The 230,686-nt window shown below is 56.5% G+C and carries 194 protein-coding genes, 1 tRNA gene, 1 pseudogene and 2 riboswitches (1 of these 198 cut by a window edge); of the genes and pseudogenes, 63 read left to right on the top strand and 133 right to left on the bottom strand.

Annotation, left to right across the window (positions count from 1 at the left end; genetic code table 11):
- The 28 genes from rfbG to N7V53_RS08715 all read right to left on the bottom strand — a co-directional run.
- A protein-coding gene (gene rfbG, locus N7V53_RS08850; protein WP_279793089.1) for a CDP-glucose 4,6-dehydratase crosses the window boundary here: on the bottom strand, positions 1-1,062 show its 5' portion. The gene continues 18 nt to the left of window position 1, outside the view; 1,062 of the gene's 1,080 nt are visible here — the first part of the coding sequence; its start codon is at positions 1,060-1,062; its stop codon lies beyond the left edge, outside the window.
- A 4-nt stretch (positions 1,063-1,066) separates the two neighbouring features.
- Positions 1,067-1,840 (bottom strand): glucose-1-phosphate cytidylyltransferase, encoded by a 774-nt coding sequence (gene rfbF, locus N7V53_RS08845; protein WP_279793088.1) that lies wholly within the window; start codon positions 1,838-1,840, stop codon positions 1,067-1,069.
- 16 nt (positions 1,841-1,856) lie between these two features.
- The gene (locus N7V53_RS08840; protein WP_279793087.1) at positions 1,857-2,831 is read right to left on the bottom strand and encodes a CDP-6-deoxy-delta-3,4-glucoseen reductase; all 975 of its coding nucleotides are present in this window, start codon (positions 2,829-2,831) and stop codon (positions 1,857-1,859) included.
- A gap of 6 nt (positions 2,832-2,837) precedes the next feature.
- On the bottom strand, positions 2,838-3,386 hold the full coding sequence (gene rfbC / locus N7V53_RS08835) for a dTDP-4-dehydrorhamnose 3,5-epimerase (protein ID WP_279793086.1): 549 nt from the start codon (positions 3,384-3,386) through the stop codon (positions 2,838-2,840).
- A gap of 2 nt (positions 3,387-3,388) precedes the next feature.
- Positions 3,389-4,267: a glucose-1-phosphate thymidylyltransferase RfbA gene (rfbA, locus tag N7V53_RS08830; RefSeq protein WP_279793085.1), complete on the bottom strand. Its 879-nt coding sequence runs from the start codon at positions 4,265-4,267 to the stop codon at positions 3,389-3,391.
- Between the two features lie 48 nt (positions 4,268-4,315).
- Positions 4,316-5,215, bottom strand: a complete 900-nt coding sequence (gene rfbD, locus N7V53_RS08825) for a dTDP-4-dehydrorhamnose reductase (protein ID WP_279793084.1) — start codon at positions 5,213-5,215, stop codon at positions 4,316-4,318.
- Complete coding sequence (rfbB, locus tag N7V53_RS08820) at positions 5,212-6,300, bottom strand: dTDP-glucose 4,6-dehydratase (RefSeq protein WP_279793083.1); 1,089 nt, start codon at positions 6,298-6,300, stop codon at positions 5,212-5,214. Before rfbB ends, rfbD begins: the two co-directional genes overlap by 4 nt.
- Positions 6,301-6,699: 399 nt before the next feature.
- Complete coding sequence (gene galF / locus N7V53_RS08815) at positions 6,700-7,593, bottom strand: GalU regulator GalF (RefSeq protein WP_023479160.1); 894 nt, start codon at positions 7,591-7,593, stop codon at positions 6,700-6,702.
- Between the two features lie 177 nt (positions 7,594-7,770).
- A complete protein-coding gene (gene wcaM / locus N7V53_RS08810) occupies positions 7,771-9,186 on the bottom strand; it encodes a colanic acid biosynthesis protein WcaM (protein ID WP_279793081.1) in 1,416 nt (471 codons plus the stop codon).
- A gap of 11 nt (positions 9,187-9,197) precedes the next feature.
- Positions 9,198-10,418 (bottom strand): colanic acid biosynthesis glycosyltransferase WcaL, encoded by a 1,221-nt coding sequence (gene wcaL / locus N7V53_RS08805; RefSeq protein ID WP_279793080.1) that lies wholly within the window; start codon positions 10,416-10,418, stop codon positions 9,198-9,200.
- Complete coding sequence (gene wcaK, locus N7V53_RS08800; protein WP_054803224.1) at positions 10,415-11,695, bottom strand: colanic acid biosynthesis pyruvyl transferase WcaK; 1,281 nt, start codon at positions 11,693-11,695, stop codon at positions 10,415-10,417. Before wcaK ends, wcaL begins: the two co-directional genes overlap by 4 nt.
- 32 nt (positions 11,696-11,727) lie before the next feature.
- Positions 11,728-13,206 (bottom strand): colanic acid undecaprenyl disphosphate flippase WzxC, encoded by a 1,479-nt coding sequence (wzxC, locus tag N7V53_RS08795; RefSeq protein ID WP_124967870.1) that lies wholly within the window; start codon positions 13,204-13,206, stop codon positions 11,728-11,730.
- A 9-nt stretch (positions 13,207-13,215) separates the two neighbouring features.
- Complete coding sequence (wcaJ, locus tag N7V53_RS08790; RefSeq protein WP_023479218.1) at positions 13,216-14,610, bottom strand: undecaprenyl-phosphate glucose phosphotransferase; 1,395 nt, start codon at positions 14,608-14,610, stop codon at positions 13,216-13,218.
- A 55-nt stretch (positions 14,611-14,665) separates the two neighbouring features.
- Positions 14,666-16,036 (bottom strand): colanic acid biosynthesis phosphomannomutase CpsG, encoded by a 1,371-nt coding sequence (gene cpsG, locus N7V53_RS08785; protein WP_023479224.1) that lies wholly within the window; start codon positions 16,034-16,036, stop codon positions 14,666-14,668.
- 107 nt (positions 16,037-16,143) lie between these two features.
- The gene (cpsB, locus tag N7V53_RS08780) at positions 16,144-17,580 is read right to left on the bottom strand and encodes a mannose-1-phosphate guanyltransferase (protein WP_023479222.1); all 1,437 of its coding nucleotides are present in this window, start codon (positions 17,578-17,580) and stop codon (positions 16,144-16,146) included.
- A complete protein-coding gene (gene wcaI / locus N7V53_RS08775) occupies positions 17,577-18,884 on the bottom strand; it encodes a colanic acid biosynthesis fucosyltransferase WcaI (protein ID WP_023479230.1) in 1,308 nt (435 codons plus the stop codon). The genes cpsB and wcaI overlap by 4 nt, the downstream gene beginning before the upstream one ends.
- Positions 18,881-19,354 (bottom strand): GDP-mannose mannosyl hydrolase, encoded by a 474-nt coding sequence (locus N7V53_RS08770; protein ID WP_023479130.1) that lies wholly within the window; start codon positions 19,352-19,354, stop codon positions 18,881-18,883. The genes wcaI and N7V53_RS08770 overlap by 4 nt, the downstream gene beginning before the upstream one ends.
- A gap of 2 nt (positions 19,355-19,356) precedes the next feature.
- Positions 19,357-20,322 carry a GDP-L-fucose synthase gene (locus N7V53_RS08765; protein WP_124967867.1) on the bottom strand — a complete coding sequence of 322 codons (966 nt, stop codon included), beginning with the start codon at positions 20,320-20,322 and terminating at the stop codon, positions 19,357-19,359.
- 2 nt (positions 20,323-20,324) lie between these two features.
- The gene (gene gmd, locus N7V53_RS08760; protein ID WP_023479093.1) at positions 20,325-21,446 is read right to left on the bottom strand and encodes a GDP-mannose 4,6-dehydratase; all 1,122 of its coding nucleotides are present in this window, start codon (positions 21,444-21,446) and stop codon (positions 20,325-20,327) included.
- A gap of 25 nt (positions 21,447-21,471) precedes the next feature.
- On the bottom strand, positions 21,472-22,026 hold the full coding sequence (gene wcaF, locus N7V53_RS08755; RefSeq protein ID WP_023479143.1) for a colanic acid biosynthesis acetyltransferase WcaF: 555 nt from the start codon (positions 22,024-22,026) through the stop codon (positions 21,472-21,474).
- A gap of 22 nt (positions 22,027-22,048) precedes the next feature.
- Entirely contained in the window at positions 22,049-22,795 is a 747-nt protein-coding gene (wcaE, locus tag N7V53_RS08750; protein ID WP_023479138.1) for a colanic acid biosynthesis glycosyltransferase WcaE, read from the bottom strand.
- Between the two features lie 13 nt (positions 22,796-22,808).
- Complete coding sequence (gene wcaD, locus N7V53_RS08745; RefSeq protein ID WP_076770131.1) at positions 22,809-24,029, bottom strand: colanic acid polymerase WcaD; 1,221 nt, start codon at positions 24,027-24,029, stop codon at positions 22,809-22,811.
- Positions 24,004-25,221 carry a colanic acid biosynthesis glycosyltransferase WcaC gene (wcaC, locus tag N7V53_RS08740; RefSeq protein WP_279793079.1) on the bottom strand — a complete coding sequence of 406 codons (1,218 nt, stop codon included), beginning with the start codon at positions 25,219-25,221 and terminating at the stop codon, positions 24,004-24,006. The genes wcaD and wcaC overlap by 26 nt, the downstream gene beginning before the upstream one ends.
- The gene (wcaB, locus tag N7V53_RS08735) at positions 25,218-25,709 is read right to left on the bottom strand and encodes a colanic acid biosynthesis acetyltransferase WcaB (RefSeq protein ID WP_023479173.1); all 492 of its coding nucleotides are present in this window, start codon (positions 25,707-25,709) and stop codon (positions 25,218-25,220) included. Before wcaB ends, wcaC begins: the two co-directional genes overlap by 4 nt.
- Positions 25,709-26,554: a colanic acid biosynthesis glycosyltransferase WcaA gene (wcaA, locus tag N7V53_RS08730; RefSeq protein WP_023479129.1), complete on the bottom strand. Its 846-nt coding sequence runs from the start codon at positions 26,552-26,554 to the stop codon at positions 25,709-25,711. Before wcaA ends, wcaB begins: the two co-directional genes overlap by 1 nt.
- Positions 26,555-26,660: 106 nt before the next feature.
- Positions 26,661-28,829 carry a tyrosine-protein kinase Wzc gene (gene wzc, locus N7V53_RS08725; RefSeq protein WP_279793078.1) on the bottom strand — a complete coding sequence of 723 codons (2,169 nt, stop codon included), beginning with the start codon at positions 28,827-28,829 and terminating at the stop codon, positions 26,661-26,663.
- Between the two features lie 2 nt (positions 28,830-28,831).
- Positions 28,832-29,275, bottom strand: coding sequence for a low molecular weight protein-tyrosine-phosphatase Wzb (gene wzb, locus N7V53_RS08720; RefSeq protein ID WP_279793077.1), 444 nt, complete (start codon positions 29,273-29,275; stop codon positions 28,832-28,834).
- A gap of 5 nt (positions 29,276-29,280) precedes the next feature.
- Positions 29,281-30,423, bottom strand: a complete 1,143-nt coding sequence (locus N7V53_RS08715; RefSeq protein ID WP_023479113.1) for a polysaccharide export protein — start codon at positions 30,421-30,423, stop codon at positions 29,281-29,283.
- Positions 30,424-31,107: 684 nt separating this feature from the next.
- Here N7V53_RS08715 and N7V53_RS08710 point away from each other — a divergent pair.
- Entirely contained in the window at positions 31,108-32,691 is a 1,584-nt protein-coding gene (locus N7V53_RS08710) for a TerC family protein (protein WP_200133831.1), read from the top strand.
- 153 nt (positions 32,692-32,844) lie between these two features.
- Positions 32,845-33,429, top strand: coding sequence for an NUDIX domain-containing protein (locus N7V53_RS08705; RefSeq protein ID WP_279793076.1), 585 nt, complete (start codon positions 32,845-32,847; stop codon positions 33,427-33,429).
- A gap of 282 nt (positions 33,430-33,711) precedes the next feature.
- Here the strand turns inward: N7V53_RS08705 and asmA are convergent, their stop codons facing one another.
- The 3 genes from asmA to udk form a co-directional block, all read right to left on the bottom strand.
- Entirely contained in the window at positions 33,712-35,562 is a 1,851-nt protein-coding gene (gene asmA, locus N7V53_RS08700) for an outer membrane assembly protein AsmA (protein WP_279793075.1), read from the bottom strand.
- A gap of 25 nt (positions 35,563-35,587) precedes the next feature.
- Positions 35,588-36,169, bottom strand: coding sequence for a dCTP deaminase (gene dcd / locus N7V53_RS08695; RefSeq protein ID WP_023479188.1), 582 nt, complete (start codon positions 36,167-36,169; stop codon positions 35,588-35,590).
- 85 nt (positions 36,170-36,254) lie between these two features.
- Positions 36,255-36,896, bottom strand: coding sequence for a uridine kinase (udk, locus tag N7V53_RS08690; RefSeq protein WP_023479149.1), 642 nt, complete (start codon positions 36,894-36,896; stop codon positions 36,255-36,257).
- Between the two features lie 353 nt (positions 36,897-37,249).
- On the opposite strand from udk, the gene N7V53_RS08685 reads away from it, so the two are divergent.
- Positions 37,250-40,579 carry a diguanylate cyclase gene (locus N7V53_RS08685; protein WP_279793074.1) on the top strand — a complete coding sequence of 1,110 codons (3,330 nt, stop codon included), beginning with the start codon at positions 37,250-37,252 and terminating at the stop codon, positions 40,577-40,579.
- A gap of 205 nt (positions 40,580-40,784) precedes the next feature.
- On the opposite strand, the gene alkA is transcribed toward N7V53_RS08685, so the two are convergent.
- Positions 40,785-41,630, bottom strand: a complete 846-nt coding sequence (gene alkA, locus N7V53_RS08680; protein ID WP_279793073.1) for a DNA-3-methyladenine glycosylase 2 — start codon at positions 41,628-41,630, stop codon at positions 40,785-40,787.
- Positions 41,631-41,763: 133 nt separating this feature from the next.
- On the opposite strand from alkA, the gene yegD reads away from it, so the two are divergent.
- The 10 genes from yegD to yegS all read left to right on the top strand — a co-directional run bounded on the left by yegD (position 41,764) and on the right by yegS (position 57,698).
- Positions 41,764-43,116: a molecular chaperone gene (gene yegD, locus N7V53_RS08675; protein ID WP_124967858.1), complete on the top strand. Its 1,353-nt coding sequence runs from the start codon at positions 41,764-41,766 to the stop codon at positions 43,114-43,116.
- A gap of 175 nt (positions 43,117-43,291) precedes the next feature.
- A complete protein-coding gene (locus N7V53_RS08670; RefSeq protein ID WP_279793072.1) occupies positions 43,292-44,515 on the top strand; it encodes an MdtA/MuxA family multidrug efflux RND transporter periplasmic adaptor subunit in 1,224 nt (407 codons plus the stop codon).
- Positions 44,515-47,637 (top strand): MdtB/MuxB family multidrug efflux RND transporter permease subunit, encoded by a 3,123-nt coding sequence (locus N7V53_RS08665; protein WP_279793071.1) that lies wholly within the window; start codon positions 44,515-44,517, stop codon positions 47,635-47,637. Before N7V53_RS08670 ends, N7V53_RS08665 begins: the two co-directional genes overlap by 1 nt.
- Complete coding sequence (mdtC, locus tag N7V53_RS08660; RefSeq protein WP_279793070.1) at positions 47,638-50,715, top strand: multidrug efflux RND transporter permease subunit MdtC; 3,078 nt, start codon at positions 47,638-47,640, stop codon at positions 50,713-50,715.
- On the top strand, positions 50,712-52,127 hold the full coding sequence (locus N7V53_RS08655) for an MFS transporter (protein ID WP_023479162.1): 1,416 nt from the start codon (positions 50,712-50,714) through the stop codon (positions 52,125-52,127). Before mdtC ends, N7V53_RS08655 begins: the two co-directional genes overlap by 4 nt.
- Positions 52,124-53,596, top strand: coding sequence for a two-component system sensor histidine kinase BaeS (gene baeS, locus N7V53_RS08650; protein ID WP_279793069.1), 1,473 nt, complete (start codon positions 52,124-52,126; stop codon positions 53,594-53,596). The genes N7V53_RS08655 and baeS overlap by 4 nt, the downstream gene beginning before the upstream one ends.
- Entirely contained in the window at positions 53,593-54,315 is a 723-nt protein-coding gene (baeR, locus tag N7V53_RS08645) for a two-component system response regulator BaeR (RefSeq protein ID WP_023479172.1), read from the top strand. Before baeS ends, baeR begins: the two co-directional genes overlap by 4 nt.
- Positions 54,316-54,334: 19 nt before the next feature.
- Complete coding sequence (locus tag N7V53_RS08640; RefSeq protein WP_279793068.1) at positions 54,335-55,066, top strand: tetratricopeptide repeat protein; 732 nt, start codon at positions 54,335-54,337, stop codon at positions 55,064-55,066.
- 117 nt (positions 55,067-55,183) lie between these two features.
- A complete protein-coding gene (gene yegQ / locus N7V53_RS08635) occupies positions 55,184-56,545 on the top strand; it encodes a tRNA 5-hydroxyuridine modification protein YegQ (RefSeq protein ID WP_279793067.1) in 1,362 nt (453 codons plus the stop codon).
- 250 nt (positions 56,546-56,795) lie between these two features.
- Entirely contained in the window at positions 56,796-57,698 is a 903-nt protein-coding gene (gene yegS / locus N7V53_RS08630) for a lipid kinase YegS (protein ID WP_279793066.1), read from the top strand.
- A gap of 561 nt (positions 57,699-58,259) precedes the next feature.
- Here yegS and N7V53_RS08625 read toward each other — a convergent pair.
- The 9 genes from N7V53_RS08625 to thiM all read right to left on the bottom strand — a co-directional run bounded on the left by N7V53_RS08625 (position 58,260) and on the right by thiM (position 67,711).
- Positions 58,260-59,033 (bottom strand): ABC transporter ATP-binding protein, encoded by a 774-nt coding sequence (locus N7V53_RS08625; RefSeq protein WP_042712809.1) that lies wholly within the window; start codon positions 59,031-59,033, stop codon positions 58,260-58,262.
- A 10-nt stretch (positions 59,034-59,043) separates the two neighbouring features.
- The gene (locus N7V53_RS08620; protein ID WP_023478564.1) at positions 59,044-59,907 is read right to left on the bottom strand and encodes an ABC transporter ATP-binding protein; all 864 of its coding nucleotides are present in this window, start codon (positions 59,905-59,907) and stop codon (positions 59,044-59,046) included.
- Positions 59,879-60,784, bottom strand: coding sequence for an ABC transporter permease (locus tag N7V53_RS08615; protein WP_279793065.1), 906 nt, complete (start codon positions 60,782-60,784; stop codon positions 59,879-59,881). The genes N7V53_RS08620 and N7V53_RS08615 overlap by 29 nt, the downstream gene beginning before the upstream one ends.
- Positions 60,781-61,818 (bottom strand): ABC transporter permease, encoded by a 1,038-nt coding sequence (locus N7V53_RS08610; protein ID WP_023478569.1) that lies wholly within the window; start codon positions 61,816-61,818, stop codon positions 60,781-60,783. The genes N7V53_RS08615 and N7V53_RS08610 overlap by 4 nt, the downstream gene beginning before the upstream one ends.
- Positions 61,815-63,443 carry an ABC transporter substrate-binding protein gene (locus N7V53_RS08605; protein WP_279793064.1) on the bottom strand — a complete coding sequence of 543 codons (1,629 nt, stop codon included), beginning with the start codon at positions 63,441-63,443 and terminating at the stop codon, positions 61,815-61,817. The genes N7V53_RS08610 and N7V53_RS08605 overlap by 4 nt, the downstream gene beginning before the upstream one ends.
- 98 nt (positions 63,444-63,541) lie before the next feature.
- A complete protein-coding gene (locus tag N7V53_RS08600) occupies positions 63,542-64,696 on the bottom strand; it encodes a mandelate racemase family protein (protein WP_279793063.1) in 1,155 nt (384 codons plus the stop codon).
- 227 nt (positions 64,697-64,923) lie between these two features.
- Positions 64,924-65,976: a class I fructose-bisphosphate aldolase gene (fbaB, locus tag N7V53_RS08595; protein WP_023478565.1), complete on the bottom strand. Its 1,053-nt coding sequence runs from the start codon at positions 65,974-65,976 to the stop codon at positions 64,924-64,926.
- 152 nt (positions 65,977-66,128) lie between these two features.
- A complete protein-coding gene (thiD, locus tag N7V53_RS08590; RefSeq protein ID WP_279793062.1) occupies positions 66,129-66,929 on the bottom strand; it encodes a bifunctional hydroxymethylpyrimidine kinase/phosphomethylpyrimidine kinase in 801 nt (266 codons plus the stop codon).
- Positions 66,929-67,711 (bottom strand): hydroxyethylthiazole kinase, encoded by a 783-nt coding sequence (thiM, locus tag N7V53_RS08585; protein WP_279793061.1) that lies wholly within the window; start codon positions 67,709-67,711, stop codon positions 66,929-66,931. Before thiM ends, thiD begins: the two co-directional genes overlap by 1 nt.
- A 35-nt stretch (positions 67,712-67,746) precedes the next feature.
- Positions 67,747-67,843: riboswitch (TPP riboswitch) on the bottom strand.
- Positions 67,844-68,207: 364 nt separating this feature from the next.
- Between thiM and N7V53_RS08580 the strand changes: the two genes are divergently transcribed.
- Positions 68,208-68,459, top strand: a complete 252-nt coding sequence (locus N7V53_RS08580) for a hypothetical protein (RefSeq protein WP_279793060.1) — start codon at positions 68,208-68,210, stop codon at positions 68,457-68,459.
- Positions 68,460-68,490: 31 nt separating this feature from the next.
- On the opposite strand, the gene N7V53_RS08575 is transcribed toward N7V53_RS08580, so the two are convergent.
- From N7V53_RS08575 to N7V53_RS08545, 7 genes and pseudogenes are all read right to left on the bottom strand, one after another.
- Positions 68,491-68,940 (bottom strand): hypothetical protein, encoded by a 450-nt coding sequence (locus N7V53_RS08575; RefSeq protein ID WP_279793059.1) that lies wholly within the window; start codon positions 68,938-68,940, stop codon positions 68,491-68,493.
- Between the two features lie 174 nt (positions 68,941-69,114).
- A pseudogene (locus N7V53_RS08570) lies at positions 69,115-70,262 on the bottom strand (IS3 family transposase).
- A gap of 280 nt (positions 70,263-70,542) precedes the next feature.
- Positions 70,543-71,358 (bottom strand): hypothetical protein, encoded by an 816-nt coding sequence (locus N7V53_RS08565; protein WP_279793058.1) that lies wholly within the window; start codon positions 71,356-71,358, stop codon positions 70,543-70,545.
- Between the two features lie 6 nt (positions 71,359-71,364).
- On the bottom strand, positions 71,365-72,081 hold the full coding sequence (locus N7V53_RS08560) for a hypothetical protein (RefSeq protein WP_279793057.1): 717 nt from the start codon (positions 72,079-72,081) through the stop codon (positions 71,365-71,367).
- Between the two features lie 83 nt (positions 72,082-72,164).
- Positions 72,165-73,463, bottom strand: a complete 1,299-nt coding sequence (locus tag N7V53_RS08555) for a tyrosine-type recombinase/integrase (protein WP_279793056.1) — start codon at positions 73,461-73,463, stop codon at positions 72,165-72,167.
- A gap of 67 nt (positions 73,464-73,530) precedes the next feature.
- Positions 73,531-73,625: riboswitch (TPP riboswitch) on the bottom strand.
- Between the two features lie 76 nt (positions 73,626-73,701).
- Positions 73,702-74,661, bottom strand: a complete 960-nt coding sequence (locus N7V53_RS08550) for an Rpn family recombination-promoting nuclease/putative transposase (RefSeq protein WP_279793055.1) — start codon at positions 74,659-74,661, stop codon at positions 73,702-73,704.
- Between the two features lie 103 nt (positions 74,662-74,764).
- Positions 74,765-75,838 (bottom strand): LacI family DNA-binding transcriptional regulator, encoded by a 1,074-nt coding sequence (locus tag N7V53_RS08545; protein WP_023478571.1) that lies wholly within the window; start codon positions 75,836-75,838, stop codon positions 74,765-74,767.
- Positions 75,839-76,106: 268 nt separating this feature from the next.
- Between N7V53_RS08545 and N7V53_RS08540 the strand changes: the two genes are divergently transcribed.
- The gene (locus N7V53_RS08540) at positions 76,107-77,372 is read left to right on the top strand and encodes a maltoporin (RefSeq protein WP_279793054.1); all 1,266 of its coding nucleotides are present in this window, start codon (positions 76,107-76,109) and stop codon (positions 77,370-77,372) included.
- Between the two features lie 137 nt (positions 77,373-77,509).
- Here the strand turns inward: N7V53_RS08540 and N7V53_RS08535 are convergent, their stop codons facing one another.
- From N7V53_RS08535 to N7V53_RS08510, 6 genes are all read right to left on the bottom strand, one after another.
- Positions 77,510-77,821, bottom strand: coding sequence for a glucose PTS transporter subunit EIIB (locus N7V53_RS08535; protein ID WP_279793053.1), 312 nt, complete (start codon positions 77,819-77,821; stop codon positions 77,510-77,512).
- Between the two features lie 65 nt (positions 77,822-77,886).
- Positions 77,887-79,944: a beta-galactosidase gene (locus N7V53_RS08530; protein WP_279793052.1), complete on the bottom strand. Its 2,058-nt coding sequence runs from the start codon at positions 79,942-79,944 to the stop codon at positions 77,887-77,889.
- A gap of 30 nt (positions 79,945-79,974) precedes the next feature.
- On the bottom strand, positions 79,975-81,162 hold the full coding sequence (locus N7V53_RS08525) for an arabinogalactan endo-beta-1,4-galactanase (protein WP_023478558.1): 1,188 nt from the start codon (positions 81,160-81,162) through the stop codon (positions 79,975-79,977).
- Between the two features lie 4 nt (positions 81,163-81,166).
- Entirely contained in the window at positions 81,167-82,018 is an 852-nt protein-coding gene (locus N7V53_RS08520) for a sugar ABC transporter permease (protein WP_279793051.1), read from the bottom strand.
- A gap of 9 nt (positions 82,019-82,027) precedes the next feature.
- Positions 82,028-83,335, bottom strand: coding sequence for a sugar ABC transporter permease (locus N7V53_RS08515; protein WP_279793050.1), 1,308 nt, complete (start codon positions 83,333-83,335; stop codon positions 82,028-82,030).
- A gap of 57 nt (positions 83,336-83,392) precedes the next feature.
- The gene (locus N7V53_RS08510; RefSeq protein ID WP_279793049.1) at positions 83,393-84,628 is read right to left on the bottom strand and encodes an extracellular solute-binding protein; all 1,236 of its coding nucleotides are present in this window, start codon (positions 84,626-84,628) and stop codon (positions 83,393-83,395) included.
- Positions 84,629-84,970: 342 nt separating this feature from the next.
- On the opposite strand from N7V53_RS08510, the gene ugpC reads away from it, so the two are divergent.
- The 4 genes from ugpC (at position 84,971) to N7V53_RS08490 (ending at position 88,216) form a co-directional block, all read left to right on the top strand.
- Entirely contained in the window at positions 84,971-86,083 is a 1,113-nt protein-coding gene (gene ugpC / locus N7V53_RS08505; protein ID WP_094421008.1) for a sn-glycerol-3-phosphate ABC transporter ATP-binding protein UgpC, read from the top strand.
- A gap of 149 nt (positions 86,084-86,232) precedes the next feature.
- The gene (locus N7V53_RS08500) at positions 86,233-87,246 is read left to right on the top strand and encodes a zinc-binding alcohol dehydrogenase family protein (RefSeq protein ID WP_279793048.1); all 1,014 of its coding nucleotides are present in this window, start codon (positions 86,233-86,235) and stop codon (positions 87,244-87,246) included.
- Between the two features lie 196 nt (positions 87,247-87,442).
- Positions 87,443-87,778, top strand: a complete 336-nt coding sequence (locus N7V53_RS08495) for an RcnB family protein (protein WP_270221686.1) — start codon at positions 87,443-87,445, stop codon at positions 87,776-87,778.
- 12 nt (positions 87,779-87,790) lie between these two features.
- Positions 87,791-88,216, top strand: coding sequence for a GNAT family N-acetyltransferase (locus tag N7V53_RS08490; protein WP_279793047.1), 426 nt, complete (start codon positions 87,791-87,793; stop codon positions 88,214-88,216).
- 816 nt (positions 88,217-89,032) lie between these two features.
- Here the strand turns inward: N7V53_RS08490 and apbC are convergent.
- Complete coding sequence (gene apbC / locus N7V53_RS08485) at positions 89,033-90,142, bottom strand: iron-sulfur cluster carrier protein ApbC (RefSeq protein ID WP_023479651.1); 1,110 nt, start codon at positions 90,140-90,142, stop codon at positions 89,033-89,035.
- A 165-nt stretch (positions 90,143-90,307) separates the two neighbouring features.
- On the opposite strand from apbC, the gene metG reads away from it, so the two are divergent.
- A complete protein-coding gene (metG, locus tag N7V53_RS08480) occupies positions 90,308-92,338 on the top strand; it encodes a methionine--tRNA ligase (protein ID WP_279793183.1) in 2,031 nt (676 codons plus the stop codon).
- Between the two features lie 90 nt (positions 92,339-92,428).
- On the top strand, positions 92,429-92,884 hold the full coding sequence (locus N7V53_RS08475) for a YehR family lipoprotein (protein WP_023479721.1): 456 nt from the start codon (positions 92,429-92,431) through the stop codon (positions 92,882-92,884).
- A gap of 93 nt (positions 92,885-92,977) precedes the next feature.
- Here the strand turns inward: N7V53_RS08475 and N7V53_RS08470 are convergent, their stop codons facing one another.
- Genes N7V53_RS08470 through N7V53_RS08460 form a run of 3 tightly spaced genes read right to left on the bottom strand, consistent with a single transcriptional unit; the run spans position 92,978 to position 95,902 of the window.
- On the bottom strand, positions 92,978-93,448 hold the full coding sequence (locus N7V53_RS08470; RefSeq protein WP_023479843.1) for a DUF1456 family protein: 471 nt from the start codon (positions 93,446-93,448) through the stop codon (positions 92,978-92,980).
- A gap of 52 nt (positions 93,449-93,500) precedes the next feature.
- On the bottom strand, positions 93,501-94,220 hold the full coding sequence (btsR, locus tag N7V53_RS08465) for a two-component system response regulator BtsR (protein WP_023479755.1): 720 nt from the start codon (positions 94,218-94,220) through the stop codon (positions 93,501-93,503).
- The gene (locus tag N7V53_RS08460; RefSeq protein WP_279793046.1) at positions 94,214-95,902 is read right to left on the bottom strand and encodes a sensor histidine kinase; all 1,689 of its coding nucleotides are present in this window, start codon (positions 95,900-95,902) and stop codon (positions 94,214-94,216) included. The genes btsR and N7V53_RS08460 overlap by 7 nt, the downstream gene beginning before the upstream one ends.
- Positions 95,903-96,121: 219 nt before the next feature.
- On the opposite strand from N7V53_RS08460, the gene N7V53_RS08455 reads away from it, so the two are divergent.
- Both N7V53_RS08455 and N7V53_RS08450 read left to right on the top strand, forming a co-directional pair.
- Entirely contained in the window at positions 96,122-96,856 is a 735-nt protein-coding gene (locus N7V53_RS08455) for a MerR family transcriptional regulator (RefSeq protein ID WP_279793044.1), read from the top strand.
- Between the two features lie 60 nt (positions 96,857-96,916).
- Entirely contained in the window at positions 96,917-97,030 is a 114-nt protein-coding gene (locus N7V53_RS08450) for a protein YohO (protein WP_023479821.1), read from the top strand.
- Here N7V53_RS08450 and N7V53_RS08445 read toward each other — a convergent pair.
- From N7V53_RS08445 to bglX, 5 genes are all read right to left on the bottom strand, one after another.
- Positions 97,005-97,742: an ABC transporter permease gene (locus tag N7V53_RS08445; protein WP_279793043.1), complete on the bottom strand. Its 738-nt coding sequence runs from the start codon at positions 97,740-97,742 to the stop codon at positions 97,005-97,007. The genes N7V53_RS08450 and N7V53_RS08445 overlap by 26 nt on opposite strands.
- A complete protein-coding gene (locus tag N7V53_RS08440; protein ID WP_279793042.1) occupies positions 97,726-98,673 on the bottom strand; it encodes an ABC transporter ATP-binding protein in 948 nt (315 codons plus the stop codon). The genes N7V53_RS08445 and N7V53_RS08440 overlap by 17 nt, the downstream gene beginning before the upstream one ends.
- Positions 98,666-99,820 carry an ABC transporter permease gene (locus tag N7V53_RS08435; RefSeq protein ID WP_279793041.1) on the bottom strand — a complete coding sequence of 385 codons (1,155 nt, stop codon included), beginning with the start codon at positions 99,818-99,820 and terminating at the stop codon, positions 98,666-98,668. The genes N7V53_RS08440 and N7V53_RS08435 overlap by 8 nt, the downstream gene beginning before the upstream one ends.
- Before the next feature lie 6 nt (positions 99,821-99,826).
- Complete coding sequence (locus N7V53_RS08430) at positions 99,827-100,744, bottom strand: ABC transporter substrate-binding protein (RefSeq protein WP_124967825.1); 918 nt, start codon at positions 100,742-100,744, stop codon at positions 99,827-99,829.
- A gap of 140 nt (positions 100,745-100,884) precedes the next feature.
- Positions 100,885-103,182 (bottom strand): beta-glucosidase BglX, encoded by a 2,298-nt coding sequence (gene bglX, locus N7V53_RS08425; RefSeq protein ID WP_279793040.1) that lies wholly within the window; start codon positions 103,180-103,182, stop codon positions 100,885-100,887.
- Between the two features lie 243 nt (positions 103,183-103,425).
- Here bglX and dld point away from each other — a divergent pair, with 243 nt between their 5' ends.
- Complete coding sequence (gene dld / locus N7V53_RS08420) at positions 103,426-105,162, top strand: D-lactate dehydrogenase (RefSeq protein WP_279793039.1); 1,737 nt, start codon at positions 103,426-103,428, stop codon at positions 105,160-105,162.
- 99 nt (positions 105,163-105,261) lie between these two features.
- Positions 105,262-105,816: a GNAT family N-acetyltransferase gene (locus N7V53_RS08415; protein WP_279793038.1), complete on the top strand. Its 555-nt coding sequence runs from the start codon at positions 105,262-105,264 to the stop codon at positions 105,814-105,816.
- On the opposite strand, the gene pbpG is transcribed toward N7V53_RS08415, so the two are convergent.
- Together pbpG and N7V53_RS08405 are read right to left on the bottom strand one after the other, a co-directional pair.
- Positions 105,817-106,767, bottom strand: coding sequence for a D-alanyl-D-alanine endopeptidase (pbpG, locus tag N7V53_RS08410; protein ID WP_279793037.1), 951 nt, complete (start codon positions 106,765-106,767; stop codon positions 105,817-105,819). It lies immediately after the preceding gene.
- A 172-nt stretch (positions 106,768-106,939) separates the two neighbouring features.
- Positions 106,940-107,527: a Yip1 family protein gene (locus N7V53_RS08405; RefSeq protein WP_023479716.1), complete on the bottom strand. Its 588-nt coding sequence runs from the start codon at positions 107,525-107,527 to the stop codon at positions 106,940-106,942.
- A 158-nt stretch (positions 107,528-107,685) separates the two neighbouring features.
- On the opposite strand from N7V53_RS08405, the gene N7V53_RS08400 reads away from it, so the two are divergent.
- Positions 107,686-108,270 (top strand): DedA family protein, encoded by a 585-nt coding sequence (locus N7V53_RS08400; protein ID WP_034813043.1) that lies wholly within the window; start codon positions 107,686-107,688, stop codon positions 108,268-108,270.
- On the opposite strand, the gene N7V53_RS08395 is transcribed toward N7V53_RS08400, so the two are convergent.
- Positions 108,267-109,040 (bottom strand): SDR family oxidoreductase, encoded by a 774-nt coding sequence (locus N7V53_RS08395; RefSeq protein WP_023479774.1) that lies wholly within the window; start codon positions 109,038-109,040, stop codon positions 108,267-108,269. The two genes, N7V53_RS08400 and N7V53_RS08395, sit on opposite strands and share 4 nt — an antisense overlap.
- 88 nt (positions 109,041-109,128) lie before the next feature.
- Between N7V53_RS08395 and yohP the strand changes: the two genes are divergently transcribed.
- Complete coding sequence (gene yohP, locus N7V53_RS08390; RefSeq protein WP_223284180.1) at positions 109,129-109,233, top strand: small membrane protein YohP; 105 nt, start codon at positions 109,129-109,131, stop codon at positions 109,231-109,233.
- Positions 109,234-109,582: 349 nt separating this feature from the next.
- On the opposite strand, the gene N7V53_RS08385 is transcribed toward yohP, so the two are convergent.
- Positions 109,583-110,491: an MBL fold metallo-hydrolase gene (locus N7V53_RS08385; RefSeq protein ID WP_279793182.1), complete on the bottom strand. Its 909-nt coding sequence runs from the start codon at positions 110,489-110,491 to the stop codon at positions 109,583-109,585.
- Between the two features lie 120 nt (positions 110,492-110,611).
- Between N7V53_RS08385 and N7V53_RS08380 the strand changes: the two genes are divergently transcribed.
- Positions 110,612-111,526 carry a LysR family transcriptional regulator gene (locus tag N7V53_RS08380; RefSeq protein WP_279793036.1) on the top strand — a complete coding sequence of 305 codons (915 nt, stop codon included), beginning with the start codon at positions 110,612-110,614 and terminating at the stop codon, positions 111,524-111,526.
- Positions 111,527-111,542: 16 nt separating this feature from the next.
- On the opposite strand, the gene ascB is transcribed toward N7V53_RS08380, so the two are convergent.
- The 6 genes from ascB to dusC form a co-directional block, all read right to left on the bottom strand.
- The gene (ascB, locus tag N7V53_RS08375; RefSeq protein ID WP_279793035.1) at positions 111,543-112,934 is read right to left on the bottom strand and encodes a 6-phospho-beta-glucosidase; all 1,392 of its coding nucleotides are present in this window, start codon (positions 112,932-112,934) and stop codon (positions 111,543-111,545) included.
- A gap of 15 nt (positions 112,935-112,949) precedes the next feature.
- Positions 112,950-114,809, bottom strand: coding sequence for a PTS beta-glucoside transporter subunit IIABC (bglF, locus tag N7V53_RS08370; protein WP_279793034.1), 1,860 nt, complete (start codon positions 114,807-114,809; stop codon positions 112,950-112,952).
- A gap of 117 nt (positions 114,810-114,926) precedes the next feature.
- Positions 114,927-115,760, bottom strand: a complete 834-nt coding sequence (gene bglG, locus N7V53_RS08365; RefSeq protein WP_023479686.1) for a transcriptional antiterminator BglG — start codon at positions 115,758-115,760, stop codon at positions 114,927-114,929.
- Between the two features lie 56 nt (positions 115,761-115,816).
- Entirely contained in the window at positions 115,817-116,689 is an 873-nt protein-coding gene (surE, locus tag N7V53_RS08360) for a 5'/3'-nucleotidase SurE (protein ID WP_279793033.1), read from the bottom strand.
- Between the two features lie 11 nt (positions 116,690-116,700).
- A complete protein-coding gene (locus tag N7V53_RS08355; protein WP_023479718.1) occupies positions 116,701-118,029 on the bottom strand; it encodes an OprD family outer membrane porin in 1,329 nt (442 codons plus the stop codon).
- Between the two features lie 327 nt (positions 118,030-118,356).
- Positions 118,357-119,295: a tRNA dihydrouridine(16) synthase DusC gene (gene dusC, locus N7V53_RS08350; RefSeq protein ID WP_034812978.1), complete on the bottom strand. Its 939-nt coding sequence runs from the start codon at positions 119,293-119,295 to the stop codon at positions 118,357-118,359.
- A gap of 231 nt (positions 119,296-119,526) precedes the next feature.
- On the opposite strand from dusC, the gene N7V53_RS08345 reads away from it, so the two are divergent.
- The 4 genes from N7V53_RS08345 to sanA all read left to right on the top strand — a co-directional run bounded on the left by N7V53_RS08345 (position 119,527) and on the right by sanA (position 122,465).
- Positions 119,527-119,925: a CidA/LrgA family protein gene (locus N7V53_RS08345; protein WP_023479889.1), complete on the top strand. Its 399-nt coding sequence runs from the start codon at positions 119,527-119,529 to the stop codon at positions 119,923-119,925.
- Positions 119,922-120,617 (top strand): CidB/LrgB family autolysis modulator, encoded by a 696-nt coding sequence (locus tag N7V53_RS08340; RefSeq protein ID WP_034812975.1) that lies wholly within the window; start codon positions 119,922-119,924, stop codon positions 120,615-120,617. Before N7V53_RS08345 ends, N7V53_RS08340 begins: the two co-directional genes overlap by 4 nt.
- Positions 120,618-120,746: 129 nt before the next feature.
- Positions 120,747-121,628, top strand: coding sequence for a cytidine deaminase (gene cdd / locus N7V53_RS08335; protein ID WP_279793032.1), 882 nt, complete (start codon positions 120,747-120,749; stop codon positions 121,626-121,628).
- A 123-nt stretch (positions 121,629-121,751) separates the two neighbouring features.
- Positions 121,752-122,465, top strand: a complete 714-nt coding sequence (sanA, locus tag N7V53_RS08330) for an outer membrane permeability protein SanA (RefSeq protein ID WP_023479806.1) — start codon at positions 121,752-121,754, stop codon at positions 122,463-122,465.
- 9 nt (positions 122,466-122,474) lie between these two features.
- On the opposite strand, the gene N7V53_RS08325 is transcribed toward sanA, so the two are convergent.
- The 9 genes from N7V53_RS08325 to N7V53_RS08285 all read right to left on the bottom strand — a co-directional run bounded on the left by N7V53_RS08325 (position 122,475) and on the right by N7V53_RS08285 (position 131,693).
- Entirely contained in the window at positions 122,475-122,900 is a 426-nt protein-coding gene (locus tag N7V53_RS08325; protein ID WP_279793031.1) for a hypothetical protein, read from the bottom strand.
- Between the two features lie 213 nt (positions 122,901-123,113).
- The gene (locus tag N7V53_RS08320) at positions 123,114-123,350 is read right to left on the bottom strand and encodes a bssS family protein (protein ID WP_023479777.1); all 237 of its coding nucleotides are present in this window, start codon (positions 123,348-123,350) and stop codon (positions 123,114-123,116) included.
- Positions 123,351-123,490: 140 nt separating this feature from the next.
- Complete coding sequence (gene mglC / locus N7V53_RS08315; RefSeq protein WP_023479719.1) at positions 123,491-124,501, bottom strand: galactose/methyl galactoside ABC transporter permease MglC; 1,011 nt, start codon at positions 124,499-124,501, stop codon at positions 123,491-123,493.
- A 15-nt stretch (positions 124,502-124,516) separates the two neighbouring features.
- Entirely contained in the window at positions 124,517-126,037 is a 1,521-nt protein-coding gene (mglA, locus tag N7V53_RS08310) for a galactose/methyl galactoside ABC transporter ATP-binding protein MglA (protein WP_042715899.1), read from the bottom strand.
- 84 nt (positions 126,038-126,121) lie between these two features.
- Positions 126,122-127,120 carry a galactose/glucose ABC transporter substrate-binding protein MglB gene (gene mglB, locus N7V53_RS08305; RefSeq protein ID WP_279793030.1) on the bottom strand — a complete coding sequence of 333 codons (999 nt, stop codon included), beginning with the start codon at positions 127,118-127,120 and terminating at the stop codon, positions 126,122-126,124.
- Between the two features lie 295 nt (positions 127,121-127,415).
- Positions 127,416-128,441 (bottom strand): HTH-type transcriptional regulator GalS, encoded by a 1,026-nt coding sequence (galS, locus tag N7V53_RS08300; protein WP_279793029.1) that lies wholly within the window; start codon positions 128,439-128,441, stop codon positions 127,416-127,418.
- A 155-nt stretch (positions 128,442-128,596) separates the two neighbouring features.
- A complete protein-coding gene (yeiB, locus tag N7V53_RS08295; RefSeq protein WP_279793028.1) occupies positions 128,597-129,757 on the bottom strand; it encodes a DUF418 domain-containing protein YeiB in 1,161 nt (386 codons plus the stop codon).
- A 16-nt stretch (positions 129,758-129,773) separates the two neighbouring features.
- On the bottom strand, positions 129,774-130,439 hold the full coding sequence (gene folE / locus N7V53_RS08290; RefSeq protein ID WP_279793027.1) for a GTP cyclohydrolase I FolE: 666 nt from the start codon (positions 130,437-130,439) through the stop codon (positions 129,774-129,776).
- A gap of 126 nt (positions 130,440-130,565) precedes the next feature.
- Positions 130,566-131,693 carry a YbfB/YjiJ family MFS transporter gene (locus N7V53_RS08285; RefSeq protein WP_279793026.1) on the bottom strand — a complete coding sequence of 376 codons (1,128 nt, stop codon included), beginning with the start codon at positions 131,691-131,693 and terminating at the stop codon, positions 130,566-130,568.
- A gap of 149 nt (positions 131,694-131,842) precedes the next feature.
- Between N7V53_RS08285 and fghA the strand changes: the two genes are divergently transcribed.
- Complete coding sequence (gene fghA / locus N7V53_RS08280; protein ID WP_200133319.1) at positions 131,843-132,679, top strand: S-formylglutathione hydrolase; 837 nt, start codon at positions 131,843-131,845, stop codon at positions 132,677-132,679.
- Positions 132,680-132,714: 35 nt separating this feature from the next.
- Here the strand turns inward: fghA and cirA are convergent, their stop codons facing one another.
- The 7 genes from cirA to yieE all read right to left on the bottom strand — a co-directional run bounded on the left by cirA (position 132,715) and on the right by yieE (position 140,445).
- A complete protein-coding gene (cirA, locus tag N7V53_RS08275; protein ID WP_279793025.1) occupies positions 132,715-134,697 on the bottom strand; it encodes a catecholate siderophore receptor CirA in 1,983 nt (660 codons plus the stop codon).
- A gap of 272 nt (positions 134,698-134,969) precedes the next feature.
- Positions 134,970-136,439: an amino acid permease gene (locus N7V53_RS08270; RefSeq protein WP_124967809.1), complete on the bottom strand. Its 1,470-nt coding sequence runs from the start codon at positions 136,437-136,439 to the stop codon at positions 134,970-134,972.
- 156 nt (positions 136,440-136,595) lie between these two features.
- Positions 136,596-137,333: an amino acid ABC transporter ATP-binding protein gene (locus N7V53_RS08265; protein ID WP_124967808.1), complete on the bottom strand. Its 738-nt coding sequence runs from the start codon at positions 137,331-137,333 to the stop codon at positions 136,596-136,598.
- On the bottom strand, positions 137,314-137,970 hold the full coding sequence (locus tag N7V53_RS08260; protein ID WP_023479714.1) for an amino acid ABC transporter permease: 657 nt from the start codon (positions 137,968-137,970) through the stop codon (positions 137,314-137,316). Before N7V53_RS08260 ends, N7V53_RS08265 begins: the two co-directional genes overlap by 20 nt.
- Positions 137,970-138,635, bottom strand: coding sequence for an amino acid ABC transporter permease (locus tag N7V53_RS08255; protein ID WP_124967807.1), 666 nt, complete (start codon positions 138,633-138,635; stop codon positions 137,970-137,972). The genes N7V53_RS08260 and N7V53_RS08255 overlap by 1 nt, the downstream gene beginning before the upstream one ends.
- Before the next feature lie 3 nt (positions 138,636-138,638).
- Positions 138,639-139,424: a transporter substrate-binding domain-containing protein gene (locus N7V53_RS08250; RefSeq protein ID WP_279793024.1), complete on the bottom strand. Its 786-nt coding sequence runs from the start codon at positions 139,422-139,424 to the stop codon at positions 138,639-138,641.
- A gap of 154 nt (positions 139,425-139,578) precedes the next feature.
- Positions 139,579-140,445: a DNA-binding transcriptional regulator YeiE gene (yieE, locus tag N7V53_RS08245; protein ID WP_042712342.1), complete on the bottom strand. Its 867-nt coding sequence runs from the start codon at positions 140,443-140,445 to the stop codon at positions 139,579-139,581.
- A gap of 102 nt (positions 140,446-140,547) precedes the next feature.
- Here yieE and N7V53_RS08240 point away from each other — a divergent pair, with 102 nt between their 5' ends.
- Positions 140,548-141,597 (top strand): YeiH family putative sulfate export transporter, encoded by a 1,050-nt coding sequence (locus N7V53_RS08240; protein ID WP_279793023.1) that lies wholly within the window; start codon positions 140,548-140,550, stop codon positions 141,595-141,597.
- Between the two features lie 72 nt (positions 141,598-141,669).
- Positions 141,670-142,530: a deoxyribonuclease IV gene (gene nfo, locus N7V53_RS08235; protein WP_242388031.1), complete on the top strand. Its 861-nt coding sequence runs from the start codon at positions 141,670-141,672 to the stop codon at positions 142,528-142,530.
- A gap of 344 nt (positions 142,531-142,874) precedes the next feature.
- On the opposite strand, the gene fruA is transcribed toward nfo, so the two are convergent.
- From fruA to N7V53_RS08215, 4 genes are all read right to left on the bottom strand, one after another.
- Positions 142,875-144,569: a PTS fructose transporter subunit IIBC gene (gene fruA, locus N7V53_RS08230; protein WP_279793022.1), complete on the bottom strand. Its 1,695-nt coding sequence runs from the start codon at positions 144,567-144,569 to the stop codon at positions 142,875-142,877.
- A 16-nt stretch (positions 144,570-144,585) separates the two neighbouring features.
- Entirely contained in the window at positions 144,586-145,524 is a 939-nt protein-coding gene (gene fruK / locus N7V53_RS08225; protein ID WP_023479738.1) for a 1-phosphofructokinase, read from the bottom strand.
- Positions 145,525-146,655, bottom strand: a complete 1,131-nt coding sequence (fruB, locus tag N7V53_RS08220) for a fused PTS fructose transporter subunit IIA/HPr protein (RefSeq protein ID WP_279793021.1) — start codon at positions 146,653-146,655, stop codon at positions 145,525-145,527. It lies immediately after the preceding gene.
- A gap of 259 nt (positions 146,656-146,914) precedes the next feature.
- A complete protein-coding gene (locus N7V53_RS08215; protein ID WP_279793179.1) occupies positions 146,915-147,169 on the bottom strand; it encodes a YkgJ family cysteine cluster protein in 255 nt (84 codons plus the stop codon).
- A gap of 167 nt (positions 147,170-147,336) precedes the next feature.
- Between N7V53_RS08215 and yeiP the strand changes: the two genes are divergently transcribed.
- Positions 147,337-147,909, top strand: a complete 573-nt coding sequence (yeiP, locus tag N7V53_RS08210; protein ID WP_023479652.1) for an elongation factor P-like protein YeiP — start codon at positions 147,337-147,339, stop codon at positions 147,907-147,909.
- Positions 147,910-147,977: 68 nt separating this feature from the next.
- Here yeiP and uxuA read toward each other — a convergent pair whose 3' ends face one another.
- Entirely contained in the window at positions 147,978-149,168 is a 1,191-nt protein-coding gene (uxuA, locus tag N7V53_RS08205; RefSeq protein WP_279793020.1) for a mannonate dehydratase, read from the bottom strand.
- A 204-nt stretch (positions 149,169-149,372) separates the two neighbouring features.
- Here uxuA and N7V53_RS08200 point away from each other — a divergent pair, with 204 nt between their 5' ends.
- The 9 genes from N7V53_RS08200 (at position 149,373) to yejF (ending at position 161,012) form a co-directional block, all read left to right on the top strand.
- A complete protein-coding gene (locus N7V53_RS08200; RefSeq protein ID WP_279793019.1) occupies positions 149,373-150,839 on the top strand; it encodes a fructuronate reductase in 1,467 nt (488 codons plus the stop codon).
- A 114-nt stretch (positions 150,840-150,953) separates the two neighbouring features.
- Positions 150,954-151,931, top strand: coding sequence for a GTP-binding protein (locus tag N7V53_RS08195; RefSeq protein ID WP_279793018.1), 978 nt, complete (start codon positions 150,954-150,956; stop codon positions 151,929-151,931).
- Positions 151,932-151,974: 43 nt separating this feature from the next.
- The gene (locus tag N7V53_RS08190; RefSeq protein WP_279793017.1) at positions 151,975-152,676 is read left to right on the top strand and encodes a phosphatase PAP2 family protein; all 702 of its coding nucleotides are present in this window, start codon (positions 151,975-151,977) and stop codon (positions 152,674-152,676) included.
- Between the two features lie 422 nt (positions 152,677-153,098).
- Complete coding sequence (gene mepS, locus N7V53_RS08185; protein WP_023479708.1) at positions 153,099-153,662, top strand: bifunctional murein DD-endopeptidase/murein LD-carboxypeptidase; 564 nt, start codon at positions 153,099-153,101, stop codon at positions 153,660-153,662.
- A gap of 167 nt (positions 153,663-153,829) precedes the next feature.
- Positions 153,830-155,386: a cyclic di-GMP phosphodiesterase gene (locus N7V53_RS08180; protein ID WP_279793016.1), complete on the top strand. Its 1,557-nt coding sequence runs from the start codon at positions 153,830-153,832 to the stop codon at positions 155,384-155,386.
- Positions 155,387-155,478: 92 nt separating this feature from the next.
- Positions 155,479-157,287 carry an extracellular solute-binding protein gene (locus N7V53_RS08175; RefSeq protein WP_279793015.1) on the top strand — a complete coding sequence of 603 codons (1,809 nt, stop codon included), beginning with the start codon at positions 155,479-155,481 and terminating at the stop codon, positions 157,285-157,287.
- A 9-nt stretch (positions 157,288-157,296) separates the two neighbouring features.
- The gene (gene yejB / locus N7V53_RS08170) at positions 157,297-158,397 is read left to right on the top strand and encodes a microcin C ABC transporter permease YejB (protein WP_279793014.1); all 1,101 of its coding nucleotides are present in this window, start codon (positions 157,297-157,299) and stop codon (positions 158,395-158,397) included.
- A complete protein-coding gene (locus N7V53_RS08165) occupies positions 158,397-159,422 on the top strand; it encodes a microcin C ABC transporter permease (RefSeq protein ID WP_270221714.1) in 1,026 nt (341 codons plus the stop codon). The genes yejB and N7V53_RS08165 overlap by 1 nt, the downstream gene beginning before the upstream one ends.
- Positions 159,423-161,012 carry a microcin C ABC transporter ATP-binding protein YejF gene (gene yejF, locus N7V53_RS08160; RefSeq protein ID WP_279793013.1) on the top strand — a complete coding sequence of 530 codons (1,590 nt, stop codon included), beginning with the start codon at positions 159,423-159,425 and terminating at the stop codon, positions 161,010-161,012.
- Between the two features lie 3 nt (positions 161,013-161,015).
- Here yejF and N7V53_RS08155 read toward each other — a convergent pair whose 3' ends face one another.
- The 3 genes from N7V53_RS08155 to rsuA form a co-directional block, all read right to left on the bottom strand.
- Positions 161,016-161,360 (bottom strand): YejG family protein, encoded by a 345-nt coding sequence (locus N7V53_RS08155; protein WP_023479706.1) that lies wholly within the window; start codon positions 161,358-161,360, stop codon positions 161,016-161,018.
- Positions 161,361-161,697: 337 nt separating this feature from the next.
- Positions 161,698-162,891: a Bcr/CflA family multidrug efflux MFS transporter gene (locus tag N7V53_RS08150; RefSeq protein WP_094421090.1), complete on the bottom strand. Its 1,194-nt coding sequence runs from the start codon at positions 162,889-162,891 to the stop codon at positions 161,698-161,700.
- 18 nt (positions 162,892-162,909) lie between these two features.
- Positions 162,910-163,617 carry a 16S rRNA pseudouridine(516) synthase RsuA gene (gene rsuA / locus N7V53_RS08145; protein ID WP_279793012.1) on the bottom strand — a complete coding sequence of 236 codons (708 nt, stop codon included), beginning with the start codon at positions 163,615-163,617 and terminating at the stop codon, positions 162,910-162,912.
- A gap of 147 nt (positions 163,618-163,764) precedes the next feature.
- Here rsuA and N7V53_RS08140 point away from each other — a divergent pair, with 147 nt between their 5' ends.
- Positions 163,765-165,525 (top strand): DEAD/DEAH box helicase, encoded by a 1,761-nt coding sequence (locus N7V53_RS08140; protein WP_023479747.1) that lies wholly within the window; start codon positions 163,765-163,767, stop codon positions 165,523-165,525.
- A 124-nt stretch (positions 165,526-165,649) separates the two neighbouring features.
- Positions 165,650-165,934 carry a 50S ribosomal protein L25 gene (gene rplY / locus N7V53_RS08135; RefSeq protein WP_279793011.1) on the top strand — a complete coding sequence of 95 codons (285 nt, stop codon included), beginning with the start codon at positions 165,650-165,652 and terminating at the stop codon, positions 165,932-165,934.
- 51 nt (positions 165,935-165,985) lie between these two features.
- Here rplY and yejK read toward each other — a convergent pair whose 3' ends face one another.
- A complete protein-coding gene (gene yejK / locus N7V53_RS08130) occupies positions 165,986-166,993 on the bottom strand; it encodes a nucleoid-associated protein YejK (protein ID WP_076770174.1) in 1,008 nt (335 codons plus the stop codon).
- A gap of 133 nt (positions 166,994-167,126) precedes the next feature.
- On the opposite strand from yejK, the gene N7V53_RS08125 reads away from it, so the two are divergent.
- The 4 genes from N7V53_RS08125 (at position 167,127) to N7V53_RS08110 (ending at position 170,123) form a co-directional block, all read left to right on the top strand.
- A complete protein-coding gene (locus N7V53_RS08125) occupies positions 167,127-167,354 on the top strand; it encodes a YejL family protein (protein ID WP_023479697.1) in 228 nt (75 codons plus the stop codon).
- An 18-nt stretch (positions 167,355-167,372) separates the two neighbouring features.
- Complete coding sequence (yejM, locus tag N7V53_RS08120) at positions 167,373-169,133, top strand: LPS biosynthesis-modulating metalloenzyme YejM (protein ID WP_279793010.1); 1,761 nt, start codon at positions 167,373-167,375, stop codon at positions 169,131-169,133.
- A gap of 76 nt (positions 169,134-169,209) precedes the next feature.
- Positions 169,210-169,286 (top strand) — tRNA-Pro (locus N7V53_RS08115).
- Between the two features lie 180 nt (positions 169,287-169,466).
- Positions 169,467-170,123, top strand: a complete 657-nt coding sequence (locus tag N7V53_RS08110; protein WP_094421191.1) for an epoxyqueuosine reductase QueH — start codon at positions 169,467-169,469, stop codon at positions 170,121-170,123.
- Positions 170,124-170,161: 38 nt separating this feature from the next.
- Here the strand turns inward: N7V53_RS08110 and mqo are convergent, their stop codons facing one another.
- A complete protein-coding gene (gene mqo / locus N7V53_RS08105; RefSeq protein ID WP_279793009.1) occupies positions 170,162-171,817 on the bottom strand; it encodes a malate dehydrogenase (quinone) in 1,656 nt (551 codons plus the stop codon).
- Positions 171,818-172,093: 276 nt separating this feature from the next.
- Between mqo and N7V53_RS08100 the strand changes: the two genes are divergently transcribed.
- Positions 172,094-173,329 (top strand): SulP family inorganic anion transporter, encoded by a 1,236-nt coding sequence (locus tag N7V53_RS08100; RefSeq protein ID WP_279793008.1) that lies wholly within the window; start codon positions 172,094-172,096, stop codon positions 173,327-173,329.
- On the opposite strand, the gene mgtE is transcribed toward N7V53_RS08100, so the two are convergent.
- The 6 genes from mgtE to N7V53_RS08070 all read right to left on the bottom strand — a co-directional run bounded on the left by mgtE (position 173,292) and on the right by N7V53_RS08070 (position 180,655).
- Positions 173,292-174,728, bottom strand: coding sequence for a magnesium transporter (gene mgtE / locus N7V53_RS08095; protein ID WP_094421197.1), 1,437 nt, complete (start codon positions 174,726-174,728; stop codon positions 173,292-173,294). The genes N7V53_RS08100 and mgtE overlap by 38 nt on opposite strands.
- Positions 174,729-174,869: 141 nt before the next feature.
- Positions 174,870-176,513, bottom strand: coding sequence for a multidrug ABC transporter permease/ATP-binding protein (locus tag N7V53_RS08090; RefSeq protein WP_279793007.1), 1,644 nt, complete (start codon positions 176,511-176,513; stop codon positions 174,870-174,872).
- 67 nt (positions 176,514-176,580) lie between these two features.
- Positions 176,581-177,237, bottom strand: a complete 657-nt coding sequence (alkB, locus tag N7V53_RS08085; protein WP_279793006.1) for a DNA oxidative demethylase AlkB — start codon at positions 177,235-177,237, stop codon at positions 176,581-176,583.
- Positions 177,237-178,298 carry a bifunctional DNA-binding transcriptional regulator/O6-methylguanine-DNA methyltransferase Ada gene (gene ada / locus N7V53_RS08080; RefSeq protein WP_279793005.1) on the bottom strand — a complete coding sequence of 354 codons (1,062 nt, stop codon included), beginning with the start codon at positions 178,296-178,298 and terminating at the stop codon, positions 177,237-177,239. The genes alkB and ada overlap by 1 nt, the downstream gene beginning before the upstream one ends.
- Before the next feature lie 72 nt (positions 178,299-178,370).
- Positions 178,371-179,408 (bottom strand): FAD:protein FMN transferase ApbE, encoded by a 1,038-nt coding sequence (gene apbE / locus N7V53_RS08075; RefSeq protein WP_279793004.1) that lies wholly within the window; start codon positions 179,406-179,408, stop codon positions 178,371-178,373.
- 107 nt (positions 179,409-179,515) lie between these two features.
- The gene (locus tag N7V53_RS08070) at positions 179,516-180,655 is read right to left on the bottom strand and encodes a porin OmpC (RefSeq protein WP_279793003.1); all 1,140 of its coding nucleotides are present in this window, start codon (positions 180,653-180,655) and stop codon (positions 179,516-179,518) included.
- An 838-nt stretch (positions 180,656-181,493) separates the two neighbouring features.
- On the opposite strand from N7V53_RS08070, the gene rcsD reads away from it, so the two are divergent.
- Both rcsD and rcsB read left to right on the top strand, forming a co-directional pair.
- Positions 181,494-184,160 carry a phosphotransferase RcsD gene (rcsD, locus tag N7V53_RS08065; RefSeq protein ID WP_279793002.1) on the top strand — a complete coding sequence of 889 codons (2,667 nt, stop codon included), beginning with the start codon at positions 181,494-181,496 and terminating at the stop codon, positions 184,158-184,160.
- 16 nt (positions 184,161-184,176) lie between these two features.
- Positions 184,177-184,827, top strand: a complete 651-nt coding sequence (gene rcsB, locus N7V53_RS08060; RefSeq protein ID WP_007371125.1) for a response regulator transcription factor RcsB — start codon at positions 184,177-184,179, stop codon at positions 184,825-184,827.
- Positions 184,828-184,870: 43 nt separating this feature from the next.
- Here rcsB and rcsC read toward each other — a convergent pair whose 3' ends face one another.
- Together rcsC and gyrA are read right to left on the bottom strand one after the other, a co-directional pair.
- On the bottom strand, positions 184,871-187,717 hold the full coding sequence (gene rcsC, locus N7V53_RS08055) for a two-component system sensor histidine kinase RcsC (protein WP_279793001.1): 2,847 nt from the start codon (positions 187,715-187,717) through the stop codon (positions 184,871-184,873).
- A 114-nt stretch (positions 187,718-187,831) separates the two neighbouring features.
- Entirely contained in the window at positions 187,832-190,471 is a 2,640-nt protein-coding gene (gyrA, locus tag N7V53_RS08050; RefSeq protein WP_124967779.1) for a DNA topoisomerase (ATP-hydrolyzing) subunit A, read from the bottom strand.
- A 158-nt stretch (positions 190,472-190,629) separates the two neighbouring features.
- On the opposite strand from gyrA, the gene ubiG reads away from it, so the two are divergent.
- From ubiG to yfaE, 4 genes are all read left to right on the top strand, one after another.
- The gene (gene ubiG / locus N7V53_RS08045) at positions 190,630-191,358 is read left to right on the top strand and encodes a bifunctional 2-polyprenyl-6-hydroxyphenol methylase/3-demethylubiquinol 3-O-methyltransferase UbiG (RefSeq protein WP_023479904.1); all 729 of its coding nucleotides are present in this window, start codon (positions 190,630-190,632) and stop codon (positions 191,356-191,358) included.
- Between the two features lie 343 nt (positions 191,359-191,701).
- Positions 191,702-193,987: a class 1a ribonucleoside-diphosphate reductase subunit alpha gene (gene nrdA / locus N7V53_RS08040; protein ID WP_023479851.1), complete on the top strand. Its 2,286-nt coding sequence runs from the start codon at positions 191,702-191,704 to the stop codon at positions 193,985-193,987.
- Positions 193,988-194,038: 51 nt separating this feature from the next.
- On the top strand, positions 194,039-195,169 hold the full coding sequence (gene nrdB / locus N7V53_RS08035; RefSeq protein WP_023479667.1) for a class Ia ribonucleoside-diphosphate reductase subunit beta: 1,131 nt from the start codon (positions 194,039-194,041) through the stop codon (positions 195,167-195,169).
- Positions 195,169-195,423 (top strand): class I ribonucleotide reductase maintenance protein YfaE, encoded by a 255-nt coding sequence (yfaE, locus tag N7V53_RS08030; protein ID WP_023479621.1) that lies wholly within the window; start codon positions 195,169-195,171, stop codon positions 195,421-195,423. Before nrdB ends, yfaE begins: the two co-directional genes overlap by 1 nt.
- A 130-nt stretch (positions 195,424-195,553) precedes the next feature.
- Here yfaE and glpQ read toward each other — a convergent pair whose 3' ends face one another.
- Both glpQ and glpT read right to left on the bottom strand, forming a co-directional pair.
- Positions 195,554-196,618, bottom strand: a complete 1,065-nt coding sequence (gene glpQ, locus N7V53_RS08025; RefSeq protein WP_279793000.1) for a glycerophosphodiester phosphodiesterase — start codon at positions 196,616-196,618, stop codon at positions 195,554-195,556.
- A gap of 11 nt (positions 196,619-196,629) precedes the next feature.
- Complete coding sequence (gene glpT / locus N7V53_RS08020; RefSeq protein ID WP_023479895.1) at positions 196,630-197,982, bottom strand: glycerol-3-phosphate transporter; 1,353 nt, start codon at positions 197,980-197,982, stop codon at positions 196,630-196,632.
- A gap of 277 nt (positions 197,983-198,259) precedes the next feature.
- On the opposite strand from glpT, the gene glpA reads away from it, so the two are divergent.
- The 3 genes from glpA to glpC are packed head-to-tail and all read left to right on the top strand — an operon-like array spanning position 198,260 to position 202,318.
- Complete coding sequence (glpA, locus tag N7V53_RS08015) at positions 198,260-199,882, top strand: anaerobic glycerol-3-phosphate dehydrogenase subunit A (protein ID WP_279792999.1); 1,623 nt, start codon at positions 198,260-198,262, stop codon at positions 199,880-199,882.
- Positions 199,872-201,128, top strand: a complete 1,257-nt coding sequence (glpB, locus tag N7V53_RS08010) for a glycerol-3-phosphate dehydrogenase subunit GlpB (protein ID WP_279793177.1) — start codon at positions 199,872-199,874, stop codon at positions 201,126-201,128. Before glpA ends, glpB begins: the two co-directional genes overlap by 11 nt.
- Positions 201,128-202,318, top strand: a complete 1,191-nt coding sequence (glpC, locus tag N7V53_RS08005) for an anaerobic glycerol-3-phosphate dehydrogenase subunit GlpC (RefSeq protein ID WP_279792998.1) — start codon at positions 201,128-201,130, stop codon at positions 202,316-202,318. The genes glpB and glpC overlap by 1 nt, the downstream gene beginning before the upstream one ends.
- 22 nt (positions 202,319-202,340) lie before the next feature.
- On the opposite strand, the gene N7V53_RS08000 is transcribed toward glpC, so the two are convergent.
- From N7V53_RS08000 to N7V53_RS07950, 11 genes are all read right to left on the bottom strand, one after another.
- A complete protein-coding gene (locus N7V53_RS08000; RefSeq protein WP_023479658.1) occupies positions 202,341-203,540 on the bottom strand; it encodes a nicotinamide mononucleotide deamidase-related protein YfaY in 1,200 nt (399 codons plus the stop codon).
- Between the two features lie 89 nt (positions 203,541-203,629).
- Positions 203,630-204,172 carry a YfaZ family outer membrane protein gene (locus N7V53_RS07995; protein WP_076770186.1) on the bottom strand — a complete coding sequence of 181 codons (543 nt, stop codon included), beginning with the start codon at positions 204,170-204,172 and terminating at the stop codon, positions 203,630-203,632.
- 144 nt (positions 204,173-204,316) lie between these two features.
- On the bottom strand, positions 204,317-204,469 hold the full coding sequence (locus N7V53_RS07990) for a hypothetical protein (protein ID WP_279792997.1): 153 nt from the start codon (positions 204,467-204,469) through the stop codon (positions 204,317-204,319).
- A 127-nt stretch (positions 204,470-204,596) separates the two neighbouring features.
- Positions 204,597-205,961, bottom strand: a complete 1,365-nt coding sequence (menE, locus tag N7V53_RS07985; RefSeq protein WP_279792996.1) for an o-succinylbenzoate--CoA ligase — start codon at positions 205,959-205,961, stop codon at positions 204,597-204,599.
- Complete coding sequence (gene menC / locus N7V53_RS07980) at positions 205,958-206,923, bottom strand: o-succinylbenzoate synthase (protein ID WP_279792995.1); 966 nt, start codon at positions 206,921-206,923, stop codon at positions 205,958-205,960. The genes menE and menC overlap by 4 nt, the downstream gene beginning before the upstream one ends.
- Positions 206,923-207,780, bottom strand: coding sequence for a 1,4-dihydroxy-2-naphthoyl-CoA synthase (menB, locus tag N7V53_RS07975; RefSeq protein WP_054803352.1), 858 nt, complete (start codon positions 207,778-207,780; stop codon positions 206,923-206,925). Before menB ends, menC begins: the two co-directional genes overlap by 1 nt.
- The gene (gene menH, locus N7V53_RS07970) at positions 207,777-208,553 is read right to left on the bottom strand and encodes a 2-succinyl-6-hydroxy-2,4-cyclohexadiene-1-carboxylate synthase (RefSeq protein ID WP_279792994.1); all 777 of its coding nucleotides are present in this window, start codon (positions 208,551-208,553) and stop codon (positions 207,777-207,779) included. The genes menB and menH overlap by 4 nt, the downstream gene beginning before the upstream one ends.
- Positions 208,550-210,220 (bottom strand): 2-succinyl-5-enolpyruvyl-6-hydroxy-3-cyclohexene-1-carboxylic-acid synthase, encoded by a 1,671-nt coding sequence (gene menD, locus N7V53_RS07965; protein ID WP_279792993.1) that lies wholly within the window; start codon positions 210,218-210,220, stop codon positions 208,550-208,552. The genes menH and menD overlap by 4 nt, the downstream gene beginning before the upstream one ends.
- Positions 210,221-210,291: 71 nt before the next feature.
- Positions 210,292-211,587 carry an isochorismate synthase MenF gene (gene menF, locus N7V53_RS07960; protein WP_279792992.1) on the bottom strand — a complete coding sequence of 432 codons (1,296 nt, stop codon included), beginning with the start codon at positions 211,585-211,587 and terminating at the stop codon, positions 210,292-210,294.
- A gap of 101 nt (positions 211,588-211,688) precedes the next feature.
- Positions 211,689-211,991, bottom strand: coding sequence for a stress response protein ElaB (elaB, locus tag N7V53_RS07955; RefSeq protein WP_023479917.1), 303 nt, complete (start codon positions 211,989-211,991; stop codon positions 211,689-211,691).
- 53 nt (positions 211,992-212,044) lie between these two features.
- Positions 212,045-212,506: a GNAT family N-acetyltransferase gene (locus N7V53_RS07950; RefSeq protein ID WP_279792991.1), complete on the bottom strand. Its 462-nt coding sequence runs from the start codon at positions 212,504-212,506 to the stop codon at positions 212,045-212,047.
- A gap of 62 nt (positions 212,507-212,568) precedes the next feature.
- Here N7V53_RS07950 and rbn point away from each other — a divergent pair, with 62 nt between their 5' ends.
- Positions 212,569-213,486 carry a ribonuclease BN gene (rbn, locus tag N7V53_RS07945; RefSeq protein WP_279792990.1) on the top strand — a complete coding sequence of 306 codons (918 nt, stop codon included), beginning with the start codon at positions 212,569-212,571 and terminating at the stop codon, positions 213,484-213,486.
- 78 nt (positions 213,487-213,564) lie between these two features.
- The gene (locus N7V53_RS07940; protein ID WP_023479862.1) at positions 213,565-214,590 is read left to right on the top strand and encodes a chemotaxis protein; all 1,026 of its coding nucleotides are present in this window, start codon (positions 213,565-213,567) and stop codon (positions 214,588-214,590) included.
- A 656-nt stretch (positions 214,591-215,246) separates the two neighbouring features.
- Here N7V53_RS07940 and nuoN read toward each other — a convergent pair.
- From nuoN to nuoA, 13 genes are all read right to left on the bottom strand, one after another.
- Positions 215,247-216,704, bottom strand: coding sequence for an NADH-quinone oxidoreductase subunit NuoN (gene nuoN, locus N7V53_RS07935; protein ID WP_023479817.1), 1,458 nt, complete (start codon positions 216,702-216,704; stop codon positions 215,247-215,249).
- A gap of 6 nt (positions 216,705-216,710) precedes the next feature.
- The gene (gene nuoM / locus N7V53_RS07930) at positions 216,711-218,237 is read right to left on the bottom strand and encodes an NADH-quinone oxidoreductase subunit M (RefSeq protein WP_270221741.1); all 1,527 of its coding nucleotides are present in this window, start codon (positions 218,235-218,237) and stop codon (positions 216,711-216,713) included.
- Between the two features lie 162 nt (positions 218,238-218,399).
- A complete protein-coding gene (gene nuoL, locus N7V53_RS07925; RefSeq protein ID WP_279792989.1) occupies positions 218,400-220,241 on the bottom strand; it encodes an NADH-quinone oxidoreductase subunit L in 1,842 nt (613 codons plus the stop codon).
- Positions 220,238-220,540, bottom strand: coding sequence for an NADH-quinone oxidoreductase subunit NuoK (nuoK, locus tag N7V53_RS07920; protein ID WP_023479838.1), 303 nt, complete (start codon positions 220,538-220,540; stop codon positions 220,238-220,240). Before nuoK ends, nuoL begins: the two co-directional genes overlap by 4 nt.
- Positions 220,537-221,091 carry an NADH-quinone oxidoreductase subunit J gene (gene nuoJ, locus N7V53_RS07915; RefSeq protein ID WP_279792988.1) on the bottom strand — a complete coding sequence of 185 codons (555 nt, stop codon included), beginning with the start codon at positions 221,089-221,091 and terminating at the stop codon, positions 220,537-220,539. The genes nuoK and nuoJ overlap by 4 nt, the downstream gene beginning before the upstream one ends.
- A gap of 11 nt (positions 221,092-221,102) precedes the next feature.
- Positions 221,103-221,645 (bottom strand): NADH-quinone oxidoreductase subunit NuoI, encoded by a 543-nt coding sequence (gene nuoI, locus N7V53_RS07910; protein WP_023479728.1) that lies wholly within the window; start codon positions 221,643-221,645, stop codon positions 221,103-221,105.
- 14 nt (positions 221,646-221,659) lie between these two features.
- Entirely contained in the window at positions 221,660-222,634 is a 975-nt protein-coding gene (gene nuoH / locus N7V53_RS07905; RefSeq protein WP_023479664.1) for an NADH-quinone oxidoreductase subunit NuoH, read from the bottom strand.
- The gene (gene nuoG / locus N7V53_RS07900) at positions 222,631-225,357 is read right to left on the bottom strand and encodes an NADH-quinone oxidoreductase subunit NuoG (RefSeq protein WP_279792987.1); all 2,727 of its coding nucleotides are present in this window, start codon (positions 225,355-225,357) and stop codon (positions 222,631-222,633) included. Before nuoG ends, nuoH begins: the two co-directional genes overlap by 4 nt.
- Before the next feature lie 89 nt (positions 225,358-225,446).
- Complete coding sequence (gene nuoF / locus N7V53_RS07895; protein WP_139567646.1) at positions 225,447-226,784, bottom strand: NADH-quinone oxidoreductase subunit NuoF; 1,338 nt, start codon at positions 226,782-226,784, stop codon at positions 225,447-225,449.
- Positions 226,784-227,284, bottom strand: a complete 501-nt coding sequence (nuoE, locus tag N7V53_RS07890) for an NADH-quinone oxidoreductase subunit NuoE (RefSeq protein ID WP_023479890.1) — start codon at positions 227,282-227,284, stop codon at positions 226,784-226,786. Before nuoE ends, nuoF begins: the two co-directional genes overlap by 1 nt.
- 2 nt (positions 227,285-227,286) lie before the next feature.
- The gene (gene nuoC, locus N7V53_RS07885) at positions 227,287-229,089 is read right to left on the bottom strand and encodes an NADH-quinone oxidoreductase subunit C/D (RefSeq protein WP_152526125.1); all 1,803 of its coding nucleotides are present in this window, start codon (positions 229,087-229,089) and stop codon (positions 227,287-227,289) included.
- Between the two features lie 90 nt (positions 229,090-229,179).
- On the bottom strand, positions 229,180-229,854 hold the full coding sequence (nuoB, locus tag N7V53_RS07880) for an NADH-quinone oxidoreductase subunit NuoB (protein WP_023479723.1): 675 nt from the start codon (positions 229,852-229,854) through the stop codon (positions 229,180-229,182).
- Between the two features lie 15 nt (positions 229,855-229,869).
- On the bottom strand, positions 229,870-230,313 hold the full coding sequence (gene nuoA / locus N7V53_RS07875; RefSeq protein ID WP_034812950.1) for an NADH-quinone oxidoreductase subunit NuoA: 444 nt from the start codon (positions 230,311-230,313) through the stop codon (positions 229,870-229,872).
- Between the last annotated feature and the right edge of the window lie 373 nt (positions 230,314-230,686).

Genomic DNA, 230,686 nt, shown 5'->3' with positions numbered 1-230,686 from the left:
CATATATTCGTTGATTTCACGTCGAGTGAGCACAAGCATATCTTCACCAGCGTTCCACGCTTTATGCCAACGCACAATGCGGCCCAACGTTTCAACTAAATCCCAGCGAGGTTGCCACTGAAGACGACTACGAGCCTTCGAGCAATCCAGTTTGAGGTAGTGTGCTTCATGGGGATGATCTTCGCCATCCAACTTCCATGCAGCATCGTCTCCCCAAATTTTTACCATCGTTTCGACGATAAATTGCACGGGCATCGCGTCATCCTCGCGCGGGCCAAAGTTCCAACCCTCTGCAAAAGCCGGCCCCTCGCTGTATAACCTCTGCGCGATGATGATATAACCGGACAGTGGCTCAAGCACATGTTGCCAAGGACGAATAGCATGTGGGTTGCGGATGATAACGGTTTGTTGATTTTCAAACGAGCGCAAAATATCGGGAATCAGGCGATCTTTTGCCCAATCCCCGCCGCCAATAACGTTACCGGCACGAACGGAGGCAAGTGCTACGCCATGTTTAGCGTAATCTTTCTCATTGAAGAAAGAGCTCCTGTATGAGGAAGCAACCAATTCCGCGCAGCCTTTGCTGTTGGAATATGGGTCGTAGCCCCCCATCGCCTCATTTTCACGATAGCCCCATACCCACTCGCGGTTTTCATAGCACTTATCGCTGGTGATATTAACAACAGCTTTAACCCCACCAACGCGTTTCACTGCTTCAAGTAGATGAACGGTGCCCATGACGTTCGTGGAATAAGTTTCGATTGGCTCGTCATAAGAAAGTCGCACAAGCGGTTGCGCAGCCATATGAAAAACGATTTCAGGCTTAAATTCGTTAATGGCGCTATAAAGTTTGTCGAAATCGCGGATATCACCGATGGTTGAGTCGATCACAGAGTCGACCGCAGCGCATTGATAAAGCGAAGGCTCGGTTGGCGGATTAAGAGAGAAGCCTTTTAGCACAGCTCCCATAGAATGCAGCCATAACGTTAGCCACGAACCTTTAAATCCAGTATGCCCCGTGATAAAGACACGTTTACCCTGCCAGAATGAAGCATCAATCATGCGGCTACTCCCATGTTTTCCATGGCGCAATGCCCTTTTCCCACAAGCCTTCAAGATGGATCTTATCGCGAAGAGTATCCATCGGCTGCCAGAAGCCTGCATGCTCAAACGCCATCAACTCACCTTGTTCAGCCAATTGCATAAGGGGCTCTTGTTCCCAGGTAGTGGCATCGTTATCAATAAGATCGATTACAGACGGATGAAGAACGAAGAAACCGCCATTGATCATCGCGCCATCACCTTTTGGCTTTTCTTTGAAAGAGCAAACCTGCCTGTTCTGGATATCAAGCGCACCGAAACGGCCCGGAGGGAAAGTCGCAGTCAAAGTCGCCTTCTTACCGTGCTTGCGGTGGAAGTCGATGGTTGCGCTAATATCAAGGTCGGAAACACCATCACCGTAAGTAAAAAGGAATGCCTCATCATCTTTAACATAATCTCGCACACGTTTAAGACGCCCACCAGTCATGGATGCATCGCCAGTGTCTACCAACGTGACATTCCACGGCTCTACTCGCTTCTGATGCACTTCCATGCGGTTTTCCGCCATATGGAATGTAACATCGGACATATGGAGGAAATAGTTTGCAAAATACTCTTTGATAACGTAGCCCTTATAACCACAGCAGATCACGAAATCGCGAACACCGTGAGCGGAGTACATTTTCATGATATGCCACAAAATTGGTTTACCACCAATTTCCACCATCGGCTTTGGCTTTAAGACTGTTTCTTCACTTAAGCGTGTACCTAAGCCACCAGCTAAAATCACGGCCTTCATTTCTTTTTCCTCTATTTTATTTTGATACGGTAAACGCGTCCGAATAAAAGTGTTTGTTTGATAATCCCCGCGCAGTGAGATCTCTTTTGCAAGCTTCAATCATTACAGGAGAGCCACAGGCATAAACGTCGAAATTTTCGAGGTTTTCAAAATCGCTGACTACAGCGTCATGAACAAACCCCTTACGCCCCTGCCAGCTATTGTCGTCACCGGAAACAACAGGGACAAATTCAATATTTGGATAGTGCACAGCCCACTCCTGAGGCAGCGACGAATAAAAGTGTTCGCTGAGTTGCATACCCCAGTAAATGAAAATTTTTCTCTCTGAGCCTTGCTTGAGTAATGACTCCACCATCGCTTTAACGGGGGCAAAGCCGGTACCGCCAGCGATGAAGATAACAGGACGATCGTTGCTACGTATGAAAAACGTACCGCACGGACCTTCGATACGCATCAGTGTATTCACGGCAATATCATTAAAGACAAGCTCGCTCATTTGGCCGTTGGGTACATGACGAATATGAAGCTCAATGCCTTCGTTCGCAGCAGCATTTGCAATGGAGTAACTGCGGGTTATGCCTTTATATTGCAGGTTTATATACTGTCCGGCTAAGTAGTTTATTTGCGCAGTCGGTGGGAAACGAAGAACAAGTTTCATCACATCAACCGACACTTTTTCCAGGCTTGCGACTTTGCAGGGTGTAATTTTTTTTATCTGGCCATCCAGCTCCGGATAGTAGGTCGCCTGAAGAGAGACGCTGCCGCAAGGAGTGCAGCGGCAGGTCAAAATTTTGCTTCCGGCTGTGAAAACTTTCTTACTGTCATCGATTACTTCGCCAGTAAGCAATTCAGCCTCGCAAACTCCGCAATCACCACTTTTGCAGCTATGCTCTAGGTGAATACCAGCGTCGAGTGCAGAATCAAGAAGAGTTTTATCCTCTTCCCCAGAAAAGGATAAATCAGCTGGGAAAATTTTAATTAAATGCGTCACAGGCTATTACTCAAATAAAGTCGCTAAAGTAAAAGAGGATGCCGCTGCATCTTTTGCGGACAAGTCCGGCACGCCACTAAGAGGCCAGTCAATATTTAGTTGGGCGTCGTTCCAGATAATGCTACTTTCTGCTTGCGGACAATAGTAATTTGTCGTTTTATAGACAAATTCTGCACTTTCGCTTAATACTAGAAACCCATGTGCGAAGCCCTCCGGGATCCACAGCTGCCTTTTATTTTCAGCAGAAAGATGAACGCCAACCCATTTTCCAAGTGTTGGAGAGCTCTTTCGCAAATCAACGGCCACATCAAATACCTCGCCCGCGATGACGCGAACTAGTTTCCCCTGCGCATGAGGGGCCATCTGATAATGTAAACCGCGCAATACTCCGTTCTTGGATTTTGAGTGGTTATCCTGAACAAACTCAACTTTGTGCCCTACAGCTTCTTCAAAAAGTCGCTGGCTAAAACTCTCATAGAAAAATCCGCGATCGTCGCCAAAAACTTTGGGCTCAAAAATGAGCACGCCGGGGAGCGCAGTTTCAACACTCTTCATTTTTAGTAACCTTTAATCATTCTTAAAAGGTATTGACCATACTCATTCTTTTTCAACGGCTCGGCGAGCTTCTCAATTTGCGCAGCATCGATGAAATGTTGACGATAGGCAATCTCTTCCGGACAGGAGACTTTCAACCCCTGACGCTGTTCAATCGTTTGAATGAAATTACTGGCCTCGATCAAGCTCTGATGCGTCCCGGTGTCAAGCCACGCATAACCACGCCCCATCATCGCAACCGATAAACGGCCCTGCTCCATATAGATTCGATTGATGTCCGTGATCTCAAGCTCGCCACGTGCGGATGGCTTGAGGCTTTTAGCCAAGGCAATTACATCGTTGTCGTAGAAATAAAGCCCCGTAACAGCATATTGACTTTTCGGTTGCAGCGGTTTTTCCTCAAGGCTGATAGCGCTACCTGCGGAATCGAACTCCACGACACCATAACGTTCAGGATCGGTGACATGGTAAGCAAATACCGTCGCGCCGTTTTCCTGCTTAACCGCTCTTTCCATCAGCTTAGGCAAATCGTGGCCATAGAAAATATTATCGCCAAGGATCAACGCACAATCGTCATCCCCGATAAACTCCTCTCCAATAATGAAGGCCTGCGCAAGTCCATCCGGGCTTGGCTGTACTTTATAGTGCAGATTAAGCCCCCACTGGCTGCCGTCACCAAGGAGTTGTTCAAAACGCGGCGTATCTTGCGGCGTACTGATGATCAAAATATCGCGAATACCTGCCAGCATCAGTGTCGATAACGGATAGTAGATCATCGGCTTATCGAATATAGGCAGCAACTGCTTACTCACGGCCATGGTTACCGGATAGAGACGCGTACCAGAGCCGCCAGCAAGGATTATTCCTTTACGTGTTTTCATTGCATTTTCTCACGCTAAAAACGCCTCCCCAGAGGCATTTCAAATTAGTTAAACCGGGCCCGCCGCAAACAACTCTGCCAGCATGCGTTTTACGCCTGTCTCCCAGTGTGGAAGCACCAATTCAAATTCACGGGTAAATTTTTCAGTGTTAAGTCGTGAATTATAAGGACGTTTTGCCGGAGTCGGATACGCTTCTGTCCCGATTGCATTTACATTTTTCACCGCAAGCGAAATGCCAGCAGCGCGCGCCTCGGCAAACACCAGTTGGGCAAACGCATGCCAGCTGGTCGTGCCGGAGGCAACAAGATGGTAGAGCCCAGCGACGTCTGGTTTAACCAACGCAGTACGAATTGCATGGGCCGTACAGTCTGCCAGCAGCTCTGCCCCGGTCGGCGCGCCAAACTGGTCGCCAATAATGGAGAGCGTTTCGCGCTCTTTCGCCAGTTTGAGCATCGTTTTGGCGAAGTTATTCCCCTTCGCAGCAAAGACCCAACTGGTACGGAAAATCAGATGCTTCGGGCAGTATTGCTGAACAGCTTTCTCACCAGCCAGCTTGGTTTCGCCATAGACATTGAGCGGCGAAGGCTCATCGGTTTCGCGCCACGGCGTTTCGCCGCTACCCGGAAAAACATAGTCTGTTGAATAATGTACCAGCCAGGCATCGATCGCAGCCGCTTCGCGCGCAATCGCTTCAACGCTGGTCGCATTCAGCAGCTCGGCAAAATCACGCTCCGATTCCGCTTTATCAACCGCAGTGTGCGCAGCTGCATTGACAATGACGTCGGGGCGAACGCGGCGAACCGTTTCTGCCACGCCTTCTGGGTTACTGAAATCGCCACAGTAGTCAGTGGAGTTGAAATCAACGGCAACAACACTCCCCAACGGCGCTAATGCGCGCTGAAGCTCCCAGCCAACTTGTCCGTTTTTGCCAAACAGCAGAATATTCATTGGCTGCGTTCCCCGTAGTTTTGATCGATCCAGGACTGATAGGCGCCGCTCTTGACGTTTTCAACCCACGCGGTATTGGCTAAATACCACTCAACCGTTTTGCGGATGCCGCTTTCAAAGGTTTCTTGCGGCTTCCAGCCGAGTTCGCGGCTGATTTTGTCTGCGTCAATCGCGTAGCGGCGATCGTGGCCCGGACGGTCAGTCACATAGGTAATCTGGTCGCGATAGGAGCTGGCTTTCGGCACGATTTCATCAAGCAGATCGCAGATGGTGTGTACCACATCGAGGTTCTGTTTTTCGTTATGGCCACCGATGTTGTAGGTTTCACCTGCCACGCCCTCGGTCACCACCGTATAGAGCGCACGGGCGTGATCCTCTACATAGAGCCAGTCACGGATCTGATCGCCTTTGCCATAGATCGGCAGCGGTTTACCCTCAAGCGCGTTGAGGATCACCAGCGGAATCAGTTTCTCAGGGAAGTGGAACGGACCGTAGTTGTTGGAACAGTTCGTCACCAGAGTGGGGAAGCCATAGGTTCTGCGCCATGCACGCACCAGATGGTCACTTGAGGCTTTGGAAGCAGAGTAAGGGCTGCTCGGCGCATAGGCGGTTGTTTCTCTGAAAAGCGGCAGCGCTTCGCCAGCGGCAACTTCATCCGGATGCGGCAGGTCGCCATACACTTCATCAGTAGAGATGTGATGGAAGCGAAAAGCAGCTTTGCGCGTCTCATCCAGTTGCGCCCAATATTGACGAGCGGCTTCAAGCAGGACGTAAGTCCCCATGATATTGGTTTCGATAAAGGCTGCCGGGCCGGTAATGGAACGGTCAACATGGCTCTCTGCCGCAAGATGCATCACCGCATCAGGCTGATGCTCAGCAAAGATACGCGCCATCGCCGCACCATCACAGATATCTGCATGCTCAAACGCATAACGCGCGCTCTTATCCACTTCTGCTAATGATTGCAGATTTCCGGCATAGGTTAATTTATCAACATTAACCACATGATCCTGAGTGTTATTAACAATATGACGCACAACTGCAGAGCCAATAAAGCCTGCACCACCGGTGACCAGTATTTTCACGAGAATTATCCGTACTTGCTTTGCAATGTTTAGAACGCGATCGGCGGGTAATGGAAGAAGCGTGAGCAAATAAAAGGCACGCTACCGCCCCAGGCTTTCAGCTACCCGAACGCTGTGTGGGACAGTCAACATTAATTATTGCCAGGGCCCTACACACGCGTCATTCCCGCTGCGCTGGGCACAAAATGCTAAGCGGCTATTCTCCGCTGAAACAGCCATAGAAACAAGGGAAAATCTATAGACTAAAAGCTTAAAAAATCCACATAACTACCTTTTTTAATTGTTTATTTTCAGATAAAAACAAAAAAGGCAGTAAGAATAACCTGAGAGTAAACTCTCTCAACGTTACCCTTTACTGCCCTGGCAATCAGGCGTAAAGCACCGGATTAATTTATTTGATTATTGTGCCAGCAACTTCTGAATGCTATCGCGGAATTTCTGACCTTCTTTCAGGTTACGCAGGCCATAGTTTACGAATGCTTTCATGTAGCCCATCTTCTTCCCGCAGTCGTAGCTGTCGCCAGTCATCAGCATGGCATCGACGGACTGTTTTTCCGCCAGACGCGCAATAGCATCAGTCAGCTGAATACGTCCCCAGGCACCCGGCTCGGTGTTTTCCAGCTCTGCCCAGATATCTGCAGAAAGAACATAGCGCCCTACCGCCATCAGATCGGAATCCAGCGTCTGCGGCTGATCCGGCTTCTCGATAAACTGCACGATGCGGCTCACTTTGCCTTCGCTGTCCAGCGGCTCTTTGGTCTGAATAACAGAGTACTCGGAGAGATCGCCCTTCATGCGTTTTGCCAGCACCTGGCTGCGGCCGGTTTCGCCAAAGCGTGCGACCATCGCGGCGAGGTTATAACGCAGCGGATCTGCAGTTGCCGTGTCCAGCACGATATCTGGCAGGACGACGATAAACGGATTGTCACCGACAATCGGGCGCGCGCAGAGAATGGAGTGGCCCAGGCCCAGCGGCTGCGCCTGACGCACGTTCATAATCGTTACGCCCGGCGGGCAGATGGACTGCACTTCCGCCAGCAGCTGGCGCTTAACACGCTGCTCAAGCAGGGCTTCAAGCTCATAGGAGGTGTCGAAGTGGTTTTCTACCGCGTTTTTTGACGAGTGAGTAACCAGAACAATCTCTTTGATCCCCGCCGCGACAATCTCGTCGACAATGTATTGAATCATCGGCTTGTCGACAATCGGCAGCATCTCTTTTGGAATCGCTTTTGTGGCGGGAAGCATATGCATCCCAAGTCCGGCTACCGGAATAACTGCCTTCAAATTAACCATTATTTCTTCCACCTATAATTTATTGATGAATTATAAACCCTTGACCTGTTTTCGCCAGTACGTTCATGGCAAACAGGTATGAAAATGGCGACGAGTGATGCTCCCTCATGACATCTGATGTAATCCTAACGCCCCGGTTTAATCTCCAGGATTCCTCGCAAAAGCCTCAAAAGAGGCTTATGACCGTTTAGCGGGTAAGCGGAAGTTTAAATTTTCGACATTTACGGTGTGCTGATCGACGCGATCGATGTCAACGGAGCTTTGACCGTTCTCATTCACTGCATGAATATTCGCCATCGACAGCAGCGTCTCATTTTTCGCCATAAAACGGCCGCGCACATCTTTGCGCAGATCGAAGTTGAGCTTCAGCGCCGGGCCTACCGACGCATCCTGCGTAATATGGATATTGCGCAGGAAGAGGTGCTGCGGCTTATTGTGCAGCTCAAGCGTGGCCTGCTGCATCTTGATGTTGGTGATAGCGACAAACGAGGTCGCGTTACCGGAGGAGACCTGGATACCACGCAGCTTATATTTACTGCTGCTGTTATCCTGCTGAATATCATTAAGTTTGAAATTCTGCGGAATGGATAAATAATCGCCTTTAATCACCCCGTAGCCAATCAGCATACCGGCACTATTTTCCATCGTGACATTATCGATAACGAAATTATCACAGCCATAAATAGCCACCGTGGCGTTATCAATCCCCGCTTTTTTACTGAAGTCCGGCGTAATGTTTTTCGCTTTGATATTACGAATAACAAAATGTTTACCGTTTTCCACATGCACCAGCTGGCGACAATTACTGCCGGTGATATTTGCCACGACAAAGTTTTTCACCGACTGATCTTCCGGGTAGTTATTGTCATAGGTGCTGCCCGCTAACCCGATGCCAATCCCCCAGTTAATTTTGCCGTTGGTGCAGTTGATATTGTCGATCACATGATCCGAGATAAGGATATTGCGATCGTTGATTGCCACGTTCCACTCAATGGCGTCGCCCTGCAGATCGCTAAAGCGGCTATGGGTAATGCGCGCGCCATCGAGCTGGTTATGGAAGCCCTGGCGTAAAATGCCGTAGTTAGCTTTGCTGATGTTGATGTTATCAATCACCAGATTGCGCATCACGCGCTTCTCTTTACCGCCGATGTAGATCTGCATTACCGGGCCATAACCGCTCATGCTGACACCTTTAATGGTGCAGTCTGAGCCGCGTACATCAAGCATCACGTTATAGAGGCTGCCGCCCTGCTCGCCGATTACGCGGCTGCCGTCCTGCAGCACAAGACGCCCGCGTCCGCTGCCTTTTAACGCCCCGCGCACCAGCAGCGTTTTACCGGCGGGAATGAAAATGCCGGTATTGATGTTTTCGCACACTAGCCCGGCGGGAACCTCCACCGTCTGCGCGTCGGCAAAGGCCTGATTGAGCGCAGCCGGCCAGTCATTGTGGTTGTAATCGCTTAGCTTTACCGTGTCGCTGCGTCCAAGGGCGCGCGCGGCAGGCATATGCAGCAGGGGAAGCGCCGCCAGCGCGGAGCTGGCGGTCAGGAAGGAGCGGCGCGTCAGCGCGGTTGAGCGTCGTTTCGCAGTCATAAAGCCTCTCATCAAAGCGTTTGCAGCAGACTGGCCAGTTGCTGGTTGATAATCGTTTGATTAAAGTCCGTTTCAACTTTCTCCCGGGCGCGGGTCACCACCGGCGTAAGCTCCTCGCTCGCCATCTGACCAAAGGAGGCCAGACGTTCAGCCAGCGCTTCGGCGTCGTTTTCCGGCACCAGCCAGCCGGATCGTCCGGCGTCGATCAGTTCAGGAATACCGCTGTGAACGGTCGAGACCACGGGGATGCCAACGGCCATCGCTTCCATCAGCGCGACCGGAATACCTTCCATATCGCCATCGGTGCCGGTAATGGAGGGGAGTAAAAAGACATCCGCTTCATCAAGCAGCGCTTTCACTTCGTGACTCGGCTTAAAGCCGGGCATCTCAATCACATCCTCAAGCTGGAACTGCTCGATCAGGGTGCGCAAACGGCGCTCCCAGGGGCCGATACCCAGAATGCGGTATTTGAACGCCACGCCGCGTGCTTTCAATAAGCGGCAGGCTTCAATGGCGACGTGCAGCCCCTTTTTCTCCGTCAAACGCGCGACAGAGATGATTTGCAGCGGACGGCCCGGTGGTTTCACTTCGCGCAGGCTGAAGCGCGTCATATCGACGCCCATGCGCGAGACGGCAATCTTATTCTGCGGGCAGCCCATGGTGAGCAGTCGCCCGGCCCACAGATCGCTTATCGGCAGCATCAGATCGCCACGCTGAAAGAGTTGCTGATACTCCGGGGTGTAGTGTGTAAGCACATCGCGGTGCGAGATATCGATTCCGTGGAAAACGGTGGCGATCTTGCCTTTCAGCACGCCAAGTTCGCGCAGTTTTGCCGCAGTGACGCCCGCCGGGCCAAAGTGGGCGATAAAGACATCGGCGGTAAAAGTTTGCGGCGCGAGGCCGCAAATCGCTGGCAGGATCAGGTTGCGTGCCTCATCACCGTAACGGGAGAGGTTGAGCGCTTTCCAGGTCGACGACTTAAACATGCCGCGGGCGATTGCCTGCCCGCGATAGCCCAGCTTCGCCAGTTTCCCTTCCGGCTCCGCCAGCAGCCAGTGCGTCTTCTCCGCCAGCTTATATTCAGTGTAAGCGGCGTGAGTATTGTTCATATCGCCCTTGTGCAGGGCGACAATCTCAACCTCAAATCCCATATTGATAAAGGCGACAATCTGGTTGAGGACAAACGTTTCGGACGAGAGAGGAAATTTCAGCAAAAAGAAGCCGACTTTCATTTCACCCCCTGCACGCGCTCGAGCACCGATTGCACCATCTTGATGCCCTGCTCGCGCTCGGCCGCCACCGCCGTTGCCAGCCGTGCGTTGATCGCCGGCAGCTGGCCCAGCGTATCTGCCGCCATTGACGCCAGCGAACCGTCGAGCAGATGGCGAATATCCACCGCCATCTCCGGCATGCCGAGCTGCTGCATGATCCCGGCTGACTTGTGTTCGTAGTTAATGGCAATCGCCGGCGTGCCGAAGTTCATGGAGATGATTGCCGAGTGCAGGCGCGTGCCGATGGTTAAATCGCATCCCGCAAGAATTTTGCCCATCTCCAGATCGTTCAGCTCATCCATCACCACGTGGTAGCGGGAAGGATCCTGAATATGCTGACGCAGGTTGAGCGCCACCATGCGGTCATCTTTGTTATAGCTGTCGATACCGGTGCAGGTAGAGAGCGCAATCACCTGATAACCCGCGTCAATCACGCGGTTGACGACATCAGCAAAGGCCTTTTCATACGCCTGCTGGGTGGTGCCCAGACGTTTATCAAACGGTGCCAGTTCACGCAGGGTAATGGCAACGGTCTTCTCTTTTGCCGCCAGGTCCAGCCAGTGCTGAACGGCATAGCTGGCGGTGAAATCCTCCTGATGGTGATCCACCAGCCAGGCGGTATCGACGCCCTGCTCCACTTTATCGGTGGTGATGCCGCTCTGCTTCATCAGATTGAGGCTGACATGCTCGCGCAGGATCAGCGCGTCACAATGGCCGAAGACGTAGTTCGCCAGCTTGTTGAAGTCCTCGTTCTGGAACGGCCCGACGCTGTGACCAATCATAAACAGCGGTTTTTTCGCCATAAAGGTGCAGAGCGCATGTTCAAACTGCGGCACACCGTAGAGATCGACAAAGAAGGAGCCGCCGACCTGGATAATCGCATCATAATCCGCCAGACGGCGCACAAAATCGGTAAACCCCTGAGCGATGGCGATATTGCGCAGCTTGCCGGTATCGGTCACGCGGGAGAGCAGCACCTGGTGCTGGTAGCGACGGCGCAGAACTTTCTTCACGCGCCCCATCAGGCCAGCGGCATTGTTGTGCGCTTTCATCTGGCTGTAGAGCGGGTCGCCCATCACCGGGCGATTGAGTAACCAGGAGGAGCTGACCGGATAGCGGCTCATCACATCCACTTCCGCCTCAGGATTCAGGCGGGCAATAGCGTCCAACAATCCACGTAAAATTGCGCTGTCACCACGGTTGCCGCATGTGTGATTGCCAAGGATCAATAATTTCATAACGACCTCATAAAGGGGTTCAATAAGGTTTCTTATCCTGCGCGAAGCAGTGTTTTCAATTTCTCGTTGCGGCAAAACTGACGCTTCATCTCCACCACCAGCGCGTTACGCGACAAAATCAGCATAATGGCGAAGGCGATGGCACCCGCAGCAACCTGAATCGCCAGCATGGCGGCAAGCGGCAGATGGCCGTTCAGCGCCAGGCCGAGGCCATAACTGACCACCAGCGTCGGCAGCGACAGGTAGAACGGCAGCCACAGGCTGAGGATGTACTGGCGGTAGCTCGAACCGAGCACCGGTTTGATCATCACGAAGTAGCTCAGAATGGTGTTGATAATCTGCACCAGCAGGAAGCCAAGCGTAACGCCCAGCGCACCGGCCATATGGCCGCCAATAATGATCGCCGGAATAAAGAGAAACGTTTTAAAGACGTTGAATTTAAAGCTGATATCGACACGTGCTTTCGCCATCAGCAGCGAACCGATCGGGTTACCGACCGCGCGCAGCAGGCCAACGATGCACAGCAGTTGCAGGATCGGAATGATGCTGTTCCACTTCTCGCCAAATACCAGCGGCACAAAGTTATTCGACACCACCATCAGCCCAAGCAGGATCGGGAAGTTGATGATCCCCACCACCGACAGCAGCTTGTAGAAGTTCAGGCGCAGCTTCTCGGTGTCATCCTGGATCTTGGCGAAGGCCGGGAAGAGCACGCGGGTAATGATCGGGTTCAGCTTCATCGGCGGCACTACCGCCACGTTGTAGGCGAGGTTGTAACCCCCGGCGACGCTCGCACCGAGGATACGCGCCAGCACCAGCGTGGAGAGGTTGGTGTTCACGTAGTTGATGATGCTGTCTGCGGTCAGCCATGCGCCAAAACGCAGGTTGGAGCTGACGGAGGCAAGTGAGAAGTGCAGACCGGGGCGGTAGATCTTGCGGCCAAAGTAGCCGAACAGCAGCGTACGCACGGCGCTGTTGACCAGATAACCGAGGATCGCAGTCATCGCCAGCGGCCAGAAGAAGGCGCTGATCACCGTAAAGCTGAAGCCCGCCATTACCGACAGGGTTTCAATCGCGCCAATCTTGTTGAACTCCAGCTCTTTTTGCATCAGCGCGCGGAACTGCTGCCCGTGCGGGATCACCACAAACGCCACCGACAGGGTTTTGATCAGCGGTGCCAGATCCGGGTTGTTCAGCACGTCAGCAATCATGTTGCTTAACGAGAAGACCGCGATGCAGACCACGATCCCCAGCCCGACGTTGAGCCAGTAAAGCGTGGTCAGCTCGAGGTGGCTGATCTCTTTGCGCTGAATAATCGAGTTGGCGATACCAAAATCCGACAACGTATCCGCCAGCGCGATAATCACCAGCGAGACGGTCAGCAGACCGAACTGGTGGTTATCGATAATGCGCGCCAGCACCGTCATCTGCACCAGCCCCAGACCGATAATGGTCAGAGTGGCCATGGCTGACCACTTTGCTCCGCTGATGGTTTTTTCTCTCAGGCTCATGACCTTTCCTTAATACGCCGCTTTGTTGACAAAGCCTTTAAAGATGGTCAGAAAAACGATCTTGATATCGAACCACAGGCTCCATTCGCGGATGTACTCCAGATCGAACTCAATGCGTTTTTCCATTTTTTCCAGCGTGTCGGTCTCGCCGCGCCAGCCGTTAATCTGCGCCCAGCCGGTAATGCCCGGTTTCACTTTGTGACGCAGCATGTAGCCCTCAATCAGCGCACGATACTGCTCGTTATGCGCCACGGCGTGAGGACGCGGGCCAACAATCGACATCCCGCCGGTGAGCACATTGATAAACTGCGGCAGCTCATCAAGGGAGGTGCGGCGCAGGAAGCTGCCCACTTTGGTGACGCGCGGATCGTTCTGCGTCGCCTGGGTCACCACTTTGTCGTTCTCCATCACCTTCATTGAGCGGAACTTCCACACTTTGATAGGCTTACCATCCATGCCGTAGCGCGTCTGGCGGAAAATGATTGGCCCTGGCGAACTCATCTTCACCGCCACGGAGATAGCCAGCAGCACCGGCGAAATCAGCAGCAGAATCAGCGACGAGAGCACAATATCTTCCAGGCGTTTCAGGATGCGGTTTACACCTGAGAGCGGCGTGTCATACAGCGGCACAATCGGAACGCCATTCACCTCTTCAATGCGTGAATGCAGAATGTTAAAGGTGAAGACATCCGGGATCAGGATCACCGAACAGGTGGTATCCGCGAGATCGCGCACCAGTTTTTTGATGCAAACAGCGTCATTCATCGACATTGCGATATAGACGTTATGGATCTTGCCGCTGCGGGCATCTTCAACCAGTTGCTCAAGGTTGCCCGCCCAGCCAGTATCAATGCCGCCCGGTTTCGGATCGTAATAGACCCCGACCACATCAAAGCCGAGCCACGGCTCATTGCGGAAACCGTCGAGCAGCGCCTGCCCCATCGGCATATCCCCCGCCACGGCAACGCGACGGGTGTTATACCCGAGATTACGCAGCCAGCCGGCACCGAAGCGGATCACCGCCCGGCTAAACATCAGGCCGAGGCTGGTTAACAGATACCAGGTGAAATAGAGCGAGAAGGTGTTATCAAAGTCTGTGTTGAACGACATCAAACCGGCGCTGAAGATGATACTCAGCGTCCAGTTCTGCAACAGCAGCGTCAGTTCGGTCATCATTCTGACGCCGCGCCAGGAGCGGTAAAAATCGGTCATGCCGCCGATCATCTGGAATACAACCAGCGTGGTCAGCGCCATCAGCAGATGCATGTAGAAAAATGGCAACGCATTGACTTTGCACACCAACCACAACCCAGCGAACATAATGGTGATGTCTGAGAATCGCTGCACGATAGAGATTAACGATGCATTCGTTTTGGCCCGGTCGCGCTTTTTTAGATTTGTCATCGTTGTACCTGCCTGTTTGCCCTCCTCCCCTCGTGGGGAGGAGAACGACTAAGAGTTACTGATTCAACAGCGCCAGAATTTCCTGCGTTCGCGCCTCCATCAACGCTACGTCGTGTCGGGATTCGACATTCAGACGCACCACCGGCTCGGTGTTGGAGGAGCGCAGGTTAAAGCGCCAGTCGGCAAAGGCGATGCTGATGCCGTCGGTGTAATCCACCTCCAGCGCGTCCGGCGCGTAGCGATCTTCAACGCGTTTGATGGCGCTAACCGGATCGGCCAGCTTGCTGTTGATCTCGCCGCTCGCCGGGAAGGCCACCATACGATCGCCCACCAGTTCGGCCAGCGTTTTACCTTTCAGACACAGCAATTCCGTGACCAGCAGCCATGGGATCATGCCGCTGTCGCAGTAGGCGAAATCGCGGAAGTAGTGGTGCGCGCTCATCTCACCGCCGTAAATGGCGTCCTCTTCGCGCATACGCTCTTTAATAAAAGCGTGGCCGGTTTTCGACATCACCGGCGTACCACCTGCGCGGCCTACTACATCAACGGTGTTCCAGGAGAGACGCGGATCGTGAATGATTTTCGCGCCCGGGTGTTTTTCGAGGAACGCTTCTGCCAGCAGGCCAACGATGTAGTAGCCCTCAATAAACTGGCCCTTGTCGTCGAACAGGAAGCAGCGGTCGAAGTCGCCGTCAAAGGCGATGCCCATATCCGCCTGATGCTCAATCACCGCGTTGCGGGTGTCGTCGCGGCACTCGGGCAGCAGCGGATTAGGAATACCGTGCGGGAAGGTGCCATCCGGCTCGTTGTGCACTTTGATAAAGCTCACCGGCACATTCAGCGCCTTGAAACGCGCTTCAATGGCGTCGATCACCGGGCCTGCGGCGCCGTTACCGGAGTTGATCACCAGTTTCAGCGGTTTGAGGTTAGCGGTGTTGATGTAGCCGAGCAGATGGTCGATGTAGTCATCGCGCAGGGAGATCTGCTTGTAGCTGCCGCGTTTTTCCGGGTTCACCGGCGGGAAGTCGTTGGCTTCCGCCAGACGCTGCACGTCACGCAGGCCGGTGTCGCCGCTGATTGGGCGCGCGCCTTTGCGCACCAGTTTCATGCCGTTGTAGTCCATCGGGTTGTGGCTGGCGGTCACTTCGATACCGCCGTCAACGCCGAGATGGAAGGTGGCGAAATAGATCTCTTCGGTACCGGACAAACCGATATCCAGCACATCAACACCAGCGTCCTGCAAGCCTTTGGCTAACGCCAGCTTCAGCGATTCGCTGGTCTGACGCACATCGCCGCCGAGCACAATGGTCTGCGGCTTCAGGTACTCCCCGTAGGCGCGGCCAATACGCCAGGCTATATCTTCATTCAGTTCTTCGCCCAGCTTTCCGCGAATATCGTAAGCTTTAAAACAGGTTAATTTTTCCATCATTACCTCTTCTTCAGGCAACAGTCAGCCTTGACCGCAACTGGCCACATAAATGTTATCAATAGTTGTTCTGGCCGAACCCGCGCGCGGCGGGCCGGCAATGGGCGTTAAATACGCCCGTAACGATCGGCGAAGCGCACAATGTCATCCTCTTCCAGGTACGAACCGGAGCGTACCTCAATCAGGTCGAGAGGGATCTTGCCCGGGTTTTCCAGGCAGTGGCGCGCACCGAGCGGAATGTAGATAGATTCGTTTTCGCCCAGCAGTTTGACTTCGTCATCGATGGTGACTTTCGCCGTACCGGCAACCACCACCCAGTGCTCGGCGCGGTGGTGGTGCATCTGTACCGACAGCCCCTCGCCCGGTTTCACGGTGATGCGTTTCACCTGGTAGCGATCGCCTGCGTCGATGGAGTCATATTTACCCCACGGGCGGTAAACTTCGCGGTGAATATGGTGCTCGTGACGCCCTTCGGCTTTGATCTTCTCGACCACTTTTTTCACGTCCTGCACCGCATTACGGTCGGCAATCAGCACCGCGTCTTTGGTCTGCACCACCACCAAATCTTTTACGCCAACGGTGGTCACGAGACCGGATTCGGCATAGACGTAGCTGTTTTCGGTTTTGTGGCTGATCACATCGCCGTGATGCACGTTGCCTTCCGGCGTGTGCTGGCTGATCTCCCACAGGGAGGACCAGGAGCCAACATCGCTCCAGCCTGCGTCCATCGGAACCACCACCGCATCGGCAGTGCGTTCCATCACCGCGTAGTCGATAGACTCTTCCGGGCAGGCGAGGAACGCCTCTTCATCGACGCGGATAAAGTCCATATCCGGGTCGGTGGCATCCATCGCCTTCTCACAGGCTTCGAGAATATCCGGACGATATTTTTGCAGCTCTTCCAGGTAGCGACCGGCGCTGAACAGGAACATGCCGCTGTTCCAGTAGTATTCGCCGCTGGCGACATACCCCTGCGCGGTTTCCAGGTTCGGTTTTTCAACAAACTGCGCCACTTCAAACGCCACAGCATCGACCTGGCCCGGGCTGACTTCACCGCGGCGGATGTAGCCGTAACCGGTTTCGGGCATATCCGGCACGATACCGAAAGTCACCAGTTTGCCCGCCTCGGCATACGGCATAGCATTACGTACTGAAGTACGGAACGCCTCTTCATCCTGAATAACGTGATCCGCTGCCAGCACCAGCATCAGCGGATCGCTATCCGGGTTGTGGCGTTTAACCGCCAGCGCCGCCAGCGCAATCGCCGGGGCGGTGTTGCGGCCTGCCGGTTCAAGAATGATGTTCTCCGTCAGCTTATTAAGCTGGCGCAGCTGTTCTGCGACGATAAAACGGTGCTGCTCGTTACAAATCACCACCGGGCTTTCGCACTCGACGCCGTTCAGGCGGCAGACGGTGGTCTGCAGCATGGTGAGATCGCCCTTCAGGCAGAGAAACTGTTTAGGGTAAAGCACGCGGGAAAGTGGCCACAGACGGCTGCCGGAGCCCCCGGCCATCACGACCGGATAGAGTTGCGTTTGACTCATGATTTATCCCCATTGCCGTCGAAATTGAGGCGCGCCTCATGCGCCGCGCCATCGTGGGCGGCTGCGGGCGTCGCGGATTTCTCCGGGCTGATATCTGCAATAAACTGGCTTAACACGTTCTCTTTTTCGAGCGTGCGTTCGGCATATTCACGTGCCACCGTGTTGTTTGTGGGCAGCGCTAACGCGCGTTCAATGCCCGAGGTCAGCGCATCGACCGATTCCGGTTCGACGCAGACCGCAATGCCAGGCTCATTCAGGCAGAGCTGGCCAAGTTCGGTACTCTCTTCGGCGGTGATCACCGCATTGCCACCCACCGCCAGAATGTTGGTCAGCTTGGAGGGCAATACCGCATCCGCCGCGCCGCGCTTCTGGATAACCAGGTGGCAATCGCCAAGCGTGAGCAGCGCCGGCAGCGCTTCATAAGGCTGCAACGGGAAGAATTTCACATTGTCGAGGCCGCGCTCGCTGACCATTTTCTCCAGCCGCGCTTTGCCTCCGCCCTGCCCGACGATGGCGAAGAGCCACGGATGGCCCTTCAGTCGCGCAGCGGCTTCAATCACATTTTCTAATCCCTGCTTCTCGCCGATGTTGCCGGAGTAAAGAATGATTTTTTTGTCATCCGGCAGACCGAGGTCGCGGCGTAACTGCGCAACGCTTGCCGCGTCGACATCACGAAAACGCGCCACTTCGGACCAGTTCGGGAAGAAGATAATCTTGTCGGCTGACACGCCCTTCTCACGCGCTTTGTTCATCATCGAGCGCGAGATGGTAGAGACGTTGTCAACGTTATGCAGATTGCTGCGTTCAAACGCGGCCGCCAGTTTTGCCACCAGGCCGCCTTTACCTTTGCCCGCCATACCTAACCCGAGCATGGCGTCCACTTCATAATCCTGAATGTGCAGCAGCGTGCGTGCGCCGCTCAGTTTTGCCAGCAGGCGCATGCCCGGCGTGCAAAACAGTGTCGGCACTACGCCGATGATGCGATCCGGCTTCCAGCTACGCTGGGCCATCAGCGGGAAAAAGCTGCTGACGGCAAAGCTGCCTAAGTGCAGCAGACGCTTGATGGTCGACGGCTGCTTCGGCACGTAGAGCGGGCAGCGCCACACCGTGGCGGCTCCCTGCTCTTTACGCCAGCGCCAGGCACTGTAAGGGTGCCCGACTTTCCACTCCGGGTAGTACGGCGGCGCAGTGATGACGCGAACGTCATGGCCCTGACGGGCCATCCACTCCACCATTTCGCCGGTGTACTTACCGATCCCGGTCAGTTCCGGCGAATAGTTGATGCCATAAACCAGGATTTTCATAAGCCCGGCACTCCCTGCGCGTCGAGGAAATAGGCGCGGCTGTTGTCATGCACCAGCGGGTCGGCAATCAACGCCTCCGGCGAAACCCAGCGATAGTCATCGTGCTGCTCCGTTGGCAGGGCGAGGGTCTCCTCGTCCACGCGCAGACGGAAGCCGAGCACGATGTAGTGGGTCGTAAAATCGGGGCCGGAGAAGTTATCGTCATAGAAGTGCTGCCAGACGCCGTAAAACTCACCTGCCGACATCGGCAGGCGCAGTCCCAGTTCCGCCTGAGTCAGCCGCTCGAAAGCGGCTGCCAGCGGCTCGTCCTTTTGCACGCGTCCGCCCGGCACGAACCAGTATCCCTGGGCCGGACGGTTAGTGCGTTTGCCGAGTAAAAACTCGCCGCGTGAATTCTCCACGATCAGATCGATGGAGATCAGCGGGGTGGAACGCACCACCGTGGCAAAATCTTCATGACTTAAAAACATGCTTACCCCCGGAACCGGTGCTGGTTTTCAAGGAACCACTGGTAGGTGCTTGCCAGCCCCGCTTCCAGTGAGATCTCGTGATACCAGCCCAGTTGATGCAGACGGGTCACATCCAGCAGTTTACGCGGCGTGCCGTCCGGCTTGGTGGCGTCAAACACCACGCGGCCTTTGTAGCCCACAACGTTTGCAACCGTCTGTGCCAGTTCGCGAATGGTGCAGTCAACGCCGGTACCGACGTTGATGTGCGACAGCATCGGCTCGGTATTCTCCTGCCACACTTCGCGCGCCAGCTCCTGCACATGAATGCTGGCTGCTGCCATATCATCCACATGGAGGAATTCACGCATCGGCGTGCCGCTGCCCCACACCACCACGTCTGCCGCATTCTCCTGGGTCGCTTCGTGGAAACGACGCAGCAGCGCAGGAATGACGTGCGAGTTGCTCGGGTGGAAGTTGTCGTGCGGACCATACAGGTTGGTCGGCATCACCGAGCGGTAATCGCGGTCATACTGGCGGTTGTACGATTCGCACAGTTTGATCCCGGCGATTTTGGCAATCGCGTACGGCTCGTTCGTTGGCTCCAGCGTCCCTTGCAGCAGCTCGCTTTCAGCAATCGGCTGCTTCGCCAGTTTCGGGTAGATGCAGGACGAACCGAGGAACAACAGCTTGTTCACGTCGTGCTTGTGCGCCGAGTGAATGATGTTGCTCTCAATCATCATATTTTCGTAGATGAAGTCCGCCGGGTAGGTATTGTTCGCCACAATACCGCCCACTTTCGCTGCTGCCAGGTAGACCTGGTCAATACGTTCGCTGGCGAAAAACGCGTCCACCGCCGCGGCATCTAACAGGTTCAGCTCTTCGCGCGAGCGCAGCACCAGTTCGATATCCGCACGCTGTTCGAGCTGCCGTACGATGGCTGACCCCACCATCCCGCGATGGCCAGCCACAAAAACACGTTGTTTGGTCATGCTCAGGACTCCAGCGCGATGGCAACCTCGTAACCGTGGGCCTTAAGCAGTGAGTGTTTTTTCGCTGCTTCCAGATCTTTTGCCACCATTTCAGAGACCATCTCCTGCAGGGTAGTTTCCGGTTTCCAGCCCAGTTTTTCGTGCGCTTTGGTCGGGTCGCCCAGCAGGGTTTCCACTTCAGCAGGACGGAAGTAGCGCGGGTCAACGGCAACAATCACATCACCCGGTTTCACGCCCGGCGCATCGTGGCCAGTCACGGAAACAACGATACCCTTCTCTTCTACGCCAGTGCCTTCGAAGCGCAGTTTGATACCGAGCTGAGCGGCAGCCATTTCTACGAACTGACGTACGGAGTACTGCACGCCGGTCGCGATAACGAAGTCTTCCGGCTGTTCCTGTTGCAGCATCATCCACTGCATTTTCACGTAGTCTTTGGCATGGCCCCAGTCACGCAGGGAGTCCATGTTGCCGAGGTAGAGGCAGGATTCCAGGCCCTGAGCGATGTTGGCGATCGCACGGGTAATTTTACGGGTCACGAAGGTTTCGCCACGACGCGGGGATTCGTGGTTGAACAGGATGCCGTTACAGGCGTACATGCCGTAGGATTCACGGTAGTTCACGGTGATCCAGTAAGCGTACAGTTTGGCAACGGCATACGGAGAGCGCGGGTAGAACGGCGTAGTCTCTTTCTGCGGGGTTTCCTGCACCAGGCCATACAGCTCAGAGGTGGATGCCTGATAGAAACGGGTTTTCTTCTCCAGACCCAGGAAGCGGATCGCTTCCAGCAGACGCAGCGTACCCATGGCGTCGACATCAGCGGTGTATTCCGGGGATTCGAAGGAGACCGCAACGTGGCTCATCGCACCCAGGTTGTACACTTCATCCGGCTGCACTTCCTGCAGGATACGGGTCAGGTTGGACGTATCGGTCAGATCGCCGTAGTGCAGGTGGAATTTCGGGTTGCTTGTGTGCGGATCCTGATAAATGTGATCAACACGCTCAGTATTGAAAGAGGAAGCGCGGCGTTTGATGCCGTGAACTTCGTAACCCTTTTCCAGAAGCAGTTCTGCCAGATAAGAGCCATCTTGCCCGGTAACGCCGGTGATGAGAGCGACTTTAGACATAATTTATTTTCCTCAATGTTCCCTGTTAGGGAGTTACCTTTTCAACGCGTTCGCGCGTTACCACTGCGGGATTGCCCCGACAAATTGCATTTGCCGGTAGCGATTTAAAAACACTGCTGCGCGCACCGACGACCGTGCCGTCGCCGATAGAAACGCCGGGAGCAACAAACACATCCGTCGCCAGCCAGCACTTCTCGCCAATCACGATGGGCGTCGCGTTAATATCGAAATGCGCGCTCATATAGTCGTGACTGCCGGTGCACAAATAACACTTCTGTGACACCACAGAATTTGCGCCGATGGTGATGTCGCCAAGCGTATATAACACCGCGTCATCCCCCACCCAGCTGTAATCACCCAGGGTTAATTTCCATGGGTAGGTAATTTTGACTGAAGGTCGAATCACTACGCCTTTACCTACCTTCGCGCCGAACAGGCGTAATAAGAAGGCGCGCCAGCGATAAAGCACCTGCGGAGACCAGGCAAATAATGTCGCCTGCACCGCCCACCACAGTTGAACCTTAATAGCGTTCCCGCCCCGAAAGCCTTTCGGCACGGAGAATCCTTTTAAATCTTGCATATTCTTTCCTTATGTCCGGGCGTTACGCTTTGTTATATAAAGCCTTTGCTTTACCCGTCGTCCGTAAACGCAACATATAGGATAATTCTGCCCAGAAGCCGGGAACGTGTAATATCATGCGCTGAACTTTACGGGCGTCTTGACATAATTCGAGGTTATTAGAAGTGGATACACCGCCCATCGAAAATTCAGATACCAGCCCTTTCAGACGCTTAAACGGAAAGCCCGCTTTAAACATTCTGGCCGCTAACGCGTAATCGGATGAGACTTTAAATTGCAGATCGTAGGGGTAAGTTTTTAACCCGTGCACCGGGAAAAAGATGGCCTGATGGCTGGCCGGCAGGCTGTGATAAATATACCAGCCGCTCTTTGCATTGCGGCGCAGCTTGCTGCCGTCGCCGAAATCAAGCAGCGCATCGCCGATATACATCGCGGTCTCTTTCGCTTCGCTTAACTGGCGAACAACATCGACGATCTCTTCATGGAAAATATCGCCAGAATTAAGAAATATCGCAAAACGTCCGGAGGCCATATCGATGCCTTTATTCATGGCATCGTAAATACCTTTATCGCGTTCGCTTATAAAACGTAAATTATATTGGCCGTTGAGGCTTTTCAGAAAATCCTCAGTGCCGTCCTGAGAACCGCCGTCAACCACAATCCACTCAAACTCGATATCTTGCGCTTTCGCCAGGTGAGCCAGCGACTGCCAGGTCTTCATCACACCTTCATAATTGCGAAACGCGACAGTAATAACACTTAGCAGCATGTGACCCACCTTCTCATGAACTGACAATATTCAACGCTTTACGAAGAATAAATGGACAAACAATTAAGAATGCATATTCCGGACTAAAAATTGACCCCGTAAAAAACAACGAGATCGGGGTAAACAAGAAAAGTTGAACGCGAAAATTCTGATTGTTGCCAAAAGCATTCATCGTCATTTTAGCGACTTTAAACATGTACCATCCGGTCAGTATTACCGCTAACCATGAAAAATAAATGATCAGCAGATACAACCCATTGTCTATTGTTTTCCCGACGTCTGCACCGTTAAAGATTCCGAATGATGCGACATATTCATAAAGTGAGCCGAATCTTACTACGCCATCAATATTGGTCAGCGAATATCCAACCATCACAAGCGGACCGATAATTCGGTAATAAGAGGAGGAGCCTTCCGTTCCCAAATCGCCAATACGCGTTGCAATATAAGGAAAAGCAAATACGAGGCCCACGACAAACACCGCAAGTGAAATAATTGCCAGCGGTAATTTCTTCTGAATCGCCTCTTTATTGAGATACTGGAACGCCCATTCCAGCAGGTAAAACATGATAAATGTCATTACCCCGGAGAACGATCCTGAGAGAACTATCCCTGCCAGAATCATAGCATCGGTCTTCGGCGTTTTGATACCAAACTGTTTGATGCTGAGCCAAATTGAGATTAACGCCAGAGCGAAGAATGCCGGTTCGAAATAGAGCGCCGTGGTTCGCTTACCGCCGAACTTGATAAAATTCAGCACGTAACTGTTGCTGTAAATAAGATATTTCGAAATTATTTCCATCAAACTACTGCCGCCAGTAAGAATGATCTGAGCCATCTCCATTGCGGCGAGCGTGACAATTAACGCCACCACCATATAGAAAAATCTCAAAATCTTTCGATAGTTATGCGGCGAGATCGTTTTGAAGCGAATACTCCATACCATGCCAATAATGATCACAATGTAAACAAACAGCATGGTCGACGTGACATATTTGCTGGCATCCAGTGACTTACCGAAAATAAAGTTGAAGAGCGTTAATCCTGCACCGAGCATCAGCGCTAACATCAACTTTTTCAGGTTGATGCGCTCAACGTAGAGCAGCAGCATCACCGGTAAAAAAGTCACAATCGTGATCGGGAAGCTCTCACCGAGCTGGAATAATTTCACGTTGACCAGCAGGTAGATCAACGGCAGCAGCAGATAGCTACAGACTCTGATAGAACGAGACATACTCCTCCAGCATCTGATGACCGCTATAGGCCTGGCGGCTGCGCGCGCGAAACGCGTCGAGGCTCTCGCCAAACACCGCCTGGGCGATTTCTGCTTTATGGCACTGCACCAGCGGCAGCACCTCCTCTTCACTGAAGGTCTTGCCGCCCGACTTTTGCAGCACTTCGCGCGCCGCATCGCTGTGGGTGGCGATCACTGGCACGCCAATAGAGAGCGCTTCGCAGAGGATCAGCGGGTAGTTATCGACGCGCGAACTAAAGACCAGCGCATCCATCTCATTGAGTTCGCTCATCAATTTACGCTTATCGGTGAGGAAACCGTGGTTAACCACCTGCGGCCCCTCAAACGGAGAGAATTTACCGAAAGTGTGCAGCTCGACGCGATCTTCAAGCGCCATAATGTCGCGCACCAGCTTTTGGTTGGTTTTACCGTCGTAGCGTAAATCGTGGGCGACGATAGCGATCTTCGGTTTCCCCTGCGTCACTTTGACCGGCGCGAGTTGGGCGAGGATCTCCTCTGTCGCCACATCAATGCCGTTGTTAATAATCTGGCAACGGCCTGCGCCATACAGACTGTTAAAGGCGTCAGCCACATGCTGGCTTGGAGAGATAAACTGGCAGCCCAGTGACAGCATGGTATTAAACAGCTGGCGCTTGCGGCCCACTAACTGATGCGCGCGATCGATTTTGACCGGCGGATAGTTACTCAGCGTCGGGCACTTCTGGCAGTTGGTTTTCCACCCTTCGCAACCGTCGGTGAATGCACAACGGCCGGTGACGCTCCAGTGGTCGTGCAGCGTCCAGACGAAGGTAACGTCCGGTTTGTGCGCTTTCACGCGCTGGCAGAACGCCACCAGATCCTCAAGGTTGAGCCAGTAGCTGTGCATCACATGAAAATGGAGCACCAGCGGCCCTTCGCTACGGGTAATGTTGCGATAAAGATTATTGAGATTGCCGAAAACATCGCGGTTAAAGAGGCGGAACAGCGCCAGGTTGGCAATCGAGGTCAGACGCGGCGTCTGTTTATAGACGTTCTGATAGTTGTCATGGCTGACGCTCTTTTTGCCGCCTTTACCGTAGCCATAAATAAAGCGCGACTGATAACCCTGCTGCAGTGCGCGCTGGTGGAGATCCAGCGCAACACCCGCAGCACCGCCCTCTGCGAGGCGTACGTTAAACTGCAAAATATTCATTTAATCACCTTCACGCGCGCTTTTTCACCCACCACCAGCGCGTTGTCCGGCACACTGTCGAGCACCACGCTGCCTGCGCCGATAGTGACATTGTTGCCAATGGTGATATCGCCAATCATCACCACATTCGCACCCAGCTCAACGCCGTTGCCGATGACCGGGCAGGCCAGGCTGTCGGCGCCGCGGTTGCCGATGGTCACACCATGGCGAATGGTAAAATCATCACCCGCTACGACATTTTTATTAATCACCACCGCATAACCGTGGTGAATGGTGAAACGCCGACCAATAGTTGCTGCCGCCTGGATCTCATAGCCAAACAGGCATTCGGTGATAAAGCGGTAGAGCAGAATGACCGGCGCGGCCCAGATATTGTTAATCACATGCTTTTTGCGCCACACCGAGCAGAAGTGCGCGATACGGTAGGCGGCAACCATGCAGCACGGGCGCAAATTCCAGTGGTTTGCGCGAAAATCTTCCAGTCGCATTATTTACCCCGCAGCCCATCAGCCAGACGTTTGCCGTTGCGCACGGAAAAGAGCGTCAACAGCGTGCGCCAGTTCATCCGCTTGTTGCGGATCTGGTAGAGGGTGAAGAGTTGATACTTCTTGCTGGCACGGTCGAACTTATCTTTGTGCTTGCGATAGAAGTGGAAGTAACCGGAGAACTTCTTCGGTGAAGAGGTGATCTGCATCTCGCCGTGGTTGATATGCAGGATCTGCGTCGCCTCTTCAATTTTGAACGGCTCGCCATACTCGGTCACCATGCGCAGGAAGATGTCGTAATCCTGGGCGGCTTTCAGTTGGGTATCAAACAGCGACTCTTTAAAACGCCACGCCCAGGTAAAGACCTGATTACCGACGATATTACGTTTGTAGAAGAGCTTGCGGGAGAACGGCGATTTCGGGTAGAGCGGAAGGCTCGCCGGCTGCGCGTAGACTTCGCCCTGGCAAACATAATCATTGGCGTAGAGAAACGCGCGGGTATTGAGCAGATGTTTGTGTGCGAGGAAGACCGATAAGCGATTTGGCGTCCACTCATCGTCATCATCGATGCCGGTAATGTATTGTCCGCGCGCCTGCAGAATGGCCTGGTTGCGCACAGCGCAGGCACCAGAGTTGAAGTCGTTGCGCGTATAGCTGACGCGCGGATCGTTCAGCTCGTCAACAAACTGCTGCAGTTGATCGAACGATGCGGAGCAGTCATCAACAATGATCATTTCCCAGTGCGGATAATCCTGGCGCAGCACCGATTTAATGGCGCGGATGGCCAGCTGCTGACGGTTCCAGGTAGGCATATAAATTGAAATTAATGGGTTTGCTGTTGTGCTCATGATGCGATCCCTAATGCGTTCCACATGCCGCTTTTTGCCCTCGCTTACGCCCTCCCCCCGTTAAGGGGAAGGGCGAAGCACGCTGAGGGTAGAGGTATAAGTCTTGTTATTTCGAGTCGGACTTGTATTCGTACTCGTAGTAGCCGTAATCCTGATAGCCGGTTGCGCGGCGGAAGATGGAGTTCAGGATGACGCCTTTCACCTGGATGCCGTTCTGCTCGAAGCGGCTCAGGCTGGTCTGGATCTCTTTCAGGGTGTTGACCGCGTAACGCGCCACCATCAGCGTGGTGCCCGCATGGCGACCTACTACGGCCGCATCGGTCACCGCGAGGATTGGCGGGGTATCGATCAGCACCAGGTCGTAGTTTTTGCTCGCCCACTCAACCAGCTGGGTAAAACGTTCGCTCATCAGCAGTTCAGAAGGGTTAGGCGGCACCTGACCGCGCGGAACCAGGTCGAAGTTGCTGATTGAAGTCGGCTTCGCGCAGCTCTCGATGGCGCCCTTCCCTGCCAGCACATCTGACAGACCGTTGATATTGTCGGTACCCAGCAGTTCGTGGGTGTAGCCTTTACGCATATCACAGTCGATCAGCAGCACGCGCTTGTTGGTCTGGCTGATCACCGCCGCGAGGTTGGCACAGACAAAGGTTTTACCGATGGAGGGGCTGACCCCGGTCATCATCAACACATTGTTGTTGGCCTGCATCATGGCGAAGTGGAGACTGGTGCGCAGGCTGCGAACCGCTTCAATCGCCAGGTCGGTCGGGTTACCCACTGCCAGCAACTGGCTCTGCTTGAAGCGGCGTGCGCCTTTGGCGACTTGCGCGTTGTCACGCTCCTTCTGCCACTCGGAGAGCGGGATGCTGGCATAGACGCTGATGCCATTCTCTTCCAGCACCTGCGGGCTTTCGATACCGCGGTTGAAGAGGGAACGCAGCAGCACGCCAACGACGGAGATAATCAGACCGAAAATAATGCTGCCGAGAATAATCAGCGCTTTTTTCGGCTTCAGCACGCCAGGCTGAGTGATCGCCGGGTCAACGATGCGCACATCGCCCACGGTGCTCGCCTGGGTGATACGCAGCTCCTGCTGTTTATTCAGCAGCTGCATATAGACCTGCTGACCAGATTCCACATCGCGGGTCAGGCGCACAATCTCCTGCTGGGTCTGCGGCATGGCCGTGATGCGTTTATTGAGCTTCGCCTTCTCATCTTCCAGCGCCTGGCGTTTCTCAAGCAGCGTACGGTACGCCGGGTGCGCTTTGGTGTAGAGCTTAGAGATCTCCGCTTCTTTGAAGGTCAGTTCGTTCAACTGCGCATCAATGTTGACCACCGAGTCGAGCACCGATTTGGCTTCGAGCGGCAGGTCGACGGAGTCTTTCGTCTGGCGATAGGCATTGAGCTTATCTTCCGCGACGTCGAGGTTATGACGCACTTCCGGCAGCTGCTTATCCAGGAAGATGAGGCTCTTTGCCGCTTCTTCCGATTTGCGCTCAATATTCTGCTCAAGGTAGTTGCGGGTGATGCTGTTGAGAATGGCACGGATCTGATCGCGATCTTCGCCGGTGTAGCTGAGGCTCAGCACGCCGGTGTCTTTACCGTTCTCCACAACCGTCAGGTTGTTTTGCAGATTGTTGATCATGCCAAGGGTCGAGAACTTGGTGACGGTAAACTCGCTGTCATTAGAGGCCTGAATCGCGCTCACCATCATGGTGACGCCCTCTTTGCTCAACGGTTTGCCCACTTCACCGCGCGCTTCAAACCCGCCGTCGCTGCTCAGCAAATAAGTTTTCGGGCTCAGCACTTTAAGGGTGAAGGTCTGATCCGCCCACCCTTTCGGCAGTTCGAATGAGGTGACCTTCACGGTCTCATTCTGCCGCCCCATCAGGCGATCCCAGCCGGCACCAAACAGCGGGAAGGTGTCCTTCACCACTGAAATATCAAGGTCAAGATCGTCAACGGTTTTACCCAGCACCAGGCGGGACTGGATCAGCTGGATTTCCGCTTCTGACGCCGGCGGTTTGTTACTCAGCGCGCTGTTAATATCCTGCACCAGCGAACTGCCGGTATTCTGCTCGATCTGCACCAGCGCATCGGCGCTGTAGATGGGTGTGGCGAACATGCAGTAAACGAGCGCGGCGAGGGCAAATAGCGCGGTAATGCCCAGCACCCACCAGCGAGCCTCAATGATTGTGCCGAGTAAACGGCCAATATCGATTTCGTCATTGCCCACTGCCGACGTAGCAGAATGCGAATGGTGTGTTTTCTCTGTCATTATTATCCCTGCTGAGCTTGCAATGCCTGCGCCCAAAGGCGGGCAGACTGGTCAAGTAAGGTGTAAACGGCTTCAAAAGCTTCGCGACTTTTGCGATACGGATCGGGGATCTCCCGTTCGTTATCCCAGTGGCCAAACAACATGACCTTTCCACGCATCTCGGGGGTAAGTTCGCACAAGCGGGAGATGTGTCGCTTCTCCATGACCAGAATCAGATCGAATTCACGACACAATTTCCCGGAGATCTGGCGTGCGACATGCCCATCCAGTGAGAGTTGATTATCTGCCGCCACGGCCGTGGCGCTGGCATCTGCGCTATGCCCGACCAGTGCGCCCAACCCGGCGGACTCAACCGTGAGCCCGGGGTGGTATTTTTTCAGGAGCCGTTCCGCTGTCGGGGAACGACAAATGTTCCCCACACAAACCACCAGAATTTTGTTGAACATGCCTGTTACCACGTATGAATATCTTTGGCCGTATCCGTCATGTAGCGAACGCCACTGATGGTTGGCAGCAACTGGTTGATAAGACGGTTCCAACGCGATACCGGTGCGGTGGTGACATAAACAACGTCGTAAGGCTGGAGGCGGAAGTTGGTGGCCATCACCAGCGACGTGGCATCCGACATATCAAGCTGGTAGATGTTGGCAATCTTGTTGCCGCGACCGCCCTCGCCGTTCTTGATCGGACGGATGACGAAGATACCGCTGGCGTTGGAGGAGGTCAGGTCGAGACCTTCTGCCTGGCCGAGCGCTTCGGTCAGCGTCATGCCGCTGAAGTCCATTTTGAGGGTGCTCTGTTTTTTCACTTCCCCCATCACGAACACTTTCAGATCGTCATTGCGCGGAACAAACAGAATGTCGCCAGGGTAGAGCAGGCGGTTCTGGCTGAGGTCGCCGTTTTGCATCAGCGCCTGCAGAGAGATGCGCTCCTCTTTGCCTTTGTGGGTCAGCACGACGTTGCGCCAGTCGGCAAGATCGGTCAGACCGCCCGCGGCGTTGATGGCGTCAAGCACGGTCAGCGGCACGTTGGTGATCGCCTGCTGGCCTGATTTATTAACCTGACCAGAGACATAGGCTTTTTGCGAGCGGAACGCGGCGATATTAACGTCCACCTGCGGGTCGGCAATATAGGTCGCTAAGCGGCTGGTAATATCACTACGTATTTCGGCCAGGGTTTTACCCACCACGCGGACTTTGCCGATATAGGGGTAGAACATGGTGCCATCCGGCTGCACCCAGTTACCGGTATCGCTGGAGCTGCGATACTGACCGGCAGGGGTGGTTAGTTCCGGGTGATCCCACACAGTGACGCTCAGGACGTCGCCTGGTCCGACGCGGTATTCATAAGAGGAGATCTCTTGATCCAGCGACATGTTCGGTTGAGCAACGTTTACGCGCGGGCGCAACTGCTCAATCAGACGCGGGGTCAAAGGATAAACGTTCACCATACTGTCTAAATCAAAGTCAGCATCCTGCTGTTTAATCACGTCCTTTCCCGATGTCGACATATTGCTACCCGGGAATACGGTGCAGCCACTCATTAAGCTTATGGACACCAATAATGGCATCAATTTCATTTTAGATTTCATCATTGATTAATTATCACTATGGCAGAGTAATTATCCTGTGCGATTTAAATAAGCGCTCAAGCAGTACACAGAATCAGAATGCAGTTAATTCACCAGGAATATAACTAGCATCAGTCCTAAAAAGCATTTATCCAACCCCATGACATTACAGAATAATCCGGCTGCAGTCATGCCAACAGGCATGCTACCGCCCCTGGCTTCCAGTTACCAATGCACTGATCATCGATATGTCGTTGATAGTCATCCTTTACATCCTCGTCAGGGCGCCAACTGCGGCGCGCTAAGTACGGCGGGTATCCTTTTCCGCATCGAATAACAACGCGGAAATTAACATCGCAGGTATATTTGAAAGATGCCGATGGAATTGTTGCAGCTAAGCCAAGGGCAGGCAAGGCGGCATCTCCTGACAGAAGCTTTTTTAAGAATAATATTAACGTCGGGTTTTCAGGTTTTTAGGAATTAACTTATATTGACAACTTAGGTATGCAGCCCGCCCCATACGATAGTTCCTAAATTCGCGCCTTAAACAGCAACAAATAAACATAATCACCGTGCGGGAATGTAATTAAATAACTCTTAAATATCTTATTAAATAAGATTAATCGCAGGCGGCATTGCATTCATGCGGAAAGTTACCCATGATCTCCTCATCACAACTCCCAACTTATATAAGGTTTTACGCTAACAATGGAGTGGATTGCTGATCCATCAATCTGGGCCGGGCTGATCACGCTGGTGGTCATTGAGTTAGTGCTCGGTATCGATAACCTGGTTTTTATCGCCATCCTGGCGGAAAAACTCCCCCCTGCAGAGCGCGACCGCGCCCGCGTGACGGGTTTAATCCTCGCTATGCTGATGCGCCTGGTGCTGCTGGCCTCCATTTCGTGGCTGGTGACGCTCACGCAACCGCTGTTCACTGTGCGCGGTTTAAGCTTTAGCGCCCGCGATCTCATCATGCTGTTCGGCGGCCTGTTCCTGCTGTTTAAAGCCACCGTAGAGCTGAACGAGCGGCTTGAAGGGAAAGACAGTGACAACCCCAGCCAGCGGCGCGGGGCAAAATTCTGGGCGGTGGTCGCGCAAATCGTGGTGCTCGATGCGGTCTTCTCTCTCGACTCGGTGATCACCGCCGTCGGCATGGTCGATCATCTTGCGGTGATGATGGCCGCGGTCATTATCGCCATCTCGCTGATGCTGCTGGCGAGCAAAGCCCTCACCCGCTTCGTCAATAATCATCCGACAATTGTCATCCTCTGCCTCAGCTTCCTGCTGATGATTGGCTTTAGCCTGGTGGCGGAAGGCTTTGGCTTCCATATTCCGAAAGGCTATCTCTATGCGGCAATTGGCTTCTCGGTGATGATCGAGTCCCTCAATCAGCTGGCCATCTTTAACCGCCGCCGTTTCCTGTTTGCCAACCACACGCTGCGCCAGCGCACCACCGAAGCGGTGATGCGTCTGCTCAGCGGGCGTAAAGAGGATGCCGAGCTGGATGCGCAAACCGCCTCGATGCTGCGCGACAGCGACGATGCGCAGATTTTCAATCCGCAGGAGCGGCGGATGATTGAGCGCGTGCTGAACCTCAATCAGCGCACGGTGAGCAGCATCATGACCTCGCGTCACGATATCGAACATATCGATCTCAACGCGCCGGAAGCAGAGGTGCGTGCCCTGCTGGATAAAAACCAGCATACGCGCATCGTGGTTACCGGCGGCGAGCAGGAGGAGTCGCTGCTCGGCGTAGTGCATATTCTCGATCTGTTGCAGCAGTCACTGCACGGCGAACCGCTGGATCTGCGCGTGCTGGTGCGCCAGCCGCTGGTCTTCCCTGAGGGGCTGCCGCTGTTGCAGGCGCTGGAGCAGTTCCGCAATGCCCGTACCCACTTCGCTTTTGTGGTCGATGAGTTCGGCTCGGTTGAAGGGGTGGTGACATTGAGTGATGTGATGGAGACCATCGCCGGCAACCTGCCCAACGAGGTGGAGGAGATTGACGCCCGCCATGATATCCAGAAAAACAGTGATGGCAGCTGGACCGCTAACGGCCATATGCCGCTGGAAGATCTGGTGCAGTATGTGCCGCTGCCGCTGGATGATAAACGCGATTACCACACCATCGCCGGGCTGTTAATGGAGCATTTGCAGCGTATTCCCGCCCCGGGAGAAGAGGTGACGATTGGCGATTTCCGCCTGAAAACCCTGGAGGTTGAGAGCCACCGGGTGCAGAAAGTGCAGCTTATCCCCATCGCAAGCGACGCTCCTTCCGACTACGAAGTGTAAAGCAGCCGGGGTTCGCCCCGGCTCACTCCCTTGCTTACTCCCTCGCATTAACAACAAGCGCCCCAGCCCTCGCTGGCGATGCGCTGCACGAAATTTCTTGTTTACGCACGAATTAGCGCGATATGATGCCTGAAACTGCACAGAGGAGCATTTATGCAAGCTGAACAGGCACAAGCACGCATTATCACGGCGATCCCGCTGTCGCGGGATTGGGGGAAGCTGACGAAATACACTTTCGATTTTCGCCGCCGCAACGGGGAGTGGCAGCGTCAGAGCCGGGAGGTGTATGACCGCGGCAACGGCGCAACGATCCTGTTATACAACCGCAGTAAACGCAGCGTGATCCTTACCCGGCAGTTTCGCTTACCGCTGTTTGTGAACGATCATGCAGGTTTTTTACTGGAAGCGGCCGCCGGGCTGCTGGATGAGCTGGACGCGGAGACGCGCATAAAGCAGGAAGCTGAAGAGGAGACCGGATACCGTCTTGAGCGGGTCGAAAAGGTATTCGAAGCCTGGATGAGCCCCGGCTCGGTCAGTGAGAAGCTGCACTTTTTTATCGCCGAATATGACGAGAGCCGCCGTACCGGCAACGGTGGTGGTCTGGTTGAGGAAGGAGAAGATATTGAAGTGGTGGAAATGACGTTTGCTGACGCGCTGGCCGCTATCCGCTGCGGAGAGATTGCCGATGGCAAAACCATTATGCTGCTCCAGCACCTGGCCTTAGAAGGCGTTCTTTAATAACTTCGTAACACCCGTAGGCCTGATAAGGCGCAACCGACATCAGGCATTTTGCCCTGCACCATCCCCGTAGGCCTGATAAGGCAACGCCGTCATCAGGCATTTTGCCCCGCACTATCGCCGTAGGCCTGATAAGGCGCAGCCGCCATCAGGCATTTCCCCCTGCACCATCGCCGTAGGCCTGATAAGGCGAAGCCGCCATCAGGCATTTCGCCCTGCACCATCGCCGTAGGCCTGATAAGGCAACGCCGCCATCAGGCATTTCGCCCAACGGCGGCATACTTACATCTTATCGAGCAGCTTCTTCACATCTTTGCTGCTCTGCTTATCCTTGTTGCGATCCGCCCAGTCGCTCAGGCGGCGTTTCGCCTCATCCTGCAGATGCTTACGCAACAGCTGATCAACCTGCAGGTTGTAGCTGAGCGCCTGCCACGGCCCATAAACACGCAGCGGGATCGGCGTCGTCTTCAGGAAGTCGATAAGCTCGCTCTCCCCTTGCCAGCCGCCCAGCACCTGAATATTGAAGCGGGTATCCGCCTGCTCTTTAACCAGATCCATTTTGCCTTCACCGGTCAGGGCAATAAGCGGCGAGCTGCCCTGCATATTACTCAGCGTCATCTGCCCCGCTTTCAGCGCCAGATCGCTGCTGAAGCTATCGAGCCGCGTTGCAGTATCATATTTTTCCTGCGTCTGCACATCGGTGCTGCGCGCCACCGCCTGCTGCACCAGCTGCTGGAAGTTGAGCCCTTCCATGCGGCTATTTTTCAGCTCAACATGCGCTTCGCCCTGCCACAAACGGCGGAAATCGTCGGCATCAATGCTCGGGCCGGAGAAATCACCCGCCATTGAGAGGCTACCGGTAAGCGCGATGGGATAATTAAAGGCTTTCAGAATGTCGCCAATCTCAACATTGTCGAGGCGCGGCTGGAACACCGCCCGCGAGGCATCGCGGCGCACATCCAACTGCCCCGGAAGAGAGATCTGCCCGGCGCCCATTTTGCCCTGCAAGGTCGGGATGACAAGCAGGCCTGCGTTGTTGTTGAACTGCCCGCTGACATCGGCAAACTGCATCCCGCGCCAGCGCACGGCTTTTGCGCTGATCCCCACCTGGGCGGTGAAATCACGCAGGCCATTGAAGTGCGGTACATCGGCACTGTTGGCGATCACCGGACGCGGCGGGCGGCTTTGCGCCTGGCCCTGCTGATCCGGTGCGCTGTTATCCGTTGCGTTATTTTGCGGTGGCAACAGGTTATCGAGATTGAGATTATCGAACTGCAAATCCAGCGTCCAGACCGGCAAAGTGCCAAAGGTGACGCTGCCGTGCCCGGTCAGAACGCTATCGTTGGCGCGCAGCTTCAGCTCGCTCAGCGCCAGGCGTTGCTGTTCGCCCTGCCACTGCGCCTGTAGCTCGCCTTCGCCCTCAATACCCTGCGACGGCACATCGCCGCCGCGCAGCTGCCACTTGACGCTATCCACTACCGCCGAAAGGTTATGTGGATAGTCGCGCGCGTCGAGCTTCGCGCGCAGCGCAAGGGTTAAATCACGTTGATTACGGTTGATGCGCCCGGAGAACTCCAGCGCCGCCTGGTGCTGCTCATCCTGCTCCATCTGCAGCCGGATATCGCGCACCGTCACCTGCTCATCGTTCTCATGCTGTAACACCAGCACGCTGTCCGCTACCTGCAGACTGCCGATATCCCAGGACCAGCCGCGATCCTCTTCCGCCTGCGGCAGCGTGTTTTCACGCGGTGCGACAGGTGCGTCTTTATCCACCGCGGCCTGGGTTTCAGGCGTCAGTTGGATCACCGCGCCTTTTAACATCACCTGCTTAACATGCAGCTGGTGGGAGAGCAGAGGTATGAGATTGACGTCGAGACGCATATTGTCCGCTTTAACCACCGGCGTCTGCGCGCCCGGCGCGGTTAAGGTCATGCGCCCTGAGAGAATGCTAAGCTGTGGCCAGACGTGCCAGCGCAGGGGGCCATCAAGCTGTAACTGATAGCCGCTACGCGCTTCAACCTGACGCACCATATAAGCACGGAAATCGTTGGGGTTGACCAGCAACACCAACGCTGACAGGCCGGCAATCAGCACGACCAACAGGATCATCAGCGTGGTTAACACTCTTCTCATGGCGTCCTCTGCAGAGATAACTTGCTCAGTCTTTATCGATACGGCTGGCAACCGCGCCCTGCTGATCGCGATACTTCGCATCTTCGCGGCGGTTGTAAGGGCGCTCGGCCGGGCCGGAGAGCGGCTCAAAGCTCAGCGCGCCGATCAGCATGCCGGGGCGCAGAGCCAGCGGCAGTTTGCCTGAATTATAGAACTCCAGCACGATGCAGCCAGACCAGCCGGGATCGATACGGTGCGCGGTGACGTGCACCATCAGCCCTAAGCGTGCCAGCGATGAGCGGCCATCGAGCCAGCCGACCAGATCCGCCGGCAGGGTAACGGACTCATAGGTCACTGCCAGCGCCAGCTCGCCCGGATGGAGGAAAAAGGCTTCGCCATCGGCGAGGACAATCTCATCACTCATCACCCGATCGAGGGCGGCGGTCACTTCCTGTTTCGGCCCGCTCAGATCGATAAATGCTGCGGTATGACCACTGAATGTGCGGAATTTGTTGCCCAGACGGACATCCACCGTCGCACCATTAATTCGTTCTACCGGCGGACGCGGGTTAATTGCGAGTCGGCCCTCATTCATCCAGGCTTCGATATCGCGGTCACAAAGACGCATGGCACATTCTCCTTTGGTGCGACACGCCCCTGAAAAAGCCTCAGGGGACGGGTAGTTAACACTGAGTTTGACAGCCTAACATGTATTATTCAAAAAATTGGCTGATTTTGGCTTTCAGAATGTCGATGGCGATACGGTTCTTTCCGCCGCGCGGCACGATGATGTCGGCATACTGTTTGGAAGGTTCGATAAATTGCAGGAACATCGGGCGCACGGTTTTCTGATACTGCGCCATGACCGAATCCATCGAGCGCCCGCGTTCATTCACGTCGCGTTTGATGCGGCGCATCAGGCAGATATCCAGCGGCGTATCGACAAAAATGGAGAAGTTCATCTCATCGCGCAGGCGAGAGTCGGTCAGCAGCAGGATCCCTTCCAGAATGATGACTTTTTTGGCTTCGATACGAATGGTCTCGGCGGTGCGGGTATGCTCAACATAGCTGTAGACCGGTAACTCAATGGATTCGCCGCGCTTAAGCGACTGAAGATGCTGGAATAACAGACTGTGATCCATCGCGCTCGGATGGTCATAGTTGGTTTTAACACGCTCTTCCATCGACAGATGGCTTTGATCTTTGTAGTAGCTGTCTTCGGGAATAACGCCAATGTGTTCATCACCCACCTGCTCGCGTAACTCGCGGTAAAGCGTACTGGCAATAAGACTTTTACCTGAAGCAGATGCGCCGGCGATGCCGATGATGACGCACTGATGTGACTGATCAGTCATAAATTTAGGGACCTGATTAACCTGGATGTAAAGGAAGGAAGACGCCTTGGCGTCAAACGCGGCAATTATAGGGATTTCACCGCCGCGATACCAGTCGAAAGCGCGGGTGAACGCGATAAGCAAAAATGGCGGCATTTTTCGCCAAACTGCGCGCTTTTTTTCTCAGCAAGGTGGGTAAAAATGACGCACCGGGCGCGTTTTATGCATTCACTAAGTAATTAATAACACTATGATGTCAATTTATGAGCGCGCGCCATAGGAATTGTAAATTGTTTGTACTAGCATAATCCGAAATTCTCATTTCATTCGTCGGCCGCCGTGTCGGACGGCACAGGGTTGCGGATAAAGCGGTAATGAAAAAACAATACCAACACGTTTTGGTTACCACACCACATCCCGTGCTGCGGCTAATAAGTCTTGGACTGCTCTCCTTTATCTTCACGCTCTTCTCCCTTGAGCTGATTCGATTTGGCACCATTATTGCGCCGCTCTGGTTCCCCACCGCGATCATGACCGTGGCCTTTTACCGCCATGCTGGCAAGATGTGGCCGGGCATTGCTCTCGCCTACGCGCTTGGCAACATCGCCGCCACCATCACGCTCTTTTCACCCTCTTTTGTTGATCTTCGCTACCCGCTGGTCAATATCGTTGAAGCCGTCGCAGGCGCGATCCTGCTGCGCAAACTGCTGCCTTCTTATAATCCGCTTAAAAATCTTGCCGACTGGATACGCCTTGTCATTGGCAGCGTGCTGATACCGCCGCTGATTGGCGGGGTGCTGATTTGTTTGCTGGTACCGACGGATAACCTGCTGCGCACCTTTATTATCTGGATGTTGTCGGAAGCGATTGGTGCGCTGGCGCTGGTGCCGCTCGGTCTGCTCTTTAAACCCCACTACCTGCTGCGCCACCGTAACCCGAAACTCCTGCTGGAAACGCTGGTTACTCTTGGCCTGACGCTGACGCTGAGCTGGCTGGCGCTGCACTATCTGCCGTGGCCCTTTACCGCCGTGATTGTGCTGCTGATGTGGAGCGCGGTACGCCTGCCGCGCATGGAGGCGTTCTTAATTTATCTCGCGACGGTGATGGTGGCATCGCTGGTGATCGCTATCGATCCCAACGTCGTGAGCTCCTCGAAAAGCGGCGTGATGATAAACGCGCCGTGGCTGCCGTTTCTGATGATCCTTCTGCCGGTGCACGTCATGACCATGGTGATGTACGCCTTTCGCACCGAGCGCAAGCACATCATTGAGAGCGAGGCGCGTTTTCGTAACGCCATGGAGTATTCAGCCATCGGTATGGCGCTGGTCGGTACCGAGGGCCAGTGGCTACAGGCTAACAAAGCTCTGTGCCAGTTTCTCGGCTACAGCCAGGAGGAGCTGCGTCTGATGACCTTCCAGCAGCTCACCTGGCCGGAAGATCTGGCGCGGGATATGGCGCAGTTGCAGCAGCTAACGCGCGGCGAAATTGCCAGCTATTCGATGGAAAAACGCTACTACACGCGCAACGGTGATCTGGTCTGGGGGCTACTGGCCGTCTCGGTGGTGCGTCACGCCAACGGCACTCCGCTCTACTTTATTGCCCAGGTTGAAGATATTAACGATCTGAAGCAGACCGAATGGGTCAACAAACGGTTAATGGAGCGCATTACCCTCGCTAACGAAGCGGGCGGTATCGGTATCTGGGAGTGGGAGCTGGAGCCAGACATCATCAGCTGGGATAAACGGATGTTCGAGATGTATGAAGTGCCTGCGCATCTCAAACCAACCTGGCAGCTGTGGTACGAACGTATTGTGCCGGAAGACCGGCCGGAAACCGAGCGGGTGATCCGTGACGCGCTGGCGTCACGCATCGCGTTCAAGCTTGAGTTCCGCATTGCCGTGAAAGATGGCATCCGCCATATTCGCTCGCTGGCAAACCGCGTGCTCAATAAGCAGGGCGAGGTCGAACGGCTGCTCGGCGTCAGTATGGATATGACGGAGGTAAAGCAACTTAACGAGGCGCTTTACCAGGAGAAGGAGCGGCTGCACATTACCCTCGACTCCATCGGCGAAGCGGTGCTCTGTACCGATGTCGAAATGAAAGTCACCTTTATGAACCCGGTCGCCGAGAAGATGAGCGGCTGGTCGCAAGAGAGCGCCATGGGTCAGCCTCTGCTGAAGGTGCTGCACATCACCTTTGGTGATAGCGGTCCGGTACTGGAAAATATTCACAGTGGCGATATGTCACGCACGGATATCGAACAGGATGTGGTGCTGCACTGCCGCGCGGGCGGCAGCTTCGATATTCACTACACCATTACCCCACTCAGCACTCTCGACGGGCAGAATATCGGCTCAGTACTGGTTATCCAGGATGTGACCGAGTCGCGCAAAATGCTGCGCCAGCTGAGCTACAGCGCCTCGCACGATGCCCTCACCCATCTGGCGAACCGCGTCAGCTTCGAGGCGAATCTGAAACGCCTGCTGTCGACGGTGCAGGAGTACCATCAACGGCATGCGCTGGTGTTTATCGATCTCGACCGCTTTAAAGCGGTTAACGATAGCGCCGGGCATGCCGCCGGCGATACGCTGCTACGTGAAATCTCGACGCTAATGCTCAGCCTGCTGCGCTCAACGGATATTCTTGCCCGCCTGGGCGGCGATGAGTTTGGCCTGCTGCTGCCGGAGTGTAATGTCGAAAGCGCGCGTTATATCGCCGGTCGTATGATTGAAGCGATCAATGATTATCGCTTCAGCTGGGAGGGTCGCGAGCACCGTATCGGCGCCAGTGCCGGGATCACCATCATCGATGAGTATAACTATCAGGCTTCCGAAGTGATGTCGCAGGCAGATATCGCCTGTTACGCCTCAAAGCATAGCGGGCGCGGCCGGGTGACGGTTTATGAACCGAAGCAGGGCCTGATGCAGCATGAGCGCTCAATGATGTCGCTGGAGGAGCAGTGGCGCATCATTAAAGAGAACCATCTGCTGATGATTGCGCGCGGCGTCGCTTCGCCGCGGGTGCCGGAAGCGTGTAACTTCTGGCTGCTCTCCCTGCGCTTGTGGACCAGCGAAGGCGAAGTGATGGAGGAGCACGCGTTTCGCGCCGGTCTCCACGAGCCGGAGCTGATTCGCGCCCTCGACCAGCGAGTCTTCCATGAGTTTTTCAACAAGCATGCCGCCGCCATCACCGCCAAAGGGTTGGGCGTCGCCCTGCCCCTCTCCGTGCACGGTCTGGCAAGCAGTAGCCTGGTGGATGAGCTGTTATCGATGCTTGAGAGCGGCCCGATGCCGGGGCGTCTGCTGCATCTGGTGATCCCGGCAGATGCGCTGGTGCGCGAAGGCCATACCCGGCTTGAAAACCTCAGACGTCTGCGCCATGCAGGGTGTCGCATTATCCTCAGCCGCGTCGGCCACGATCTCGATGTTTTCGAACACATTACGCCGCATATGGCTGATTATCTGCTGCTGGAGCCGGAGCTGGTCTCCAATGTGCACGGCAATTTGATGGATGAGATGATGGTGACCATTATCCAGGGGCATGCGCAGCGCCTTGGGCTGAAGAGCATCGCCGGGCCGACGCATCAACCGATGATGATGGATACCCTCTCCGGGATCGGCATTGACCTGATCTATGGCGATACCATCTCCCAGGCGCACCCGCTAGATTTGATGCTCAACACCAGTTATTTCGCCATCAACTAACTGCCGGATGGCGGCTACGCCTTATCCGGCCTACAAAACCTGCCCCGTAACCTTATGCACACTTCTCGTAGGCCTGATAAGCGCAGCGCCATCAGGCATTAGCGCCGGACTTTCCGTAGGCCCGATAAGCGAAGCGCCATCGGGCACCAGCACCGCAACCATGCCTCCCGTAGGCCCGATAAGCGCAGCGCCATCGGGCATTGCATTACTGCTCGGGCGACCAGCCCTGCGTAAACCAGATATGCAACAGCGCATAAGAGCGAAAAGGCTGCCAGCGCTCGGCATAACGGCGCGTTTGCGCGGGCGTCATCCCGGCGAAACGCTGCTTAATCGCATAATCGTCCGGTAAGAAGATATCTTTCGCCTGCCAGCCGCGCAGCGCAAAGTAGTTCGCCGTCCAGCGCCCGATCCCCGGATAATTCAGCAGCGCTTTTACCCCCTGCTCCACATCGTCCGGCTTTTGCAGCGGAAAGGTGCCGTCGCAGGCAGCTTCGGCAAGGGTAATCAGCGCCTGGGCGCGTTTTAGCGGCATCCCCAGGCTTTTCAGCACCTGTGCATCGGCGGCGGCAATCTGCTGTGCGGTGGGAAAGGTGATAAAACCCGGTGCTTCATCCATCACATCGCCATAACGATGCGCGACTTTCGCCGTCAGCTTTGCCGCCATCGCCACGCTCACCAGTTGCCCGAGCACCGCGCGCACCGCCTGCTCAAACGGATCGACTGAACCGGGCAGCCGCAGGCCAGGGCGCGCGGCGGCGAGATCGCCAAGCCTCGTATTAATACGCTCCGGCTCGCAAGAGAGATCAAACAGCCTCTCCAGCCGCTGCAAACAGTGTTCGGCAATCGGCTCAAGCCCCTCACTTAAGGTGACCTTCAGCGTCGCGCTCGCCTCATCCGGCTCGGCGGTGATAATTCCGCGATGAGCACCAAAGGCATACGAGCGCACATAGCGCGTCTCGCTCACCACTTCCACGCCCGCGACGGCGCGCGCGCCCAAGAAACTTAACATCCACGCCCAGTCATAGGGCGGCTGCCAGTGCAGTGTGTACATACCATCTCCCCGCTGATAATGCTAAAAGCATAACAACTCAGGGAATTTTCGCCTTGCTTTCATATTCCGGTTGTCGCCCTGCACGCATTCGGCTAAAGTCGCCCCCCTTCTTCACAGGCATGGGGATTGCACGGTGTTTATTGGTTTTGACTACGGTACGGCAAACTGCTCGGTAGCGGTGATGCGCGATAACGCGCCACAGCTGCTGACCATGGAAAATAACAGTACCTTACTGCCGTCGATGCTCTGCGCGCCGACGCGCGAAGCGGTAAGCGAGTGGCTCTATCGCCACCATCAGGTTCCGGCAACGGGGAGTGAAACCCAGGCGCTGCTGCGCCGGGCGGTGAGCTTCAACCGCGAAGAGGATATTGAAGTCAACGCCGCCAGCGTCCAGTTCGGCCTCGCCTCGCTGCGTCAGTATGTGAGCGATCCGGAAGAGGTCTACTTCGTCAAATCGCCGAAGTCGTTTCTCGGTGCCAGCGGCCTGAAGCCGCAGCAGATCGCGCTGTTTGAGGATCTGGTCTGCGCCATGATGCTGCATATTCGCAAGCAGGCAGAGAGCCAGTTGCCGGAGACGATTCGCCAGGCGGTGATTGGCCGACCGATCAACTTCCAGGGGCTCGGCGGTGATGAGGCTAACGCCCAGGCGCAGGGCATCCTTGAGCGCGCCGCCACGCGCGCAGGCTTCGAAGAGGTAGTGTTCCAGTTCGAACCGGTCGCTGCCGGGCTCGATTTTGAAGCGACATTAAATGAAGAGAAGCGCGTGCTGGTGGTCGACATCGGCGGCGGTACCACCGACTGCTCGCTGATCCTTATGGGCCCGCAGTGGCGCGAGAAAGCGGATCGCAGCGCCAGCCTGCTCGGCCACAGCGGCTGCCGCGTTGGCGGGAACGATCTCGACATCGCGCTGGCGTTCAAAAACCTGATGCCGCTGCTCGGCATGGGCGGACAGACGGAAAAAGGCATTGCGCTGCCGATCCTGCCGTGGTGGAACGCGGTGGCGATCAACGATGTTCCTGCCCAGACGGAGTTTTACAGCACGGCAAACGGTCGTCTATTAAACGACCTGCTGCGCGATGCGCGCGACGCCGAGAAGGTGGCTCTGCTGGTGAAAGTGTGGAAGCAGCGCCTCGGCTACCGGCTGGTGCGCAGCGCGGAAGAGAGCAAAATCGCCCTCTCCGACACGCAGCAGGTGACCGCCTCGCTGCCATTTATCAGCGACAGCCTCGCCACCGCCATCGATCAGCAGGGGCTGGAAAATGCCCTTAACCAGCCGTTACAGCGCATTATTGAGCAGGTGCAGCTGGCGCTGGCAACCAGTAATGAGACGCCGGATGTGATCTACTTAACCGGCGGCAGCGCCCGTTCACCGATTATCAAAAAAGCGCTGGCGGAAACGCTGCCCGGCATCACCATTGCCGGTGGTGATGACTTCGGCTCGGTGACCGCCGGGCTGGCGCGCTGGGCGCAGGTTGTCTTCCGTTGATTATCTGCCGGGTGGCTTCACCCGGCATGCTTTCTGCTACAAAATCTCCCTAACGCAAATTATCTGTCGTGACTACGTTTCCAGACAGTGTTTCATTTTTCCTCCATTTTTCTGCGCTTCAGGGTGACTACACTACTATTACTTCGCCATTCGATTTAAAGAGATACCTATAACGATGAAAGGACGAGTCACTTTTCGCCGCACCGTTGTCGCGGCACTGGTCATCGCACTGGCTGGTGCGGCCTGGTACTATTTTGCGCACAGCGCCTCAACCACCACGGCAAGCGGACAACAAGCGCCTGCGGGCGGCGGACGTCACGGCATGCGCGGCGCGCTGCCGCCGGTGCAGGCGGCCACCGCCACCAGCGAATCCGTTCCGCGCTATCTCTCCGGCCTCGGCACCATCACCGCGGCGAATACCGTTACCGTGCGCAGCCGCGTCTCGGGTCAGCTTAAGGCGATCCATTTCCAGGAGGGGCAACAGGTGAATGCTGGCGATCTGCTGGCGGAGATCGATCCCAGCGAGTTCAACGTCGCGCTGGCGCAGGCGCAGGGCCAGCTGGCGAAAGATAAAGCAACCCTTGCCAACGCCCGCCGCGATCTTGCCCGCTATCAGCAACTGGCGAAAACCAGCCTCGTCTCACGCCAGGATCTTGACGCTCAGCAGGCGCTGGTCAGTGAATCCGAAGGCACCGTTAAAGCGGATGAAGCCTCCGTTGCCAGCGCGCAACTACAGCTGGAGTGGAGCCGCATCACCGCGCCGGTTAGCGGACGCGTCGGCCTGAAACAGGTCGATGTCGGCAACCAGATTAGCAGCAGCGATACCACCGGCATTGTAGTGCTGACGCAAACCCACCCGATCGATCTCATCTTTACTCTGCCAGAGAGCGACATCGCCACCGTGGTGCAGGCACAGAAGAATGGGCAGAAACTGGTAGTGGAGGCGTGGGATCGCACCAATAAACAGAAGCTCAGCAGCGGCACGTTGTTGAGCCTGGATAACCAGATTGACGCCACCACCGGCACCATCAAGCTGAAAGCGCGTTTCGACAACGAGGAGGACGCCCTCTTCCCGAATCAGTTTGTTAACGCCCGCATGCTGGTCGCCACCCAGCAGGATGCGGTGGTGATCCCCGCCGCGGCGCTGCAAATGGGTAATGAAGGCAACTTCGTCTGGGTGCTGAACGATAAGAACAAGGTCAGCAAACACACGGTGACGCCGGGTATTCAGGACAGCCAGAAAGTGGTGATTAGCGCCGGGTTATCGGCGGGCGATCGCGTCGTCACCGACGGTATCGACCGCCTGACAGAGGGCGCGCAGGTCGAAGTGGTTGACGCCAGCAAGGCGGAAACCCTGCCCGCGAAGCGTGAACGTCCGGCGAAAGGAGCACAAGGCTGATGCAGCTGTTACCGCCGGGCCGGACGGGTGGCCCTTCGCGTCTGTTTATTTTGCGTCCGGTCGCCACCACGCTGTTGATGGTGGCGATCCTGCTGGCCGGGATCATCGGCTACCGCTTCCTGCCCGTTTCCGCGCTGCCGGAAGTGGATTACCCCACCATTCAGGTGGTAACGCTCTACCCTGGCGCCAGCCCGGATGTGGTGACTTCTGCCATTACCGCGCCGCTTGAGCGCCAGTTTGGCCAGATGTCGGGCTTAAAGCAGATGTCTTCGCAGAGCTCCGGCGGTGCCTCGGTGGTTACGCTGCAATTCCAGCTGAGCCTGCCGCTGGATGTCGCCGAGCAGGAGGTGCAGGCGGCAATGAACGCCGCCAACAGCCTGCTGCCTTCGGACTTGCCGAACCCACCGGTCTACAACAAAGTGAACCCCGCCGACCCGCCGATTATGACGCTGGCGGTCACCTCTTCCGCCATGCCGATGACGCGGGTGGAGGATATGGTGGAAACGCGCGTGGCGCAGAAGATCTCCCAGGTCTCCGGCGTCGGGCTGGTAACGCTCTCCGGCGGCCAGCGTCCGGCAGTGCGCGTCAAACTTAACGCGCAGGCGATTGCCGGCCTGGGGTTAACCAGTGAAACCGTGCGCACCGCCATCAGCAACGCTAACGTCAACTCAGCGAAGGGTAGCCTCGATGGCCCGACCCGCGCCGTCACGCTCTCAGCCAATGACCAGATGCAGTCCGCCGAGGAGTATCGCAAGCTGATTATCGCTTACCAGAACGGCGCGCCGATCCGCTTAGGCGACATCGCCACCGTTGAACAGGGTGCAGAGAACAGCTGGCTCGGCGCATGGGCGAACAAGCAGCAGGCGATTGTGATGAATGTGCAGCGCCAGCCGGGCGCCAATATTATCGATACCGCTGATAATATCCATGCCCTGCTGCCGCAGCTGACTGAGAGCCTGCCGAAATCCGTCAGCGTGAAAGTGCTCTCGGATCGCACCAACAATATCCGCGCCTCGGTAAGTGATACGCAGTCTGAGCTGATGCTGGCGATTGCGCTGGTGGTGATGATTATCTACCTCTTTTTGCGCAATATTCCGGCGACAATTATTCCCGCCGTTGCGGTGCCGCTGTCATTGATTGGCACCTTTGCGGCGATGGTATTTCTCGATTTCTCCATCAATAACCTGACGCTGATGGCGCTCACTATCGCCACCGGCTTTGTCGTCGATGACGCGATTGTGGTGATCGAAAACATCTCGCGCTATATCGAAAAAGGGGAAAAACCGCTGAATGCAGCGCTGAAAGGCGCAGGCGAGATCGGCTTTACCATCATCTCGCTCACCTTCTCGCTGATTGCGGTGCTGATCCCGCTGCTGTTTATGGGCGATATCGTCGGGCGGCTGTTCCGCGAGTTTGCCGTCACGCTGGCGATTGCCATTCTGATTTCCGCCGTGGTGTCGCTCACCTTAACGCCGATGATGTGCGCCCGCATGCTGAGCGCGGAATCCCTGCGCAAGCAGAACCGCTTCTCCCGCGCCTCGGAGCGCTTCTTTGAGCGGGTGATTGCCGGTTACGGCCGTCTGCTGAGCCGCGTGCTTAATCACCCGTGGCTGACGCTTGGCGTCGCCCTCGGCACGCTGCTGCTGTCGGTGATGCTGTGGATCTTTATTCCGAAAGGCTTCTTCCCGATCCAGGACAACGGCATTATTCAGGGCACGTTGCAGGCACCGCAATCCGCCTCCTTTGCCAGCATGGCGGAGCGCCAGCGCCAGGTGGCGGATATTATTCTGCGCGATCCGGCCGTTGAGAGCCTTACCGCTTTCGTCGGCGTCGACGGTACGAACCCCTCTCTTAACAGCGCACGGTTGCAGATCAACCTGAAACCGCTGGAAGAGCGCGACGATCGCGTCCAGCCGGTGATTGAGCGTTTGCAGCAGGCGGCGGGCAATGTGCCCGGCATGTCGCTCTATCTGCAGCCGACGCAGGATCTCACCATCGACACTACCGTCAGCCGCACCCAGTACCAGTTCACCCTACAGGCCAACTCTCTCGACGCGCTCAGCACCTGGGTGCCGCAGCTGGTGAGTAAGTTGCAAGCGATGCCGCAGCTGGCGGATGTCAGCAGCGACTGGCAGGACAAAGGGCTGGTGGCCTACGTCAATGTGGATCGCGACAGCGCCAGCCGCCTCGGTATCAGCATGGCGGATGTCGATAACGCGCTCTACAACGCCTTTGGTCAGCGCCTGATCTCCACCATCTACACTCAGGCGAACCAGTACCGGGTGGTGCTGGAGCATGACACCACGCAGACGCCGGGCCTGGCCGGGCTGGATAATATTCGCCTGGCCAGCAGCGACGGCGGCGTGGTGCCGCTGTCGTCGATTGCCAAAATCGAGCAGCGCTTTGCGCCGCTCAGCATCAACCATCTCGATCAGTTCCCGTCGACTACCATCTCCTTTAACGTCGCCGACGGTTACTCGCTGGGCGATGCGGTCGACGCGGTGCAGGAGAGCGAAAAAAATCTCCACTTCCCGACCGATATCCGCACTGAATTCCAGGGCAGCACGCTGGCGTTCCAGGCGGCGCTCGGCAGCACCATCTGGCTGATTGTCGCGGCGATTGCGGCGATGTATATCGTACTCGGCGTGCTGTATGAGAGCTTTATCCACCCGATAACCATCCTCTCGACGCTGCCAACGGCGGGCGTCGGCGCGCTGCTGGCGCTGATGATTTCCGGCAGCGAGCTGGATGTGATCGCCATTATCGGCATCATCCTGCTGATCGGCATTGTGAAGAAGAACGCCATCATGATGATCGACTTCGCCCTCGCCGCCGAGCGCGAGGCGGGCATGTCGCCGCGCGATGCCATTTTCCAGGCCTGCCTGCTGCGTTTTCGCCCGATCCTGATGACCACGCTGGCGGCGCTGCTCGGCGCACTGCCGCTGATGCTTAGCACCGGCGTTGGCGCAGAGCTGCGTCGCCCGCTGGGGATCGGCATGGTCGGCGGCCTGCTGGTGAGCCAGGTGCTGACGCTGTTTACCACGCCGGTGATCTATCTGCTCTTCGACCGCCTGGCGCTGGCGGCGAAAAAGCGTTTTCCGCAGCGTGAAGAGGAGGCGTAAGTGAAGTTTTTCGCCCTCTTCATTTACCGCCCGGTGGCGACGATCCTGATTTCGCTCGCCATCACCCTGTGCGGCATTCTCGGCTTCCGGCTGCTGCCAGTCGCCCCGCTGCCGCAGGTCGATTTTCCGGTGATCATGGTCAGCGCCTCGCTGCCCGGTGCTTCGCCGGAGACCATGGCCTCGTCGGTCGCTACGCCGCTTGAGCGCTCGCTGGGGCGCATTGCCGGAGTGAGCGAGATGACCTCCTCCAGCTCGCTTGGCAGTACGCGCATTATTCTTGAGTTCAATTTCGACCGCGATATCAACGGCGCGGCGCGCGATGTGCAGGCGGCGATCAATGCCGCGCAGAGCCTGCTGCCGAGCGGCATGCCGAGCCGCCCGACCTATCGCAAAGCGAACCCCTCCGCTGCGCCAATCATGATCCTCACCCTCACCTCGGACACTTACTCCCAGGGTGAGCTGTATGACTTTGCCTCAACGCAACTGGCGCAAACCCTGTCGCAAATCGACGGCGTCGGCGATGTCGATGTCGGCGGCAGCTCCCTGCCCGCCGTGCGTGTCGATCTCAACCCACAGGCGCTGTTTAACCAGGGCGTGTCGCTTGATGCGGTGCGCACGGCCATCAGCAACGCCAACGTGCGCAAACCGCAGGGGGCGCTGGAGGATGGCGCACACCGCTGGCAGGTGCAGACCAATGATGAGTTAAAAACGGCGGCGGAGTACCAGCCGCTGATTATTCACCATAAAAATGGTGCCGCAGTACGCTTAAGCGATGTCGCCACGGTCACCGACTCGGTGCAGGATGTGCGCAACGCCGGGATGACCAACGCCAAACCGGCGATTTTGCTGATGGTTCGTAAACTGCCGGAAGCCAATATTATCCAGACGGTGGACAGCATTCGCGCCCGCCTGCCGGAGTTGCAAAAGACCATTCCTGCCGCCATCGATCTGCAAATCGCTCAGGATCGCTCGCCAACCATTCGCGCCTCGCTGGAGGAAGTGGAGCAGACGCTGGTGATCTCCGTCGCGCTGGTGATTCTGGTAGTGTTCCTCTTTCTGCGTTCAGGTCGGGCGACCTTTATTCCGGCGGTCGCCGTGCCGGTGTCGCTGGTTGGCACCTTTGCCGCCATGTATCTGTGCGGCTTTAGCCTTAACAATCTGTCATTAATGGCGCTGACCATCGCCACCGGCTTTGTGGTCGATGACGCGATTGTGGTGCTGGAGAATATCTCCCGCCATCTCGAAGCGGGAATGAAGCCGTTACAGGCGGCGCTGCAAGGGACGCGGGAAGTGGGCTTTACGGTGCTCTCGATGAGCCTGTCGCTGGTGGCGGTGTTCCTGCCGCTGCTGCTGATGGCCGGGCTGCCGGGACGCTTGCTGCGCGAATTTGCCGTCACGCTGTCGGTGGCGATTGGCATTTCGCTGCTAATTTCACTCACCCTGACGCCAATGATGTGCGGCTGGTTGCTCAAAGCCCATAAGCCGCGTAGCCGCACGCGGGAGAGAGGCGTTGGCCGCCTGCTAACCCGCATCCAGCAGCAGTATGCCCGCTCGCTGAAATGGGTGCTTAACCACGCCCGGCTGGTTGGCGTGGTGCTGCTCAGCACCATCGCGCTCAATATCTGGCTCTATATCTCGATTCCGAAAACCTTCTTCCCGGAGCAGGATACCGGCGTGCTGATGGGCGGTATCCAGGCGGATCAGAGCATCTCCTTCCAGGCGATGCGCGGCAAGCTGCAGGACTTTATGCAGATTATCCGTGAGGACCCGGCGGTGGATAACGTCACTGGCTTTACCGGCGGCTCGCGGGTGAATAGCGGGATGATGTTTATCACCCTCAAATCGCGCGACCAGCGCCACGCCACAGCGCAGGAGGTGATTGACCGCCTGCGCAGTAAGCTGGCAAAAGAGCCGGGCGCGAGCCTCTTTTTGATGGCGGTGCAGGATATTCGCGTCGGCGGCCGCCAGGCCAATGCCAGCTATCAGTTTGCGCTGCTGTCGGATTCCTTAAGCGACCTGCGCGAGTGGGAGCCGAAGATCCGCAAAGCGTTTGCGGCGCTGCCGGAGCTGGCGGATGTCAACTCGGATCAGCAGGATAATGGCGCGGAGATGAACCTGGTCTACGACCGGGAAACCATGACCCGCCTTGGCATCAGCGTGCAGGCGGCGAACAGCCTGCTGAATAACGCCTTCGGTCAGCGGCAGATCTCCACCATCTACCAGCCGCTTAACCAGTACAAAGTGGTGATGGAGGTCGACCCGCGCTACACCCAGGATGTCAGCGCGTTGGATAAGATGTACATCATCAACGATGCGGGCGCGTCGATTCCCCTCTCCTACTTTGCCCACTGGCAACCGGCGAATGCGCCGCTGTCGGTTAACCACCAGGGGTTGTCGGCGGCCTCAACCATTGCCTTTAACCTGCCGGCGGGTGTTTCGCTCTCGCAGGCCAGCGAGGCGATTGACCGCACCATGACGCAGCTTGGCGTGCCTAGCAGCGTGCGCGGCAGTTTTGCCGGCACCGCGCAGGTGTTCCAGGAGACGATGAACTCGCAGGTGATCCTGATCCTCGCCGCCATCGCCACGGTCTATATCGTGCTTGGCATTCTCTATGAGAGCTATGTTCACCCGCTGACCATTCTCTCGACCCTGCCGTCGGCGGGCGTTGGCGCACTGCTGGCGCTGGAGCTGTTTGGCGCGCCGTTTAGCCTGATCGCGCTGATTGGTATTATGCTGCTTATCGGGATTGTGAAGAAAAACGCCATTATGATGGTCGACTTCGCCCTTGAAGCGCAGCGCCAGGGGCAACTGAGCGCCGAAGAGGCGATTTTCCAGGCCTGCCTGCTGCGTTTCCGCCCGATTATGATGACCACCCTGGCGGCGCTGTTTGGTGCCCTGCCGCTGGTGATCTCCAGCGGAGATGGCTCCGAGTTGCGCCAGCCGCTCGGTATCACCATTGTCGGCGGGCTGGTGATGAGCCAGCTGCTGACGCTCTATACCACGCCGGTGGTCTACCTCTTCTTTGATCGTCTGCGCGCGCGGTTTAGTCGCAAAGTGAGAGAGCCCGTAAGTGAATGAATGAGTTACCGAAACAGATCCGTTGGCAGTTATGGATAGTCGCCTTTGGCTTCTTTATGCAGTCGCTGGATACCACCATTGTTAACACCGCCCTCCCCTCGATGGCGGCAAGCCTCGGCGAGAGCCCGCTGCATATGCATATGGTGGTGGTCTCCTATGTGCTGACCGTTGCCGTGATGCTGCCTGCCAGCGGCTGGCTGGCCGACCGGGTTGGCGTGCGCAATATCTTCTGCGTGGCGATTGTGCTCTTTACTGCCGGATCGCTATTTTGTGCGCTGGCCGCCACGCTCGATCAGCTGATCCTCGCGCGCGTGCTGCAAGGTTTTGGCGGCGCGATGATGGTGCCGGTCGGGCGCTTAACGGTGATGAAGATCGTGCCGCGCACCCACTATATGGCGGCGATGACCTTTGTGACGCTGCCAGGCCAGGTCGGCCCGCTGCTCGGCCCGGCGCTCGGCGGTATTCTGGTGGAGTACGCTTCCTGGCACTGGATCTTCCTGATTAACCTGCCGGTGGGCATTATTGGCGCGATTGCCACCCTGAGCCTGATGCCGAACTACACCCTGCAAACCCGTCGCTTTGATTTCTCCGGTTTTGTGCTGCTGGCGGGCGGCATGGCGACGCTGACGCTGGCCCTCGACGGCAGCCGCGGCCTTGGCCTGACGCTCTGGCAGTTGGGCGGTCTGGTGGCAGTTGGGGCGGCGGCGATCCTCTTCTACCTGCTGCACGCGAGAGGTAATGACCGGGCGCTGTTTAATTTGCGTCTCTTCCGCACCCGCAGCTTTTCGCTGGGGCTGGCGGGGAGCTTCGCCGGGCGTATCGGCAGCGGCATGCTGCCCTTTATGACGCCGGTCTTTTTGCAGATTGGCCTCGGCTTTTCGCCGTTTCACGCCGGGCTGATGATGATCCCGATGGTGCTCGGCAGCATGGGGATGAAGCGTATTGTTGTGCAGGTGGTTAACCGCTTTGGCTATCGCCGCGTGCTGGTCGCCTCAACTATTGGCCTCGCGCTGGTCAGCCTGCTGTTTATGGCGACGGCGCTGCTTGGCTGGTATTACCTGCTGCCGGTGGTGCTCTTCTGCCAGGGGATGATTAACTCGATGCGCTTCTCGTCGATGAACACCCTGACGCTGAAGGATCTGCCCGATGAGCTGGCAAGCGGCGGTAACAGTATGCTGTCGATGATTATGCAGCTCTCGATGAGTATTGGCGTCAGCGTCGCCGGTCTGCTACTCGGCCTCTTCGGTCAGCAGCATCTCTCGGCGGACAGCGGCGTGGCGCACGAAGTCTTTCTTTATACCTATCTGACGATGGCGGTGATTATTGCACTGCCGGCGGCCCTTTTTGCCCGCGTGCCCGATGACGCCAGCCAAAATGCGGTGATTGCCCGTCGCAACAGGAGAACATCATGAGGTTCTGGCGGCCGGGGATCACGGCCAAACTCTTTCTCGCCATTCTCACCACCTGCATTCTGCTACTGTTCGCTACCCACTGGGCGGTGCGCATCAGCTTCGAGCATGACTTTATGAACTACATCAAGCGCGGCAACGACCTGCGCTTGCAGATGCTGACGGATACGCTCGCGGAGCAGTATACCCAGCACGGCGACTGGCAGTTTCTGCGCCACAATGACCGGATGATTTTCCAGATCCTGCGCTCCTTTGACCGGGAAAATGAGCATGATGACGGCCGTCCTGGCCCCGGCGGCCCCGATCGCGGGCGCGGCCCTGGTCCGCAAGAGGACGCAGGCCCGCCGGATCGCCCGGATATGCCGCCCCACGGCTGGCGCACCCGCTTCTGGGTACTGGATCAGCAAAAACGGGTGCTGGTTGGCCCGCACTCGCCGGTGCCGGTGGATGGCACGCAGCGCGAGATCAAAGTGAATAATGCCACCGTCGGCTGGGTGATCGCCTCGCCGGTGAAAAAGCTGACGCGCAATACCGATATCAACTTTGACCGCCAGCAGCGGCGCACCAGCTGGGTGATTGTCGGTCTCGCCACACTGCTGGCCGCCATCGCCACCTTCCCGCTGGCGCGCGGGCTGCTGGCCCCGGTGAAACGGCTGGTGGACGGCACCCATAAACTCGCCTCGGGCGACTTTTCTACCCGCGTGAAACCGGGCAGCCAGGATGAGATTGGCAGGCTGGCGCAGGACTTTAACCAGCTTGCCAGCACCCTTGAGAAGAACCAGCAGATGCGCCGCGACTTTATGGCCGATATCTCCCATGAGTTGCGCACGCCGCTGGCGGTGCTGCGCGGCGAGCTGGAGGCGATTCAGGATGGCGTGCGGCAGTTCACGCCTGAGTCGGTCACCTCGTTGCAGGCCGAGGTCGCCACGCTTACCAAGCTGGTGGACGATCTGCATCAGCTGTCGATGTCCGATGAGGGCGCGCTGGCCTATCAGAAAAAATCGGTGGATGCCGTCTCGCTGGTGGAGATAGCCGCTGGCGCGTTTCGTGAACGCTTCGCCAGCCGCAATTTGACGCTATCGCTGGAGTTGCCGGAGAGCGCGACGGTGTTTGGCGATCCCCATCGCTTAATGCAACTGTTTAATAATCTGCTGGAGAACAGCCTGCGCTACACCGACAGCGGCGGGCGAACGCTTATCCAGCTTATCCCGCGCGATAACACTCTGCTGCTGCGCTTTGCCGACAGCGGGCCTGGAGTGAGCGACGAGCAGTTACAGCGCCTGTTTGAGCGCTTCTACCGCACGGAAGGCTCGCGCAACCGCGCCAGCGGTGGCTCCGGGCTGGGGCTGGCAATCTGTCTGAATATTGTGGAGGCGCACGGTGGCGCTATCCATGCGGCGCACTCGCCATTTGGCGGGGTTAGCATTACAGTTGAACTTCCGCTTGAACGCGAAAAATCGAGAGATGTATGACAGAGTTACCTATTGATGAAAACACGCCGCGCATCCTGATCGTCGAAGATGAACCGAAGCTTGGACAACTGCTGATCGACTATCTGCGCGCGGCAAGTTATGCGCCTTCGCTGATTAGCCATGGCGATCAGGTGCTCAGTTACGTGCGCCAGACACCGCCGGATCTGATCCTGCTCGACCTGATGCTGCCGGGCGTGGATGGCTTGACGCTGTGCCGCGAAATTCGCCGCTTCTGCAATGTGCCGATTGTGATGGTGACCGCCAAGATCGAAGAGATCGACCGCCTGCTGGGGCTGGAGATCGGGGCCGATGACTACATCTGCAAACCCTACAGCCCGCGTGAAGTGGTGGCGCGGGTGAAGACCATTTTGCGCCGCTGTAAACCGCAGCGCGAATTGCAGCAGCTTGATGCCGAAAGCCCGCTGATTGTCGATGAAGGTCGCTTCCAGGCGAGCTGGCACAGCAAGCTGCTCGATTTGACCCCCGCCGAATTCCGCCTGCTGAAAACCCTCTCCAGCGAACCGGGTAAAGTTTTCTCGCGCGAACAATTACTCAATCATCTGTATGATGACTACCGCGTGGTGACCGACCGCACTATCGATAGTCATATCAAAAACCTGCGTCGCAAACTGGAAGCGCTGGACGAGGAGCAATCCTTTATTCGCGCGGTCTACGGCGTCGGCTATCGCTGGGAGGCGGACGCCTGCAAACTGGCGTAACTCTTTTTATAAGGATGGGATGGTGAGGAAATATACCTACGGCGCGCTGGCGCTGATGTTCGCGGCCTTCGGTTGCCAGGCAGAGATTACCGAAGCGCAAATTAAGGCTGACTGCGCCAAAATCAGCAGCTACGCAAAACAGGGCGATAAGTTCTATAAAGCGAAAAACTACCCGAAAGCGCGTGAAGCTTTTGAGCAGCAGGCGGCGTGGCTTGAGCAGTGCGAGTTTGGCAAGAATGATCCCAATGATGTGCTGATCGCCACCGCCTACAATAACGTCGCGCTGACCTGGATCCGCCAGGGCGAATACCGCAAAGCGCAGGCGTGGCTGACCATCATGCCAGATGACGAGAAGTCGAAATATAACCTGTCGCGCATCCAGGACAAGCTGGACGCGCTGCCGAAGCCGACCTCCCCTGCCGGTGAGTACTGGCAATATTCCGGACGTAGTGATTTCCAGATCCTGAAGCTGACATCGCAGGGCAACGACACCTATAAAGCTGACTGGGAGGGCGCCTACTACGGTCTGATGGGGCTCTACTCCGGGCCGAATATCGGCGAGTTCAGTGAAAAAGTGACGCTGAAAGAGGGTAAAGGCGATATCGTCATTTCGGATTTAGGCACTACCTGTAAGATTTCGCTGGCGCTTTCGCCGGATGGAAAAAGTCTCTCTATGAAGACCGACAACATCGACAACTGCGCTTTTGGTCATAACGTCAGCGCCGACGGTACCTATCTGCGCGTCAACTGAGACGCCGGTTTACTCCCCTGGCGCGCAGCGCTACAATTCCCGCCCTAAATTCAGGGGAACTCCCCTGCCGCCCCATGAGAATGGGGCGATCTGACCTGTCATCAGAATGAGATCATCATGTTTAAACCGGAACTTCTCTCCCCGGCGGGAACGCTGAAAAATATGCGTTACGCTTTCGCTTACGGCGCGGACGCCGTTTACGCAGGCCAGCCGCGCTACTCGCTGCGCGTGCGTAATAACGAATTCAATCACGAAAATCTGCAGATCGGCATTAACGAAGCCCACGCGCTGGGTAAGCAGTTCTACGTGGTGGTGAATATCGCGCCGCATAACGCCAAGCTGAAAACCTTTATCCGCGATCTGCAACCGGTGGTGGAGATGGGGCCGGATGCGCTGATTATGTCCGATCCGGGGCTTATCATGATGGTTCGTGAACACTTCCCGCAGATGCCAATTCACCTCTCGGTGCAGGCGAATGCCGTTAACTGGGCGACGGTGAAGTTCTGGCAACAGATGGGGCTGACGCGCGTAATCCTTTCCCGCGAGCTGTCGCTGGAAGAGATTGCCGAAATCCGCGCCCAGGTGCCGGAGATGGAGCTGGAGATCTTCGTTCACGGCGCGCTGTGCATGGCCTACTCCGGCCGCTGCCTGCTGTCGGGCTATATCAACAAACGCGATCCGAACCAGGGCACCTGCACCAACGCCTGCCGCTGGGAGTATAACGTCCAGGAAGGGAAAGAGGACGCGGTCGGTAATATCGTGCATGTTCACGAGCCGATCCCGGTACAAAATGTTGAGCCGACCCTCGGCGTTGGCGCGCCGACCGATAAGGTGTTTATGATTGAAGAGGCGCAGCGTCCGGGCGAGTACATGACCGCCTTTGAAGATGAGCATGGCACCTACATCATGAACTCAAAAGATCTGCGCGCGATTGCCCACGTTGAGCGCCTGACGCAGATGGGCGTGCACTCGCTGAAAATCGAAGGCCGCACCAAATCCTTCTACTACTGCGCGCGCACTGCGCAGGTCTACCGCAAAGCGATTGACGATGCCGCAGCGGGTAAACCGTTCGACACCTCGCTGCTGGAGACGCTGGAAGGGCTGGCGCACCGCGGCTATACCGAAGGCTTCCTGCGTCGTCATACTCATGATGATTACCAGAATTATGACTACGGCTACTCGCTCTCTGAGCGCCAGCAGTTTGTTGGCGAGTTTACCGGCGAGCGCAAAGGCGATCTCGCGGCGGTGCGGGTGAAAAATAAGTTCTCCGTTGGCGACAGCCTCGAACTGATGACGCCGCAGGGCAACGTCAACTTTACGCTGGAGCTGATGGAGAGCGGCAAAGGCGAAGCGATGTCTGTGGCGCCGGGAGATGGTTATACCGTATGGTTGCCGGTTCCCCAGGATATGCCTCTGGAGTACGCGCTGTTGATGCGTAATTTCACTGGTCAGACAACCAGAAACCCGCACGGAAAGTAATTTAGCGGGGTTATTTTTACGCTGCGAAGATTCTTAGAATCGGATCACACACCGCCACGTTTAATGCGGTTATTATGCACTCCGCTGAAAAAACATAACCCATAAATGCTGGCTGTACCAGGAACCACCTCCTTAGCCTGCGTAATCTCCCTTACGCAGGCTTATTTTTTCTCCCTTTATCTGCTTTTTCCACGCCTTCGCTTTTCCTGAGATACACTTTCGTCATGGATTTTTTGTCAGGACGAAGAGAATGAGTACATTTCCCACAAGCTTATTGATCCTTAACGGCAAAAGCGCCGGTGACGAGCCGCTGCGCGAAGCGATAAATTTGCTGCGCGATGAAGGTATGGATATTCAGGTGCGCGTCACCTGGGAAAAAGGCGATGCCGCACGCTATGTTGCAGAAGCGCAGCAGCTTGGCGTCGCGACGGTGATTGCTGGCGGCGGCGACGGCACCATCAATGAAGTGGCGACCGCGCTGGTTAACTGCCAGGGAGAGAGTAAACCGGTGCTGGGTATTCTGCCGCTTGGTACCGCCAATGATTTCGCCACCAGTACTGCCATCCCCGAAGCGCTGGATAAGGCGCTACAGCTGGCGATTGTCGGTAAAGCGGTGCCGATTGATATTGCGAAAGTGAATAACGAAACCTGCTTTATCAATATGGCGACGGGCGGTTTCGGTACGCGCATCACCAGCGAAACGCCGGAAAAACTGAAAGCCGCGCTCGGCGGCGTCTCCTATCTGATCCACGGCCTGATGCGCATGGATATGCTGAAATCTGACCATTGCGTGATTCGCGGCGAGGATTTTCACTGGGAGGGTGACGCTCTGGTGATCGGGATTGGTAATGGTCGCCAGGCTGGCGGCGGTCAGCAGCTCTGCCCGGAGGCGCTGATCAATGACGGGCAGTTGCAGCTGCGGATTTTTACCGGGGAAGAGATTATCCCCGCCCTCTTCACTACGCTGACGCAGCAGGAGGAGGATAATCCGCATATTATCGATGGTCACTCGGCGTGGTTTGAGATCACCGCCCCCCATGAAATGACCTTTAACCTCGACGGCGAACCGCTGCGCGGCGAGCATTTCCGTATGGAAGTGCTCCCCAATGCGTTGCAGTGCCGCCTGCCACCGGATTGCCCGTTATTAAAATAAGTTTTATCGGTGAACCTAAACCGTAGGCCGGATAAGCGTTTACGCGCCATCCGGCAATGGGGCTGGATTGGTGGAATGGTTCCGTTCACCATGCGTTCGGGAGTTTCATTCATCTCTTATGCGGTGAACGGGACAAGGGAAGCGGCCGCGCTCCCCTTGTCAATCCCCGCGGCCCCGCGAGGAAATCGGTGCTGCGCACTGCGCTCACCTCCCGCGTGCCTGACTGCGGCCGGCTCGACTCGGCTTGCTCGCCCCTACGGACTCGCTCCATGCCTCGGTTCGCCTCTGTCCGCCATCCATGGCGTCCAGACCTTATCATTCACGCTTCGGTTCGCCGATTTCAGCGGGGACACAACCTCTCGCTGTCATATTGCAGATAAAAACAAAGTCGGTGTCGCTGTGGGCTCGCTTTTGTAGGCCGGATAAGCGTGTAACGCGCCATCCGGCAATGGTGCCGCGGTGATAATGCCTGATGGCGCTACGCTTATCAGGCCTACGCCGTTTCAGCACCCCTGTACCCGTCGGCCGGATAAGCAGCGTTATATCCCGGCAAATCGGTGCTTAATACGCCGCTACCTCTCGCGCCATCTCGCGGCTATATTGCTGGCTGGCATTCACCAGCATCCGCGTATAATCCGTTTGCGCCGCGCCGCTGACCAGCGCATCCACCGTTAAGGTTTCAAGGATTTTACCATGCTGCATCACCGCCACCTTCTGGCAGAGATGGGCTATAACCCCCAAATCGTGCGTCACCATCAAATAGGTTAACTGCGACTCCTGATGCAGCGCCGCCAGCAGGTTGAGGATCTCCGCTTGCACCGAGACATCCAGCGCCGAGGTCGGCTCATCAAGCAGCAGCACGCGCGGCTCGAGAATCAGCGCCCGGGCAATCGCCACGCGCTGACGCTGTCCACCGGAGAGCTGATGCGGATAGCGCTCGCGAAAGGCGCGGCTTAAGCCGACTTTATCCAGCAGCGTGTTGATGCGCCGATCGCGATCGTTAATGCCGTGGATTTGCAGCGGCTCTTCGAGAATATCGCCGATGGTATGGCGCGGATGCAGCGAACCGTAGGGATCCTGAAACACCATCTGCACCAGTCGGCAGCGCGGCCGACTGAGGCGCTTCTCCAGCCGCTGATCGTTAATCGCCAGCTCGCCCTCCCAGTGGGTAAACAGCCCCGCCAGGCACTTCAGCACCGTGGTTTTGCCCGATCCCGACTCGCCCACCAGGCCATAAATCTCTCCCGGCTGCACGGCAAAGGTCACATCACTCAGCACCTGGTTGCGCTTCTCCCCGTCGCCAAACGCCAGGTTCAGGTGATTTACAGTAATCATATGGCTCTCCTCACTCGCCCAGCCAGCTGGCCTGACGCTGCAACACTGGCAACACCGGTCGGCGGTTATGAATTTCCGGCAGGGCGTGAATCAACCCTTGCGTATAGGGGTGCTGCGCATTATCGAGATCTTTGGCGGCAATCGACTCCACCACGCGCCCGGCATACATCACCAGCACGCGATCGCAGAAGCTGCGCACCAGGTTGATATCGTGGCTGATAAAAATCAGCCCCAGCCCGCGCGATTTAACCAGATCGTCCAGCAGCCCCAGCACCTGCAAACGCACCGACACATCGAGTGCGGAGGTCGGTTCATCGGCAATCACCAGTTCCGGGTCGGTGATCAGCATCATGGCGATCATAATGCGCTGCCCCTGGCCGCCGGAAATCTCGTGAGGATAGAGGTGATAGACCCGCTCCGGCTGGCGAATACGTACCACATCGAGCATCTCCAGCACTTTGGCTTTCGCCGCCTTTTTCTGCCCCGGATGGTGAGTCAGCCAGGCTTCGGCAATCTGATCGCCGACGCACACCACCGGGTTCAGAGAGTATTTCGGGTCCTGCATAATCATCGAGATACGTTTGCCGCGCACCTGGCGCATCTGCGCCTCGGTGACCTGTTGCAGATCGATATCGCCAAACTGCATGCGCTCGGCGGTGATCCGCGCTTTCGCCGGGTGCAGGCGCAGCAGCGCGCGCCCGACGGTGGATTTACCGGAGCCGGATTCGCCGACAATCGCCAGCTTCTCCTGACCGAGCGTAAAAGAGACGCCGCGCACCGCGTGAGTGATCGCGCCTGCGTTGACGAAATCAACGTGCAGGTTGCGCACATCGAGAAGCGGTGAGTTATTCGCTGCGGGGATCGAGGATGTCACGTAAGCCGTCTCCTAAGAAGTTGAACGCCAGGCTGTTGATCAAAATCGCCAGCCCCGGAATGGTCACTACCCACCAGCACTCCATCATGTAGGTGCGCCCGCTGGAGATCATCGCGCCCCACTCCGGATCCGGCGGCTGCGCGCCGAGGCCGAGAAAACCCAGCCCGGCGGCGGTGAGAATGATGCCCGCCATATTCATGGTGATACGGATAATCACCGACGGCAGGCAGAGCGGAACAATGTGCCGCCACAGCACGCGCACTGGCGAAGCGCCCTGCAACCGCACCGCCGAGATAAAATCCGCCTGGCGCAGCGACAGGGTTTCCGCCCGCGCCAGCCGCGCAATTGGCGGCCAGGCGGTGAGCGTAATGGCAATGACCACATGCTCAAGGCCAGGACCGAGGGCGGCGACAAACGCCAGCGCCAGCACCAGGCTCGGAAAGGAGATAAAGATATCGGTGACGCGCATCAGCACCATATCGACTTTGCCGCCAAAGTAACCGGCGGTAACGCCGAGCAGCAGGCCGAGCGGGCCGACGGTGACGGAGACCAGCAGCACGATATAGAGCGTAATGCGCGAGCCATAGACCAGTCGGCTGAAGATATCGCGCCCGAACTCATCGGTGCCGAACCAGTGGGCGGCACTCGGCGCGCTCAGGGCATTGTTGAGATCCATCACCAGCGGGTGGTAAGGGGCAATCAGCGGCGCGAAGATCGCCACAATCAGCAGCAGCATGATAATACTGCCGCCGATAGCGGTGAGCGGGTTGCGCGCCATTTTGCCAATAAACCCCGCCGTGCGCCCAAAGCCACGCCTGATGCGCTGGCTGCGCTCGCGGCGGGCGGCTGACACAGGCGAATCAAATGAGACCGTCATGATTTCGTCCTCGGATCAAAGAGTTGATAAAGCATGTCGGAGAGCAGGTTCAGCAGCACAAAGATCACCCCTACCAGCAGCACGCAGCCCATCACCGCATTCATATCGCCGAGCAGCAGGCTGCCGGTGAGATAGGAGCCAAAACCGGGCCAGGAGAAGACCGTTTCAATCAACACCGCCCCTTCCAGCAGCGAGCCGTAGGCCAGCGCCACCACCGTTAACAGCTGAACGAGGATGTTGCGAAAAGCGTGATTCCAGATCACCTGCCGCTCGGTCAGCCCTTTCACCCGTGCGGTGATGATGAACTCCTGCGAGAGCTGCGCCAGCATAAAGCTGCGCGTCATACGGCTGATGTAGGCCAGCGAGTGAAAGCCGAGCAGCGAAGCGGGCAGCACCAAGTGATTGAGCGCGTTCCAGAACACCTGGCCATTGCCCGCCAGCAGCGCATCAACGGTAATCAAGCCAGTGCGACGCGGCACCAGGCCATCAAGCCCGAGATCGAGCCGCCCGGCGCCGCCAACCCAGCCGAGCCAGGCGTAAAACAGCAGCAGCCCCATCATGCCGACCCAGAAAATCGGCGTTGAGTAACCGGCCAGGCTGATGATGCGTACCACGTAATCGGCCACGCTGTTGCGCCGTGCCGCCGCCAGCACGCCAAGGGGAATGCCCAGGCCAGCACCGACAATAATGGCGAAAGTCGCCAGCTCCAGCGTTGCCGGGAAGACGCGCAGAATATCGTCCAGCACCGGTTTGCCGGTCAGCAGCGCATTGCCCAGATTGCCGTGCAGCAGGTTGTTAAGGTAGATACCAAACTGCGTCATCAACGACTGATCAAAGCCAAGCTGGTGGTAAACCTGCTGATAAGTACTGTGGTCGGCATCGGGACCGACAATCGCCAGTACCGGATCGACCGGCATCACGCGGCCAATAAAGAAGGTCAGCAGCAGCAATCCGAACAGGGTGATCGCCACCTGGGTCAGTCGCGTCGAGACCCGCCTGGCCCGCGAGCCGGGGGCAAGCAGTAGCATACTCATGGTTTATCTCCTTCAGCGCCGTCGCGTTTGTAGACTTCACGCAGAAAGGTGGTTGCCGACGGATGCGACTGGAAGTTTTTCACCTCATTGCGCACCACTACCGAATCGACCATTTGTGACAGCGGGATCAGCGCCGGGATCAGCTGGTCATAACGCACCTGAATTTGCTGATAATCCGCCTTCTGTTTGTTCGGATCGCGCTCCAGCAGGGCCTGGTCGATCATCTCGTTAAGCTGTTTGTCATAGAAACTGGTGCGCCAGCCCTGGAAGTTGGTCAGCCGGGCTTCGTCGCTGTTATCGGGGTTATAGACCAGCGCGCGCAGGCTGGAGTGCGGGTGCGGCTCGACGCCGCTGCCGCCGCGCCCGACCAGCATGTCGAACTTGCGCTCGCGCATCGCGCCGTAAATTTGGTTGCCGGTGCCGGTAATAATTTTGGCGTTGATGCCGGCCTGCATCAGCGTCGACTGCACGGCAATGGCGATATTGAGAAATGGCTGATCGGCCAGCACGCGCAGCGTGGTGTCAAAGCCCTGCGGGTAGCCCGCTTCCGCCAGCAGCTTTTTGGCGCGCGGAATATCGAGCCGGTAGCCGGGGTCCGGCAGCGTCGACGGCATCCCCGCTTTAATCGGCCGCTGGTGCAGCACACCGTAACCCGGCATCAGCGCATTGTTGATGCCCTGGTAATCAATCAGGTAGCGCACCGCTTCGCGCACTTTTGCATTGGCGAAGTGCGGCTCTTTCATGCTCATCGCCACGTAGTAGACCGTGCCCTTCTGCACCGCCTCGACGGTAACATTCGGGTCTTTTCGCAGCGCGTTGATATCCGATACCGCCATATTATTGGCAATATCGAGATCGCCTTTCGCCAGCATCAGACGCAGAGTCTGCGACTCCTGAAAATGGCGCAGCACCACGCGACTCAGCTTCGGCTCTTCGCGCCAGTAGTGCGGGTTACGCTTCATGCGCAGCACATCTTTCGCCTGCCAGGTCTCCAGCATAAACGGCCCGGAGCCGGCTTCATTGGTGGTCAGCCAGCGGTTGCCCCAGTCGTTATTCACCGCATGGGCCTGCACGGTTTTACTGTCGAGCACGCCAAGGTTGCCCAGCGCACCGAGCGAGTAGAGCACCAGCTGCGGATCGTTAGCTTTGGGCAGGGTAATTTTTACCGTATAGGCGTCCGGGGCGCTGATCTGCTGGTCGATATTCTTTTTACTGAAACCGTAGGATTTCCACACCGAGGCCTGCGCAAGGTTAAGGTGCAAAAGCCTGCGCATCGACCAGACCACATCCTCTGCGGTTAAGGGGTTGCCGGAGTGAAATTTCACGTCGTCGCGCAGATGAAAGGTCAGGCTTTTGCCATCCGGGCTGACGCTCCAGCTTTTTGCCAGCGCCGGTTTTACGTTAGTCAGCTCGTTAGGGTCCAGTTCCACCAGCGAGTCGTAGAGATTGACCACGATACCGACCACTTCGTTCCCGGTCATCGCCGCCGGATCGAGGGTCAGCAGGTTGTTCATGTTCATGCCGATGATGAGCTGATCGGGCGGCGTTTTTGCCTCTGCCGCGCCGCTGCCCACCATCAACGAGAGCGCGAGTATGCACACGCCCGCGAGGGAGTTTTTTTTCATCTATCTGTCGCCTGTAGGGTACGTTTTGCCGGCGGTGACAAGCACACAAACCGGCCCACGCGTCCCGAAAGTCAGTGCTCCCGGGTATTTTTTATTGTTCAGTCGTGGCTGACGGTGTTGGCTTCGATAAAGGCAAAGTTGATATCTTCCCCGAGTCCCGGGCGCTGCGGCAGATGCACAAAGCCCTCTTCATCCATCGGGTCGACGATGCTGTTGAGATAAGCAGCGGGCTGGTCGTAGTCGAGGAACGGGTGCAGCAGGCCGCGCTCATACCAGCGGCAGTTGCGGATCGCACCGATGACCGCAAGGCTTGCCGCGCCGTTGCCGTGCACTTCGCAATCCATGCCGAAGGATTCGGCGAGGTTCGCCACTTTTAGCGTCGGCGAAATACCGCCCACACCGTTTGCACCGGCGCGCAGGATGTCGCAGGCACCCGCTTTTACCCAGTCAGCGCGGCTATGGTGTTTTCCGCCGAGGCTCTCCGGGCCGATAATCGGAATCGATAAATTCTCCGCCAGCCAGGCGTAAGAGGACATGCTCTCCTCCTCCATCGGCTCTTCAAACCAGGCGAAGTTGAGCTTCTCCAGCTCTTTGCCAATCCACAGCGCTTCGGTGCGGCTGTACCAGTGGTAACCATCAATCATCAGATCGATATCCGGCCCGACCGCTTCACGCACCGCGGCGCAGGCTTTGATATCCATTTTCGGGTTCGGGGCAAACTTCACCGGCGGCATCCAGGTGTGCAGCTTGATCGCCTTATAACCACGCGCCACCAGCGTTTCGGCAAAGGCGGCGTACTCATCCGGCGTGGAGAGACCGCCCTCGAGATCGTCGCCGCACATGGTGCTGCCATACGCCGGGACTTTATCGCGGTAGCCACCGAGCAGTTTGTAGACCGGCATATTGAGCTTGCGGCCAATCAAATCCCACAGCGCCTGCTCAACAAATGAAAGCGCGCGCTCGGTCAGCTGATGCGCGCTGCCGCGCTGCCAGTGGACCAGATCCTGCCAGATGCGCTCGCGGTTAAAGGGATCCTGACCGACCATCACTTTGCGGAAGAATGCGGTGAGCACGAACGGGCGCACCACTTCCGGCGGCGCGAATGAATAACCGGTTGTGCCATCGTCTGCGGTGATGGTTAACATCGCCATCTTCGCCTGCGTCTCCGGCCCCGGATGGGAGTGCCCGGCGCTGTCAGAGACCCGTCGCGTGGGGTGCTGAAAGACGGTGACGTTTACAGATTCAATTTTCATTCCGTATCCTTGAGTTTTGAAAAGCTGTTTCAGAACAAAATATATGCACAAAACCTGGTCACATCCTCGGACAAATAGCGCTAAGCAGCGACCATTTTTTGGGCATGCGCACAAGGATGCGTGACACTTTTCACAAAAGGTTGCGGAAATGTGATCGGAGTCCGTGGGGGAAAGACGCGAAGGAGAGAGAAAGCCCCCTTCCTGGCGGAAAGGGGCAACAACAGCGATCAGGCGATGGTGATCTTCTCGTCGAGATAGACATCCTGCACGGCATTAATCAGCTTCACGCCGTCGGCCATCGTTTTCTTGAACGCTTTACGCCCGAGGATCAGCCCCATGCCACCGGCACGTTTGTTGATCACCGCCGTGCGTACCGCCTCGGTGAGATCCGCCTCGCCGCCGGAGGCACCACCAGAGTTGATAAGCCCGGCGCGCCCCATATAGCAGTTGGCTAACTGGTAGCGCACCAGATCGATCGGGTTGTCGCTGGTGAGCTTGCTGTAGACGCGCTCATCGGTGTAGCCGAATTTCACCGCGTTATAGCCGCCGTTATTCTCCGCCATCTTCTGCTTCACGATATCCGCGCCGATGGTGGCGGCAATATGGTTTGCCTGGCCGGTGAGATCCGCTGAAACATGGTAATCGACGCCATCTTTCTTAAACGCGGAGTTGCGCAGATAGGCCCACAGCACCGTCACCATGCCCAGTTCGTGAGCACGCTCAAAGGCGGTGGAGATCTCTTCAATCTGCCGACGGGATTCCGGCGAGCCAAAGTAGATAGTCGCGCCGACCGCTACCGCACCCATATTGAACGCCTGCTCAACGCTGGCGTAGTAGGTCTGGTCATAGGTGGTCGGGTAGCTGAGAGTTTCGTTATGGTTGAGTTTCACGAGGAACGGAATGCGGTGGGCATAACGGCGAGAGACCGAAGCCAGCACGCCGTAAGTTGATGCCACACAGTTACAGCCCGCTTCAATTGCCAGCTCGACGATATTTTTCGGATCAAAGTAGAGCGGATTGGCGGCAAACGACGCACCTGCCGAGTGCTCAATCCCCTGATCGACCGGCAAAATGGAGAGATACCCCGTGCCTGCCAGCCGCCCGTGGTTGTAAAGGGTCTGCATGTTTCGCAACACCGCAGGCGGGCGGTTGTTGTCGATCATCACGCGGTCGACGTAGTCGTGTCCGGGCAGATAGAGCTGGTCGGCAGGAATGGTCATGCAACGGTGTTGCAGAAGGCTGTCGGCGTCTTTGCCAAGTAACTGCACAATATCAGTCATTACAATGCTCCCGTAAGCTTGCGCTTCGCGAATTGGATTGTCCTTACCCACCTGCCTGGCGATGGGCAAACTAAGCCTGGTACTCTGGCGTCAGAATGTCCACCACCCGGCATTTTTTCAGCTTATTCTGCTGGCACGTTTCGGTTTCTGATTTACCACCACTGATGGAAGTGGTGTACCGGCCCGATCCCCTCGCCCACTTCAAGCGTATCGGCCTGTGCCAGCGCAGCGGTCAGCCACTTTTTCGCCTCTGCAACCGTTTCAGCCCAGCCGGTATGGCGCGGTCGCAGCGCCGCCAGCGCCGCCGAGAGCGTGCAGCCTGTGCCGTGGGTGTTTTTTGTCAAAATCCGCGCGGTAGTGAAGCGCTGCGCGCCATCGCGGGTGAAGAGCCAGTCGGGGCTTTCGGCGTCCTCCAGATGACCGCCCTTCATCAACACTGCTTCACAACCGAGCGCTAACAAAGCTTTGCCCTGCTCATGCATCTCGCGCTCGCTGCGCGCATGAGACGCATCTAACAGCGCCGCCGCTTCCGGCAGATTGGGCGTGATAAGGGAAACCTGCGGCAGTAAATGCTGGCGCAGGGCGGCGACCGCCGCAGGGGATAACAGCGGATCGCCGCTTTTCGCCAGCATTACCGTATCCAGCACCACATTGCGCACCTCGTAATGGCGCAGACGCTCTGCCACCGCTTCGACAATATCGGTTTCCGCCAGCATGCCGATTTTAGTGGTGTCGATGCGCACATCGCTCAGCACGGAGTCCAGCTGGGCGGCAACAAAATCAGGCTCGATGCGGTACACCGACTGCACGCCGCGGGTATTTTGCGCCACCAGCGCGGTGATCACCGAACAGCCATAAGCCCCCAGCGCCGAGAAGGTTTTTAAATCCGCCTGGATCCCCGCCCCGCCGCTCGGGTCGGTGCCAGCAATGGTTAAGGCATTAATCCGTTTCATTACAATTCCTCCCCGTTTGTCGCCAGCGCATCAAGAAAGGCAGGCACAAAACTGCCAGGGCCAGCGCTCTGCTTCACCGCGCGGCTGCCCGCCTGCTTCATGATCCGGCAGGCCGAGGCGACATTGAGCAGTCGCTCGCCGGGCAACGCGCAACAGGCAGCTACCACGGCCGAGAGCGCGCAGCCGGTGCCGACCACGCGCGTCATCAGCGGATCGCCGCCGCTGACGCTGAGGGTTTCTCTACCATCGGTGATGTAATCAATCTCGCCGGTGACTGCGATCACCGCACCGGTCTGTTGCGCCAGCTGCTGCGCCGCGGGTAATGCCGCCAGCGCGCTGTCGGTGGTGTCGACGCCGCGCCCGCCGCCCGGCATTCCGGCAAGGGCGAGGATTTCAGAGGCGTTGCCGCGGATGGCGGCCGGTCGCAGGGAGAGGAGTTGCTGGCAGAAACCAGTGCGAAACGCGAGTGCGCCGACGGCAACCGGGTCGAGGGTCCAGGGGGTTTGCGCGCGGTTAGCGCTCTCAATTGCGGCGCGCATCGCTTCAGCGCGTTCGCGCGTCAGCGTGCCGACATTAATAAGTAAGGCATCAGCGATGGCACTGAACTGCTGCGCCTCTTCGTTATCAATGACCATCGCTGGCGACGCGCCGAGCGAGAGCAACACGTTGGCGGTAAAGGTTTGTACGACGTCATTCGTCATACAGTGAACAAGGGGAGAGAGTGTGCGGAGTTGCTGTAACGCGTGTGCAGAGTGCACAGGATCAAGCAGGTCAGGTTGCATCTTTTTTGCTCCTGCCCGGCGTGAAGAAGGGATGCCGGGCAGGCATCTGACTTCCCTACGCTGGCATTATCCAGATCAGGTGGTACGGGTATTTCTCAGCCTTCACGCAGAAGGGCACCCCGAGTCATATAGATTGAATCTCTTTATTTTTTGCCAGCTTAGGCGAAGTGGGTTGCTAACGCAAGCCCGCCCTTCCGGTTATCGCTTCTTCACGCTGTCCCCCACCTTGTACCTCAGTTTGTACCCCACTAAATTCACAACCATTGATCAAATACCAACCAACAAAACCAGTGTTATCACCTATGAATCACATAAACGGAGTCACTTTAGCAGCATAAAATACCGCACAATTTATTAACTGTAAATTTAACCAGTAAACTGCGTTTTCATTATTGTAAAGCGAAGCGGTGAGAATTACCATTAACACTACATGTTGTGTTTATTCACAAACAAAATACAACATGTACAACATACACTTCCTGAATAGGTGTTGAGAATGGCTAATAACTCAAAGCAAACATCAAGCAAAATCGCATCAGTAGCAGCACAAACCTTGAACAACCCTAACGCATCTGGAATCCAAAAGAGCCTTGCTGGTTCAGCACTGTCTCAAAAGGGTTCTTCGCACCAAACAAGCGGTGCAATGGAACATAAAGCATCTGCTGCCCTTAACAACCCTCGCTCAAGTGAATTGACCAAAGAACTTGCCGCCTCTGTTCTGGCTCAGTCCAATAAAGGGCGTAAATGAAAAAAGGGGCGCAAGCCCCTTTTTAATCTTCTTATTTATCGAGGAGATGTATTGCTTTCCAACATAAAAACATTGTGGCAATACTTGCACCCTCGCCAATATTTTTCTCATATGCTACAGCGAATGCTTTGTTCTGAACTTCAACCCAATCAAATTTGAAAGCATTCAATTCTTCAAGAGTGACTTTGTAATCATGTTTATGCGCATAATTATTTCTCACCTTGTTTATCGCTTTGAATGCAGAGTAGTATTTATTATTGAGTAAGCCCATAGCAAAAGCCAAATCTACTTTTAAATCATAAGAACGGGTAGATCTGAAAAATGCCTTAGGCTCAACAAGGTTCCTTGAAATTAATGTCTCAAGAACTTTTTCAATAAATAGATGCCCCTTCAAAATTGGAGATAATTCCTCTTCTGCAAATATAAGGCGCTCCATAACATGCTGGTCAAGTTCTTCGGAAGACAAATCATCAAAGTTCAATTTAGATTCCTTCAATTTAAATTCAGCACCGACATTTTAGCATAGCCTCTATGCGACAACACAAGTTAGCCACCCGTTGATGATTGACCGCTCAAAGTAGACAACGTGAGCGATTGCATAAAGCTGGCTTATGAAGCTCTCGCTTGGAAATCAATGTGAATCGCCACGGATAATCTAGACACTTCTGAGTCGTTGATAATACTGGTTTTCATATTCTGTCGGTGACATCTGATCGCTCGAACCATGCCGACGCTTACTGTTATAAAACATTTCGATGTAATCAAAAATATTACTGCGGGCTTCTTCCCGCGTTCCGTAGATCTTTTTCTTTATCCGTTCGCGTTTCAGCAACTGGAAAAAGCTTTCTGCAACCGCATTATCGTGGCAGTTACCGCGACGGCTCATGCTGCCCTCCAGGTTGTGTGATTTCAGGAATGATTGCCACTCATGGCTTGTGTACTGACTGCCCTGGTCCGAATGAACCAGCACCTATTTTTGAGAGTTACGCCGCCATACAGCCCTCAGCAGTGCGTTCAGGACAATGTCGTTTGTCAGCCGGGATTGCATGGACCAGCCGATAATTTTGCGTGAGAACAGAGCAACAACCACGGCAAGATACAGCCAGCCTTCGTGGGTCCTGATGTAAGTTATGTCCGTTACCCAACGCTCATCCGGAGCATCCGGATTCAACTGTCGCCGGAGCCTGTTGGGCGACACGATACTGACCTCGCCTTTACGTGCCCGCGGACTCCGGTAGCTGACCTGAGCCTTTATCCCGACACGTTTCATCAGTCGCCAGACTCTGTTGACTCCGCACTGTTGCCCGCAGTCCCGCAGATCCAGATGGCTCTTGCGATAACCATAGACGCATCCCGATTCCAGCCAGAACTGTTTAATTTGTCCCGTCAGTCTCAGATCTGCCTGATGGCGTTGTGAATGCGGCTGCTGAAGCCAGGCGTAAAAACCACTGGGATGAACATCCAGCACCCGAAAGAGCAGGCGAACAGGCCAGCAACGTGTGTTGTCACGGATAAAGGCGTACCTCAGTCGGACAGCTTTGCGAAGCACGCCGCGGCTTTTTTTAATATGTCCCCTTCGTCGGTAACCCGCTTCAGCTCTTTCTGGAGACGGCGGATCTCGGCCTGAGTATCTGACTGTTCTTTATGAGTGGAAGAATCCGGACCGTACTTCTTTATCCAGGCGTAAAGGCTGTGGGTGGTGATATCAAGACGTGTTGCAACGCTGGAAAAAGAATAACCACGATCAACAACCTGTTTGTCCGCTTCATTTTTAAACTCTTCGGGATAACGCTTACTGCTCATGTGCACCTCTCTTTAAGTCATCTTAAATGACTCTGAGGTGTCTGTTAAACCCGTGGCGATTCAGCCAGCCCTGGCCCACGCAAGGTTCACATTAACTTTGACAGACGAACGGGAGACAGACAACGCGAAGATTTGCGTTTACAGCAATGCCAATTATACAGAGACAGTGACAATCAGACCCTCCGAACACTGCAAATACACACGCACCTTTTGACAATGAATACTAATTCTCTTTTTAGTCGATTTCGTCATAGAAATTACTATTACCTAACAAACCGAATTAATCTTTCAGTGGAATTAGTTTTTTACCTGTATCTTCAAAAAAGTTGTATTCATCCCAATAAACTGTATACCAGCGCATTATCCCAATTGGATTTCGGTCAAGAATGCTTTTTAAATAAGACTTTGTTTTTTTCTCTTGAGGGTAATCAGAGGAATAAATTACGATGCAACGAGCATTTAATCCTCCACCGCCTCTCATAAAAAATGATAGATCTTTAAAAGTTAATGAATTGAAATGAGCACAATTCTCCACATCATTATCTAATTTCACCACCATTGACTTTATTTTATCGTATAAGAAAATCATTTCATTAAACAACTTATTATTTGCTAGGTTAGCATTTCTTTCATTAATCGTTTTTAAATAAAGCTCATCTTTTATAATTCCTATTGGATACCTAGCTTGTTGTACTATGTCTTGAGACAAAAGATCCAATAAATTCAAATCATAATCTGATAGAGATAGTTCTAAATCTTTAATCATATATAGTAAATCATGGCTGTAAAACTTAAATTTTTGAGAGATTGTATTTTCAGTAGCGCCATAGTTCATAAGTAAAACTGCTGATTTCAATAGCAATTCAAAAGCATAACCTAATAAAAGACGACTGCTTTTATCTGTTGCAGTCGCTATGTCTATCAATTCATAAATAGTCTTATCATTTTTATTAGCATCAGAGAATTTTCTTTTACTCTCATCTCCTTCACTACGTAGTAACTTTGCAGACAAATAAAGACTTTTTGACTCTTTAATCCATTCATCTCGTTTAAAAATCCCTTTCCCTTTTTTATTTGTTACAACTGAATTAGCCATTTATTACTATTCCTCAGAAGTAATGAATTCAATTTCATAATACATACTAATAATGTTAGTAATAACAAAGATTAACTTTACAACATCAACACGAGTTGCATAGTATTGTTGTCTTCCATGGGCAAATGCGTGCCTATTCAACGAATCAAAACTTTCAAAATCAATCTTGATAAAATACTTATATAAAAATTGTTTAATTAAATAGATACTCTGCACAAACTGATAAGGAATTTCACTATCATGTTCAATGAATTGACCGTTCTCATCGTTTTCAATCCAAACTTTTCGTGCCAAACCCATACTATACTTCACATTACTTAAATCACCATCATTTGAAAGATCAGCCAAATACCTTTCAAGTATTGCAAATAATGAAGGAATACAGACTTGATAAAACCCTTGCCTGTATGCTTGAACTACCTCTACTAACTTCTTGTGGATAAAAGGATTTTGTTCCTCTTCAAGATTTATTATTTTGAGAAATACGTTTTCAAAATTAAGTTCAAAAAAACTCATGAACCCTAATTCAATTTCTTTATCCGATAATTCTGATGAAGGGCATTGAAAGTAATCATAACAATCAAAAGCTAATGGGGGGACCCATCCATTTTTAGATAATCGATTGAAAAAATCCCTTGAGAGATAATCATCTTTCTCTAATCGCTCAAGAATAATTTCCATTATTGAATGGAATTTTTCAACAGTTAATTTATTTAGTAACATCTCAAACCTCATAAATTAGAAGTCTATAGACAAACCATCATCAATGAAAAAAATAATAAATACAAGCACATAATCAAAATTTATTATTCCCAGTTTAAACCATCGATCACATAGCAAATGCTTTGCAGTGGGAATGTATGTAAATAGCGCTTAGTAATCCCGCCACTTTTCTCGTGACCAACCGTTTGTTGTAGATGCAGAATGTTCTTTACCCATCCAGCCATCGCAGTAGAGCAAACAGAATGACGAATACTGTGCAAAAGTCTTCTTTGCCCGTAATCATCGAGATACGCAATACCAAGCTGATCACGGAGATCTGAAAACATTTTGCCTATCTTCGTCATGTTCGTTCCTGCCACTTCTGAGAAAATCCGCTCCTTCCATTGGCGATCAACGTAGTCCATAAATCCCCATTCGATCAATTTCGAGTGGATCACTACTTGTCTGGTAGCGTTTTCAGTTTTCCCCTGACCTCCCTCGGCAATCAGGAAGTAATGCCGTTGGCTGTCTTCATCGAATTTTATCTGTGACTTCTCCAGTTTGGCAATCTCGCCTCTTCTGGCTCCGGTGTATGCCAACAGCAATGTGATCCACTTTTGCCAGCTGTCAGGCTGTTTAAGCGCCCACCCCACTAACTTTTTCAGCTCTGCTGTGCTGTAAGCACCGAACCTGGCTTTTGAAGGTGCTGCTACTCCATCAGTTGGGGACTTCTGCAAAACGTCTTTGCCTTCAGTGAGAAAAGTTTTAAACAAGGATTTGTAGATTTTGAGGTGCTTATGAATAGCTTCAACACCCACGAGATCATCCGGTGGCACATCGTCACATTCTATCAGTTGCTGGATGGACATTGATCGATAAGGCTGTACAACGCGCTTAGGGAGGTTCTCAACAACTTCCATCACCAGCTTAATGTCCTGCTTTGTGATCATCGTTACATCAGTTTCGCCTCCCAAGACAGTTAGCAACACTTCTATGTAACGCTCATTTGCCATTGAGATCGATTTTGTCCAGTTGCACCCTTTTTCATCTTTGTACATCGCCCACGCATCGGAAAGGGTTAGCACCCTTTCCGATACAACTTGTGCCACTGGCTCAACGATTTCAGTAGATACAATAATTGGCTGACTGAGTAACTGCATAATTTTCAGAGACTTACGTTCTGACACAATCAGGTTTGACACAAAAGCATCAAACATCGGGATCGGTGTAGCTAGTGATTTAACAAAAGGAATGTGCGGAATAACGCCAACCATCAAAGCAGATGCTTCACGATAACTATCAGTGAGAAGGGATTTTTTATACATCCTGCCATTTGAAAGCCGGATTTGCAGATAGTAATTGCCGTTTCGTTGAAACGTGTATGGAAGAGTTCTGTACCTCATGATTAAGCCCTTTTTGTACCTCTAGTGCATTTAGCACGGACAAAAAGAGATGCAATCTAATGATAAGTAGGCCAAAATTTGGCCCCTACGCTGGCATTATCCAGATCAGGTGGTACGGGTATTTCTCAGCCTTCACGCAGAAGGGCACCCCGAGTCATAACATCAATAAATTGTGGTGAAACCGTTCAGTAGCTTAATGCTGATAGTTGACGGTGTAAATGCGCATTTACCCGCGCGGTCAGTGGCGGATCTGCGCCAGTTCTGCTTCGGTAAGCCCGGTCATGCTCATCACCGTGCTGCGATCGAGGCCGTTTTGCAGCATCGTCCGTGCGATGCGGAACGCCTCTTCTTTGCGTCCCTTCTCGATACCGCGCTGCTCGCCAAGCTGAATGCCTTGTTCAATTCCTTGCTCCCTACCCTTTTGTTCAAGCTGCTGTGCAATTGTCATCAATTGGTCCTCATGCTGTGGTGCCTTTAACGCCAGTTCACGTACAAAGGCGTGCGCATCTGCTGTCTCGCCAGCGTACACCAGGTAGTTTATCAGCGAAGCTAATTGCTGTCGTGTGATGTGTTCGTTCACCAACAGCGTCGCGAGCCGGTCCAGAATTTCGCTTAAGTCGCGCTGATGGATATGTTTTTGTAACAGCGTCAGCGCCGCCATACTGCGGTGATTCATTATTTCGTTATCCGGGATCGCCGAGACATCAACGAGCGGAAAACTGCTGCTGTATAGCTCTTGCGCCGTTGTCGGGCTGACAAACAGCTCTAACCAGTTCGTTGACCACGGATAAGGGGTGCGCTTGCCGGTATAAAAAAGCAGGGGAATAACTAACGGTAGCGATTTATGCCCGGCATCAAGATGTCTCTGCATCGCGGCAATCGCGTATCGCAGTAACCTAAAAGCCATATGGCGATCGGGGGTGGATTGGTGCTCAATCAGCACATGAATATATCCCTCCCCTGCGCGTGTTTTCAGGCTGTAGAGCACGTCGCTGTAATAAGCCCGCAGGTTCTCTTCAACGAAACTGCCCGACTCCAGCCTGAGCGTACCTAAATCGCAGAGTGCCAGTAAATGTGCAGGCAGATGCAGTTCTATAAAATCCCTGGCCGTCGTCGGGTTGGTCAAAAACTGTTTGAATGCCGCATCGTGCGGCGTGGGGGTGATCTTTTTTTTGCGTTGCGTGGTCGTATCGGACATCAAGGGTTTGCCTCCCTGGCTTACGTTATTTCCCTCTAAATATCACTAAAATCTGACCACGCCTAGATATGCTTTTTCTGAAAAAACCAATTAGCTTTCCCTGTTATTTCATCAACTTATGCGCAATAACCTGCAACTGTTGGGCGATCTCCTGCAGGTTAGCGCTCTGCTCCTGCAATGCGCCGGTGGAGTGGCGCACAATCAGCCGCGCGGGGAGTACGGATGAACTGCGGGCGGCGTCGCCGTGGCCGCTGTCGAGCAGGCGACGCACCGCCTCTTTGCCCTGCAAATCTAGATCCAGCGAGACGGTGGTCAACGACGGGTGGAAGAAGGAGCTTTCATAGGTGTCGTCGTAACCGATCACCGATTTCTCGCCGGGAATGGCAATCTGATGTTGATGAAACGCGCTCAGGACGCCAAGCGCCATCTGATCGTTCCCGACCAGTACGGCGGTAAAGTTGGGCGTTTCGCGCAGCATCTGCAGTGCGCCTGCGTAACCGCTCTGCGCATCCCAGTTGCCGTGAAATACTTTCACCGGTTTCAGGCCGTAGCTATCAAGCGTATCCACCCAGCTTTTCAGCCGCAGCTTTGCCGAGACGGAACTTTCAGGCCCCGCCAGCAGCGCGATATCACGATGGCCTAAATCATAAAGATGTTTGACGCTCGCACGTGTACCGTCCGCCGGGTTGAACGAAACATTAAACACCGAGCTGTAAGGATCAACGTCGAGGAACAGGCAAACAATATCATCATTGTCAGCCGCAATACGCTGGGCTTCATCGGTCTCCAGCGGCACGTTAATGATCACCTTATCAACCAGCTGCGACTTCAGTTCGTTGATAGCCGACTGGATATCATGATTGACGTTCTCATCAATCATTGAGATCAGCACCTGGTACCCGTCGAGATTGGCATAGCGTTTTACCGCCGCCGCCACTTGTGAAGGGGCATGCAGCGCCAGCGAAGTGGTGACCAACCCAAGGGTCTGACTCTGCTTACCCACCAGCTGTTGCGCCAGCCGGTTCGGCACATAACGCAGCAACTCTATCGCTTTCTCAACCTTGAGACGCGTGGCTTCGGATACATTGGCAGATTTATTGAGTACCCTGGACACGGTCTGATAGGAGACACCCGCATGGCGGGCAACGTCTTCCAACGTCGCGCTTTTAGACTTCATGGTCCGGTTCCTTATGTTGTTATGCGCCAATTGTAACAGGGCAGATCAAAAAAAACGCTCACCGCTCATTTCCTCGCCGCTTTAGCCACCAATAAGTATCACGCTCACAATACGCATAAATGTGAACGAATTCTCCACCTGTAACAAAAATCGCTGATTTATTTGCACTTAATCACACATTTTAGATCCTCAGTTTGCCTGTTTTTACATTTAAGCATTTTATGACTGCGATTATGTGAACGTAATACAAAACAATAAGAGGAACACGATGAAGACTCCACTACGCACACTCTCTCTTGCGTTAGCCGCCGCGCTGACCTCAACCTCGCTGATGGCGGCCACCTCGGTACCCATCGATTTTCACGGCTACCTGCGCGGCGGCGTGGGCGTGTCGGGCGATGGCGGCCAGGTGGAGTGGCAGAAAAATAAGATCGGTCGTCTGGGCAATGAATCCGATACCTACGGCGAGCTCGAGCTGGGCTCGGAAGTCTACAAAAAAGATGACGTCAGCTTTTACCTCGACAGCATGGTCAGCATGGTGTCGGATGGTTCCAACGATAATGAAACCACCATCGGTGACGATGCGCAGTTCGGCTTACGCCAGCTGAACCTGCAGATCAAAGGGCTGATCCCCAATGATCCCAACGCGGTGATCTGGGGCGGTAAACGCTACTATCAGCGCCACGATCTGCACATTATCGATACCAAATACTGGAATATCTCCGGCTCCGGCGCGGGGATCGAAAACTACACCTTCGGGCCGGGCGCCGTCTCTTTTGCGTGGATCCGTGGCGATGCCAATGACGTGGATTACCGCGTTGATAACGACAATGACGTCAATATTAACTATCTCGACCTGCGTTATGCCGGCTGGAAACCGTGGGCGGGCGCGTGGACGGAGTTTGGCATTGATTACGCCATGCCGAATCCAACCAAAAAGCAGAAGGCTTACGGCGGGCTGTACGACGCGGATGATGGCGTGATGCTGACCGGTGAAATCAGTCAGGATATGCTCGGCGGCTACAACAAGCTGGTGTTGCAGTACGCCAACAAAGGGCTGGCGCAGAATATGGTGTCGCAGGGCGGCGGCTGGTATGACATGTGGAACTATGTCAACGACGCTACCGGCTATCGCGTGATCAACACCGGGCTTATCCCAATCACCGACCGCTTCTCCTTGAACCATGTGTTGACCTACGGCGCGGCCGAAGATACCACTGCGTTTACCGACAAATCCCGTCTGGTATCGCTGGTTGGTCGTGCGCAGTATCAGTTCACCGAATATGTGCGTCTGATTGGTGAAGTGGGCGGCTTTTACCAGAAGGATAATTACAAAAACGGCACCAACTATAAGCAGAGCGGCGAGAAGTACACTGTCGCGCTGGGTCTTGCCGACGGTTCCGATTTTATGTCGCGCCCGGAGCTGCGCCTCTTCGCCTCTTATTTAAATGACTCTGAAGATGGTAAATCCTTTGAAGATGGCACCAAAAATAATACCTGGAACTTTGGTGTGCAGGTGGAAGCCTGGTGGTAAACAGCCATTATATTTACCGTTTTAAAAAGCGTACCTAATTAACCTCGTTCGTTATCTCTGAGACTTGCAGGCTTATATTGCCACTGCGTTCGTTATTGTTTATTTGGGATACCCTTTCGGGTATCCCTTTTTTATTGCTAACGGGGAGAGAAACGCTCATCGAGTAATTTACGCAGCGCGTCAGATTGCTTGCCGAAAATAGCGTGCACCTGTTGACCGAGAATAATCACACCCAGCGCACCCTCATCTTGTAGCGCCTGCGAATCAACCCGGGTTAACTCTTTTACCGTGACGCGCAGGCGGGTCAGGCAGGCATCAACCTGTTCAATATTTGCCTCACCGCCAAACGCCGCGGCCAGTCGCTCAATTTTCAATACCTCGGCCTCACTGAGCGGGGTGGCCGGTTTGGCCTCAGAGAAGTAATGCAGGAAGGATTTAAGGCTTACCATTGCAGGTCTCCGTAATCAGCAGATAAAAAAACGCCTGCCCGGATGGGCAGGCGTACAGAGCGGGCTTATGCGCCGCGACGAACGACGCGGCAATCCCAGGGTTTAAGCGCCAGCGCACCGCTGACGCAGGCGTCGCTCAGGCAGTCGTAATAACCCGGCGGCAGCGTGATGCTCTGCGCCTGGGCGGTGAAGTTCTGAATAAAGACAAACGCCTGCTCGCCATCTTCCCGCGCGGTCGCCACCACGCCCGGCGGTAGCTCAACGTTAAGCGCACGCGGCAGCGATAGCGTGTCGATGAGATTGGCGAAGAAGTCCCGCTGAAAGGCGAGATCGTTACGCGAGGCGACATGCCAGGCTTTGCCCTTGCCGAAGGCATTGACCGTGACCGCCGGACGACCGGCATAGAAATCATCCCGGTAGGTTGCCAGCGGCTGCGCGCCCTCAAGCTGAATCAGCTCGCAGAGATGGCGCACCTGATACGGCCCCTGTAAGCCCGCTTCGTTGCCCGCCAGCCCCTGCACCAGGTTTCGTTCATGGTCGTCGAGACAGTCGATCTCCTCCGCCCAGATGCCGAGCAAGTTGCGCAGCGGACCGGGGAAACCGCCCAGGTGACAGAGATCGCTCTCATTGACCACGCCGCTCCAGTAAGAGGTCACCAGATGGCCGCCGCTGGCGACAAAGCTCTCGGCGCGTTCAGCGAAGCCGTCGCGCACCATATAGAGCATCGGGGCGATAACTAAATGGTAGCGGCTGAGATCGGCATCGGCATTAATTACATCCACCGCCACGCCCTTCTCCCAGAAGGGACGGTAGTGTTCGTTCACCGTCTTTTCATACTCCATGCCTTTATTGCGCGGCCCCTGCGCATCATCCAGCGCCCAGCGGTTCTGCTGGTCGAAGATAATCGCCACCCGCGCCTCGGTGCGACAGCCCATGACCGGCGTCAGCTTGCTGAGCATCTCGCCAAGGGCGGAGACTTCACGGCCAACGCGGGTATCAAGATGGCCGACGTGATCAATCACTGCGCCGTGGAACTTCTCCACCGAGCCGCGGCTTTTGCGCCACTGGAAGTACTGCACCGAATCGGCACCGTGCGCCACCGCCTGCAAAGAGGAGAGAATGTGCATACCCGGCTTTTTCAGCTTGCTGGTTGGCTGCCAGTTAGTGACGCTTGGCGTCGACTCCATCAGCACGAAGGGCTTGCCGCCTTTCAGCGTGCGCATCATGTCGTGATACATGGCAGTGTAGCAGGCGAGCTGGGTTTCATCTTTATCGCGGTGCCACATCGGGTAGCTGTCCCAGGAGATAAAGTCGATCGCCTCCGCAAGCTGCCAGTAGTCGTAATCGTAGAAGTACTCCATAAAGTTGGTGGTCACCGGCAGCGCCGCGTTGGCGGCCTTCAGCGGGGCAACTTCATGGCGGCAGAAGTCGGTCACCTGGGCGGTGTTAAAGCGTCGCCAGTCGAGATTCAGGCCATGAATGGAGACTTCGCCCTGCGGCGCAGGGGACTCGATTTGCGACCAGTCGCTGTAGGTGTGGCTCCAGAAGTCGCTCCACCAGGCGTGGTTCAGCGCCTCCAGCGTCTGATAGCGCGCCTTCAGCCAGTCGCGGAACTTCTGCTGACATAAATCGCAGTGGCACTCGCCGCCATACTCGTTGGAGATGTGCCAGCCGAGCACCGCCGGATGCTGCCCGTAACGCTCCGCCAGCAGTGTGTTGATCTTCAGCGTCTTTTCACGGTAGACCGGCGAGCTCATGCAGTGGTTGTGGCGACCACCATGCAGCGCGGGCACGCGATCGCGCCCGACGCGCAGCACTTGCGGGTATTTTTGCGACATCCAGGCCGGACGCGCACCGCTCGGCGTGGCGAGAAATATATGGATACCGGCGGCATATAATTTCTCAATCACCTCATCGAGCCAGGCGAAATTAAATACCCCCTCCTGCGGCTCGAGTTTCGACCAGCTAAATATTCCGACCGACATCACATTACATTTTGCCTGCTGCATCATGGCAATATCGCTATCGATAATACCGGGATAGTTTTCCCACTGCTCCGGGTTATAGTCCGCGCCATGCAATAGCGAGACGACCTTCGGGCTTAAAGGCGCAAATTTATTCATTATTCATTCCTGAAATTTACAACACGATAATTAATTAAAGACTTTCACCGACGGCAGCACTTTTCCCTGGCAATCAAACAGCGCCTGGTTTTCTCGCGCATTGCCCTCTTTCCAGTGGTCATTGATATATTTCATACCGGCGGGCGTGGCCCAGCCGTTGCCCGGGACGGCAATCCAGGTCGGTTCCCAGTAGAAAATGCCCTTGCCGCGCTGGCCCTGCACATTAATGACCGACTGCATTAAATCGTGCACATAGTCATATTGCCCCTGCACCGTGGCCGGGTAGCCGCCCGCTTTCTCCTCTTTCGCCTGGAAGCTGTTCTCGGCGTTATCGCAGTTCGCCAGCGTATAGGCGTAGGCCGCTTCGACGACAATGACATCTTTGTTGTAGCGCTTGCTGATGTCATCCATGTTGGCCTGCAGGGCGCTGATTGGCCCGTTCCAGTAGGTGTACATCGACAGGCCAATCACATCGAAAGGCACGTTGCGTTTGGTTATCTCATCAAACCACCAGCGGAAGGTGTCGTTTTTGGTGCCCTCGGCGAGGTGCAGCATGATCTTCACCTGCTCGCCGTTATTCAGGTTCTCTTTGACGCCATCGATTCCGGCCGTGAGCAACCCGGCTAACCGGTCAAACTCGCCGCCGCCCTGCCCCCAGCTTTTGCCCTCCGGCCAGAGCATGCCGCCGTTGATCTCATTACCGATCTGCACCATGTCCGGCAGCACGCCCGCCTGCTTAAACTGCGCAATCGTGTCGCGGGTGTAGTCATGCACCCGGCTTTTTAGCTGCGGATAATCGAGCTTCTCCCAGGCTTTCGGTTTGAACTGCTTGCCCGGATCGGTCCAGAAATCGCTGTAGTGTAGATCGAGCAGCAGCTTCATGCCCTGCGCTTTTGCCCGCTTTGCCAGCGCAAGGGTGGTGGCAAGATCGTTATCGCCGCCGCCATAAGCGTTGCCCTGCGCATCTTTCGGATCGACCCACAGCCGCAGGCGCACATAGTTGACGCCGTTGGCTTTCAGGATAGCCAGCGCATCCTGCGGCTGGTTTTTGTCGTTATAGAATTTCGCCCCGTGCTTTTCCGCATCGAGCAGCGTGGAGATATCCGCCCCTTTAATAAAGTCGGCGGGCATTTGGGTAAACGGGCGCGTGGTCACCGCGCTGGCAGAAAAACTGGCAGCGAGGCATACCGCCAGCAGAGCGGGAGTCAGTCTTTTCATATGCTTATCCTTTTGTACTGCCGGAGGTGAGGCCGGAGACGAAGTATTTTTGTAACGCCAGGTAGAGGATCGCCACCGGCACCGCAATCAGCACCGCACCCGCGGCGTAAGTGGTGTAGCTGGCACCCATTTTTTGCGCCACCAGGTTATAGAGCCCAATCGGCAGCGTGTATTTATCCGGCGTGCGCAAAATGGTGCTTGAGAGGATGAAATCCCCCAGCGGGCCAGTGAAGGAGAAGAGCGCCACCACCGCGATAATCGGTTTCGACAGCGGCAGAATGATCTCAATAAAGATGCGGAAGTTGCTGGCACCATCCATGCGCGCGGACTCATCAAGATCGCGCGGGATGGCATCCAGGTAGCCCTTCATCAGCCAGGTGTTCATCGGGATCATCCCGGCAACGTAGATCAGCACCAGCGCCATATGGCTGTTGATAAGCCCGAGCAGCTGCGAGAGAACGAAAATCGCAATCAGCGCCGAGAACTGCGGGATCATCTGCAACAGCAGAAAGAGCATCAGCCCGTTCTGGCGGCCTTTAAAGCGAAAGCGCGAAAAGGCGTAGGCGGTAAAACTGACGCTGATTAGGGTCAGGATCATGGTCAGCAGGCTGATCTTCATCGAGTTCCAGTACCAGGTGAGGTAGTTCACCTGGCCGTTAAAGAGATCGGCATAGTGCTGGAACGAGAGATTTTCCGGGATGATCGAGGTGCTGAGCAGGCTATTGCCGGCATTCAGCGACGCGCCAATCGTCCACACCAGCGGGTAGATAATCGTCAGCGACACCGCTACTATCACCAGCCAGGAGAGCGTCAGGCGAATAACCTTCTCGCGGCGAATACTTTGTGATTGAGCCATTTTCTTCCCTTATGCCATGTCGTCGTTTTTGAACGATTTGGTGGCGCGGAACTGCCACAACGCCAGGCCGACGACAAAAATCGACAGCAGGATGGTGATGGTGGCCGCGATGGCGTACTGCGATGAGGACATCGTCAGCTTATAGATCCACGACACCAGAATGTCGGTACCGCCCGCGTTCGCGCCAGCCACCGCCGGTCCGCCGTTGTTAAACAGGTAGATGATGTTGAAGTTGTTAAAGTTGAAGGTGTATTGCGTGATGATGATCGGCGCAATCGAGTAGAGCACCAGCGGCAGCGTAATGGTGCGCAGCCGGGTAAAGGTGCCCGCGCCATCCATCTTCGCCGCTTCATAGAGATCGTCGGGAATCGCCTGCAATACGCCGGTGGTCATGGCAAAGACAAACGGGAAACCGAGCCAGGTCTGCATCATGATCAGCGCGGTTTTGGTCCAGAAGGGATCCGTCAGCCACGGTTTCGGGTCGATGCCGAAGAAGGCGAGGATCGCGTTGTTGATGACGCCAAAGGAGTCATTAAACATCCCGGCGAAGACCAGAATAGTGACAAAGCCCGGCACCGCCCACGGCAGGATAAAAATGGTGCGCACCAGCGGCTTAAAGCGCAGATCTTTCTGGTTCACCAGAATTGCCAGCAGCACGCCGACGCTGCACTGTAAGGTGGTCGCCAGCAGCGTCCACACCACCGTCCACTGCAGCACATCAAAGAAGGTTGAGCGCCAGATCGACAGAGTAAAAATATTGATGAAGTTCTTTAACCCGACCCAGTCGACCAGTTTAGCGGGCGGAGTGTGGTAGAGGTTGTAGTTGGTAAAGGCGATGGCGAAGCCGAAAAGGATCGGGAAAATGACCACGAACACCAGCAGGATAAAGCCCGGCGTAATCATCAGGTAGGGGAAACCGTCGCTGAGCAGCATCTGGTACTGCTTGCGCACGCTGTTAAGCGGCTTACCGGCGTCGCGTTTTTTGCCATTCAGCCACGCGTCGCGCATTGAGAGCCCCCACACCATCAGGCCAAAAGCGATAATCAGCACGCTGATGATCCCTTCCGCCAGCAGGAAGATGGAGTTGTCGCGCGGCACCTCTTCGCCGAGGGTATATAACCCCCACAGCCCTTCGCGCAAAAAATCAGCGAAGATGCCGGTAAAACTCGCCAGCAGCACAAGAAAGATAAGGCCTTTCAGCCACTGGCGATGGTAGAACTGACCAAAGCCCGGCACGATGGCCAACAGCAGCCCGCACCACGCGTGGCGCCCTGCGCCGGGCGCTTTGGCAAAATGTTCGCTGGGACTGATAATCACGTACGACTCCTTTTCGACAACGGGAGGTCGCCCTCCCGTTTCTGTACCAACACGCGGTTACTGGTTACTGGCCTGCATCGCTTCGACCTGCATCTGGATCTGCTTAGCAGCGGCATCCAGCGCCGCCTGCGGAGCCTGTTTGCCGGTCAGGCTCAGCTCCAGCGCGGCGTTCGCCGGGCCCCACACTTCACCCATCTCCGGAATGCCCGGCATCGCGGTTGCGCGGGCGGCCTGCACCGCAACCGCGCTCGCCTTCTCGTCGTTTTTGATCAGCGGATCGTCAATCATCGCTTTCTGCGCCGGGATTTCGCGTGTGGCGATATAGCGCGTCTTCACGTACTGCGGCTGGTTGATAAACTCGATAAATTGCTGCGCCAGCGCTTTGTCTTTACTCCAGGTCGAGACGACGTAGCCTTTCACGCCGAGGAAAGAACTCATCGGTTTGCCATCCGGCAGGTTCGGCAGCGGCGCAACGCCGTAGTTGATACCGGCAGCTTCATAGGGCTGGAACGCCCATGGGCCATTAATCACCGCCGCCGCTTTTTTCTCGGTAAACAGCGAATCGATGGCGTTCAGCCCGTTATCGCCAAGGATCCCCGACGGGAATACCCCCTCGGCATAGAAGTTTTTCAGGAAGGTAACGGCTTCCACCGCGCCGGGTTTATTCAGGCCGATATCCTGCGGGTTATAGCCGCCTTTGTCGTTTTTGCCGAACAGATAGCCGCCCATCGGGCCGATCGCACCCCAGCTGTAGTAAATCTGATCGAACTTCGCCAGCAGGCCATATTTGTTCTGCGCGCGCTCTTTTTTCGAGTAGTCGAGCCACTCCGGCAGGCTTTGCAGCGGCTTATCGATAAGATCTTTGTTGTAAATCAGCACCAGCGTCTCTACCGCTTTCGGCACGCCATAGAGGGTATTGTCGAGGCGGAAGGCGTTGATGGAGGCAGGCGTAAAGGCGTCAACCTTTTCTTTGTCCAGATTCAGGGGGGTCAGCAGCCCTTGCACAACCGCGCCGCCCAACTGATCATTGGGGATCACCAGCACATCCGGGCCGATGCCCGCCGGGCCATCAAGGCGGAGTTTCTCCAGCTGCTGGGCGTAGGGCATCTCCTGCACGTTAACTTTGACGTTATATTTCTGCTCAAAATCGCGCACCGCATCCTGGATGCCCGCCGATTTTTTGATGTCTTCCCAGACATTGAGTTGCGGTGCGGCGGCATGCGCCTGCAAGCCGACAAGCTGCCCGGCGGCAAGGGTTGTCAAAATCAGTGCGGTAAGGGTCTTCTTTTTCATTATCAACCTCATGTCAAGGTATAACAATTTCATGGTTTTTATGGCGCATCATCAGGTCACTGCTCTGGCAAACCACCTGATATTGCAGGGCTTAAGACGTATTCATTCGCCTTATCGGATTTGTTATACGCTACGCTTTAAGCGCTGATAAAACGAGAATAAACGTTGCGTTATGTGACCAATGTTACAGAAATGAAAATTGAGTATAGGGCGCTAAATCCGTGGAAGTTATAGTCAGACCATGATTTTTCGCCGTTGAGCAGCACTGTCTCCTGATTGTTATACGTAAAACAAAACAGCTGACAAACGGCCAGTAACGGCTATTACATTCGGGGAACGTTGATGTCCAATATACGACTGAGAAATGTCACCAAACGGTTTGGCGACACGGTGACGCTGAACAATGTCAATCTTTCGATTGATGACGGCGAGTTTGCGGTGTTTGTCGGCCCCTCCGGCTGCGGGAAATCCACCATGCTGCGCATGATTGCCGGGCTGGAAGAGGTGAGCGAAGGCGAAGTGCTGATTGGCGACGAAGTGATGAACGATGTCGCGCCCGCCCATCGCGGTGTCTCAATGGTGTTCCAGTCCTATGCGCTCTACCCCCATATGACCGTGGCGGAGAACATGGGCTACGGGCTGAAAGTGAACAAAGTGCCGAAGGAGGAGATCCGCCGCCAGGTGGAGATGGTGGCGAAGACCCTGCAACTGAGCCACCTGCTGGATCGTAAACCGAAGCAGCTCTCCGGCGGCCAGCGCCAGCGCGTCGCCATTGGCCGCGCGATTGTGCGTAACCCGCGCGTCTTTATGTTCGATGAACCTCTTTCTAACCTTGATGCGGAGCTGCGCGTCGAGATGCGGCTGCATATCGCCCGTCTGCACCAGGAGCTGAAAACCACCATGGTCTATGTAACCCATGACCAGGTGGAAGCGATGACGCTGGCGGACAAAATCGTGGTGATGAATTACGGCAACGTTGAGCAGATGGGCTCGCCGATGTCGCTCTACTACAACCCGAAAAACAAGTTTGTCGCTGGCTTTATCGGCTCGCCAAAGATGAACTTCCTCCCCGCCACGGTAAGCCAGTGGCAGCCAGGCGAAGTCACTATTACCCTTGCTCAGGGCCACCAGTTGACGCTCGGCATTACCACCTCACCGCTGGAGGTGGGCGCGGCCATTACACTCGGCATTCGCCCGGAGCACCTCGCAACAGAGATGACGGGCGGCGTGCCCCTTGAGTTTCAGTGCGAAGTGGTAGAGCGGCTGGGCAACAACACCTATCTGTTTGGTCAATGTTATGGCCACGACAATATTAAAATCCTGCTGCCGGGCGATGTGCATTTCCGCCCGTGGCAGAAGATCGCCCTCGCCTTCGACAGCCGCCACTGCATGATCTTTGACGAGCAGGATCAGCGCGTCAGCGCCGATATCCCGGTGCCAAACCACGATATGTAACTTCCAGGCCGGAGAAGGCGGAGCCGCCATCCGGCACTGCATTTTCACTCGAGAGCGATAAGTGCTGCTCCATTTTGCGGGTTTTTCATCAAAGCTGCGTTGTCTACCCTTACCGGTAGTGATGAAAACCCAACAAAACGGAGCCTGTTATGAAAGCCATCGCCATTACCCGCGCCGCCGCTGGCGGCAGCAACCTTGATGCCCTCACCGATATCGACCTGCCCCAACCGCAAGCCAGCGGTCACGATCTGCTGGTGGAAGTGAAAGCCATCTCCGTTAACCCGGTGGATACCAAAGTGCGCGCCGGTTTCAATGCTGATACGCCGCGCGTGCTCGGCTGGGACGCCGTGGGCGTGGTGAAAGAGGTCGGCGAGTCGGTCACCCTGTTTCAGCCAGGCGATGAAGTGTGGTACGCCGGGGCATTAACCCGCCCGGGGAGCAACAGCGAATATCAGCTGGTTGATGAGCGCATTGTGGCGCGCAAACCCGTTTCCCTTGATAACGCCTCTGCCGCCGCCCTGCCCCTGACGGCCATTACCGCCTGGGAGCTGCTGTTTGACCGCCTCGGCGTAAAAGAAAATGGCAACGACGGCGATGTGCTGCTGATTGTCGGCGCTGCGGGCGGTGTCGGTTCGATTCTGACGCAGCTGGCGCGCCAGCTGACCCGTATGACGGTGATCGGCACCGCCTCGCGTCCCGCCAGCCAGCAGTGGGTGAAAGATCGCGGCGCGCACCATGTGATTGACCACAGCAAGCCGCTGACCGAAGAGCTGGCGCGGATCGGCATTAAAGAGGTGACGCACGTTGCCAGCCTGACCAACACGCAGGATCACTATCAGCAGCTGATTAACGCCCTCAAACCGCAGGGCAAGCTGGCGCTGATTGACGATCCCGACAACCTTGATGCGATGCCGCTGAAAGCGAAGAGCCTTTCGCTGCACTGGGAGTTTATGTTTACCCGCTCAATGTTCACCACCGACGATATGATTGCCCAGCATCAGTTGCTGACGCGGGTTGCAGAGTTGATCGACAGCGGTGTGCTGAAAACCACGCTGGGCGAGCATGGCGGTGCCATCACCGCGGCTAATCTGCGTAAGGCCCATGCGCTGCTTGAGAGCCAGCGCGCGGTGGGCAAAATCGTGCTGGAGGGGTTTGCGGGCTGATCTTGCCAGGATTACTCCCAAACGTAGCGGGCGAAGAGCGAAATTCGTTCTCCGCCCGCACTGCTTTTTCCTGGGTTTGCTTACACTTTTTACCAAAGCGTTATTTTTTGCTGGTTGCTCCGCTGTCTGTAAACGGCAATGATGTCGTGCTATTTATGCAACTACGTGAAATGTATAAGAACAACCTGGAGAGAGTATGCGTAAAACAAAAATGATGCTTCTGGGTGCACTGCTGGCGACGGCTTCGGCAACCTATGCTGAAACACCGCCCGCGACAGCGCCTGCAGGCGGCACACAGTCGTTTGAAGTGAAAGAGTTTGTTGCCGACTTTACCAAATTCACCATTGGCGACACGGTGCCGGAGATGTACCGCAGCGACGATTACAACATTAAGCAGTGGAAGTTGCGCAACCTTCCCGCGCCGGATGCCGGTAGCCACTGGACCTATATGGGCGGCAACTACGTGTTGATCACCGATGCCGAAGGCAAAATCCTCAAAGCCTACAATGGCGACATTTTCTATCATCGTTAACCGGGAGCGCCTGTGATTATCCGCCGCTGGCAGGAGAGTGACAGGCCGTTTCTGCGTACCCTGTATCTGCATGCCCGTAAAGAAGCCTGGACCTGGCTGGATAGCCGCGACTGGTCGCTGGAAGATTTTGACTCCGCGACGCTGGGCGAGGTGATTTGGGTCGCGGAAGAGGACGGGCACCGGATGGGGTTCGCATCGGTCCTGGAGAACGATAACTTCCTGCATAACTTGTTTATCGACCCGGTGTTTCAGGGAAAAGGTGTCGGCAGCGCGCTGCTTGAGCATGTGCAGAGCACCTTTACCAGCACCGGCGCGCTGAAGTGTTTGCTGCGCAATAAAACTGCGCTCGAGTTTTACCAGCGCCACGGCTGGCGTGTTGAGGCCAAAGGCGTCTCCCCTCAGGGAGATTATGTGCTGATGCACTATGTGTTGAGGTAGGTTTTGTCATTTCGTAGGCCTGATAAGGCGAAGCCGCCATCAGGCAATGATGCCGCGATACAATGCCGGATGACGCGTAAACGCTTATCCGGCCTACGGGCACGAAGCCGCCATCGGGCGATGGGGCTGATATGTTGGATTGGTGGAATGGTTCCGTTCACCAGTCGCTGGGGAGTTTCATTAATCTTTTATGCGGTGAACGGGATAAGGGGAGCGGCCGCGCTCCCCTTATCCCGTTCACCGCGGCCCCGCGAGGAAATCGGTGCTGCGCACTGCGCTCACCTCCCGCGTGCCTGACTGCGGCCGGCTCGACTCGGCTTGCTCGCCCCTACGGGACTCGCTCCATGCCTCGGTTCGCCTCTGTCCGCCATCCATGGCGTCCAGACCTTGTTATTCCCGCTTCGGTTCGCCGATTTCAGCGGGGACACAACACCCTCGCTGCCATATCGCAGATAAAAGCCACACAGGTGTCGCTGAAGGCACGTTTTTGTAGGCCGGATAAGGCGCAGCCGCCATCCGGCAATTGGTGCCGCGGAGATAATGCCGGATGGCGCGTAAAACGCTTATCCGGCCTACACGGTTCCAGCGGATTCGTTACCGTAGGCCGGATAAGGCGCAGCCGCCATCCGGCAATTGGTGCCGCGGAGATAATGCCGGATGGCGCGTTACACGCTTATCCGGCCTACGCCGTTTCAGCGGATTCGTTACCGTAGGCCGGATAAGGCGGAGCCGCCATCCGGCAATTGTGCCGCGGAGATAATGCCGGATGGCGCGTAAACGCTTATCCGGCCTACGCCGTTTCAGCGGTATCGTCAATCACACTGCGCGGAACGCGATCTCACCGGGGATGATTTCGCCCTGCCAGTAAAGCTGGGCAGCTACGCGACCGGCGAGGTTGCGGTAGATGGCAGTGAACTCGCTGTCCGGGCGGCTGATCACCGTCGGCGTACCCTTATCGAGATCTTCACGCAGCGAGATATGCAGCGGCATCTGGCCCAGCAGTTGAGTGTGATACTGCTCCGCCAGCTTCTCTGCGCCGCCGGTGCCGAAAATCGGCTCATGGTGACCACAGTTGCTGCAAACATGCATGCTCATGTTCTCCACGATGCCGAGCACCGGCACCTCCACTTTCTCGAACATGACAATGCCTTTTTTAGCATCAATCAGCGCGATATCCTGCGGCGTGGTCACCACCAGCGCGCCGGTCACCGGAATATTTTGCGCCAGCGTCAGCTGGATATCGCCGGTGCCTGGCGGCATATCCAGCACCAGGTAATCGAGATCCGGCCACATGGACTCCTGCAACATCTGCAGCAGCGCTTTGCTGGCCATCGGCCCGCGCCACACCATCGCGTTATCGTCCGTCACCAGGTAACCAATTGAGTTGGTCGCCAGGCCATGAGCGATAATCGGCGCCATATGCGTGCCGTCTGGCGAGGTCGGACGCTCATTTTCCGCGCCCAGCATCATCGGGATCGACGGGCCGTAGATATCGGCATCGAGAATACCGACTTTCGCCCCTTCCGCAGCCAGTGCCAGCGCAAGGTTAACGGCAGTAGAGGACTTCCCTACCCCGCCCTTGCCGGAGCTGACGGCGATAATATTCTTCACGCCGTTAACGCCCGGCTGGTTTTTCACCCGCTTCAGGGTGGCGATATTGTGCGACAGCTTCCAGTCGATGGCGCGCGCGCCGGTCAGACGCAGCAGTTCGGCGCTGCACTGGGCTTTCAACTCTTCGAAGGCGCTGGCCCAGACGAACGGCATCAGCAGTTCGACATGCAGGGTCTCATCCAGCCATGCAACATGGTGGACGGCTTTCAGCGCTGTCAGGTTATGTTTGAGGGTGGGGTGCTGAAAATCGGCCAGCGTCCCGGTGACAATTGCCCGTAAGGCTTCCGGGGATTTGGCCTGGGATTGCGAACTCATCCCGACTCCTTTGTAGTTGTTCTGAAAACGACATTTGTAGCGCTCAAGTTTACCCCAAAGGGAATAATTATCCATTTATGGATTAATGCCCTTATCGCTTGGCGCTGATCGATGCGGTTTGGTAATATCGGAACCCCTTTTTCTCAAGAAGATGTAATGCCAACTATGACTCAAGTCGCGAAGAAAATTCTGGTAACGTGCGCGCTGCCGTACGCCAACGGCTCCATCCACCTCGGCCATATGCTGGAGCACATCCAGGCTGATGTCTGGGTCCGTTACCAGCGAATGCGCGGCCACCAGGTCAATTTCATCTGCGCGGACGATGCCCACGGCACGCCGATTATGCTGAAAGCACAGCAACTGGGGATCACCCCGGAGCAGATGATTGGCGAAATGAGTCAGGAGCATCAGACCGATTTTGCTGGCTTCGACATCAGCTACGACAACTACCACTCAACGCACAGCGATGAGAACCGCGAGTTGGCCGAGCTTATCTACACCCGTCTGAAAGAGAACGGGTTTATCAAAAACCGCACCATCTCCCAGCTCTACGATCCGGAAAAAGGCATGTTCCTGCCGGACCGCTTTGTAAAAGGCACCTGCCCGAAATGTAAATCGCCAGATCAGTATGGCGATAACTGTGAAGTGTGCGGCGCGACCTACAGCCCGACCGAGCTGATTGAGCCGAAGTCGGTGGTCTCCGGCGCGACGCCGGAAATGCGTGATTCCGAGCACTTCTTCTTCGACCTGCCGTCGTTTAGCGAAATGTTGCAGGCGTGGACCCGCAGCGGCGCGCTGCAGGAGCAGGTGGCGAACAAAATGCAGGAGTGGTTCGAATCCGGTCTGCAACAGTGGGATATCTCCCGCGATGCGCCCTACTTCGGCTTTGAAATTCCGGGCGCGCCGGGCAAATATTTCTACGTCTGGCTGGATGCGCCGATTGGCTACATGGGTTCGTTCAAAAACCTGTGCGACAAACGCGACGATCTCAACTTTGACGACTGGTGGAAGAAGGATTCCGACGCCGAGCTTTATCACTTTATCGGTAAAGATATCGTCTATTTCCACAGCCTCTTCTGGCCGGCGATGCTGGAAGGCAGCGGTTTCCGCAAGCCAACCAACCTGTTTGTACACGGTTATGTAACGGTTAACGGCGCGAAGATGTCCAAATCGCGCGGCACCTTTATTAAAGCCAGCACCTGGCTGAACCATTTCGATGCCGACAGCTTGCGCTACTACTACACCGCCAAGCTTTCATCGCGCATTGATGATATCGACCTCAACCTGGAAGATTTCGTCCAGCGCGTGAACGCCGATATCGTTAACAAAGTGGTGAACCTGGCCTCGCGTAACGCGGGCTTTATCGCCAAACGCTTTGACGGCGTGCTGGCGTCAGAGCTGGCCGATCCGGCGCTGTATAAAACCTTCACCGACGCCGCCGCCGCAATTGGCAGCGCGTGGGAGAGCCGCGAGTTTGGTAAAGCGGTGCGTGAAATCATGGCGCTGGCCGACGTGGCGAACCGCTATGTTGATGAGCAGGCGCCGTGGGTAGTGGCGAAACAGGAAGGGCGTGACGCCGATTTGCAGGCCATCTGCTCAATGGGTATCAACCTGTTCCGCGTGTTGATGACCTGGCTGAAGCCGGTTCTGCCGTCGCTGGCCGCGCGCACCGAAGCGTTCCTCAACACCACCCTGACGTGGGATGCTATTAACGAACCGCTGCTCGGCCATAAAGTGAATCCGTTTAAAGCGCTCTATAACCGCATCGAGATGAAACAGGTGGAAGCGCTGGTTGAAGCGTCGAAAGAGGAAGTTAAAGCCGCAGCCGCGCCGGTAACGGGCGAGCTGGCTGATAACCCGATTCAGGAGACCATCACCTTTGACGATTTTGCCAAAGTCGATATGCGCGTGGCGCTGATTGAGAACGCCGAGTTTGTCGAAGGCTCAGATAAGCTGCTGCGCCTGACGCTCGATCTCGACGGTGAGAAACGCAATGTCTTCTCCGGCATTCGTTCCGCTTACCCGGATCCGAGCGCGCTGATCGGCCGCCTGACGGTGATGGTGGCTAACCTCGCGCCGCGCAAAATGCGGTTTGGCATCTCCGAAGGGATGGTGATGGCAGCGGGTCCTGGCGGCAGCGATATCTTCCTGCTTAGCCCGGATAGCGGTGCAAAAGCGGGCCAACAAGTTAAATAAAAAAATAAGGCGCTGAATTCAGCGCCTTTTTCTATACTGTTATACGCAGTCTTACAAAACATTACCTCACATGGAAAATAGGGGATTATCGTGAAATTCAGCAAAATCATTGCAGCACTCTTTTCTGTCGCTTTAGTTGTTGGCCTGACCGGCTGTGGTGATAAAGAAGAGAGCAAGACCTTTACCTGGGCGACGGGCGGTACGGAAGTAACGCTGACTTACTACTACAAGGGTGATGAAGTAGAACGTCAGACCGCGAAGAACAAAATCGAATACTCCTCTATTGGCGCGAAAACCAAAGAAGAAGCGATGAAAGTTCTGGATCCGATTAGCAAAAAATACCAGAGCGTGAAAGGCGTGAAAGAGAGCGTAGCGTATGAAGAGACCTATGCTCAGGAGACGCTGGAAGTCGATTACAACGAAGTGGACTTCGCTCAGCTGAACAGCCTGCAGGGTTCTGAATTTACCGGTACGGTTAACGGTAAAATCAGCATGAAGCAGTCAGAAGAGTTGCTGAAAGCGCGCGGCTTTAAAGAAGTGAAATAAGTCGTTTACTGCCCGGCAGCACATTGTCTGCCGGGCTAATTAAACCGCATCACCTCGCGTGTATGCGGTTTTTTTATCGGCTAAAAACGCCCGTTAGCTCTTCGGCTTCTGCCCACGTGCTGCCAGCCCGCGCAGGAAGTAGCGCAAAAACTGGTCGCCGCATTCGCGGAAATTCTTATGCTCCGGCGAGCGCATCATCGCGGTAATTTCCGGCATTGAGACGCGGAACTGCTGCTCGGTGAGGATCGCCAGGATATCGTCGGTCTTTAACGAGAAGGCGATGCGCAGCTTTTTCAGCACGATATTGTTATTGAGCTTGCGCTCCATGGCGAGCGGCGGCGCGCTCTCATCTTTGCCGCGCTTCTCATAAATCAGCCCGTTAAGAAACGCCGACAGCACAATATCCGGGCAGGGTTTATACCCCTCCTCATCCTCTTTACGCAGCCACGGAACCAGCTGTTCAGCCGTGACTTCAGTGTCCGCCAGCGCCAGAATGCGCACCAGCGCGGTGTTGTCGACCTGCAGGGTGTAACGCAGGCTGCGCAGGATATCGTTATTTAGCATGTCTCTTTCCGAAATGATGAACCAGCGCGCAGTGTAGGCATCGCGCAGGAATTTACAACCCCAACGCCTCTTTTAAATTTTTCAGATAGCGTCGACTCACCGGCACCGTCAGCCCGTCGCGCAGCAGCAGCTCGGCCTGGCCATTATCCTCAAGGCGGATCTCCTTAAGAAAGGCCATATTAACAAGATATTGCCGGTGGCAGCGCACCAGCGGCGTGCGGCTCTCCAGCGTGCGCAGCGTCAGCTCGGTAAAGCCCTCTTTCCCTTCGTGGCTGGTCACATAGACGCCGCTCATCCGGCTGCTGACAAACGCCACCTCCTCCATCTGCAGTAACCAGATGCGGCTGTGGCCGGTGCAGGGGATAAACTTCAGCGGCTGCTGATTTTCCGCCAGCAGCGATACATCCTGCACGCCGCGATCCTGACGCAAGCGGTTAAGCGTTTTGCTCAGCCGTTGCGTTTCAATCGGTTTAAGCAGGTAGTCGAAGGCGTGCTCTTCAAAGGCCTGCACCGCGTACTCATCAAAAGCGGTGAGAAACACGACGTAGGGCCGGTTACCGGGATCGAGCATGCCGACCATCTCCAGCCCGCTGATGCGCGGCATCTGGATATCAAGAAACAGCACGTCGGGGCGCAGTTTATGCACCGCGCTAATCCCTTCAATGGCGTTACCGCACTCGCCCACCACCTCGATATCGCGCTCTTCCTGCAGCAGACTGCGTAACATTTCCCGCGCCAGCGGTTCATCATCAACAATCAGCACTCTTAACATGCCTCTTCCTCCAGAGGGAGTCGCAAGGTAATGCGGGTAAAAAGATCCGGCTCGCAGGCGATGCTGATACCGCACTCGTCACCAAAACGGGCGCGCAGCCGCTTATCCACCAGGCTCATCCCTAAGCCACCGGCATCGTTTTTCGGCTGATAAAGCCCGGCGTTATCCTCAATATCCAGCACCAGATGCTGCGCCTGCTGGCTGGCTCGCAGAGTGATCTCGCCCACGCCCAGCAGCTGAGACGTGCCGTGTTTAATCGCGTTTTCGACAATGGGTTGCAGCGTGAAAGCGGGCAAGTGTAAGTGCGCCAGCGCTTCCGGCACTTCGAGCCGTACCTGCAACCGCGCCTGAAAGCGCGCTTTTTCGATCTGCAGATAGGCATTCACATGCTCAATCTCATCCGCAAGGGTGACGATTTCTGCGGGGCGTTTCAAGTTCTTACGAAAAAAGGTCGAGAGATACTGCACCAGCAGCCCGGCCTCATCGCTATCGCGGCGGATCACCGCTTTAATGGTGTTGAGCGCGTTAAACAGGAAGTGCGGGTTAACCTGCGCGTGCAGGAGTTTGATCTCCGACTGGGTCAGCAGCGCTTTTTGCCGCTCATACTGCCCGGCAAGGATCTGCGCCGAGAGCAGCTGCGCAATCCCCTCCCCCAGCGTGCGGTTGATGGAGCTAAAGAGGCGGTTTTTCGCCTCATAAAGTTTGATGGTGCCGACCACGCGCTGGTTTTCACCGCGCAGCGGGATCACCAGCGTCGAGCCGAGCTTGCACTGCGGGTGCAGCGAACAGCGATACGGCACCTCATTGCCGTCGGCGTAGACCACTTCGCCGGTCTCAATCGCCCGCTGCGTCCAGACGGAGGAGATAGGCCGCCCCGGCAGATGGTGATCGTCCCCCGCGCCGGTAAAGGCTAATAGCCGTTCGCGATCGGTGATCGCCACCGCGCCGATATCCAGCTCCTGATAGAGCACCTGCGCGACCTTCATGCTGTTCTCTTCATTAAAGCCCTGGCGCAGAATCCCTTCGGTGGAGGCCGCCACTTTCAGCGCCGTGGCGGAAAAAGCCGAGGTGTATTTCTCAAACATGGCGCGCTTGTCGAGCAGGATGCGCATAAACAGCGCCGCGCCAACGGTATTGGTCACCATCATCGGCGCGGCGATGCTCTGCACTAAATGCAGCGCGCTTTCGAAGGGGCGGGCAATCAGCAGGATGATCACCATCTGTAGCAGCTCCGCCACGCAGGTGACCGCCCCTGCGGTGAAGGGGTTAAACACGCGGTCGGTACGCCCGCGCTTGATGAGAAAACTGTGCACCAGCCCGCCGAGCAGCCCTTCGATAAAGGTCGAGAACATGCAGCTCAATGCGGTCATGCCGCCCATTGAGTAGCGGTGCAATCCGCCGGTCAGCCCCACCAGCCCGCCGACCAGCGGGCCGCCAAGCAGGCCGCCCATCACCGCGCCAATCGCACGAGTATTGGCGATGGAGTCTTCAATATGCAGGCCGAAATAGGTGCCGAGAATGCAGAAAATGGAGAAGGTGACATAACAGAGCAGCTTGTGCGGCAGGCGCACGGTGACCTGGATCAGCGGAATAAAGAGGCGCGTTTTGCTCATCAGCCACGCGATCACCAGAAACACACACATCTGCTGAAGCAGCAGCAACACCAGATTGAACTCGTACATACCCGCCACACCGCATCAGATAAAGCGCGTAACATACAGCGAGTCGGCAGCGGTTTCTTCGACAGACGTTAAAAAAAGAGAAATTCGTGCTCTGAGTCACATATTGTGCCTGGGTATGCGCAGTTATGAATAAAGAGTAAACAAAACGTTACTGTTGTTGTCTTCCCCCCTAAGAAAGGTCTACAGTTATACCGGCATTCGGGAAGCAAAGGAGAGATCATGGCGCTTTACACTATTGGTGAAGTCGCTCTGTTATGCGATATCAACCCCGTCACACTGCGTGCGTGGCAACGCCGCTACGGTTTGTTAACCCCGCAACGCACGGATGGCGGCCACCGGCTCTTCAGCGAGGCGGACATCGATCGTATTCGAGAGATCCAGCACTGGGTTGAATCGGGCGTGCAGGTGAGTAAAGTTCAGGCGCTGCTGGCGAACAGCAGCGACAAGCGTCACCACGTCTGGCAGAGCCATCAGGAGCGGGCGATGCATCTGCTGCAACAGCGAGATGGCAACACCCTCCAGCAGTGGCTGAGCGAGCTGATGCGCGACCACCCGGCAAAAACGCTGGCACAGCAGCTGATTAACCCCTTACGCGCACGTTTGCAGGGCACACGCTCAGCTTACCAGGCAAAGCTTAGCCTGCTGGATGGCATTCTGATTAGCCTGATTGCCGGCAGCCTATCGGCGTCGCGGCAACAGGCGCATGGCCGTCCGGCGCTGGTGGTCGGCTGGGGTGTGCAGGACAGCACGCGGATGTGGATTGAAGGCTGGATCGCCAGCCAGCAGGAGTGGCAGGTCGGCATTCTTGCGCACCCTTTCACCCAGTTTCACCCGGAGATGTTCAAAGGCCAGATGCTGCTGGTGTGGTGCGGTGAATCCCCCTCCCCCGCGCAGCAGCAGCAATTGCAGGCATGGCAGGAGACGGGGCATCAGGTGTGGCTTCTCGGCATTTAATGTTTCATTAACAACTCACAATGCCTTTATAATGCCGGCCTCACTTAAAAGGAGCCTGAGATGAAGCCTGGTAAAATTCTTGTCATCGCGATCTTTCTGCTGATGGCCATCGGCGGGATCGGCGGCGTAATGCTGGCTGGTTATTCGTTTATCGTGCGCGGCGGTGCCGGTTGAGCCGCAGCGCCAGCCGTTCAAAGCCCCGATCGACAATGATTGCCGCCAGCGCCACCAGCACTGCCCCCTGCACAATATAGGCCGTATTAAACCCGCTTAGCCCGATGATGATCGGCGTTCCCAGCGTGCTTGCCCCGACCGTAGAAGCAATGGTTGCCGTACCGATATTGATAATCACCGATGTGCGAACTCCGGCGACAATCAACGGTGCGGCCAGCGGCAGCTCCACTTTAAGCAACCGCTGCCAGTTACTCATGCCCATCCCCTGCGCCACGCTCTGTACGCTCGCCGGAACCGCAGCGATGCCTGCCAGCGTCCCCTGTAAAATTGGTAGCACGCCGTAGAGCACCAGCGCAATAATGGCCGGCGCTTTGCCAAAGCCCATCACCGGCACCGCAATCGCCAGCACCGCCACCGGCGGAAAGGTCTGCCCAACGGCGGCGATGGTTTCTGCCAGCGGGCGAAACTCTCCCCCACCGGGTCGCGTCACGGCAATGCCGACGCCCATGCCAATCGCCACCGCAATAACGCTTGAGAGCGCCACCAGCGAGAAGTGGGCAAGAGTCAGGGCGATAAAACTCTCCTGCAGATAGACCGGGCGCGGCAGCTGCGGAAAGAGTGCGCTAAACAGCGGTGCGCTGTGGGGCAGCCAAATCAGCAGTGCGAAAAACAGCGCCAGCAGCCAGAGCAGCGGATCACGCAAGATTTTCACGCCCCGCCTCCCCGCGTAACAGATCGCGAAAATGGAGGCTGCCGCAGGGCTGCCCATTGGCATCCTGCACCGGCAACACCTCGCAGCGCTGGGCGACAAAAGCGGAGAGCGCCTCGCGCAGGCTCATCTGTGCCTGCAAAGGCTCGCCGTGGCTGACCGGGTCGCCACGCAGATAGTCGCTCACCTGGCGCAGGGAGAGCAGGCGCACGCCCAGCTCGCTGCGGCCAAAAAATTCGCGCACAAACTCATTCTGCGGCGCGGTCAGCATCTCCAGCGGCGTCCCCTGCTGCACGACGTTGCCGCCATCCATTAGTACCAGGTGATCGGCTAATTGCAGCGCTTCATCAATATCGTGGGTCACCAGCACAATCGTGCGCCCGAGCAGGCGGTGAATGCGCACCATCTCCTGTTGTAGAGCGCTGCGGGTGACCGGGTCGAGCGCGCCAAAGGGTTCATCCATCAACAGCACTTCCGGATCGGCGGCCAGCGCGCGGGCGACGCCAACACGCTGCTGCTGCCCGCCGGAAAGCTGGTGTGGAAAACGATCGCGCAGCCCCGGCTCCAGCCCGAGCAGCGCCATCAGTTCATCTACCCGCGCGTCGCGTTTGCCGCGCGACCACTTTTGCAGCTGCAAAACCGTGGCGATGTTCTGCGCTACCGTCCAGTGAGGGAAAAGCCCAATCGACTGAATGGCGTAGCCCATGCGGCGGCGCAGTTCGAGCACCGGCAGGCTGCGGATCTCCTCCCCGGCGAAGGTAATCGTCCCCTCGTCGTGTTCGACAAGGCGGTTAATCATCTTCAGGGTGGTCGACTTTCCCGAGCCGGAGGTACCAATCAGCACCGAAAACGCGCCGGTTTTCATCTGCAAATTGAGCTGGTTTACCGCCCGCTGCCCGGCAAAGGTTTTGGATACATTGTGAAATTCAATCATGGTGTTTTACCTTCAACAGCGCGAGGGCAAGATCAAACAGGGCGTCAATCACCACCGCCAGGCCAATAACCGGGATCACCCCGAGCAGCACCAAATCCAACGCGCTGCTGAGCAGCCCCTGGAAGACCAGCGCGCCAAAGCCCCCTGCACCAATTAACGCAGCGATCACCGCCATGCCAACCGTCTGAACCGCCACCACCCGCAGGCTGCGCAGTAACAGCGGCAGCGCCAGCGGAATCCGCACCTGCCAGAAGCGCTGCGACGCACTCATGCCCATCGCCTGCGCGCTCTCCAGCACATCGGCAGAGACTTCGTTCAGCCCGGCAACCACGCCGCGCACTAGCGGTAGCAGCGCGTAGAGGATCAGCGCAATCAGCGCCGGTGTGATGCCGGTACCGGCAATGCCTATCGATGCGAGGAACGGAAAGTGCTGCGCCAGCCCGGCCAGCGGTGCAATCAGCAGGCCAAACAGCGCAACGGAGGGGATAGTCTGGATAATGTTGAGCGCGGTAAAGACCGGCCCCTGCCGCGCCGGGTGGCGATAGCACCACAGCCCGAGCGCGAAACCGATGGCTAACGCCGGGAGCAGCGTGCCGAACAGCAAGGTTAAGTGCTGCGCCAGCGCGTCATTGAAGACCTCCTGGCGGTTGCGGTACTCATGCAGCAGCGAGAGGTTATCCAGCTCGCCGCTGAGCAGCAGCCAGAGCGGCAGCAGCCAAATCTGCATATGCAGCAGCCAGCGCCACACCGGGTGAGCAACAAGACGGCGAATGGCGTCGCTACAGGCAAGCAGGCTCAGCGCCAGCCATAACCATAAGCCGCTGCCCGGCGAGGTGCGCGCCAGCGCGCTGCCGCTCTGCGCCAGATCAGTTGCCGCGCGGCCTGCGCTCCACACCAGCAGGCAGAAGAGGAGTTCAGCCAGAACCAGCGTTGCCGCCTGCGCACTGCGCCCCGGTATAAAGCAGAGGATCAGCAGAAGCGCGGGCGCAAGCAGCCACAGGCCGCTAAACAGCTGCCACAGCGCGCGCCCTTCGCCGGAAACCAGCCGGTTGGGCGCATAGTTGATAAACGGCAGCCATGCCGCCAGCCCTCCCAGCACAACCAGCAGCAACAGCACGCGGTTGTGGCAGCGTTTCGATCCCTCCATCACGCCTTATTTCACCAGGCCTTTTTCTTTCAGGTAGTCCGCCGCGACTTTCTTCGCATCCAGCCCTTCCACCGCAATGCTGGCATTCAGCTTTTGCAGGGTCTTCTCATCGAGGCTGGCAAAGACCGGCTTCAGCCAGCTATCCAGCTCCGGGTAGGCTTTCAGCACCGCTTCACGCACCACCGGCGTCGGGGCGTAGATCGGCTGTACGCCTTTCGGATCGCTCAACGTCTGTAAGCCGAGCGCCGCCACCGGGCCGTCGGTGCCGTAAGCCATCGCAGCGTTAACGCCGGAAGTTTGCTGCGCCGCCGCTTTGATGGTCACCGCCGTGTCACCACCGGCCAGCGACAGCAGCTGATCCTGCTTCAGATCGAAGCCGTAGGCTTTTTCAAAGGCAGGCAGCGCATCGGCGCGCTCAATAAACTCCGCCGAAGCGGCCAGTTTGAACTCGCCACCGTTTTTCAGGTAACGGCTGAGATCGTCGAGGGAGGTGAGTTTGTTCTTCTGCGCCAGATCCTGACGCACGGCGATGGTCCAGGTGTTATTAGCCGGAGCAGGCGTCAGCCAGATAAGCTTGTTCTTCTCCGCATCGAGTTTTTTCACCTTCTCGTAGCCCTGCTGCGCGTTTTTCCACGCCGGATCGTTCTCCTCTTTAAAGAAGAACGCACCGTTGCCGGTGTACTCCGGGTAGATATCCAGCTCGCCAGAGGTGATGGCACCGCGCACCACCGGCGTAGTGCCGAGTTGCACTTTATTGACGGTTTTTACACCGTGGCTCTCCAGCACCTGCAAAATGATATTGCCCAGCAGCGCCCCTTCGGTGTCGATTTTCGATCCCACTTTGATCGGTTCTGCGGCCTGCAACGGTAAGCTTACGGCGGCAATTAGCGCCACTGAGCAGGCAAGTTTTCGGCTGAGTGTCATAATTTATCCCTCATTTTTTTACTGCCTTTATCAGCAGCTTGAGAAAAAAGCGTAGCTGAAAAATAGCGACGCGAAGGTGAAGCGGTGCGAAACGGTAAAGCGGGTAATAAAAAAGGCCGGTTGCCCGGCCTGATGTGTGGTTACTTTAATTCAAATTCGCCCTGGTTGACGCGGGCGGAGTCGACGCCGATAAAGACGTTGAACTTGCCCGGCTCGGCGTCGTACTTCATGCGCTGGTTCCAGAACTTAAGCGCGTCGACATCGATCGGGAAGCTGACGGTCTGCGTCTCACCCGGTTTCAGGTTGACCTTCTTAAAGCCGCGCAGCTGTTTCACCGGGCGGCTCATCGACGCCGTAACATCCTGCACATACATCTGGATCACCGTCGCCCCTTCGCGCTTGCCGGTGTTGGTCACCTCTACGCTTGCATCCACGCTGCCGCCGCGGGTCAGCGTTGGCGCAGACATCTTCACATCCGATACTTTGAAGGTGGTGTAACTCAGACCATAGCCAAAGGGATAGAGCGGGCCGTTGGCTTCATCAAAGTAGCGGGAGGTGTATTTGTTCGGGTTATCGGCGTTATAAGGGCGACCGGTATTCAGGTGGCTGTAGTAGACCGGGATCTGCCCCACCGAGCGCGGGAAGGACATCGGCAGCTTGCCTGAAGGGTTGTAGTCGCCAAACAGCACATCGGCGATGGCGTTGCCGCCTTCGGTACCGGCAAACCAGGTTTCGAGGATAGCGTCAGCCTGCTGATCCTCTTTCACCAGCGCCAGCGGACGCCCGTTCATCAGCACCAGCACCAGCGGTTTACCGGTCGCTTTCAGGGCGGTAATCAGATCGCGCTGGCTCTGCGGAATGGTGATATCGGTGCGGCTGGAGGCTTCGTGCGCCATCCCCTGCGCTTCACCGACTACCGCTACCACGACGTCAGATTTCTTCGCCGCGGCCACCGCTTCGTCGATCATTGCCTGCGGGGAACGCGGATCAACCACCACCGCCGGTTCGTAGAGGTTAAGGAAATCGACAATGCCTTTATCGTTGGTGATATTCGCCCCTTTGGCGTAGATCACCTGGCCTTTATCCTTCAGCGCGTCGCGAATGCCGATCAGCACGGTGACCGACTGATCGGCAACCCCGGCGGCAGACCAGCTGCCCATCGAGTCGCGCTTGCTGTCCGCCAGCGGCCCAATCACCGCCACGGTGCCCGATTTTTTCAGCGGCAGCGTTTCCAGACGGTTTTTCAGCAGCACCATACTTTCGCGCGCCACTTCCCGCGCCTCTTTACGGTGCAGACGGCTTTCGGCGTTGGTGTCCTGCGGGTCGCTCTCTTTCGGCCCTAAGTGGCTGTAGGGATCGTTAAACAGCCCCATATCATATTTGACGTTCAGCACATGGCGCGTGGCGTCATCCAGCTCCGCCATCGTCACCTTGCCGGATTTGATCAGCCCCGGCAGATATTTGCTGTAGTACTCGTCGCTCATACTCATGTTGATGCCGGACTTCAGCGCCACGCGCACGGCATCTTCCGGATCGGCGGCGGTGCCGTGTTTGATCAGCTCCTTAATCGCGCCGTGATCGGAAATAGTGATGCCTTTAAAGCCCCACTCATCGCGCAGCAGATCTTTAAGCAGCCACGAATCGGAGGAAGCCGGTGTGCCGTTCAAAGAGTTAAGCGCGACCATCACCCCGCCGCTGCCAGCGTCGAGTGCCGCTTTGTAGGGCGGCATATAGTCGTTGAACAGCCGCTGCGGGCTCATGTCGACGGTGTTGTACTCTTTACCGCCCTCGACTGCGCCATAAGCGGCGAAGTGTTTGACGCTGGTCATCACCGAGTAGCGATCCGCCGGGCTTTTGCCCTGCATCGCTTCCACCATGGTGCGACCCATTTCAGAGGTCAGGAAAGTATCTTCCCCGAAGCCTTCCGAGCCGCGGCCCCAGCGCGGATCGCGCGAGACGTCGACCATCGGCGCCCAGGTCATATTCAGGCCATCATCGGCGGCTTCATAAGCGGAGACGCGCCCGACGGTTTTCACCGCGTCGAGGTTAAAGCTGGAGGCGAGGCCAAGGCTGATAGGGAAAACGGTGCGCTGACCGTGCACCACATCGTAGGCAAAGAAGAGAGGAATTTTCAGGCGGCTGAGTTGCATCGCCTGGTCCTGCATGGCACGAATGTCCTGGCGGGTGACGGTGTTGAAAATAGCCCCGACCTGGCTGGCTTTAATCATCTCGCGGATCGCCTCTTTCGGGTTATCCGGCCCGACGCTTATCAGGCGCAGCTGGCCTATTTTCTCATCCACGGTCATCTTTTTAAGCAGGTCAGTGACAAAGGCGTCCCTGGCTTGCGGCGTCAAAGGATGGTTAGCAATCATCTCTTCGGCCAGCGCGGGTTGCAGCGCAAGGCTCACAGCGACACCTACAGAACATAGCCATTTCATGTCGTTTACTCTCTTGTATTTTCAGCAAAAACCGCGGTAACGGGCCGCGGAAAAACGCAGTGTGCCATAATCCTGGCACGTCTTGCAGCGCCAGGCTCTGATTTTTATGTTAATTCGCTCCCCTTCGGGCATCCTCTGGAGCTAACATTAGTAACGAAATATTCACAATATCATTCACGCAGCCTGCAACCGGCGTGAAGCAGAGCATCCTTTCTATTCATGCTTCGCCACAAGGAGTGGATCGTGACCCAGTCAAATAACACTTTCATTAACGAACTCAAACGATTAGTGGGTGCTTCTCACCTGCTGACCGATCCGGCCAAAACCGCCCGCTACCGTAAAGGTTTCCGCTCCGGCCAGGGCGATGCGCTGGCGGTGGTCTTTCCCGGCACGCTGGTTGAATTATGGCGCGTTCTCAACGCCTGCGTGATTGCCGACAAAATTATTCTCATGCAGGCGGCGAATACCGGCCTGACGGAAGGCTCGACGCCGAACGGCAATGATTATGACCGCGATATCGTCATTATTAGCACCCTGCGCCTCGACAAACTGCACCTGCTGGATAATGGCGAACAGGTGCTGGCCTACCCGGGCACCACGCTCTACTCGCTGGAAAAAGCCCTGAAACCGCTGGGACGCGAGCCGCACTCGGTGATTGGCTCCTCCTGTATCGGTGCGTCGGTGATTGGCGGGATCTGCAATAACTCCGGCGGATCGCTGGTGCAGCGTGGGCCAGCCTACACCGAGATGTCGCTGTTTGCGCGCATTGACGATCAGGGCCGCCTGCAACTGGTCAATCATCTGGGCATTAAGCTTGGCGAAACGCCGGAACAGATCCTTGGCAAGCTGGATGACGATCGTATTCAACCCGGTGATGTGCTTCACGACCAGCGCCACGGCCACGATCATGATTACATCAACCGCGTGCGCGACGTGGAAGCCGAAACCCCGGCGCGTTATAACGCCGACCCCGACCGCCTGTTTGAATCCTCCGGCTGCGCGGGCAAGCTGGCGGTATTTGCCGTGCGTCTCGACACCTTCCCGGCAGAAGCGCGCCAGCAGGTGTTCTATATCGGCACCAACCAGACTGCGGTGTTAACGGAGATCCGCCGCCATATTCTGGCCAATTTCGACCATCTGCCGGTGGCCGGGGAGTATATGCACCGCGATATTTACGATATCGCCGAGCGCTACGGCAAAGACACCTTCCTGATGATCGACAAGCTCGGCACCGACAAGATGCCGCTCTTTTTCAATATCAAGGGGCGCACCGACGCGCTGCTCGATAAAGCGACGGTGTTTAAACCGCACTTTATCGATCGTTCATTGCAAAAAATCAGTGGTCTCTTCCCCTCGCACCTCCCCTCGCGCATGAAGGAGTGGCGCGACAAGTATGAGCACCATCTGCTGCTGAAGATGTCCGGCGGCGGTATTGATGAAGCGCAAAACTGGCTGAAAGCCTTTTTCGCTGACGCCGAAGGTGACTTCTTTGTCTGTACGCCGGAGGAAGGGAGCAAAGCGTTTCTGCACCGTTTCGCTGCCGCCGGGGCCGCGATCCGCTATCAGGCGGTGCATGCCGACGAGGTGGAGGATATTCTGGCGCTCGACATTGCCCTGCGCCGTAACGATACCGAGTGGTTTGAGCACCTGCCGCCAGAGATTGACAGCCAGCTGGTGCACAAGCTCTATTACGGCCACTTTATGTGCCACGTTTTCCATCAGGATTACATCGTTAAAAAAGGCGTTGATGTGCACGCCCTGAAGGAGCAGATGCTGGCACTGCTGGCGCAGCGCGGCGCGCAATATCCCGCCGAGCATAACGTCGGTCATCTCTATGAGGCTCCGGAGACGCTCAAACGTTTTTATCGGGAAAATGATCCGACTAACAGCATGAACCCCGGTATTGGCAAGACGAGTAAGCGCAAATTCTGGCAGGAGAGCGCTCAGGCAGAGCATCCCGCCGATCCGGCGATAAAGTAGCCCCGCGCCGTTTTGTGCTGCGTGCGCCTTTCGTAATAGAGTAGCGACAGCGCCAGAGAATTCTCTCTCTGGCGCGTTGCGTTGAAAGGAGCGCGCCCGATGTCAGCTGTTGATATTCTCTCTGGTCCTGCGGTCGAGGTGCGCGACGCCCGCCCTGACGATGTACACGCCATTGCCTCCCTCTACGCCTGGCACGTGCTCAATGGCCGCGCCTCGTTTGAAGAAGTGCCTCCCACTATCGATGAGATGCGCAGCCGGATGAGCAAGCTCGCTGCCGACGGTTTACCGTGGCTGGTGGCGCTCTTTCACGGCGTGATTGTCGGTTACTGCTACGCCGGTTTTTATCGCCCGCGTCCGGCTTATCGCTACACCCTTGAAGAGTCCATTTATGTCGATGCCAGTATGACCGGGCGCGGCATCGGCTCTGCGCTGCTTGGCGCGCTGATTGCCCGCTGTGAAGAGGGGCCGTGGCGGCAGCTGATCGCCGTGATTGGCGATGGGCATAACAATGCCGGTTCCCTAAGGGTGCATAAAAAACATGGTTTCGAAGTGGCCGGACAGCTACGCAGCGTCGGCTATAAGCAGGGAGACTGGCGGGATACGTTGATTATGCAGCGTCCACTCAACGACGGTGACTGGACGCTGCCGGAGTAATTAATCGTTCTGCGCGGTCAGTTCGCCCGCCGAGCCTGGCGGCGTTTGTGCCATCTGCGCCGCTTTCTGGCGCTTATAGCTTAACGCGGCAGCGGGCACCGGCTGGACTTTGCCGGTCTCAATCCAGGTACGCAGGCGGCTGGCATCGGCAAAGTGGGTATATTTGCCAAAGGCATCCATCACCACCAGCGCCACCGGTTTGTTGCCAATCAGCGTGCGCATTACCAGGCAGTGGCCCGCAGCGTTGGTAAAGCCGGTTTTCGTCAGCTGAATATTCCAGTTATCGCGGTAGACCAGATGGTTGGTGTTGCGAAACGGCAGCGTATAGGCCGGATTGGCAAAGGTCGCCATCTCTTCGCGCGTGGTGCTCAGCTGGCCAATCAGCGGGTACTGTTTGGTGGCGATCAGCAGCTTGCTTAAATCACGGGCGGTGGAGACGTTCTCGATCGACAAGCCGGTCGGCTCGACGTAGCGCGTATGGGTCATGCCCAGCGCGCGGGCTTTGGCGTTCATCGCGGCGATAAAGGCTTTATAGCCGCCGGGATAGTGGTGCGCGAGGCTTGCGGCCGCGCGGTTTTCCGACGACATCAGCGCCAGCAGCAGCATATCTTTACGGCTGATCTCACTGTTCAGCCGCACGCGGGAGTAGATCCCTTTCATCTCTGGCGTCTGGCTGATATCGACTTTTAATTTTTCATCCAGCGGCAGGCGCGCATCCAGCACCACCATCGCGGTCATCAACTTGGTAATAGACGCAATCGGGCGCACCAGATCGGGGTGGCTTGAGTAGATCACCTTATTGGTTTGCAGATCGACAATCATCGCGCTGCCGGAGGCGATTTCCGGCTGGGCTGCGGCAACCGCGACGGCTGTTTTTGCCTGCGCCATCGGCGCGAAGGGCGCACTCAGTGCAAGCGCCAGGCTTAAAAGAGAGACTCGAAATTTCTGCATGGTGAGGCTTCTGAAAATTATTCACGCGCGCTATAACGCACACCGCTTCTGTTCATGAGAGTTATAACAGGGCTGGCTCTGGCATAATAGCCGCCGCGCAGGGTTGCCGCCAGAGAAGAATCGTTGCGAGAAATTGCGTTGCCAGCATGGTATGCCAGCAACGCCGGGAGAGTTAAAACAGGCGGTAGCCGTAACCCCAGAGGATCACCGTCAGCGCCAGCAGGATCTCCAGCAGCAGCACGCCGATGGCAAGCGTCGAACTGGAGAAGTTGAGCCCCTCTTCCTTGTTGATATTAAGGAAGGTCGGGATGCCAACATAGAGCAGATAACCGGTGTAAAAGAGCGCAACGGTGCCGACCAGCGCGCAGAGCCACACTAGCGGATAGAGCGCAACAATGCCGCTGAGAAACAGCGGAGTTGCGATATAACCGGCAAACACCATGCAGCGCGCCAGCGACGGACGCTGCGGATAGTTACGCGCCATCCACCAGATGACACGCCCCATCACTGCGACGCCCGCCAGCATCAGGCCATAAAAGAGAATTGCCAGGTAAAAACCGGTAGATAAGGACAGAGGCACGACGACATTCTCGCCGAAGCTCCAGCCAAACTGCGTGGTACCAATAAATGCACAGATTACGGGAATGGCCGCCATGATGAGCACATGGTGGGTGTAGTGGTGCGAAACGGTCTCGTTTTCGCGTTTGATCACCTGCATTTCACGATCGGGATGGGACAGGAGTCCCCAGACATGGTTCATAACGCCCCCTCACTGAAAGCCCGAACATCGAGCTGTAAGTATACGTCACTTTTATGATTATTTTTTGTACACCGGAAAAAAGCCGAAATGATTGAACGCAGCGCAAAGCCGGATGCAGGTATATGCTTAAAGACGTTTTACAGGAGGATGTAATGACACTGGATATCAATCAGCTTATTAGCCAGTATGGCTACGCCGCGCTGCTGGTCGGCAGCCTCGCCGAGGGCGAAACCATCACCCTGCTTGGCGGTGTGGCGGTGCATCAGGGGCTGCTGCGCTTTCCGCTGGTGGTGCTCGCGGTTGCCCTGGGGGGCATTATTGGCGATCAGTTGCTCTACTTTGTTGGCCGCCGCTATGGCGTTAAAATTTTGCGCCGCTTCACCCGCTACCGCGGCAAGATCCATCAGGCGCAGGCGCTTATTCGCCGTCACCCCTATCTGTTCGTGATTGGTACACGCTTTATGTACGGCTTTCGTATTATCGGGCCGATATTGATTGGTACCAGCCATTTAAAACCGAAAATCTTTCTACCTCTGAATATCTTAGGTGCGTTTATCTGGGCGCTGATCTTCACCACGCTGGGCTATGTTGGCGGGGAAGTGATTACGCCGTGGCTGGAGTCCTTCGATCAGCATGCGAAGCGCTGGATCTGGGTGGTTATCGCCATTGCGCTGGTCTTCTGCCTGCGGTGGTGGTTTCGCCACCGCAGGAAAAAGCGTGAAGAGAACCCAGGCGATAACTAAGCTTTTTGCGGTTTGAACTGCGGGTTTGCCAGCATAAAGCCGCCATCGATGATAAACGACTGCCCGGTGGTGTAGCTGGCATCATCGGCGCAGAGCCAGGCGACCATGCTGGCTATCTCCCGCGTTGTGCCCGGGCGCGCCAGCGGGATGTTCGGCATCGAGCCGGGTTTGGCATCGTCATCGCTCATGTTGTTCATCGGCGTGGCGATGGCGCCGGGCGCAACGGCATTGACCAGAATATTGTGCGGCACCAGCTCCAGCGCCATTGATTTGGTCAGGCCACCAAGCGCATGTTTTGCCGCGGTGTAGGCGCTCGCTTCCGGCAGCGGCGTGTGCTCATGAACGGAAGTGATATTGACGATGCGCCCGCCCTGCCCCTGCTTCACCATATGCCGCGCGGCGATCTGCGAGCAGAGAAACGCGCCATCGACATCGACGGTGAAAATGCTGCGCCAGTCTTCAAAGGTGAGATCGAGAAATGGCGCTTTGCTCATGGCGCCAGCGTTATTGACCAGCGCGTCGATACGCCCGAAGCGGGCAATCAGGGTTTCAATCGCCTGCGCGCCTTCCGGCAGATGGCTGAGATCGAGCTGGATAGTCTCAGCCCGGCGGCCAAAAGCCTGCACTTTTTGCGCCGTCTCCTGCGCGCCGCGCTCATCCGAGTGCCAGGTAATGCCAATATCAAATCCCCGCTCTGCCAGCATCAGCGCGCTCTGCTTGCCGATGCCCGAGTCTGCGGCGGTGACGATTGCTACTTTGTTTGCCGACATGCGCTTCTCTCCGATTATTTAATAAGCAGTTAAGTATAGAAAAAAGGCGCAATGTTGAGAGATTGACTAGGCTTGCTGTAACTAACACATGAGAAGGAAGACGAAAATGATGAAATTTTTACTTTGGGCGATCCTGATTATTTTCCTGATTGGCCTGCTGGTGGTGACCGGCGTCTTTAAGATGATTTTCTAAGAGGCCTGCCGGATGGCGGCGAAGCCTTATCCGGCCTACAAGACACAGCCATAAATTGAGGCCCGGTGCGCGTTGATGCCACCGGGCCTTTTGCCGAATAAAACGCATGATGCGGGTGTTGTAGGCCTGATAAGCGAAGCGCCATCAGGCGTTGCGACATTGCCGGATGGCGGCGAAGCCTTATCCGGCCTACGAAATCCAGGCCCTGTGCGCGTTTACGTCACCGGGCTTTTTGTTGTAGGCCTGATAAGCGCAGCGCCATCAGGCATTACGCCATCGCCGGATGGCGGCGAAGCCTTATCCGGCCTGGGAAATCGAGGCCCGCTGGACGTCCGGCCTTTTGCAAATTTTACTCGCCCTTCGCGCTGTAATTGATCGGCACCCAGCGATAACCGTTCCCGGCTTTTATCACTTTGCCAATCCCCGGGAAGGCGATATGCGCTGCCGCCACCCAATCACCTTCACGCGCCACCTGCGCCAGCACCTTCTCGCGCGTCGCCACCGCCTGCCTACTATCGACGTCAAAATGGATTGCCACTTTGGGATCCGGCAACTGCACCGGCTGAGCGTGAATAATGTCGCCCCACAGCATCACGGTTTTACCGCCGTGCGTAACGCGGTAAATCACGCTGCCCGGCGTATGGCCCGCCGCTGGGATCGCCTCGATACCGGGGAGGATCGCTGTTGGCGCACGGAACGTGTTTAGCTTACCGGCATCGATCACCGGGCGAAGCGAGCGTTCCGATTCGGCGAAGGTGTGGCGCTGCCCCTCCTCCACCTCCGACGCCCGCTTCGGATTGAGCCACAGATCGACATCGCGCTGGTCAACACGCACGGTGGCATTCGGGAACACCGGTTTGCCATCACGCTGCACGCCACCGGAGTGATCGCCATGAATATGGGTGAGCAGCACCAGGTCAATGGCGGCAGGATCGATACCCGCAGCGCGCAGATTCTCCGGCAGATGCCCGCCCGCATCGCCCATCAGCGCCCCGGCACCTGTATCGACCAGAATCAACTGCTTACCGGTGTTGATGACAAAGGCGTTGATGGAGGTTTCGGCCTGCACCGCCATATTGGCCTGCGCCATCTGCGTCTCTAAGCGTTGCGGCGTAATATTGATCAGCAGCTTGTCCAGCGGCACCTTGACCGTGCCATCCGAGACGGCAGTGAGTTGCCAGTCGCCCAGCGCCATTCGGTAGTAGCCCGGTGCCTGTGCCTGCTGCGTGGAAAGCGGCGTGGCGATAGCGTGTTGCATAGTCAGGCCGGCGGCAGTAAGCGCCAGCAGTAGCGGATAATATTTCATTGTTTCTCTCCTGTTTTACATTGCGCCAGTATGCTGCGCCCGCTACTATCACTCCAATTGATTGGAGCAATAATGACTATCAAAGAGAATGATTTCCGCAAGATCGATCTGAACCTGCTGATCGCCTTTGCCGTGCTTTATCGCGAGCAGAGCGTCTCTGCGGCAGCGGATAAATTGCATCTGGGCCAGCCGGCGGTGAGCGGCGTGCTGTCGCGCCTGCGTACGCTGTTTGACGATCCGCTGTTTATCCGCAGCGGTCACAAAATGCAGCCCACCGCCCGTGCCAGCGAGCTGCACAGTGAACTGCTGCCGCTGCTGGAGCAGTTGCAGAGCGCGCTGTTTCAACAGGCGGCGTTCGATGCGCAAACCGCAAAGGCGACGCTGACGCTGGGCATGGCGGACTGGGTTGAGATATGGTTGATGCCGAAGCTGATTCCGGCGCTGATGCAGCATGCGCCCGGCATCCGGCTGAACGTGGTGGCAAGCGATCCCTTCAGCGATGCCGCCAGGCTTGAGGGTGGCGAAATGGATATGGCGGTCAGCGTCGCCGTCGCCGGGCCGCGCTGGCTGGAGCGCGAAGTGTTAACCACCATGCCGTTTGCCACGCTCTGGCATCCGCAGCAATTAAAGCTAAGCGCGCCGCTGGATGTTGAGACTTTTGCCGCGCAGCGACATCTGATGGTCAGCTATCGCGAAGCGAGCAGCAGCCATTTTGATACCCTGCTGGCAAAAAGCGGTTATCAACGGCAGATCCACTACACCACGCCCCACTTCGCCGCGCTGCCGGGTTTGCTGGAGACGATGCCCGCGCTGGCAACGGTGCCCGCCGGGCTGGCAGATGAGTGGCAGCGCACCCGTGGATTGATGCGCAGCCCGTTACCGCTCGACGCGGAGCCGATTGAAGTGGCCATGCTCTGGCATCAGCGCCACAGCAGCGATCCGGCGGTGATGTGGCTCAAAACCTTTATCGCTGCGCTTATCGTCTGACGCTCTGCCAGAGCGTTTACTCCAGGTTCGCGCCGTTACTGGCGATCACGTCGCGATACCAGAAGAAGCTCTTCTTGCGGCTGCGCGCCAGCGTGCCGCTACCATCATCTTCGCGATCAACGTAGATAAAACCGTAGCGCTTAGAGATTTCCGCTTTCGAAGCGCTCACCAGATCGACAGGACCCCAGCTGGTGTAGCCCAGCATCTCGACGCCATCCTCAATCGCTTCGCGTACCTGCAGCAGATGGTCATTCATGTAGGCGATGCGGTAATCATCATGAATGCTGCCGTCCGCCTCGACCTTATCTTTCGCGCCCAGCCCATTCTCGACAATAAACAGCGGCTTCTGCCAGCGATCCCACATCACATTCAGCAACGTGCGCAGGCCAAGCGGATCGATCTGCCAGCCCCACTCGGAGCTCGGCAGATGAGGGTTGGGCACCATGCTAAGAATATTGCCGCGCAACTTCTCGTTCAGCGCTTCATCGGCGGTGACGCAGCCGCTCATGTAGTAGCTAAAGGAGATGAAATCGACCGTGGTGCGCAGCGCCTCGCGATCCTCCTCGGTGATCTCAATCTCAATGCCGTTATCGCGGAAGTAGCGCAGCATATAGCCGGGATAGGCCCCGCGGCACTGCACGTCACCAAAGAAGGCCCAGCTACGGTTCTGCTGCAATGTCTCAAACACATCTTCCGGTTTACAGCTGAGCGGATACATCAGCCCGCCAAGCAGCATATTGCCGATTTTGGCGTCCGGGATAATTTCATGGCACGCTTTAACCACCAGCGCGCTGGCCACCAGCTGATGGTGGATCGCCTGGTAGACTTCCGCTTTGCTGCTGCTGTCTGGCAGCCCGACGCCGGTCATCGGCGCATGGAGCGACATATTGATCTCATTGAAGGTGAGCCACAGCTTCACTTTCGTCTGGTAGCGGGTAAAGACCGTGCGGGCATAGTGCTCAAAGCAGCGGATCGTCTCACGGCTTCCCCAGCCGCCGTAGCCTTTTACCAGCCCCCACGGCATTTCGTAGTGGGATAAGGTCACCAGCGGCGTGATGCCGTGCTCCACAAGCTCATCAAATAAATTGTCATAAAAGGCCAGCCCTGCTTCATTCGGCGTGCTCTCATCACCGTTCGGGAAGATACGCGTCCAGGCAATGGAGACACGCAGGCAGTTAAAGCCCATTTCGGCAAACAGGGCAACATCTTCCGGGTAGCGATGGTAGAAGTCGATCGCCACATCCTTCAGCGCGCTGTCGCCCTCTTTGCGCTCAACAAGCCCGCCAAAGACGCCATGCGGCTGCATATCGGATGTCGAGGGGCCTTTGCCATCTTCCTGCCACGCGCCTTCAACCTGATTGGCGGCAATGGCACCGCCCCATAAAAATCCCGCTGGAAATGTTTTCATTCTCTACTCCTTTGATTAAATGGCTACCGCCAGAAGCGGTTTCCCGGCCTGAACAGAAGTGGATGCCACGTTATTTACACCGGCAAAATTGTCGCTGTTGCTGATGATGATAGGCGTGGCGAGATCGAAGCCGGCTTCGAGGATCGCGGCGCGATCGAATTCGAGCAGCAGATCGCCCGGCTGTACTTTGTCGCCAACGCTGACATGCGCGGTGAAGGGTTTACCCTCCAGTTTGACGGTATCGATACCGACATGGATCAGCATCTCTACTCCGCTGTCGCTGAGTAACCCAATCGCATGTTTGGTTTCAAACAGCGAGGCAACCTCCCCGGCAAACGGTGCGACCACCCGGCAGTCCACTGGAATAATCGCCACGCCATCCCCCAGCACACCGCTGGCGAAGGTGGCATCCGTCACCTGATCCAGCGCCAGTACGCTGCCGCTCATCGGTGCCAGCAGCGTCATCCCATCAGCAGCGGGTTTTGGCGCGGGAGCTGCTACGGCTGCCGGCGCTTTCGGCAACCCGGCAATGCAGGTCAGCAGTAACGCCAGCATAAAGGATGCCGCGCTGCCGACAATGCCGCCCCACAAGGTGGCATCAATGCCGCCGGGCGGGATCATCTGTGCGAAGGAGAAAACATTCGCCATGCCGAAGGAGTAAGTGTGCGTGCCGCTAAAACCGACAATCGCTCCACCAAGTGAACCGCCCAGGCAACCAAAAATAAACGGTCGGCGCAGCGGCAGGGTTAAGCCATAAACCGCCGGTTCAGTAATGCCGAAAATACCCGCCGCCACGGCGGAACCTGCCAATGTTTTTTGCTGCTTGTCGCGGCTGCGCAGAAAAATACCCAGCGTGGCCCCCACCTGTCCAAGTACCGCAGGCAGCAGGATCGGCAACATTGAGTCCTGGCCAAAGACGGCCATGTTGTTGATCATCAGCGGCACTAACCCCCAGTGCAGACCAAATATCACGCACACCTGCCACAGTGCACCCATCGCGCCACCGGCAAGCCAGGGAGAGAGGGTATAGATGGCCTGATAACCGTTTGCCAGCCCCTGGCTTAGCCAGGTGGCGACCGGGCCGATAATCAAAAAAGTGAGCGGTACGGTGACGGCAATGCAGAGCACCGGCGAGAAGAAGTTTTTCACGGCCGAGTGCAAAAAGCGGTTGCCCTGCTTTTCCAGCCAGCAGCTGACCCATGAGGCGAGAATAATTGGGATCACCGAGCCGCTGTAGTTGAGGAAAGTGACCGGAATGCCGAGGAAGGTTTCGCTCGCCGCCCCGCTCATCTGCGCGGCGTCAAAGGCGGCGATCATCAGCGGATGGGTTAACGCTCCGCCAATTGCCATGGTGATGAAGGGGTTGCCGCCAAATTTTTTCCCGGCGGTATAACCCAGCACCAGCGGGAAGAAAAAGAAGAGCGCGTCGCTGGCGGCAAACCAGATTTTATAGGTGCCGCTCTCTGGCGTCAGCCAGTTGCAGACTACCGCCAGCGCCAGAATGCCTTTCAGGATCCCGGACGCGGCCAGGATGCCAATAAAGGGGGTGAAAATGCCGGAAATAATGTCGATCAGGCGGCTAAAGAGTGAACTTTTGTCATCGCTTGCGGCGACCGGCGCATCCTCTGTTATTCCGGCCGTTTTGCATACCGCCAGCCAGACGTCGTGCACGTCGTTACCGATCACCACCTGGAACTGTCCACCGCTCTCCACCACCATAATGATGCCAGATTGTTTTTTTAGCCCGTCGGCATTGGCCTTCTGCATCTCTTTGAGTTTAAAACGTAATCGCGTAGCGCAATGCACCACGCTGCTGATGTTCTCCTTGCCGCCAACGTGGCTGAGAATGACGTTCGCCAGCGTTTGATAATCCATGCTTGTGTCCTTACCTCTTGTGTCTGAGTAAAAAAAAAACCTGAGCCACGCCACCTTGCGGCGACGGACTCAGGTTTTGCCTGCACACGTTAATGCAGTAACAACCCATAGGTGCAGTTAGCGCTGCTCTTTCCTCACGCGCTCAATATGGAGCGCGAGAAACATTGTCTCTTCGGTGGTCAGCCGCCGCTGATAGGTCGTTGCCAGATGAAGCGCCACTTTCTCGGCGCACTTCCATGCCAGCGGATAGTTATCTTTTACCGCCTGATGGAGGCTGAGATCGTCATCATCCACCACCGTGCTGTTCAGCATGCGCTGGGAGAAGAACTTCAGATGGGTAACAAAACGCTGATAGCTCAGCCCCTCTTCGTCATACTCCAGCTTTAACTGATACTGCACGATATGCAGGATCTCCTGCATCGCACGGGTGATATGCATCACCTCCGGCATCGCGCTGTTTAGCTGTGCCGTCACCAGATGCAGCGCAATAAAGCCCGCTTCATCTTCCGGCAACGCCACGCCGAGTCGCCTGGCGATGATCTCTCGCGCCTCATGCCCAAGGGCAAACTCCTTCGGGTAGAGACGCTTGATCTCCCACAGCAAACCGTTGCGGATCAGCAGCCCTTTTTTCTGCCGCTCGATGGCGAAGTAACAGTGATCGGTGAGCGTGATATAGAGGCTCTCCTGCAACTTCCCCAGCCGATCGCTGGCCAGCGCGATAATGCGATCGCAGGTGGTCATCACCTCCAGCGGGATCTGATTAAGCAGCTCGCCCAGGCGGCGTACCAGATCGTCGCTTTGCAGGGCGAAGACCTTTTCGATAGCACCCTCGTCGAGCCGATCGCCGGGACGCTTCTGAAAGGCAATGCCGCGCCCCATCACCACCTGCTCACGCTGCTGATCGTCCAGTACCACTGCGACGTTATTATTGAGTATTTTGGCGATACGCATGCCGCCCGCCGGAACCAGACCGGAAGAGAAACCTGCCTCGCCGATGTGTGACACCATCAGCGGAACAGAGCCTGATACTGGGCTTCATACTGCGGCGCATTCCACTGGCCATCGAACACCGTCAGGGTGATATAGCCTTTGTTGAGCCAGCCGGTATCGGTGTCAGACTTGTTCGGCATCATTATCTTTTCACTGATAACCTGCTGCGCACGGCCATCTTCCAGCAGCACATAGCTGTGCTGTGCTTCGGGGAAGGCCTCGTTGCCAATAAATTTCTCCCCCTTCACCGCGCTTTTCGCCAGCGGGGGATAGTTGATGCTCAGGCCGGATCCGGCTGGCAGCAGCGGCTGTCCAGGCTGGCGTTTTGCCTGAAGCTTATCGACCAGCGAGACCACATAATCGACCGAGTCCGGCCAGTATTTGTGCGTGCTCGGCCAGCCCGCTTTTTGCTCCTCTGCTGTAAACAGGTATCCGATGCTGGCGGCAATCGCCGGGTAGCCGTAGCGCACGGCGCGCACCGCTGCGCCCACGGTGCCGGAGTTAAGCTGCGTCACGCCGGTATTCGGGCCATCGTTAACACCGGAAATGACCAGGTCCGGCGGGTTCTCTTTCAGAATACCGAGCAGGCCAAAATCGATGGCATCCGCAGGCGTGCCGGGGAAGCAGTAGCGTTTTTCCGCTACCTTTTTCACATCGAAGATTTTGTTGGGTTTGAAGGTGATCGCCGAGCCAATCCCGCTCTGATTGGTGGCGGGTGCCACCATCCAGACATCAAAGCCTTTGGCGGCCAGTTTTTCCTGTAAGGAGATGGTACCGATGGAGTCGCAGCCGTCGTCGTTGACCAGTAAGATGCGCGTTGCGCGTTCAGCCGCATGAGCGCCGGTGGAGGCGAGTGCGGTGAGCAAAAGTGCCAGTAACGTTTTATTCACGGTGAAGCTCCTTATTGATTATGCAGACCAAATTTGTATTCCATAGTGATGCCGCCGCCGAGGCCATGTGAGCGGTGGAAATCGCGCTTATCGTCCGTCAGCCAGGGTTTGCCCTTCACCAGCTTCCAGCTGTAGCTCGGACCAAAGCCGGCAAACAGCGATAAGCCAGAGACCGCTTTCGGCGCCCACGCAATAAAACCGCCATACTCCCACTGATTTAATTTGACGCCCTGATATTTCGCCCCAAAACCATAATTAGCAAAAATACCTGTAGTCAGTTCCGGCGAGAGAACATATTTACCGTACCAATAAATCATCTGCTCATTATCATTGACGTAATCATTACCTTCGCCATCCGCCGGGCTATTAAATGCGCCACGGGTATTTTTACCCATGTGCCAATAGAATTGCCCGAGGCCATTATCCAACGGCGCTTTTGTTTTTGACCAGGCGACACCTGACTCCATTGCGTAATATTGATAGCCCACCAGCGCGAAAATATGCTGCGCACTATGCGTAAATCCGCGAGCACCTTCCCACTCTGCCAGCCCGCGATTGTAATACCATGCGCTACGTAATAATAGCGACTCTTTTTCGGCCAGCGGAAATGCAAATTGCGCCTCTATTCCCTGGCGGAAAAGATAATTATCACTTTCACCTGCCAGCCAGCTTACGCGTGTATTTTTATCAGGGCTCCAGCTTATATCACCGGTAACAATATGATCGATGGGCTTATTAGTTTTTAAGGTATAAAAGCGGCGCTTTTCCGGTTCATCACGTTCTGAAAAACGGGTGACCCAGGCGGCGCGGGCAGAAAGATCGCCCAGGCCGCTCTCGAGGCTTACCCCCTGCCACGAACTTGGCGCGGCCCGGCTACGCGTGACGCTGAGCGTGCCGAACTTATAAAGCTGCTTCCAGCCCGCGTAGAGCCTGGCATAGGCGTACTCATCCTCCCATTTGAGCTTGGCGTAAAGCTGCCCAACTTTGTTGAACCCTTCCGCATGACCGTTGTTATCACGCAGCAGATCGCGCCCGGCAAAGTCTTTATTCGCGTAGAGCTTAACTACGCTGTACCAGGAGGCATCGATACCGATAGCGTCCCGGTACCAGCCGCTCTGATAATCAAGCAGCGCGCCCTGCGCCCACGCTTTCTGGTCACCAATACCGGCTTCTGAGAGCTGGTTATTAGTATTAAGCATCCAGACATTTTTTAACGTGACATCGAACTTACTATTTTCAATAAAACCCTGAGTGTTGGGCAGTTCACTATTGGCAAAAGCGCAAGTGCCACTAATACCTGACAGGAACGCCAAAGGTAAGGCGAATTTAATATGTGCCATTTCTATTCCATTTTTATATTGCTGACCGCAACTGCCGCGTTAAAAAAGTGCTAACGCGTAAGGCTCAGGCAATTCCTTATAGTTATTTGCTTTACAGCTTTTATTTATGCACACCATCAAAACAAAAAAACCCAAACCCGAAATTCACAAGCGGTGAATTTGATGGTTTAGGTTTTGCCTGTTTAACAGTAACAACCCTGCGATGGTGTGGGTAAATAAATACCATCTCACTTGGAAATAATCTACGAGCAATTTAGTTAAGAGCGTAAAAGTGTGACTCAGATAACGCTACGAATTGAGGCAATTACATCGTAGCGTTGCATGTTCCTATATTTCAGCGCGCGCAATGGCCGCCGCAATATCCTGAGAAGTTTTGTAGGTGCGAATTTCCGCAAATAGCTCGCTGGCTTCGGCGTACTCTTTGCGCAGGTAGCCCAGCCACTGTTTAATGCGGGCGACGTGATACAAACCGGTATCACCCTGCTTCTCAAGCCGGCTGTATTTCGCCAGCAGCGCAACCACTTCAGGCCAGGGCATACGCGGCTCGTTATATTTCACTACCCGGCTGAGGTTTGGCACATTGAGTGCGCCGCGGCCAATCATCACCGCATCGCAGCCGGTCGCCGCCATGCACGCCTGCGCGCTCTGCCAGTCCCAGATTTCGCCGTTGGCAATCACCGGAATAGAAAGGCGCTGGCGGATCTCACCGATCGCCTGCCAGTTAATGCGCTCGGCTTTATAGCCATCCTCTTTCGTGCGGCCATGCACCGTCAGTTCGCTGGCACCCGCCTGCTGTACCGCATCGGCAATTTCAAACTGGCGGGCGGAGTTCTCCCAGCCAAGACGGATTTTCACCGTGACCGGCAGATGCGACGGTACCGCTTCACGCATCGCTTTCGCACCGCGATAAATCAGCTCCGGATCTTTGAGTAACGTCGCTCCACCGCCGCTGCCGTTGACCAGTTTCGACGGGCAACCGCAGTTAAGATCGACGCCCCAAGAACCAAGTTCAACCGCGCGGGCGGCATTTTCCGCCAGCCACTCGGGATATTGACCCAGCAGCTGTATGCGCACTAACGTGCCGGAGGAGGTGCGGCTCTGGCGCTGCAATTCCGGGCAGATTTTATGGAAGGATTTTACCGGCAGCAGCTGATCGACCACGCGCAGGAACTCGGTGATACAGAGATCATAATCATTGACGTCAGTCAGCAGTTCGCGCACCAGAGAATCAAGCACGCCCTCCATTGGAGCCAGTAATACACGCATAAATCACCCCGAAAAAATGAGGCGACATAGTAGCCGCTCTCCGGTAGGGAGGAAAGTGCCATTATGATTGAGCGCTGAAGGCTTAGCGCCCCTTTTTTTCACAGCCTGGCCGGTTTGAACCCATAATCTAACCAAATGGAATGTCTGGTATGCTCAAAATTCATGATGTGATCGGTAGCACGTTTTTAGCTTTAATTGTATGATGAATGCGTTTCAGCAAGGATTTCCACCATGAATAAGACACTGATAACTATCTGGCAGTACCTGCGAGCCTTCGCACTCATCTATGCCTGCTTATATGCGGGTATTTTTGTCGCCTCACTGCTGCCGATCGCTATTCCGGGCAGCATTATTGGCATGCTGATTATGTTTGTTTTACTGGCGCTGCAAATCCTGCCGGCGAAGTGGGTCAATCCCGGCTGTTTTCTGCTTATTCGCTACATGGCGCTGCTGTTTGTGCCTATCGGCGTCGGCGTCATGCAGTATTACGACGTGCTGCGCGCGCAGTTCGGCCCGATTGTGGTCTCCTGCGCGGTGAGCACGCTGGTGGTCTTTTTGGTGGTGAGCTGGAGTACCCATCTGGTACACGGCGAGCGTAAAGTAGCCGGTCGTGAGGAAACAAAAGAGTGATGGCCTATATCTGGTGGTCCCTGCCATTAACACTGGCGGTCTTTTTCGCCGCCCGCAAACTGGCCGCGCGCTTTAAGCTGGCGCTGCTTAACCCTTTGCTGGTAGCGATGGTGGTGATTATTCCCCTCCTGCTGCTGACCGGCACGCCCTACGATCACTACTTTCAGGGCAGCAAAGTGCTCAACGATCTGCTGCAACCCGCGGTCGTCGCGCTGGCGTTTCCTCTTTATGAACAGCTGCACCAGATCCGCGCGCGCTGGAAATCGATTATTACCATCTGCTTTATCGGCAGCCTGGTGGCGATGATCAGCGGAACGCTTATCGCACTATTAATGGGAGCGACGCCCGAGATTGCCGCCTCGATATTACCGAAGTCCGTCACCACGCCGATTGCGATGGCGGTAGGCGGCAGCATTGGCGGCATTCCAGCTATTAGCGCAGTGTGCGTGATTTTTGTCGGCGTGCTTGGCGCGGTCTTCGGGCACACCTTACTCAACCTGATGCGCATCAAGACCAAATCGGCACGCGGGCTGGCAATGGGCACCGCTTCACACGCGCTGGGCACCGCGCGCTGCGCGGAGCTGGATTACCAGGAGGGCGCTTTCAGCTCGCTGGCGCTGGTGATCTGCGGGATTATCACCTCGCTTGTCGCGCCGTTCCTCTTTCCGCTGCTGATTGCGCTGTGGGGTTAAAATTTGCGATGTGTCGCGCAATTCTTTAATGTGTTTCATTCGTTGCATAAATAGTGTGATTTGAGTCACATATAAAAGCGAAGCAGGCCCGTACACTGTCTCTCCAATACACTGCTATGAGGCACTGCTATGCATTCTCGTTTTCACACTGCTTTTTCCGGCCTGCCGGGTGAACTTCAGACCGCGCTGGCGCCTCTGCTGGCGGATGAACACTTCCCCGCTATGCTGAGCGCGGAGCAGGTGGCAACGTTGCAAAGCGCGACCCAGCTCGATGCCGATGCACTGGCCTTCGCGCTGCTGCCCCTCGCTGCCGCCTGCGCCCGCACGGATCTCTCCCATTTCAATGTCGGCGCGATTGCCCGCGGCGTCAGCGGCACCTGGTATTTCGGCGCCAATATGGAGTTTATCGGTGCCACTATGCAGCAGACGGTGCACGCCGAGCAGAGCGCCATCAGCCACGCCTGGCTGCGCGGTGAGACCGCACTGGAATCGGTCACCGTAAACTACACGCCGTGCGGCCACTGCCGACAGTTTATGAATGAGCTCAACAGCGGGCTTTCGCTGCGCATTAATCTGCCAGGCCGCGCGCCGCATACGCTCGGTGATTACCTGCCGGATGCCTTTGGGCCGAAAGATCTGGAGATTAAAACCCTGCTGATGGACGAACAGGATCACGGCTTCGCCCCGCGCGGCGATGCGCTGACCCAGGCCGCGATTGCCGCAGCCAGCCAGAGCCACTCCCCTTATACTCAATCACCTTCCGGCGTTGCCCTGCTCTGCCGCGACGGGCAGATCTTCAGCGGACGTTATGCGGAGAACGCGGCGTTCAACCCAACGCTGCCGCCGCTGCAAGGTGCGCTTAATCTGCTCAGCCTGAGCGGTTTCGACTACCCGGACATTACGCGCGCCGTGCTGGCGGAACGCACTGACGCGCCGTTAACGCAGTGGGATGCAACAGCTGCAACGCTGCGTGCGTTAGGTTGCGAAGCGGTTGAGCGCGTAACGCTCTGATGCGCATCACTGCGGTTAAGGCCGCAGTGATGAAAAACAGCGCGATTGAGCTGCCGTTTCTTGCGCTTGCGGTGTGGGTAAAGTAGCCTGAGTGCAATTTCAATCCCTTACCGAGCCTGCTTCATGTTAAAGCGTGTTTTTTACAGCCTGATAGTCCTCATTGGTCTGCTGGTGTTAACCGCGCTGGGTCTCGATCGCTGGATGAGCTGGAAAACCGCCCCCTATATCTACGACGACCTGCAGGATCTCCCCTGGCGCCAGGTCGGCGTGGTGCTTGGCACTGCCAAATATTACCGCACCGGTGTGATCAACCAATATTACCGCTACCGCATTCAGGGTGCCCTTAACGCCTATAACAGCGGCAAGGTGAACTATCTGCTGTTGAGCGGCGATAACGCCCAGCAGAGCTATAACGAGCCGGTGACGATGCGCAAAGATCTGATCGCTGGCGGCGTTGATCCTGCGGATATCGTCCTTGATTATGCCGGTTTCCGTACGCTGGACTCGATTGTCCGCACGCGCAAAGTGTTCGACACCAACGACTTCATTATCATCACCCAGCGCTTCCACTGTGAACGCGCGCTGTTTATCGCCCGCCACTTAGGCATTCAGGCGCAGTGTTATGCCGTGCCGTCACCAAAAGATATGTGGAGCGTGCGGGCGCGCGAATTCGGCGCCCGGCTCGGCACAATTGCAGATCTCTATCTGTTTAAACGTGAACCCCGTTTCCTTGGGCCTTTAGTGCCGATCCCTGCGATGCATGAAGTGCCTGAAGATGCTCAGGGCTACCCGGCGGTCACGGCCGAGCAGTTAATCGATATGCAAAAAAAGAGGTAACAGAGCGGATTACGTGAATGGCACCGTGCGGCCACTGCTTTTGACCGGGCGGAGAAGCGTGAAGTCACGGGCGATAAAGCCCTGGTGGTCAATAACAGCGGAGGCGTTTCTCTCCAGCGTCCATGTGCCGTTCAGCGCGTTAAACTGCATCACTCTCTCCCCTTCCGGCGTCTTCACCAGATAGTCTCCCGTTTTCAGATACCCTGCGCTGCAGGTGATCCGTGCCGGCGGATTGTTGTCCATTCTGTACTCGATCTTGCGAAACCCGGTCTGCACCGAGCAGAAGTAGAAAAACGGCAACGACGTGACGGTGAGATCGCCGACTTTGGCAATCACTTCGCCATCACGAAGCAGTTCAACATTTTTTAAAACGAAATTCACCTGACTGGTTTTTTCATGCGGTGCGTGGTCAATTCTAAAAAAAACAAAATTCATAAGCGCCCCTTGAGCTGCCATCACAACTCTCAAAGATTGTCCTTTAAGCGTATGTAGCCGCTGCGATGAAGGCCTTCAGAATCCCCTTAAATTTGATCGGTTCTTCAATAAGATGCGCGCAGGACGGGGGTTTCAAGGCACAAACAAGGCACAGGACAACGCAGCGTAAGCTGCATGACACGTGCCTTTGCGGAGGTCAAAAGGGGGGGAAAATCAGGCGACTTTTTCGTGCTCGATTTCATGCTCCGTCAGGCTGCGCTGCAAATCGTAGATCAGGCTGCGCACCATATCGGGAGTTAAGCTGAAAAACTGCGAGTCAAAAGTCGATGCACCCGGGCCATATGGCGAAGTGCTGTAACCAAACTTCACAACGATGCTCTGCTGCTTGTCTACCGCGCCCACTTGCCATCCAGTGACGGGGAATGCCGGAAAAGCGAATTCATTCTTCATCCTAATCTCCTTATAAACGTTGGGACTACATAAAGCGTAGCAGCGACGCGGGATTTCTCCATGTCGAATAGATGAAGTTTTCTAATAGCAGAACAATAAAAAAGCCCGCACAGGGCGGGCTTGAGAGCAGCGCAGAAGGATTACTTCTTACGCGCGTATTTCAGGGAGTCCAGCGCCACGGCGAAGATGATGATCCCGCCCTTGATGATGTACTGCCAGTAAGGGTTGATGCCGATATAGGTCAGGCCGTAGTTGATCACGGTAAAGATGATCACACCGGTTACCACGCCCAGCACGGTACCGACACCGCCGCTGAAGGAGACGCCGCCCACCACGCACGCGGCAATCGCATCCAGCTCATACATAAAGCCGAGGTTGTTGGTCGCCGAGCCGATACGCCCCGCTTCCAGCAGCCCGCCGAAGGCGTAGAAGACGCCGGAGAGGGCATAGATCATCAGCAAGTTCAGCGCGACGTTCACACCAGACACTTTTGCCGCTTCCGGGTTGCCGCCGATAGCGAAAATGTTCTTACCGAAGCGGGTCTTGTTCCACAGCACCCAGACAAACGCCACGGCGATCAGCGCGTAGAAGGTGATGTAAGAGAGGCGGAAGCTGCCGAGCGCAATAAAGCCCTGGGTAAAGGTGGAGAAGCCGCTGTCGAAGCCCGAGATTGGTGACGCGCCGACAAAGTCGTAGTACAGGGAGTTGATACCGTACACGATAATCATCGTGCCCAGCGTGGTGATAAACGGCGTTACATTCAGGTAAGCGATGATAATACCGTTGATCAGGCCGATAATCGCGCCGATAACGCAGACGATCAGCACAACGACGATAATCGGCATTGTTGCCATCTCCGGGAACACCTTGTTGGCGTTCTCCATCGATTGCAGCAGCGTAGCCGCCACTACCGCCGCCAGCCCGACCTGACGTCCGGCAGAGAGGTCGGTGCCCTGGGTAACAATCAGGCCCGCGACGCCGAGCGCGATAATAATACGCACCGAAGACTGGGTCAGAATATTACTTAGGTTCAGCAGGCTTAAGAACGTAGGGTCCTGGAAAATAATAATGGCCAGCAACACTAAAAGAACGACGTAAATACCGCCATCTTTCAGATAAGTGAGAAAAGTCTTTTTATTTAACGCACTCATGAGGAGCCCCTGATCTTAAAGGTGCAAAGACGCAAGACGGAGAATTTCGTTTTGCGTTGTCGTTTTAGTATCAACAATTCCAGCGACGAGGCCATTGCTCATTACCAGAATACGGTCAGTGATGCCTAACAACTCAGGCATTTCAGAGGAGATAATAATGATCCCCTTCTCTCTTTTCGCCAGTTCAGCAATCAGCTGATAAATTTCAAACTTCGCACCCACGTCAATACCGCGCGTCGGTTCATCAAGCATCAAAATTTCCGGCTGGGTTAATAACCAGCGTCCAATAATCACTTTCTGCTGATTACCGCCGGAAAGGGAACCAATCTGCGTGCGGTGGCCAGGCGTTTTTACCCGCATCGAGTCAATAACCCATTGGGTATCGCTCTTCATGCGGCTATTATCCAGCAAGCCCACTTTGTTTCGGTAGTTCTGAATATTGGAGATTAATGAGTTAAATCCAATATCTAAATAGGCATAAATACCGGTCGAGCGGCGCTCTTCGGTGACCAGCGCAAAGCCGTTATTAATGGCTTCATTGGCGGTATGGTTATTAATCGCTTTACCGTGCAGCTTAATAGTGCCGCCCGATTTTTCACGGATACCAAACAGCGTCTCCACGATATCGGTACGCTTCGCGCCCACCAGCCCGGCAATCCCGAGAATTTCGCCCTTGCGCAGATCAAAGCTCACATCACGAATCGACGGCTGACGCAGGGAGGTGAGATTACGCACCTCCAGGATGGTCTCGCCAGGCGTGTTGTGCTTGTCCGGGAAGCGCTGGTTCAGGGAACGGCCGACCATCATGGCGATGATCTTATCCATATCCAGCCCTTCCAGCGGCTGGGTAGCAATCCACTGACCATCGCGCAGCACGGTAATTTCATCGCACAGCTGGAATATCTCTTCCATTTTGTGCGAGATATAAACAATGCCGCAGCCACGCTCTTTCAGCTTGCGGATAATTTTAAACAGATGGTTGACCTCTTTTTCGGTCAGCGATGAGGTCGGCTCATCCATAATGACGATTTTGGCGTCATAGGAGAATGCTTTCGCAATTTCGATCATCTGCATCTGGGAAACGGATAATGTCCCGACACGCGCACGGGGATCAATATCAATATCCAGCTCATCAAAGATGGCTTTCGTGTCGTGGTACATCTTATCCTGATCGACAAACACGCCTTTGGTCGGGTAACGCCCAAGCCACATGTTGTCCATCACCGAACGCTGTAATACCAGGTTCAACTCCTGGTGCACCATCGAAATACCGTTTTCCAGCGCCTCTTTGGCGGAGTGGAAATCGATCTCTTTACCCTGAAATAGAATGCTGCCGGAATCTTTTTGGTAGATCCCAAAAAGGCATTTTAATAATGTCGATTTACCCGCACCGTTTTCACCCATCAATGCATGAATAGAGTGAGGACGGACTTTTAAATTGACATTATCGAGCGCCTTTACGCCGGGAAAGGACTTGTTGATATTGCTCATTTCCAACAAGAATTCACCTGACGACTGAGTATTATTGCTGACCATAATTCTACCTTGTTGGCCTGGCATATCATTTTTATAAAAGGGCGTATTAAACAATACGCCCAGTGAGAACGGTCGAACTAAATCTTATTTACCGGTAATTTGCGCCAGGTTGTCTTTATCAACGCCGACGTAAGGAATACGGACAATTTTGTTCTCAATTTTCCAGGTGGTGCCATCTGCCGCACCTTTGCCATCTGCAAGGTTTTTCGCCAGATCGAAAGTCGCTTTCGCCTGGTTGTTGGCATCGTTCAGCACGGTACCGGCCATCGCGCCCGATTTCACCAGTGCCAGCGCTTCTGGCAGTGCATCGACGCCAAATACCGGAATGGAGGATTTGTTGTGTGCTTTCAGCGCTTCAACCGCGCCCATTGCCATCGCATCGTTGTTGGCGATCACCACTTCGATTTTGTTAGCGTTCGGGCCAGAGAGCCACGCGTCCATCTTATCTTTCGCCTGGGCGGTGTCCCACATTGCAGTATCTAATGCCAGCTGCTGGGTTTTGATGCCTTTATCGTTCAGCTCTTTAATCACGTAGGTGGTACGCGCTTCAGCATCCGGGTGGCCCGGCTCGCCTTTCAGCAGCACGAACTGAATCTGACCATCTTTGTTCAGATCCCAGCCCGGGTTAGCCGCCCAGTGTTTGGCAATCAGGTCGCCCTGAATCACGCCGGACTCTTTGGAGTCGGTACCGACGTAGTAAGCTTTGTCATAGCTATCCAGCGCTTTGCGGGAAGGCTCTTTGTTGAAGAAGACGATAGGCACATTCTGCCCGCGCGCTTTCTCGATCACCGTACCCGCCGCAGCCGGGTCAACCAGGTTGATGGCAAGGGCTTTAACCCCTTTTGCCAGCAGGACGTCGATCTGATCATTCTGTTTGGATTGGTCGTTCTGGGAGTCGTTCATCAGCAGCTGAACATCCGGTGCCGCTTTACCGTCTTTCTCAATCGCCTTACGCACAACGGACATGAAGTTGTCGTCATATTTATAGATGGTCACACCAATACGGGTATCCGCTGCGTGTGCGGCTGCGCCAAACAGCATGCTTGCCATGACAGCAGACAGAGTCAACACCTTCTTATTCATGGTATCTCCGGTTTTATTATATGCAGGGTAGTGCTTGTGAATAGTGCTCGGCGGGTCAGTATGTTAAGAAGAGGTTACTGACACCCGACGTCCACGCTAAAAAAATTCAATCGTCCGTGTTCGGTAACGCTCCAGAAGATCGCTTTATCCGATGCTTTTACGTGAACGTTTCATTAAAAATGAATACTCACCGTTACATCGTGTTTCAGCTTCCAAAACGCTGACATCATAGTCAGCGCCTTGTTAAGATACTGTGAATTTACTCACAGATTGAAAACGGTTACATCACGACGCATTACGAGTTAGTGATCGGTGCCACATTTTGCCGCAACGCCACGGAATGACGGCGTACCAGCGTCGGCATAAAGCAGTGCGCGGCCTGCGGATCGAGCTTGCCCGCCGCCCCCTGTAGCGCCAGCTCCGTCGCCAGCCGCGCCATTGAGGCCACCGGGTAGCGCACGGTGGTTAATTGCGGGTCGGTGTAACGGGCAATCGGGATATCATCGAAACCAATCAGTGACAGATGCTGCGGCACCGCAATGCCGTTATCTTTCAGCGCCGTCAGCGCGCCCGCCGCCATGCTGTCGTTGTAAGCGAAAACGGCGGTGAGTTGCAGGTTGCGCCCCAGCAGTTCCACCATCGCCGCCTCCCCGCCCTGCATATCCGGCGAACCGGTGCCAACCCAACTGTCCGGCGCGGCAATGCCCTGCTCTTCGAGTGCGCGGAACCACCCTTCGCGGCGCGAATCGTTATCTTCAATCTGATGGCTGGAGGCGAGGTAGCCGATGCGTTGATGGCCGTTATTCAGCAGCATGCGCGTCGCCATCACCGCCCCGCTGACGTTATCAAGGCAGACGCAGCGGTGGGCGTAACCGGGCACCACGCGGTTGATCAGCACCATGCCGGGGATCTGCTCCATAAAGCCGGTCAGCTCTTCATCGCTGAGCGCTTTTGAGTGCACAATCAGGGCGTTACAGCGCTGACGTATCAACACCTCAATGGCGTGGCGCTCTTTTTCCGCCTCATGATAGCTGTTGCCAATCAGCACATATTTTTGATGTTCCTGCGCGACGGTATCCACCGCTTTGACCAGCGCGCCAAAGAAGGCATCGGAGACATCCATCACGATCACGCCGATGGTGTCGCTCACCTGCGTCGCCAGCGCCTGGGCGTTGGCGTTCGGGCGATAACCGAGCTGGGCGACCGCCTGCATCACGGTTTCGCGCGTCTCCTGGCTGACCAGGGCGCTGTTGTTGAGTACGCGGGAAACCGTCGCGACGGAGACGTTCGCATGACGGGCAACGTCACGAATGGTGATCATTTTTTCCCACCTTGTCTGAATGGCGGCACGTCACAGGCACCCCCTGGGTAAAGTAAGGAGGCTATTCTGGCAGTCGCGGTGGCTTTGCTACGTGAGAGGCATCACATCAATGGAAACGGTTACATCGCATTTGTTAACGATTGTGATCCAGATCGTTATCTGCTTGTAGGAGGTAATGCGCTGCCTGCCGCACGGGCGGTGAGTTGACGCCACAGCCACTCAACCGGCCCCTGACGAAAACGCCTGAGCCACAGCACGGAGAAGAGGATGTTAACCGCCCAGACGGCGGGGACGATCGCCAGCAGTTGCAGGCGGTCAAAGCGCATAAAGAGATTGAAGTGGTAAAACAGCGTGGTGCAGATCAGCGTCTGCAACAGATAGTTACTCAGCGCCATGCGCCCGACGCAGGCGATAGCGCTCACCAGTTTGCTGGCGCAGATTTGCGGCCAGAAGCCCCACGCCAGCGCCGCATAGCCGATGGCCTGCACCGGCGCACTCAGCTCGCGCGGTGCCTGCAAAAAGAAGGCGCACCAGCGGTAAGACCAGCCCAGTTGCCACTGGGCGACAATGGCCGGAATATTTACCGCCATTCCCGTAACCACCAGCAGCGCGCCGACGCGCCGGTAGTGGCGCAGCGGGAACTGCCCTCTCATCCAGCCGCTGCGCATCAGCGCGGCACCGATCAACATTAGCCCGGCCAGCTGCCAGCCATACTGCACGCCGAGCGCCAGCAAGGCGTTTGACAAGAGATCGCTGCGGTTGCTCAGCCCCTCCATCAGCGTGCCGCTGGTGCGCCACCAGGCTTCATACTGCACGTTAGCGGCATCGGGCAGCCAGGAGTTGTTCGGCGTGGTACCGGAGATCGCGCCAAGCAGCAACAATACGACAATGCCGATGAGATAGAGCACCACGCCGGTATGAAACATCGCTTTCACGCTCTGCGCATCGCGAATCATTCGCCAGCCGATAAGCCCCACCAGGCCATAAGCCAGCAGAATATCGCCTTCCCAGAAGAAGAGTGCATGAATGAAACCGAGCAGCACCAGCAGCGTCAGGCGCGACTGGATCCAGCGCTTGCCGCGCAGCAGCAGCATCTGCAACCCGGCACCAAAGAGAATGGCGAACAGCGAGAGAAATTTTACCTGCGCAAAAAGGTCGAGCAGCGCCCAGGTCCAGGCATCATGCAGGGTGATGTCGCCATACCAGGCGGGATTAAGATAGGCCGCCTTCGGCAGACCAAAGGCGGTGATATTGAGCAGCAGAATGCCGAGAATGGCGAGGCCACGAATAAAATCGAGCGTGACGCTCCTTCCCATGTTGGCGCTCCCGCAATCAGTTAGTGTGGCGAACGGCGCGCAGGAACTCCTGGCGGGTGTTCTGGCTCGACTTAAACAGGCCACCGAGCGAGGTGGTGGTGGTGGCACTGGTCGCATCACGAATGCCGCGCGCTTTCACACAATAATGGACCGCATCAATCGATACCGCGACATTGTTGGTGCCAAGCAGGGTTTGCAGCGCGGTGAGGATCTGCTGGGTCAGGCGTTCCTGAACCTGCGGACGCTGGGCGAAGAACTGCACAATGCGGTTGATTTTCGACAGGCCAATCACCGACGCTTTCGGGATGTAAGCGACAGTAGCTTTACCGTCGATCGTGACAAAGTGGTGTTCGCAGGTGCTGGTGAGCGTAATGTCGCGCACCGTTACCATCTCATCGACCTTCATCTTATTTTCAATGACGGTGATTTTCGGGAAATTGGCGTAATCGAGGCCGGAGAAGATCTCATCGACATACATTTTGGCGATGCGATGCGGCGTTTCCATCAGGCTGTCATCATTCAGATCGAGATTGAGCAGCTGCATAATCTCGGTCATATGGCCGGCGATAAGGCGTTTACGGGTTTCATTATCCATTTGCACCGGGGGGCGCAGCGGGGTTTCCAGACCACGGGCAACCAGCGCCTCGTGCACCAGCGCCGCTTCTTTACTGAGTGATGACATATTTTCTTCTTCTCCTGCAGGTATGGCGTGCTTCGCGTGTTGCGGCGAAGTGAGGCAACATTGTGCGTGAGGTCGCGCACATAATCCACCCCCGCCGGGGATTATTATTGAAATCGCCGCTGCCTTTCAGGCGCGCCGTTTCCATACCAGAACGCCGCCAATCACCAGCGCAACCGCTGCAATGCCGAGCGCCGGTTCAAGGCGTCCGGTAAGCCAGGTCGAGAGCGCGGAGGTCATCGGGCCGACTAACTGCCCGAGCGCATAGCCGGTGGTGAGCAGCCCCGCCATATAGCGCGCGTGATAGGGAGCCAGCTCGCGACCATAGAGTAGCGAAAGCTGCACCGCACAGAGAAAACCGCCGCCGACCAGCACCGCGCCGCACACCAGCCCGCTCACCCCCGGCAGAAGCCAGGCTGCCAGCACGCCCGCGCCCTGCAACCAGAGGACTATCGCCAGCCGCTGATGGCTCTGCCCGCAGTGGCGCAGCAGAATACTGAGACCAATGCCGATCACTGCCGCGAGGCCGAAAACCGGCCAGACAAACTGGGCAAACAGGCTGCCGGGAAAGCGCAGCGCTGCCATCTGCGACAAAAAGGTAGCGGGCAGAATATAGCCAAACCCGGCCAGGCTGTAGCTCCAGACCAGCCGTTTCAGATCGGTGGTCAGGTGCAGAGGCTGCGTCTTCACCTCCGGGCGGTGCCACTCACCGGGCTTCGGTAAGTAGCGGGCAATCAGCGCCACCAGCAGCAGCGCCAGCACGCCATAAACTTGCCATGCTGACGCAGCGCTTAAGCCTTTGGCCTGAATCGCTACCGCCAGCAATCCGCTTAACGCGATGCCCGCGCCCGGCCCGGCAAACACCGCCGCGCTGAGGCCCGGCTTTCCGGCATGGGCCAGCCGCTCATTGGTCCACGCGGCAATCAGCACCATTCCCCAGCCGCTCATCGCGCCGATAATCAGCCGAATCGCACCATGCAGCAGCGCGTTGTCTGCCAGCGCAGAGAGGAAGGTGAGCAGCACCGCGCCGCCAATGCCAAGCCACAGGCGCACTTCGATATGCCGCTTCGCGCGCATCGCATCCCAGGCACCGAGCAGATAACCCAGGTAGTTAATGGCTGCCACCAGCCCGGCGCTGGTGAGGGTGAGCTGGCCGTCGCGGATCATCAACGGCACCTGCGGGGTAAAGGCAAAGCGGCCAATACCCATCACCACCACCAGTACGATAAAACCGCAAAGCGCGACGCGTAGCGCCATCTCCGCCTCCAAATGTTAATGTAAAGTTATGTTTATGATGCAGTATGTTGCGCAAGTGCGGAAGTGAAAGTTACTCACAGCGGCGTGAATTATCTGTATTATGCAGGGTTATCACTCTGTTTATCTCTGTGAAACCTGAGGAGCCCCGCATGGAATTGCTCGAAGAGCACCGCTGTTTTGAAGGCTGGCAGCAGCGCTGGCGTCACGACTCCAGCGTCCTGAACTGCGCCATGACGTTCAGCATCTTTTTACCGCCGCAGCGTAGCGATGCGCGCCCGCCGGTGCTTTACTGGCTCTCCGGCCTGACCTGCAATGATGAGAATTTCACCACCAAAGCCGGTGCGCAGCGCGTCGCCTCTGAGCTGGGCATTGTGCTGGTGATGCCGGACACCAGCCCGCGCGGCGATGAGGTGGCTGATGCCGACAGCTACGATCTGGGTAAAGGGGCAGGCTTCTATCTTAACGCCACGCAGCAGCCGTGGGCCGCGCACTACCGGATGTTTGATTATCTGCGCGACGAACTCCCGGCCCTTATCCAGAGCGAGTTTAACGTCAGCACCCAGGCGGCGATCAGCGGTCACTCCATGGGCGGCCACGGCGCGCTGATTATGGCGCTGAAAAACCCGGGCCGTTACACCAGTGTTTCCGCCTTTGCGCCGATTGTGAACCCGTTGCAAGTGCCGTGGGGGCAGAAAGCCTTTACTGCCTATTTAGGCGAGGATGCCAGCCAGTGGCGCGAATGGGACAGCTGTGCGCTGATGCTGGAAAGCGGCGAAGGTGACGCCATCCCGACCCTTATCGATCAGGGGGACAGCGATCAGTTCCTCGCCGATCAGCTCCAGCCAGCGCGGCTGGCAGAAGTGGCGCGGCAGAAAAGCTGGCCGCTGACCCTGCGCATTCAGCCGGGGTACGATCACAGCTACTTCTTTATCGCCTCGTTTATTGAAGATCATCTGCGCTTCCATGCGCAGCACCTCTTCCGCTAATCGTCACCCCGGCGTTTTCGCGCCGGGGTCTCTCATCAGAAGCGGTAATCAATCGCCGCAAAGTAGCGACGCCCATCTTCGTTAAAGCTGTAGTCATCCCGGCTAAGATCTTTATCGCCGAGGTTGAGCACGCCCGCGCGCAGTTTGACGTTTTTCGTCGCCTGCCACGCGCCGCCCGCATTCCAGATAACATACCCGCCCGGCGTTGCGCCCTGTGACACCGAGCGTTTTTCGCCGCTGTAGTTCGCCGAAACGTAGAACGACCACGCGTCGTTAGCCTGCCAGTCCAGCGTGCCGTTAGCGGTGTGGAACGGCAGATCCTGCAACGGTTTATTGCCACCGCCGCTCAGGTTGCGCCCGTCGTTATAGGTGTAATTCAGGGTCAGCTTCCACGCTTCATCGAACGGGATTTTCACCTCCGTCTCCACGCCCTGAATCCGCGCTTTATCGACGTTGTAGTAGCGGAACACCGGTACTCGCGCCCCGCGAGCGTTACGTTCAAAGCCGACAAAGTTCGGGTAACCCGGTGCCTCGGTCAAACTGGGGGTACGGCTGATATTGATCATATCCTCAATATTGTTCTGGAACGCGGTAACGCTGCCCTGCACGCCCTCCAGCCAGCCTTCTTCGCCGCTGTAGTAAAGCCCCAGTTCGAAGCTTTCGCTGGTTTCCGGTTTCAGCTCCGGGCTGCCGACAATCCGGCAACTGCCGCGGCAGGAGTTGGTCGCCCAGTCGGGGCTTAGCTGCAACAGCGACGGCGCTTTAAAGGCCGTTGCCCAGCCCCCTTTCACCGTTATGGTATCGGTGGCGCTCCACACCAGATAGGCGCGCGGGCTCCAGTGATCGCCATAGGTTTCATGGTCATCCATGCGAATGCCGGTGGTCAGCGCCAGCGGCTGGACAATGCGCCACTCATCTTCGATAAACAGTGCGTACTGGCTGGAGGAAGTTTTACTGCTGTTGCCGCCGGTCAGGTTGATCGGATCGTTGAGCTTGTCATGACGCCACTCGCCGCCCAGCGTCACTAACTGATTAATCTCACCGAGCGGGAGCACCACTTTGCCATCCACGGTATTACTTTCTGAACGGATGGCGCTGGCGTTGCCGGGGTTTTTGTTATCGATCTTCTCACCGTAAAAACGCAGCTCGCTATTGGCGCTGCCCCAGCGCCCGTTGTGCGCCAGCGAGTAGTTCTGGCGGTCGAGGCGGTTTTTGTTCAGTGAATCAGAGTTGCGATCCTGGCGGTCATAACCGTAACCAGCGGTAAAGTCGTGATCTTTTGTTGGCGTCCAGGCCAGTTCAATATTGCCATCGCGGCTGGTAAAGCCCTCGATGCGCGGTGACTCACCGCTGGCGGCGGTTTGCGACGCTTGTTGCCGATCTTTTTCGCGCTTCGCCACACCGCCAAAGGCCTTCAGCCCGAGCACGCCGTCAATCAGTGGCCCGCTGGTGTAGAACTGGCCATTTTGCGTATCGCCGCGATCGCGGTGCGCCTGAATGGTGGTATCCGCTGTGATTGAGCCGCTCCAGCGCTGGCCGATTTTTTTGGTGATGATATTCACCACGCCGCCGAGGGCGTCGGAGCCATACAGCGACGACATCGGGCCGCGCACCACTTCAATGCGCTCAATCGCTTCTACCGGGATCCAGTTGAGGTCAAAATCGTTGTGGCGGAAGACGGCATTGCGCGAGTTGACGCGCTTGCCATCAATCAGGATCAGGGTGTAACTGCTGTCCAGCCCGCGCAGGCTGACGCCTTTGCGGTTATCCCCTTCATTGGTGAGCTGCACGCCGGGCACCTCTTTCAGCACATCTTTCAGGTTTTGCACAGGCCTGCGCTGTAAATCCTGCTGCGTGATGACACTGATGCTGGCAGGCGCATCTTTCAGGTTCTGCTCGCTGGCCGAAGCGGTCACCACCAGCGTTTCACCCTCCCCTGCGGCGGCCATCACCGGCAGCGCCAGCGTTAACGCGGACGCACAGAGGCCTCCCCGCATAATGGGATTCAAGGTAAACATTCCGTAACTCCATGAGGTCTGAAAAAGAGATTGAAAAATTTGCTCACGTATTGCAAAACCGCGCACCGTTACATTGACGGCAGCGTTATAGATTGTGGAAACATCAGGCGCATGAATCCCGCCGGGTTCCCTTTATTTTCAGCCGCTTACATTAATGTAAACGAGAATGATTATCAATTTCGAGAACTTAAAGTTATGTAAAGAATGGAAGGAAAAAAGCGGGAGAGAGGGATAAAAATACGCCCTCTGAGCAGAGGGCGTCAAGCAGGCAATTATTTGGTAAAGCGTTCCGGGAACTCCATCTCGCTGTAGCGCACAAAGCGCGTTCCTTTGCTGAACTTGTAGCCCAGCCAGATCACCAAAAAGAGCGGAATGCCGATATAGGTCGCCGTCACCGCGCCCCAGTCAATGGAGTCTTCGAGGAAGGCCTGATAGTTCTGCCCAAGGGTAATAATCAGGCAGAGCACAAAGGCGAAGATCGGCCCAATCGGGAAGAAGCCGGAGCGGTACGGCAGGTTATCCAGCGAGTGGCCCTGCGCAACATAACCGCGGCGGAAACGGTAGTGGCTGATGGCAATCCCCAGCCAGGCGATAAAGCCCGTCATGCCGGAGGTGTTGAGCAGCCACAGGTAAACGGTCTGGTTGCCAAACATCGAGGTGAGGAAGCAGAGACCGGCAATCACCGTGGTGGCATAGAGCGCGTTGCGCGGCACGCCGCCTTTCGACAGTTTGGCGAAGATACGCGGCGCTTTACCGTCGCAGGCCAGCGTGTAGAGCATACGGGTCGACGCATACATGCCCGAGTTACCCGCCGAAAGTACCGCCGTCAGGATCACCGCATTCATTACCGCCGCCGCCGAAAGCAGGCCAGCATGTTGGAACACCAGCGTGAACGGGCTGACGCTGATATCTTTCACGTCGTTACGCAGCAGGCTTGGATCGGTATAGGGAATGATCAGGCTGATAATCAAAATCGCGAAGACGTAAAAAAGCAGGATTCGCCAGAAGACCTGACGCACCGCGCGCGGAATGTTCTTCTCCGGATCTTCGGATTCACCAGCCGCAATACCGATAAGCTCGGTGCCCTGGAAGGAGAAGCCAACAATCATCGCCACGCCAATCATCGCCGAGAAACCACCGGCAAACGGCGCGTCGCCGATACTCCAGTTGCTCCAGCCCGCCGGTTTTTCCCCCTGGAAAATGCCGACAATCATCATCACGCCGACGATGATAAAGATGATCACAGTGGTCACTTTGATCAGCGAAAACCAGTATTCCGCTTCGCCAAAGCCTTTCACCGAGATGTAGTTAAGCAGGAAGATCACTACCAGGAAGAGCGCACTCCAGATCCAGCCCGGCGTATCCGGGAACCACCAGGTCATCACCAGTTGGGAAGCCACCAGGTCAACGGCGATAGTTACCGCCCAGTTGTACCAGTAGTTCCAGCCGAGGGCGAAGCCGAAGCCCTCTTCCACATATTTCTGCCCGTAGGTCGAAAAGGAGCCGGAAACCGGCATAAAGGCGGCAAGTTCGCCAAGGCTGGTCATCAGGAAATAGACCATCAGGCCAATCAGCATATAGGAGAGCAGCGCGCCGCCCGGCCCCGCTGAGGAGATGGTCGCCCCGGAGGCGACGAACAGACCGGTCCCGATGGAGCCGCCAATTGCGATCATCGTCAGATGACGCGCTTTCAGTGCACGACGAAGCGTGGTCGCTTCTGTGGTTTTTGTTTCGGAAACCATAAGAAAAAGCTATCCATCCAAAAAATGAGGCGCGATTGTAGCAGACGAAACGCGGCCCTTCCGGTGGAAAAGGTCTCTTATTAGAGACCTTCATAATTGGCCGCGAATTATAAGTAAAGCAGTGAATGGAGGATGTTGCGAGGCGAAAACGCGCGGTCAGGCGAGACCGCGTACCGAAGCGATAAACTGCTGTAACTCAGGCGTACGCGGCTGGCTGAAGAAGGTTTTACTCGCCCCCTGCTCCCACACTTTGCCCTGATGCATAAACACCACCCGATCGCCCACTTCACGGGCGAAATTCATCTCATGGGTGACCAGAATCAGCGTCATCCCTTCTGCGGCAAGCTTCTCCAGCACCCGCAGCACTTCACCGACCAGCTCGGGATCGAGCGCCGAGGTGATCTCATCGCAGAGCAGCACTTTCGGCTTCATCGCCAGCGCGCGGGCAATGGCAACGCGCTGCTGCTGACCGCCGGAAAGGCTCGACGGCGCATAATCGATGCGATCGCCGAGTCCGACTTTCTCCAGCATCTCCACCGCCAGCTCGCGGCAGGCTTCAGCCGGCATTTTCAGCACCCGGCGCGGCGCCAGCATCACATTTTCCAGCGCTGTCATATGCGGAAAGAGGTTGAAGCTCTGAAACACCATGCCAACGGAGCGGCTGATCTCCCGCGCCTGCGATTCACGGTCGGTTACCGTCATGCCGCCAAGTTTGATGCTGCCATCCTGGTAGCCCTCCAGCCCGTTCATGCAGCGCAACAGGGTGCTTTTGCCCGAGCCGCTGCGCCCGATTATCGACACCACTTCGCCCATCTCAATATCGAGGCTTACGCCCTTCAGCACATGGTTGTCGCCATAATATTTCTGAACATCATTAATGGTGATGAGCGGCATGGAACTTTTTCTCCAGATAGCGGCTGTAGCGCGACAGCGGATAACACAGCAGGAAGTAGCCCGCGGCGACGAGGCCGAAGACCTTAAACGGAGCAAAGGTGACGTTGTTCAGCATGGTGCCCGCCTTGGTTAGTTCGACAAAGCCGATGATGGAGGCCAGCGCCGTGCCCTTCACCACCTGCACGGAAAAGCCCACCGTCGGCGCAATAGCAATGCGGATCGCCTGCGGGGCGATAACGCGAAACAGCGTCTGACCAAAGCTCAGCCCGAGACAGCGGCTGGCTTCCCACTGCCCTTTTGGCAGGGCGCGGATCGACCCGTACCAGATATCGAGCAGAAAGGCGCTGGTAAAAAGGGTTAAAGCAAGCGTGGCGGCGGTCCAGGCGCTGACATCAATACCGAACAGCCCGAGGCCAAAAAAGGCGAGGAACAGCTGCATCAGCAGCGGCGTGCCCTGAAACAGCGCGGCATAGGCGCTGACAAAACGCTGCGGCCAGCGCCAGCGGCCAAGGCGCACCATCAGCAATGGGAGCGTCACCAGCGTGCCGCAGAAAAAGGCGATCAGTGAGAGCAGCACCGTCCAGCGGGCGGCCAGCAGCAGGTTGCGCACAATATCCCAGTCGGTAAAAGTACTCATCATGCTCTGCTCCCTAACCATTTGCGCCCAATCGCCAGCAGCGCCTGGCGCATCAGCAGCGAGAGCGCGAGGTAAATCAGCGTGGTGACGAAATAGACTTCAAAACTTAAGAAGGTGCGCGACTGGATAAGGTTCGCCATAAACGTCAGTTCCTCATAAGAGACCTGCGACACCACCGACGAGCCGAGCATCACCATCACGCACTGGCTGACCAGCGCCGGGTAGATCCGCGCCAGCGCGGGCGGCAGCACCACGCGCAGGAAGGTCTGAACCTTTGTCAGGCCAAGTACGCGCGCCGCTTCCCACTGCCCTTTTGGCGTCACCTGAATGCCCGCGCGGATAATCTCCGTGCTGTACGCGCCGAGGTTAATCAGCATAGCGAGCAGCGCCGCCTGCCCGGCGGTGAGCTTCAGCCCCAGCCCCGGCAACCCAAAAACAATAAAGAAGAGTTGCACAACAAACGGCGTGTTGCGGATCACCTCGACATAGATCCCCCAGAGCGTGCGCAGCACACCCGGTTTGCCGCTGCGCAGCGCCGCGCCGAGGATGCCAAGCGCGACGCCGCCTACCGTTGCCAGCAGCGTCAGGGTGATGGTTGTCCACAATCCGGCCAGCAGTTCGGGCCAGAAGGGCCAGAGCGCGGCGAAATCAAGCGTCACCGTCATCGCTTATGCGCCAAAGTTTGCGGGCAGCGGGGCCTGCATCCACTTCTGCGAGAAGCTGTTGAGCGTGCCCTCTTTCTGCGCCTGATCGACCAGCTTGTCGACCTCGGCCTTCAGCGCCGGCTGGTTTTTCATCAGCCCGATAAAGCAGGGAGAGTCCTCAAGCATAAATTTGCTCACCGGCGCATTTTGCGGGTTCTGGCGGGCAATTGCTGCGACGACCACATTGCCTGTGGCGAGGAAGGCAACCTGGCCGGAGAGATAGGCCGAGAGCGTGGTGTTGTTATCTTCATAACGCTTCACCTGGGCATGTTTTGGCGCGATATCACTCAGCACCATATCCTCCACCGCGCCGCGGGTGACGCCGATGGTTTTGCCGCTCAGGGCTTTCGCATCGGCAAGGGTGGCGTCTTTCGGGCCAAAGACGCCGAGGAAGAATGGCGCATAGGCGCGGCTGAAATCGATCACCCGCTCACGCTCGGCGTTTTTACCGAGGCTTGAGATCACCAAATCGACTTTGTTGGTTTGCAGATAGGGCACGCGGTTTGCGCTGGTGACCGGCACCAGTTGCAGCTTCACCTTCATCCCTTTCGCCAGGTAGTTGGCCATGTCGATATCGTAGCCCTGCGGCTGCAAATCGGTGCCCACCGAGCCAAACGGCGGGAAATCCTGCGGGACGGCCACGCGCAACACGCCGCGCTGTTGAATATCCTGTAACTGATCCGCCAGCGCCTGGGCGGAACAGATCATCATTACTGCTGCACTGGCTGTCGCCATCATCCACTTTTTCATCTCAACACCTCATCGCCCATGAAACAAAAGATTCTTTGAATCACTTTTTGCAACTAATGTGCCAACGAAGCCAGTGCCTGATTCAGCGGGAGTGCGGGTGAACGTGAGGAGGCCTGCACCCCTAAAACGGTGCAGGTGCCTGCTGATGGTGCAATCAGATATCGCAGTAACGGATAAAGCGGGTCAACGCGCTGGAGAGATGTTTCTGGCGATGATGAATGCGCCACAGGGTGCGCACCAGGCGAGGTAATGGCAGAGGGACTTCCACCAGCGTGCCGGTTTCCAGCTGTTCGGCAATCACACGGCGCGACAGGCAACTGATGCCAAGCCCGTGGCGCACCGCATGTTTAATCGCTTCTGAATTGCCAAGCTCCATGCCTAGCTGAAACTGCGGCAGGTGTGAGAGCAGTAGATAGTCGACGATTTCGCGGGTACCGGAGCCGCGCTCGCGCAGGATCCACGGCGCAGCGGCAAGCGCTTCCAGCGTCACCTCCCGCTGCAACAGCGGCGAGGAAGGCGGCGCAAACACCACCAGTTCATCTTCCAGCCAGGGTTCAGCAATGATCTCCGCTGCATGGCACGGCCCTTCGATAAGCCCGATATCAACACGAAAATCAGCCACGGCGGTGATCACATCCTGGCTATTGCCGACGCTTAACTCCAGCGGTAGCTCGGGAAAATCACGCCGGTAATGGGCGATGACCTCCGGCAGAATGTAGTTACCGATGGTGCTGCTGGCGAAGACGCGGATAGCGCCATTGGCCTCGCGAAACAGCTGTTCGATTTCGCTTGCCTGCTCCAGCGCCGCCAGCGCGCGCGGATAGAGCAGCCGCCCGTGCTCATTCACCACCAGCCTTTTGCCGACGCGATCAAACAGCTGCACGCCAAGCTGACCCTCCAGATCCGTCAATGCGGCGCTCACCGCAGATTGCGACAGTGCCAGACGCTGGGAGGCCTGGGTGGTGGAGCCGCTTTTCAGCACTTCAGCAAACACTTCAAGCTGGCGCAGGGTTATATGCATAGAGAGTCGCTTACCACTTATAAAGATTAATTATAAATATATAATCAATTTTACCTTTAAGCCAGCGCGCCGTACCCTTTTCAGCAACAAGAGGAGAAGGCTATGACCGACATCACATTACACTCTCATCACTCACGCGTCTGGCGCGTGATGCCCGGCCTGCTGCTGAGCGGCGGGATTACTGCGGCCGCGCTGTGGCTGGGCTCCCTGCCCGCTGTTGCTGGCCTTGGCCTGAGCGCGTTAACGCTGGCGATCCTGCTCGGCATGGTACTGGGCAACACGCTCTACCCGGCGCTGCATCGCCACTGCGACGGCGGTGTGCTTTTTGCGAAACAGCATCTGCTGCGGCTCGGCATTATTCTTTATGGCTTTCGTTTGACCTTTTCGCAGATTGCGGACGTGGGCGTCAGCGGCGTGCTGATCGATGTGCTGACCCTCTCCAGCACCTTTATGCTGGCCTGTTTTCTCGGGCAAAAAGTTTTCGGACTGGACAAGAAAACCAGCTGGCTGATTGGCGCGGGTAGCAGCATCTGCGGCGCGGCGGCGGTGCTGGCAACGGAGCCGGTAGTAAAAGCGGAGGCGAGCAAAGTGACCGTCGCCATCGCCACGGTGGTGATTTTCGGCACGCTGGCGATCTTTATCTACCCGGCACTATGGCCGCTGCTTGCGCCGTGGTTCAGCCCACAAACCTATGGCATCTGGATTGGCTCGACGGTGCATGAAGTGGCGCAAGTGGTCGCCGCCGGTCACGCCGTCAGCCCGGAGGCGGAGAACGCAGCGGTGATTGCCAAAATGCTGCGCGTGATGATGCTGGCCCCCTTTTTACTGCTGCTGGCCGCGCGGGTGAAACAGCTCAGCCCGCAAGAGGGTAATGAGAAAAGCAAGGTGACGATCCCGTGGTTTGCCCTCGGCTTTGTAGCGGTGGCGGTGTTCAACTCCTTTCATCTGTTGCCGCCCGCAGCGGTGAATATGCTCAACACGCTGGATACGCTGCTACTGGCGATGGCGATGGCCGCACTTGGCGTGACCACCCATATCAGCGCGCTGAAAAATGCCGGGGCGAAACCGCTGGTGATGGGGCTGCTGCTCTTTATCTGGCTGATTGTCGGCGGCGGTGCAATCAATCTGCTGGTTCACACGGTGATGGCATAAAGCACTACATCTCAACCCTGCTGACCCGCTATGATGTCGGTTTTCCCCCGGCGGGTCTTTACAGGAGTGTTTATGAAATACATTGGTGCGCATGTTAGCGCCTCAGGCGGCGTCGCAAATGCGGCCATCCGCGCCGCCGAGCTGGACGCAACGGCGTTCGCGCTGTTTACCAAAAATCAGCGGCAATGGCGCGCCGCGCCGTTAACCACGGAAACGATTGACGCGTTCAAAGCCGCGTGCGAAGCGCATAACTATTCGCCCGCGCAAATCCTGCCCCACGACAGCTACCTGATTAACCTCGGTCATCCGGTTGATGAGGCGCTGGAGAAATCCCGCGAGGCGTTTATTGATGAGCTTTCCCGCTGTCAGCAGCTTGGGCTGACGCTGCTCAATTTCCACCCCGGCAGCCACCTGCAACAGATCCCGGAAGAGAAGTGTCTCGCGCGCATTGCGGAATCCATCAACATTGCGCTGGCGCAGACCGAAGGCGTGACCGCGGTGATCGAAAACACCGCGGGTCAGGGCAGCAACCTCGGCTTCCGGTTTGAGCATTTGGCGGCAATCATCGATGGGGTTGAAGATAAAACCCGCGTTGGCGTCTGCATTGATACCTGTCACGCGTTTGCTGCCGGTTACGATCTGCGTAGCGAAGAGGCAACCGCCGCCACCTTTGCCGAGTTCGACCGCGTGGTGGGCTTCAAATACCTGCGCGGGATGCACCTGAATGATGCGAAAAGCGGCTTTGCCAGCCGGGTTGACCGCCATCACAGCCTCGGCGAAGGCAATATTGGCCACGATGCGTTTCGCTGGATCATGCGCGACACGCGCTTCGACGGCATTCCGCTGATCCTCGAGACCGTTAACCCGGATATCTGGGTGGAAGAGATCGCGTGGCTTAAAGCGCAGCAATACGCAGAAACCACCGCCGGGTAATTCCCTGCTGTAGGCCGGATAAGGCATTCGCCGCCATCCGGCAAGGGCGCAATGCCTGATGGCGCTTCGCTTATCAGGCCTACAAAACAAAATCCTCTGCAAACCGTAGGCCGGATAAGGCATTCGCCGCCATCCGGCAATGCCGCAACGCCTGATGGCGCTTTGCTTATCAGGCCTACAAAAGCAAAGGCACATGCGAGCCGTAGGCCGGATAAGGCGTTCGCCGCCATCCGGCAATGTCACAACGCCTGATGGCGCTGCGCTTATCAGGCCTACAAAAGCAAATCTGCCCTTTTGCGGGCATAAAAAAAGGCCGCTTAGCGGCCTTTTTCTGTTTCTACGGCTCAGGCAACTTTCGCGGCCATCTCCGTTTCCGGACGTTTCAGCAGGGCATACAGCAGGCCCGACAGCAGCGTACCGGCAACGATCGCCAGCAGGTAACCGAGCACCGGGGTGATAGCACCCGGGATCAGCAGCACGAACAGGCCACCGTGCGGTGCCATCAGTTTAGCGCCAATCGCCATTGAGATGGCACCGGTCAGCGCGCCACCGGCGATACAGCACGGGATAACACGCATCGGATCGCGTGCTGCGAAAGGAATCGCACCTTCAGAGATAAAGCACAGACCCAGCACCAGCGCCGCTTTACCCCCTTCACGCTGACCTTTGTCGAACTTGTTGCGTGCAACCAGCGTCGCCAGACCCATCGCCAGCGGTGGCACCATACCGGCCGCCATAATCGCCGCCATCGGTGCGTAGGTTTGCGTACTCAGCAGCCCGACACCAAAGGCGTAGGCCGCTTTGTTTACCGGACCACCCATATCGGTACACATCATGCCACCGAGGATCGCGCCCAGCAGAACGGCGTTCGCCGTGCCCATGGTTTGCAGCCAGGAGGTGAGACCCGCGAGGATTTTCGCTACCGGCGTACCGATAAGGTAGATCATCGCCAGGCCAACAATCAGGCTTGAGAAGAGCGGAATAATCAGAATCGGTTTCAGCGCTTCCATACTTGGCGGCAGCTTAAAGCCTTTGCTGATCGCTTTCGCGATGTAACCGGCAAGGAAACCGGCAATGATACCGCCGATAAAGCCAGACCCGGTGCTTACCGCCAGCATACCGCCGATGAGACCCGGCGTCAGACCCGGACGGTCAGCAATCGAGAAGGCGATAAAGCCCGCCAGTACAGGCACCATCAGCGCAAACGCCGTACCGCCGCCGATCTTCATCAGCGCCGCCGCCAGCGTCCCCTCTTCTTTAAACGCGGTAATACCAAAGGCGAAGGAGAGTGCGATCAGCAGACCGCCCGCCACTACCATCGGCAGCATATAAGAGACGCCAGTCAGCAGGTGACGATAGGCGCCCGCGCTCTCTTTTTTGCCTTCTGAAGATTCAGACTGCCCTTTGCCGGATGGCTGATAGGGCTTCGCTTCCGCTACCGCTTTATCCAGCTCCTGCACGGTTTTCTTCAGTGCCAGACCCGTCGAGGTGCGGTACATCGGTTTGCCGGCAAACTTCGCCAGGTCCACTTCGATATCCGCCGCGACGATAACTAAATCCGCCTGCGCCACCTCTTCCGGGGTGATGGCATTGCCTGCGCCCACGGAACCGCGCGTTTCAACTTTCACCCACCAGCCGCGTTTTTTCGCTTCGGTTTCAATGGCTTCTGCCGCCATAAAGGTGTGCGCAACGCCGGTCGGACAGGCGGTCACAGCAACAATACGTTTTGGCCCTGCGGCCGGGGTTGCCGCCGCAGGTGCAGCAGCCGGTGCGCTGTAAGGCGTGGCGTGGTTCTTCGCTTCGCTCAGGAACAGCTCCGGGTGCGCGACCGCGCGATTGATATCGCCCAGCCAGACTTTCTTCCCGCCCAGCGCCGCGTCGTTCGGCAGCTGGCTACCCAATACGATCGCCAGTTCCGCGTCACCTGGGTTATCAACAAATTGCAGATTCGCTTTTTGCGCCGCCGCACCCAGCAGGGTCTTTGCCATATAGGCACGGGCCTGTCCGAGTTCAGCGTCGATGATCAGCAGCGTTTTCATTATGCCTCTCCTGCTGTTAGTTAAAGGGTTTTAAGTCAACGCGCGCCATCATCGCGGCTAACTGGGTACGATCGGTAATCCCTACGTTACTCTGACTGACCGCCAGTGCAGCGACAGCGGTGGCCAGGCGTAAAGTGTGCTCACTGGACTCACGCATCAGCAGGCCGTAAATCAGGCCGCCAACCATCGAATCCCCTGCGCCAACGGTGCTTACCACTTCCATTGACGGCGGTTTGGCGATCCATTCACCCGAAGCGTTGACCCACAGCGCCCCTTCTGCGCCCAGCGAAATCACCACGTGGGCGATCCCCTGCTCGCGAAGCGCGTGAGCGGCTTCAATAACGTCCTGCAATTCCGGCAGTTTACGACCGGCCCAGATCTCCAGCTCGCGACGGTTAGGTTTCACTAACCACGGTGCGGCTTTCAGCCCGGCAACCAGCGCGTCACGGCTGCTGTCGAAGATGATGCACGGGCACTGGCTGCGCAGGCGCGTCATCCAGTCGGTAAAGGCTTCCGGGCTGACGCCGGACGGCAGGCTGCCGCTGACGCAGACCATATCAAACTGACCAAGCCAGGTGAGCGAGTCGGCGACGAAACGCTCCCAGTCGGCCGGAGTGACTTCGAAACCGGAGAAGTTAAAGTCGGTCACTTCGCCATCTTTCTCGGTCAGCTTAACGTTTATACGCGTACGCCCCTGTACCACCTGAAAACGGTTGGCAATGCCCAGCTCGCTGAACAGTTGCTGAAAACCGTCCTGGTTATCTTTACCGAGGAAACCGCCCACGGTGACGTCGATGCCCAGATCTTTCAGCACTTTGGCGACGTTGATCCCTTTACCGGCGGCGTGCAGCCCGGTGGTGCGCACCAGGTTGACTTCGCCACGCTCAACTTCCGGGGTGAAACCCACCAGATCGTAGGCCGGGTTTAAAGTAATTGTTGCCACTCTTCTGCTCATTTACGCTCCCTCTCCCAGGCCCGCTGCGATGGCGTCGCCAATCGCTTTCAGCGCCTGTTCAGCATCTTCGCCCTGTGCGGTAAAGCGCAGGCGGTGTCCTTTCTTCACGCCCAGCGCAACCACTTTCATCAGGCTGCGGCCATTTGCCGGTTTGCCTGACCCATCGAGGTTGGTGACGGTGATTTCGCTATTGAACTGTTTAATGGTGTTAACCAGCATGGTGCCCGGACGGGCATGCAGGCCGTGCTCGTTACGAATGACAAACTCTTCGCTGAGCAGATCGTCCGCGACCGCGTCGTCGCTGGTCAGCAGCGCCAGCAGCGTGGCGGCATCAGCATTCAGCAGACGGTCAGCTTTATTCGCCAGCAGCAGATCGCTCAGGCGCTTCAGCACAGCAACGGGTTGCTCATCGGCCATCGCGACGCTCACCAGCACAGCGGCGTTTTCACCTTCTACTTCAAACGGCGTGGCAGCACGGCTGACGGCTACTGCGCTCAGCAGGTTGCCCTCGGCGCTGTCGTTCAGCCAGATGCCCTGACCGAGGTTCAGCGGCTGTTCGTTGATCGCGCGCGTTACGTAAATGCTGTCTACCGCACCCGCCTCTTTCAGACGCGCGGCGTTCAGCGCCTGCAGCGTCATCAGCGAGTTGGCGTTGACGTCCAGCGACAGGGTTTCGTTATCCAGCTTCAGCGCACTGCTCTGCTTTTCACCCATCAGCAACGCACGCAGCTCTTCAGCGGTGGTCGCGGATTGCAGCTGCGCGGCGACGGCATCATCGCTCAGCACGTGCGTCAGCTGACGCAGCAGGCCGAGGTGTTCATCAGAGCTGGCGGCGATACCGATGGCAACGTAAGCTACCTGCCCTTCGCTCCACAGAATGCCCTGCGGGAACTGGAATACTTTGACGCCGGTTTTCAGCACCTGGTCGCGCGTGTCGGTGGTGCCGTGCGGAATGGCGATGCCATTGCCAAGAAAAGTGGAGGTTTGCTGCTCGCGTGCGAGCATGCCATCGACGTAGCCTTCAGCCACGTTGCCGGCTTCAGCCAGTGCCGCCGCGATCTGGCGAATGGCCTCTTCTTTGTTACCGGCCTGCTGGCCTGGATGGATGTCCTGAACGGATAACTGGAACATGTGACTCGTCTCCCGCTGAAATTGAATCGTTTCAGCTTACATAAGAAAGATTACGTCACCGCCGTGGTTCAGAGACAATGCGATGACGCTGAAACGTTTCAAGGAGTCTTGACCTTTTTTGCTCAACGATCAAGAAATCTCTCATTTGGCGTTTAAGAATTTTGAGGCACTGCACATTTTACAGCCCGTTAAGGGAAATTTGCTGACGCCAATTTGGCCGTCAGCTTATCGCCTTCAGCCTGTTCAGCTTTGAAAGGAATTACGGAGCGGTCTGCTGTTCGAGATCGAGGAGGTAGATCATTGCCTGTTCGCGCGTTGCGCCGCACATTTCCAGGCTCGGTTGCAGCCCGGCGCACACTTTTGGCCGCAACGGTGAGCCAAAGAGTTTGCATCGCTGATGTTCATCAAGCTGCACACAGGGGGTGTTGGCCGGTTTACCGTTGGGCATGCCGGGGATCGGGCTGGTAATGGACGGGGCAGTACAGCAGGCTCCGCAGTCCGGGCGGCAGTGCATAGCGGCTCTCTTATTGGCGTCGACGCGCTGAAGTAGCGCGTTGCGGGGCACGCTATCATCTTTTACCCATGCAACGCAAAACTCAGCAATTCCCCTTGCCTGAAAAGGCCCTCGCGAGTAGTTTGTCGCGATATTTTGGTGAATTTCTTTTTTACAGGAACCTGGCAATGCCAAGAGCGAACGAAATCAAAAAAGGTATGGTGCTGAACTACAACGGCAAGCTGCTGATTGTAAAAGACATTGATATTCAGTCACCGAGCGCCCGCGGCGCAGCAACGCTGTATAAAATGCGCTTTGCTGATGTCCGTACCGGCCTGAAAGTTGAAGAGCGTTTTAAAGGCGACGACATTGTTGATACCGTATCCCTGAACCGCCGTTTCGTTGACTTCTCCTATGTAGACGGCAACGAATATGTCTTCATGGATAAAGAAGATTACACGCCCTATACCTTTACCAAAGATCAGATTGAAGATGAGCTGCTGTTTATTCCGGAAGGTGGCATGCCGGATATGCAGGTGCTGCTGTGGGACGGCCAGCTGCTGGCGCTCGAACTGCCGCAGACCGTGGATCTTGAAATTGTTGAGACCGCACCGGGCATCAAAGGCGCATCTGCCAGCTCCCGTACCAAACCTGCCACGCTGAACACTGGCCTCGTCGTACAGGTGCCGGAGTACCTGACCACCGGCGAGAAGATCCGCATTCATATTGAAGAGCGCCGCTACATGGGCCGCGCAGATTAAATAAAAAAGCCTCCGTCTGGAGGCTTTTTTTCGTCCGTGAAAGCGAGCAGAGCGTTTACCGGCTGCTATTACAGCAGGTCGCGGAACAGCGTCTTCTTCAGCGCCAGCTCAACGCCGCGCACTTCCGCCATCCCTTTCAGGCGACCAATCGCCGAGTAACCCGGGTTGGTTTTCTTACGCAAATCGTCAAGCATCTGGTGACCATGATCCGGGCGGAACGGGATCGGGCGCAGATCGCCCGCTTTCTTGCGGCGCTGCTCTTCGGTAAGAATTGCCGCCACCACCGACACCATATCAACATCGCCCTGCAGGTGCGCCGCTTCGTGGAAGGTTTTCGGGTTCTCTTCACGGCAGGTAGCGCGCAGATGGGTGAAGTGAATGCGATCGCCGAAAGTCTCGATCATCCGCACCAGATCGTTGTCTGCCCGCACGCCGTAGGAACCGGTACACATGGTGAAGCCGTTGTTGATGCTGTCCACCGCCTCTTTCAGCCACTGCATATCTTCGATGGTGGAGACAATACGCGGCAGGCCGAGGATCGGGCGCGGCGGATCGTCCGGGTGCACCGCCAGCCGCACGCCCACTTCCTGCGCCACCGGCACAATGGCGCGCAGGAAACAGGCCATATTTTCGCGCAGCTGCGCTTTGTCGATGCCGTCATACTCCGCCAGACGCGCGCGGAACTGATCCAGCGTATAGCCCTCTTCCGCCCCCGGCAGACCGGCGATGATGTTGCGCGTCAGCTTTTCCACTTCCGCATCGCTCATCGCATTGAAATAGGCCTGCGCCTGGCGCTGCTCCTCATCGCTGTAGTCCGCCTGCGCCCCTTCGCGCTTGAGAATATGCAGCTCAAACGCGGCAAAAGCGATCTGGTCGAAGCGCAGCGCGCGTGAGCCATCCGGCAGTTCATACTCCAGGTCGGTGCGCGTCCAGTCGAGGATCGGCATAAAGTTGTAGCAGACGGTATCAATCCCGCAGGTGGCGAGATTGCGGATGCTCTGCTGATAGTTGGCAATCCATTTGTCGCAATCGCCGGAGTGGGTTTTGATCTCTTCATGTACCGGAATACTTTCGACAACGGACCAGTAAAGCCCCTTTTCAGCCAGCAGGGCCTGGCGGGCTTTGATCTCTTCCACCGGCCACACCTGGCCGTTCGGAATGTGGTGCAGAGCGGTGACCACGCCGGTCGCGCCTGCCTGACGAACATCATCAAGAGAAACCGGATCGTTCGGTCCATACCAACGCCAGGTTTGTTCCATCGTCTTCCCCTCAAAAAGTTGTTATACCAATACAGCGTGAAACATGACGACTACCATACATGCTTATGGAAAACGGTCAAATCCCGCCACAGCAATGATTGATCCAGCTCACATTCCCCGGATATTTAAGGCATACCAATTCTTTTTGCTGTCATATAACTTTACACTGCTATTGTTAATTATTGGTTAATCAGGTGTATAGAGATGAAAACAATTGCCTCCGCCACGCTGCCCGCTTCGGTGCAACAGCCACAGTACGATCGCAGCCAGCTACGTTCGCGCATCGTCCATTTCGGTTTTGGTGCCTTTCACCGCGCCCATCAGGCGTTATTAACCGACCGGGTGCTGAATGCGCAAGGCGGCGACTGGGGCATTTGCGAAATCAGCCTGTTTAGCGGTGATGTTTTAATGTCGCAGCTGCGCGAGCAGGAGCACCTTTATACGGTGCTGGAAAAAGGTGCCGACGGAAATAAGCCGATCATTATTGGCGCGGTTAACGAATGCCTGAATGCCAAACTCGACACGCTGGCAGCGATTATTGAGAAGTTCTGCGAGCCGCAGGTGGCGATTGTCTCCCTGACCATCACCGAAAAAGGGTACTGCATCGACCCGGCCAGCGGTAAGCTTGATCTTACCCAGCCGCGTATTGAGCACGATCTGAAATACCCGCACGAGCCGCACTCCGCGCCGGGCATCTTAGTTGAAGCCCTGCATCGCCGCCGCGAGCGCGGCCTGCCGCCCTTTACCGTGCTCTCCTGCGACAACATTCCCGACAACGGCCACGTGGTGAAAAATGCCGTGCTCGGCATGGCGCAAACCCGCTCGCCGGAGCTGGCACAGTGGATAGCGGAGCATGTCAGCTTCCCGGCCACTATGGTCGATCGCATTGTCCCGGCGGCGACCGATGAGTCGCTGGCTGAGATTGCCGACGTAATCGGCGTCTTCGACCCTTGCGCCATCAGCTGCGAGCCTTTTATTCAGTGGGTAATAGAAGATAACTTTGTCGCCGGGCGTCCGGCGTGGGAAACGGCGGGCGTGCAGTTGGTGGAAGATGTGCAGCCGTGGGAGCAGATGAAGCTGCGCATGCTCAACGGTAGCCACTCCTTCCTTGCCTATTTAGGTTATCTCGCCGGGTTTGCGCATATTAATGAGTGTATGCAGGACGCAGCCTTCCGTGAGGCAGCGCGCCAACTGATGCTCAATGAGCAGGCACCGACGCTGCGCATCAAAGGCGTTGATCTTAATGCCTATGCCGACAGCCTGCTTGAGCGCTTCGCTAATCCGGCGCTGAAACACCGCACCTGGCAGATTGCGATGGATGGCAGCCAGAAGCTGCCGCAGCGCCTGCTGGACGGGATCCGTATTCATCTGCTGCGCCAGAGCGACTGGCCACTGCTGGCGCTCGGCGTGGCGGGCTGGATGCGCTATGTCAGCGGCGTCGATGATGCGGGCGAGACCATTGATATTCGCGATCCGCTGGCGGATAAAATCCGTGCCATCGTGGAGACCAGCAGCAGCGACGAGCGCGTCACGGCGCTGCTGACGCTGAAAGAGATCTTCGGCAACGATCTGCCGCATAACCCGGTGTTTGTCGATGCCGTCAGCCAGGCCTGGCGCGCTATTGATACCCTCGGCGCACACGACGCGGTGCAGCAGGCGGTCAACCCTTAACATTTTTTGCCCTCAACGCGGACGGATAGTGCGATGCGCCGTCCGCGCTCTTCTCTTTTCCGCTTTTTTTCGCCAGGATTGTGCGCTTGTGCTTTTTGATGACGCGGAGTTCCTGTGACGAAGACCAACCTGATTACCGGCTTTCTCGGAAGCGGCAAAACCACCTCCATTCTGCATTTGCTGGCCCATAAAGATCCGCAGGAGAAGTGGGCGGTGCTGGTGAATGAGTTTGGCGAAGTCGGCATTGATGGCGCCCTGCTCAGCGACAGCGGCGCGCTGCTTAAAGAGATCCCCGGCGGCTGCATGTGCTGCGTCAACGGCCTGCCGATGCAGGTCGGTCTCAACACCCTGCTGCGTCAGGGAAAACCCGATCGCCTGCTGATTGAGCCGACCGGGCTCGGCCACCCGAAGCAGATCCTCGATATGCTCACCGCCCCGGTCTATGAGCCGTGGATCGATCTGCGCGCCACGCTCTGCCTGCTCGACCCGCGCCAGCTGCTGGATGAGAAGGCGCTGAACAATGAGAACTTCCGCGACCAGTTAGCGGCAGCGGATATCATCATTGCTAATAAAGAGGATCGCGCCAGCGCCGAGAGCCAGCAGGCATTTGACGCATGGTGGGCCGAGTTTGGCGGCGATCGCCTGCGGGTGAACGCCACGCAGGGTGCGATTGCCGGCAGCCTGCTCGATCAACCGCGCCGTAATCTGCGCGCCCTGCCAGAGAGCGCCGCGCACGATCATGCGCACGGTGAGAAAAAGGGGCTGGCGGCACTGAGTTTACCGGCGCACCAGCGCTGGCGTCGCAACCTCAATAGCGGCCAGGGGCACCATGCCTGCGGCTGGATTTTCGATGCCGATACGGTTTTCGATACCATTGGTCTGCTGGAGTGGGCGCGGCTTGCGCCGGTGTCGCGGGTAAAAGGGGTGATGCGTATTCCCGAAGGTTTGCTGCGGGTAAACCGCCAGGGACAGGATTTGCATATTGAGACGCAGAACGCTGCGCCGCCCGATAGCCGGATAGAGTTAATCACCGACAGCGAGGCTGACTGGAACACGCTTCAATCGGCGCTGTTGAAGCTTCGTTTAAGTTAGCCGGACTACCGTGGCGTCCCTGAAAAATAAAAGAGCCTGCAAAATGAAAACCCGACTGCCTCTCATCGTGCTGCTGAATGCTGCTGGCCTGGCGCTGTTTTTCTCCTGGTATCTGCCGGTGAATCATGGTTTCTGGTTCCCGCTCGATTCAGCGATCTTCCACTTTTTCAACCATGGGCTGGCAGAGAACCGCGCCTACTTATGGTTTGTCGCCCTGACCAACAACCGCGCGTTTGATGCCTGCTCGCTGGTGGCGATGGGCTGTCTGATGCTCTCTTTCTGGCTGCCGGCAGATCCGGCCGGGCGTCGGCGCGTGGTGATGATTGGGCTGACCATGCTGCTGCTGGCGCTGGTGATCAACCAGCTCGCGCAGCATCTTATGCCGGTGAAGCGCGCCAGCCCGTCGCTCTCCTTTACCGATACCTATCGGGTGAGTGATCTGATCAACTTCCCGACAAAAGATGCCTCGAAAGATAGCTTCCCGGGCGACCACGGAATGATGCTGCTGATTTTTGCCGCGGTAATGCTGCGTTATTTCGGTAAAAAGGCATTCGCCATCGGGCTTCTTATATTTGTCATATTTGCGTTCCCGCGCGTAATGATTGGCGCGCACTGGTTTACGGATATTGCCGTCGGTTCACTCTCTGCGGTGTTGATTGGACTGCCCTGGTGCCTGATGACGCCGCTGAGCGATAAGATCGTGGCGTTATTTGATCGTTATTTGCCTGGGAAAAACAAAATTTAAACACTTAAATAACATTTACCGCCGCCGGGAAGAGGCGATCATTAGCGTCCTTAATGTAAATTCCCGGCGGTTGCCTGATTGTGTCATTTTTTAGCCAACTCAATCGCCTTTAAAAAGAGCATTTTGCCCGCTATTTCTCTTTATTTGTCCATTTATTGACCAAACGCATGAATTCACTTTCTGTATCACAATTTCTTATAAAAAAGTGATGAAAAGCACTCGCCTTGCATTAGATGTTCAGGTAACCTCGGTCCGTCTTGTCGCAAAGAGTGCTCTTTTACTCTCTGCGCGGTAATTTGTGCGTTTCGCCACAAATTCTGGCTCGAGTATTTGTCTTGAAACATTCAGATAATTAATCTCGCTGCGTTTGGCATTTTTCATAACGATATTATCGTTAAGGACTTCAAGGGAAAATAAGCAACATGGTCAAGTCTCAGCCGATCTTGAGATATATCGTGCGGGCGATACCCGCGATCGCAGTAGCGGTTCTGCTTTCAGCTTGTTCAACAAATACCGCCAAGAATATGCATCCTGAGACGCATGCTGTGCCCGAAGATAGCTCTTCACTGCAAGCCTCTCAGGATGAATTTGAAAACCTGGTACGTAATCTGGATGTTAAAAACCGGCTTATGGATCAGTATGCAAGTTGGAAAGGCGTTCGCTACCGTCTCGGCGGCGACACCAAGAAAGGCATCGACTGTTCTGGCTTTGTGCAGCGCACCTTCCGCGAACAGTTTGGTTTAGAGCTGCCGCGTTCCACATGGGAACAGCAGGAGACCGGTAAGTCTATTTCGCGCACCAGTCTGCGCACCGGCGATCTGGTTCTCTTCCGTGCAGGCTCTACCGGACGTCATGTCGGCATCTACATTGGTAATAACCAATTTGTTCATGCCTCCACCAGCAGTGGTGTGATGATTTCTAACCTTGATGAGCCATACTGGAAGAAGCGCTATAACGAAGCGCGACGCATCCTGACACGCAGCTAATCGCTTTATGCCAGTTACCCTTGGCTGGCGTAAAGTTATAAAAAACACTGCTTCGGCAGTGTTTTTTTATGTCTCCAATATGCTATACGAAGCTTTCCGGGTTTTATTTCGTTTATATCCCGCTTTATAGGCGAAATATGATGAACCGCTAACATAGGCTCAGCATCATGCTTACCCGTAACGTTACCGTTAACCGCCGCGTTGTGCTTATTAGCCTGCTGACCGGCGTGCTCGTTGCCATGCTGGTCGGCGGTATTCAGTTCTGGCTGGAGCAGCAAAAGCGGGAAGCCCGCTACGATACGCTGCTGAGCAGCATTCAGGCCTCATATGCCAGTTACTTCAGCACTATTCGCGCCGCGGCAGAAACGCTGCACCCGCTCACGCTCGACAGCTGTGAAGAGGCCGCGAGCGAGCTCACCTCCAAAGCTGCCTTCAGCCAGAATGTGCGCGCCTTTCTGTTAGTAAAAGATCAGCGCGCCTACTGTTCGTCCGCCACCGGTGATATGGATGAGCCAATGAAACGGCTGATTCCGGGTATCGATATTAATAAACCCACCGATATGGTGATTTTGCCCGGTACGCCGATGATGCCGACGCAGCCGGTAATTGCACTCTGGTTTCGCAGCCCGCTGCTGGATAACCGCGGCGTACTTGCCACGCTCAATATCAATCTCGCCCCCTATATGCTTTACACCGCGCAGATCCCCGATCTTAACGGCCTTGCGCTTGGCATCGGCGATCGCGCACTGACCACCTTCTCAGGCAAACCATTGCTGCTAAGTCATTTGCATCAAACGCCTTACCTGAGCGCGCAGGTCGAAGGTTCGCCGGTCAGGCTCTATCTCTACGCTGATAAATGGCAAATGGAAGATCTCCAGTTCGCGCTGCTGCTGGGTGCCACGGTCGGTATGCTTGCCGGTCTGCTGAGCGCGGCAATGCTCGCGATCCATCTGCGCCCCGGCCGGGAGATCCTCACAGCGATTAAGCGCGACCAGTTTTATGTCGTCTACCAGCCGGTGGTCAGCGGCGCGGAGTTAAAAGTGACCGGTTTTGAAGTACTAATGCGCTGGAAGCACCCGACCGCCGGCGAAATCCCGCCCGATGCCTTTATTCATTTTGCCGAAGCGCAGCAGTTAATTGTGCCCCTGACCCTGCATCTGTTTAAGCTTGTCGCGCGCGATGCGCCGGTTTTAAAAACGCTGCTGCCTGAAGGGGCGAAAATGGGCATCAATATTGCGCCCGGTCATCTGCATGCGCCGAGCTTTAAACAGGATATGCAGCAGTTTGCCCATGCCCTGCCCCCGCACCACTTCAGCCTGGTGCTGGAGATCACCGAGCGCGATATGCTCAAGCATGACGAGGTTAATGAGATCTTCCAGTGGCTGCATGATGAAGGATTTGAGATCGCCATTGATGATTTTGGTACCGGTCATAGCGCGCTGATCTACCTTGAGCGTTTCACCCTCGACTTCCTGAAGATCGATCGCGGGTTTGTTAACGCCATCGGCACGGAAACCGTCACCTCACCGGTGCTTGACGCCGTGCTGACGCTGGCGAAACGTCTCAATATGCTCACCGTGGCGGAAGGGGTGGAGACGCCGGAGCAGGTGCGCTGGCTGCGCGATCGCGGCGTGCACTATCTGCAGGGCTACTTTTTCAGCCGCCCGATGACGCTACAGCAGTTTATCGACTGGCGACCGCCGACATTTACTGCCCGGCTGTAGGCGGAAAAAGTTCACAACCGCCGATCCCTCCCCTATTATTCAAGCAGAAAAATTCACGCCTCCGTCGCATTGCGGTAAAAGGGATCCAGCAAATGAAGTATGCGCGCATTGTTGCTCTGTTACTGGCGTTTATCGCCCTCGCCTGCCAGGCGCAGACCATTAAAGAGAGTGACAGCTTTGCGATTATCGGCGAACCGAAATACGCCGTTAACTTTTCCCATTTTGATTATGTGAACCCCGCCGCGCCGAAAGGCGGTAACGTGACGCTCGCCAATATCGGCACCTTTGATAACTTCAACCGTTTCGCCCTGCGCGGTAACCCGGCGGTGCGCACCGATGCGCTGTACGACGGCCTGTTCACCACCTCCGATGATGAGCCTGGCAGCTACTATCCGCTGATTGCCGAAACCACCCGCTATGCCGATGACTTCTCGTGGATGGAGATCTCACTCAACCCACGCGCCCGCTTCCATGACGGCTCGCCGATCCGCGCCAGCGATGTCGCCTTCACCTTCCAGAAGTTTATGACTCAGGGGGTGCCGCAGTTTCGCATTGTCTATAAAGGCACGACGGTAAAAGCCATTTCGCCCTTAACCGTGCGCATTGAGCTGGCGAAGCCGGGCAAAGAGGATATGCTCAGCCTGCTGACGCTGCCGGTAATGCCGGAGAAGTTCTGGAAAGATCATAGCCTCAGCGAGCCGCTTGCCCGCCCGCCGTTGAGCAGCGGGCCTTACCGCATCAGCAGCTGGCGCATGGGGCAGTATATTGCTTATACCCGCGTGCGCGATTACTGGGCCGCCGATCTGCCGGTCAACCGCGGCCGCTGGAACTTCAACAATATTCGCTATGACTACTATCTCGACGACAATGTCGCCTTTGAGGCGTTTAAAGCCGGATCTTACGATCTGCGCAGCGAAGATAGCCCGAAAAACTGGGCCACGCGCTATATCGGCACCAATTTCGCGCGCGGCTATATTGTTAAAGATGAACAGACCAACCAATCGGCGCAGGATGCGCGCTGGCTGGCGTTTAATACCCAGCGCCCGGTGTTCGCCGACCGGCGGGTTCGTGAAGCGGTGTCACTGGCCTTTGACTTCGAGTGGATGAACAAAGCGCTGTTTTACGGTGCCTACAGCCGGGCGGACAGCTACTTTATCAACACCGAATATGCCGCACGTAACTACCCGGATGCCGATGAGCTAACGCTGCTGGCACCGTTAAAAGATCAGATCCCGCCTGAAGTGTTTACGCAGATCTACTCCCCGCCCACCTCGAGCGGCGACGGCTACGATCGCCAGAACCTGCTAAAAGCCGATAAGCTGCTGAACGACGCGGGTTGGGTGCTGAAAAACCAGCAGCGGGTGAATGCCAAAACCGGCAAGCCGTTTGTTTTTGAACTGCTGCTCCCCTCCGGCGGAAATGTGCAGTGGGTGCTGCCCTTCCAGCACAATCTCGCCCGTCTCGGCATCACCATGGAGTTACGCCAGGTGGATAACTCGCAGGCGACCAACCGCATGCGCAGCCGCGATTACGACATGATGCCGCGTCTGTGGCGCGCGCAGCCGTGGCCGAGCGGCGACCTGCAAATCTCCTGGGGTTCCGCCTATATTGACTCCTCCTACAATGCGCCGGGGGTAAAAAACCCCGCTATCGACACCCTGCTTGAACAGATTGCCCGCTGGCAGGGGAATAAAGAGAAGCTGTTGCCGCTCGGGCGCGCGCTGGATCGCGTGCTGACGTGGAACTATTACATGCTGCCGATGTGGTATATGGCGGCCGATCGCCTTGCGTACTGGGACAAGTTCTCCATGCCCGGCATTCGCCCCGTCTACTCAATTGGGTTTGATACCTGGTGGTATGACGTAAACAAGGCGGCGAAACTGCCCGCCGCCAGACGTTAAGGAGACGGGATGGGTGCCTATCTCATTCGCCGATTATTACTGCTGATCCCCACCCTGTGGGCGATTATTACCATCAACTTTTTTATTGTGCAGATTGCGCCCGGCGGCCCTGTCGATCAGGCGATTGCCGCCATTGAGTTTGGCGATCAGGGGCGGCTGCCCGGCACGGCTGATGGCGGTATGGGTGCAGGCCATGCGCGCACCGGGGTCGGTGATGCGCTGACCAACGATAGCCACTATCGCGGCGGGCGCGGCCTCGACCCGCAGGTGATTGAAGAGATAAAGAAGCGCTACGGCTTCGATAAACCGCTCTCCGAGCGCTACTTCAAAATGCTGTGGGATTATGCACGCTTCGATTTCGGCGATAGCCTGTTTCGCAGCGCCTCGGTGCTGCAACTGATTAAAGAGAGCCTGCCGGTCTCTATCACTCTTGGCCTGTGGGGCACGCTGATTATCTATCTGGTGTCGATTCCGCTTGGGATCCGCAAAGCGGTCTACAGCGGCAGTCGGTTTGATATCTGGAGCAGCGCGCTGATTATTGTCGGCTACGCTATTCCGCCGTTTCTGTTCGCCATTTTGCTGATCATCTTCTTCGCCGGTGGCAGCTATTATGACTTCTTCCCATTGCGCGGGCTGGTGTCGACGGATTTCGCCACGCTGCCCTGGTATAAACAGGCCGCTGATTATCTCTGGCACATTACCCTGCCGGTGCTGGCGACGGTGATTGGCGGTTTTGCCGCGCTGACGATGCTCACCAAGAACTCCTTTCTCGATGAGATCCGCAAGCAGTATGTGGTGACGGCGCGCGCCAAAGGGGTGAGCGAGCGCAATATCATGCGCAAGCATGTCTTTCGCAACGCCATGCTGCTGGTGATTGCCGGTTTTCCGGCGACTTTTGTCAGCATGTTCTTTACCGGTTCGCTGATGATCGAGGTGATCTTCTCCCTTAACGGTCTCGGCCTGCTGGGCTATGAAGCGACCGTCTCGCGGGATTACCCGGTGATGTTCGGCACGCTCTATATCTTCTCCCTTATCGGCCTGCTGCTGAATATTGTCAGCGATATCACCTATACGCTGGTCGATCCGCGTATCGATTTCGAGGGGCGCTGATGTTCAGACTCAGTTATGTTAACCAGGCGCGCTGGGCGCGTTTTCGCCATAACCGCCGTGGATACTGGTCGTTATGGATCTTTGTCGTGATTTTTGTCCTGAGCCTCTGCTCAGAGTTGATCGCCAATGATAAGCCGCTGCTGGTGCGCTATCAGGGCGAGTGGTTTGTGCCGCTGGTGAAAGAGTACAGCGAAAGCGACTTTGGCGGCCCGTTTGCCACGCCCGCGGATTACCAGGATCCGTGGCTGCAAAAGCAGCTTAACGAGCACGGCTGGGCGCTGTGGGCGCCGGTGCGTTTCGGTGCGCGCAGCATTAACTACGCCACCACGCAGCCCTTCCCCTCTCCACCGTCGGCGCAAAACTGGCTCGGCACCGATGCCAACGGCGGCGATGTGCTGGCACGCATTCTCTACGGTACGCGCATCTCGCTGCTGTTCGGCCTGCTGCTGACGCTCAGCTCCAGCGTCATCGGCATTGTGGTCGGTGCGATACAAGGTTATTACGGCGGCAAAATCGATCTCTTCGGCCAGCGGTTTATTGAGGTGTGGTCCGGGCTGCCGACGCTGTTCCTGATAATTCTACTCTCAAGCGTGATCCAGCCCGGCTTCTGGTGGCTGCTCGGCATTACCGTGCTGTTCGGCTGGATGACGCTGGTGAGCGTGGTGCGCGCCGAGTTTCTGCGCACGCGTAATTTCGACTACATCCGCGCCGCGCAGGCGATGGGCGTCAGCGATGGCGCAATTATGCTGCGCCATATGCTGCCTAATGCGATGGTAGCAACGCTGACCTTCTTCCCCTTTATTCTCAGCGGCTCGGTCAGCACCCTCACCTCCCTCGATTTTCTCGGTTTCGGGCTGCCGCTCGGCTCCCCGTCTCTCGGCGAACTGTTGCTGCAGGGCAAAAATAATTTGCAGGCTCCGTGGCTCGGCATCGCGGCGTTTGTCTCAACGGCGCTGCTGCTGTCGGTGCTGATCTTTATCGGCGAAGCGGTGCGCGACGCGTTTGATCCCAATAAGGCGGTGTAAATGGCTTCCCCTTTGCTGACTATTGACGCGTTAACCATCGCCTTTCGCCAGCAGGCGACCACCCGCACGGTGGTGGAGGATCTCTCCCTGCGCATTGAAGCGGGCGAAACGCTGGCGCTGGTGGGCGAGTCCGGCTCCGGCAAGAGCGTTAGCGCGCTGTCGATTCTGCGCCTGCTCCCCTCGCCGCCGGTGGTCTACCCCGCGGGCGATATTCTGTTTCATGGCGAATCGCTGCTGCATGCCAGCGAGCGCACCCTGCGCGGCGTGCGCGGCAACAAGATCGCCATGATTTTTCAGGAGCCGATGGTCTCGCTCAACCCGCTGCATACGCTGGAAAAACAGCTTTATGAAGTGCTCTCCCTGCACCGGGGAATGCGCCGGGAAGCGGCGCGGGCAGAGATGCTCGACTGCCTCGATCGCGTCGGCATCCGTAATGCGCGTAGCCGCCTCGGCGACTTCCCGCATCAGCTCTCCGGCGGCGAGCGCCAGCGTGTGATGATCGCCATGGCGCTGTTGACGCGCCCCGAGCTGCTAATTGCCGATGAACCAACCACCGCGCTGGACGTCTCCGTGCAGGCGCAGATCCTCACCCTGCTGCGGGAGCTGCGCGACGAGCTGAATATGGGGCTGCTGTTTATCACCCATAACCTGAATATTGTGCGCAAACTGGCGGATAACGTGGCAGTGATGCAAAACGGCCGCTGCGTGGAGCAGAACCGCGCGGCAACTCTCTTCAGCGCGCCGAATCATCCCTATACGCAAAAGCTGATCAACAGCGAGCCGCACGGCGATCCGGTGCCGCTGCCGCCCGTCGAGCAGCCGCTGTTGCAGGTGGAGAAACTCGGCGTCAGCTTCCCGGTGCGTAAAGGTATTTTCCGCCGCGTTGTCGCGCAAAACGCGGTGGTGAAAGGGATCTCCTTTACCCTGCGAGCGGGTGAAACGCTGGGGCTGGTGGGTGAATCCGGCTCCGGGAAAAGCACCACCGGCCTTGCGCTGCTGCGGCTGGTCAACGCCGAGGGCACGATTCTATTCGACGGCAAACCGCTGCATAAGTGGAGCCGCAAGCAGATGCTGCCGGTGCGCCACCGGATTCAGGTGGTGTTTCAGGATCCCAATTCGGCGCTGAATCCGCGCCTCAATGTGCAGCAGATTATCGAAGAGGGGCTACGCGTGCATCAGCCTGAGCTGTCGCGCGAAGCCCGCGAGCAGCGGGTGATCGAGGTGATGCAGGAGGTAGGGCTGGATGCGCAGACACGCCAGCGTTATCCGGCGGAGTTTTCCGGTGGCCAGCGCCAGCGTATCGCCATTGCCCGTGCGCTGATTATGAAGCCGGAGCTGATTATTCTGGATGAACCAACCTCATCGCTGGACCGCACCGTGCAGGCGCAGATCCTCGCGCTCCTGAAGTCGCTTCAGCAGACGCACCGGCTGGCCTATATCTTTATCAGTCACGATCTGCATCTGGTGCGCACCCTCTGCCACCAGGTGATTGTGCTTAAACAGGGTGAAGTGGTGGAACAGGGCGAGTGTCGGCGGGTGTTTGACGAACCTCAGCAGGCGTATACACGCCAGCTGCTGTCGCTGAGCTGAGGTTCAGAACGGGTTGTAATTGGAGAAAGGTTCCGCGATAGCGACGCCGAAGTTTTTCAGGCGGCAGGTCGCGGCAAACTCATCCTGACTGTGAACGAAAAGGCATGGCTCGCCTTCGCACTCGACCACCGAGCAGTCGACTTCGATATCGCTGAGCGCCTGGCTGAGTTTATGCATCACCGGCCAGGCGTTATCGCCGTCCGGGCTGAGCAATTTTAATGCCACCAGCGCGTCATCCGCCGCATGTCCATTTTGCGGAATCGGTTCAACTTTGGCACCTGCAAAACCCTCTCGCCAGCGATAGCACTGGGGCAAACGGTGGATGATTGAGAGCTGTAATGTATTCACTTTCTTTCCCCAGAAGCACTTTCACTTCACAAATATTTCACATCTAGATTAACACACTATTCACATTTCATCCTGCCAGTGGCAGAGAAAAGGTTGCACCCCGCGTAGTGTGTGGGTTTGCCGCGCTTTTATCAGCATGTTATGAACGCGTCGGCAGGCCAACTTTTCGGCTATATGTACCCGTTTATGAGATCTAACTCAACCTTTTTCACTACAAAGATGTGACTTTTTACACGACAGGATTTTACATAAAAGAAACAAAAAGCCCAAAAAGAGAACGGCTTTTGCTTGATATGCATCAACGCAGGGAGCGGGTTACGCTCCCTGTTGAGAGGGGTTATGCCGCTTTTTTGGTGCGGCTGGCATAGAGATAGAAGAGAACCGAGCAGGTGGCGCAGAAGGTCATCGACCAGATCATTGGCCAGGCGGTGTTGAAGGTGGCCAGCGACAGCAGCGCGCCAACAATCGCCCCAATACCAAAACGGAAGGTACCCGCCAGCGATGAAGCAGTGCCAGCCATATGTGGGAATTCGTCGAGGATCACTGCCATCGCGTTCGACGCCACCAGCGTGACGCAGCCGACAAACGCCGCCACACCCACCACCAACGCCCAGAAGCCAACACCCAGCAGCGCGGTCACCACCATCCATAACGCCATCACAAACTGGATCCACAGCCCGCTGCGGAACATATTCAGCGCGCCAACCCGGCGCACAAAGCGGCCATTGATAATGGTCAGGATGAACAGAAAGACGATATTGAGCGCAAAGTAGTAGCCAAAATCCTGCGGCGAGACGTGGTTGATTTCGATATAGACAAACGGCCCGGCGCTGAGGAAGGAGAACATTCCGGCAAAGCTGAAGCCGCTGGCGAGCATATAGCTGAGCACGCGTTTGTGGCGAAACAGCGAGGCAAAGTTGCCAAGGGTGGTGCGGAAGTGGAACTTATGCCGCTTCTCTACCGGCAGCGTTTCACGGATGAAAAAGGCGATCATGCCTGATGCCAGCAGCGCCGCCAGCGCGAGGATCCAGAAGATGGCGTGCCAGTTGAACCATATCAGCACCGCGCCGCCAATCATCGGTGCCAGCAGCGGCGCGATGGTGGTCACCAGCATGACAAAGGACATCATGCGCGAGAACTCTTCGCGCGGGTAGATATCGCGCATCAGGGCGTTAATCACCACGCTCGCTGCCGCGGCAGCGAGGCCGTGCAAAAAGCGCATAAAGATAAGCTGCTCGATACTCTGCGCCAGCGCGCAGGCCACCGCTGCGACGGCGAACACCAGCGTGCCGCCGAGGATCACCGGCTTGCGCCCGATGCTGTCTGCCATCGGGCCATAGAAGAGCTGACCGATGGCAAAGCCGAGAATGTAGCTGCTCAGGGTCATCTGCGCGCTGCCGGCCGGTACGCCGAACTGCCCGGCAATCACCGGCAAGGCGGGCAGATACATATCAATCGACAGCGGCATCAGCATGGCCAACAGGCCAAGGATAAAGACAATACTCAATGATGAGTGTGGCCTGCTGGTCACGGCAGCAATCTCCTGAAGTTAGCGGGTGAGCATGCCAACGCTGGCAATTTCATCCTCGGTAAGCGCACGGTACTCCCCCGGCGCCAGGTCGTCATCCAGACGGATGCCGCCAATGCGTTCGCGATGCAGGCCAACAACGTGGTTGCCCACGGCGGCAAACATGCGCTTCACCTGATGATAGCGCCCTTCGCTAATGGTCAGGCGCACCTGCGTCGGCGTAATCACCTCCAGCACGGCGGGTTTGGTGAGATCTTTTTCATTATGCAGCTGAACACCGTGGGCGAACTGCGCGGCGGTGTCTTCTGCAACCGGCGACTCCAGCGTCACCAGGTAGGTTTTTTCGCAGTGATGGCGCGGCGAGGTAATGCGGTGCGACCACTGACCATCATCGGTCATCAGCACCAGACCGGTGGTGTCGATATCGAGACGCCCGGCGGCGTGAAGCTTGTGCGCGACCGGCTCGTCGAGGAAGTAGAGCACCGTCGGGTGATCGGGATCTTCGGTAGAACAGACGTACCCTTCCGGTTTATGCAGCATAAAGTAGCGCGGGCCGGTCTGCTGAACGAGGGTATTGCCGTTGTACTCAACCTCGTGTTCCGGTTGCAGTTTAAAGGCGGCATCGCGAACGATTTCGCCATTGACCGTAACACGGCTGCCGCGGATTTCGCGCCCGGAAATGGCGCGGCTGACGCCAAGTTGCTGAGCGATAAACTTATCAAGTCGCATGAAATTTTCTGGCCTGTATGGTGCTGAATGGGGGCAATGCGCCCACAAAAGAGATGAACAGCCTGAAGTATAACGAGCATCATAAACCGCTTAAAGCAAAGTTTCGTGGCATACTGTCTGCCGTCAATCTGTAACGCCGTTGAGACAATGACTTTTACGCTACGCCCCTATCAACGCGAAGCGGTGGATGCCACCCTCGCCCATTTTCGCCAACACGCTGAACCCGCAGTGATTGTGCTGCCGACCGGCGCCGGAAAAAGCCTGGTGATTGCCGAGCTGGCACGGCTGGCGCGTGGTCGCGTACTGGTGCTGGCCCATGTGAAAGAGCTGGTTGCGCAGAACCACGCCAAATATATCGCCCTTGGGCTGGAAGCAGATATTTTCGCCGCCGGGCTGAAGCGCAAGCAGAGCCACGGCAAAGTGGTGTTTGGCAGCGTGCAGTCGGTAGCGCGCAACCTTGATCAGTTCCAGGGAGAGTTCTCCCTGCTGGTGGTGGATGAGTGCCACCGCATCAGCGATGACGACGACAGCCAGTATCAGCAAATCCTTTCTCACCTTAAGGAAGTGAATCCACGCATTCGCTTGCTCGGCCTGACAGCAACCCCCTTCCGTCTTGGCAAAGGGTGGATTTACCGCTTTCACTATCACGGCATGGTGCGCGGGGATGAAAAAGCGCTGTTCCGCGACTGTATTTATGAACTGCCGCTGCGCTATATGATTAAACACGGTTATCTGACGCCGCCGGAGCGGCTGGATATGCCGGTGGTGCAGTACGATTTCAGCCGCTTACAGACGCAGAGTAACGGCCTGTTCAGCGAAGCGGAGCTGAACCGCGAGCTGAAGAAGCAGAAGCGTATTACGCCGCACATTGTCAGCCAGATTGTTGAGTTTGCGCAGACGCGCAAAGGGGCGATGATTTTTGCCGCCACGGTGGAACACGCCCGCGAGATCACCGGCCTGCTGCCTGCGGACGACGCAGCGCTGATCACCGGCGAAACGCCCGGCCCGCAGCGTGATGCCTTAATTGAGGCTTTCAAACAGCAGCAGTTCCGCTTTCTGGTCAACGTCGCGGTGTTGACCACCGGCTTTGATGCGCCGCATGTCGATCTGATTGCCATTTTGCGCCCGACGGAATCCGTCAGCCTCTATCAGCAGATCGTCGGTCGCGGCCTGCGCCTGGCACCGGGGAAAACCGACTGCCTGATCCTCGATTACGCCGGTAACCCGCACGATCTCTACGCCCCGGAGATTGGCGCACCGAAAGGCAAAAGCGATAACGTGCCGGTGCAGGTCTTCTGCCCGGGTTGCGGCTTTGCTAACACATTCTGGGGGAAAACCACTGCTGACGGTACGCTGATTGAGCACTTTGGCCGCCGTTGCCAGGGCTGGTTTGAAGATGATGAAGGGCATCGCGAGCAGTGCGATTATCGTTTCCGCTTTAAAAACTGCCCGCACTGCAACGCAGAGAATGATATTGCCGCTCGCCGCTGCCGCAGCTGCGATGCGATTCTCGTCGACCCGGACGATATGCTGAAAGCGGCGCTGAAGCTGAAAGATGCGCTGGTGCTGCGTTGCAGTGGCATGACATTGCAGCACGGCGCGGATGAGAAAGGCGAATGGCTGAAAATCACCTATTACGATGAAGATGGCGCGGATGTCAGCGAGCGCTTTCGTCTGCAAACTCCGGCGCAGCGCACCGCTTTTGAGCAACTCTTTATGCGACCGCATACGCGCACGCCCGGCGTGCCGTTACGCTGGATTGTGGCGGCGGATATCGTCGCCCAGCAGGCGCTGCTGCGTCACCCCGATTTTGTCGTCGCCCGTATGAAGGGCCAGTACTGGCAGGTGCGGGAAAAAGTGTTTGATTACGAAGGTCGCTTTCGTCGGGCGAATGAATTGCGCGGCTAAGCGCACTTTTAATTGATGTATCAATCATTAGGGGATAGAATACCGCCCGCTTTTGCATCCGCAAAGCCGATCATCTGCCTGTTGCTGGGTCGCCTGTAACAGGATTTATTTAAGAGAGATTCAAATGTTTACTATTAACGCAGAAGTACGTAAAGAGCAGGGTAAGGGTGCGAGCCGCCGCCTGCGCACCGCGAACAAGTTCCCGGCTATCGTCTACGGTGGAACTGAAGCGCCGGTTGCTATCGAACTGGATCACGACAAAGTGTGGAACATGCAGACTAAGCCTGGTTTCTACAGCGACGTTCTGACCCTGGCTCTCGATGGCAAAGAAGTTAACGTTAAGATTCAGGCTGTTCAGCGTCACCCGTTCAAGCCGAAACTGACTCACATCGACTTCGTTCGCGCGTAATCGCTGACAAGTTGAAGAAAAAACCCCGCTCCGGCGGGGTTTTTTTATGGCCTATTTTCCGCCGCTCAGCCGACGCTGCAGCTGATCGCGCAGATTCGGCGGTGTGCCTTTAATGGTCAGCGTGTCGGTAGCCGGATCCCAGAAGATACGCTCGCCAAGCAGCAGCGCATCAAAATTGATGGTCAACCCGCCGCCGCTGCCGGCATATTTGGTTAACTGCCGCAGAGTGCTGCGATCCGCCGGGAAGCTCTCTTCCAGCTCGTAGCCCTGGCCTGCGGTAAACTCTTCAAAGCTCACTTCGCTTACGCCCGCCAGCTCTTTTGAGAGCGACGCCAGCTCAATCTCCTCGCCCGCCTGCAACTGCTCGTTGCAGTAGGTGTAGACCTGCTGACGCACAGTCTGGCGCTCGGATTTATCCAGCTCCGCCTGGGCGGTAAAATCATCAACTGCTTGCAGCAGCCCACGGTTCTGCGCTTTCGCATTCAGCCCTTCGCTGGCGCCGAGGAAATCCATAAAGAAATCCGCAACCTTGCGCCCTACCCGACCTTTCAGGAAGGTGAGGTAACGCGTTGACTCCGGGTTAGTTTCCCACTCGGTTAAGTCGACGCGCGCAACGATATCGGCGTGATTGATATCAAGATAATGCGTCGAGCTGATATCGAGGTTTTCATTGACGCGCATGCTGCTTAAGTTGTTCAGCACCGCCACCAACAGATACTCCACCGCCAGATAACGGTAGTGGCAAAACAGCACAATACCGCCGTCGGCAAAGGGGTATTTCGCCAGTTCATCACGTAAGCGCCCGGTTGCCGCGCGGCTAAAGGCGAGAAACTCCTCTTCGCCCTGACGTTGCAGACGCAGCGCCTGTGCCAGCTCGCTCTCTTCATTAAACAGGCCATAGGCTTTATTTTTTGCGCTATAGACCCGGTGCAGTTCCGCCACCATCTCTTCGACGGGCGGGGTGGGTTCGAGCAAAGAATCGCGCAGCACCAGTTCAAGGGTTTGCTCATCGCGCTTGATAAGCTGGTGCAGGGCAATCTGGTTGATGTCCAGACTCATGATAAACTCTCCTTTTTGACCGGCGGTATTCAACCACCACCAACGCCGCGGTGCAACTGCTGATAAAAAAGCAGAAAAAAAGCTCTTCCTACGGTAAGATGTTGCCCTTTCATGAACAGACTGATTTCGATTTATGCCACAAATCTCCCGCTACAGTGATGAACACGTTGAACAACTGCTCAGTGAGCTGGCCAACGTACTGGAAAAACACAAAGCACCGGCCGACCTCTCTTTGATGGTGCTGGGCAATATGGTGACCAACCTGATTAACAGCAGCGTCGCCCCCGCGCAGCGTCAGGCCATCGCGACATCTTTCGCAAAGGCACTGCAATCGTCCATTGGCGACGACAAAGCGCACTAAGGGAAATCACAACAGTTTATGGTGACTAATCGTCAACGCTACCGTGAAAAAGTCTCCCAGATGGTGAGCTGGGGGCACTGGTTCGCGCTGTTCAACATTTTGTTGTCCATCGTGCTCGGTAGCCGTTACCTGTTTGTTGCCGACTGGCCGACCACGCTCTCCGGGCGTATTTACTCCTGGCTGAGCCTGGTGGGCCACTTCAGCTTTGTGGTCTTCGCCACCTATCTGCTGATCCTCTTCCCGCTGACCTTTATTGTGATGTCGCAGCGGCTGATGCGCGTGCTCTCGGCGATCCTCGCCACCGCAGGCATGACGCTGCTGCTTATCGACAGCGAAGTCTTTACCCGTTTTCACCTGCACCTCAATCCGGTGGTCTGGGAACTGGTCATTAACCCCGATCAGAACGAGATGGCCCGCGACTGGCAGCTGATGTTTATCAGCGTGCCGGTCATTTTGCTGATTGAGATGCTGTTTGCGACGTGGAGCTGGCAGAAGCTGCGCAGCCTCACGCGCCGCCGCCACTTCGCTAAGCCGGTGGCCGCCCTCTTTTTCGTCTCCTTTATTGCCACCCATGTGATGTATATCTGGGCAGACGCCAATTTCTATCGCCCGATCACTATGCAGCGCGCCAACCTGCCGCTCTCATACCCGATGACCGCGCGCCGTTTCCTTGAAAAACACGGTCTGCTGGACGCGCAGGATTACCAGCGTCGCCTGGTAGAACAAGGCAATCCGGAAGCGGTATCGGTGCAGTATCCGTTAAGCGATCTGCGCTATCTCGATATGGGCTCCGGGCAGAATGTGCTGCTGATTACCGTCGACGGGCTGAACTACGCCCGTTACGAAAAACAGATGCCGCAGCTGGCGAGTTTTGCCGGGCAGAACGTTAACTTTACCCAGCATATGAGCGCCGGGAATAACGCCGATAACGGCTATTTCGGCCTCTTCTACGGTATTTCGCCGAGCTATATGGATGGCGTGATGTCAGCACGTATCCCGGCGGCGCTGATCACCGCGCTGAATCAGCAGGGCTACCAGCTGGGTCTCTTCTCGTCCGACGGCTTCAGCAGCCCGCTCTATCGCCAGGCGCTGCTGTCTGATTTCTCGCTGCCACCAGCAAAAAGCCAGAGCGATGCGCAGACGGCCGATCAGTGGATCAGCTGGCTCTCCCATGATGCGCAGGAAGATACGCGCTGGTTCTCATGGGTCTCCTTAAACGGCACCGCCGCGCTTGATACCGATACTCCGGGCTTTGCCCGTAAATACCCCCGCGCTGCCGCCGATGTCGATGCGCAGATTGCCCGCGTGCTGGATGCGCTGCGCGCCTCCGGCAAAATGGACAACACGGTGGTAGTGATCACCGCCGGTCGCGGCATCCCGGCCGATCAGCAGGACACCACTTTCGACTGGTCGCGCAGCCGCCTGCATGTGCCGCTGGTCGTACACTGGCCGGGCACGCCCGCGCAGCGTATTACCAGGCTGACGGATCATCAGGATGTGATGACCACTCTGATGCAGCGTCTGCTGCATGTCAGCACCCCGGCTAATGAGTATTCGCAGGGTCAGGATCTCTTTACCGCCACGCGCCGCCACAACTGGGTGACCGCCGCTAACAGCAATACGCTGGCGATTACCACGCCGCAGATGACGCTGGTGCTCGATCAGAACGGTAACTACAAGTCCTGGGATGCGCAGGGCGAGAAGATCCGCGATCAGAAACCGCAGCTCAGTTTACTGCTGCAGGTGCTGACCGATGAAAAACGGTTTATCGCTAACTGATTGATTATTTATGAATCACTCAGCCTGCCCTGCACTTGCAATCAGGCAAGAAACGGGTAGTATTAGCGCCACATGTCGGCACGTAGCGCAGCCTGGTAGCGCACTGTCATGGGGTGTCAGGGGTCGGAGGTTCAAATCCTCTCGTGCCGACCAAAATTCCCCGCCGTGTTGCCTGATTCTTTTCGGCAAGACGAAGAAAAACAGCAAGTTACTTTAGCTTGCTGTTTTTTTTTGCCCGTTAAAAACCCTTTTCGCCTGGCAAACGGGTAAGCAAATCGTAATCAGGATGTTAACATAGAGACAAATTCATGCCTGTTATGATGAGTGAAACCTATGTCCGACTTAAACCGTCCACAACTCCAGCTGCCCAACGGTGCCGATAAACTGCTGCTCCACTCCTGCTGCGCCCCCTGCTCGGGTGAAGTGATGGAAGCGATCCAGGCTTCCGGTATCGACTACACCATCTTCTTCTATAACCCGAACATCCATCCGCAAAAAGAGTATGAACTGCGCAAAGAGGAGAACATCCGCTTTGCTGAGAAGCACGGCGTGCCCTTTGTCGATGCAGATTACGACACCGACAACTGGTTCGAGCGGGCGAAAGGGATGGAGTGGGAGCCTGAGCGCGGCGTGCGCTGCACAATGTGTTTTGATATGCGCTTTGAACGCACGGCGCTCTATGCCCATGAGCACGGCTTCAAAGCCATCAGCAGTTCGCTGGGCATCTCTCGCTGGAAAAATATGCAGCAAATCAATGATTGCGGCCAGCGCGCGGCGGGGCACTACCCGGAAATGGTCTACTGGGATTACAACTGGCGCAAGCAGGGCGGCTCGGCAAGGATGATTGAGATCAGCAAACGGGAGCGCTTCTATCAGCAAGAGTACTGCGGCTGCGTCTACTCCCTGCGCGACAGCAACCTGCACCGTAAATCCCAGGGCCGACCGCTGATTAAGATCGGCAAGCTCTATTACGGTGACGAGCAGGAATAAGACGAAAATCCCGGCCATCTGACCGGGATTTTTTTGCATTACAGCGCGATATCCGCAACCTGCTCATCGTCGTGATGCGGCTGCGCCACCGGCTTCTGCACCGGCGGGGTAATATCAGCTACCATCGATTCATCGCACTTCAGGCCGAGAATTTCACTGGTGTAGCGCAGCTCGGCGTCGGCGGCCTCGATATTGCCATTCAGCCCGGTACCGAACGAGGGAATAATCTCCCGGAGCTTGGTTTGCCAGGCTTCTGAAGCGAAGCGCTCGGTAAACACCTTCTCCATCAGCTCAAGCATGATCGGCGCTGCGGTTGAGGCACCCGGCGACGCGCCCAGCAACGCGGCAATGGTGCCCTCTTTGTCGCTGACCACTTCGGTGCCCAGACGCAGCACGCCGCCTTTCCCGGCTTCGCGTTTGATAATCTGCACCCGCTGCCCTGCCTGCCACAAGCGCCAGTCCTCTTTTTGCGCCAGCGGATAGTATTCACGCAGCGCATCAAAGCGGTCATCCTCGTTTTGCAGTACCTGGTTTACCAGGTATTTCACCAGGCTGAAGTTGGTCATCCCGACCGTCAGCATCGGCAAAATATTGGACGAGTTGGTTGAGCGCAGCAGATCCCACAGCGATCCATTTTTCAAAAAACGCGTGGAGAAGGTGGCGAACGGCCCAAAAAGCAGCACGCGTTTGCCATCAATTATGCGCGTATCGATATGCGGCACCGACATTGGCGGCGCGCCAACGGTCGCCTGACCGTAGACTTTCGCCAGATGGTGATTCACCACCGCCGGATCTTCCGCCACCAGGAACTGGCCGCCCACCGGGAAACCGGCATAATCGGCCGCTTCCGGAATGCCGGATTGCTGTAACAGCTTCAGCGCTGCACCGCCGGCACCGATAAAGATAAATTTCGCTTTGATCACCTGCTCAGCGCCGTTGTTCAGGTTATGCAGCGTCACGCTCCAGCTCTGATCGGCGTTGCGCTTTAAGCCGCGCACTTCGGTCGCCAGTTGCAGGGCGAAGTTCGCCTTTTTCTGCAACGAGCCAATCATCTGGCGCGTCAGCTCGCCAAAGTTAACATCGGTGCCGATCTCCGTGCGGGTCGCGGCAATTTTTTGCGAGGCATCGCGCCCTTCCATCACCAGCGGTGCCCACTGTTTGATCTGCTCAGGGTCTTCGGAGTAGCGCATGCCGCGAAACAGCGAGCACTGCTGTAGGGCTTTATAGCGCGCGCGCAGGAAGTTGACGTTGTCGTCGCCCCAGACGAGGCTCATATGCGGCACGGTATTGATAAAGGAGCGCGGGTCGCGCAGCACACCGCTTTTCACCTGGTGCGCCCAGAACTGGCGAGAGATGCGAAACGCTTCGTTGATCTCAATCGCTTTTTTGATGCTGACAGAGCCGTCCGCGCTGCGGGGGGTGTAGTTGAGTTCCATCAGGGCAGCATGCCCGGTACCGGCGTTGTTCCAGCCGTTTGAACTCTCTTGCGCCAGGGCGTCGAGACGCTCCACCATCGTAATTGACCAGTCCGGTTCAAGATCCGAAAGCCAGGTTCCCAACGTGGCACTCATGATCCCACCACCGATTAAAAGCACATCTGTTTCCTGCTCTTTCGATGCGGACGCGTCTGCTGCTTTTGAGACAGCATTAAGCCCGACAGCCATCGAAAACAGCCTGGCAGTCATTCTTTTCATGATGATATTGCCTTACTTTTAGTGCTGCTTTATTCGCATTTATAGAGGGTTAAATCGTTAGCTCGTCTAACGTAGCACTTAAAAGTCGAGATTTAAATAATGTTTAAACATTAAATAATAATTATATAAATGTTACTAATAAGTTGCTTTTATGCATTAGTTTTAACACTAATTGTTGCCCGTGTGGCGTCGGAATCTGCTATTATCCTGCGCTTTGCCAAACGCATGGATGCCGTTTGCCTCTGCTTCTATGGCACTCTCCACTTGCGGAATTTTATGACCGACAACGCTACCCCCTCCTCTTCTCAGGTAAGCGCCGTACTGCGCTCTCCAAAGCTGTTTACACGCGAAATTTTAGCCGGTGTGATCACTGCGCTGGCGCTGATCCCGGAAGTGATCTCCTTCTCGGTGATTGCCGGGGTTGACCCGAAAGTGAGCCTGATCGCCTCGGTGGTGCTCTGCTTCGCGATGTCCATTCTCGGCGGTCGTCCGGCGATGGTAACGGCGGCTGCCGGGTCAGTCGCACTGGTTATCGGTCCAATGGTCAACCAGAACGGCGTGGAATACATTTTGCCTGCGGTATTACTGGCGGGCGTGATCCAGATTATCTTCGGCCTCACCGGCATGGCGCGGCTGATGCGCTTTATTCCCCATGCGGTGATGACCGGGTTTGTTAACGCCCTCGGCATCCTGATCTTCTTTGCCCAGGTGCCCCACTTCTGGAGCAAAAACCCGCTTATTCTGGCGCTCTTCGCCCTGACGCTGCTGATTGTACTGTGGCTGCCGCGCTGGCTGAAAAGCGTGCCCGCGCCGCTGGTGGCGATTGTCGTGCTTACCGCCTATACCATCTTTAGTGGTCAGGTGTTACCCACCGTGGGTGATGAAGGCCCAATGCAGGGCGGGCTGCCGGGGCTGACCGAATGGCTGGTACCGTTTGATTTGCATACGCTGAGCATTATCTGGCCCTGCGCGCTGAGCATCGCTTTTGTCGGGCTGATGGAGTCGCTGCTGACTGCGAAATTGGTCGACGATTTAACCCATACGCCGTCGAATAAAGGGCGCGAAAGTGCCGGGCTTGGCATCGCCAATATCCTTGCCGGTTTCTATGGCGGTATTGCTGGCTGCGCGATGATTGGTCAAACCATCGTTAACGTTGAGATGGGCAAAGGGCGTACGCGTCTCTCAACCGTTGCCGCCGCGCTGGTATTGCTGCTGCTGGTCACGGCGTTAAGCGAGGTGATGGCGAAAATCCCGATGGTGGTGCTTGCCGGGATTATGGCGATTGTCGCCTTCAAGACCTTTAACTGGGGAAGCCTCAAGCCAGGCACCCTGAAGCAGGCGCCTTTCGTTGAGAGCGTGGTGATGGTGATAACGGTGATTGCCACCGTCAGCACCGGCAACCTGGCGATTGGCGTGGTTGCCGGGGTGGTGACGCTGGCGATAACGCCTGCGAAGTGGCGGGAAAAGTCGCTGTTTACAGCAAGAACAGCGTCGCCAGACCAAGAAAAATAAAGAAGCCGCCGGTGTCGGTAATGGCGGTGATCATCACGCTGGAGCCGACCGCCGGGTCGCGCCCCAGCCGGATCATCAGCATCGGGATCAGTACGCCCATTAATGCCGCCATCAGCAGATTAAGCACCATCGCCAGCATCATCACGCCGCCCAGCGCCGGGTCGCCATACAGCCACCAGGTGATGCAGCCCATCAGGCCGCCCCACACCACGCCATTGATTAACGCCACACCCATTTCGCGCAGAATAAGAAACGAGAAGTTGCCCGGCTGAATGTTTTGCAGCGCCAGCGCGCGCACAATCATGGTGATGGTCTGATTACCGGTGTTACCGCCAATACCGGCGACAATCGGCATCAACGAGGCCAGCGCCACCAGCTGCGAAATGGTGTGCTCAAAACCGTCAATCACTCGCGAGGCGATAAAGGCGGTGCAGAGGTTAAGCGCCAGCCACGCCCAGCGTGACTTTACCGCTTTGGTGACGGGGGCAAACACATCCTCTTCGGTGCTCAGACCGCCCATCTGACGCATATCGTTATCGGTCTCTTCGTAGACCACGTCGAGGATCTCATCGACGGTCAGCCGCCCCATCAGAATGCCATTCTCATCCACCACTGCGGCGCTAAGCAGGTTGTCACGCTCAAAGGTACGCGCAACACGCTCCGCCTCCTCTTCCGGCAGGAAGGTGACGGGATCGCTCTCCATCACTTCGCCCACTTCACGATCGGTGGCATTAAGCAGCAGAGTTTGCAGCGTCAGCTCGCCAACCAGCCGGTTGTCGCGATCGACCACAAACAGCTTGTCGGTGTTCTCCGGCATCTTTCCCAGACGGCGTAAGTAGCGCTGAACGGCGGCCAGCGTCACCTCCGCGCGGATGGTGATCACCTCAAACTCCATGATCGCACCGACGCAGTTTTTGCCATAGCGCATCACCTGGCGCACCCGCGCGCGCTCTTTCGGCGGCAGCGTTGCCATCATGCGCCCGGTCAGGTTGCGCGGCAGATGCTGCACCAGGTAGATCTGCTCATCAATATTGAGGGTTTCAAGCGCATCCAGCAGCGCGCGGTCGCTCATCTCATCAATCAGATCGTCCCAGACATTTTCCGAGGCTTCGAGCAGCACTTTGCCGCGCTTGTCATCTTCAATCACCCGCCACAGCGCATGGCGTTCAACCACCGGCAGCGCTTCGAGGGTATCGGCCAGATCCGGCGGCGGCAGATGGGCAGCGAGGGCGCGAACTTCAAGCAGGTGCTGATCGAGCACTTCACTGTTTACCTGCTCCACCAGCGTGATTTCGCCCAACAGCGTGGCGGTCAGGGCTTTATGGGTGGTGAGCAACCAGATAAGGCGCGCGCGCTCTTCTTCGCGCAGTTTGACACTGTTCTTTTTAATAACCGGCATGACAATCCTGAATCGAAAGCGCCCTCTCATCCGGGCGGAATAGCCTTAAGCATAGCGCCAGGTGCTAAAAAAAGGCTCAACGGTGGGGTTGTTTGGATAAAAAAACGGCAACGCTCCCCGCTTCAGCAGGGAGCGTGGTGATTACGCGGTGCGGGAAACGGCGTCGCGGGAGGCGAGCTGACGCTCTTCACCCTCCAGCTCGCTTAAGTGGCCGCTGCGCATCTCCAGCAGGCGATCGGCGTGAATAAAGTAGTGATCGTCATGGCTGATGGCGAAGATGGTTTTGCCCATCTGCTGCATCAGCGGCAACAGCACCTGGTAGAAGTCGCGCCTGAAGTGCGGATCCTGATCTGCCGCCCACTCATCCAGCAGCAGAATATCGCGCTCTTCCGCCAGCGCCAACAGCAGCGCGACGCGCTTCTTCTGCCCCTTCGACAGCTTGAGGTTGAGGATTTTGCCGTTTTCCAGCTCCAGCTTGTGCGACATCTTTAACTGCTCCAGCCACTTCGCCACCAGCGCCGGATCGGCCTGCTGCCCTTCGGGGCCAAGCAGTTCATCAAACAGCCAGACATCGGTAAACACCGCCGAGAAGAGTTTGCGGTAATCTTCCGGTTTATCCTGCGCCATCGGTTTGCCATCCAGCAGGATCTCACCGGAGAGCGGCTGATAGAGGCCGGTCAGCAGCATTGCCAGCGTCGATTTCCCGCTGCCGTTGCCGCCAATCAGAAACACCAGTTCGCCGCGCTTGAGGGTCATATTGATTGGCCCGATGGCAAAGTCGTTATCCTGATATTTAAAGGTGACATCACGCAGCTCAAGAGTTTGCCATCCGGGGAAAGCCTGCGGGCGCGGGAACTCCGGGCGGTAAGGTGCCAGCGCGAACTGCTTGAGTTTGCGAAACGCCACCTGGGCGGTGAGCAGCGTTGGCAGCGCGCCGACGGCGGAGAGCAGCGGCGTGCGCAGAAAGAGCAGCGTCAACGAGTAGGTCGCCGCGACATTGGTATTCGCCCAGCCCAGCCCGTTTGCCATCCAGAACACCAGGCCAATCGCGCCCAGCATCATAATGTTCGACCAGTTCACCGCGCTCAGGTGGAAGGTATCGGCGCGGATAATATGGTGGCGGTATTCGCGCGCATCCGGCAGGTACATCTTTTCAAACACATGCTCGGCGCGCTCGCGGTTAAGCGTAAGCTCTTTGCGCCCCTCAAGCACCGTCTGGAAATCGGTATACAGCTTATCTTCCGTCTCGCGCAGGGTCGCCATATGTTTATAGACGCGCGACACCAGCATAAATCCGCCCCAGATGGTCAGCGCCATCCAGATCACGGTGATCAGCAACATTTTACCGGAGAGCATTGCGAGATAGAGGCAGGAGCCAACGGTGAGGATAATCCCCTGCACCAGCTCCGGCAGGCGCACAAAGGCGATGGTGATATTACGGACATCGCTGGTCAGCCCGGCCAGCAACGAGGCGCTGCCCAGCTGTTCGATGCGCTCGATCGGCGTATCCAGAAGACGCTTGATAAATTCGCTGCGCAGGCGATAGACAAAGTGGTGGCCCAGTGTCGTCAGCGCCAGCTGTGAGCCGAGAGTGACGGCCATTAACAGCAGCAGCAGGCCGAGGAACTCCGGCAGCACGGCAATAGAAAGATCGACAGATTCAATCAGGCGCTGGTTAATAAAGGCAATCAGCCCGATGCCCATTGCCGCGCTGGCAAGCGACAGCGCCAGTACCGCCACAAACGGCCAGCGATACTGCCGCCAGACAAGAAGGAGAAGTTCCATAAGCGTATCCGGTCAATAAAAACAGCCAGCAGTTTAAACGGCTACCTGTTTTCATCAAGAATAATTCTTATTTTTGTTCGCTATTGCCCGCCTGGCGAAAAGTGAGGTTATAGCGGCACTCGCCGGTCAGCGGATGGTAGCCCGGCTTCAGCGGCGCAATGCCGTGATAAAAGAGGCGCGACACCCCGCCCCACACCACCACATCGCCATGCTCCAGCAGCAGACGCTGGAGCGGATCGCTGCGTTTCAGCCCGCCGAACTGGAAAACCGCCGGCAGGCCAAGCGAAACGGAGACAATCGGCGCTCGCAGATCCGGTTCATCCTTATCCTGATGCAGCGAGAGTTTGGCTCCCGGCGCATAGCGGTTGATAAGGCAAGCATCCGGGCGGAAATCGGGGTAGCCAGCGGCGGCGCTTGCCGCGTTGCAGAGCGTCACAAAGGCCTGCGGCATGGCGGGCCACGGGCGCTGCGTCTGCGGATCGGCGGCATCGTAGAGATAGCCGCGCTTGTCCGTTGTCCAGCCAAGCTGCCCACAGTTGGTCATCGCAACGGACATGGTGTAACCGCCGGGGGTAACCATATGGCGCAGCGGCGAAACGCTGACCACATCGGCGATACCGTGCATCAGCGCCTCGCTGTGCGCAAGGGCGAAACGGCGCAGTATCACGGCACCCGGTGCCAGCGGCTCCTGCCACGGTTGTTCATCGGCAAACAGATCGAGCATCAGGTCTCCTGTTGATTAGCTTCGCGCGCCAGCAGCTGCGCTTTGCGCTCGGCACCCCAGCGGTAGCCGGAGAGCGCCCCGCTCTGGCGCACCACGCGGTGGCAGGGAACAATAACCGCCAGCTTATTCGCCCCACAGGCGCTGGCGACGGCTCTGACCGCGCCGGGCTTGCCAATACTCTGTGCCAGTGCCTGGTAGCTGACTCTCTCCCCTGCCGGGATCTGACGCAGTGCTTGCCACACCTGCAACTGAAACGCGGTACCGCGTAAATCGAGCGGCAGGGTAAAGGGCGAATCGGGTCTCTCTACATGCGCAATCACCTGCCGCACGCGCGCAGTAAATTGCGGGTCATCTTCTGCCTGGCGGGCATACGGAAAGAGCTTACCGAGCTGCGCCAGTAACGCCTCATCACTTTCGGCCAGCAACACGGCGCAGATCCCGCGTTCACTCTCTGCCACCAGGCAGCGGCCGAGCGTACAATTTGTCAGGGTAAACCAGACCGGGCAGGAAGAGCCGCCGCGACGAAAGGCGCGAGCAGTCATGCCTAGCGCGGCATCCGCGTTTCGATAGTAGCTGCTGCTGTCCGGGAAGCCGGCGGCCAGCACCGCATCGGTAATGGTCTCGCTGTTCGCCAGTGTTTCGCGTAAGCGCCGGGCGCGAAACGCCTGCTGCCACGCTTTCGGCGTCACGCCGGTCACCGCTTTAAACAGACGGTGGAAATGATAAGGGCTCATGGCAACCGCCGCGGCAAGCTCTGCCAGCGTTATGGGTTGATCCTGCTCCAGCAAACGGCACGCGGCGGCTATCTTCTCCAGCCGCTGCTGCTGCGGATGCGTTTTATCCGGCTGGCAGCGTTTGCAGGGACGAAAGCCCGCTTCCAGCGCGCTGGCAACATCTTTATAGAAGCGGACATTCTGGCGCAGGGCGCGCCGCGCCGTGCAGGAGGGTCGGCAAAAAATCGCCGTAGTCAGCACGGCAAAGACAAACTGACCGTCAGCGTTCGGGTCGCGCGCCAGCACCGCCTGCCAGCATTGATCATCGGTTAATGTCGCATTGTTCATCGCAGGCTCCTTATCTAAGCTTAGCCTTACTGTGGCGGTTAGCGCGCGCGCAAACACCCGCAATCTTGCGCTTTAATTTTTATCCTTCACCAGGAAGGCGGAGAACTGCGGCGACATCCAGGTCGTGAAGCCGTCACCCTCTTTCATGATCATCATCACCGCCAGCCCTTCGCGCGTCACCACCTCTTTCGCCCGCTCGGTGCCGAGCACCATCAGGCCGGTGTCCCAGGCATCTGCTTCCAGCGCGGTCGGCGAGATCACCGTCACCGACACCAGCTTATGATTGATTGGCCGCCCGCTGCGCGGATCGATAACGTGGGAGATGCGTTTACCGTCCAGCTCATAGTAGTTGCGATAGCTGCCGGAGGTGCTGATACCGTGGCCATTAATATCGACCACCGCCTCGACGGCGTTTTCGCGATCCGTTGGCTTCTGCACCGCTACACGCCACGGCAGCCCTTTACCATTTATCCCTCGACTGACCAGCGCCCCGCCGACGGAGACCAGATAGCGGGCAATTCCCTCGCGTTCCATTAAATGCGACAGATGATCGGCGGCGTAACCCTCGCCAACCGTCGAAAGATCGACATAGAGATCGGGCAGATCTTTTTGCAGGAACTGTTCACCGGCGCGATTGATTACCGTGAGATGTTGCAGCCCGGTACGCGCTTTCGCCGCGTCGATCTGCGCCTGCGTTGGCGTCTTGATCGGCTGCTGATCCGGGCCAAAGCCCCATAAATTCACCAGCGGCCCAACGGTAATATCCATCACGCCATCGGTTTTTTTACCCACGCGTAGCGAGGTGGTGACAATATCCGCCATCGCTTCGCTGACCGGCCACGGCGCGGTGCTGCTGCTGCGGTTAAAGCGCATCAGCGCCGAATCTTTTTTCCAGGTCGACATCAGCCAGTCGTCGCTATCAAGCTGCGCCTGGATTTTCTTTTGCAGCGCTGTCGCCTGCTGCGGGGTGATATCCACCACGCTGACGCGCCATGAGGTGCCCATGGTTTTACCTTCGAGCACCGTCGGTGTGGCCTGGCTTGCCGTGTCGCAGCCGGCTAACAGAAAAAGTGCCGCCATCAGCGCGGCACGAAGAGAAGCGATCGCCATAGTTGTTATCTCCTTGCTGGCGCAAGCGTACACGAAAAAGGGATTTGCCCGAAACAGGCAATAAAAAAGGGGCCTTGCGGCCCCCTTCAATACGCGTTGTTGCGAACTTAGAACTGGTAAACCAGGCCCAGGCCAACAATGTCGTCGGTAGCAATACCGGCCGCGCGGGTAAAGGTGTTGTCGTCCAGCAGGTTGATTTTGTAATCAACATAGGTGGACATGTTTTTGTTGAAGTAGTAAGTCGCGCCAACATCAACATATTTCACCAGATCCTGGTCGCCGAAGTTAGCAGTACCGGTGTTGTTGGTGATGTCCTTACCTTTGGACTGCAGGTAAGCGATGGACGGACGCAGGCCGAAGTCGAACTGGTACTGTGCAACCACTTCGAAGTTCTGCGCTTTGTTAGCAAAACCGAAAGCAGCGCTTGGGGTACTGCCGTTAGAGGTACCGAAACGGGTTGCGTTGTAAGTCTGAGAGTACTGCGCTGCCAGGTAGATATTGTTGGCATCGTATTTCAGGCCGCCGCTGTAAACTTCAGCGCGGTCGCCATCACCGTACAGGTTCGCATTGATGCTGTTCTGATCGGCAGTACGTTTAGAGGAGGACATCGCGCCGCCAACGCTGAAGCCTTCGCCCAGATCGTAGGTCAGAGATGCCCCGTAGCCGTCGCCATTCTGGTTCAGCAGGCTGCGACCACTGGTGTTTTCACCGCTGACGCTGCCATTTTTACCCTGGTACTGCAGAGCAAAGTTCAGGCCATCAACCAGACCGAAGAAGTCGGTGTTACGGTAGGTTGCTACGCCGTTAGCACGGGACTGCATGAAGTTATCCGCGCCATAGGTGTCGCCGCCGAATTCCGGCAGAACGTCGGTCCAGGAGGTCACGTCATAGATGATGCCGTAGTTACGACCGTAGTCGAAAGAACCGGTGTCAGCTACGCGGATACCTGCGAAGGCCAGACGGGTCCATGCCTGATCGCTCTCACCTTCTGAGCTGTTCGCCTGAACGTTGTATTCCCACTGGCCGTAACCGGTTACCTGATCGTTAACCTGGGTTTCGCCCTTGAAGCCAAAACGCACGTAGCTCTTATCGCCATCAGAACCGTTGTCGTCAGAAAAATAGTGCAGGCCGTCTACTTTGCCGTAGAGATCTAATTTGTTGCCGTTTTTATTATAAACTTCAGCCGCATTTGCTGCGCCCGCTACCAGCAGAGCCGGTACCAGGAGGGACAGAACTTTAACTTTCATTTTATTAACCCTCTGTTATATGCATTTTTATTGCCACTGCTTGCTGATTAACCCTCAAATCAGCTGGCGATTCATTGTGCGCAAAAATCAAAAATAATCCAACAGGAATATGATACGAAAACTTTGAAGATGTTTCATATCTAAAGCTAAATGTTTCCATTTGTAATTTTGCGGGAACTTTTTGAAAGCACTAAAAGCCAATAAATAAGAAAAAAGGCGGATGAAATACAGTTCTTTACTTATAAAAACAGCAACTTACTAAAATTTAAAATGAGAGCACTGAATGCCAAACCGAAAGCAGAATTGGTGTCTAAAATAATCGACGCTATCATCATTAACTTTATTTATTACCGTCATTCGAATCTGAATGTCTGTTTACCCCTCTTCAAACCGGATGCCCTGCATTCGGTTTTTTTTTACCTTTCTTTACATCAGTTGATACTTAAGATTTATATAGTCGCCATTTGTAATGACTATTAATTAATCAATAATCGTACCAGAGTTGATCCTCAAACATATTTAGAAAGTTAATATCTTGTTATTTCGTGCGATATTTTGCCAGCGAAACGGTAAATAGGACTTCAGAGCGGCGTTTTTTTACGCCTTTGCTGCACTATGGGTACAGAATGCATATTCATGCACCCCCCAGGCATTTCCTGAAAAGAGAGTCTGGAAATTCACCCATTTACCGATATACTGCCTGCTGAACATTACTCTGCAGCACACTACCTTTACGCCCGCGGCCCACCAAACGCGACGCTAACGGCATGGCAGCAACATTGTCTCAGCGCAGGCTGAAAGTTATCAGCCGTGTTGTCATAACGGGTTACACACACGAATGAGTCAATCGGACACAATGATTCCTGGCAAATTTTCCCTGATACCGGGCAACATTACCCGTTACTTCCTTTTATTGATTATTGTCCTGCTGGTCACCATGGGCGTGATGATCCAGAGCGCGGTCAACGCGTGGCTGAAGGACAAGAGTTATCAAATTGTTGATACCACCCATGCTATTCATAAGCGCATCGATATCTGGCGCTATGCGACCTGGCAGATTTACGATAACATCGCTGCTGCCCCCGCCTCCTCCGGCGAAGGCTTGCAGGAGACGCGTTTAAAGCAGGACGTTTACTACCTCGAAAAACCGCGTCGCAAGACGGAAGCGCTGATTTTCGGCTCCCACGACAGTTCGACGCTGGAGATGACCCAGCGTATTTCGACCTATCTTGATACGCTGTGGGGCGCGGAAACCGTGCCGTGGTCGATGTACTACCTCAACGGCCAGGATAACAGCATGATCCTGGTCTCGACGCTGCCGCTTAAGGATCTTACCTCCGGTTTTAAAGATTCGATGATCAGCAATATCGTCGATACCCGCCGCGCGGAGATGCTCCAGCAGGCGAACGCCCTTGATGAGCGCGAAAGCTTCTCCTCGCTGCGCCGTCTTGCCTGGCAGAACGGTCACTACTTTACGCTGCGCACCACCTTTAACCAGCCGGGCCATCTTGCAACCGTTGTTGCCTTCGATCTGCCGATCAACGATTTGATTCCGCCCGGTATGACGCTGGACAGCTTCCGCCTCGATCCCGATACCACGCCGGGTAGCGCACGCGCGCAGGATAAAGAGACCACCGATAGCGTCTCAGTAAACTTCAACAGTTCGCGCATTGAGATCTCCTCTGCGCTGAACGGCACCGGTTTACGCCTGGTGTGGCAAGTGCCGTTCGGCACCCTGCTGCTTGATACCCTGCAAAACGTTCTGCTGCCGCTGCTGCTGAATATTGGTCTGCTGGCGCTGGCACTGTTTGGTTACACCACCTTTCGCCAGATGCCAGGTCGCAAGAGCGATACGCTCGCGACGCCGGGCGCGAATAATGAGCTGCGCGTGCTGCGCGCCTTTAATGAAGAGATTGTCTCCCTGCTGCCGCTGGGTCTGCTGGTTCACGATCAGGAAGCCAACCGCACGGTGCTGAGTAATAAAATTGCCGACCACCTGCTGCCGCACCTCAATTTGCAGAACATTACCGCGATGGCGGATCAGCACCAGGGCGTGATCCAGGCGACCATCAATAATGAGCTATATGAGATCCGCCAGTTCCGCAGCCAGGTAGCGTCGCGTACGCAGATCTTTATTATTCGCGATCAGGATCGCGAAGTGCTGGTCAATAAGAAGCTCAAGCAGGCGCAACGGCTGTATGAGAAGAACCAGCAGGGCCGCGCGGCATTTATGAATAACCTCGCCGAAGCGCTCAAACAGCCGGTGAGAGCGCTGGCCAGTGACGCAGCGGCGATTGAGAGCAACGAGGCTAATCGCCTTGCCGATCACGCTGACCGACTGGTGCAGCTGGTGGATGAACTTCAGCTGGCAAATATGCTGGAGAACGACACCTGGAAAGGCACCTCCTCCCTCTTCTCTATTCAGGATCTGATTGATGAAGTGGTGCCGGAAGTGCTGCCGGTGATCAAGCGTAAAGGTTTGCAGCTGCTGATCAACAACCATCTTCCTGCCAATGAGGAGCGTCACGGCGATCGCGATGCGCTGCGTCGCATCATGCTGCTGCTGATTCAGTATGCGGTGACCACCACGCAGATGGGCAAAATCACCCTCGAAGTGAGCATGGACGAATCCGCAGACGACCGGCTGACCTTCCGCATTCTGGATACCGGCGTCGGCGTTAACGCCAGCGAAATTGATAATCTGCACTTCCCGTTCCTTAACGAAACGCAGGGCGATCAGTTTGGCAAGGCAAATGCCCTCACCTTCTGGCTTTGCGATCAGTTGGCCCGTAAACTGGGCGGACATCTCAATATTAAGGCGCGTGAAGATCTCGGCACCCGCTACTCTCTGCATGTGAAAATGGCCGTTCGCGCACAGCAGGGCGAGAGCGAAGAGAAATTGCTCGATGATGTGGTGGCGATGATTGATATTACGTCGAATGAAATTCGTAATATTGTGGTGCGTCAGCTGGAGAATTGGGGGGCAAGCTGCATTTCGCCCGATGAGCGATTATCTAATCAAGAATACGATCTCTTTTTAACAGATAATCCGTCAAATCTTACAGCTTCAGGATTGCTTTTAAGCGATGATGAGGTCGGCGTGCGGAAAATTGGTCCAGGCCAGTTGCGCGTCAATTTTAATATGAGTAATGCAATGCAGGGAGCAATATTGCAGCTCATTGAGGAGCAGCTGGCGCAGGAGGAAGTCACGGAGTCGCCTTTAGGCGGCGATGAGAATGCTGAACTCCATGCCAGCGGCTATTACGCGCTGTTTGTCGACACAGTTCCCGATGATGTTAAGAGGTTGTATACTGAATCGGCTTCGCGCGATTTCGCTGCGCTGGCACAGACGGCGCACCGCCTTAAGGGCGTGTTTGCCATGCTTAATCTGGTACCTGGTAAGCAGTTGTGTGAAACGCTGGAGCAATTAATTCGCGAGAGTGATGCTCCAGGCATAGAAAATTACATCAGCGACATTGACGCTTACGTCAAAAGCTTGCTGTAGCAAGGTAGCCTAATACATGAACAATATGAACGTAATTATTGCCGATGACCATCCGATTGTACTGTTCGGTATTCGCAAGTCACTTGAACAGATCGAATGGGTAAATGTAGTCGGTGAATTTGAAGACTCTACAGCGCTTATCAACAACCTGCCGAAACTTGAGGCCAATGTATTGATCACCGATCTGTCAATGCCGGGCGACAAATACGGCGATGGCATTACGCTGATCAAATACATCAAGCGCCACTTCCCGGCGCTGTCGATTATCGTGCTTACCATGAATAATAACCCGGCAATTCTCAGCGCCGTTCTGGATCTCGATATCGAAGGTATCGTACTGAAACAGGGCGCGCCGACCGATCTGCCGAAAGCGCTGGCGGCACTGCAAAAGGGTAAGAAGTTCACCCCGGAGAGTGTCTCCCGTCTGCTGGAGAAAATCAGCGCCGGTGGTTATGGCGATAAGCGCCTGTCACCGAAAGAGAGTGAAGTGCTGCGCCTGTTCGCAGAAGGTTTCCTGGTGACGGAGATTGCCAAGAAGCTGAACCGCAGCATTAAGACCATCAGCAGCCAGAAGAAATCAGCAATGATGAAACTGGGTGTCGATAACGATATCGCCCTGCTGAACTACCTCTCTTCCGTGACGCTCACCCAGACGGAAAAAGAGTAATCCCCGTAACCCCGGCACTCGCCGGGGTTCGTTTTTCTTAGCCCTACTTCCTGCTTTTTCTCACCCGTGCGGCGTACGCAGCCAGCGTCTGCTTCAGCACATCCAGCGTTACCGGTTTCGACAGACAGCTATCCATACCCGACTCCAGACAGCGCTGCTTCTCTTCGGCCAGGGCGTTCGCCGTCACGCCGATCACCGGCAGCGTCAGCCCAAGCTGGCGAATGCGCTGCGTCAGGCGGTAACCATCCATATTCGGCATGTTCACGTCACTGAGCACAATATCGATCGGGTTCTTACTCAACACATTGAGCGCATCGACACCGTCATTGGCGGTTTTACACTGATAGCCAAGCGATCCCAGTTGATCGGCCAGCAGGCGGCGGTTGATAGGATGATCGTCCACCACGAGGATCATCATATCCTCGTTATTCTCCATCTCGCCGGAATCAACTGCTAAGGCACTTGCCGCCTGCGCCTCGGCCACCGGCACGCGATAGATGCGGCCCAGCAGCGCCAGCAGATCGTGCGGCGAAGCAACGCTGTGCAGCCACTCGCCCGGCGCGCGCTCAAGCGGAATACCAATATGGCGGCGCGAGAAGATGATCGCCGCGCGCCCGGTCCAGGGTTGCGGCAGCTCATCATCGGTGATCAGCGTATCCTGGTTGCCCAGTTCATGGCCGTCATACTGTTTAACCTGAATGCCGTTCCACTCCAGCAGGTTATGCAGGTATGCAGACAGCCAGGCATTGCGCACCGCCAGCCAGCAGCAGGTCTCCGCCAGCCCATCCACATCGGCCGGCACCGTTGGCACCGCGCTGTAGAGCGGAATGCGGATGGTAAACTGGCTGCCCATGCCCGGTTCGGTATCGACAGCAATATCGCCATCCATCATGTTGACCAGCTTTTCACAGATCGCCAGCCCCAGACCGGTGCCCTGGAAGTTACGCTGCACGCCAGTGCCAACCTGGAAGAAGGGATCGAACAAGCGCACCACCTCTTTGCCCGGAATACCGACCCCGGTGTCACGCACACGAATGCTGAGATACTCCATATCACACTGCACATGCAGCACGATGCAGCCCATATCGGTGAACTTAATCGCATTACTTAACAGGTTGGAAATCACCTGTTGCAGGCGCATCGGATCGCCATTAATCGCCAGCGGCACATCCGGCTCGATAAAGCAGTAGAGCCCAAGCTGCTTGCGCACTACCAGCGGCAGATAGTTGGCAGTGATATGGCTCATTACTTCGCGCGGCGAGAACTCGCGCGGCTCGATTTTCAGCTGTTCAGACTCAATTTTCGAGAAGTCGAGAATGTCGCTGATGATCTTCAGCAGCAGGCTCGAGGAGTTGTTCATCGCGGTAACCAGTCGGTCGACACCTTTCGGCAGCTCTTTGGTCTGCAACAGATCGAGGTTACCGATAATGCCGTACAGCGGCGTGCGCAGCTCATGGCTCACTGTCGCAAGGAACATCGACTTCGACTGGCTCGCCTGCTCTGCCGCCTGCGCCATCTCCTGTAGCGACTCCTCCATTTTGACGCGGGCGGAGACATCCACCAGCACGCAGATCGCCACGTTCTCATTGCGATAGCGCGAATGCACAAAGCTGATTTGCAGGTTGGTGTTGTTGCTGGTTAACACATCAACAAAGTTAACCTGCTGCCCGCAGATAATTTGCGTCAGCCTTTGGCGATCCTCATGGGTCAGCATATTGAGGTAGTTATGCGCCAGCTCGTTACTCAGTATGTTGGTGCCATCCTGGGTTCGCAGGATACAGATCCCCACCGGCGCGGAGGCAACAATCTTACGGTTGAACTGCTCATGCTCTTCAAGCCGCTGCGCATCGTTCTCCGCCGGAATAAATATGCGCCGCTCATAGAGGCGCGCCAGGGTAAACAGCGCCACCCCGACCAGCACATTAAGCAGCACTGCGTTGAGGATCAGCATGCGGATGCGCTCCAGCACCACGTCCACCGGCACGGAGTAGACCACGCTCAGGGAGGATGGCGGCAGCGTCTTCTTGAGGATCAGCTCGCGGAAACCGGAGGTGTAACCAAACCAGGAGCGCTCCTGCAGCCAGCGCGGATCGGCGGTAATGCCGTTCTCCTGCCCGGTCAGCGAGAGCAAGGTATGACCATTCTCATCAAGAATAGTGACGCCCATCGGCAGCGTACCTGGCGTAAAGAAGTTCTCCATCCGGATCGACTGCTCGGTGCCGAGCAGCGCCTGCAGGCGGTTGCCGAGGTAGACCGGCGTCAGCGCGTAGAAATAGCCGATGCCCGGGCGCGGCCCCTGGCTCATCCAGTAGACGTTATTACTGCGCTCATCCTGCGGCGCATTGCGATATTTGACGATCCGCTCATGCAGGCTTTTTAGCGTGTCATCCCGCTCGACCGGCATATCACGCAGGCCGAAGTCGGCCATACAGAGGTTGTCGCTGCCAATCAGAAAGACACGGTTCAGATCGTACGCAGCCGAAAAATTATCGCGCCAGTAGCGCATAAACCACGCCAGCGACTCCAGAGAGCCGCGCCAGGCGCTGCCCATCGCCGAGCAATCGGAATCGGGAAAGAGCGGCAAGAAGGCCGGCACGTCGGTTTTATCGCCGCGGGAGCGCGACGTCAGGATGCCGTTGTCCGCCGTCAGGCGATTTTCAGCAATATACTTCAGCTCCTTCATCACATCAGAGGTGCGCTGAATATAGCGCTGCGCCTGATCGGAACTGAGGTTGAACTCCTGGCGGATCTCCGACTCTTTGTCATGCAGGGCATTAACGATGTAAAAGACGGAGAAAAAGGCAATTAACAGCCAGAGTAATAGCGCCAGCGCCCTGAACAGATAGCGGGAAACTTTCAGGGTACTGCGAAAAGAGACGAGGTATTTCAACCTGGGGAAACTCCGCCACAAGGAAGTTAAAAAAGAGTGTGCTTAAAGTAGCGATAAATCGCAGATGCCGCAAGGCAATGAAAAAGGGCCGGAAACCCGGCCCTTTGTAACGCGTTACTCGGCGTCTTCGTCGTCCGCCGCGTCGTCGTCACTATCGACTTCCGGCGCGATGTCCTCATCGCCTTCCGCAACGCTGCCGTCGATGGAGTCAAGCTCTTCATCATCCACCGGCTCAGCGACACGCTGCAGACCAACAACGTTTTCATCTTCTGCGGTGCGGATCAGGATCACGCCCTGGGTGTTACGACCCACCACGCTGATCTCCGACACGCGCGTACGCACCAGCGTACCGGCATCGGTGATCATCATGATCTGATCGCAATCATCGACCTGAACCGCGCCGACTACCGAACCGTTACGCTCGGTCACCTTGATGGAGATAACGCCCTGCGTACCACGGGATTTGGTCGGGTACTCCGCTCCTGCGGTACGTTTACCGTAACCGTTCTGCGTCACCGTCAGGATTGCGCCTTCGCCGCGCGGCACGATCAGCGAAACTACGCTGTCGTTTTCCGCCAGGCGAATACCGCGCACGCCGGTCGCAGTACGACCCATCGCACGCACGGCGCTCTCTTTAAAGCGCACCACTTTCCCGGCGGCGGAGAAGAGCATCACGTCGTCGCTGCCGTCGGTCAGGTTCACGCCAATCAGCTCATCGCCTTCGTTCAGGTTGACGGCGATAATCCCCGCAGAGCGTGGACGGCTGAACTCGGTAAGCGCGGTTTTCTTCACGGTACCGCTGGCGGTCGCCATAAAGACGTTCACGCCCTCTTCATATTCACGTACCGGCAGAATGGCGGTAATACGCTCATTCGGCTCCAGCGGCAGCAGGTTGACGATCGGACGACCGCGCGCGCCACGGCTCGCTTCCGGCAGCTGGTAGACCTTCATCCAGTAGAGACGGCCACGGCTGGAGAAGCAGAGGATCGTGTCGTGGGTGTTGGCCACCAGCAGACGGTCGATGAAGTCCTCTTCTTTAATGCGCGCGGCAGATTTCCCTTTCCCGCCGCGACGCTGCGCTTCGTAATCGGTCAGCGGCTGATACTTCACGTAGCCCTGATGCGACAGCGTCACCACAACATCTTCCTGGTTGATCAGGTCTTCGATGTTGATATCTGCGGTGTTAGCGGTGATTTCGGTGCGGCGCTCGTCGCCAAACTGCTCGCGAACCAGCTCAAGCTCCTCGCGAATCACTTCCATCAGGCGCTCAGCGCTGCCGAGGATGTGCAGTAATTCAGCGATCTGCTCCAGCAGTTCTTTGTACTCTTCGAGCAGTTTTTCATGCTCAAGGCCGGTCAGTTTCTGCAGACGCAGATCCAGAATCGCCTGTGCCTGCTGTTCGGTCAGGTAGTATTTACCGTCACGAATGCCGAACTCCGGCTCCAGCCACTCAGGACGCGCGGCGTCATCACCGGCACGCTCGAGCATCGCAGAAACGTTGCCCAGATCCCACGGCTGCGCGATCAGGCCCGCTTTCGCTTCGGCCGGGGTCGGCGCACGACGGATCAGTTCGATGATCGGGTCGATATTCGCCAGTGCAACGGCAAGCGCTTCAAGGATGTGCGCGCGGTCACGGGCTTTACGCAGTTCGAAAATAGTACGGCGCGTCACCACTTCACGGCGGTGGCGCACAAACGCGGCCAGAATATCTTTCAGCGGCATGATCTTCGGCTGACCATGGTGCAGCGCAACCATGTTGATACCGAAGGAGACCTGCAGCTGCGTCTGGGAGTAGAGGTTGTTCAGCACCACTTCGCCAACGGCGTCGCGCTTCACTTCAATCACGATGCGCATACCGTCTTTATCAGACTCGTCGCGCAGCGCGCTGATACCTTCAACGCGTTTCTCTTTTACCAGCTCGGCAATCTTCTCGATCAGGCGCGCTTTGTTCACCTGGTAAGGAATCTCATGCACGATAATCGTTTCGCGGCCGTTTTTCGCGTCGGTTTCTACTTCCGCGCGGGCGCGAATATAGATTTTGCCGCGACCGGTGCGGTAGGCTTCTTCAATGCCACGGCGACCATTGATGATCGCGGCGGTCGGGAAGTCCGGCCCCGGAATATGGGTCATCAGCTCTTCAACGCTGATCTCTTCATTATCGATATAGGCCAGGCAGCCGTTGATCACTTCCGTCAGGTTGTGCGGCGGAATGTTGGTAGCCATACCGACAGCGATCCCGGAAGCGCCGTTAACCAGCAGGTTCGGGATCTTGGTTGGCATCACATCTGGGATTCGCTCAGTGCCGTCGTAGTTATCAACGTAATCGACGGTCTCTTTTTCCAGATCGGCCATCAGCTCATGGGCGATTTTCGCCAGGCGGATTTCCGTATAACGCATTGCCGCGGCGGAGTCGCCATCGATGGAACCGAAGTTCCCCTGGCCGTCGACCAGCATATAACGCAGCGAAAACGGCTGTGCCATACGAACAATGGTGTCATACACCGCGGAATCACCATGGGGATGGTACTTACCGATTACGTCACCAACGACACGGGCAGATTTTTTGTAGGCTTTATTCCAGTCATTGCCCAATACGTTCATGGCGTAAAGTACGCGACGGTGAACCGGTTTCAGGCCATCTCGGACATCCGGAAGCGCACGGCCAACAATGACCGACATCGCATAGTCCAGATAGGAGCTCTTCAGCTCTTCCTCGATGTTAACCGGTGTAATTTCTCTCGCAAGGTCGCTCATCTAACCGCTATCCCTCTACTGTATCCCGGATTCAAAGGTCGCAAATTATAACACAACCGGTTTGATACAGGTAAACCTATAACACCCCGGCAAAGGTTTATTCATGCCGTTGGCCTGATATACTCACAGGTCTTATTGAGAGAGGAGTAAATGCGCCCATGAATGCCGAAAAACCGTCGGTTACTCAGAACGTTGATCATGCAGAAATCGCCAAGTTTGAAGCCGTTGCTTCACGCTGGTGGGACACAGAAGGCGAATTTAAACCTTTACACCGTATTAACCCGCTGCGCCTCGGCTATATCGCCGAACACGCTGGCGGCCTGTTTGGCAAACGCGTGCTGGATGTCGGCTGCGGCGGCGGCATTCTCGCCGAGAGCATGGCCAAAGAGGGTGCGCAGGTGACCGGGCTGGATATGGGCGCGGAGCCGTTGCAGGTTGCGCGTCTGCACGCGCTGGAGTCGGGCGTGCAAGTTGACTATGTACAAGAGACAGTCGAAGAGCATGCCGAAAAACAGGCCCAGAGCTACGACGTCGTCACCTGTATGGAGATGCTGGAGCACGTGCCGGATCCGCAATCGGTAGTCAGAGCCTGCGCAAAGCTTGTGAAACCCGGCGGTCACGTCTTCTTCTCGACTATCAATCGTAACGGTAAAGCGTGGCTGATGGCGGTGGTTGGCGCAGAGTATGTGCTGCGCATGGTGCCGAAAGGCACGCACGACGCGAAGAAGTTTATCAAGCCAGCCGAGCTGTTAACCTGGATCGACGATACGGTGTTACAGGAGCGTCACATCACCGGGTTACACTTTAACCCGCTGCTGAATAAGTTCACCCTCGGACCGGGTGTCGATGTTAACTATATGTTGCATACAACGGCGAAAAATCGCTAACGTCATGCGTTAATGTTATGAAGATTGCGCAGCCGCAAAACGCGCAATCTTCCCCGCCGATGAAGAAATCAGCATTCGATCAAAATTTCATTTTTTTTTTCAGATTATTGACAACCTCTGCAAGCCTTATGCGACGAGGACTTAGCGTTTATTACGCTTTCGCAACCTCAAGTTAACGTCAAAATCAACTCTTGTACTCAAAAGAATCCTTACTAGAATACTCACCATATAGCGTTTCTCTTATCGCAAACCCCCTATATATAGTATTTATCCACAGAGTTAGTCACAGTGCTGATTTGTGGATAATACGGGGGATACTTTTATTTCACGGACAGGTAAGCAAATGAATCAGAGTCTGCTGGTGACAAAGCGTGATGGTGGCACTGAGCGCATCAATCTCGACAAAATTCATCGAGTACTGGATTGGGCCGCAGAAGGGTTGAGCAACGTTTCCATCTCTCAGGTGGAGCTGCGTTCACATATTCAGTTTTACGACGGTATCAAAACCTCCGATATCCACGAGACCATTATTAAAGCCGCTGCGGATCTCATCTCCCGCGATGCGCCGGACTATCAATACCTTGCCGCGCGCCTGGCGATTTTCCACCTGCGTAAAAAAGCCTACGGCCAGTTCGAACCGCCTGCGCTGTTCGACCATGTGAAGAAGATGGTTGCGCTGGGTAAATACGATCATCATCTGCTGGAAGACTACAGCGAAGAAGAGTTCCAGCAGATGGACGGCTTTATTGATCACTGGCGTGATATGAACTTCTCCTATGCGGCCGTTAAGCAGCTGGAAGGGAAGTACCTGGTGCAGAACCGCGTGACCGGTGCGATCTACGAGAGCGCGCAGTTCCTCTATATTCTGGTTGCTGCCTGTCTCTTCTCTAACTACCCGCGCGAAACCCGTCTGGACTACGTGAAGCGTTTCTACGATGCGGTCTCGACCTTCAAAATTTCGCTGCCGACGCCGATCATGTCCGGCGTGCGTACCCCGACGCGTCAGTTCAGCTCCTGCGTACTGATCGAGTGCGGCGACAGCCTGGACTCCATCAACGCCACCTCCAGCGCGATTGTGAAGTACGTTTCCCAGCGCGCCGGTATCGGCATCAACGCCGGTCGCATCCGTGCACTGGGCAGCCCGATCCGCGGCGGTGAAGCGTTCCACACCGGCTGTGTACCGTTCTACAAACACTTCCAGACGGCGGTGAAATCCTGCTCGCAGGGCGGCGTTCGCGGCGGCGCGGCGACCCTCTTCTACCCGATGTGGCATCTGGAAGTGGAAAGCCTGCTGGTGCTGAAGAACAACCGTGGCGTCGAAGGCAACCGCGTGCGTCATATGGACTACGGCGTACAGATCAACAAACTGATGTATACCCGTCTGCTGAAAGGTGAAGATATCACTCTGTTCAGCCCGTCCGACGTACCGGGTCTGTATGACGCCTTCTTCGCCGATCAGGATGAGTTCGAGCGTCTGTACACGCAGTACGAAAAAGATGACTCCATCCGCAAACAGCGTATTAAAGCGGTCGATCTCTTCTCGCTGATGATGCAGGAACGCGCCTCTACCGGCCGTATCTACATCCAGAACGTTGACCACTGCAACACCCACAGCCCGTTCGACCCGGCTGTTGCGCCGGTGCGTCAGTCCAACCTGTGCCTTGAGATCGCCCTGCCGACCAAGCCGCTGGAAGACGTTAACGATGAAAACGGCGAGATCGCGCTCTGCACGCTCTCTGCGTTTAACCTCGGTGCGATTAAGAGCCTCGACGAGCTGGAAGAGCTGGCAACACTGGCCGTGCGCGCCCTCGATGCCCTGCTTGATTACCAGGATTATCCGATCCCGGCCGCAAAACGTGGCGCAATGGGTCGTCGTACCCTCGGTATTGGCGTGATCAACTTCGCCTACTGGCTGGCGAAAAACGGCAAGCGCTACTCCGACGGCAGCGCCAACAACCTGACGCACCAGACTTTCGAAGCAATTCAGTACTGGCTGCTGAAAGCCTCCAACGAGCTGGCGAAAGAGCAAGGCGCGTGCCCGTGGTTCAACGAAACCACTTACGCCAAAGGCATTCTGCCGATCGATACCTATAAAAAGGATCTCGACGGCATTACCAGCGAGCCGCTGCACTACAACTGGGAAGCGCTGCGTGACGATATCACCACGCACGGCCTGCGTAACTCGACGCTCTCTGCCCTGATGCCGTCTGAAACGTCGTCGCAGATCTCCAACGCCACCAACGGCATTGAGCCGCCGCGCGGCCACGTGAGCATCAAAGCGTCGAAAGATGGCATCCTGCGCCAGGTGGTGCCGGATTATGAAGAGCTGAAAGATGCCTACGAGCTGCTGTGGGAAATGCCGAACAACGACGGCTACCTGCAACTGGTCGGCATTATGCAGAAGTTTATCGATCAGTCGATTTCAGCGAACACCAACTACGATCCGACCCGCTTCCCGTCGGGCAAGGTGCCGATGCAGCAACTGCTGAAAGACCTGCTGACCGCCTACAAATTTGGTGTGAAGACGCTCTACTATCAAAACACCCGCGACGGCGCGGAAGATGCGCAGGATGACCTGGTCCCTTCTATCCAGGACGATGGCTGCGAAAGCGGCGCATGTAAGATCTAACTAAGGGGCGGGGAAACCCGCCCTTTTTTTCGCAAGACAGGACTCACATTCATGGCATACACCACCTTTTCTCAGAAGAAAAACGATCAGCTGCTCGAGCCGATGTTCTTTGGCCAGCCGGTGAACGTGGCGCGCTACGACCAGCAAAAATATGACATCTTCGAAAAGCTGATCGAAAAGCAACTCTCCTTCTTCTGGCGTCCGGAAGAAGTTGATGTTTCCCGCGATCGCATCGACTTCCAGGCACTGCCGGAACATGAAAAGCATATCTTTATCAGCAACCTGAAGTACCAGACGCTGCTGGACTCGATTCAGGGCCGTAGCCCGAACGTCGCGCTGCTGCCGCTGATCTCCATTCCGGAGCTGGAAACCTGGGTTGAAACCTGGGCGTTTTCAGAAACCATTCACTCGCGCTCCTACACCCATATCATCCGCAATATCGTTAACGATCCGGCGGTGGTGTTTGACGATATCGTCACCAATGAGCAGATCCTCAAGCGTGCGGAAGGGATCTCCTCCTTCTATGACGAGCTGATTGAGATGACCAACTACTGGCATCTGCTGGGCGAAGGTACCCATAGCGTGAACGGCAAAACCGTCACCATCAGCCTGCGCGAACTGAAGAAGAAGCTCTATCTCTGCCTGATGAGCGTGAACGCGCTGGAAGCGATCCGCTTCTATGTCAGCTTCGCCTGCTCCTTCGCTTTCGCCGAGCGCGAACTGATGGAAGGCAACGCCAAAATTATTCGCCTGATCGCCCGCGATGAAGCCCTGCACCTGACCGGCACCCAGCATATGCTGAACCTGCTGCGTTCCGGGGTTGACGATCCGGAGATGGCGGAGATTGCCGAAGAGTGCAAAAAAGAGTGCTACGACCTGTTTGTCCAGGCGGCGCAGCAGGAGAAAGAGTGGGCGGAGTATCTCTTCTCCGGCGGCTCAATGATTGGCCTGAACAAAGATATCCTCTGCCAGTATGTTGAGTACATCACCAACATCCGTATGCAGGCGGTGGGCCTTGACCTGCCATTCCAGACCCGCTCCAACCCGATTCCGTGGATCAACACCTGGCTGGTGTCCGATAACGTGCAGGTGGCGCCGCAGGAAGTGGAAGTGAGCTCCTACCTCGTCGGGCAGATCGATTCGCAGGTCGATACCGACGATCTGAGCAACTTCCAGCTGTGATGAGCCGGGTTACGCTCCGCCTTTCCGGCACGCATGTGCATTGCCAGGAAGAGCACCCTTCCCTGCTGGTGGCGCTGGAGTCCCAGCAGGTGGAAGTTGAATACCAGTGCCGTGAAGGCTATTGCGGCTCCTGCCGCTGTCGGCTGGTAGCAGGCCAGGTGGACTGGATTAGCGAGCCGCTGGCCTTTATCAACGAAGGGGAAATTTTGCCCTGCTGCTGCCGGGCGAAAGGCGATATCGAGATCGAGATGTAAAAAAATGCCGGGTGGCACTGCGTTTACCCGGCCTACAGTTACTGCACACTCATACTTCCCAGGCCTGATATCCTTTGTAGGCCTGATAAGCGAAGCGCCATCAGGCAACTTCGCTTATCGGGTTCCACTCTTATTTACGCTTTAAAAACTGCACCGCTTTATCGGGGAAATCGGTAAACAACCCGTCGACCCCGGCCTGGTGGTACAACACCTCATAAAGCTGATTCACATCGCTGGCATAGGGCGGAAGCTGATCGGCGCGCACCGTAAACGGGTGCACCTGCAAATGGCTGGCATGCGCCTCTTTCACCATTGCGGTTAACTGCACGTGGCCCGGCTTCGAACCATCCGCCACCAGCATATGGTAATCGGGGCCGATACCATCCGCGTACTGCGCAATCTGCTTCATCGCGCCGGGTTTCAGCATCCAGTCATAATCGTAATTGACCCACTTACCGTCCGGCTGCTTCTGTTGGGTCTCATTCCATTTGGTATAGGCAATCAGCTGCACCAGATTGAGATCCATCCCCATCTTCGGCTCAAGCTCATTTTTGATGCGCTTAAGCTCATCGGCGTCGAAACATTGCAGATAGACCTTATCTTTCTTGCTGCTGTAACCGTACTTCTTCAGCACCTCGAGGGTCGCCTTCGCAATATCCTTCCCTTCCTGATGGTGGAACCACGGGGCTTTGATCTCCGGATAGATCCCGATATCTTTGCCGGTCGAGTGGTTCAGCCCTTGTACAAACTCAATCTCCTCTTCAAAGGTATGAATGCGGAAATCGGACTTGCCCATCGGGAAACGGCCCGGGAAAACCTGCTCTTTCTTGCCGTTCTTTAACTCAAACCCTTCGCTGAATTTCAGCGAGCGGATCTCATCCAGCGTGAAATCGATAGCGTAATAGCGGCCATCTTTGCGGGCGCGGTCGGGAAAGCGCTCGGCAACATCGGTGACGCGATCGAGATAGTGGTCATGCAGCACCACCAGACGATCGTCTTTGGTCATCACCAGATCCTGCTCCAGATAATCGGCACCCTGGGCATAGGCCATCGCTTTGGCAGGCAGCGTATGCTCCGGCAGATAACCGCTGGCACCGCGATGGGCGATTACCAGTTTCTCCGCAGCCAGTGCCTGGCCTGCCATCAGGCCCGCCAGCAGCAGGCCTGTCGTAATGCGGCTAAAGGTCAATTTCATAACATCTCCTGTTATTGACGACGCGCAAGCACGTCAGCGTGATGGCGTTTTTCGCCAATCATCACCACGATCAGCAGCAGAACCGCTAACACGCTGCCACCAATCATCACCATGAAACCGCCGTCCCAGCCGAAGAAATCGACGGTATAACCAACAATGGCGCTCGCCGCCACTGAACCACCAAGGTAGCCAAACAGGCCGGTAAAGCCCGCCGCGGTACCGGCCGCCTTCTTCGGTGCCAGCTCCAGCGCGTGCAGACCAATCAGCATCACCGGGCCGTAAATCAAAAAGCCAATAACGATCATGCAGGCCATATCCACGCCCGGGTTGCCCGCCGGGTTGAGCCAGTAAACGATGGTGGCGATGGTCACCAGCGTCATAAAGAAGACGCCGGTCGCGCCGCGGTTGCCTTTAAACACTTTGTCCGACATCCAGCCGCAGATCAGCGTGCCGGGAATGCCCGCGTACTCATAGAGGAAGTAGGCCCAGGAGGATTTATCCAGCGCGAAGTGCTTCACCTCTTTCAGGTAGGTCGGCGACCAGTCGAGAATGCCGTAGCGCAGCAGATAGACAAAGACGTTAGCGATGGCGATATACCACAGCAGCTTGTTCGGCAGCACGTACTGCATAAAGATCTGCTTCGCCGTCAGCTCCTCTTCATGCTTGTCGCTGTAATCATCCGGGTAGTCGTTTTTGTACTCTTCAATCGGCGGCAGGCCGCAGGATTGCGGCGTATCGCGCATCAGTGCGAAAGCGATAATCGCCACCAGAATGGCACCAAATGCCGGCATATAGAGCGCCGCGTGCCAGTCGTTAAACCACGCCATCCCCAGCAGGAAGAGCAGCGGAGGCAGACCGCCGCCGACGTTATGGGCGCAGTTCCACACCGACACAATGCTGCCGCGCTCCTTCTGCGACCACCAGTGCACCATCGTGCGTCCGCACGGCGGCCAGCCCATCCCCTGGAACCAGCCGCAGAGAAACAGCAACACAAACATCACGGCGATGCTGGAGGTGGCCCACGGCACAAAGCCCATAAACAACATCACAGCTGCGGCCAGAATCAGACCGGCGGGCAGGAAAACGCGCGGATTCGAGCGATCCGACACCGAACCCATGATGAATTTTGAGAAGCCGTAGGCAATCGAGATCCCCGACAGCGCAAAGCCCAGATCGCCGCGCGAGAAGCCCTGCTCTACCAGATAGGGCATTGCCAGCGCAAAGTTCTTACGCACCAGGTAGTAGGCGGCGTAACCAAAGAAGATGCCCAGAAAGATTTGCCAGCGTAAGCGGCGGTACAGAGGATCAACCTGCGCGTCGGGCACGCGAGACTGGTGGGGGGCGGGTTTGAAAATGCTCAACATAAACTGCCTCCGTGGCACGGTAAAAGTCATGACATCAGGCGTCATGAGTGAAAACGAAAATCGCTTGAGTTGTTCGCGGCGGATTGTAGAGAAAGTTTTGACGAGAAAGAACGAAATGCCACATATAATGTTACAGAAATATGACAAAGCTCTAACTTCGTGCGGAAAAGTGCATTTCACTTTCGTTTCTTGTTCGTATATGCGCGATATCAAACAAACCACAGTAAGGGTATGGCTAAATGGCCGGTAAAGAACGTCGACCAGCCAGGAGACGACCGTGCCCTACTCAAACGACTACGATGTGATCATTATTGGCGGCGGCGCAACGGGTGCCGGTATCGCCCGTGATTGCGCCCTGCGCGGCCTGCGCGCTGTTCTGCTCGAACGCCACGACATTGCCACCGGAGCCACCGGCCGCAACCACGGTTTGCTGCACAGCGGCGCGCGTTATGCGGTGACCGACAACGAATCAGCGCGTGAATGCATCGCCGAAAACCAGATCCTCAAACGTATTGCCCGCCACTGTATTGAAGCGACCGACGGGCTGTTTATCACCCTGCCGGAAGACGATCTGAGCTACCAGTCACACTTCATTGCGGCCTGCACCCGCGCCGGGATTGCCGCGCAGGCCATTAGCCCACAGGAAGCGAGGCGCATGGAGCCGAGCGTCAACCCGCAGCTTATTGGCGCGGTGCGCGTGCCGGACGGCACTGTCGACCCCTTCCGCCTGACCGCCAGCAATATGCTTGATGCCCGCGAGCACGGTGCAAAAATCCTTACCGGCCACGAAGTCTGCGGCCTGCTGCGCACGGGCGACACGGTGTATGGCGTGCGCCTGCGCCATGTCGCCAGCGGTGAAATCCGCGACCTGCATGCCCCGGTGGTGGTCAATGCCGCCGGGATTTGGGGCCAGCGCATCGCGGAATATGCCGATCTGCGCATTCGCATGTTCCCGGCAAAAGGCGCGCTGCTAATCCTTGATCACCGCATTAATCAGCATGTTATTAACCGCTGCCGCAAGCCCGCTGATGCCGATATTCTTGTGCCCGGCGACACTATTTCGCTGATTGGTACCACCTCAACGCAGATTAACTATGCCGATATCGATAACGTGCGCGTCACGGCGGATGAGGTGGATATTCTGCTGCGCGAAGGGGAAAAACTGGCACCGGTAATGGGGCAGACGCGCATTCTGCGCGCCTATGCTGGCGTGCGCCCGCTGGTGGCGAGCGATGACGATCCCAGCGGGCGCAACGTCAGCCGTGGCATTGTGCTGCTCGACCATGCTGCGCGCGACGGGCTGGAGGGTTTTATCACTATTACCGGCGGCAAGCTGATGACCTACCGCCTGATGGCCGAGTGGGCAACGGATGCCGTCTGCCGCAAGCTCAACCATAACGTAGCCTGCACCACGGCGACAAAAGCATTGCCAGGATCGCTGGGTTCCCCGGGTGAGGCGCTGAAGAAGATCATCTCCCTGCCAACGCCGCTGCGCGGTTCAGCAGTCTACCGCCACGGCGATCGCGCCCCGGCGTGGCTCGCCAGCGACCGGCACAGCCGCAGCCTGGTGTGCGAGTGCGAAGCCGTCACCGCCGGTGAAGTGCAGTACGCGGTGGAAAACCTCAATGTCACTTCACTGCTCGATCTGCGCCGCCGCACCCGCGTCGGTATGGGTACCTGCCAGGGCGAGCTCTGCGCCTGCCGCGCCGCCGGGCAGCTTAACCGGCTGCACGTCACGCGCGACAACGAGGCGCGCAGGCAACTGGCGGAGTTTCTGAACGAGCGCTGGAAGGGAATCAAACCCATCGCCTGGGGCGATGCGCTGCGTGAAAGCGAGTTTACCCGCTGGGTTTACCAGGGGCTGTGCGGGCTGGAGAAGGAGCACGATGATGAGATTTGATACGGTGATTATCGGCGGCGGGCTGGCGGGATTGCTGTGCGGCATTCGTCTGAGCGAGAGCGGCCAGCGCTGCGCGATTGTCAGCCGCGGGCAGAGCGCGCTCAGCTTCTCTTCCGGCTCTCTCGATCTGCTCTCCCGTCTGCCGGACGGCAAACCGGTCGACACGCTGACGGATGCCATTGCGCACCTGCAACACCATCACCCTGAGCACCCTTATGCACGGCTTGGCGCCGAGCGCGTGCGCCACTATGCGCGGCAAACCCAAACTCTGCTCGCCGACTGCGGGCTACAGATGCAGGGCGATGTCGATACGCCGCACCTGCGCGTCACACCGCTGGGCACTTATCGCCGGGCGTGGCTCAGCCCGCAAGAGATTGCGTTGAAACCACAGCAGGGGCTGCGTGTCGGTGTCGTCGGCATCAGCGGCTTTCTCGACTTTCAGCCGCAACTGGCGGTAGAAGCGCTGCGCCAGCGCGGCATTGCTGCCGAGGCGGAAGAGATTGCGTTACCGCTTCTCGACACGCTTCGCGATAACCCGAGCGAATTTCGCGCCGTGACCATCGCGCGCCAGCTCGATCGCCCTGAACATTACGCCGATCTCTGCGCCGCCCTGCGCCCGCTGAGTGCGCGGTATGAGATGCTGTGGCTTCCCGCCTGTTTTGGTCTGACGGAGAGCAACGTGTTTACGCAGTTAAGCGAAGATCTGGCCTGCCCGCTGCGCCTGATCGCCACGCTGCCCCCTTCGGTGCTGGGCATGCGCTTACAGCACGCCTTGCAGCAGCGGTTTACGCGCAGCGGCGGCAGCTGGATGCCGGGCGATGAGGTGCTGCGCGCCGATATTCATCACGGCCAGGTAACACAACTCTGGACGCGCAAACATGACGATCTGCCGCTGCGCGCCCGCCATATCGTGCTGGCCAGCGGCAGCTTTTTCAGTAACGGGCTGATCGCCGGACGCGATCGCGTGCGCGAAGCGGTATTCAATCTCGATGTTCTGCAAAGCGCCTCGCGCCGGGAGTGGTACGGCGAGGATCTCTTTGCCCCGCAGCCGTGGCACCAGTTCGGCGTGCGCACCGATGAACAGCTTCGTGGTCTGCACGACGGGCAACCGCTTGAAAATCTCTATGCGATCGGCTCGCTACTTGGCGGCTATGACGCCATCGCCCAGGGCTGCGGCGGCGGTGTTTGCGCCGTGACGGCGCTGCATGCGGCGCAGCAGATCCTCGATCAGGGAGGAAAACCCTAATGCACACCTCTTTCGAAAGCTGTATCAAATGTACCGCCTGCACCACCGCCTGCCCGGTAAGCAGGGTCAATCCCGCTTATCCCGGGCCAAAACAGGCCGGGCCGGATGGCGAGCGGCTGCGGCTGAAAGATGCCGCGCTGTATGACGAAGCGCTGAAATATTGCACCAACTGTAAGCGCTGCGAAACCGCCTGCCCGTCCGGGGTGAAAATTGGCGATCTCATCCAGCGCGCCCGCGCGCAGCATGGGGCAAAACCGCTCTCAGTGCGTAATGCCATTCTCAGCCATACGGATTTAATGGGTACCCTGTCGACGCCTCTCGCGCCGCTGGTCAACGCCGCGACATCCCTGAAGCCGGTGCGCCAGTTGCTGGATAAAACGTTAAAAATCGATCACCACCGCACGTTGCCGAAATACGCCCGCGGCGGCACGTTTCGCCACTGGTATCGCAGCGTGGCGGCGCAGCAGCGCGCCTATGGCGAGCAGGTGGCGTTTTTCCACGGCTGCTATGTCAATTACAACCATCCACAGCTGGGAAAAGACCTGATCCGCGTGCTGAATCAGATGGGCATTGGCGTGCAGTTATTGCAGCGTGAGAAGTGTTGCGGCGTCCCGCTGATTGCCAACGGCTACTTCGCAAAGGCGAAAAAGCAGGCGCAGTTCAACCTCAGCGCATTAGAGCAGGCGATTGGCATGGATGGAATGCAGGTGCTCGCCACCTCCTCCACCTGCGCCTTCACCCTGCGCGACGAGTATCCGCACCTGCTGGAGGTCGATAACAGCCATCTGCGCTCGCACATCGATTTAGCCACCCGCTGGCTCTGGCGACAGCTCGATGAGGGGCATATGCTGCGGCTGAGGCAGATGCCGCTGAAAGTGGTTTATCACACGCCGTGTCATATGGAGAAGATGGGCTGGACGCACTACACGCTGGATCTGCTGCGGCGCATTCCGGGGCTGGAGCTGACGGTGCTGGACTCAGCCTGTTGCGGCATCGCGGGCACCTACGGTTTTAAGCGGGAGAACTACGCCACCTCACAGGCCATTGGCGCACCGCTGTTTGCACAAATTGACGCCAGCGGCGCGGATCTGGTGGTGACGGATTGTGAGACCTGCAAATGGCAGATTGAGATGTCCACCGGAAAACCCTGCGAACATCCCATTACGTTGCTGGCGCGGGCATTAGGCTAACGCCAGCGCCTCTCCTGCTGGCTTATTCCACGGCGAGAGTTTCAACCACCGCAATCCAGCCGTGATCGCTGGCGATATCTTTGCCAGCCAGCCAGCGGCGCAGGATATTGAGCGCCATCATTGCGCAGACTTCCTGGCGCACCGCCAGGCTGTGGCGGCTACTGTTGAACTTCACCCGCAGCGCGCGGGTGCCTTCCGGCGTCGCCAGCGCAAAGTTGAGATGATCCTCTTCCAGCCCGGTGACGGTTAACGCCAGCCCGGCGAGATGCCGGTTGCGTGACTCGGTTGTCCAGCGCGCGGTTTGTGCCAGCGCTTCCGCCTGCGACGGCAGCACTTCACTGGCGAGCAGCGGCGCACCGGCGCGGGAGAGTTGCAACGCGATAAGCCCGCTGGTGAACTGCTCGCTCAGGGTCAGGCTCAGCTGGCGCTCGCGCAGCGCGGCGGCAATCGCGGCCGGTAAACCCTCGGTGCCTTCAAAAATCAGGCTTTCCCCCGCCACTTTTTTCACTTCCGGCCACAGCGCTTCCATCGCCGTACGCTGCTCTGCCGGACCGGTCAGTTTCAGTTCGATAATCGGCATCGATGAGCGGTAACCCATCACCACGCCGGGCGGCAGATCGAGATGCTGGAGTTTTTCTGCCAGATCGCTCTCGGAGCGACCAAAGGTGGTCAGACGCAGGCAGACCGGCGGCTGCGGCAGAGTGAAACGCTCACGCAGACGCGGCAGGATCTCCTGCTCAACCATCACTTTAAATTCTGAGGGGACGCCGGGGGTAAAGAACATCAGGCAGCGGTTAAACTGCAATGCAAACCCGCAGGCGGTGCCGACCGGGTTATCGACCAGCTCGGCGCTGGCGGGGATCTCCGCCTGCTTGCGGTTGCTGGGTGCCATGACGCGGCCGCGATCGGTAAAAAAGCGCTCCATCTGCTTAAGCCACGCTTCGTGCAGCACCAGCGTTTCGCCTTTGGCGGTGGCCGCTGCCAGCGCGCTCAAATCGTCGCTGGTTGGCCCAAGACCGCCGTTGACGATCAGCACATCGGCCTGCTCGCTGCGCTCGCGCAAAATCGCAATCAAGTCGTCGAGGTTATCGCCAACGGTATGGCGGCGCGTTAACGGCAACCCCTGGTTAAAAAATACGTCGGCCAGCCAGGCCGCATTGGTATCGACAATCTGGCCATGCAGCACTTCATCGCCGGTCGATAACATCTCCACATTTAACATCGTTCGCTCCTGCAATCGGGGTTGAAACACTATAGCGCATGCGCAGACTAAAGAGGGGAAACGGGCGCGGCGGTTGCCGCGCCGGGGGATCAGAAGCTGGCGCTGGCGCCGAGATAAGGACCATCCGCAACGATGCTGTCGCGGCGGCCATCTTTGCCTGCCATCTCAATGTAGCGATAACCGGCTTCGACGGTGAACGGGCGCATAATGGTATAACGCGCACCGGCCTTGGCTTCCTGGTACTCTTTAACGCCGCTTGAGAGCGAGTCCGGAGAGTAGTAATACTCGCCGAAAATGTTAAAGCTGCGGGCGATCTCCCACTGCAAACCGCCGCCGACAGCGATGGCGTAGCCTTCGCTGCCCTCATCCGGGTTCAGGTAGATGCCTTTACCACCAACGGTTGCCAGGAACGGCCCGAGCGGCAGGTTGTAACCAAGCCCAAGGCTTGCGGTATCACCATCATCTTCGCTATGCGCCCAGTTACCGCTGACCGCGATACCGCTGGTTTCGGTTCCCAGACCGAAACCGAGGCTGCTGTAATCTTTACCAATCTGTCCATTCAGGCTAATCGCCTGCGCACCGGCGGAGGCCAGCAACATGCCAGCACATCCTAATAGAGCTAACTTTTTCATTTTCACGTTCCGCACGAAACGGGGCAGCGCCCCAAAGCGTCTGATTGTACGCTTATTTTCCCGACAGCAGAACGTCTAATAGCGTGCACGGCCTGAGGCAAATACGCTTTCGGGGCTGAGGGATAAAAGACTGCTCTGGGGAGTTCAGTGGCGAGCCTTCTCTACCATCTCAACCGGAATACCGGTCAGGGAGGCCACAACGTCAGGCTCCATCCCCTTTTCCAGCATCACTTTCGCGATGCGCATCGCCTTCGGCTCGCCCCTGAGCCAGCCCCTCTTCGCGAAGATATTGTGCAATGTTCATTAACGTCTCCTTCTGCTGCTGATCCGCTTTTGCATCCCTGTCGCAAATTAGCACACTCTGAGCGCGTGTCAGCCGTCAGTTTTCGCTCTGTCGAGGTAGCTCGCAAAAAGAGTTGCGGCACTAGCGCTGCTGCTGGTTGACCCATGTTTGCAGGGCGCGGCGGGAGATTTTGATGCCGCCGTTTTTCAGCTCCTCTGGCAACGGCAGCCAGCGCACCGGCTGTTGAAAACGCGCCAGCTGATCCGCCGCCCAGTGGCTTAAAGCCGCGACATTGACTTCGCTTTCGCACTCAATTACCGCGACAGGGCGCTGACCAAACTCCACATCATCAACCGGTACCACAAACACCTGTTGCACCTGCGGGTGACGGGCGATGGCGCGCTCCACCTCTTCAGGCTGAATGCCTTCGCCACCGCTGAAAAAGAGGTTATCCAGCCGACCGTGCAGAGTCAGACGCCCTTCATGCAGCCTGCCGCGATCGCGGGAGGCAAACCAGCCTGCATCATTGAGCAGCGGCAGCAACGCGCCGTTGCGCCAGTAGCCTGCGGCGAGGCTCCCGGCACGCAGCCACACCTCGTCGCCGACAATCTTTACCTCACGCCCCGGCAACGCATAACCGACATCGGGCGCGCCGTCGGCCTCTTTTGCGCACACCGTTGAGGCAAACTCCGTCAAACCATATCCGCACCAGCAGCAGATGCCGCGCTCGCGTGCCTGTTCAGTCAGCTCTACCGGAATGGCCGCGCCGCCGAGCAGCACCGCTTTCAGCGACAGCGGGGCATTATCATTGAGTAAGCGCCAAAGCTGTGTCGGCACCAGCGACGCATGGCTGCAACCGCGCAGCGCCTGATCGAGCGGCAGCTTATCGTGCACCGTCATGCGCGCGCCCGCCAGCAGCCAGCGCCACAAAATGCCCTGCCCCGAGACATGAAACAGCGGCAGCGAGAGCAGCCAGTCATCTTCCTTATTAAAGGGGATTAATGCGAGCACGCCCTGCGCACTCGCCAGATGGGCGGCGCAGGTATGCACCGCCGCTTTCGGCAAACCGGTTGAGCCGGAGGTGAGCGTCATTGATGCCAGCCGCTGCGGCTGCCATGCAACCGCATGCTCACCCGGCGCTTGCGCGCAGCGCAGAGGGATAAAATCGTGCGCCAGCGGCGCGGGGGTGAGATCGAGGGCGAAGCGCAGGGTCATGGCGGGCAGCAGCGCATCCAGCAAGGCGACGGGAAGCTGCGGATTGATCGGTAAAACCCGCGCGCCGCACTGCAATAGCGCCAGCCAGGCGAGCACCGTCTGCGGCTGGTTGCGCGCACGTAGCATCACGCCATCACCTACGCGTACGCCCTGGCGGGCAAAGCTGCTTGCCAGGGCATCCACCTCGTCACAAAGCTGCTGCCAGGTGAGGGTGTGCTGGCCTGAGCGCAGCGCAGGGTGTTCGCCGCGCTGCTCGCGCCAGTATCGCCACGGCCAGTCGGAAAAATTCATAGTAACGTGTCCAGCTCCGCCGCCGCGATACAGGGCAGTTCACTGCCGGGCCAGCGGCGAACCAGCTGCGCGGTCATCAACTGTAAAGTATCAAGACCGGGCACGGTGCCGGGCGTCAGCCAGGCTGCAATCCGCGCCAGCTGCGTTAGCCCGAGGCTCGACTCCAGCGATGAGCTGATCACCGCCGTCAAGCCGAGCGCATGTGCCGCCGCGACCTGCTGCGCCACTTTTTGCAGGCTGCCGGTGAGGGTCGGCTTGATCACTACCGCGCTGACGCCCGGCTGCGGCGTAAAGGTGAAATCCGCCTCGCGCAGGCTCTCATCCCAGGCAATCGCAATGCCGGTCTCCTCAGCAAAGGCCAGCGACGCTTCGCGGCTCTGGCACGGCTCTTCCAGAAAAGCGATGCGTGGGCGGTTGGCAGGCGCAACATATTTAGCGAACTGGCGAGCTTTCAGCGGCGTCCAGGCGCGGTTGGCATCCAGACGCAGGCGCAGATCGGGGATCGACTCCAGCAGCAGATTAACTACCATGCCGTCGCGCACCGCTTCGTAAAGACCTACTTTCACCTTCGCCAGCTTCTCGCCGGGCAGTGCGCCAAGTGCGGCAAACAGCTCATCGGGATCGCCGGTACAGAGCATCGCCGCACGGTAATCGGCAGGCTGCGGCAACTCCCCTGCCAGTTCAGCCAGCGCACAGCTCAGGCCAAAGGCCGCGCTGGGTTGAGATGGCAGCGCGGGTGACGCGCCGTCACGCCAGGCCTGCACCCACGCCATCACCGCAGGCTGCATCTCATCAAGCGTCTCAACGCTGAACCCCGGCAGAGGGGTAATCTCGCCCCACCCTTCGCCACCGTTTTCCTGCAACTGGATAAAGAGCCCGTCCCGGGTTTTCAGCCGACGCTCGCGCAGCACCACGCCTGCATCCAGCGGGATCTGCCAGCGGTAGATCTGCGCCTGGCGCATTACGGGTTCCGTTTAAATTTGCTGAAGTCAGGCTGGCGCTTCTGGTTGAAGGCGTTGCGACCTTCCTGACCCTCTTCGGTCATATAGAAGAGCATGGTGGCGTTGCCCGCCAGCTCCTGCAGCCCGGCCTGACCGTCGCAGTCCGCGTTCAGCGCCGCTTTCAGGCAGCGCAGCGCCATCGGGCTGTTTTGCAGCATTTCACGGCACCAGCGCACGGTCTCTTTTTCCAGATCCGCTAATGGCACCACGGTGTTGACCAGACCCATATCCAGCGCCTGCTGCGCATCGTACTGGCGGCAGAGGAACCAGATTTCGCGCGCTTTCTTCTGGCCGACAATGCGCGCCATGTAGGACGCGCCCCAGCCGCCGTCGAAGGAGCCGACTTTCGGGCCGGTCTGGCCGAAAACCGCGTTTTCCGCCGCGATGGTCAGATCGCACATCATATGCAGCACATGGCCGCCGCCGATGGAGTAGCCCGCTACCATCGCCACCACCGGTTTTGGGCAGGTGCGGATCTGGCGCTGAAAATCGAGGACGTTGAGGTGATGCACGCCGGAGTCATCCTGGTAGCCGCCGTAATCGCCGCGCACCTTCTGATCGCCACCGGCGCAGAAGGCTTTATCACCTTCGCCGGTCAGGATGATCACCCCGATATTGTCGTCATAGCGCGCATCGGCCAGCGCCTGAATCATCTCTTTTACCGTCACAGGACGAAACGCGTTGCGCACTTCCGGGCGGTTGATAGTGATTTTGGCGATGCCGTCAGCGGATTTTTGATAGCGGATATCGCTAAAACCTTCGGAGCAGTCGTGCCACTCAACGGCGGCGTAGAGTTCTTTTTCATCAGGGTAGATCATGGTCGGTCCTTAATCTCAAGAGGCAGAATTCGCGCCAGCAGGGCAGCAACGGCCGTGGGATTCTCCCGGTGCGCGTTGTGCCCGGCGGCAGGAATGGCGTAACAGTGGCGTGCGGCCTCGCTCGCCAGCGTGCGAAACTTACGGTCATGTTCGCCAAAGAAATAGTGAACGGGAAAAGCGGCGTCCCGTAGTGCAGCGCGCAGATCGGGCTGACGGCCAAGCGACGTTGCCGCCAGCATCTGCGCCAGCGCGTTGCCGTCATTGTGGCTGCGAAGCGCAACCAGGGTCGCACGTTCGGTTTCCGTCAGCCCGGCAAATACCGGCTGACGATACCAGGCGTCAAACACCTCGCTGAGCGGCTGGTGGCGCAGGCGCTGACACCACGCTTCATCAGCCTCCAGCCTTGCGGCACGCGCCTGCTCATCGGCAAGGCCTGGGTGCCCGCCTTCGATAATGATGCCCTGTAGCCCCGTTGGCTGCTGGCAAGCGTGAAACATCGCAATGCGGCCGCCGAGGGAGTACCCCACCAGCCAGTAACTTAGTATGTTGTAACGACTAAGCGTCGATCGCAGCAGCGCATCCATCCCGGTAAAGGAGTCAACAGAGGTTGTGGCTGACGCACCGTGGCCCGGCAAATCGAGATAGAGACGCGGGAAATCCGCAAGCGCTGCGCCGACGGGCTGCCATTCGCGACCATCACCGGAAAAACCGTGCAGAAAGACCAGCCACGGCAGCGGCTGCCGACCAGCGTGGATCTCTGCATGCAAACTCATAGCTGGCTGACCTGCGCGACAAGGTTTTGCAGGGTCTGCGCGCCGTCCGTCTCGTTTACCACCACTTCAATCACCGTCGCGCCCGGCTTCTGCCAAGCCTCGCTCAGCGCCTGCTCCAGCTGCGCCCAACTCTCCGGGCGATGATAAGGAAGCTCAAACATCGCGGCGGCATGATCGAAATGGACATTTTGCGGCATCAGATAGAAGCGCTCGCGCTCGGCGGGCGGCGTCGGTAACAGGGAGAAGATCTGCCCGCCGTTATTATTGACCACCAGCAGCACAAAGGGCGCGGAGGCCTGGCGCAGCAGTGCGAGGGCGTTGAGATCGTAGAGCGCAGAGAGATCGCCGACGATTGCCAGCGTCGGGCGCGCGGTGGCCCGCTGCACCCCGGCTGCGGTCGAGAGCAGGCCATCAATGCCGCTCGCGCCGCGGTTGCTGTAGACCGGATAACCTGCCGGCAACTGCGCCAGCGCATCCACCAGCCGCACCACCAGGCTGTTGCCGAGAAAAAGCTGACCCTGAGGCGGTAAATAGTCGCTAATACGGTGTGCCAGCTGCGCTTCGCCGAAATTCTCACGCTGTAGACGCACCCGCTCCCAGGCAAGCGCTGCGAGCGAGGTAAGCTTTTCGCACCACGGCGCGCGGGGTTCAGCCGGATGCAGCGCCAGCCAGCCGCCCACATCCGCCACTAAACGACGGCCACGGTGATGCGCCGGATCGAGCCTGCCGGGGAGATTATCAATCAGCCAGTACTCTTGCGGCGTGCAGGTCGCCTGCCACTGTAAAAGACGTTTTCCGGTCAGGCTGCTGCCAAATTGCAGCACAATCTGCGCCTCGCTGAGCGCTTCAACGGCCTGGCTATTAGCAAGCCAGAGATCGGCGCAGGGTAGCGGCTGCCCGGTTTGCGATAACACATCGCCAATCAGCGGCCAGCCGAGGGTTTTCGCCCACTCAGCCAGCTTGCGTCCTTCGGTTGCACTCATGCGCCCGGCGATCACCACGCCGCGTTTCTGCCGCCAGGAGAACCAGTCCCGCTCTCTGTTAATGCCGCACGGCGCGGACGCCTGTAACCATGGCTTATCATCCTGCCACCAGTCGCCTAACGCCTGCTGCCAGCCAAGACCGGTCTCATCCATTTCGCCATACAGCGGCTCAGCAAACGGGCAGTTAATATGCACCGCCCCGCCCTGCAATGTGCCTATTACATTATCAATCGTCGAGACCAGCCAGCGCGCCGGGATATCCTGTGACGGGCGCGGTAAGGCGATGGCCTCTGTCGGATGGGAAGCAAAGATGCCCGGCTGGCGAATTGCCTGGTTGGCACCGCAATCAATCAGCTCCGGCGGGCGATCCGCCGTCAGCAATATCAATTTTTCGCCGGTCAGCCCCGCTTCAATCAGCGCCGGATAGAGGTTCGCCACGGCGGTACCGGAGGTGACGATCACCGCCACCGGTTCATGGCTCGCTTTCGCCAGCCCGAGCGCAAGATGGCCCAGCCCGCGTTCATCAAAATGGGTGTGATGAATAAATGCGCGGTTTTCGGCGGCGGCGAGCGTCAGCGGCGTCGAACGGGAGCCTGGCGCAATGCAGATATGCCTGACGCCGTGGCGCGTTAAGGCTTCCAGAATCACCGCGGCCCAGCGTCGGTTGAATGAGCTTATCGACATGAATTTGTCCGGTATCAATATTGGGACTAAGTATAAATTTTCTGAAATGATTAGTTTTTGATATAGGTCGTCTATGGGTGCGTCTGTAGCAACAACGATCGCAGACCGGCGGCTTTATTATCGATCTCCTGCCACTCCTGCTCAGCGTCAGAACCGGGCACAATACCCGCCCCGGCATAGAGCCGCACCGTCTCGCCGCTCACCTTCGCCGAGCGCAGCGCCACGCAGAACTCACTCTGCTTACGCGACAGGTAACCTGCCGACCCGGCGTACCACTCGCGGGCAAAGGGTTCGTGACGGGCGATAAAACGCCGGGCTTCAGGGCGCGGTAAGCCCGCCACCGCCGCGGTCGGCTGGAGCAGATCTAAACAGAGGGCATCGTCTGCCACCCGCAGGTCACTCCAGATACAGCGGCGCAAATGCTGCACCTTGCGCAGCCGCACCACCTGCGGCGGCAGCACATCCAGCGCGCCGGTCTGCTGCTGCAAACGCTGGCAGATATCCTCCACCACCAGCATATTTTCCCGCTGGTTTTTATCGTCACTCATCAACCATGCTGCCCGCTGCTGCGCCTGTGCATCGTCATCATGATTTTCCACCGTCCCGGCCAGCGCTTCGGTGCGCAGCGCCACGCCGCGTCGCCGCCATAGCCGCTCGGGGGTCGATCCGAGAAAGGCGGTCTGGGCGTTAAAGCGATAGAGAAAGTGGAAGCAGTGGAGGTTGAGACGGCGGCTGGCGGCCATCAGCGCACCGGCATTCACTGGCGCATCGAAGCGGTAGTCGGTGGCGCGGGCGAGCACCACTTTATCCAGCTCGCCGCGCTGCAAGGTCTCAAGCGCCTGGCTTATCAGCATCTCCCACCCTTCGCGCGTCGGGAAGTGCTGCTGCTCAACGCAGCGCGGCGGGCTCATAACCAACGGAGTAGCAGGAGAAAGTGCGTTGAGAAAATCGGCAGCACACTGCGCATCTTCACGCAGCGAGGTGGCACTAAAGAGATAGAGGCGCAGCATCGCTTTGCCCCCTTCGCGCCGCCATTCGAGACGGGGTAAAAAGAGCGCACCTTCACTCGGCTCAAAGGCATTCAGCCCCCAAATGCGCACATCATCGGGCCAGGTCTGTAAATGCTGTTGCGCCTCAACGAGAGAGGTAAATGCGCGTAGTGCGCCAAGGGCGGCCGCTTCGTCATCGCCGCTGCGCTGCTGCCAGTAGAATTGCGGGTAAACATGCTGGGCACAAAGCCATGCCAGCGGATCGAAGGCATTATTTAGCGGGAAGGGAACGTCAAAAAGGGTAAAACCAGGGGTGTCAGGAAACGTGTCGGCAAGACGCTGGTGTAAAACGCCAAGCGCAGAGGACAGAGAAAACATGCGAACCCCTCCCGGAAAAACGGCACGGTTTTAAAAACCACACAGTATACGGGGTACTACGATGAATAGCAGTACCCCCTTCCAGGGAGGGGAGATAAAGTTTAGCGACGGGCTAACAGCAGACCGAGCACCAGACCTACAGCCGCACCAGCACCAACGCCCTGCCACGGTTTTTCGTGCACATAGTCATCGGCACGGTAAACCGCTTTTTTCGCACGATAGTAGTAGGTATCAGACGCGCTGCTGACGCGGTTTTTCACATCATGCAGCGCCTGTTCGGCACGTGCTTTCAGCTCAATGTACTTCTGGTCAGCGGGATCGCCCGATGAGCGGAGAACTTCTTCCAGCGTTTCGCTCAGCAGGGTCAGGTCGTCGTCAATGTGTGAATCGAATTGATTAGTCATCTCTTTTCTCCATGTTATGAACCTGTACGCTAACTATAGACAATAGCTGGCGTTTACGCCTGGCCGACCTCGCGGGCCATGCCGATATGGGGAATGCCATCTTCATCATAGATATCGGTGACCGGCTGGAAACCGAACTGTTGATAAAAGGGTTGCAGATGCGCCTGTGCACTCAGGTATAGCGCGTGCTGCGGCCAGTGTTGCAGGCAGGAGGCCACCGCGCGCGACATCAATTGATGGCCCAGTTTTTCCCCGCGTACGCTGGCGCTGACAATCACCCTACCGATGGCAATCGGCGAGAAATCATCATTACTTTTCAGAATCCTCGCATACGCCACCAGCTCATCCCCCTGCCAGCCGAGCAGGTGGCGGTTCTCTCCCACCAGATCGTCGCCATCAACATCGAGATAAGGGCAGGTCTGTTCGACCACAAATACTTCGCAGCGCAGTTTCAACAGCGCATAGAGCGCAGGCACGGTCAGTTCGGAATGGTGCAGGTCTTGCCAGCGGATCATCGTTATCTCCTCAAATAGACTCATGTGGTTATACTAGATTCTTTTCATTTCAGGCAAAGCATGTGGAACTGATCTTCTTAGGTACTTCAGCAGGCGTCCCGACGCGGGCGCGCAACGTCACCGCCATTCTGCTCAATCTTCAGCACCCGACGAGCGCCGGGCTGTGGCTTTTCGACTGTGGTGAAGGTACGCAGCATCAGCTGCTGCACACCGCGTTTAACCCGGGCAAGCTGGACAAAATTTTCATTACCCATCTGCATGGCGACCATATTTTTGGTCTGCCGGGCCTGCTCTGCAGCCGGTCGATGGCGGGCAATACGCAGCCGCTGCACATTTACGGCCCGCAAGGCATTAAGGAGTTTGTTGAGACCGCGCTGCGCCTGAGCGGCTCGTGGACCGACTATCCGCTGACCATTGAAGAGGTTAAGCCTGGCCTGGTGATGGATGATGGGCTGCGCAAAGTGACGGCCTTCCCGCTGGCGCATCCGGTGGAGTGTTACGGCTATCGCGTGGAAGAGCACGATAAACCGGGCGCGCTGAATGCCGCTGCGCTTGTCGCCGCAGGCGTTCCCGCCGGGCCGCTGTTTCAGACGCTGAAGGCGGGCGGCACGGTAACGCTGGATGACGGGCGCGTTATCGAGGGAAAAGATTACCTGGCCCCGGCCGAGCCGGGTAAACGGGTGGCAATCTTCGGTGATACCTCACCCTGCCCCGCCTCACTTGAGCTGGCGCAAGATGTCGATGTGGTGGTGCATGAAGCGACGCTTGAGAGCGCCATGGAAGAGAAGGCAAACAGCCGCGGCCACAGTTCAGCGCGGCAGGCGGCGCAACTGGCTCAGCAGGCTGGCGCTTCACGTCTGGTGATTACCCATATCAGTTCGCGTTATGACGCCGAGGGGAGCCAGGCGCTGCTAAAAGAGTGTCGTGAAATATTCCCGGAGACGACCTTAGCAGCAGATTTTGACGTAGTTCGCATTTGATTTTAATTTAGGCACTCTATTTTTTCGCCGTCATGCCGATAATAAGTTATACGCAGGCATTTCTTCTTTGAGGGCATGATGGATAATTTCCAGAAAGACATCGATGACAGGGCGAATCTTACTCTGTCGAACCGGTTTGAGCTGTTGCTGTTTCGCCTTGGCACATCATTAGATGCGACGAAATCTGAGCTGTTTGGCATCAATGTGTTTAAGTTGCGCGAAATCGTACCGATGCCCACATTTACTCGCCCTGCGGGAATGAAGCCGCCGTTGATGGGGATGGTCAATATCCGCGATCAGGTGATCCCGGTGATTGATCTCTCCGCCGTCGCTGGTTGCAAACCGGAGACCGGCTTAAACATTCTGCTGATCACTGAGTATGCCCGTAGCGTGCAGGCTTTTGCCGTCGAGTCCGTCGAGAACATCACGCGCCTGGACTGGAAACAGGTACACACGGCGGAAAAAGCGATCAATGGCCGCTATATCACCAGTATTGCCTGCCTCGATGATGATAAGGACACCAACAACCTGGCGATGGTGCTGGACGTTGAACAGATCCTCTATGACATCGTGCCGGCGGATCATGACGTTCACGGTGACCATGTTCCGGATAAGAAATTCAACCTGAAACCGGGTTCTATCGCGATTGTGGCTGAAGACTCCAAAGTGGCGCGCGCCATGCTGGAAAAAGGCCTGAACGCCATGGAGATCCCGAGCATGATGCATATCACCGGCAAAGATGCGTGGGAGAAAATCCAGCTTATTGCGCAGCAGGCGGAAAAAGAGGGTGTGCCGGTAAGCGATAAAATCTCAATGGTGCTGACCGATCTGGAGATGCCAGAGATGGACGGCTTCACCCTGACACGCCTGATCAAAACCGATCCGCGCCTGAAGAATATCCCGGTGGTGATCCACTCATCCCTCTCGGGCAGCGCGAACGAAGATCACGTCCGTAAAGTGCAGGCCGATGGCTATGTCGCGAAGTTCGAAATTAACGAACTTTCAGCGGTGATCCAGGAGGTGCTCGATCGCGCAGCGAATAACGTTCGCGGCCCGCTGATCAGCCACCGCCAGATGGCTCCGACCCCGCTGCTGGCGAAGTAACGCCGGCACAACGATTAAAGGCGCTACCGTTGGTCAAACGGTAGCGCCTTAAGTACGTTTCAGGTCATTACAAGAACGACAAGATCAGCTGTAACACAGCAATGATGATCGTGATTACGCGTTTCGCGAATTCACGGTTATACATCATCCGTTTTCCTCAACCGAGGAAGGAGCCGCCCGGACTGGCCCTTAAACTCCCCCGAATCAGGGCGAGCAGATGTTGAGTATTGCCTACGCCCCTTCCAGGCCTGAACCCTGTCACCACCACGTGTACAGCGGGGGAAATCCTTTGCCCGGCCCGAAAGTTAGATGCAGTAACCCCAACGAAGTTGATTTTACACTTCATGTAACCAACTGAAATGTAATTAAAAAACATCAGGAAAAACGACCTGTTTTCAGGCGTTTTTCTTAAACATCAGCTAACCCAACTGTTTGCGCTTGAAATAAAACAGCATATATCGGAAGCTTCAACGCGTTGAGTATTGCATACGCTCTTACCCCCCTGACGGGCCGGAAACGTAAACAACGGCGTGGCGCATCCCTCACCAGTTTGCGCTATACCGTTAAAACCCCAGCTTCCCCGCTGGGGTTTTTTTATGCGCAAAAAAAACCGCCAGGCTGCAAACCCGGCGGTTTTTCATTTGCGCGAGGCGCGATTACATCATCGGCAGCGCCAGCTGGACGATGCTAATCAGCGGCTGCGGATAGATACCGAGCACCAGCACCAGCAGAGCGGAGATGAGTACTACAATACCGCCCGCGCTGTAAGCCCAGTTGGACGGCGCATCGCGGTTCAGCTGCTGCGGCGCGTTGAGATAGAGGCTCACCGCAACACGCAGGTAGTAGTAGAGGCCGATTGCAGAACCGACCACCACTGCACCGGTCAGCCACCACAGGTTGGCCTGCACACCGACAGCCAGAATGTAGAACTTACCGATAAAGCCCAGCGTCATCGGGATACCCGCCAGCGACAGCATCATCACCGTCATTACCGCAGAGAGGATCGGACGGTGCCAGAAGAGGCCGCGATAGGAGTAGAGCGACTCGGCGTCCGGGCCGCGATACGGGCTGGACATCAGGCTTACCACACCAAAGGCACCCAGGCTGCTGAAGAGATAGCCAGCCAGGTAAACGCCAACGCTCTCCATTGACATCTGGCCGCCGCGCAGGGCAATCAGCGCCACCATCAGATACCCGAGGTGAGCGATGGAGGAGTAGCCGAGCAGACGTTTGATATTGGTCTGGCTCAGCGCCATCAGGTTACCGAAGATAATGGAGACAAAGGCGATAACGCCCAGCACCACGCGAACGGCTTCGCTGTTACCCACCGGCGCATAGAGGAACAGACGCATCAGCACGCCGAAGATGGCGATTTTGCTGGCGGTCGCCAGGAAGGTGGAGACCGGCGCAGGCGCGCCCTGGTAAACATCCGGTGTCCAGAGATGGAACGGCACCAGCGACAGTTTAAAGCCGAGGCCGACAATCATCAGACCGAGACCCGCCAGCAGCAGCGGCTCGTGCAGCACGCCTTCACCGAGGTTTTTACCAATGGCGACAAACGACAGATCGCCGCTCTGAGCGTAGACCAGCGCAATCCCGAACAGCAGGAATGAGGAGGCGGCCGCCGACAGAATGGTGTATTTGATGCTGGCTTCCAGCGAGCGTTTCTGGCGGAAGGCGTAGCCCACCAGCCCGAACAGCGGCAGAGAGATCAGCTCAATCCCGAGGAACAGCGAGGCCATATGATTGGCGTTAGCCAGCAGAATGCCACCCAGCGCGGCAATCAGCACCAGCAGGTAGAACTCTTCCTTGTTGTCGCTATAGCCTTCAAGCCACGGATAGGCAAAGGTGCAGGTGGCGAGACTCGCCAGCAGCACCAGCCCGGTGTAGAGCATGGCGTAGCCATCGACGCGCATCAGCGGCGTCACATCCATTGCTCCGGCGTGGCCAACGAACCACAGCGAGAGCAGTGCAACGTTCAGACCAACGACTGACAGCGTGGCATTAAAGAAATGGTTGCGTCGCCACGCAATGGAGAGCATCACAACCACCACCGTCAATCCGACGATTAGCAGCGGCAGCAGCGCAATCAGGTGTTGTGGAGTTATTGTCATGGCGAATTACGGCCTTGTAGTAATGGAGTTAACAAACCACTGCTGGATATTGCCCATCGCAGCGTGCGAGGTATCCAGAATCGGCTGCGGATAGAAGCCAAGCAGTACCAGAAGCACGACCAGGATAAGGATCATAAACAGCTCGCGCAGTGACAGACCCGGCAGCGTCTGGTTCGCGATTTCGCTCTTCGCTTTACCGAAGTAAGCGCGATGCAGCATCGCCAGCGAGTAAACGGAGGCGAAGACCAGACCGAAGGTGGAGATCACGGTAATCATCGGTACAACCTGGTAGCTACCGAACAGGATCATGAACTCACCGACGAAGTTACCGGTACCCGGCATCCCCAGCGTCGCCACAGCGAAGAACATCGACAGCGCCGGCAGCCACTTAATCTTGCTCCACAGACCGCCCATCATGCGCATATCGCGGGTATGCAGACGTTCGTAAAGCTGACCGCAAAGAATAAACAGACCCGCCGCCGAGAGACCGTGGGCAATCATCTGAATCACCGCACCCTGGTAGGCCAGCTGGCTGCCGGTGTAGATGGCAATCAGTACGAAGCCCATGTGGGAAACGGAGGTGTAGGCGATAAGACGTTTGATATCGGTCTGCGTGAAAGCCATCCACGCGCCGTAGAAGATACCAATCACGCCCAGCCACATGGCAATCGGTGCAAACTCCGCCGAGGCGTTCGGGAAGAGCGGCAGCGAGAAGCGCAGCAGACCGTAAGCAGCGGTTTTCAGCAGGATCCCCGCGAGGTCAACGGAACCTGCGGTCGGTGCCTGCGAGTGCGCATCCGGCAGCCAGCCGTGCAGCGGCACCACCGGCATTTTCACCGCAAAGGCGATAAAGAAGCCGAGCATCAGCAGGTATTCAACGTTGTGGGACATCGGCGTTTTCAGCAGCTCTTCATAGTTGAAGGTCCACACGCCGGTGGCGTTGTAGTGCACAAACACCAGGCCGAGGATGGCGATCAACATCACCAGGCCGCTTGCCTGGGTATAGATGAAGAATTTCGTCGCCGCGGTGATACGCGTCTTCCCGTCGGAGGCTTTATGGCCCCACAGCGCGATCAGGAAGTACATCGGCACCAGCATCATTTCCCAGAAGAAGAAGAACAGGAACATGTCGATGGCAAGGAACACGCCGATAACGCCGCCGAGGATCCACATCAGGTTCAGGTGGAAGAAGCCCTGATATTTCTCGATTTCACGCCAGGAGCAGAGAACAGCCAGCACGCCAAGAAAACCGGTCAGCACGACCATCAGCAGCGACAGACCGTCCATCGCCAGATGGATAGTGATGCCGAAGCGCGGGATCCAGTCGTGTTTAAAGCTCTCCTGCCACGTCGGGAAATCGGCAGACTGCGATAAAGAGTAGCCACCCTGCAACCAGAGTTGCAGAGAGAGCGCCAGCGTCAGTCCCATGGTGATCAGGGCGATCCAGCGCGGCACCTTCACGCCGAAGCGCTCGGTTTGCCAACACAGGAAACCACCGATAAAGGGAATCAATATTAGCCAGGGTAATAACATGGCGATTCATATTCCTTGTTTAAGTCCAGCTCAGGCTTTCTGGCTCGTCATCTGACTTCACCGTTACTGCCTGTCCTTTCGGACCTGATTTTCAACGAATTTTCACAAAATTCAGATTCTGCTCTTAGGCCGGAGAACAACTCTGCTCCCCGGCCCAGGAACTCAGCGCAACACCATCAGCAGACCGAGCACCACAACGGCACCGATACTCATGGAGGCCACATACCAGCGCAGATAACCGTTCTCGCTGAACAGCAGTCCTTTTCCGGCAAAGCGGGAGAGGATCGCCGGAATGTTCATCAGCGCATTCAGCGGATCACTCTTCAGCAGCCAGGCCACGCCCAGATACGGTTTCACGAAGATGCGATCGTAGAGCCAGTCGAAGCCCCAGGCATTGAACCACCAGGTGCCGAAGAAGCGGCCCGCCGCGCTGTTGGCAATCGATGTCACCAGCGTGCGTTTACCCAGCCACAGCCAGGCGGCCAGCAGAATGCCGATCACCGCCACTGCGCCAGAGGCCATTTCCAGCATCACCACGCTGCTGTGCGCCAGCTCAGCCGTTTCCGGCAGGACGCCGCGCAGCGGTGGCACAATCATTGCGCCAACGAAGGTGGAGAGGATCAGCAGCACAATCAGCGGCAGGTGATGGGTAATCCCCTTCCCTGCGTGGGCGTGAATCTGCTCTTTGCCGTGGAAGACAATGAAAATCAGACGGAAGGTGTAGAGCGAGGTCATAAACGCCCCGACCAGACCTGCAATCATCAGGTTAACGTGACCGTTCGCTACCGCTCCTGCGAGGATCTCATCCTTACTGAAGAAGCCCGCGGTAATCAGCGGCAGTGCAGAGAGCGCCGCGCCACCGACCAGGAAGCAGGCATACACCAGCGGAATTGACTTACGCAGGCCGCCCATCTTGAAGATGTTCTGCTCGTGGTGGCAGGCAAGGATCACCGAACCGGAGGAGAGGAACAGCAGCGCTTTAAAGAAGGCGTGCGTCATCAGGTGGAAAATCGCCGCGTCCCATGCCTGTACGCCAAGCGCCAGGAACATGTAACCAATCTGGCTCATCGTTGAGTAGGCGAGGACGCGTTTGATATCGGTCTGCACCAGCGCGGCGAAACCCGCCATCAGCAGCGTGACCGCACCGACGATACCGACCAGATGCAGCACTTCCGGCGTCATCAGGAACAGACCGTGGGTACGGGCAATCAGGTAGACACCTGCGGTAACCATCGTTGCGGCGTGGATCAGCGCAGAGACCGGCGTCGGGCCAGCCATTGCGTCTGCAAGCCAGGTCTGCAACGGCAGCTGCGCCGATTTACCAACCGCGCCGCCCAGCAGCATCAGGGTTGCCCACATCAGCATATGGTTGCCGTTGGCGAAGTGCTGCGGTGCCAGCTCGACCATCTCGCGGAAGTTCAGCGTGCCCAGCTCGTTGTAGAGAATGAACAGAGCGAACGCGAGGAAGACGTCACCAACGCGGGTGACGACAAACGCTTTCATCGCCGCTGCGCCATTCTTCGGATCGGTGTAGTAGAAGCCGATCAGCAGATAGGAGCAGAGACCCACGCCTTCCCAGCCGAGGTACATCAGCAGCAGGTTATCGCCCAGCACCAGAATCACCATGCTGGCGATAAAGAGGTTGGTGTAGGCGAAGAAGCGGGAGTAGCCCTCTTCCCCACGCATATACCAGGAGGCGAACATATGGATCAGGAAGCCAACGCCGGTCACCACCGAGAGCATGGTCAGCGACAGGCCGTCCAGCACGAGGTTGAAACCGATATTGAAATCACCGACCGCCATCCACGTCCACAGCGGCTGAACAAAAGCCTGCTGGCCGTTGTTGAAGAACTCAACGCCTACCAGCGCCGTGACCAGCGCAGAGAGACCAATCGAGCCCATGCCAACGGCGGCGGAGAGATTCTCCGACCAGCGGCCACGGGAGAAAGCCAGTAACACAAAGCCAATAAAAGGAAAAATTATGGTTAAGGCGAGCATGTTCATCCACGCATCTCACTTACTGAATCGATATTCAGACTCTGGCGGCGACGATGCAGTTGCAGCAGCAGCGCCAGGCCAATGCTCGCTTCCGCAGCGGCAAGGCTAATGGCGAGAATATACATTACCTGACCGTCGGTCTGGCCCCAGTAGCTACCGGCGACCACAAAAGCCAGCGCGGCAGCGTTGATCATGATCTCAAGCCCAATCAGCATAAACAGCAGATTGCGGCGAATAACCAGACCAGTCAGACCCAGCACAAACAAAATCGCCGCGAGGATCAATCCATGTTGTAACGGGATCATGCGTGCTCCTCCGTTTTTCTTTTCGCGCGGTCATCCGTGCGATTGCTCAGCAATTCGCCAGGTCTCTCTTCACGTCCAAGGTGGAACGCGACAACCAGACCTGCCAGCAGCAGCATTGAGGCCAGCTCAACCGCCAGAACGTAAGGACCAAACAGCGTGATACCGACGGCTTTCGCGCTAATCGCCGTGCCCTCGATGCCCTGATCGTTAACGCCCATAATGGCGTAGATCATGACGCCCAGCAGCACAGCAGAGAGCACCGCAGGACCAATCCAGATTTGCGGCGTGAGCCAGTTACGCTCCTGCTCGACCACCGAATTGCCCATGTTCAGCATCATCACCACGAAGACGAACAGCACCATAATGGCCCCGGCGTAGACGATGATCTCCAGCGCCCCAGCGAAGTACGCGCCGAGGGAGAAGAAGACCCCGGCAATCGCCAGCAGAGAGATGATCAAGTACAGCAGAGCATGCACCGGATTGGTATGCGTAATTACGCGTACCGTCGTCAGGATGGCGATCAGGCCACAGATATAAAAAGCGAACTCCATTGCCCCTCTCCTTACGGTAACAGGCCTTTGACGTCGATAGGCTTGGCTTCGTTTTCCGCTTCGCCCTTATCTTTGCCGTCGATTGCCATACCTGCCATCCGGTAGAAGTTATATTCCGGGTATTTGCCCGGACCGGAGATCAGCAGATCCTCTTTTTCATACACCAGATCCTGGCGCTTGAACTCACCGAGTTCGAAGTCCGGCGTCAGCTGAATCGCTGTAGTCGGGCACGCCTCTTCGCACATGCCGCAGAAGATGCAGCGCGAGAAGTTGATACGGAAAAACTCCGGATACCAGCGGCCATCAACGGTTTCCGCTTTCTGCAGCGAGATACAGCCGACAGGACAGGCAACCGCACACAGGTTACAGGCTACGCAGCGCTCTGCGCCGTCCGGATCGCGCGTCAGCACAATACGGCCACGGTAGCGCGGGGCCAGGTAAACCGGCTCTTCCGGATACATACGCGTTTCGCGTTTGGCGAACGCATGCAGGCCAATCATCCAGATACTGCGAACCTGGGTGCCAAAGCCCACGAATAACTCTTTTAACGTCATGGTCTCATCACCCCTTATTGCTGCCACAGAATGACTGCTGCGGTACCCAGCAGGTTAAGCAGAGTCAGCGGCAGGCAGATTTTCCAGCCGAAAGACATCACCTGATCGTAGCGAGGACGCGGCAGTGCGGCGCGAATCAAAATGAACATCATCATAAAGAACGCGGTTTTCAGCGCGAACCAGATAAACGGCGGTAACAGCGGACCCTGCCAGCCACCAAAGAAGAGGGTGACCATCAGCGCAGAGATGGTGACGATACCGATATACTCGCCGACGAAGAAGAGACCGAATTTCATGCCGGAGTATTCAATATGGTAACCATCCGCCAGCTCCTGCTCCGCTTCCGGCTGGTCAAACGGGTGACGGTGACACACCGCAACACCCGCGATAGCGAAGGTAACGAAGCCAAAGAATTGCGGAATGACGTTCCACAAACCCGCCTGGTTGTTGACGATGTCGGTCATATTGAATGAACCGGCCTGCGCCACCACGCCCATCAGCGACAGCCCGAGGAACACTTCGTAGCTCAGGGTTTGCGCAGAGGCACGCATCGCGCCGAGCAGGGAGTATTTGTTGTTACTGGACCAGCCAGCGAACAGCACCGCGTAAACCGCCAGACCCGCCATCATCAGGAAGAAGAGGATCCCGATATTGAGGTCGGCCACCACCCAGGTGGGGCTGACCGGCACAATGGCGAAGGCTAACAGCAGCGAGGTGAAGGCGATCACCGGCGCGAGGGTGAAGATCACGCGATCGGAGAAGCGCGGGATCCAGTCCTCTTTAAAGAACATCTTGATCATGTCCGCGACCAGCTGGAGTGAACCACCCCAGCCCACACGGTTCGGCCCATAACGGTTCTGGAACAGGCCGAGCAGGCGACGTTCGCCAAAGCTCATGAAGGCGCCGCAGGTGACAACCACCAGCAGGATGACCACCGCTTTCAGAATGCTTAACAGAATGTCGATAACATCCGGTGTTAACCAGCTCATGCTTGCGCCTCCCGCAGATTTTCAAGACGTGCCCCGGCCAGCACCGGTGCAATACCCGGCATGCCCATCGGCAAACCGACCTGCCCCGCCGTCAGACCTTCCGATACCTGCAGCGGCAGGCTGAGGGTCTGCCCTTCGTAGGTGAAGGAGACGTGTGCGCCTGCGTTTACGCCAAGCTTCGCGGCATCGGCCGGGTGAAGCGTGATGTAAGGCTGCGGCATACGGCTCTGGAACACCGGCGAACGCTGCGACAGCTCATCGCTGCCGAACAGGTGATAGTAAGGCGCGATACGCCACTCGCCATCCTGTGCGCTGAAGGCGCCCGGAACGACGGTGAAGTAATCCAGCCCGGTCTCCGTCGCTTCAATCAGGCGTACGCCCGGATCGCCGTGACGCAGGTGCCCGCCCACTTCGTCCTGGAATTTGTTCCAGGCCTGCGGGGAGTTCCAGCCCGGTGCCCAGGCAAACGGAATTTGCGAGCGCGGAGCTGAAGGCTGGTTGTTCCCTTCCATTGAGAAGGCGAACATGGTGTCTTTATCCTGCGGCTGACGCGGTTCGTGGACGCTGATATTGGCGCGCATTGCGGTACGACCACTGTAGCGGTGCGGCTCACGCGCTAGTTTCTGCCCGCGAATGCGGAAGCTGGCATCCGGCGCGGCATTTTTGATGCCCGACAGCTGCGGCAGCGCGGCGACGGCGGCGTCGATCACATGATCGAGCTGCGTCCAGTCCACTTCGCGGTTCAGCACGGTGCTGTGCAGCGAGTGCAGCCAGCGCCAGCTTTCCAGCATCAGCGCTTTGTTGTCGTAGTAGCTCGGGTCATAAACCTGGAAGAAGCGCTGAGCGCGGCCTTCGTTGTTAATTACCGTGCCGTCGCTTTCTGCGAAGCTTGCCGCAGAGAGCACCAGATGGGCGTTATCCATAATCGCCGTGCGCTGGTGATCGACCACCAGCACCAGTGGCGCTTTCGCCAGCGCAGCGTCAACGCGCGCAGCAGAAGCATGACGGTGCAGATCGTTTTCCAGCACTACGACCGCGTCGGCGCTGCCGCTCTCCAGTTCGGAGAGTGCATCATCGAGGCTGCCGCCGCCGATAAGGCCAAGGCCCATACTGTTAACGGAGCGGGCAATCATGGTGATGCCGACATCGGCACCGCGCCCTTTCAGCGCTTTCGCCACGTTCGCTGCCGCGTGGATCACGTCGGTGCTACCGGCGTTTGTGCCGGAGATAATCAGCGGTTTCTTCGCCCCGGCCAGCGCCTGGACAATGACATCCACTTTGCCCTGCAGATCGCTGCTCAGGCCGTCAACCGCCGGTGCGGAGTTATCCAGCGCATGGGCGATGGCGAAACCTAAACGCGCCTGATCTTCCACCGGCGCGCGGTAGGTCCACGCAGCGATGTCGTCCAGACGGGTGCTGTCGACGTTGGTGACAAACAGCGGATGTTTAGCGCGCTGACCAATGTTCATGATCGCCGCAATCTGCCAGTCGGCAACTTTCTGCGCCGCCGCCATTTCGCGGGCTTTGCCTTTCACCGCCTGACGTACCGCCAGCGCGACGCGCGCGCCAGTTTGGGTCACGTCTTCACCGAGGATCAGCACCGCGTCGTAAGATTCGATTTCACGCAGCGCCGGAGTACGGATGCCACCTTCGCGCAGCACTTTCAGCGCCAGCGTCAGTCGCTCCTGCTCGCCTTTCGCGATACCGGTGTAGAAGTTCTCCGCACCGACCAATTCGCGCAGCGCGAAGTTGCTCTCAACGCTTGCGCGCGGAGAACCAATACCGATCACTTTCTTCGACTGACGCAGAATATCCGCCGCGCCCTGCATCGCCTGTTCGGCGTTGAGGGTGATGAGATCGTCGCCGCGACGCTGTACCGGCTGGCGCGGACGATCTTTCAGGTTGACGTAGCCATAGCCGAAACGACCGCGGTCGCAGAGGAAGTAGTGGTTAACCGTGCCGTTATAGCGGTTCTCGATACGACGCAGTTCGCCGTAACGCTCGCCCGGGCTGGTGTTACAGCCGATCGAGCACTGCTGGCAGATGCTCGGCGCGAACTGCATATCCCATTTACGGTTATAGCGCTCGGAGTGGGTTTTATCGGTGAAAACGCCGGTCGGGCAGATTTCAACCAGGTTACCGGAGAACTCGCTCTCCAGCGTACCCTCTTCCGGGCGGCCGAAGTAGACGTTGTCATGTGCGCCATAGACGCCCAGGTCGGTACCGTCGGCATAATCTTTGTAGTAACGCACACAGCGGTAGCAGGCGATACAGCGGTTCATCTCGTGAGAAATGAACGGGCCGAGATCCTGGTTACGGTGCGTACGCTTGGTGAAACGGTAGCGACGGAAGCTGTGACCAGTCATAACGGTCATATCCTGCAGGTGGCAGTTGCCGCCCTCTTCGCAGACCGGACAGTCGTGCGGGTGGTTGGTCATCAACCACTCCACCACGCTCTCACGGAACTCTTTCGCTTCGTGATCGTCAATAGAGATAAATGTGCCGTCGGATGCCGGTGTCATACAGGACATAACCAGGCGGCCACGCGTGTCTTCCGCGTTTTGATATTGCTTCACCGCACACTGGCGGCACGCACCCACGCTCCCCAGCGCCGGATGCCAGCAAAAATAAGGAATATCAAGGCCCAACGAGAGACAAGCCTCTAACAGGTTGTCTGCGCCGTTTACCTCGTATTCTTTGCCGTCTACGTGAATAGTAGCCATTAGCATGCTTCCAGTTGTCTCAGCCGGAGCTGAGAATTAATCAAAATTCGTTCCGCGTCCCCTCACCTGCTCACGATGAGGGGGAACCATTACCAGCGCGCTTTCAGCAGGTTTGGCTGGATACCGCCAATCGCATGGGTATTGCTGAATTGCTGCTTGATCCCCGCTTCGAACTCTTCGCGGAAATACTTAATTGCGCTCTGTAACGGTTCAACCGCACCCGGCGCGTGTGCGCAGAAGGTTTTACCCGGCCCAAGCTGGCGGCAGAGTTGCTCCAGGGTTTCGATATCGCCAGGCTGGCCTTCGCCACGCTCCAGCGCACGCAGGATTTTGACGCTCCACGGCAGCCCGTCGCGGCACGGCGTACACCAGCCGCAGGACTCGCGGGCGAAGAACTCTTCCAGGTTACGCACCAGCGGCACCATGCCAATTTCATGGTCAACGGCCATCGCCAGCGCGGTACCTAAACGGCTGCCCGCTTTACCGATGCTTTCGAACTCCATCGGCAGATCAAGGTGTGCTTCGGTGAGGAAGTCGGTTCCCGCGCCGCCCGGCTGCCAGGCTTTGAATTTCAGCCCGTCGCGCATGCCGCCCGCGTACTCTTCGAGGATTTCACGCGCGGTGGTGCCAAACGGCAACTCCCAGACGCCCGGATTTTTCACGCGCCCGGAGAAGCCCATCAGTTTGGTACCGGCATCTTTGCTGGTTGACAGGCTCTGGTACCACTCCACGCCGTTGGCGAGGATTGCCGGAACGTTGCACAGGGTTTCGACGTTGTTAACGCAGGTCGGTTTACCCCATACGCCGGAGCTTGCCGGGAAAGGCGGTTTCGAGCGCGGGTTCGCGCGACGCCCTTCCAGCGAGTTGATCAGCGCCGTCTCTTCGCCGCAGATGTAACGACCTGCGCCGGTATGGACGATAAGTTCGAAATCGAACCCGCTGCCGAGAATATTTTTGCCAAGGAAGCCCGCTTCGGTGGCTTCAGCAATGGCGCGGCGCAGATGCACCGCCGCTTCGATGTACTCTCCGCGCAGGAAGATGTAGCCACGATAGGCTTTCAGCGCAAAGGCGGAGATCAGCATGCCTTCCACCAGCAGGTGCGGCAACTGCTCCATCAGCAGGCGGTCTTTATAGGTGCCCGGCTCCATCTCATCGGCGTTACACAGCAGGTAACGGATGTTCATCGATTCGTCTTTCGGCATCAGGCTCCACTTAAGACCGGTGGAGAAGCCCGCGCCGCCGCGCCCTTTCAGGCCGGCGTCTTTTACCTGGTTGACGATCTCGTCCGGTGCCAGCCCGGTCAGGGCTTTGCGCGCACCGGCATAGCCGTTCTTGCTCTGATACTCTTCAAGCCAGACCGGCTGTTTATCATCGCGCAGACGCCAGGTCAGCGGATGGGTTTCGGGAGTACGGATAATGGTCTTCATTATTTATACCGCTCCAGCAAGTCAGGGATCGTTTCCGGCGTCAGAGAACTGTGGGTGTCCTCATCGATCATCATGGTCGGCCCTTTGTCGCAGTTGCCGAGACAGCAGGTTGGCAGCAGCGTAAAGCGGCCATCAAACGTGGTCTGGCCCGGCTTGATCTTCAGGTGGCTCTCAATCGCCGACTGGATCCCCTGATAGCCGGTGATGTGACACACCACGCTGTCGCAGTAGCGGATCACATGGCGGCCGACCGGCTGGCGGAAGATCTGGCTGTAGAACGTAGCCACGCCTTCGACATCGCTCGCCGGAATGCCCAGTACGTCGGCGATAGCGTAAATTGCGCCGTCCGGCACCCAGCCACGCTGTTTCTGAACGATCTTCAGCGCTTCAATGGACGCCGCACGCGGGTCTTCGTAGTGGTGCTTCTCGTGCTCAATTGCCTCACGCTCTGCCGCACTCAGCTCAAAAGCCCCGGTTTCTGGTTGTTGATTCTCGTGCATAATTAGCGGTCCACATCTGACATAACAAAATCGATACTACCCAGGTAGACAATCAAGTCTGAGACCAGGCTGCCGCGGATTGCCGCCGGAATTTGCTGCAGATGCGGGAAACTCGGCGTACGGATACGGGTACGATAGCTCATGGTGCTGCCGTCACTGGTCAGGTAGTAACTGTTGATACCCTTGGTTGCTTCAATCATCTGGAAGGATTCGTTGGCCGGCATTACCGGGCCCCACGATACCTGCAGGAAGTGAGTAATCAGGGTTTCGATATGTTGCAGCGTGCGCTCTTTCGGCGGCGGCGTGGTCAGCGGGTGATCCGCTTTGAACGGCCCTTCCGGCATATTGTTGAGACACTGCTCAAGAATGCGCAGGCTCTGGCGCAGCTCTTCCACTTTCAGCATCACGCGGGTGTAGCAGTCGCTGACGCCACCGCCGACCGGGATTTCGAAGTCGAAGTTCTGATAGCCGGAGTAAGGGCGCGCTTTACGCACGTCAAAGTTGATGCCGGTAGCACGCAGGCCTGCACCGGTGGTGCCCCACTCCAGCGCCTCTTTCGCGCCGTAAGCGGCAACGCCCTGGGCACGGCCTTTCAGAATGGAGTTACGCAGTGCGGCTTTCTCATAGGAAGCCAGACGTTTCGGCATCCAGTCGAGGAACTCGCGCAGCAGGCGATCCCAGCCGCGCGGCAGATCGTGCGCGACGCCGCCGATGCGGAACCAGGCCGGGTGCATACGGAAACCGGTGATCGCTTCCACCAGATCGTAGATTTTCTGACGATCGGTAAAGGCGAAGAAGACCGGCGTCATCGCGCCGACGTCCTGAATAAAGGTAGAGATATAGAGCAGGTGGCTGTTGATGCGGAACAGCTCAGAGAGCATCACGCGGATCACTTCCACGCGTTCCGGCACGGTAATGCCCGCCAGCTTCTCGACCGCCAGTACGTATGGCATCTCGTTGACGCAGCCGCCGAGGTACTCAACGCGGTCGGTATAAGGAATGTAGCTGTGCCATGACTGGCGTTCGCCCATCTTCTCCGCGCCGCGGTGGTGATAACCGATATCCGGCACGCAGTCGACGATCTCTTCGCCATCAAGCTGCAGAATGATGCGGAACGCACCGTGCGCAGAGGGGTGGTTCGGACCGAGGTTGAGGAACATAAAGTCCTCGTTGTCGGTGCCGCGCTTCATGCCCCAATCTTCCGGCTTGAAGGTCAGCGCTTCCATCTCCAGATCCTGCTTGGCTTTGGTCAGCTCAAACGGATCGAATTCGGTGGCGCGCGCCGGGTAGTCTTTACGCAGCGGGTGGCCGGTCCAGGTCTGCGGCATCATGATGCGCGTCAGATGCGGGTGGCCATCAAAAGTGACACCAAACATCTCCCAGGTTTCACGCTCATACCAGTTAGCGTTCGGGAAGAGTTTAGTGATAGTCGGCACATGCAAATCGTTTTCTGCGAGAGCCACTTTCAGCATGATGTCGCTGTTACGATCGATCGACAGGAAGTGGTAGAAAACGGAAAAATCCGCGGCGGGCAGACCGGCGCGGTGTGTGCGTAGACGCTCGTCCATGCCGTGAAGATCGAACAGCATGACGTAAGGCTTCGGTAATTTCTTTAAGAAATCGACCACTTCCAGTAACTGCTCACGCTTCACCCAAACGACGGGTACCCCGGTGCGGGTCGCCTGAACGGAAAAGGCATCCGGCCCAAAACGGTTGCGCAATTCGCCAATGACCGGATCATCCAGATGATCCCGGGTCTGCCATGGGGCTTCTTGCGCAGTTAAATCGGTCATATTTTTCACCATTGCAAAGGGTCCGTGGTGACTGTGGGGCAGTGCGTCGCGTTATTGGATTATTGAAATGCGACGCTTTTTACCCTTGCCCACAGGCGCAAATTAAATCTCGTCCGGCGAACGCAGGTTGGTGACGGCAATACGTTCACCGCGTTTACGTTCACGCTCTGACTGCATGTTGGCGCGGTAAACGCCCTGATCGCCAACTACCCAGGAGAGCGGACGACGCTCCTTGCCAATCGACTCCTGCAGCAGCATCAGCGCCTGCATATAGGCTTCAGGACGCGGCGGGCAGCCAGGGATGTAAACATCCACCGGGATAAATTTGTCGACGCCCTGCACGACGGAGTAGATGTCGTACATACCGCCAGAGTTTGCGCAGGCACCCATGGAGATAACCCATTTCGGCTCCAGCATCTGGTCATAGAGGCGTTGGATAACCGGCGCCATCTTGGTGAACGGCGTACCGGCAACGACCATCAGGTCGGCCTGGCGCGGCGAGGCACGCAGTACTTCTGCGCCAAAGCGCGCCACGTCGTGCACGGCGGTAAACGAGGTCACCATCTCGACGTAGCAGCAGGAAAGGCCGAAGTTATACGGCCAAATTGAGTTCTTACGACCCCAGTTCACCATATCGTGCAGGACATTTTCGAGCTTGCCCATGTAGACGCTACGGTTGATCTCTTGTTCCAGGGGGTCAGTTACGATCTCCTGTTTTTGCAGGGGGTAACGGTCGTTCTCACCGTTAGGATCTATGCGGGTGAGCGTATAATCCATCTTATTGCCTCGCGGTTAGCGTTGACTGTCAGTGTAGCTGTTGGTCTCAGGGTTAACCTGCGCACGGCGCGAACGCACCGGCGTCCAATCGAGCGCGCCAATACGCACCAGATAAACCAGACCAGCCAGCAGCACTAAGATAAAAATTGCGGCTTCGGCAAATCCCACCCAGCCACTCTCACGAATGGACGTAGACCATGCGTAGAGATAGAGCGCTTCGACATCGAAGATGACGAAGAACATGGCGACCAGATAGAACTTGGCGGAGAGACGTAAGCGAGCGGAACCGACGGAGTCGATACCAGATTCGAAAGGTACGTTTTTGTGCCTTGCGCGCGCGCGTCCGCCCAAAAACCGACCGCCGACCAGCATCAGGCAACAGAGGCCGATGGCGACAATAAGAAAGACAGCGAATGCCCAGTGATGAGCGATGATTTCAGTGGATGTTGACATACGCATTGCTTAACTCAAAAGGTAGCGTTAAAACCTCTGCTCTTGTTGGCAGATGACGCCACATCGATTCACGGGGAGGAATAAAAAACCACATACTTACTGTGCAAAAAGCTGAAAAACAGCTAAATGATGTGGGTTTTTACTCCTTTCTATAACCTTTTGTCAACTTTAACAAAAGTTTCCTCACATTAGTTTACATCGGCAGCAATCCATTAACATTTAGTGCCGTTTTATTGACCAGCAACTACTTTTCCTGCGGCAAAATCCGGTGTTGAATCGAGTCCGTTGTGGAGGATTACAAAAATTACCCTCCTATTTTGACAGGATTTACCCAGGATTCCTCCCCCTCTGCGGAGGTATTTTTTTGATCTGAGACACG

Source organism: Kosakonia sp. HypNH10 (genome assembly GCF_029850615.1).
Taxonomy (GTDB): Bacteria; Pseudomonadota; Gammaproteobacteria; order Enterobacterales; family Enterobacteriaceae; genus Kosakonia; species Kosakonia cowanii.
The sequence above is the reverse complement of the archived record's forward strand: the minus strand, read 5'-3'. Positions and strand labels throughout refer to the sequence as shown.

Coding starts and splice junctions, on each gene's coding strand:
- wcaL (WP_279793080.1), bottom strand. CDS start 10,418: ATGAAAGTCGGCTTCTTTTTGCTGAAATTTCCTCTCTCGTCCGAAACG.
- N7V53_RS08260 (WP_023479714.1), bottom strand. CDS start 137,970: ATGAGTACTTTTACCGACTGGGATATTGTGCGCAACCTGCTGCTGGCC.
- nrdB (WP_023479667.1), top strand. CDS start 194,039: ATGGCATACACCACCTTTTCTCAGAAGAAAAACGATCAGCTGCTCGAG.
- nuoF (WP_139567646.1), bottom strand. CDS start 226,784: ATGAAGACCATTATCCGTACTCCCGAAACCCATCCGCTGACCTGGCGT.
- nuoJ (WP_279792988.1), bottom strand. CDS start 221,091: ATGGAGTTCGCTTTTTATATCTGTGGCCTGATCGCCATCCTGACGACG.
- rfbA (WP_279793085.1), bottom strand. CDS start 4,267: ATGAAAACACGTAAAGGAATAATCCTTGCTGGCGGCTCTGGTACGCGT.
- nuoL (WP_279792989.1), bottom strand. CDS start 220,241: ATGAACATGCTCGCCTTAACCATAATTTTTCCTTTTATTGGCTTTGTG.
- N7V53_RS08615 (WP_279793065.1), bottom strand. CDS start 60,784: ATGACGGTCTCATTTGATTCGCCTGTGTCAGCCGCCCGCCGCGAGCGC.
- fghA (WP_200133319.1), top strand. CDS start 131,843: ATGGAATTGCTCGAAGAGCACCGCTGTTTTGAAGGCTGGCAGCAGCGC.
- ugpC (WP_094421008.1), top strand. CDS start 84,971: ATGTCCAATATACGACTGAGAAATGTCACCAAACGGTTTGGCGACACG.
- wcaJ (WP_023479218.1), bottom strand. CDS start 14,610: ATGACAAATCTAAAAAAGCGCGACCGGGCCAAAACGAATGCATCGTTA.
- rcsD (WP_279793002.1), top strand. CDS start 181,494: ATGAGTCAATCGGACACAATGATTCCTGGCAAATTTTCCCTGATACCG.
- fruA (WP_279793022.1), bottom strand. CDS start 144,569: ATGAAAACGCTGCTGATCATCGACGCTGAACTCGGACAGGCCCGTGCC.
- N7V53_RS08535 (WP_279793053.1), bottom strand. CDS start 77,821: ATGGTAAGCCTTAAATCCTTCCTGCATTACTTCTCTGAGGCCAAACCG.
- bglG (WP_023479686.1), bottom strand. CDS start 115,760: ATGCGTATCGCCAAAATACTCAATAATAACGTCGCAGTGGTACTGGAC.
- rcsB (WP_007371125.1), top strand. CDS start 184,177: ATGAACAATATGAACGTAATTATTGCCGATGACCATCCGATTGTACTG.
- udk (WP_023479149.1), bottom strand. CDS start 36,896: ATGACTGATCAGTCACATCAGTGCGTCATCATCGGCATCGCCGGCGCA.
- N7V53_RS08405 (WP_023479716.1), bottom strand. CDS start 107,527: ATGAACCATGTCTGGGGACTCCTGTCCCATCCCGATCGTGAAATGCAG.
- metG (WP_279793183.1), top strand. CDS start 90,308: ATGACTCAAGTCGCGAAGAAAATTCTGGTAACGTGCGCGCTGCCGTAC.
- N7V53_RS08500 (WP_279793048.1), top strand. CDS start 86,233: ATGAAAGCCATCGCCATTACCCGCGCCGCCGCTGGCGGCAGCAACCTT.
- N7V53_RS08600 (WP_279793063.1), bottom strand. CDS start 64,696: ATGAAAATTGAATCTGTAAACGTCACCGTCTTTCAGCACCCCACGCGA.
- menD (WP_279792993.1), bottom strand. CDS start 210,220: ATGTCGATAAGCTCATTCAACCGACGCTGGGCCGCGGTGATTCTGGAA.
- nuoN (WP_023479817.1), bottom strand. CDS start 216,704: ATGACAATAACTCCACAACACCTGATTGCGCTGCTGCCGCTGCTAATC.
- rfbC (WP_279793086.1), bottom strand. CDS start 3,386: ATGAAGAGTGTTGAAACTGCGCTCCCCGGCGTGCTCATTTTTGAGCCC.
- nuoG (WP_279792987.1), bottom strand. CDS start 225,357: ATGGCTACTATTCACGTAGACGGCAAAGAATACGAGGTAAACGGCGCA.
- N7V53_RS08510 (WP_279793049.1), bottom strand. CDS start 84,628: ATGAAAAAGAAGACCCTTACCGCACTGATTTTGACAACCCTTGCCGCC.
- pbpG (WP_279793037.1), bottom strand. CDS start 106,767: ATGCAGAAATTTCGAGTCTCTCTTTTAAGCCTGGCGCTTGCACTGAGT.
- glpC (WP_279792998.1), top strand. CDS start 201,128: ATGCACACCTCTTTCGAAAGCTGTATCAAATGTACCGCCTGCACCACC.
- N7V53_RS08455 (WP_279793044.1), top strand. CDS start 96,122: ATGGCGCTTTACACTATTGGTGAAGTCGCTCTGTTATGCGATATCAAC.
- N7V53_RS08415 (WP_279793038.1), top strand. CDS start 105,262: ATGTCAGCTGTTGATATTCTCTCTGGTCCTGCGGTCGAGGTGCGCGAC.
- N7V53_RS08395 (WP_023479774.1), bottom strand. CDS start 109,040: ATGTCGGCAAACAAAGTAGCAATCGTCACCGCCGCAGACTCGGGCATC.
- uxuA (WP_279793020.1), bottom strand. CDS start 149,168: ATGGAACAAACCTGGCGTTGGTATGGACCGAACGATCCGGTTTCTCTT.
- nrdA (WP_023479851.1), top strand. CDS start 191,702: ATGAATCAGAGTCTGCTGGTGACAAAGCGTGATGGTGGCACTGAGCGC.
- bglX (WP_279793040.1), bottom strand. CDS start 103,182: ATGAAATGGCTATGTTCTGTAGGTGTCGCTGTGAGCCTTGCGCTGCAA.
- N7V53_RS08250 (WP_279793024.1), bottom strand. CDS start 139,424: ATGAAAAAGTGGATGATGGCGACAGCCAGTGCAGCAGTAATGATGATC.
- N7V53_RS08270 (WP_124967809.1), bottom strand. CDS start 136,439: ATGGTTTCCGAAACAAAAACCACAGAAGCGACCACGCTTCGTCGTGCA.
- N7V53_RS08265 (WP_124967808.1), bottom strand. CDS start 137,333: ATGCCGCTCATCACCATTAATGATGTTCAGAAATATTATGGCGACAAC.
- N7V53_RS08215 (WP_279793179.1), bottom strand. CDS start 147,169: ATGCACTGCCGCCCGGACTGCGGAGCCTGCTGTACTGCCCCGTCCATT.
- N7V53_RS08555 (WP_279793056.1), bottom strand. CDS start 73,463: ATGAGGTACAGAACTCTTCCATACACGTTTCAACGAAACGGCAATTAC.
- wzb (WP_279793077.1), bottom strand. CDS start 29,275: ATGTTCAACAAAATTCTGGTGGTTTGTGTGGGGAACATTTGTCGTTCC.
- nuoB (WP_023479723.1), bottom strand. CDS start 229,854: ATGGATTATACGCTCACCCGCATAGATCCTAACGGTGAGAACGACCGT.
- N7V53_RS08200 (WP_279793019.1), top strand. CDS start 149,373: ATGAAAACAATTGCCTCCGCCACGCTGCCCGCTTCGGTGCAACAGCCA.
- N7V53_RS08345 (WP_023479889.1), top strand. CDS start 119,527: ATGAATAAGACACTGATAACTATCTGGCAGTACCTGCGAGCCTTCGCA.
- baeS (WP_279793069.1), top strand. CDS start 52,124: ATGAGGTTCTGGCGGCCGGGGATCACGGCCAAACTCTTTCTCGCCATT.
- N7V53_RS08610 (WP_023478569.1), bottom strand. CDS start 61,818: ATGAGTATGCTACTGCTTGCCCCCGGCTCGCGGGCCAGGCGGGTCTCG.
- wcaD (WP_076770131.1), bottom strand. CDS start 24,029: ATGTCTCGTTCTATCAGAGTCTGTAGCTATCTGCTGCTGCCGTTGATC.
- N7V53_RS08090 (WP_279793007.1), bottom strand. CDS start 176,513: ATGGAACTTCTCCTTCTTGTCTGGCGGCAGTATCGCTGGCCGTTTGTG.
- rsuA (WP_279793012.1), bottom strand. CDS start 163,617: ATGCGACTTGATAAGTTTATCGCTCAGCAACTTGGCGTCAGCCGCGCC.
- wzxC (WP_124967870.1), bottom strand. CDS start 13,206: ATGAGCCTGAGAGAAAAAACCATCAGCGGAGCAAAGTGGTCAGCCATG.
- N7V53_RS08355 (WP_023479718.1), bottom strand. CDS start 118,029: ATGGCACATATTAAATTCGCCTTACCTTTGGCGTTCCTGTCAGGTATT.
- yejF (WP_279793013.1), top strand. CDS start 159,423: ATGGCTTCCCCTTTGCTGACTATTGACGCGTTAACCATCGCCTTTCGC.
- N7V53_RS08190 (WP_279793017.1), top strand. CDS start 151,975: ATGAAAACCCGACTGCCTCTCATCGTGCTGCTGAATGCTGCTGGCCTG.
- N7V53_RS08320 (WP_023479777.1), bottom strand. CDS start 123,350: ATGAAGAATGAATTCGCTTTTCCGGCATTCCCCGTCACTGGATGGCAA.
- thiM (WP_279793061.1), bottom strand. CDS start 67,711: ATGCAACCTGACCTGCTTGATCCTGTGCACTCTGCACACGCGTTACAG.
- baeR (WP_023479172.1), top strand. CDS start 53,593: ATGACAGAGTTACCTATTGATGAAAACACGCCGCGCATCCTGATCGTC.
- menB (WP_054803352.1), bottom strand. CDS start 207,780: ATGATCTACCCTGATGAAAAAGAACTCTACGCCGCCGTTGAGTGGCAC.
- glpT (WP_023479895.1), bottom strand. CDS start 197,982: ATGTTGAGCATTTTCAAACCCGCCCCCCACCAGTCTCGCGTGCCCGAC.
- N7V53_RS08525 (WP_023478558.1), bottom strand. CDS start 81,162: ATGAAAAGACTGACTCCCGCTCTGCTGGCGGTATGCCTCGCTGCCAGT.
- N7V53_RS08545 (WP_023478571.1), bottom strand. CDS start 75,838: ATGAAGTCTAAAAGCGCGACGTTGGAAGACGTTGCCCGCCATGCGGGT.
- bglF (WP_279793034.1), bottom strand. CDS start 114,809: ATGGATTATCAAACGCTGGCGAACGTCATTCTCAGCCACGTTGGCGGC.
- ascB (WP_279793035.1), bottom strand. CDS start 112,934: ATGAAAACATTTCCAGCGGGATTTTTATGGGGCGGTGCCATTGCCGCC.
- glpB (WP_279793177.1), top strand. CDS start 199,872: ATGAGATTTGATACGGTGATTATCGGCGGCGGGCTGGCGGGATTGCTG.
- menE (WP_279792996.1), bottom strand. CDS start 205,961: ATGAATTTTTCCGACTGGCCGTGGCGATACTGGCGCGAGCAGCGCGGC.
- rfbF (WP_279793088.1), bottom strand. CDS start 1,840: ATGAAGGCCGTGATTTTAGCTGGTGGCTTAGGTACACGCTTAAGTGAA.
- apbC (WP_023479651.1), bottom strand. CDS start 90,142: ATGAGTTCGCAATCCCAGGCCAAATCCCCGGAAGCCTTACGGGCAATT.
- mepS (WP_023479708.1), top strand. CDS start 153,099: ATGGTCAAGTCTCAGCCGATCTTGAGATATATCGTGCGGGCGATACCC.
- yejK (WP_076770174.1), bottom strand. CDS start 166,993: ATGAGTCTGGACATCAACCAGATTGCCCTGCACCAGCTTATCAAGCGC.
- N7V53_RS07940 (WP_023479862.1), top strand. CDS start 213,565: ATGGATAATTTCCAGAAAGACATCGATGACAGGGCGAATCTTACTCTG.
- dcd (WP_023479188.1), bottom strand. CDS start 36,169: ATGCGTCTTTGTGACCGCGATATCGAAGCCTGGATGAATGAGGGCCGA.
- galF (WP_023479160.1), bottom strand. CDS start 7,593: ATGGTTAATTTGAAGGCAGTTATTCCGGTAGCCGGACTTGGGATGCAT.
- wcaF (WP_023479143.1), bottom strand. CDS start 22,026: ATGCAAGATTTAAAAGGATTCTCCGTGCCGAAAGGCTTTCGGGGCGGG.
- sanA (WP_023479806.1), top strand. CDS start 121,752: ATGTTAAAGCGTGTTTTTTACAGCCTGATAGTCCTCATTGGTCTGCTG.
- N7V53_RS08670 (WP_279793072.1), top strand. CDS start 43,292: ATGAAAGGACGAGTCACTTTTCGCCGCACCGTTGTCGCGGCACTGGTC.
- yieE (WP_042712342.1), bottom strand. CDS start 140,445: ATGCATATAACCCTGCGCCAGCTTGAAGTGTTTGCTGAAGTGCTGAAA.
- menC (WP_279792995.1), bottom strand. CDS start 206,923: ATGCGCCAGGCGCAGATCTACCGCTGGCAGATCCCGCTGGATGCAGGC.
- N7V53_RS08560 (WP_279793057.1), bottom strand. CDS start 72,081: ATGTTACTAAATAAATTAACTGTTGAAAAATTCCATTCAATAATGGAA.
- dusC (WP_034812978.1), bottom strand. CDS start 119,295: ATGCGTGTATTACTGGCTCCAATGGAGGGCGTGCTTGATTCTCTGGTG.
- N7V53_RS08460 (WP_279793046.1), bottom strand. CDS start 95,902: ATGTACGAGTTCAATCTGGTGTTGCTGCTGCTTCAGCAGATGTGTGTG.
- N7V53_RS08685 (WP_279793074.1), top strand. CDS start 37,250: ATGAAAAAACAATACCAACACGTTTTGGTTACCACACCACATCCCGTG.
- nuoC (WP_152526125.1), bottom strand. CDS start 229,089: ATGGTGAAAAATATGACCGATTTAACTGCGCAAGAAGCCCCATGGCAG.
- N7V53_RS08530 (WP_279793052.1), bottom strand. CDS start 79,944: ATGAATAAATTTGCGCCTTTAAGCCCGAAGGTCGTCTCGCTATTGCAT.
- wzc (WP_279793078.1), bottom strand. CDS start 28,829: ATGACAGAGAAAACACACCATTCGCATTCTGCTACGTCGGCAGTGGGC.
- menH (WP_279792994.1), bottom strand. CDS start 208,553: ATGAGTTTGCATGCAGAGATCCACGCTGGTCGGCAGCCGCTGCCGTGG.
- nuoM (WP_270221741.1), bottom strand. CDS start 218,237: ATGTTATTACCCTGGCTAATATTGATTCCCTTTATCGGTGGTTTCCTG.
- N7V53_RS08430 (WP_124967825.1), bottom strand. CDS start 100,744: ATGACACTCAGCCGAAAACTTGCCTGCTCAGTGGCGCTAATTGCCGCC.
- galS (WP_279793029.1), bottom strand. CDS start 128,441: ATGATCACCATTCGTGACGTTGCCCGTCATGCGAACGTCTCCGTCGCG.
- ubiG (WP_023479904.1), top strand. CDS start 190,630: ATGAATGCCGAAAAACCGTCGGTTACTCAGAACGTTGATCATGCAGAA.
- cirA (WP_279793025.1), bottom strand. CDS start 134,697: ATGTTTACCTTGAATCCCATTATGCGGGGAGGCCTCTGTGCGTCCGCG.
- wcaK (WP_054803224.1), bottom strand. CDS start 11,695: ATGAAATTATTGATCCTTGGCAATCACACATGCGGCAACCGTGGTGAC.
- yegS (WP_279793066.1), top strand. CDS start 56,796: ATGAGTACATTTCCCACAAGCTTATTGATCCTTAACGGCAAAAGCGCC.
- elaB (WP_023479917.1), bottom strand. CDS start 211,991: ATGACTAATCAATTCGATTCACACATTGACGACGACCTGACCCTGCTG.
- menF (WP_279792992.1), bottom strand. CDS start 211,587: ATGTTTTCTCTGTCCTCTGCGCTTGGCGTTTTACACCAGCGTCTTGCC.
- gyrA (WP_124967779.1), bottom strand. CDS start 190,471: ATGAGCGACCTTGCGAGAGAAATTACACCGGTTAACATCGAGGAAGAG.
- yegQ (WP_279793067.1), top strand. CDS start 55,184: ATGTTTAAACCGGAACTTCTCTCCCCGGCGGGAACGCTGAAAAATATG.
- nuoH (WP_023479664.1), bottom strand. CDS start 222,634: ATGAGCTGGTTAACACCGGATGTTATCGACATTCTGTTAAGCATTCTG.
- gmd (WP_023479093.1), bottom strand. CDS start 21,446: ATGTCTAAAGTCGCTCTCATCACCGGCGTTACCGGGCAAGATGGCTCT.
- mgtE (WP_094421197.1), bottom strand. CDS start 174,728: ATGCCGGTTATTAAAAAGAACAGTGTCAAACTGCGCGAAGAAGAGCGC.
- fruB (WP_279793021.1), bottom strand. CDS start 146,655: ATGTTCCAGTTATCCGTTCAGGACATCCATCCAGGCCAGCAGGCCGGT.
- nuoE (WP_023479890.1), bottom strand. CDS start 227,284: ATGCACGAGAATCAACAACCAGAAACCGGGGCTTTTGAGCTGAGTGCG.
- mglA (WP_042715899.1), bottom strand. CDS start 126,037: ATGGTCAGCAATAATACTCAGTCGTCAGGTGAATTCTTGTTGGAAATG.
- N7V53_RS08175 (WP_279793015.1), top strand. CDS start 155,479: ATGAAGTATGCGCGCATTGTTGCTCTGTTACTGGCGTTTATCGCCCTC.
- mglC (WP_023479719.1), bottom strand. CDS start 124,501: ATGAGTGCGTTAAATAAAAAGACTTTTCTCACTTATCTGAAAGATGGC.
- N7V53_RS08520 (WP_279793051.1), bottom strand. CDS start 82,018: ATGGCTCAATCACAAAGTATTCGCCGCGAGAAGGTTATTCGCCTGACG.
- N7V53_RS08450 (WP_023479821.1), top strand. CDS start 96,917: ATGAAGCCTGGTAAAATTCTTGTCATCGCGATCTTTCTGCTGATGGCC.
- yeiB (WP_279793028.1), bottom strand. CDS start 129,757: ATGGGAAGGAGCGTCACGCTCGATTTTATTCGTGGCCTCGCCATTCTC.
- N7V53_RS08285 (WP_279793026.1), bottom strand. CDS start 131,693: ATGGCGCTACGCGTCGCGCTTTGCGGTTTTATCGTACTGGTGGTGGTG.
- yfaE (WP_023479621.1), top strand. CDS start 195,169: ATGAGCCGGGTTACGCTCCGCCTTTCCGGCACGCATGTGCATTGCCAG.
- mglB (WP_279793030.1), bottom strand. CDS start 127,120: ATGAATAAGAAGGTGTTGACTCTGTCTGCTGTCATGGCAAGCATGCTG.
- fruK (WP_023479738.1), bottom strand. CDS start 145,524: ATGAGCAGAAGAGTGGCAACAATTACTTTAAACCCGGCCTACGATCTG.
- N7V53_RS08705 (WP_279793076.1), top strand. CDS start 32,845: ATGCAAGCTGAACAGGCACAAGCACGCATTATCACGGCGATCCCGCTG.
- btsR (WP_023479755.1), bottom strand. CDS start 94,220: ATGTTAAGAGTGCTGATTGTTGATGATGAACCGCTGGCGCGGGAAATG.
- alkB (WP_279793006.1), bottom strand. CDS start 177,237: ATGCTCGATCTGTTTGCCGATGAACAACCGTGGCAGGAGCCGCTGGCA.
- wcaI (WP_023479230.1), bottom strand. CDS start 18,884: ATGAAAATCCTGGTTTATGGCATCAACTATTCGCCGGAACTGACCGGG.
- yejM (WP_279793010.1), top strand. CDS start 167,373: ATGGTGACTAATCGTCAACGCTACCGTGAAAAAGTCTCCCAGATGGTG.
- N7V53_RS08565 (WP_279793058.1), bottom strand. CDS start 71,358: ATGGCTAATTCAGTTGTAACAAATAAAAAAGGGAAAGGGATTTTTAAA.
- glpQ (WP_279793000.1), bottom strand. CDS start 196,618: ATGAAATTGACCTTTAGCCGCATTACGACAGGCCTGCTGCTGGCGGGC.
- N7V53_RS08540 (WP_279793054.1), top strand. CDS start 76,107: ATGAAGACTCCACTACGCACACTCTCTCTTGCGTTAGCCGCCGCGCTG.
- cpsB (WP_023479222.1), bottom strand. CDS start 17,580: ATGAGTCAAACGCAACTCTATCCGGTCGTGATGGCCGGGGGCTCCGGC.
- alkA (WP_279793073.1), bottom strand. CDS start 41,630: ATGTACACACTGCACTGGCAGCCGCCCTATGACTGGGCGTGGATGTTA.
- N7V53_RS08625 (WP_042712809.1), bottom strand. CDS start 59,033: ATGATTACTGTAAATCACCTGAACCTGGCGTTTGGCGACGGGGAGAAG.
- N7V53_RS07995 (WP_076770186.1), bottom strand. CDS start 204,172: ATGAAAAAGTTAGCTCTATTAGGATGTGCTGGCATGTTGCTGGCCTCC.
- N7V53_RS08100 (WP_279793008.1), top strand. CDS start 172,094: ATGACCGACAACGCTACCCCCTCCTCTTCTCAGGTAAGCGCCGTACTG.
- N7V53_RS08640 (WP_279793068.1), top strand. CDS start 54,335: ATGGTGAGGAAATATACCTACGGCGCGCTGGCGCTGATGTTCGCGGCC.
- rplY (WP_279793011.1), top strand. CDS start 165,650: ATGTTTACTATTAACGCAGAAGTACGTAAAGAGCAGGGTAAGGGTGCG.
- N7V53_RS08440 (WP_279793042.1), bottom strand. CDS start 98,673: ATGATTGAATTTCACAATGTATCCAAAACCTTTGCCGGGCAGCGGGCG.
- N7V53_RS08715 (WP_023479113.1), bottom strand. CDS start 30,423: ATGATGAAATCTAAAATGAAATTGATGCCATTATTGGTGTCCATAAGC.
- ada (WP_279793005.1), bottom strand. CDS start 178,298: ATGAACAATGCGACATTAACCGATGATCAATGCTGGCAGGCGGTGCTG.
- N7V53_RS08385 (WP_279793182.1), bottom strand. CDS start 110,491: ATGCAACACGCTATCGCCACGCCGCTTTCCACGCAGCAGGCACAGGCA.
- cpsG (WP_023479224.1), bottom strand. CDS start 16,036: ATGGAAAAATTAACCTGTTTTAAAGCTTACGATATTCGCGGAAAGCTG.
- mqo (WP_279793009.1), bottom strand. CDS start 171,817: ATGAAAAGAATGACTGCCAGGCTGTTTTCGATGGCTGTCGGGCTTAAT.
- rfbD (WP_279793084.1), bottom strand. CDS start 5,215: ATGAATATTCTGCTGTTTGGCAAAAACGGACAAGTTGGCTGGGAGCTT.
- N7V53_RS08140 (WP_023479747.1), top strand. CDS start 163,765: ATGACTTTTACGCTACGCCCCTATCAACGCGAAGCGGTGGATGCCACC.
- N7V53_RS08770 (WP_023479130.1), bottom strand. CDS start 19,354: ATGTTTTTAAGTCATGAAGATTTTGCCACGGTGGTGCGTTCCACCCCG.
- folE (WP_279793027.1), bottom strand. CDS start 130,439: ATGTCATCACTCAGTAAAGAAGCGGCGCTGGTGCACGAGGCGCTGGTT.
- N7V53_RS08110 (WP_094421191.1), top strand. CDS start 169,467: ATGTCCGACTTAAACCGTCCACAACTCCAGCTGCCCAACGGTGCCGAT.
- N7V53_RS07950 (WP_279792991.1), bottom strand. CDS start 212,506: ATGATCCGCTGGCAAGACCTGCACCATTCCGAACTGACCGTGCCTGCG.
- nuoK (WP_023479838.1), bottom strand. CDS start 220,540: ATGATCCCGTTACAACATGGATTGATCCTCGCGGCGATTTTGTTTGTG.
- nuoI (WP_023479728.1), bottom strand. CDS start 221,645: ATGACGTTAAAAGAGTTATTCGTGGGCTTTGGCACCCAGGTTCGCAGT.
- asmA (WP_279793075.1), bottom strand. CDS start 35,562: ATGAGAAGAGTGTTAACCACGCTGATGATCCTGTTGGTCGTGCTGATT.
- wcaM (WP_279793081.1), bottom strand. CDS start 9,186: ATGACTGCGAAACGACGCTCAACCGCGCTGACGCGCCGCTCCTTCCTG.
- wcaA (WP_023479129.1), bottom strand. CDS start 26,554: ATGAGCACAACAGCAAACCCATTAATTTCAATTTATATGCCTACCTGG.
- N7V53_RS08655 (WP_023479162.1), top strand. CDS start 50,712: ATGAATGAGTTACCGAAACAGATCCGTTGGCAGTTATGGATAGTCGCC.
- cdd (WP_279793032.1), top strand. CDS start 120,747: ATGCATTCTCGTTTTCACACTGCTTTTTCCGGCCTGCCGGGTGAACTT.
- thiD (WP_279793062.1), bottom strand. CDS start 66,929: ATGAAACGGATTAATGCCTTAACCATTGCTGGCACCGACCCGAGCGGC.
- nuoA (WP_034812950.1), bottom strand. CDS start 230,313: ATGCGTATGTCAACATCCACTGAAATCATCGCTCATCACTGGGCATTC.
- N7V53_RS08580 (WP_279793060.1), top strand. CDS start 68,208: ATGGCTAATAACTCAAAGCAAACATCAAGCAAAATCGCATCAGTAGCA.
- nfo (WP_242388031.1), top strand. CDS start 141,670: ATGAAATACATTGGTGCGCATGTTAGCGCCTCAGGCGGCGTCGCAAAT.
- fbaB (WP_023478565.1), bottom strand. CDS start 65,976: ATGACTGATATTGTGCAGTTACTTGGCAAAGACGCCGACAGCCTTCTG.
- N7V53_RS08470 (WP_023479843.1), bottom strand. CDS start 93,448: ATGCTAAATAACGATATCCTGCGCAGCCTGCGTTACACCCTGCAGGTC.
- N7V53_RS08435 (WP_279793041.1), bottom strand. CDS start 99,820: ATGGAGGGATCGAAACGCTGCCACAACCGCGTGCTGTTGCTGCTGGTT.
- wcaB (WP_023479173.1), bottom strand. CDS start 25,709: ATGCGACTGGAAGATTTTCGCGCAAACCACTGGAATTTGCGCCCGTGC.
- N7V53_RS08000 (WP_023479658.1), bottom strand. CDS start 203,540: ATGTTAAATGTGGAGATGTTATCGACCGGCGATGAAGTGCTGCATGGC.
- yejB (WP_279793014.1), top strand. CDS start 157,297: ATGGGTGCCTATCTCATTCGCCGATTATTACTGCTGATCCCCACCCTG.
- N7V53_RS08180 (WP_279793016.1), top strand. CDS start 153,830: ATGCTTACCCGTAACGTTACCGTTAACCGCCGCGTTGTGCTTATTAGC.
- yohP (WP_223284180.1), top strand. CDS start 109,129: ATGAGAAGGAAGACGAAAATGATGAAATTTTTACTTTGGGCGATCCTG.
- N7V53_RS08495 (WP_270221686.1), top strand. CDS start 87,443: ATGCGTAAAACAAAAATGATGCTTCTGGGTGCACTGCTGGCGACGGCT.
- N7V53_RS08765 (WP_124967867.1), bottom strand. CDS start 20,322: ATGACCAAACAACGTGTTTTTGTGGCTGGCCATCGCGGGATGGTGGGG.
- N7V53_RS08325 (WP_279793031.1), bottom strand. CDS start 122,900: ATGAATTTTGTTTTTTTTAGAATTGACCACGCACCGCATGAAAAAACC.
- apbE (WP_279793004.1), bottom strand. CDS start 179,408: ATGGCGATCGCTTCTCTTCGTGCCGCGCTGATGGCGGCACTTTTTCTG.
- wcaC (WP_279793079.1), bottom strand. CDS start 25,221: ATGAATATTTTGCAGTTTAACGTACGCCTCGCAGAGGGCGGTGCTGCG.
- wcaE (WP_023479138.1), bottom strand. CDS start 22,795: ATGCTGCTAAGTGTTATTACTGTCGCGTTTCGCAATTATGAAGGTGTG.
- N7V53_RS08165 (WP_270221714.1), top strand. CDS start 158,397: ATGTTCAGACTCAGTTATGTTAACCAGGCGCGCTGGGCGCGTTTTCGC.
- N7V53_RS08240 (WP_279793023.1), top strand. CDS start 140,548: ATGACCGACATCACATTACACTCTCATCACTCACGCGTCTGGCGCGTG.
- N7V53_RS08710 (WP_200133831.1), top strand. CDS start 31,108: ATGGAGTGGATTGCTGATCCATCAATCTGGGCCGGGCTGATCACGCTG.
- yeiP (WP_023479652.1), top strand. CDS start 147,337: ATGCCAAGAGCGAACGAAATCAAAAAAGGTATGGTGCTGAACTACAAC.
- N7V53_RS08605 (WP_279793064.1), bottom strand. CDS start 63,443: ATGAAAAAAAACTCCCTCGCGGGCGTGTGCATACTCGCGCTCTCGTTG.
- N7V53_RS08255 (WP_124967807.1), bottom strand. CDS start 138,635: ATGACGGTGACGCTTGATTTCGCCGCGCTCTGGCCCTTCTGGCCCGAA.
- N7V53_RS08070 (WP_279793003.1), bottom strand. CDS start 180,655: ATGAAAGTTAAAGTTCTGTCCCTCCTGGTACCGGCTCTGCTGGTAGCG.
- N7V53_RS08125 (WP_023479697.1), top strand. CDS start 167,127: ATGCCACAAATCTCCCGCTACAGTGATGAACACGTTGAACAACTGCTC.
- N7V53_RS08665 (WP_279793071.1), top strand. CDS start 44,515: ATGCAGCTGTTACCGCCGGGCCGGACGGGTGGCCCTTCGCGTCTGTTT.
- N7V53_RS08380 (WP_279793036.1), top strand. CDS start 110,612: ATGACTATCAAAGAGAATGATTTCCGCAAGATCGATCTGAACCTGCTG.
- N7V53_RS08550 (WP_279793055.1), bottom strand. CDS start 74,661: ATGTCCGATACGACCACGCAACGCAAAAAAAAGATCACCCCCACGCCG.